Source organism: Polynucleobacter acidiphobus, from assembly GCF_003065385.1.
Classification (GTDB): domain Bacteria; phylum Pseudomonadota; class Gammaproteobacteria; order Burkholderiales; family Burkholderiaceae; genus Polynucleobacter; species Polynucleobacter acidiphobus.
Genome location: NZ_CP023277.1, coordinates 1 through 227,045 on the forward strand (window position 1 = coordinate 1; position 227,045 = coordinate 227,045).

Genomic DNA, 227,045 nt, shown 5'->3' on the forward strand with positions numbered 1-227,045 from the left:
TAACTTTTAACACTCGCTACAATCAGATCCTAAATTTCCTATGAGCAAACCAGATCTACTTCCCCTTCTTGTGCACCCCAATCCCCTAGGGTTTTGGGACCTGGCCCTGGAAACCTTGGCCAAAGAGCTTTCACCACAACAGTTTAAGACCTGGATTCAACCCCTTAAAATAAGGGGTTATGACGAAAGTGAGCGTTTACTATTAATTGGGGCGCCCAACCCATTTAAGCTTGATTGGATTAAGCGTACTTTTTCAGGAAGGCTTCATGAAATCGCCTCTTCCTATTTCGGGGGCCCGATTAACCTTCAATTTACGCTAGGCGCCGATCCCTCAAAAAACACCACCAAAATGCCCAGTCCAGGTTTGCGCCCCGAGGGGTTGGCTGAGGGGGCGCTTGGCTCCGACGCATTACCAGGACCCGCATCAAATACGATGGATTTGGAACTTGAATTTGAGGGGGGTTCCGAGGCCAACCTTGGGGCCGTACTTGCCGACCGCGAACACTCCAAACTAAATCCTGGTCTTACCTTTGAAAGTTTCGTTACAGGCAAAGCAAATCAATTGGCGCGGGCTGCGTCCATTCAGGTTGCCCACAATCCAGGGGCGTCCTATAACCCAATGTTTCTATATGGCGGTGTCGGTCTAGGCAAAACTCACCTAATCCACGCGATTGGAAACCACCTTCTTAAAGAGAAACCGGATGCCAAAATTCGGTATATCCATGCCGAGCAATATGTGTCGGACGTTGTTAGGGCTTATCAACAAAAAGCGTTTGACCGCTTTAAGCGCTACTACCACTCACTAGACCTTTTGCTGATTGATGACATTCAGTTTTTTGGTGGCAAGTCGCGTACCCAAGAGGAGTTCTTTTATGCCTTTGAGGCCCTTATTAGCAACGGGGCACAGGTAATTATTACCAGCGATACCTACCCAAAAGAGATGGAAGGCATCGACGAGCGCCTGATTTCTCGCTTTGATTCCGGACTAACTGTGGCTATTGAGCCCCCGGAACTCGAAATGCGGGTAGCCATTTTGATGAAAAAAGCAGCGGTTGAGGGCATCCCAATGAGTGAGGATGTTGCGTTTTTTGTTGCCAAACACCTGCGCTCCAACATTCGGGAGCTAGAGGGGGCATTAAGAAAAATCTTGGCGTATGTTCACTTTCATGGCAAAGAAGTCAATATTGAGGTGGCCCGCAGCGCCTTGAAGGATCTTTTGTCGATCCAAAATCGACAGATTTCAGTTGAAAGTATCCAAAAAACAGTTGCCAACTTTTACAACATCAAGGTTGCCGATATGTATTCCAAAAAGCGGCCTGCCAACATTGCCCGGCCGCGGCAAATTGCGATGTTTATCGCGAAAGAACTAACCCAAAAAAGCCTGCCCGAGATTGGCGAACTTTTTGGCGGTAGAGACCACACCACCGTTTTACACGCCGTTCGCAAAATAGCTGAGGAGCGCCAACACGACTCTCACCTTAATCACGAACTACATGTTCTCGAGCAAAGCCTAAAAAACTAGCTTGTGGATAAGCCTGTGGACGGCTGATGGAATAACCCTGTTAATAGGTGTTTGATAGACTTGTGGGTAAGTGTTTTGGGTTTTGTGATTCGGGTTTTGTTCACAATTTATTCATGAGTTATACCGCACTTATTCACACCAATATTTCTCAAAAAGAGCTTGATTTCACTATAAAATTTAACTTATCAACAGAAAAAGACACCCTTACTATTACTACGATATAAATATAAAAAGGAATGAAAGAATAATGCAGCTAATCAACGCTACCCGAGATGATTTACTTAAGCCTTTACAGGTGGTCAGTGGCATTGTTGAGCGTCGTCATACCTTAGCGATCCTGGCAAACTTACTCTTTAAAAAAACAGGATCCTCTATCTCTTTTGTTTCTACAGACATTGAAATACAAATTACGACAAAGGCAAACTTTGGGGTTGGTGCTGATGATGTCACCACAACCGTGGGCGCCAGAAAAATTTTGGATATCTTGCGCGCCCTACCTGAGGGTCCTGTAAGTCTTAATCTCAAAGACAACAAGATGGTGGTGCAGAGTGGCAAGAGCCGCTTTTCTCTTCAGACTTTAGCCGCCACCGAGTTTCCGGTCATGCAAACCCACTCTGAGGTTCAGTCAAACTGGGGGATGAGCCAAAGAAAATTCCGTCAACTTATTAGCCAGGTCTACTTTGCGATGGCTCAGCAAGATATACGCTATTACTTAAACGGAATGTTATTAGTTGTGGATGGAAAAGATGTAATTGCAGTTGCAACCGATGGCCATCGGTTGGCTTATAGCCATGTTGAGCTTGATACGAGCCCGGCTGGGAATGGTCAAAAACAAGAAATTATTATTCCCCGTAAAACAATCTTGGAGTGTCAACACCTATTGCAGGACACGGATGAGGTGGTTGATATCAGCATTAGTAATAATCAGATCAAGTTCACTTTTGGTGATATTGAATTAATTTCGAAATTAGTTGAGGGCAAGTTTCCTGACTACCAGCGAGTGATTCCGAAAGGGCATAAAAACTCACTTTCTGTTAACCGTGAAATTTTGCAGGCCGCCTTACAGCGAGCTGCTATTCTGACAACCGATAAATTTAAAGGCGTTCGATTTTCTTTAGCAAATAATAAAATTACCATTCAGTCTACAAATGCCGAACAAGAAGAGGCTCAAGAGGAAATAGAAACCAACTACAGTGGGGACGCTGTTGAGATCGGATTCAATGTTAGTTATCTTCTTGATGTTTTAGCCAACATCAAAAACGAAGAAATTCAAATCAGTCTTGGTGATGCCAATAGTAGCGCTGTGATTACATTGCCCGGATCAGAGGCATTTAAGTACGTTGTAATGCCCATGCGCATTTAAGTTTTAATGCCCCAATAAGTTCAAAGAAGAAAATTCATGTCTTTAGAAAATCAAACCAATGAGCAGTATGGCGCCTCTTCCATTCAGATACTGGAGGGATTGGAGGCGGTTCGTAAGCGTCCAGGGATGTACATTGGCGACACCTCCGATGGAACTGGTTTGCATCACCTGGTATTTGAGGTTCTTGATAATTCGATTGATGAAGCGTTAGCAGGGTACTGTACCGAAATATCGGTTGTGATTCATACCGATAACTCTATTTCTATTATCGATAATGGCCGAGGTGTTCCAACCGGCATTAAGTTTGATGATAAACACGAGCCTAAACGCAGCGCCGCAGAAATCGTAATGACAGAGCTCCATGCGGGCGGCAAATTCGACCAAAACTCCTATAAGGTTTCGGGTGGGCTTCATGGTGTTGGGGTTAGTTGCGTAAACGCTCTTTCAAAATGGTTACGTTTGACCGTTCGACGCGATGGCAAGGTTCATCATATGGAGTTTGCTCGCGGAGTTGTTCAGAATCGAAATATTCAAAAAGAAAATGGGGTTGAGATTTCCCCAATTTCGATCACGGGGGAAACAGATCTACGTGGTACAGAGGTTCACTTTCTGGCGGATGATGAGATTTTTGGCAACATTGAGTATCACTATGAAATACTTGTAAAACGAATTCGTGAGCTTTCGTTCTTAAACAACGGGGTTCATATTCGTCTTGTTGATCAACGTAGCGGCCAGGAAGAGGATTTTGCTTTCTCTGGGGGTGTACGGGGTTTTGTGGGGTACATCAATCAAACCAAAACCGTTTTACATCCAAACATTTTTCATGCAATTGCTGAGCGCCCATCGGACCTAGGTGGTCAAATTACTGTTGAGGTTGCGATGCAATGGAACGATGGTTATAACGAACAAGTTTTGTGTTTTACGAACAACATCCCCCAGCGTGATGGCGGTACCCACCTAACAGGCCTACGTGCGGCAATGACTCGGGTCATCAACAAATATATTGATGAGAATGAGATTGCAAAAAAAGCAAAGGTTGAGATTTCTGGCGACGATATGCGCGAAGGGCTTACATGCGTCCTTTCGGTTAAGGTTCCGGAACCCAAGTTTTCAAGTCAAACCAAAGATAAGTTGGTCTCAAGTGAGGTTCGGGGCCCTGTCGAAGATGTGGTGGCTCAGGCGCTCGCAGAATATTTGGCCGAAAAACCACAAGATGCAAAAATCCTATGTGGCAAGATTGTTGATGCCGCAAAGGCGCGTGAGGCCGCCCGCAAAGCTCGTGAAATGACGCGCCGCAAAGGCGCCCTCGATGGTATTGGTCTGCCCGGTAAGCTTGCAGATTGTCAGGAAAAGGACCCCGCCAAATCCGAATTATTTATTGTTGAGGGTGACTCCGCCGGCGGCTCAGCTAAACAGGGACGCGATCGAAAGTTCCAGGCGATCTTACCCCTTAAGGGCAAGATCTTAAATGTTGAAAAAGCGCGCTTTGACAAGATGCTGGGCAGCCAAGAAGTGGTTACTTTAATTACTGTTTTGGGGACTGGTATTGGTGCCGAGGAATACAAAGCCGACAAATTGCGCTACCACCGGATCATTATCATGACCGATGCCGATGTGGATGGCAGCCATATCCGCACACTACTCTTAACGTTCTTTTACCGCCAAATGCCAGAACTAATTGAGCGCGGACACGTTTATATTGCTCAGCCACCGCTTTACAAGGTTAAGTTCGGTAAAAGTGAGCAGTACATTAAGGACGATGCCGAACTAAACCAATTGTTGTTCAGGGTTGCGCTTGAGCAGGCCTCTATTGAGACCCCAGCGGGGGAGAAGATTCTTGGACAAGAGCTAGAGGGCCTTGCAAAACATTATCAAAACATTCAAGCGGTGGTTGATCGATTATCAAGAACAATGGATGAAGACGCACTTAGGGCGGTTGCTGCGGGCGTCAGCCTTAATTTTGATACAGAGGCCTTAGCTAACGACTCCGCTCGTCGCCTACGAGAGGCGTTTTCACAAAACGCCAATCCCCTTTCAATACCCACTGACATTGTGGTTCAAAAGGAAGAGAGAACTGAGCGTTATCGACTCCTGTTATCTAAACGGGTTCACGGCAATTTAAAAATTTCGGTGATTAGTTCGGATTTCGTGGCAAGCGATGATTATCAAAGCCTAATGAATGCGGCTCTATCGCTTGCTGGAAAAGTTCCTCAAGGCAGCCGTGTACGACGCGGGGACCCTGAGAAATCAAACAAAGAGAGCGCGGTTGCTGATTTCCGTGGCGCGTTTGAGTGGCTGCTTTCCGAGGCTGAGCGCTCCATCAGCCGCCAGCGTTACAAGGGTTTGGGTGAAATGAACCCCCAGCAGCTTTGGGAAACCACAATGGACGCAAGTACCAGAAGGCTGTTGCGAGTACAAATCGAAGACGCCATCATGGCCGACCAGGTCTTTACAACCCTAATGGGCGATGAAGTTGATCCTCGACGTGCTTTTATTGAAAAGAATGCTTTAATCGCTCGTAATTTAGATATCTAACTCATGAAAAAAAACAAAGCCCCGAAAACCGTGGCGAAATCCTCCATTGCGGTTAAAAATTCAAAAATTCATGGTCGTGGGGTTTTTGTAAAAAAAGAAATTCCTAAGGGCTCGGCAATTATTGAATATATTGGGGAGCGCATTAGTTGGAAGGAGGCTTTGCGTCGCCACCCACACGATCCAGAGCAGCCGAACCACACCTTTTATTTTTCTTTGGAAGATGGCCGGGTCATTGATGCGAACGTTGGCGGCAATGCAGCGCGCTGGATTAATCATTCCTGTAAACCAAACTGCAAGGCCGACGAAATCGCGATCGATGGTGAGGGCCACGTTTTTATTTTTGCAAAACGTAATCTTCTTCCTGGCGAAGAGCTTTTCTATGATTATTCGTTAAATTTGGACGAAAAGCCCACCAAAAAGTTACTAAAGGAATACGCCTGTTATTGTGGCAATAAAAAGTGCCGAGGCACGATGCTCGACATCGATTGATCGGTTGTCGACATGTTGTTTGTTTCCATTCAAGAGTTAGAGGCTGCCATCAATTATTGGCGCTCTCAGTCCCCCTCTACGGGTGATGAACTGATTTTGTCTAAAGAGGCTAGTGCATTAGCAAAGCCTTATGCGCTCATGATTATCCAAGGCGCTCAACGAATCCCACTTGATATGCTTGATGAGGTTTGTAAAGAGTCGCTCGCCAAGTTTGTGACCTGGAAGTCACAGACTAAATAATTGGCTATTTCTTAAGCAATAACGTGGATACAGTAGTCGATTTCAGTTCATATCTTTGGCTTTTGCTGCTGTTGGCCGCCTTTGCATCGGGCTTGGTTGATGCGATTGCTGGCGGCGGCGGACTAATACAGGTGCCGGCTTTATTTGCCGCCTATCCAGACACTCACCCAGCAACCCTGTTAAGTGCTAACAAGGTGTCCTCGATTGGCGGAACAATCAATGCGGCAAGGCGCTATTTGCGTCACGCAAAGTTACCTTGGAATATCTTGGGCCCAGCCATTATTGCTGGATTTATTGGGGCACTCTTGGGGGCCCTAGCGGTTAGTGTGTTTCCGCCCGAGCCCCTTCGAAAGGCTTTGCCATTTATGTTGGCGATCTTGCTCGCATATACCTGGTTTGCTCCGAACATGGGGCTTGAGAATCGCCCCGCCCACAAAATAGGACGCCATGAGGTCCTAAAGGCAGTGGCGATGGGTTTGGTTATCGGGTTTTATGATGGGTTCTTTGGCCCGGCAACCGGAAGTTTTTTTCTGTTTGCTTTTGTTCGAATCTTTTATTTTGACTTCTTGCATGCATCCGCGGCGACCAAGTTGGTTAATGTCACCACCAACCTGGCCACGATCATTATGCTGACAAGCCTTGGCTTTATTGATTGGCCCCTTGGTTTGAGCCTAATGGTGGCCAATATTCTTGGTAGTCAGGTGGGGAGCATGTTGGCAATTGCACATGGGAGCCAATTTGTTCGGAAAATATTCTTAATCGTGGTGTTGGCCCTGATTGCTAGATCAGCCTATACAGCATTTTTTTCTAATTAAATCAATGGCTTACACTTTTGGGGCGCGGCCAGCCCCCGGATTGTTTCACGTGAAACAGTAAAAATGCTATGATCAACGCCCTAATTGGGCAAATCCATGCTTTATTTCAAGAAATTTGATGTGATTGTGGTCGGCGGCGGTCATGCTGGTACCGAAGCCGCGCTCGCGTCTGCTCGCAGGGGATCAAGCACCCTTTTAATTACCCACAGCATTGAAACACTGGGTGCAATGAGCTGCAACCCGTCAATTGGGGGTATTGGTAAAGGCCACCTGGTCAAGGAAATTGATGCCTTGGGTGGTGCCATGGCCGCTGCTACCGATGAGGCCGGCATTCAATTTCGAATCTTAAATTCGAGCAAGGGCCCAGCGGTGCGTGCAACACGGGCGCAAGGTGATCGTATCTTATATAAGGCCGCGATTCGTCGGCGCCTCGAAAACCAAACAAACTTGACCTTATTTCAGGCAGCTGTTGATGATTTGATTGTGGTTGGCGATCGGGTTCGGGGGGTTAGAACCCAAAGCAGCCTTGAGTTTGAAGGAAAAAGTGTTGTATTAACCGCCGGCACTTTTTTGGATGGAAAAATTCATATTGGTCTGATGAACCATAGCGGGGGCCGCGCTGGAGACCCCGCTGCAACCACCCTATCGGCTCGCCTAAAAGAGCTTAAATTACCCCAGGGGCGCCTAAAAACCGGTACCCCACCCCGCATTGATGGCAGGACCATTAATTTTTCTGTAATGCAGGAGCAGCCTGGCGACCTAGATCCCATTCCATGTTTTTCATTTATGGGCAGACCCGAGCAGCACCCTCGTCAGGTGCCGTGTTGGATAACCCATACGAATAGCCAGACCCATGACATTATTCGTTCCGGTCTAGACCGTTCGCCCATGCATACGGGGGTGATTGAAGGGGTCGGCCCGCGCTACTGCCCTTCCATTGAGGACAAAATCCACCGCTTTGCTGCCAAAGAGAGCCACCAAATCTTCTTGGAGCCAGAGGGCTTAACAACCAACGAGTTTTATCCCAATGGAATTTCAACCAGCTTGCCATTTGATGTTCAAATGGCCCTGGTCCACAGCATTCGTGGGCTTGAGAGCGCTGATATCGTGCGCCCAGGATACGCCATTGAGTATGACTATTTCGACCCGCGGCAGTTAAAGCACAGTCTAGAAACCAAGGCAATTGGCGGCTTATATTTTGCAGGACAGATTAATGGAACAACCGGGTATGAAGAGGCTGCTGCCCAAGGCCTGCTGGCAGGTATTAATGCAAGCCTGTCTGCACAAGACCAGGACCCCTGGCTGCCCAAGAGAAGCGAGTCATACATTGGTGTTTTGGTTGACGATTTAATTACAAGGGGCGTTCAAGAGCCCTATCGTATGTTTACCAGCCGCGCTGAGTATCGTTTGAGTTTGCGCGAGGATAATGCCGATGCGCGGCTTACCGAAATTGGACGAAGTCTTGGTCTGGTGGGCGATGAGCAGTGGGAATTTTTTCAACGAAAGCAGGAACATGTTTCACGTGAAACATTGCGCCTACGCTCTCTCCGGGTTGGCCCAAAACATCATACCGCTCAGCAGTTGGAGGCGTTTCTTGGCCAAGCCTTGGCACACGAGTGTAGTTTGGCAGAGGTCTTAAGGCGCCCTGAGGTTGACTACCGCTCTTTGATTCAGGTCGATCCAGTTTTTGCGCAGGACACTCCAAACCTCGAAGATCCTCATTTGGGGCGCCAGGTTTTTGATCAGGTAGAGGTTTCGATTAAATACGAGGGCTATATTGAGCGGCAACGAATTGAAATCGAGCGCCATGAGCACTACGAAACCCTTCGCCTACCCGGGGATCTGGACTATTCCTTGGTTAAGGGCCTCTCGGTTGAGGTTTGGCAAAAGCTGAATTTGCATCAACCTGAAACCCTGGGCCAGGCTTCGCGCATTTCAGGGGTAACTCCCGCCGCGATATCATTGCTTTTGGTCCACTTGAAAAAGGGTATTGGCAAAACCCAAATATTGTCATGAGCCTTGAGGTTGATGAGGGCCTAAAGGCGGCCGGTCTTTCCCCGGACGAGGCTGCTGCAATGCAATATTTTTTAGCTGAGCTGCTGCGCTGGAATCGGGTGCATAATCTCACCGCCATTGATGAAACTGAGGCCGCGTTTCATTTGCATCTTATTGATTCAATTGTTGTTTTACCCATATTGCAGCGTTACTTGCAAACCCCCTTGCGGGTTAATGAGACACCAATTCAAATCGCTGACTTAGGATCGGGGGGCGGCCTACCGGGCATTCCGCTAGCCATCCTCCAGCCCACCTGGTTTTTTAGTCTGATTGAGGCGAGTAAGAAAAAGGCCGCCTTTCTGCAGCATGTTCGTGGCGGCTTGGGCCTCAGCCATCTTCAAGTCATGGCAAGTCGAGTTGAAAACGTGGCCAACACCCATCGGGCATTTTTTGATGCCATTACTGCGCGAGCATTTACGCGCCTTCATAAACTGTTAGACCTTTCGGCCCCCTTATTAAAATCATCAGGCTTTGTGTTTGCCATGAAGAGTCAACAAAGCGAAGAAGAAATTTCAGAGGTATCGAGCAAAGACTGGACGCTTCTTGAGGAGTGCGAACTATCCTTGCCTGGGCAGGCGCTTGATCGCCGACTCTTGGTTTTTCAATACCAACAATAAATATTATGGCCAAAACATTTTGCATCGCAAATCAAAAGGGTGGGGTAGGAAAAACAACCACCGCAGTTAATTTAGCCGCTGGGTTAGTTGCCCAAAGACAGCGAGTGCTTTTGGTTGATTTGGACCCCCAGGGAAACGCAACCATGGGCTCAGGAATTGACAAGTCGACGATCACAAGCGGCGTTTATCACGTGCTGATTGGAATCGCTTCTGCAAGCGAAGCAATTCAGTTCGCAAAAGAGTCTGGTTACAGTGTTTTGCCCGCAAATCGCGAATTGGCCGGAGCCGAGGTTGAGTTGGTTGATTTGGAGGGCCGGGAGGCAAGACTAAAAAACGCACTAAATGAGGTTGCTGATCAATACGATTTCATATTGATTGATTGCCCTCCCGCGCTGTCTTTATTAACCCTCAATGGTTTATGCGCAGCGAATGGCGTAGTGGTCCCTATGCAGTGCGAATACTTTGCTCTAGAGGGGCTTTCTGATTTGGTGAATACCATCAAACAGGTTCATTCCAATTTAAATCCAGACTTAAAAATCATTGGGCTTCTGAGGGTCATGTTTGATACCCGGGTTACCTTACAGCAGCAGGTTTCAGAACAGCTCAATACACATTTTGGTGACAAGGTCTTTAAAACAATTATTCCTCGCAATGTGCGCTTGGCCGAGGCCCCGTCGTTTGGTTTGCCCGGCGTAATTTTTGACAAATCATCTCGGGGCGCCCAGGCATATATTGAGTTTGCGGGTGAAATGGTTCAACGAATTAAAACGATGTAGGTGAGAGATGAGCACAAATAAAAAAAGGGGATTGGGGCGCGGCCTTGACGCGTTATTGAGTGCTAGCAGTAAGGCGGGCGATGCGGACTCCGTTGCTGATAAGGGATCGCAGTCACTACCGCTGCAGCGTTTGCAAGCAGGTAAATATCAGCCTCGAACCATAATGGCCGATGAGCCACTAAAAGAATTGGCTGACAGCATTCGAGAGCGCGGTGTGATGCAGCCCCTCTTGGTCCGTGAAATTGATCGCGAGCGTTACGAAATTATTGCGGGTGAACGACGATTTCGAGCTGCAAAACTAGCGGGTCTTAATGAGGTGCCCGTACGAATCTTAGAGGTCGACGACCAGGCCGCAGCTGCGATTGCCCTCATTGAGAACATGCAGCGGGAGGACCTAAATCCGCTAGAAGAGTCGCGAGGACTATCTCGCCTGATTCATGAATTCAGCTTTACTCATGAGCAGGCCGCAAAAGCCGTGGGTAAATCGAGAAGCGCCATTACTAACCTGCTTCGCCTATCGCAACTCTCCGGGGCGGTTCAAGCGATGCTTTTATCTGGTGATTTGGATATGGGCCATGCAAGGGCGCTTTTGTCCCTGCCGGGCGCAAGCCAAGTTGCCTTGGCCCAAAAAATTATTGCTCAGGGCCTTTCGGTTCGTGAGGCAGAGCGATTGGCGAGTTCGGCGGCCCTGGCCGCGGGCGATTTATCCCGAAGGGCCCCCGCAAAAGGAAAATCGAGGCACTTAATTGGTCAAGACCAAGATTACAAGCGCCTTGCTCAAACCCTGGCTGATTTAGTTGGCCTGGAGGTGGTTTTTAAGACCAATAAGAAGGGCGGAGAGTTGTGCTTTTACTTTAGCCACTTTGATGAGCTTGATTCGCTGATAAAAAAACTGGGAATTAAGGATCATTCTTAATAAAAGTGTCTAAAACAATTGACCTTCACTAGGGTAAATACTAAAATCTTGAGGCTTAATTGATTCCCAAAAAAGATCAATCAATGCAATCCCGGTCTTGGGATGAGGACGATCAAGAAGTAGATGTGTATCGAACCCTCAGTCGAGACGAGGCAAAAGCCCTTTTTGGCAACAATAAAAAGGCATTTGCAACGATTTCGCCGTGGCTAGTTGTGCGTATTCAGCTGCTAATGACCGGTGTTTGCGTCCTTTTTTGGTCAATATTTGCAGATCCGATGGAGGGGCGAACCCTTTATACTTATTCGGCTTTTTGGGGTGGGTTTATCGGATTTTTTCCGGTACTGGTATTTGCTCTGCGCGTTCGAATGTCGCGAAGCATGAAAAACCCAAGCCCTGGAAGAATGTTGTCGGCGATTGTGTCTGGCGAACTGATGAAGATCGCCCTAACAATCGGGTTGTTTTTGGGAGTGGCATTTGCTATTCCTAACCTGCAGTGGTTACCGTTGCTGGTCACATACGTGCTTACGCTAATGAGCTATTGGTTGGCGTGGGTGTTGCGGTGAGCAGCTTTAATTGGCGTAGAGAAGGAATGATCTAGAAATGGCTAGCGCAGCACACGGGGCATCAACAGAGCCTCTAACCCCGACCGCATATATTGCCGAGCATTTACAGAATTTAAACAATATCGGTGGCGCTCAGACCTCCGTTGTTGACTTTAGTGTCATCAATCTTGATACCTTGTTTTGGTCGATTTTGATGGGGTTGATCGTGATCACTTTCTTGTTGATTGCTGCTCGACGTGCAACATCTGGGGTCCCGGGACGCTTTCAGGCTTTTGTAGAGATGATGGTTGATATGGTTGAGACCCAATCAAAAACCATTGTTCATGGAGACCGAAGTTATATTGCGCCATTAGCTCTACTTGTTTTCTGTTGGATTGTTTTATTGAACGCGCTCGATTTGGTGCCCGTGGATTGGGTGGTTGGGTTTAACCATTTCTTAGAAAACTTTGGGATGCACGTGCCGCATCACAAATTGGTGCCTACCACCGACTTGAATGCAGCGCTAGGAATGTCCTTCGCGGTTATTTTGCTGGTCTTTTTCTATAGCTTTAAGATCAAGGGCGTTGGCGGCTTTCTTCACGAGTTGATCTCGGCCCCCTTTGGCGCTAAGTGGTACTTAGCTCCCTTTAATCTCATTCTTAATATGATTGAATTTATTGCCAAAGGCGTCTCTCTTGGAATGCGACTTTTTGGCAATATGTATGCAGGCGAGCTCTTGTTCTTGTTAATTGCATTGCTCGGCAGCATCTGGACTTTTAGTCTTGACCTCAGTGTTTTTGGCTTGGTGGGGCATGTGATTGCTGGATCCGCTTGGGCCATTTTTCATATTTTGGTCATCCTTTTGCAGGCCTTTATTTTTATGATGTTGACATTGGTCTACATTGGTCAGGCGCACAGCCATCATTAATTTTTATTTTTTACACACTTAAACTTAGGAGTTAGCAACATGCAAGAATTTCTCGCAAACATTCAAGGATTTACTGCCATTGCAATCGGTATCATTATTGGTCTCGGCGCAATTGGAGCCTGTTTGGGTATTGCCCTGATGGGTGGAAAATACATTGAAGCTTGTGCCCGTCAGCCTGAGCTCATGGAGCCACTGCAAACCAAAATGTTTTTATTGGCCGGTTTGATCGATGCGGCCTTCCTGATCGGTGTTGGTGTTGCGATGTTGTTCGCATTTGCCAATCCATTGCTTGCTGTTATTAAGTAATTTAGTTGTGGGTCGATGACCCATTACTGCAACAAGTTTTGAAAGGAATATCGTGAATTTAAACGCGACTCTATTCGCGCAAATGATCGTTTTCTTCGTTTTATGGTGGGTCGTGGCTCGTTTTGTGTGGCCCCCATTGGTGAAGGCGCTTGATGAGCGAGCCGCTAAAGTGGCAGAAGGTCTTGCCGCCGCTGAGCGGGGAAAATTAGATCTTGAGAATGCGACGAAAAAGGCAGAAGAGGCAATGAGCTCTGCTCGTCAAGAAAGTATTCAGCGTGTTGCAGAAGCTGAGAAGCGCGCTCAATTGGCAGCGGAAGAAATTAAGGCGAATGCCCAGGCGGAAGCCGCTAGGATTATTGCGCAGGCCAAGGCTGACGCGGAGCAACAGGTCGGCAAGGCCCGTGACGAGTTACGCAATCAGGTCGCCAGCTTGGCTGTCAGGGGCGCAGAGCAAATTTTGCGACGCGAAGTTGATCCTAAAGCGCATGCGGCATTACTTGACCAACTGAAGGCAGAACTATAAATGGCTGACATTGCCACTATTGCCCGCCCTTATGCTGAGGCCTTGTTTGCAAGTGCTAAGTCAAACGATTTGTCATCATGGGAAAAGCAGCTCGATGAGCTTGCTAGATATTTAGAAAACAACGAGCTTCTGACGCTTGTCAGCAACCCAAAATTAGGTGCCGACGATCTTGCCAAGTTAGTTTTAGGTTTTCTTAAATCAAAACCGGATGAGTCAATAAGCGCTTTTATTAAGCTTTTAGCCAACAATCATCGTCTGATCGTTTTGCCTGAGATTGCTAAGCAATTTACGGCAATGAAAAACAAAAGCGAGGGTGCCGCAGAAGCCCTTATTACTTCGGCCTTCCCTCTCGAGGGCGCCGCTCTAAACGATTTACTTGTGGCCTTAAAAAAACGTTTTGGTGGAAAAGAATTACGCCCAACGGTAGTAATCAATCCTAATTTAATTGGCGGCGTTCGCGTCCAGGTGGGCGACGAGGTGTTGGATGGCTCCGTGAGAGCACAGCTTGGCCATATGCACGATCGGTTGATTGCTTAACGCAGGGATTTATTAAGAATATTCGATTTATATCTAGGAGTAATTGATGCAACTAAACCCTTCCGAGATCAGCGAACTGATCAAAAGCCGAATTAACGAATTAGGCGTTGATTCAAAGATTCGTAATGAGGGAACCGTGATTTCGGTAACCGACGGTATTTGCCGCATTTATGGTTTATCTGGGGTCATGCAGGGAGAGATGCTTGAGTTTCCTGGGGGCACCATTGGTTTGGCATTGAACCTAGAGCGCGACTCCGTCGGTGCCGTGGTATTGGGTGAATACACTCATATTAAAGAAGGCGACGCCGTCAAATGTACCGGCCGCATTCTTGAGGTTCCTGTTGGACCAGAGTTGCTCGGTCGAGTTGTTAATGCCCTCGGCCAGCCTATCGATGGCAAGGGCCCTATAAATACCAAGCTGACAGACTTTATTGAAAAAGTCGCTCCCGGCGTGATTGCGCGTCAATCGGTTAGTCAGCCGGTGCAAACTGGCCTAAAGGCGATTGATGCGATGGTGCCGATCGGTCGTGGTCAGCGTGAGCTCATTATTGGCGATCGTCAAACTGGTAAAACCGCCGTTGCTGTGGATGCCATCATCAATCAAAAGGGTAAGGGCGTTTACTGTATTTATGTTGCGATCGGTCAGAAGGCGTCGACAATTGCAAACGTGGTTCGCAAGTTGACTGAGCTTGGTGCGATGGAATACACCATCGTGGTTGCAGCAAGTGCATCAGAGTCTCCTGCGATGCAGTATTTATCGGCTTACGCTGGTTGCACCATGGGCGAGTATTTCCGTGATCGCGGCGAAGATGCCCTGATTATTTATGACGACTTAACCAAGCAGGCTGTTGCTTATCGTCAAATTTCTCTTTTGCTACGTCGTCCCCCAGGTCGCGAAGCCTACCCTGGCGATGTTTTCTATTTACACTCCCGCTTATTAGAGCGCGCGGCCCGCGTGAACGCAGATTATGTGGAGAAATTCACGAACGGTGCTGTCAAAGGAAAAACGGGATCTTTAACTGCTTTGCCAGTGATTGAGACCCAAGCTGGCGACGTATCGGCTTTCGTGCCAACCAATGTGATTTCGATTACGGACGGCCAGATCTTCCTAGAAACTGATTTGTTTAATGCAGGTATTCGTCCCGCAATTAATGCGGGTATATCCGTATCGCGCGTAGGTGGAGCGGCACAAACCAAAGTGATTAAAAAATTATCCGGCGGTATTCGTACAGACCTTGCCCAGTATCGTGAATTAGCAGCTTTTGCCCAGTTTGCCTCCGATCTTGACGAAGCAACCCGTAAGCAATTAGAGCGTGGTCGCCGAGTTACCGAATTGCTGAAGCAGCCCCAGTATTTGCCCATGCAAGTATGGCAAATGGCCGCCTCTTTGTACGCAGTAAATAACGGCTTCTTTGACGACCTAGAGATCAAACAGGTTTTGCCATTCGAAAAAGGCCTGCATGAGCATTTGAAGTCAAAGTATGCTGATTTGGTTGGCCGTATTGAGGACACCAAAGATTTGAGCAAGGACGACGAGGCTGCTCTTCGCTCTGCCATTGAAGACTTTAAACGCGCTGGCACTTTTTAAGATAGGCAATCATGGCCGGCACAAAAGAAATACGCACCAAGATCAAGAGCGTTCAAAATACGCGCAAGATCACTAAAGCGATGGAAATGGTCGCCGCTTCTAAGATGCGGCGCGCTCAAGAGCGTATGCGTTCAGCAAGACCTTACTCTGAAAAAATTCGGGCAATCACCGCTAATCTGTCAAAAGCAAATCCAGAATATCGTCCGGTATATATGGCTGTGCGCGAGATAAAGAAGGCGGGCCTGATTTTAGTAAGCACCGACAAGGGATTGTGTGGAGGTTTAAATACCAACGTCCTTCGTTTGGTCACGAATCAGATGCGCGACTTTAGCGAGAAGAATGTTTCTGTTGAGTTCACTGCAATTGGTTCGAAGGGCTTGCAGTTTTTAAATCGAACTAAGGCAAAGCTTTTGTCCCAATCAGTTTTGTTGGGCGACACCCCGCACATGGATAGCTTAATTGGGGCAATCACTGCACAACTCGATGCATTTGAGCGTGGCGAGGTGGATGCGGTGTATTTAGCCTATACCCGATTTATTAACACCATGAAACAAGAGCCTGTCTTAGAGAAGCTTTTGCCGCTCGAGGCTGATGACTTGAGCAAAGAAACAAATACGGGGCATGGCTGGGATTACATCTATGAGCCTGATGCAGAATCAGTACTGAACGGCCTTTTGAAGCGCTACATTGAGGCGCTGATTTATCAAGCGGTCGCAGAGAATATGGCGTCAGAGCAGTCAGCCAGGATGGTGGCTATGAAAGCCGCGTCTGATAACGCAAAGAATGTCATCGGTGAATTGCAACTGATTTATAACAAAACCCGTCAAGCGGCGATTACCAAGGAGCTTTCCGAGATCGTCGGCGGAGCGGCGGCGGTTTAAGTGAAGATTTTTAAAGATTAAATAGCGGAGAAATGTGATGAGCATCGGAAATATTGTTCAGTGTATTGGTGCAGTGGTGGATATTCAGTTCCCCCGAGACAAGATGCCCAATATCTATGACGCATTAACCTTGGTCGAAAGTAATGAGGCCTCATTTGCTGAAAAAGGATTGACCTTTGAGGTTCAGCAGCAAATTGGCGATGGCGTGGTTCGCGCGATTGCGATGGGCGCTAGCGATGGTTTGCGTCGTGGCATGGAGGTGAAGGCGACTGGTGCGGGAATTTCTGTGCCGGTTGGTCCCGCAACCTTAGGCCGCATCATGGATGTATTAGGTCGTCCGATCGATGACGCTGGTCCAATTGCGACCCAAGATCGCCGCTCAATTCATCAATCCGCACCAAAGTTTGATGAGTTATCACCATCGGTGGATTTGCTTGAAACCGGTATTAAGGTGATCGATCTCGTCTGCCCATTTGCTAAGGGCGGTAAGGTCGGACTCTTCGGAGGCGCGGGTGTTGGAAAAACCGTGAACATGATGGAGCTCATTAACAATATTGCGAAACAGCACTCCGGTTTGTCAGTGTTTGCGGGAGTCGGTGAGCGCACTCGTGAAGGTAACGACTTCTATCATGAAATGAAAGAGTCAAACGTGATCGATAAAGTGGCCATGGTCTTTGGTCAGATGAACGAGCCCCCAGGCAACCGTTTGCGTGTCGCGTTAACCGGCCTGACAATGGCCGAAGCATTCCGTGACGAAGGCCGCGACATTCTGTTTTTCGTTGACAACATTTACCGCTACACCCTTGCAGGTACTGAAGTATCCGCTCTATTGGGCCGTATGCCATCCGCCGTGGGATATCAGCCTACCTTGGCCGAAGAGATGGGAAAGCTTCAAGAGCGAATCACTTCGACCAAAACAGGTTCGATTACATCGATTCAGGCGGTTTATGTTCCAGCTGACGACTTAACTGATCCATCGCCGGCCACCACCTTCTTGCACTTAGATTCCACGGTCGTGTTATCTCGTGACATCGCAGCGTTGGGTATTTATCCAGCGGTTGATCCTTTGGACTCAACAAGCCGACAGCTTGACCCGCAGGTGGTGGGAACCGAGCATTATGAAGTTGCGCGAGGTGTGCAAATGACATTGCAACGTTATAAAGAATTACGAGACATCATTGCGATTTTAGGTATGGACGAGCTCTCCCCCGAGGATAAGTTAGCCGTTGCCCGTGCTCGTAAGATCCAACGTTTCTTATCTCAGCCTTTCCACGTTGCCGAAGTTTTCACTGGCTCACCTGGAAAATACGTTCCTCTAAAAGAGACAATTCGTGGCTTTAAGATGATTGTTAGTGGTGAACTTGACCATTTGCCAGAGCAGGCCTTTTATATGGTTGGTTCGATTGATGAGGCCATTGAGAAAGCGAAGAAACTCTAATGGCAACCATTCATGTTGATGTGGTGAGTGCAGAGCAGTCGATTTTTAGCGGCGAGGCTAAATTTGTAGCCCTCCCAGGCGAATCAGGCGAGCTTGGAATTCTGCATGGCCACACCCCCTTAATTACTCGCATTCGGCCTGGTTCAGTGCGGATTGAAAAGGCGGATGGCGATGAAGAGTTTGTGTTTGTTGCTGGCGGTTATTTAGAGGTTCAGCCAGATTGCGTTACGGTTTTGGCTGATACCGCAATCCGTGGCCATGATCTGGATGAGGCTAAGGCGCTTGAGGCAAAAAGGCGTGCTGAAGAAGCCATGCAAAATCGTGCCGGTGATTTTGATATTGCCTACGCCCAGTCTGAGTTTGCAATGGCCGCAGCTCAATTGGCTGCAATTGCGCGCTTGCGTCGTAAGAAGTAAGCTCAATTGTTAGCAAACGATCGCTTCCTTCGGGCCTGTTTGGGTCAAAAAACGGATCGCACACCTTTGTGGCTGATGCGTCAGGCAGGCCGATATCTACCTGAATACAATGCAACTCGTGCGAAGGCTGGTAGTTTTTTGGGCCTTGCTAAAAATCCTGGGTATGCAACAGAGGTTACCTTACAGCCATTAGACCGCTACCCCTTAGATGCGGCTATTTTGTTTTCTGATATTTTGACCATCCCTGATGCAATGGGTCTAGGTCTTCAGTTTGCTGCGGGCGAGGGCCCAAGTTTTGCCCATCCCCTGCGAACTGAGGAGGCCGTTAAAAACTTAAGGCCTGCAGACCTCCATGAACTGCAATACGTATTTGATGCGGTGGCGCAAATTCGGAAGTCGTTGATCCAAGACGGTAAGCAGCGCGTTCCTCTGATTGGATTCTCGGGTAGTCCGTGGACCTTAGCTTGTTACATGGTAGATGGCTCAGGCTCAGATGATTTTCGACACGCGAAGACCATGATGTTTAATCGCCCGGATTTGCTCAAGCATATCCTGGACATTAATGTTCAATCCGTAGCCGCCTATTTGACGGAGCAATTGCGCTCAGGGGCTCAGGCGCTGATGATTTTTGATACCTGGGGCGGGTTATTGCCCGATGGTTGGTACCAGGACATCTCATTGGCAAGTATGCGTAAGGTGATTGACCAGCTTCCTCAGGAGTTAAATGGCCAAAAAGTGCCAATCATTATTTTTACTAAGGGCGGCGGCTTATGGCTTGATGACATGGCAGAATCCGGGGCCGATGTGATTGGGCTCGATTGGACAATGTCGGTGGCTAAAGCAAGAGCTCGGCTGGTTGAAAAAAATAAATCCATTGCGATTCAAGGCAATCTTGACCCTCTGGCCTTATTTGCCAATCCAGAACAAATTGAGGTACAGACCAAGAAAATCTTGGATGGTCTTAGCAAGGCCCCTGCTTTGAAGGTGGACCTCCACCCCCTCGATGCGCACATTTTCAATTTGGGGCACGGAATCTCTCAGTTCACGAATCCAGATAGCGTTACTGTTTTAGCCAAGACCGTTATCGAGCATTCAGAATATTTGCGCAGGGCTTGATTTAGCTGTTTTGCCCCCTTGCTTTGGTAGGTTTGGGGGTAGACTTATGCACAAATGAGGCCGGCTCATTGGATTTCATGGAGATCATCAATAGACCGCATCTCATAGTTTGAGTATGCTCAATAAGTTATTGATTTAATTAAATATTCGTTAATATTCATTTGATTCAAGGAAGTTAGGATCCGCCATTACTTTTCTTGCTCTTCAGCCCAAGAAGTGGTTGTCCACAAAGTTATCCACAGACTAATCAATACACTACTTTATTGAATCAATCAGCGCCAATCATCGTTAAAGTTGTTGTCGATCGGCCCCTTCCGGAGGCCTTTGATTACCTATGGGATAAAGAAACGCTTCGCACCATACCCCGGGTCGGGATGTTGGTTGAGGTTCCTTTTGGACGAACAAATCTACCAGGTATAGTTGTTGAAGTAACTACTTACTCTCATTTAAATGAATCAAAATTAAAGAAAGTACTTCAGATTGCGCCCCTAAACCCGATCGATAGCCGCTTGATGGAATTGGCGTATTTTGCTTCCCAATATTATGTTCATGGGCTTGGCGAAACAATCTTGTCAGCGATACCGAAATGGTGGCGCACTGCGAGCAACTGGAATAAGTCACTTGATTATTTAAATCTCAAAACAAAGGATGCAACCGAATCAAAAGCCAAGGAGAAAAAACTCTCCCTTGAGGAGCTCAATGGTGATCAAAGACAAGCAATTCAGATCCTAAATGGCCACAAACCAGGCACATTTAATACATTCCTTCTCAACGGGGTGACCGGTAGTGGCAAAACAGCCGTTTATCTTACGTTTATTGAAGCCCTGCTCAAGCAAGATCCCAGCGGCCAAGTATTAATCATGCTGCCCGAAATTAATTTAACTCCGCAATTACAAAGGCGGATTCAAGAATATTTCCCCCAGGAGATTCTGGCCGTTCTTCACAGTGGATTAACGGAGAAGCAACGTGCCATTGCTTGGTATCGGGCAATGACAGGGGCTGCGCGCATTGTATTAGGAACGCGGCTATCGATCATGACCCCCTTGCCAAAATTGGCAGCGATTGTGGTTGACGAGGAAAATGACAGCTCCTTTAAGCAGCAGGAAGGTATGGCTTATTCAGCGCGCGACTTAGCCGTGTGGCGTGCAAAAAACGAAGGCCTGCCAATTGTTCTAGTTTCAGCAACGCCTTCCTCACAAACTTGGCATGCAGTGAAAGAAGGTCGGTATCAGGAAATTCAATTGGCCAATCGAGCTGGGGGGTTTCAAATGCCTAATGTCGAACTAGTGGTCCCCGACAAATCCTCGCGTTTAATTACCATCAACCCGGTGATGATCCGGGCGCTTGAACAGAATCTTCACAAAGGCCGACAGAGTCTGATATTGATTAATCGTCGCGGTATGGCGCCCGTTCTTAGTTGTTCATCGTGTGATTGGTTAAGTGAGTGTGATCATTGTTCCAGTTATATGGTGATGCATCGACAGTTAGGGCACTTTAAAACGCCCATGTTGTGTTGCCATCATTGCGGCATGGTGAAAGCCATTCCACAGGGGTGCCCAAGGTGCGGTGATGTTGATTTGCAGCCGCTCGGGAGGGGAACCCAGAAAGTCGAGGATCAGTTGCAAACACTGTTCCCACAAGTAACAGTACTACGCGTTGACGCCGATACTGCACGAACGAGTAAAAAAACCGAGGAACTGTTTCAAAAAATACATGATGGTGCAGCACAAATTATTGTTGGTACACAAATGCTAGCGAAGGGGCACGATTATCAAAATATCGGCCTAGTTTGCGTCCTGGATGCAGATGCAAGGCTGTATACCAATGACTATATGGCGCCGGAACATTTATTTGCTCAACTTGTTCAGGTAGCTGGGCGCGCTGGGCGTTTTAGTGGTGAACCTACCCAGATATTGATTGAAACCCGATATCCAGATGATCCCGTCTATCAATATATAAAAACATTTGATCTGACCGGATTCATGGAGTATTTAATGTCTACCCGTCAGGAGGCGGGCCTACCACCATTTAGTTATCAAGCTTTGGTGCATGCGGAGGCAAAGCAGAAAAAGGAAGTATTGATGTGGCTAAATCATGCAAAACAATTTTTGCAGAAAACCGCTCATTTGCAAACGGGAATCACCGTCTTTGATCCAGTGCCCAAATCAATCGCTCGACTAGGCGGATGGGAGCGATCACAATTATTAATTGAGTCACGCCACAGGGCACCGCTTCAGGCCCTACTGAATGAGCTTGAATACTATTTACGCCAACAATCGGTCGGACGAATGTCAAAAGTGGGTAAAGTGCGCTGGTCTATTGAGCGCGATCCCCTATTTATTTAGCTACTAACGCCAGACTCGTATTGACCGGCACTTTGTAATAAAGCAAGCTCGTTAACAGACAGCGCTTCATCGTTTGCCTGAATTTTAAAGAGCCAAACATCATAGGGTTGAGTGTTGATGCTTTCTGGTTTGTCTACTGCAGTGACATTAATTTCGCTAATGATCCCACTAATTGGCGCATGAATATCGCTTGCCGCTTTGAGCGATTCAATCGTAGCGCAAGCCTCGCCCTGTTTCACTAAAGACCCAAGCTCAGGAAGCTTCAGAAAAAGGATATCCCCTAAGGCCTCTTGAGCATGGTTACTAATGCCAACCCAACATTGGCCGTCATCACCACGTTTAACCCATTCATGGGTTTGTGCAAATAAAAGATCGTTTGATATATTCATTAGAATATTTTAACGACACTAATCAAGAATTTAATCATATCGACATGACCTTAAAGCTCGCAATTGTTCCTGTGACACCATTTGAGCAAAATTGCTCAATCTTGTTTTGTGAGAAGACCAAAGAAGCGGCAGTTGTCGATCCAGGTGGAGATTTAGAAAAAATTGAAGACGCCTTATCCAAGCTGAATGTCAAACTCAGCAAGGTGCTGTTAACTCATGGTCATTTGGATCATTGCGCTGGGGCAAAAGAGCTTGCTAAGAAATGGCAGGTTCCTATTGAGGGCCCCCACCCTCTTGAAAAGTTTTGGCTTGATCAGCTTCCCGAGCAAACGGTCCGTTTTGGTTTTGGAGAGGCCGAACCCTTTGAGCCAGACCGTTGGTTGCTCGATGGGGATACGGTTCATCTCGGAGAGCATGAGCTAAAGGTGTTTCATTGCCCAGGACATACGCCGGGTCATGTCGTGTTCTATGACGAGCCTACCCGCCTTGCTTTTGTTGGCGATGTCTTATTTGCTGGATCGATTGGCAGGACTGATTTTCCAAAAGGGAATCACGCAGATCTAATACATGCCATCAAAACGAAGTTATGGCCTCTAGGCAACGATGTGCATTTTGTGCCAGGCCATGGCCCGATGTCGACCTTTGGCCGCGAGAGAGAAAGTAACCCCTATGTAGGGGATAGCGCTTAGGCTTTAGCTGAACCGGTGCGGTGGGTGCGGTTGTAAAGGCAGCTTGCGCAAATCCAACGCTGTTTACGATTGCTCGTAGGAATCCAAGTGCCCCCTTCTAACCTTTTTTCCCGGCTGCATGAAGAGCAAAACTTAAGGCTAGGAGAAGTGTCTTGGGTGGGAGTTGGGGTGGTTGACGTGGTCATAACGGAATCTGATAAATCTTCTCGAAACCATTATTTTACCTCGTTTCCCCATTGTTAGAGGGGGTAAGCAGAACCCGAACGGAATCCGCAGTTTTATTGCCATCAAAATCAAGCCAAGCCTTCTCCGTAAAGTCATAGAGTTTGCAGGTCTTGGCAGTATCAAAATACCACTTCCAAGAGAACGGCTGAACAATAATTCTTTCTGGTAAAAGGGTTTCCAGTCGATTTTGAGCTGCCGGCAGGTTATAAAGGGGAACGCTCATATCGACGTGATGCGCCGTATGTTCCATGATGTGATGCATCAGGGCCCCCCAATAGAAACCAAAAGTTAGGTGAACCGTGGTTGATACAAATGGCTGCGCCCTTAACCACTCGGATTTATTGTCGTACCAACAAACTGCCGGATGGGTATGGTGTACGTAGACCACAAAGCCAATCATCCCGTTCCAGAACAAATAGGGCAGCACAAAGCCACAAAGTAAGGTGATCAGAACAGATTGCCCCGTGTTGATGGCAAAAAAGCTCAAAAGCCCAATCCAGATCAGGGCAAAGGCGCTCACTAGAAGGTTATCTTTTACAAAAATAGAACGGTCCGCAGGGCGGTATTTTTTATTGGGGAAGAACATTTTGTTCCACCAAATTTCAATCAAATAGTAGGCGATGGGGCCCCAACCACTTCGATAGTGCCGCTCCAAAAATTGTCGCCATTTGGGAAGGGCGTCATATTCTGACTTTGAAAGAGGCGCCCAAACAAAATCAAAGCCCTTGAGGTTGGTTTGTCCATGATGGACTACGTTGTGCCCAATATCCCAAAGGCTATATGGAGTAAGGGACGGCAAAAAGGCAATGCGACCAAGCACTTTGTTTAGGGTGCGATGAGCGGTAAAACTTTGGTGACAGGCATCATGACCCAAGATAAAGATTCGCCCGGTGATAAAGCCGGCAATCACGCCAAACAGAATTTTGATCAGAATATTCTCAAAGTAAACCGTTGCGGCAATGCTAAGAACCCACAAGAACGAATCTAGGATCAAAAGAGAAATGGCCCGAACCGTGTTTCCCTCGGTCATTGGGCTCAACCATGAGCGAATAACCTTGCGGTGAGGAAGGGGAAGATCTGGGCTTAAGGGTGCCGGGTTGGCTAGAGCCTGGGTGGAGTGAAGGGCGCTATTTAGCTCTGACACAATGACTTTCTAAAGATGCCCAAATCATAGCGGTTTTTTGCCATTCGGTGTTACAAATTGATGAAAATGGCGCGCCCGGCAGGAATCGAACCTGCGACCCTTGGCTTCGGAGGCCAATACTCTATCCACTGAGCTACGGGCGCATTCAAAATAAATCAGTATGTATTGTAAGTGCCTGAAACCAGGTTGCTCTCGGTATAATTCAATGCATTCTTAATTAACCACCCTTTTTCGAGCCATTATGAGTGAAGAGCACGGTAATTTAATCAAAAATACAAAGCAATTGAGCATTGCGGTCATTGCTAGTTTTTTTGTACCCCTAATCATTATTTTCCTGTTGATTGTTTATGTCAGCAGTGGAAAAAATAAAGAAAATGTGGGTTCAGAGAAAAGCACTGAGACCTTGATTAAGCCGGTTGGTAAATTGAATTTCAAGGATGCCAGCGCTCCCCGTGAAGTTCAAACGGGTGAGGCGGTTTACAAAGCAGTGTGCGCTTCTTGCCATAACTCGGGCGCTGCTGGCGCTCCAAAGTATGGCGATCCATCCACCTGGGGCGGCAGAATTGCCAAGGGCTATGATGCGCTCTATGCATCGGTTATGAAGGGTAAGGGTGCCATGCCCGCTCGTGGCGGTGCAAGTCCTGCAGATGTTAGCGATTATGAAATTGCTCGATCGGTTGTTTATTTAGCGAATTCAGCAGGTGGAAAATTTGCTGAGCCCAAAGCACCCGCTCCCGCACCGGCACCTGCAGAGCCAGCGAAGTAATTAGTCGCCCCCTTTCTTTACGGCAAGGGCAAGTTCGTAAGCCTCATTTTTTTGTAGGCCATACATCGACTGCAAAACTGCACAAAGATCTTTGCTGCTTAATTGCTTGCTGAGCAATTGGGCTAGGCGTAGAGGCGCATCGTTTTCGGTAACGATTTTGCGATCCCGGCCCTGAAGAATAAAGACAAACTCCCCCTTTAGGTGATTAGGATTTTCTAGCCAGGTTTGGATTTCGCTGGGCTTTAATGAAAAAAGACTCTCAAATTTTTTACTAAGCTCTCGTCCTATGATTAATCGTCGATCATTATTAAGAAGCTCACTCAATCGAATTAAGGTCTTGGTTAGGCGATGGGGGCTCTCGTAAAACACCGTTGGAATGGGACTTTCAATCATTAAACGAAGCGCCTCTTCCATCTCATTTTTTGAGCTAGGCAAAAAACCAAGAAACTGAAATTGCCCATGGGCTGCTAGCAGCACTTCTCCTGCAATCGAGAGCATGGTAGTCAGTGCGCTAGCACCTGGAATGGGAATGGTTCGATAGCCGTTCATTTGAACTTCGGCGACCAATCGAGCACCAGGATCGGAGACTCCTGGGGTACCGGCGTCTGATAGATAGGCCCAGCGCTCTCCCGCCTCAAGACGGGCTATTAGTTTTTTTGCTGCCTCAAGTTCGTTGTGCTCATGAATGGCCACCATTGGTTTGTTAATCCCATAATGCTTGAGAAGTAATAGGCTATGACGCTTGTCCTCACAGGCAATGCCGTCAACAAGGTTCAGTAGATGCAATGCTCTTAAAGTAATGTCCCCCAGATTTCCAATGGGGGTGGCAACGACATACAAACTGGCGCTTGGAAAGTCCTGCTTTTGCAATGCATCGAGTGATGGTATTTCCAGCATGAAGAACCCCTTTAGAATTAATTATCCCTGCAAATGAATTGAAATGAAAATCATATGGATCGGCATTGGGGGCGGCAAAACAGAGCATAATATTGTGATGAAAACAAAACCAGTCGATGAGCTAAAAGCCAGGGCAAAACAGCATTTTGTTGACAGTATTACGACAAAGCAGTTAGGGGCCGAGGCCTTACCTTCAGAAATAGCGCGCGCCATTCTTTTGATCACTCAATCGATTGAAGCGGGCGGAAAAATAATGGCCTGCGGGAATGGTGGATCCGCAGCAGACGCACAACATTTTGCAGCTGAACTAATGGGTCGTTTTGAACGAGAGCGTCGCGAGCTTGCCGCGCTCGCACTCACAACTGACTCATCGATATTGACAGCCATCGGAAATGATTACAGCTATGAGGACGTATTTAGCAAGCAGGTGCGGGGCATTGGGCGTCCAGGCGATGTATTGATTGCTATATCAACATCTGGGAACTCAAAGAATGTCATCAAGGCGATTGAAGCAGCTAAAAAGATTGGTATTCATATTGTTGCGATGACAGGCAATGGCGGGGGAAAAATTGCCGCCTTGCTAAGTGGAGAAGATGTTCATTTATGTGTTCCAGCAACTCGTACTGCGCGCATTCAAGAAACCCATTTGCTTTTATTGCACTGCCTTTGCGATGGCGTGGATCACGTTTTGTTTAGCGAGGATTGAAATGATGCGACTCGTCAAAATAGTTTTTGCGACCCTACTCGCCCTGCAGCTGTCTGCTTGCGGCGTTTTAGTCGTGGGCGGTATGGTAGGCGGGGCAACAATCTTGGCTGATCGCAGAACGCCTGCGGTTCAGGCAATTGATTTAGGAATTGAGATTGAGGCCAATAGTCAACTCTCCAGAAAGTTTGGGGATTCTGCGCACATCGTTGTCGTCTCTTTTAACCAAAAAGTTCTTCTAATCGGTGAGGCGAAAGACGAGACCATTAAAACTCAGGCAGGTAATGATGTGAAGGCGATGAAGAATGTTCGCTCTTTGTTTAATGAAATTGTGATCGGACCCAATAGCTCATTGGGTCAAAGGGCAAGTGATGCTTATTTGGCCTCAAACATCAAAACCCAACTCATTTTTAGTCCCGACGTCCCCTCAAATTCCATGAACATATCGGTTGAGAGCGGTAAAGTTTATTTAATGGGCATATTGACGCAACAAGAGGCTGACAAAGCCAAGCAAATTGTCAGCAAGGTAAGCGGTGTGAAGCAGGTGTTTGCCTTTTTTGACATTATTTCGGAGGCTGAGAAGCAGCGCCTTGAGCAAGAAGGCAAGGCAAGAACCTCGCAACCAGACACAAATCCAGCCGCAAACTAAATTCGGATGCTTTTTGATCCTAATTAATTAGTATTTACCCTAATATCTAGAGCCCCCGCTTCATATGCATTTAAAGATTTGGCCTAGGGGGCTTTCTAAGCCATTGATTTTATTGCAGCCCAAATTGATGGGGCTAATTTGGGGGTCCGGCAGCATAAAAATATTTGTAAGAAGGTGTTGACATCCCTCTAAGGGTATGTCATAGTTATGGACTTCGCTGAATTTCCATGAATTATCTCTGGGGACAGCCTTCTTTAAAAATTAGTCAACCGATAATTGTGGGTACTGAGTAGAGGCATCCAGTCCTTCGGGACAGATGTAAATAAACAGTACTCATAGACAGTAAAAATGATTTGGTTTTTTACCAAGTCAATTTCTTAAATGAGTGCGACGAACCGCAAGGTTCACAGGAATTGAACTGAAGAGTTTGATCCTGGCTCAGATTGAACGCTGGCGGCATGCCTTACACATGCAAGTCGAACGGCAGCACGGGTGCTTGCACCTGGTGGCGAGTGGCGAACGGGTGAGTAATACATCGGAACGTACCTTATCGTGGGGGATAACGCAGCGAAAGTTGCGCTAATACCGCATACGCCCTGAGGGGGAAAGCGGGGGACCGTAAGGCCTCGCGCGATTAGAGCGGCCGATGTCTGATTAGCTTGTTGGTGAGGTAAAAGCTCACCAAGGCGATGATCAGTAGCTGGTCTGAGAGGACGATCAGCCACACTGGGACTGAGACACGGCCCAGACTCCTACGGGAGGCAGCAGTGGGGAATTTTGGACAATGGGGGCAACCCTGATCCAGCAATGCCGCGTGAGTGAAGAAGGCCTTCGGGTTGTAAAGCTCTTTTGTCAGGGAAGAAACAGCAGCTCTAACACAGTCTGCGAATGACGGTACCTGAAGAATAAGCACCGGCTAACTACGTGCCAGCAGCCGCGGTAATACGTAGGGTGCGAGCGTTAATCGGAATTACTGGGCGTAAAGCGTGCGCAGGCGGTTATACAAGACAGGCGTGAAATCCCCGGGCTTAACCTGGGAATGGCGTCTGTGACTGTATAGCTAGAGTGTGTCAGAGGGGGGTGGAATTCCACGTGTAGCAGTGAAATGCGTAGATATGTGGAGGAACACCAATGGCGAAGGCAGCCCCCTGGGATAACACTGACGCTCATGCACGAAAGCGTGGGGAGCAAACAGGATTAGATACCCTGGTAGTCCACGCCCTAAACGATGCTGACTAGTTGTTGGGAATTTACATTCTCAGTAACGTAGCTAACGCGTGAAGTCAGCCGCCTGGGGAGTACGGTCGCAAGATTAAAACTCAAAGGAATTGACGGGGACCCGCACAAGCGGTGGATGATGTGGATTAATTCGATGCAACGCGAAAAACCTTACCTACCCTTGACATGTCACTAACGAAGTAGAGATACATTAGGTGCCCGTAAGGGAAAGTGAACACAGGTGCTGCATGGCTGTCGTCAGCTCGTGTCGTGAGATGTTGGGTTAAGTCCCGCAACGAGCGCAACCCTTGTCTTTAGTTGCTACGCAAGAGCACTCTAAAGAGACTGCCGGTGACAAACCGGAGGAAGGTGGGGATGACGTCAAGTCCTCATGGCCCTTATGGGTAGGGCTTCACACGTCATACAATGGTGCGTACAGAGGGTTGCCAACCCGCGAGGGGGAGCTAATCTCTTAAAACGCATCGTAGTCCGGATCGTAGTCTGCAACTCGACTACGTGAAGCTGGAATCGCTAGTAATCGCGGATCAGCATGTCGCGGTGAATACGTTCCCGGGTCTTGTACACACCGCCCGTCACACCATGGGAGTGGGTTTTGCCAGAAGCAGTTAGCCTAACCGCAAGGAGGGCGATTGCCACGGCAGGGTTCATGACTGGGGTGAAGTCGTAACAAGGTAGCCGTATCGGAAGGTGCGGCTGGATCACCTCCTTTCTAGAGAATGATGCTAAAACTTTAGTGCCCACACTTATCGGTTGACAAAAAACGCCACGGGTCTGTAGCTCAGCTGGTTAGAGCACCGTCTTGATAAGGCGGGGGTCGTAGGTTCAAGTCCTACCAGACCCACCATCAAGCGGCGGTACAGACTGCGGTCGATGGGGGATTAGCTCAGCTGGGAGAGCACCTGCTTTGCAAGCAGGGGGTCGTCGGTTCGATCCCGTCATCCTCCACCATCATTAAATGTCAAAACAAAGCATTGATGCAGTGTTTTGTTTTGCTATTTATGGCTGTTCTTTAACAATTTGAGTAAGCAATGCGTTTGATGCATCTTTGAGAGTGCATCAAACAACAAGTAGTATGGGTAGTGATTGAATCATCAGTAATACAAATGAGTTTTATCAAGTTTGGATTACGGCAAACATGTCAGAAGTAAAACCTGTAACAGGTACTAGTAATGGTGCTCGTTATAGGATCAAGTGAATAAGTGCATGTGATGGATGCCTTGGCGATTACAGGCGATGAAGGACGTTGTAGCCTGCGATAAGCTTCGGGGAGCTGGCAAACAAGCTTTGATCCGAAGATTTCCGAATGGGGAAACCCGCCGCTTTTGCGGCACCCACATCTGAATACATAGGGTGTGTGGAGCGAACCTCGTGAACTGAAACATCTAAGTAGCGAGAGGAAAAGACATCAACCGAGATTCCCAAAGTAGTGGCGAGCGAAATGGGAACAGCCTTCTAGTGATAGCACAACATTTAGCAGAACGGAATGGAAAGTCCGGCAATAAAGGGTGATAGCCCCGTATGCGAAAGGTGATGTGTGGTACTAGGCTAGAGACAAGTAGGGCGGGACACGTGAAATCCTGTCTGAATATGGGGGGACCATCCTCCAAGGCTAAATACTCGTAATCGACCGATAGTGAACAAGTACCGTGAGGGAAAGGCGAAAAGAACCCCGGGAGGGGAGTGAAATAGATCCTGAAATCGCATGCATACAAACAGTAGGAGCCCTGCAAGGGGTGACTGCGTACCTTTTGTATAATGGGTCAGCGACTTACATTCAGTAGCAAGCTTAACCGCATAGGGAAGGCGTAGCGAAAGCGAGTCCGAATAGGGCGTTAGTTGCTGGGTGTAGACCCGAAACCAGTTGATCTATCCATGGCCAGGTTGAAGGTGCGGTAACACGTACTGGAGGACCGAACCCACTAACGTTGAAAAGTTAGGGGATGAGCTGTGGATAGGGGTGAAAGGCTAAACAAAACTGGAAATAGCTGGTTCTCTCCGAAAACTATTTAGGTAGTGCCTCGTGTATCACCAAAGGGGGTAGAGCACTGTAATGGTTGTGGGGTCCATTGCGGATTACCGCGCCATAGCAAACTCCGAATACCTTTGAGTGTCAGCACGGGAGACAGACATCGGGTGCTAACGTCCGGTGTCAAGAGGGAAACAACCCAGATCGCCAGCTAAGGTCCCTAAAATTGGCTAAGTGGGAAACGAAGTGGGAAGGCTAAAACAGTCAGGAGGTTGGCTTAGAAGCAGCCACCCTTTAAAGAAAGCGTAATAGCTCACTGATCGAGTCGTCCCGCGCGGAAGATGTAACGGGGCTAAGCCAGTTACCGAAGCTGCGAATCACGTAAGTGATGGTAGGAGAGCGTTCTGTAAGCCTGTGAAGGTGTGTTGTAAAGCATGCTGGAGGTATCAGAAGTGCGAATGCTGACATGAGTAGCGATAAAGGGGGTGAAAAGCCCCCTCGCCGTAAGCCCAAGGTTTCCTACGCAACGTTCATCGGCGTAGGGTGAGTCGGCCCCTAAGGCGAGGCAGAGATGCGTAGCTGATGGGAACAAGGTTAATATTCCTTGACCGTCGTTAGATGCGATGGGGGGACGGATCGCGGAGAGTTGTCCGGGTGTTGGATGTCCCGGTTCCTGCATTGGAGATGGCTATTAGGTAAATCCGGTAGCGTAAATCAAGGGTGTGGGACGAGTGAGCTTGCTCACGAAGCAATTGGAAGTGGTTCCAAGAAAAGCCTCTAAGCTTCAGTCTAACGAGACCGTACCGCAAACCGACACAGGTGGGCGAGATGAGTATTCTAAGGCGCTTGAGAGAACTCAGGAGAAGGAACTCGGCAAATTGGTACCGTAACTTCGGGATAAGGTACGCCCAAGTAGCTTAACTGTGAACAACAGAAGGGCAAAAGGGTTGCAATAAAATGGTGGCTGCGACTGTTTAATAAAAACACAGCACTCTGCAAACACGAAAGTGGACGTATAGGGTGTGACGCCTGCCCGGTGCTGGAAGATTAAATGATGGGGTGCAAGCTCTTGATTGAAGTCCCAGTAAACGGCGGCCGTAACTATAACGGTCCTAAGGTAGCGAAATTCCTTGTCGGGTAAGTTCCGACCTGCACGAATGGCGTAACGATGGCCACACTGTCTCCTCCTGAGACTCAGCGAAGTTGAAATGTTTGTGATGATGCAATCTACCCGCGGCTAGACGGAAAGACCCCATGAACCTTTACTGTAGCTTTGCATTGGACTTTGAATCGGTCTGTGTAGGATAGGTGGGAGGCTTTGAAACCAGGATGCTAGTTCTGGTGGAGCCAACCTTGAAATACCACCCTGATTTATTTGAGGTTCTAACCTTGGCCCGTTATCCGGGTCGGGAACAGTGCATGGTAGGCAGTTTGACTGGGGCGGTCTCCTCCCAAAGTGTAACGGAGGAGTACGAAGGTACGCTTGGCACGGTCGGACATCGTGCCTAAAGTGCAATGGCAAAAGCGTGCTTAACTGCGAGACCGACAAGTCGAGCAGGTGCGAAAGCAGGTCATAGTGATCCGGTGGTTCTGTATGGAAGGGCCATCGCTCAACGGATAAAAGGTACTCTGGGGATAACAGGCTGATACCGCCCAAGAGTTCATATCGACGGCGGTGTTTGGCACCTCGATGTCGGCTCATCTCATCCTGGGGCTGTAGCCGGTCCCAAGGGTATGGCTGTTCGCCATTTAAAGAGGTACGTGAGCTGGGTTTAAAACGTCGTGAGACAGTTTGGTCCCTATCTGCCGTGGGCGTTGGAGATTTGACGGGGGCTGCTCCTAGTACGAGAGGACCGGAGTGGACGTACCGCTGGTGTACCTGTTGTTTCGCCAGAAGCATCGCAGGGTAGCTATGTACGGAAGAGATAACCGCTGAAAGCATCTAAGCGGGAAACTTGCCTGAAGATAAGATCTCCCGGAGGTTTAACCTCCATAAAGGGTCGTTGAAGACCACAACGTTGATAGGTCAGGTGTGGAAGCGCAGTAATGCGTTAAGCTAACTGATACTAATTGCCCGTTAGGCTTGATCCTATAACCAGCACCATTGTGCTGAAGTTTGCGTGATTCAAGTCACTATCGATATCAAGTAATACATTGCTTGCTCAAATTGGGTTGTTTCTTTGGAAACAGCCGACCCTCTACGCCCGGTGACCATAGCGAGTTGGAACCACCCCTTCCCATCCCGAACAGGACCGTGAAACGACTCAACGCCGATGATAGTGCGGATTACCCGTGTGAAAGTAGGTAATTGCCGGGCACCAATGTGTGACGCCCAGACCCCTACGGTCTGGGCGTTTTCACTTGTGGAAGAAGGACTTGCAGATTGACAGCAGTGACCGAACAAGAGAAAATGGTCGGTTCTCGGAGAGATGCCCGAGCGGCTAAAGGGGGCAGACTGTAAATCTGTTGGCTTACGCCTACGTTGGTTCGAATCCAACTCTCTCCACCAGATGAATGAGCAGTAAAAGAAGTAAGAGCGGAATAAGTGAAGTATGAGTGGATGTAACTAAGCAGTTTTTACTGCGGGTGTAGCTCAATGGTAGAGCTGAAGCCTTCCAAGCTTATGACGAGGGTTCGATTCCCTTCACCCGCTCCAGCTTTTGTAGTTCATGTGCAGTATCGATGCAGTGTGATGTAAGAGCGCTGCCCATGTGGCTCAGTGGTAGAGCACTCCCTTGGTAAGGGAGAGGTCGGCAGTTCGATCCTGCCCATGGGCACCAGTTTTTGTGGTTAATTTTTTAGTGTGACTCAATTTGATTTAAGTAGATTACAAGGCACCCAAAATGGCAAAAGAAAAATTTGAACGGACTAAACCCCATGTGAACGTTGGCACCATTGGTCACGTCGACCACGGTAAGACCACCTTAACTGCAGCAATCACCACCGTGCTCTCCAAGCTCTTTGGTGGCGAAGCAAAAGCCTACGATCAGATCGATGCGGCTCCTGAAGAGAAGGCCCGTGGTATTACGATTAATACCGCCCACGTTGAGTACGAGACCAAGAACCGTCACTACGCCCACGTCGATTGCCCAGGCCACGCCGACTATGTGAAGAACATGATTACCGGTGCTGCCCAGATGGACGGCGCTATTTTGGTGGTCTCGGCTGCCGATGGTCCGATGCCCCAAACCCGTGAGCACATCCTCTTGGCCCGCCAAGTGGGCGTGCCTTACATCATCGTGTTTATGAACAAATGCGATATGGTGGATGACGCTGAACTCTTAGAGCTCGTAGAGATGGAAGTGCGTGAGCTGCTCTCCAAGTACGAGTTCCCAGGCGACGATACCCCCATCGTCAAGGGCTCTGCCAAGCTCGCCTTAGAAGGCGACAAGGGTGAGTTGGGCGAAGGCGCCATCATGAAGCTTGCCGAAGCCTTAGATAGCTATATCCCCAATCCTGAGCGTGCGATTGATGGCGCATTCTTGATGCCAGTCGAAGACGTGTTCTCGATCTCCGGTCGTGGCACCGTGGTGACCGGTCGTGTCGAGCGCGGCATTGTAAAAGTCGGTGAAGAGATTGAGATCGTGGGTATTAAGCCAACGCTGAAGACCACCTGCACTGGCGTCGAGATGTTCCGTAAACTGCTCGACCAAGGTCAAGCCGGTGATAACGTCGGTATCCTCTTGCGCGGTACTAAGCGCGAGGAAGTCGAGCGTGGCCAAGTATTAGCCAAGCCCGGCTCGATTACTCCCCACACCCACTTTACCGCTGAGGTTTATGTGTTGTCCAAAGATGAAGGCGGTCGTCACACCCCCTTCTTTAACAACTACCGTCCTCAGTTTTACTTCCGTACCACCGATGTCACTGGCTCGATTGAGTTGCCAAAGGACAAAGAGATGGTGATGCCTGGCGATAACGTCACCATCACCGTGAAGCTCATTGCCCCCATCGCGATGGAAGAGGGCTTGCGCTTTGCAATCCGTGAAGGCGGTCGTACCGTCGGTGCGGGTGTGGTTGCGAAGATTTTGGCTTAAGAACGAATTAGGGGCGTAGCTCAATTGGCAGAGCGTTGGTCTCCAAAACCAAAGGTTGGGGGTTCGATGCCCTCCGCCCCTGCCAGCATTAAGTAAGTGGATTTGTAAATGTCACAACAAACGATAGACAGCTCGGAGCAAAAATCAGGTTGGGTTAGCCTTGTAGCGGTTGCTATTGTGATCGCTGCATTGGTTCTTTATTACACCCTGATTGACCAAGGCTATTGGGTTCGTCTTGGCGCATTATTGGGCGGAATTGCTCTCGCAGTTATTTTGATGGCATTTTCAGCTGACGGTAAGCGTTTTATAGCTTACAGCAAAGACTCTTGGCTAGAGGTAAAAAAAGTAGTTTGGCCAACCCGCCAAGAATCAACCCGCATGACTCTTGTCGTGTTTGGCTTCGTTCTAATCATGGCGCTCTTTTTATGGCTAATTGATAAATTGGTCGAATGGCTCGTGTTCTCAATCTTTTTAGGCTGGAAGTGAGGCAATATGGTTGATGCTGATATGGTTTCCAACCCTCAGGCAACTGGCAATATGCGCTGGTATGTAATCCATGCCTATTCTGGTATGGAAAAGAGTGTAAAGAAGGGGCTTGAAGAGCGGATTGCTCGCTCCGGCATGGCTGAAAAGTTTGGCCGAATATTGGTTCCATCGGAGGAAGTGGTAGAAGTTAAATCAGGTCAAAAGGCCGTTTCTGAGCGTCGATTCTTCCCCGGTTATGTATTAATTGAGATGGAAATGACTGATGAAACCTGGCATTTGGTCAAAAATACGCCCAAAGTTACTGGTTTCGTGGGCGGCGTTCGCAATCGCCCATCCCCAATTTCGACTGCAGAAGTTAGCAAAATCATGGACCAAATGCAGGCTGGGGTAGATAAGCCCAAGCCTAAGACCCTGTTTGAGGTGGGTGAGATGGTTCGTGTCAAAGAAGGCCCATTTACCGATTTCAATGGAAATGTGGAAGAAGTGAACTATGAGAAGTCAAAACTCCGTGTTTCTGTTACAATTTTCGGTCGCGGTACTCCCGTTGAGCTTGAATTCGGCCAAGTGGAGAAGATGTAATTTGTAGAAGTATCAAGTAGTTAGCGAGGAGCGGATCCAGAACACGCCAATTCTGGTGAAGCGTTTACTCAACAGCGGTTAACACAATTGGTTAGCGCGCTTTTTTGGAGCAAGTATGGCAAAGAAAATTATTGGCTTTATCAAGCTGCAGATTCCTGCTGGTAAAGCAAATCCATCCCCACCCGTTGGTCCTGCATTAGGTCAGCGCGGTCTGAATATTATGGAATTCTGTAAAGCGTTTAATGCTCAAACTCAGAGCATGGAACCCGGCTTGCCAATTCCAGTCGTGATTACTGCTTTTGCGGACAAGAGCTTCTCATTTGTGATGAAGACTCCCCCCGCAACTATCTTGATTAAGAAGGCAGCAAAAATTGAGAAGGGTTCACCCCGGCCTCATACCGATAAGGTTGGCAAGATTACTCGCGCCCAAGCTGAAGAGATCGCCAAGTTAAAGATGCCCGACCTAACAGCCGCTGATTTGGATGCTGCTGTACGTACTGTGGCTGGCAGCGCCCGTTCGATGGGCATTACTGTGGAAGGAGTCTAAACATGCCTAAATTATCAAAGCGCGTGAAAGCGATTCAGTCCAAGGTTGATCGAAATAAATTCTATCCATTAGATGATGCCTTGGCATTGGTGAAAGAGTGTGCAACAGCGAAGTTTGATGAGTCCATTGATGTTGCCGTTCAGTTAGGCATTGATGCAAAGAAATCTGACCAGGTTGTTCGTGGCGCGGTTGTGCTGCCCGCTGGTACTGGTAAGCATATGCGCGTTGCTGTTTTCGCTCAGGGCGAAAAGGCTGAACAGGCCAAGGCAGCAGGAGCCGAAATCGTGGGCATGGAAGATTTAGCCGAACAAATTAAAGGTGGCAACATCAATTTTGATGTGTTGATTGCATCCCCAGATACGATGAAGATTGTTGGAACTTTGGGACAGGTATTGGGCCCACGTGGTTTGATGCCTAATCCAAAAGTGGGCACCGTGACCCCCGATGTGGTCACTGCAATTAAGAATGCGAAGGCCGGCCAGGTCCAGTTCCGAGTTGATAAAGCTGGAATTGTGCATGCCTCGATTGGCCGCCGTTCTTTTGAGCCAACTGCTCTTAAGACCAATTTACTGGCCTTACTTGATGCTTTAAATAAAGCCAAGCCAAGCGCATCAAAAGGGATTTATTTAAGAAAGATCGCACTGAGCAGCACGATGGGCGCTGGTGTGCGTGTCGATCAAGCTTCACTGCAGGCTGCATAAGCCCGTAGTAAAAAAACTTTGGGTCGAGTGCCTTGGCACTCGAACATCAAAGACCGTTGGTGAACAAAGTGTTGTTTGACGAGTTCTTAATTGTTGCGAGAGCGATAACCAACCTAGATGGCGACCCTGTAAGGATATTTCGGGCACACCCCGCGATAGACAAATCAGACGCTGGTGTGTAACCCCGACTGGAAACGGTCGGAATGAGAAGGAGTTAAACCGTGCCTTTGAATGTAGAAGACAAAAAAGCGATTGTGGCTGATGTCGGCGCTCAATTGGCTGCGGCTCAAACAGTGGTGCTTGCCGAGTATCGCGGGATTCCCGTGGGTGAGTTGACCACCTTGCGTGCCAATGCACGTTCCCAAGGTGTTTATCTTCGTGTATTGAAGAACACATTGGCACGTCGTGCTGCGCAAGGAACACCGTTTGAGCAACTTGGCGACTCAATGGTTGGACCCTTGATTTATGGAATCTCTGCAGATCCTGTTGCTCCGGCAAAGGTATTGCATCAGTTTTCTAAGGGCCAAGACCAATTGGTCATTAAGGCAGGCTTTTATAACGGCAAAGTACTGGATGTAAACGGTGTTAAAGAACTAGCGACGATTCCGTCACGCGAAGAATTGCTCTCGATGCTATTGGGAGTGATGAAGGCGCCCGTATCGGCAATGGCTCGTGTTCTTGGTGCTGTGGCAGAGCAAAAAGCAAATGGAGCGCCAGCTGTAGCGGCCGCACCGGTTGCTGAAGCTGCCGCTGAGCCAGCACCTGAGGTCAGTGCTGCACCCGAGCAAGACAACCCAACTCCTGCTGCTTAATGCGCAGGATTAACTAATACAGTTTAGGAGCTAAAAATGGCAATTACTAAAGAAGAAATTATTGAAGCAGTTGGCAATATGTCCGTAATGGATTTGAATGACTTGGTCAAAGCATTCGAAGAGAAGTTTGGTGTTTCTGCGGCAGCAATGGCTGTAGCAGGACCTGCTGGTGGCGGCGGTGGTGCAGCTGCTGCTGAAGAAAAGACTGAGTTCACTGTAAATCTCCTCGAGGCTGGTGCCAACAAGGTTGGTGTTATTAAGGCGGTTCGTGAGATCACGGGCCTTGGCTTGAAAGAAGCCAAAGATTTGGTCGATGGCGCACCAAAACCAATTAAAGAAGGTGTTGATAAGAAAACAGCGGAAGAGGCTAAGAAAAAGCTCGAAGACGCTGGCGCAAAAGCCGAACTCAAGTAATTTTGAGATTGCCGGAGGGCTCACGGGCTCTCCGTGGTTTGATCCTCAGTGGTCAAACCAGATCTCATATTTACTGATGTAAGTCTGAAATCTGGTTTGCCTTCTGATACGACTGCAGAAGACAAGTTTGGTCGGGCATAACAATTTAATTGTTTTGCTGTCCGCCAGAGGCTGGTAGAGGCCAGCCGCCAAATCTTTGCTCAGTCGCTGCCATCGGAGATGAAATGAACTATAGCTTCACCGAACGCAAGCGCATCCGTAAGAGTTTTGCTAAGCGACCCAATAATCACCAGGTTCCATACCTGCTTACAACCCAGCTCGAGTCCTACGCTAAATTTTTGCAGGCTGACAAGCCCGCAACCGCAAGAGCGAATGAAGGACTTCAGTCTGCATTTACGTCGATATTCCCGATCGTATCCAACAATGGATATGCGCGCATGGAATATGTTTCGTATCAATTATCGCCACCACCATTTGATGTCAAAGAATGTCAACAGCGTGGCTTGACCTATCACTCCGCATTGCGCGCTAAAGTTCGCTTGATCATTAATGATCGCGAAGCGCCCCATAAGGTAAAAGAGGTTAAGGAGCAAGAAGTCTACATGGGTGAAATCCCCCTGATGACCGATACCGGTTCATTTGTGATCAATGGCACCGAGCGTGTGATTGTTTCTCAGCTGCATCGTTCGCCCGGTGTATTTTTTGAGCATGACAAAGGCAAAACCCATAGTTCAGGGAAGCTTTTGTTCTCCGCGCGCATTATTCCTTATCGTGGCTCGTGGTTGGATTTTGAGTTCGATCCCAAAGATATTTTGTACTTCCGGGTAGACCGTCGTCGCAAGATGCCGGTCACCATTTTGCTCAAAGCGATTGGCTTAAACAATGAGCAAATTTTGGCAAACTTCTTTAATTTTGACCACTTCACACTCTCGCAGTCCGGCGCATCGATGGAATTTGTTCCAGAGCGTTTGCGTGGTGAAGTTGCTCGATTTGATATTGTGGACAAGAACGGCGTTGTAGTTGTTCAAAAAGACAAGCGCATCAATGCAAAGCATATTCGTGAGCTTGAGGCTGCTAAAACCAAAATTATTACCGTCCCGGATGATTCTTTAATTGGTCGTGTGGTCGCTAAAAATATTGTCGATCCGGATTCTGGCGAAGTACTGGCAAGCGCGAATGACGAGATTACCGAAGACCTGTTGGCCAAACTTCGTGAAAGCGGCATTAAGCAATTTGAGACCATTTATACCAATGACTTAGATTGCGGCGCTTATATCTCGCAGACCTTGCGCATGGATGAGACAGTTGATCAAACCGCCGCTCGCATTGCTATTTACCGCATGATGCGTCCTGGTGAGCCGCCCACTGAAGATGCTGTTGAGGCTTTGTTCCAACGCTTGTTCTACAGCGAAGACTCTTATGACCTCTCGCGCGTTGGTCGTATGAAGGTCAATAGCCGTTTGGGTCGCAGTGAGATGGAAGGCCCCATGGTGCTCTCGAATGAAGACATCATGGACACCATCAAGATTTTGGTTGATCTTCGCAATGGTAAAGGCGAGGTTGACGATATCGATCACCTTGGTAATCGTCGTGTCCGCTGTGTTGGTGAGTTAGCAGAAAATCAGTTTCGTGCCGGTTTATCACGTGTTGAGCGCGCTGTTAAAGAGCGCCTTGGTCAAGCCGAGACCGAGAATTTGATGCCTCATGATTTAATCAATAGCAAGCCGATTTCCTCGGCAATTCGTGAGTTCTTTGGCTCATCGCAGCTATCGCAATTTATGGATCAAACCAATCCATTGTCCGAAATTACGCATAAGCGTCGTATCTCGGCATTGGGACCTGGTGGATTAACACGTGAGCGCGCCGGTTTTGAGGTACGCGATGTGCATCCAACCCATTATGGCCGCGTTTGTCCAATTGAAACACCTGAAGGACCAAACATTGGTTTGATTAACTCACTCGCTTTGTTTGCCCGATTAAATGAGCACGGTTTTCTTGAAACGCCATACCGCAAGGTAAGTAATGGCAAGGTAACCGATCAGGTTGAGTATTTGTCGGCGATTGAAGAAGCGAAGTACACCATTGCTCAGGCGAATGCGACCATTGATAAAAACGGTAAGCTGGCAGACGAATTAGTATCTGCTCGTCAAGCAGGCGAGACCATGATGGTTGGTCCAGAGCGGATTGATTACATTGATGTTGCGCCCAGCCAAATCGTTTCTGCGGCAGCTTCCCTCGTGCCATTTTTGGAGCATGACGATGCAAACCGCGCGTTGATGGGTGCAAACATGCAGCGTCAAGCGGTTCCTTGCCTGCGCCCTGACAAGCCATTAGTTGGCACAGGTCTTGAGCGCATTGTGGCCCTCGACTCCGGAACTGTGGTGATGGCAACACGCGGTGGTGTAGTTGATTATGTCGATGCAAATCGTATCGTGATTCGTGTGAATGACGATGAGACCGCAGCTGGTGAAGTAGGTGTGGATATTTATAACCTCACGAAATACACTCGCTCGAATCAAAATACCAACATTAACCAACGCCCAATCGTTCAAGTGGGTGATCATGTCAAGCGTGGCGATGTGGTTGCAGACGGCGCCTCAACCGATTTAGGTGAATTGGCTTTGGGTCAAAACATGACCGTCGCCTTTATGCCTTGGAACGGCTACAACTTCGAAGACTCTATTTTGATTTCTGAGAAGGTTGTGGCGGATGATCGTTATACCTCGATTCATATTGAGGAACTATCGGTTGTAGCGCGTGATACCAAATTGGGTTCGGAAGAGATCTCAAGGGACATTTCCAATTTGGCCGAATCCCAATTGGCACGCCTTGATGAAAGCGGTATTGTGTACATCGGTGCCGAAGTTGAGGCTGGCGATGTATTGGTTGGTAAGGTAACGCCAAAAGGCGAGACCACTCTGACCCCAGAAGAGAAGCTATTGCGCGCAATCTTTGGCGAAAAAGCCTCTGACGTAAAAGATACTTCCTTGCGTGTGCCCTCCGGTATGAGTGGGACGGTTATCGACGTTCAGGTATTTACCCGTGAAGGTATCGAGCGTGATGCTCGTGCGCAATCGATTATTGCCGAAGAGCTCCAACGCTATCGTTTAGACCTTAATGACCAGTTACGGATTGTTGAGGGTGATGCGTTTGATCGTCTACAAAAATTACTCTTAAATAAAACTGCGAATGGTGGCCCCAAGAAATTGGCGAAAGGTAGCAAGATTACGAAAGAGTATTTGTCAGAGTTAGATCGCTACCATTGGTTTGATATTCGTCCAGCGGATGAAGACGTCGCTACGCAGGTCGAAGCGATTAAAGCTTCGATTGAGGCAAAGCGTAAGCAATTTGATGCAGCATTTGAGGAAAAGCGTAAGAAGCTGACCCAAGGCGATGAGTTGCCTCCAGGCGTTACTAAGATGGTGAAGGTGTATTTGGCTGTTAAGCGCCGCTTGCAGCCTGGCGACAAGATGGCAGGACGTCACGGTAACAAGGGCGTCGTATCCAAGATTGTTCCAGTCGAAGATATGCCCTACATGGCCGATGGTCGTTCCGTTGATATTGTGCTTAATCCCTTGGGCGTCCCGTCACGGATGAACGTGGGCCAAATTCTGGAGACCCATTTGGGTTGGGCTGCGCAGGGTATTGGTAAGCGCATTGATGCCATGCTCAAAGAACAAGCCAAGGTAGCTGATCTCAGAAAGTTCTTTAAGACACTCTATAACGAAACGGGTCGTCAAGAAAACATTGATGAGTTTAGCGATGAGCAGATTCTGGAGCTTGCCAGTAATTTGAAGAACGGCTTGCCATTTGCAACTCCTGTTTTTGATGGAGCTACCGAGAACGAGATTGGCAAGATGCTGGAGTTTGCTTATCCCGATGATCAGGCAAAGAGCTTGCATATGACCCCTTCGCGTCAACAAATTACCCTGTATGACGGACGCACTGGCGACGCATTTGAGCGTCCAGTTACCGTTGGTGTGATGCATGTTTTGAAATTGCATCACTTGGTGGATGACAAGATGCATGCTCGCTCAACCGGACCATACTCTTTGGTCACACAGCAACCTCTAGGCGGAAAAGCCCAGTTTGGTGGACAGCGCTTTGGTGAGATGGAAGTTTGGGCCTTAGAAGCGTATGGCGCCTCTTATGTCTTGCAAGAGATGCTCACTGTGAAGTCTGACGACGTCACTGGCCGAACCAAAGTTTATGAAAACATCGTCAAGGGTGAGCACACGATTGATGCTGGCATGCCCGAATCGTTCAACGTTCTGGTGAAGGAAATCCGTTCGTTGGGTATTGACATTGACATGGAGCGCAACTGATATGAAAGCATTGCTCGATTTATTTAAGCAAACCTCTGGTGAGGAGCAGTTTGACGCCATCAAAATTGGCTTAGCCTCTCCCGAGAAAATTCGTTCGTGGTCTTTCGGAGAAGTTCGAAAGCCTGAGACGATTAATTACCGCACGTTCAAACCAGAGAGAGATGGGCTCTTTTGTGCCAAGATCTTTGGGCCGATTAAAGACTATGAGTGCTTGTGCGGCAAGTACAAGCGCCTCAAGTTCCGCGGTGTTATTTGTGAAAAGTGCGGCGTTGAGGTCACTTTAGCCAAAGTGCGCCGTGAGCGCATGGGACACATTGAACTGGCTGCTCCGGTTGCGCACATTTGGTTTCTGAAGTCTCTGCCATCCCGCTTGGGAATGGTTTTAGACATGACCTTGCGTGATATTGAGCGCGTTCTCTACTTTGAAGCATACGTCGTTGTTGATCCAGGTTTAACACCTGAGGGTGCAATGAAGCGTGGTCAAATTATGTCCGAGGATGAGTACAACGCTAAGGTGGAAGAGTTTGGCGAAGGCGCCTTTACTGCCATCATGGGCGCCGAAGGTATTCGGGAGCTACTGCGTACTATTAATATCGATCGCGAAGTCGAGACAATTCGTTCAGAGTTGAAGGCTACTGGTAGTGATGCCAAGATTAAAAAGTACGCCAAGCGTCTCAAAGTATTAGAGGCCTTCCAAAGCTCGGGCATCAAGCCTGACTGGATGATCATGGAGGTTTTGCCAGTATTGCCTCCTGAGCTGCGTCCTTTGGTGCCATTGGATGGTGGTCGTTTTGCAACCTCCGATTTGAACGACCTTTATCGTCGCGTCATTAATCGTAATAATCGTTTGCGCCGCCTTTTAGAGCTGCGTGCCCCCGAGATTATTGTTCGTAATGAAAAACGCATGTTGCAAGAGGCGGTTGACTCCTTATTGGATAACGGTCGTCGCGGTAAAGCAATGACGGGTGCGAATAAGCGTCCGTTGAAGTCGCTTGCTGAGATGATTAAAGGTAAGAGTGGCCGTTTCCGTCAGAACTTGTTAGGTAAGCGCGTTGACTACTCGGGTCGTTCTGTGATCGTAGTGGGCCCAACGCTGAAGTTGCATCAGTGCGGCTTGCCAAAGTTGATGGCATTGGAGTTATTTAAGCCATTTATTTTTAATAAGCTCGAGACACTTGGTATTGCAACCACCATCAAGGCTGCCAAGAAAGAAGTGGAAAGCCAAACCCCAATCGTTTGGGATATTTTGGAAGAGGTGATTCGGGAGCATCCGATTCTGTTAAATCGTGCCCCGACTTTGCATCGTCTTGGTATTCAGGCGTTTGAGCCAATGTTAATTGAGGGTAAAGCGATTCAGTTGCATCCCTTAGTTTGTGCTGCGTTCAATGCCGACTTTGACGGCGACCAAATGGCGGTTCACGTCCCACTCTCACTTGAGGCGCAAATGGAAGCCCGCACCTTAATGTTGGCGTCGAACAACGTATTGTTCCCCGCTAACGGCGAGCCATCGATTGTCCCGTCTCAAGACGTGGTGCTAGGTTTGTATTACGCAACGCGCGACAAGATTAATGGTAAGGGTGAAGGCATGGTATTTGCTGATATCCCTGAAGTGATTCGGGCGTATGAGGCTGGAACCGTTGAGCTTGCATCGCGGATTGCAGTACGCGTCACTGAATATGAAGTAGTTAACAAAAATGCCGAGGGCGATGAGCGCTTTGTTGCCAAGACATCGGTTCAGCATACGTCGGTAGGCCGTGCAATTTTGTCTGAAATTTTGCCAAAAGGCATGGCATTTGCTGAAATTAATAAGCCGCTGAAGAAAAAAGAAATCTCACGACTTATTAATACTTCCTTCCGTAAGTGCGGCTTGCGTGAAACCGTAATTTTTGCGGATCGTTTGTTGCAGGCAGGTTTCCGTTTAGCAACCAAGGCAGGCATCTCGATTGCGATCGACGACATGCTGATTCCAAGCTCGAAAGACGGAATCATTAACGAAGCTGCCGGCAAAGTGAAAGAGTATGACAAGCAATTTATGTCAGGCTTGGTAACCAATCAAGAGCGTTATAACAACGTGGTTGATATTTGGGGTGCCGCTGGTGATCAGGTTGGCAAGGCGATGATGGACGAGTTGTCGCATGTTGATGTAACTGATCGCAACGGCAAGCCGGTACGCCAGGAGTCCTTCAACTCCATTTACATGATGGCTGATTCTGGAGCGCGTGGTTCGGCAGCACAGATTCGTCAGCTTGCTGGTATGCGTGGATTGATGGCGAAGCCCGACGGCTCAATCATTGAAACACCGATTACAGCGAACTTCCGTGAAGGCTTGAATGTGTTGCAGTACTTCATCTCCACTCACGGCGCACGTAAGGGTCTTGCGGATACCGCGTTGAAGACCGCAAACTCCGGCTACTTGACGCGTCGCTTGTGCGATGTGACGCAAGATCTGGTTGTGGTTGAAGAGGATTGCGGCGCAAGCAATGGTGTAACGATGCGTGCTTTGGTGGAGGGTGGTGAAATTATTGAAGCCCTGCGCGATCGCATTTTAGGTCGCGTATGCATTGGCGATATCTTGCATCCAGATACTCAAGAGGTTATTGTTCCCCACGATACCTTGCTTGAAGAAGACCATGTCGATCAAATCGTTGATTTAGGTATTGATGAAGTCAAGGTCCGTACTGTTTTAACCTGTGAGACGCGCTATGGACTATGTGCTAAGTGCTATGGACGTGATCTAGGCCGTGGCGGCCTCGTTAACGTAGGTGAGGCGGTTGGAGTAATCGCGGCTCAGTCGATTGGTGAGCCCGGCACCCAGTTAACGATGCGTACTTTCCACATTGGCGGTGCCGCATCACGTGCATTGGTTGCAAGTAATGTTGAGGTGAAGTCGAACGGTTCATTGAAGTTCTCTTCCACCATGCGATTTGTAACCAACGCTAAGGGCGAGCCAGTGGTGATATCTCGTTCAGGCGAGGCCTTGGTCTTGGATGACAACGGTCGCGAGCGCGAGCGTCACAAGATTCCGTACGGAGCGACCTTGCTCGTGAAAGAGGGCGCAAGCGTAAAAGCCGGTACCAGTATTGCAACCTGGGACCCATTAACTCGCCCAATTATTTCTGAGTATGCAGGCATTGCACGCTTTGAGAATGTTGAAGAGGGCGTCACCGTTGCCAAGCAAGTTGATGAAGTCACGGGCTTATCAACTTTGGTGGTGATCGATGGTAAGCGCCGTTCAGCTGCTAGCAAAGGTTTGCGTCCCGTAATCCAGTTGCTCGATGAGCAGGGAAATCAAACCAAGATTGCCGGTACTGATCATCCTGTAACGATCGGTCTTCAAGTCGGCGCATTGATCACCGTAAAAGATGGCCAGAAGATCGAGGTTGGTGAGGTATTGGCGCGTATTCCAATTGAGTCACAAAAGACACGCGACATTACAGGCGGCTTGCCACGAGTTGCTGAGCTTTTCGAGGCGCGTTCACCGAAAGATGCTGCTATTTTGGCCAAGGTGACTGGAACGGTTTCCTTTGGTAAAGAGACTAAAGGTAAACAGCGCTTGGTCATTACCGATATGGACGGTGAGAGCAGCGAGTTCCTCATTCCAAAAGAGAAGCAAGTTCTAGTTCATGACGGCCAAGTTGTGAACAAGGGCGAAATGATTGTGGAGGGTCCTGCAGATCCACACGATATTTTGCATCTCAAAGGAATTGAAGAATTGGCGATCTATATCGTCGATGAGGTTCAGGACGTTTATCGACTTCAGGGCGTAAAGATTAATGACAAGCATATTGAAGTAATCGTGCGTCAAATGTTGCGTCGTGTTCAGATCACCAATCCTGGCGACACCAACTTCATTACTGGTGAGCAAGTGGAGCGTTCCAAGCTTTATGACGAGAATGATCGTGTGATTGCAGAAGGTAAGCAACCCGCTCAGTTCGAGAACATTCTGCTCGGAATTACCAAGGCATCCTTGTCAACCGACAGCTTTATTTCAGCGGCATCCTTCCAAGAGACCACTCGTGTATTAACTGAGGCAGCCATTATGGGCAAAGTTGATACCCTAAGAGGCCTCAAGGAAAACGTCATTATTGGGCGTTTGATTCCTGCTGGAACTGGCTTGGCCTATCGTCGCGCGAGAAAAGTACGTGAGCAGTTTGAGCGCGATCGTGCTCAGATGATTGCTGCCGAGGAGGCTTTGGCTTTGGAGGCCGGCGATGTAGTGGAGCAAGTTGAGGCTGCAGCGACGCCTGAAGGTGAGGCCGAGCAAAGTTAAGGGTGGTATTCAGCATTGACCAGTCTTTACCCAAGAAGTTGACGGGAAGGGCTGGTCAAGCTAGAATGCTGAGTTCTACTGATTCATAAGAAAATCAATTACTTAAGAGAATAGCGGTCTAAATTCATAAGTTATTGATTTTAAAGATAAAAGTAATAAGCGAGTATAAATTTATGCCAACAATTAATCAGCTGCTGCGTAAGCCGCGCTCACGACTAGTGATCAAGAGCAAAAGCCCAGCGTTGCAGAATAGCCCCCAGCGCCGCGGTGTTTGCACCCGTGTTTACACAACGACGCCAAAGAAGCCAAATTCGGCATTGCGTAAAGTAGCTAAGGTGCGCTTAACCAATGGGTTTGAGGTGATCTCATATATCGGCGGTGAAGGCCATAACCTCCAGGAACACTCAGTTGTGCTGATTCGCGGCGGTCGTGTGAAGGATTTGCCTGGCGTGCGTTATCACATTGTTCGCGGATCTCTTGACTTGCAGGGCGTTAAAGACCGTAAGCAAGCGCGTTCCAAGTATGGTGCAAAGCGCGCTAAGAAAGCGTAATTTAAGGTAGTAGTTTTGTAGTAAAGGCCATTTTGGCAAGTAAGTGGTTACTTCGCTTTTTATCGAAGTTGTTAAGTAACTAAGGGAATGTTCCCTAACTGAATAGATAGGAGTTGTTATGCCGCGTCGTCGCGAAGTCCCGAAACGGGAAATTCTTCCTGACCCAAAATTTGGGAATGTGGAAGTTGCTAAGTTCATGAACGTCTTAATGCTTGACGGCAAAAAGTCCGTTGCAGAGCGCATCGTCTATGGTGCCTTTGAACACATTGAGAAAAAAGCCAATAAAGAGCCCCTCGAGATTTTCTCGACTGCCATGGGAAATGTAAAACCCATGGTTGAAGTCAAAAGTCGCCGGGTTGGCGGCGCCAACTATCAGGTGCCCGTTGAAGTTCGTCCATCGCGTCGATCTGCATTGGCAATGCGTTGGCTAAGAGAGGCTGCCAAGAAGCGTGGTGAGAAATCTATGGCACAGCGTTTGGCAAACGAATTACTAGAAGCCGCTGAAGGTCGTGGCGGCGCAATGAAGAAGCGTGAAGAGGTTCATCGTATGGCTGAAGCCAACAAAGCCTTCTCGCATTTCCGTTTCTAACGCTCTAACCGAAAGAGGAAAAAGTGGCACGTAAAACCCCCATTGAGCGCTATCGAAATATTGGTATCTCTGCACACATTGATGCTGGCAAAACAACTACGACAGAACGCGTGTTGTTTTATACCGGCGTAAATCACAAAATTGGCGAAGTTCATGATGGCGCTGCCACGATGGACTGGATGGAGCAAGAGCAAGAGCGTGGGATTACCATCACCTCAGCTGCTACCACCGCCTTCTGGAAAGGCATGGCCGGAAATTATCCAGAGCATCGTATCAACATCATTGATACGCCAGGGCACGTTGACTTCACGATTGAGGTGGAGCGCTCAATGCGTGTATTGGATGGCGCTTGCATGGTTTACTGTGCGGTGGGCGGAGTTCAGCCGCAGTCTGAGACCGTTTGGCGTCAAGCGAATAAATACAAAGTGCCACGTTTAGCCTTTGTGAACAAAATGGATCGTACCGGTGCTAACTTCTTTAAGGTCTACGACCAGATGAGATCGCGCCTAAAGGCAAACCCGATTCCGATCCAGGTTCCAATTGGTGCTGAAGAAAATTTCCAGGGCGTGATTGACTTGATCAAGATGAAAGCCATCATTTGGGATGATGCTTCTCAGGGAACTAAGTTTGAGTACGGTGATATCCCTGCTGAATTGAAAGAAACCGCTGAAGAGTGGCGCGAGAAAATGCTTGAGGCTGCGGCTGAGAGCTCTGAGGAAATGATGGACAAGTACCTTGGCGGCGAAACCCTGACAGAGGAAGACATCAAGAAGGCACTCCGTCAACGGACCATCGCTGGTGAAATCGTTCCGATGCTTTGTGGCAGCGCTTTCAAAAATAAAGGCGTTCAAGCAATGTTGGATGCGGTTGTTGATTTCTTGCCCTCGCCCGTTGATATTCCTCCGGTCAAAGGCGAAAAAGAAGACGGTAGTGAAACCAGTCGTAAAGCCAGTGACGATGAAAAGTTCTCGGCACTCGCATTTAAGATCATGACCGATCCATTTGTGGGCCAGTTAATTTTCTTCCGCGTTTACTCTGGCGTTGTAAATTCTGGTGACACCATTTACAACCCCATCAAGGGTAAGAAGGAGCGGATTGGTCGTCTTTTACAGATGCACGCTAATCAACGCGAAGAAATTAAGGAAGTTCGTGCTGGCGATATCGCCGCTGCAGTTGGTTTAAAAGAAGCCACCACTGGCGAAACCCTTTGCGACCCAGATAATATTTTGATTTTAGAGCGTATGGTGTTCCCAGAGCCTGTTATTTCTCAGGCTGTTGAGCCAAAAACCAAGGCTGACCAAGAGAAGATGGGCTTAGCTCTCAATCGCCTTGCACAAGAAGACCCATCGTTCCGCGTGAAGACCGATGAAGAGTCTGGCCAGACCATTATTTCTGGAATGGGCGAGTTGCACCTTGAAATTATTGTTGATCGCATGAAACGCGAGTTCGGCGTTGAGGCAACGGTTGGTAAACCACAAGTTGCTTATCGCGAAACGATTCGTAAGGTTTGTGATGAAATCGAAGGCAAGTTTGTTAAGCAATCGGGTGGCCGTGGTCAGTATGGTCACGTGGTATTGAAACTTGAGCCACAAGATCCAGGTAAGGGCTTTGAGTTTGTCGATGCAATCAAAGGCGGTGTCGTTCCACGTGAATACATCCCTGCTGTTGAAAAGGGTATCGTTGAAACACTCAATGCTGGAGTCCTTGCTGGCTACCCAGTCGTAGACGTAAAGGCAACGCTGTTCTTTGGTTCCTACCACGATGTTGACTCGAATGAGAACGCATTCAAAATGGCGGCCTCGATGGCATTCAAGGATGGTATGCGTAAAGCAACTCCAGTTCTGCTTGAGCCAATGATGGCAGTAGAAGTTGAGACTCCTGAAGATTTCATGGGTAACGTCATGGGTGATTTATCGTCTCGTCGCGGCATTATGCAGGGCATGGATGACATCCCTGGTGGCGGCAAGATTGTGCGCGCTGAGGTTCCCCTTGCAGAAATGTTTGGATACTCAACCGGCTTGCGCTCATTAACGCAAGGCCGCGCCACATACACCATGGAATTTAAGCATTACTCAGAAGCACCGAAGAACGTCGCTGATGCTGTCATTGCGGCAAAAGCAAAGTAATTTTTTGAACATTGATTAGCTAAATAAAAGGCACCCAAAATGGCAAAAGAAAAATTTGAACGGACTAAACCCCATGTGAACGTTGGCACCATTGGTCACGTCGACCACGGTAAGACCACCTTAACTGCAGCAATCACCACCGTGCTCTCCAAGCTCTTTGGTGGCGAAGCAAAAGCCTACGATCAGATCGATGCGGCTCCTGAAGAGAAGGCCCGTGGTATTACGATTAATACCGCCCACGTTGAGTACGAGACCAAGAACCGTCACTACGCCCACGTCGATTGCCCAGGCCACGCCGACTATGTGAAGAACATGATTACCGGTGCTGCCCAGATGGACGGCGCTATTTTGGTGGTCTCGGCTGCCGATGGTCCGATGCCCCAAACCCGTGAGCACATCCTCTTGGCCCGCCAAGTGGGCGTGCCTTACATCATCGTGTTTATGAACAAATGCGATATGGTGGATGACGCTGAACTCTTAGAGCTCGTAGAGATGGAAGTGCGTGAGCTGCTCTCCAAGTACGAGTTCCCAGGCGACGATACCCCCATCGTCAAGGGCTCTGCCAAGCTCGCCTTAGAAGGCGACAAGGGTGAGTTGGGCGAAGGCGCCATCATGAAGCTTGCCGAAGCCTTAGATAGCTATATCCCCAATCCTGAGCGTGCGATTGATGGCGCATTCTTGATGCCAGTCGAAGACGTGTTCTCGATCTCCGGTCGTGGCACCGTGGTGACCGGTCGTGTCGAGCGCGGCATTGTAAAAGTCGGTGAAGAGATTGAGATCGTGGGTATTAAGCCAACGCTGAAGACCACCTGCACTGGCGTCGAGATGTTCCGTAAACTGCTCGACCAAGGTCAAGCCGGTGATAACGTCGGTATCCTCTTGCGCGGTACTAAGCGCGAGGAAGTCGAGCGTGGCCAAGTATTAGCCAAGCCCGGCTCGATTACTCCCCACACCCACTTTACCGCTGAGGTTTATGTGTTGTCCAAAGATGAAGGCGGTCGTCACACCCCCTTCTTTAACAACTACCGTCCTCAGTTTTACTTCCGTACCACCGATGTCACTGGCTCGATTGAGTTGCCAAAGGACAAAGAGATGGTGATGCCTGGCGATAACGTCACCATCACCGTGAAGCTCATTGCCCCCATCGCGATGGAAGAGGGCTTGCGCTTTGCAATCCGTGAAGGCGGTCGTACCGTCGGTGCGGGTGTGGTTGCGAAGATTTTGGCTTAATTGTTTTGCACGATTGGGAATATTTGTGCTGCAGATATTCCCTTGCTCTTTAGTTGGATGATTAACGCGGCAGCACCGCACTGCTCTTTGGAATAACTATGCAAAACCAGAAAATTAGAATTCGTTTGAAGGCATTTGATTATCGATTGATCGACCAATCCGCCGCCGAGATTGTCGATACTGCGAAGCGCACTGGCGCAGTTGTCAAGGGCCCAATTCCTTTGCCAACCCGCATTGAGCGTTTTGATTTGTTACGTTCTCCCCATGTGAACAAGACTTCACGGGATCAGATGGAGATCCGTACGCACCTCCGTTTGATGGATATTGTCGATCCTACCGAGAAAACGGTAGACGCCCTGATGAAGTTGGATTTGCCTGCTGGCGTGGATGTTGAAATCAAGCTGCAGTAAGCTAGATTGCGCAAAAGTTTGTTAGTTTTGCCTTTTTAGGCTAGAATTGAAGGCTTTTCGTAGTTTTGAAAAGCATATTTTGTAGTATATAAATTGTAAGTGCTTGTTTTATATAAATATTTTTATTTAAACAGGTTAAATTAAATTTCCGCTGACCAATCGAAGTCAGCATTGGAGTAAGAATATGAGCTTAGGCTTGATCGGCCGTAAGGTCGGCATGACCCGTCTGTTTACGGATGAAGGGGAAGCAATTCCTGTCACCGTGATTGATGTGAGCGATAACCGGGTTGCTCAAGTAAAAACCCAGGCAGCGGATGGCTATGATGCCGTTCAGTTGGCTCACGGAACACGCCGCGCTAGCCGCGTGACCAAGGCGATGGCCGGACACTTTGCAAAAGCAGGTGTGATGGCTGGCAATGCCTTAAATGAATTTCATGTGGATGCTGAAAAATTGGCCGAGATGAAGCCTGGCCAAGTTGTCGGTGTTGATGTTTTTGCCGCCGGTCAAAAGGTGGATGTGCAAGGCGTTACGATCGGTAAGGGCTACGCTGGAACGATTAAGCGCTATCACTTTGCGTCAGGTCGTGCGAGCCATGGTAACTCTCGTTCACATAATGTTCCAGGTTCTATTGGTATGGCGCAAGATCCAGGCCGCGTTTTTCCTGGTAAGCGCATGACCGGTCATTTGGGTGATGTAACCCGTACCGTTCAAAATCTCGTGATTGCTCGCATTGATGCAGAGCGCAATCTAATTATGGTCAAGGGCGCTATACCTGGTGCTCCTGGTGGAAAAGTACTTGTTACTCCAGCTGTTAAAGCTGTAGCCAAGAAATAAGGAGAAGACATGGAACTCAAACTTCTCCAAGATAACGGTCAGCTAGGCGCTGGTGTGCAAGCCTCACCCGAAGTATTTGAGCGTGAGTACAACGAAGCCTTGGTTCATCAAATCGTCGTTGCTTATCAGGCGAATGCGCGAAGTGGTAATCGTGCCCAGAAGGATCGTGAGCAAGTTAAGCACAGTACGAAAAAACCATGGCGTCAAAAAGGTACTGGCCGTGCTCGTGCTGGTATGAGCTCTTCGCCATTGTGGCGCGGAGGCGGTCGGATATTCCCGAACTCCCCAGAAGAAAATTTCTCGCATAAGGTCAACAAGAAAATGTATCGCGCTGGTATGCGCTCGATCCTTTCTCAGTTAGCGCGCGAAGGTCGTTTAAATGTCGTTGACCAATTTAATTTGGATGCGCCCAAGACAAAGTTGTTGGCTGAAAAAGTCAAGGGCATGGGTCTTGAGTCCGTGTTAATTATTTTGGATGAGGTGAGCGAGAATCTTTATCTTGCTTCCCGCAATTTGCATAAAGTTGCTGTGGTTGAGCCTCAACATGCAGATCCCTTGTCATTAGTTCAGTTTCAAAAAGTATTGGTGAGCAAGGCAGCGATCGCCAAGATGGAGGAGTTGCTGAAATGAGCCAAACACGTAAAAACGATCATCGTCTCATGCAGATTTTGCTTGGACCCATTGTTTCTGAAAAAGCAACGATGGTGGCTGAAAAGAATGAGCAAGTGATTTTCCAAGTTGCGCGCGATGCAAACAAGCTCGATGTGAAGCAAGCGGTTGAATTGCTTTTCAAAGTTCAAGTGGAGTCTGTGCAAATCGTTAATCAAAAAGGTAAGCCAAAGCGCTTTGGCCGATTTGAGGGTCGACGCGATCACGCCAAGAAGGCCTATGTCAATCTGAAGCCTGGTCAAGAAATTAACTTTGAAGCGGAGGCAAATTAATTATGCCGCTCATGAAAACTAAACCGACCTCACCAGGTCGTCGTTCAATGGTAAAGGTGGTCAATCCTGATCTGCACAAAGGCAAGCCTTTCGCAGCATTGGTTGAGCCCCAGTTCCAAAAAGCTGGTCGTAACAATAATGGCCACATTACAACTCGTCATAAGGGCGGTGGTCATAAGCATCACTACCGCATGGTTGACTTTAAGCGCAACGATAAAGATGGTATCGCCGCTAAGGTAGAGCGCCTAGAATACGATCCAAACCGTAGTGCGAATATTGCTCTCCTGGTCTTTGCGGACGGTGAGCGTCGTTACATCATTGCGTCCAAGGGGATGACGGTTGGACAGCAGGTAATGAACGGTGCTGAGGCTCCGATCAAAGCAGGAAATAATTTACCGATTCGTAATATTCCAATTGGTAGCACGATCCATTGTGTAGAGATGTTGCCTGGAAAGGGTGCGCAAATCGCCCGCTCCGCTGGTAGTTCAGCAGTTTTGTTAGCACGCGAAGGTGTGTATGGCCAAGTTCGTTTGCGCTCCGGTGAAGTACGTCGTATTTTGATCGATTGCCGTGCCACCATTGGTGAAGTTGGCAATGAAGAGCATAGCTTGCGTCAGATTGGTAAAGCAGGTGCAACCCGTTGGCGCGGTATTCGCCCAACAGTTCGCGGTGTAGCTATGAACCCAATCGACCACCCACATGGTGGTGGCGAAGGCCGAACCGGTGAAGGCCGTGTACCAGTCTCTCCATGGGGAACCCCAACGAAGGGCTATCGTACCCGTCGCAATAAACGTACAACGACCATGATTGTTCAGCGTCGTCAAAAGCGTTAATGGATAAGGAATAGATAAATGACTCGTTCTGCGAAAAAAGGTCCTTTCTGCGATGCTAGCCTTGTAAAAAAGGTTGAGACCGCTCAGGCCAATAAAGATAAGAAGCCAATTAAGACATGGTCACGTCGTTCGACCATTCTTCCTGACTTCATTGGATTAACCATTGCTGTTCACAACGGTAAACAGCACGTTCCAGTCTATGTTTCTGAAAACATGGTTGGACACAAGCTTGGTGAGTTTGCTTTGACACGCACGTTCAAAGGACACTCTGCCGACAAGAAAGTAGTGAAGAAGTAAGGGGATGATGATGGAAGTTAAAGCTATTCACCGCGGCGCACGAATTTCTGCCCAAAAAACACGTTTAGTGGCAGATCAAATTCGTGGTTTGCCGATTTCTCGCGCTATGAACATTTTGAATTTCAGCCCCAAAAAAGCTGCTTTCATCATGAAGAAGGTGGTTGAATCCGCCATCGCTAATGCTGAGCACAATAAAGGTGCCGACATTGATGAGCTCAAAGTGTCCGCTGTGATTGTTGATAAAGCAACGTCATTAAAGCGTTTTACTGCTCGCGCCAAAGGCCGCGGTAACCGTATTGAGAAACAAAGTTGTCACATTAGCGTGACCTTGAGTAATTAAGGAAAGACATGGGCCAAAAAATTAATCCAAATGGATTTCGTCTATCGGTAAGCCGTAACTGGACATCCCGTTGGTATGCCAATAGCAATGATTTTGCCAACATGCTTAAAGAGGATGTTGAGGTTCGTAATTACTTGAAGAAGAAGCTAAAGAATGCTTCTGTTAGCAAGGTTTTAATTGAGCGTCCTGCTAAGAACGCACGAATCACCATTTTTAGTTCGCGTCCTGGCGTCGTGATTGGTAAGAAGGGTGAGGATATTGAGGTTCTCCGTAAAGAATTGCAAAAACGGATGGGCGTTCCGGTTCATGTCAATATTGAAGAGATTCGTAAGCCCGAAGTGGATGCTCAGTTGATTGCGGACTCGATCACTCAGCAGCTTGAAAAGCGCATTATGTTCCGTCGTGCCATGAAGCGTGCGATGCAAAGTGCCATGCGTCTTGGTGCTCAGGGCATCAAGATTATGTCCTCTGGCCGTTTGAATGGCGCTGAAATTGCGCGCCGCGAATGGTATCGCGAGGGCCGCGTTCCACTCCATACTTTGAAAGCGGATATTGATTACGCTACTTCAGAGGCAGAAACAACATACGGCATTATTGGCGTTAAAGTCTGGGTTTATAAGGGCGACACCTTAGGTCGTGGCGCAGACGCGCAATTGACTCAAAATGCGGCACCAGAAGCCCCAGTTGCTGAAGAGAAAAAACCACGTCGCGCACCAGCAAAGACTGTGCGTCGCGCAGCCGGCGCTGATTCCTCAGCGAAGCCCGGTGAAGAGAAGCCAGCGGTGAAGCCCACTGTAAAGCGGGTTCGTAAAGCCACCGCCAGCACAGAAACGAAGAAGGCAGGAGAGTAAGCATGCTGCAACCAAAGCGTCGCAAATATCGTAAAGAACAAAAAGGTCGCAACACTGGTGTCGCAACACGTGGCAGTTCGGTTGCCTTCGGTGATTTTGGTTTGAAGGCGGTTGGCCGCGGTCGTTTAACGGCGCGTCAAATTGAATCTGCGCGTCGTGCAATGACCCGTCACATCAAGCGCGGTGGAAGAATCTGGATCCGCATTTTCCCAGACAAGCCAATTTCACAAAAGCCCGCTGAAGTGCGTATGGGTAACGGAAAAGGTAACCCTGAATACTACGTAGCCGAGATTCAGCCAGGTAAGGTTTTGTACGAAATGGACGGTGTTGATGAAACTCTTGCAAGAGAGGCATTCCGTCTAGCCGCATCCAAGCTGCCTATTCAAACCACGTTTGTGATTCGTCAAATCGGCGCTTAATCAGGAATCCATCATGAAAAGCAAAGAACTGCAAAGTAAAGATTTAGGTGCTCTTAATCAAGAGCTATCTGAATTGCTAAAAACCCATTTCAAGCTGCGGATGCAAAAAGCAACTCAGCAACTTCAAAATACCAGTCAATTGGGACAGGTGAAGCGTGATATTGCTCGCGTTAAAACCTTTATCACCCAAAAGACTATTCAGAAATAATTAGGATCGAGATATGACAGAAATCTCCAAACCCTTGCGCCGCACCCTGGTTGGTCGAGTCGTTAGCGACAAGATGCAAAAAACGGTGACTGTTCAAGTTGAGCGTCAAGTGAAGCACCCTGTAATTGGTAAATACGTTGGTAAGTCAAAAAAGTATCACGCACATGATGAGACCAATCAGTACAAGATGGGTGACACCGTGGAAATTACTGAAGGCAAGCCAATGGCTAAAACGAAGGCCTGGGTAGTGACCCGATTGGTTGAGGCTTCCAAAGGAATTTAAGTTGAAATTTTGACAAGAGATTGTCAAAACACAGTTTTTTGTAGTAGAATCAAAGGCTTTCCGTTATCAAACATGCTAAATGACGGAAACATATAGTTTTATTAAGTTGTTGATTTATAAGTAATTTTTATTAAATCCGAGCCATGTTGCAGCAATGCGATGGGCTCATAGACGGAACCAAGACTGACGCCATTGGCGTACAAGTTGGGGATTAGACAAAATGATTCAGACTGAAAGCAGGTTGCAAGTCGCCGATAACACTGGCGCGAGCGAAGTTTTGTGCATCAAGGTATTGGGCGGCTCAAAGCGCCGTTATGCCAATATTGGTGACGTGATCAAGGTTAGCGTAAAGGCTGCCGCTCCTCGTGGTCGAGTTAAAAAAGGCGATATTTATAACGCAGTGGTTGTTCGGACTGCGAAAGGTGTTCGTCGTCCAGACGGCTCCTTAATTAAATTTGATGAGAATGCCGCTGTTTTGCTTAATGCAAAGCTTGAGCCGATCGGCACCCGCATTTTTGGACCAGTCACGCGTGAGCTACGCACAGAGCGTTTCATGAAGATTGTTTCTCTTGCCCCTGAAGTTATTTAAAGAGGTCACTATGAAAAAGATTCGTAAAGGCGACTCCGTGATTGTTCTGACTGGGCGTGATAAGGGTAAAAAAGGAACGGTTACCGGAATTCTCGAAAACAAATTTGTGGTTGAGGGCGTGAACATTTACAAAAAGAATGTAAAGCCCAATCCTAATGAGGGAACCACCGGTGGAACCGTTGATAAGACCATGCCCATTGCTGCTTCTAACATTGCATTGGTTGATGCAAATGGTAAGCCATCCCGCGTCGGCATTAAGTTGGTGGATGGCAAAAAAGTGCGTTATTTAAAAACCACTGGCGCGACGCTTAGCGCTTAAGGTTCGGAGAAATTATGAGCACCCGTTTACAAGAGCATTACAAAAATACAGTCATTGCAAACTTGATGCAGCAGTTTGGCTATAAGTCCGTGATGGAAGTCCCGCGCATCACCAAAATTACCCTCAACATGGGTTTAGGTGAGGCCGTGAGTGATAAAAAAGTGATTGAGCACGCAGTTGGTGATTTAACCAAAGTTGCTGGTCAAAAACCGGTTGTCACAAAAGCGCGCAAGGCGATTGCAGGATTTAAGATTCGTCAAGGTTATCCCATCGGTGCGATGGTAACCCTGCGTGGTACTCGTATGTATGAGTTCTTAGATCGTTTTATTACGGTTTCTTTACCTCGGGTACGCGATTTCCGTGGAATCTCTGGCAAAGCGTTTGATGGCCGGGGTAACTACAACATTGGCGTTAAAGAGCAAATTATTTTCCCTGAAATTGAGTACGACAAAATTGATGCATTACGTGGTCTCAATATCAGTATTACGACCTCCGCTAAAACCGATGAAGAAGCTAAGGCATTGTTAGCGGCGTTTAAATTTCCATTTCGCAATTAAGAGGCAAACGTGGCAAAACTATCTTTAATTGAGCGTGAGAAAAAACGCGCTAAGTTGGTTGCAAAATTCACGCACAAGCGCGCAGAGCTTAAGTCGATCATTAACGACACAAGCCGCAGCGACGAGGAGCGTTATGAGGCCCGTTTAAAGCTGCAATCATTGCCGCGCAATGCGAGCCCTATTCGTCAACGTAATCGTTGTTCATTAACCGGTCGTCCACGTGGCACCTTCCGCAAATTTGGTTTGGCACGCGGCAAGATCCGTGAGATTGCTTTCCGTGGCGAGATCCCCGGTTTAACCAAGGCCAGCTGGTAAGCGGCGAACGAATTTAGGAGAACCCATGAGTATTAGTGATCCAATCGCCGATATGTTGACCAGAATTCGCAACGCGCAAGCGGTGCAGAAAACCTTGGTTACCATGCCGTCGTCCAAATTAAAAGTAGCTATCGCTAAGGTCTTGAAAGACGAAGGCTATATCGATAGTTTTGAAATCACCGGTGAAGCAGCTAAGCCTGTATTGAAGATTGATCTCAAATACTATGCTGGCCGTCCTGTGATTGAACGAATTGAGCGAGTTTCAACTCCCAGCTTGCGTATTTACAAGGGACGCCATGACATTCCTGAGGTCATGAATGGCTTGGGCGTTGCCATTATTTCAACACCGCAAGGTTTGATGACCGATCGCAAAGCACGCGCATCCGGCGTCGGCGGCGAAGTCATTTGCTACGTGGCTTAAGGAGAGAACGATGTCTCGAGTTGGTAAATCTCCCATTACAGTGCCAAAAGGCGCTGAGATCAGTATCGCAAACGCGTTGTTAACTGTGAAAGGCCCATTGGGGACTCTCACCCACACCTTGCATCCTAGTGTTGGTCTTGAGCATAAAGATGGCGTTATTACAGTTGCTATTAAAGATAGCTCACCAGAAGCAAATGCATTGTCTGGAACGACCCGTGCATTGGTTAATAACATGGTCGTTGGTGTGACCCAGGGATTTGAGCGCAAGTTAAGTCTTGTTGGAGTGGGCTATCGTGCGCAGGCACAAGGTAATTCTTTGAAATTGCAATTGGGCTTCTCGCATGAAATTAACTATCCGCTACCCACTGGCGTGAAAGCAGAAACCCCTTCGCAAACTGAAATCATTATCAAAGGCGCTAATAAGCAACAAGTTGGTCAAGTTGCTGCGGAAGTGCGTGCCTATCGTTCCCCAGAGCCATACAAGGGCAAGGGTGTGCGTTATGTTGATGAAGTGGTTCACCTTAAAGAAACCAAGAAGAAGTAATTAAGTAAAGCCGAGATTCGATATGAACAAAAACGAAACAAGACAAAGACGTGCGCGTCAAACCCGGATCAAGATTGCTGAGCAATTGGCTCATCGCTTGACGGTGATTCGGAGCAATTGCCATATCTCTGCCCAGGTCTATAGCCCATGTGGTAGCAAGGTGCTTGCCGCAGCTTCGACCATGGAAAAAGATTTGCGTACTTCGGTAAAAAATGGTGGCAATAGCCAAGCAGCACAAGCTATTGGCAAATTAATCGCCGAACGTGCAAAGAAGGCTGGCGTTGAAAACGTCGCGTTTGATCGTGCTGGACATCGTTATCACGGCCGTATTAAGGCCCTTGCTGAAGCTGCGCGTGAAGCCGGCTTGAAGTTCTAAGAAACGGTTTAGGAAAAAATTATGGCAAAAATGCAAACCAAAATTCAGTCTGAAGAGCGCGATGACGGTCTACGCGAGAAGATGATTGCTGTTAATCGCGTGACCAAAGTAGTGAAGGGCGGCCGTATCCTTGGCTTTGCTGCCTTGACAGTCGTTGGTGATGGCGATGGACGAATTGGAATGGGCAAAGGTAAGTCGAAAGAAGTTCCAGTTGCTGTTCAAAAAGCAATGGACGAAGCTCGTCGCAAAATGATTAAGGTTCCCCTTCGTAAGGGCACATTGCAGCATTCTGTGATTGGTCAGCATGGTGCGTCGCGTGTTCTGATTTCTCCTGCCAAAGAAGGTACCGGTGTGATCGCCGGCGGACCAATGCGCGCGATCTTTGATGTGATGGGCGTAACCAACGTAGTTGCTAAGTCGATTGGTTCAACCAATCCTTACAACATGGTACGTGCCACTTTGGACGGTTTGAGCAAGATGAGTACGCCCGCAGAAATTGCTGCGAAGCGCGGAAAGTCGGTTGAGGAAATTTTGGGTTAATCGCCTGTAATCGAAAGTAAATGATGGCAAACACACAATCAAATTCAAAGGTCAAACTTCAGCTAGTACGTAGCTTGATCGGTACGCGCGAGAGTCACCGTGCCACGGTTCGTGGTTTGGGCCTTGGTCGCCTGAACTCAGTTTCAGAGTTACAAGATACCCCGGCGGTCCGGGGAATGATTAATAAGGTTTCATACCTTGTGAAAGTGATCGGGTAAAGCAATGCAATTAAATACGATTAAACCCGCCGAAGGTGCTAAACGCCCACGTCGTCGTGTCGGCCGTGGCATTGGTTCGGGTCTTGGTAAGACTGCTGGTCGCGGTCACAAGGGTCAAAAGTCGCGTTCCGGCGGTTTTCATAAAGTTGGTTTTGAGGGCGGTCAAATGCCCATGTATCGGCGCTTGCCCAAGCGCGGCTTTATTTCTTTAACTCGTCGTTTTGTCGGTCAAGTAACCCTTGCCGATTTAGAGCGCATTGGTTTGGCTGAAGTTGATCTGGTTGCTTTGAAACAGCATGGTCTTGCTGGTGAGCAAACGAATGCTGTCAAAGTGATTAAGACTGGTGAAATTAAGCGCGCGGTTACCTTAAAGGGATTGACTGCAAGTGCTGGTGCAAAAGCCGCCATCGAGGCTGCTGGCGGCAAGGTGCTCGCTGAGGTTTAAAGCAATTTATGGCGCTCGGTTCCTCTAACGTCTCTAGTTTGACACCATCTGGAAACAAGTATGGCGACTTACGTCGCCGCTTGATTTTCTTGGTATTGGCGTTGGTTGTCTTCCGTATTGGTGCTCACATTCCTGTGCCTGGTATTGATCCTGATCAGTTATCAAAACTGTTTAGTGAGCAAAAAGACGGTATTTTGGGAATGTTCAATTTGTTTTCAGGCGGCGCTTTATCCCGCTTCACGGTGTTTGCTTTGGGCATCATGCCGTATATCTCGGCATCGATCATCATGCAATTGATGACCATTGTGATTCCTTCGCTCGAGGCGATGAAAAAGGAAGGCCAAGCTGGTCAACGTAAGATCACCCAATATACCCGTTATGCAACCGTGTTTTTGGCAACCTTTCAAGCGATTGGAATTTCCGTTGCGCTTGAGTCTCAGCCTGGCCTTGTTGTTGATCCTGGTCTCATGTTTCAGTTCAATACGGTTGTAACGCTTGTTACTGGAACGATGTTTTTAATGTGGCTCGGTGAGCAAATTACTGAACGCGGCTTGGGTAATGGTATTTCCATCATTATTTTTGCCGGGATTGTTTCTGGTCTGCCAAGCGCATTGGCCAGTCTTTTAGAGTTGGTCCGCACTGGCTCCATGAGCATTCTCTCAGCAATTTTTATCGTATTGATCGTCATTGCAGTGACATATTTTGTCGTTTTCGTAGAGCGTGGTCAGCGCCGTATTCTGGTGAACTATGCCAAACGTCAGGTGGGCAATAAGATTTATGGCGGCCAGTCTTCCCATTTGCCATTAAAGCTCAATATGGCTGGTGTTATTCCCCCCATTTTTGCTTCTTCGATTATTTTGTTCCCAGCCACCATTGCCGGTTGGTTTACTGCAGGCGAACCAACCAATATGGTGAGTCGTATCGTTAAAGATTTGGCGGCAACCTTAGCCCCTGGCCAACCGGTTTACATCATTTTGTATGCCACTGCCATTATTTTCTTCTGCTTTTTCTATACCGCGCTGGTTTTTAATAGCCGCGATACGGCTGATAACCTGAAAAAGAGCGGTGCATTTGTTCCAGGTATTCGTCCAGGTGATCAAACTGCTCGCTACATCGATAAGATTTTGGTGCGTTTGACCTTGGCTGGTGCAATTTATATGGTCTTAGTGTGCTTATTGCCTGAGTTTTTGGTTTTGAAATACAACGTTCCTTTCTACTTTGGCGGAACATCGTTGTTAATTATTGTGGTGGTTGCGATGGACTTTATGGCTCAAGTGCAATCATTTGTGATGCAACAGCAGTACGGCTCTCTGATGAAGAAAGCCAACTTTAAGATGGGACCCACTCTCTAAGATGCCTAAAGACGATGTAATTCAGATGGCGGGGGAAATTGTTGAAAACCTCCCCAATGCCATGTTTAGGGTGAAGTTAGAGAATGGGCATGTGGTTTTAGGTCATATTTCTGGGAAGATGCGGATGCATTACATCCGAATCCTGCCAGGAGATAAGGTAACTGTGGAAATGACCCCATACGATTTAACGCGCGCAAGAATTATCTTCCGTGCGAAGTAAGGATTATTAAAGAGGTGAATGATGAAAGTATTGGCATCCGTTAAATGTATTTGCCGCAATTGCAAAATCATCAAGCGTAAGCGCGTGGTGCGTGTGATCTGCTCGTCCGATCCACGTCATAAGCAGCGTCAAGGTTAATTCGGTTAAGTAGAGGAATTTATATGGCACGTATCGCTGGGGTAAATATCCCAAATCATCAACATACTGTGATTGGTTTAACCGCCATCTACGGTATTGGTAAAGCACAAGCTCTCAAGATCTGTGAGAACACGGGTGTTGCAATCGATAAGAAAGTGAAAGATCTTACCGATGCTGAGCTAGAAAAGCTTCGTGATGAAGTGGGTAAGCGCACCACAGAGGGTGATTTGCGTCGTGAAGTCACCATGAACATTAAGCGTTTAATGGACTTGGCTTGCTATCGCGGCATTCGTCATCGCAAGGGCTTGCCAGTGCGTGGCCAGAGAACGAAGACCAATGCTCGTACCCGCAAAGGCCCCCGTAAGGCTGGCGTTGCACTCAAGAAATAATTAGGAACTGATATGGCAAAAGCACAACAAACCGCCGCAAACGCAAGTGCACAACGCGCTCGCAAAAAGGTTAAAAAGAACGTCGCTGATGGCATTGCCCACGTGCATGCATCGTTTAACAATACCATTGTGACCATTACCGATCGTCAAGGAAATGCCTTGTCGTGGGCAACATCAGGCGGTCAAGGATTTAAGGGTTCACGTAAGTCAACGCCATTTGCAGCTCAGGTTGCTGCTGAAGTGGCTGGTAAGGCAGCAATTGAGTGTGGGATTAAGAATTTAGAGGTTCAGATTAAGGGCCCGGGTCCTGGTCGTGAGTCTGCAGTTCGTGCATTGAACTCTTTGGGCATCAAGATTGTTGAGATCCAGGATGTGACTCCGGTCCCTCACAATGGTTGCCGTCCTCCAAAGCGCCGCCGTATCTAATTTTTGCAGTACCAAGCCGCTGGCTTTGCCAGCAATTGTTTAATAAGCCCACCGTTCGTTGGTAGTTACAGCGAACTCACCTCGGTAACCATCGAGGCATAGAAAGGAAGAAATCGTGGCACGTTATTTAGGCCCTAAAGCCAAACTATCTCGTCGGGAAGGTACCGACTTATTTTTAAAGAGCGCTCGCCGTGCTTTATCGGACAAGTGCAAATTAGACAGCAAGCCAGGACAGCACGGCCGCACCTCTGGTGCTCGTACTTCTGACTTCGGTAATCAGTTGCGTGAGAAGCAAAAGGTAAAGCGGATTTATGGCGTACTCGAGCGTCAGTTCCGTCGCTACTTTGCTGAAGCTGAGCGTCGTAAAGGCAATACTGGTGAGACCTTATTGCAGCTGCTTGAGTCCCGTTTGGATAATGTGGTTTATCGCATGGGTTTTGGTTCAACCCGTGCCGAAGCACGTCAGTTGGTATCGCATGCAGCAATTACGGTAAATGGCCAAGTGGTCAATATTCCGTCAATGCAGGTTCGTCCTGGCGATGTCATTGCGATTCGTGAGAAGGCAAAGAAGCAAACCCGTATTCAAGAAGCACTAAATCTTGCTTCGCAAGTTGGTTCAATTAATTGGGTCAGCGTTGATGCAAGCAAGCTCGAGGGAACGTTTAAACAAGTACCAGATCGCGATGAAATCAGTGGTGATATCAACGAAAGTTTGATCGTCGAATTGTATTCACGCTAATACTGCACCTCTTAAGGAAAAGATATCTATGCAAACAAATTTGCTTAAACCAAAAATCATTTCTGTTGAAGCACTCGGTGCAAACCAGGCTAAGGTTGTGATGGAACCATTTGAGCGTGGCTATGGCCACACTCTTGGTAATGCATTACGTCGTGTTTTGTTGTCTTCCATGGTTGGCTTTGCTCCAACCGAAGTGGCCATTGCAGGCGTTGTTCACGAGTATTCCACCTTGGATGGTGTACAGGAAGACGTTGTTAACTTGCTGCTCAATTTAAAGGGAGTTGTCTTCAAGTTACAGTCCCGTGATGAAGTAACCATCAATTTGCGTAAAGAAGGTCCTGGCGTTGTTTATGCCAAGGACATTGATCTTCCACATGACGTTGAAATCATCAACCCTGAGCATGTTATTGCACATTTAGCAGCTGGCGGTAAGCTCGATATGCAGATCAAGGTTGAAAAGGGTCGTGGATACGTACCAGGCAATATGCGTCAGTATCAAGATGAAGCGACCAAGCTAATCGGCCGTATTGTGCTAGATGCATCATTTAGTCCAATTAATCGTGTTAGCTATGCGGTTGAATCTGCGCGTGTTGAGCAACGTACTGATTTAGATCGTTTAGTGATGACCATTGAAACCAATGGCGTGATCTCTCCTGAAGAGTCGATTCGTCAAGCGGCGAGTATTTTGGTTGACCAGTTGGTGGTATTTGCCGCCTTAGAGAGCAGTCAAGTGAGCGGTGAGTTGGCTCCAAGTCGCTCGACCATGGTTGATCCATTGTTGATGAGACCGGTTGATGATTTAGAGTTGACCGTTCGTTCTGCAAACTGCTTGAAGGCTGAAAATATTTATTACATCGGTGATTTGATTCAGCGTACTGAAAATGAATTACTCAAGACACCTAACCTAGGTCGTAAGTCTTTGAATGAAATTAAGGACGTTTTAGCAGCCCGTGGTTTAAGTCTTGGGATGAAGCTCGACAGCTGGCCTCCAGCAAGTCTCGGGCAATAATTAGAAAGGAAGCATCATGCGTCATGGTAATGGCTTACGCAAACTAAATCGCACCTCATCGCATCGTTTAGCGATGTTGCGCAATATGTCGAACTCGCTGATTGAGCACGAGGTCATCAAAACAACCCTGCCAAAGGCAAAAGAATTACGGATGGTGGTTGAGCCTTTGATTACCTTAGGTAAGAAAGACAATTTGGCTAATCGCCGTTTGGCATTCAATCGTCTGCGCGATCGTGAAATGGTGAGCAAACTGTTTACTGAGCTCGGCCCACGTTATGCAACTCGACCAGGTGGTTATCTCCGTATTCTGAAATTTGGTTTTCGGCACGGTGACAATGCACCCATGGCATTGGTTGAGTTAGTCGATCGCCCTGAGGTCGAAGAGGCGCCTCAACAAGAGCCTGCAGCAGCATAAATTAGCATCAGGTATAGTTAAAGCCAGGCTTCGGTCTGGCTTTTTCATTTAACCCACTGCTTGAACCATCCTTTTGTATGGATTCGATACTGATCGTGACCACGACTTTGCCAACGATGGAGGCGGCTAAATTATTGGCAAAGCAATTAATTGACGAGCGTCTCGCAGCCTGTGTACAGATTCAGGAGGGTGTGCAATCGATTTATCGATGGGATGGAAAGGTTTGCAATGACACCGAAGTTCTATTAAGTGCCAAAACAGCAACGACCCAATGGAAGGGCATTGAGGCGTTTATTAAGGCCCATCACCCTTATCAGTTACCAGAGATCATCGCCTTAAAACCAGCTGAATATTCCCAAGCATATGGTCGCTGGGTGAATGAGGAGACAAAGCCATGAGGCGAATTCAGTATGGCTTAGTTCAACTCTTATTGTTTCTCCTGTCCAGTGTCGCATTATCTAATTTAGTAAGCGCTAAAGAATTTCTACCTCCAGAAAAGGCATTTATTGTGGAGGCGACATGGCTTGCCAATACCAATGAAATTGCTATTGAGTACCGACCGGTTTCGGGTTACTACATTTACCAGGAGTCCTTGCAATATCGGCTGTTCATCAATGACAAGCCAAGTGCTCCCAAGAGTATTCAAATCCCCCGAGGCGTTGAAAAGTTTGATGAGACCTTTGGAAAAAAAATGGAGATTTTTCCAAAACCATTCGAAGTTCTTATTGGGTTGCCAGAATCTCCACAAAGTGGTATTCGCCTAGAGATTGATTTGCAAGGTTGTGCTGACGGCGGCATTTGCTATCCACCCATGACCTATCAATACTTTATTGCAGCTCCAGGCGTTCGAGTTGCGCCCATCCCCGAGGGTGATGCAGCACCAATACGGGCTGTGGATAGAAATTCAGAACCATTTAGCCTCACTGATTTATGGAGCGGGCGCGATGATGTCACATCGATTAAAAGCTATCTAGAGAATGCTAAGCCGTTTTATCTATTGATCGGATTTTTTATTCTTGGGATTGCCCTAGCATTTACGCCCTGCGTATTACCGATGCTCCCGATTTTGAGTAGCATTGTTTTAGGTCGCCAAGATGGTAGCCCAATTAGCAAGACCCGATCGGCTTATCTTGCTTTGGCCTACATTTTGGGCATGGCCTTGTTATATGCCTTAGCGGGGGTTTTAACAGCGGCATTAGGAAGCGGCGTACAGCGCGCCCTTCAAAGTCCCATTGCCCTCATTTTGTTTGCTCTCCTTTTATTATTTTTGGCTGGCAGCTTATTTGGTTTATACGAGCTAAAGATGCCCCAAGGATGGCAAACCAAAGTCGATCAATTGGCGGGACGACAAAAGGGCGGAAGTATTGTCGGGGCTTTTAGCCTTGGCGCAATTTCAACGCTGGTTGCAAGCCCTTGTATTACGGCACCCTTGGCGAGTGTTTTAGGCTTTGTGGCACAAACCGGATCGATGGCGCTTGGTGGGGGTCTACTATTTGTGATGGCCTTAGGGATGGGATTGCCCTTATTGCTCATCGCATTGGGTGCTAGAAGTTTCTTACCGCAAACGGGTGCCTGGATGATGTGGTTGCAGCGCGGACTTGGTTTGTTGTTGGTTGCTTTAGCCATTTGGATTGTGTGGCCAGCAATGTCGGTTGTAATTGGTAATCAAACTCAAACAAGTACTCGCACTGAAAAACGAATTCCACCGGATTTGGTATTTCAGGTTGTGCGTTCGAGTGAAGAGCTCGAGCGTATTATGCAAAAAGCTAAGGCTGACAATAAACCCGTCATGCTCGATTACTACGCTGATTGGTGTATCTCCTGCAAAGAGATGGAGGCCATTACCTTTACCAATCCTGAGGTTGGTAAGGAGATGAGCCGTTTTGTATTAGTACAAGCCGATGTCACCATCAACAATCCACAAACGCAAGCGCTTCTGAAACAATTTGGTTTGTACGGTCCGCCCGCAATTTTGTTCTTTAATGGTGCTGGTGAAGAACAAAATTCCTTACGGGTAGTGGGTTTTATGGCTCCCAGTCGTTTTTTAGAGCGTTTGCAAGAGTTAGGAGCCAAATAATCCTAACGCTTGAGTAAGCGAGCGGCCTCAAGCGCAAAATAGGTCAAGATACCATCTGCTCCGGCACGTTTAAATCCGAGTAGTGACTCCATCATTACCGCATCATGATCAAGCCAGCCATTTTGGGCGGCAGCCTTGATCATGGCGTATTCGCCGCTGACCTGATAGGCGTAGGTTGGGTAACCGAAGGCTTCTTTGATGCGATATACGATATCGAGATAAGGCATGCCGGGTTTTACCATCACCAAATCGGCTCCTTCACTAATATCTAAACCAACTTCACGGATGGCTTCATCCCCGTTAGCAGGATCCATTTGGTAGGTCTTTTTATCCGCTTTGCCCAGATTGCCCGCTGATCCAACTGCATCTCGGAAGGGACCATAAAACGACGAGGCGTACTTGGCGGCATAAGCCATGATGCGCGTATGAATCAATCCTTGATTTTCAAGGGCAGTACGAATCGCTCCAATTCGGCCATCCATCATGTCCGATGGGGCAACCATATCCACACCTGCTTGGGCATGGCAGAGCGCCTGCTTTATAAGGATCGCGACGGTTTCATCATTCAAAATCCGATGCTGTTCATCAAGTACGCCATCTTGACCATGGCTGGTATAGGGATCAAGCGCGATATCGGTCATGATGCCAAGGTCAGGAAAACGTTTTTTGAGTTCAATCACTGCGCTTGGAACAAGCCCCTTCGGATTAAACGCTTCGGCACCGTCATTGGTCTTTAGTGATGAATCGATTACAGGAAAGAGGGCCATTACTGGGATGCCTAGAGCCACGCATTCTTCAGCCACATGAAATAAACGATCTAGCGACATGCGTTCAATACCTGGCATCGAGTTGACCGCTTGAGTTTGATTGCTTCCCGGTAGTAAGAAAACGGGATAGATTAGATCGTCAACCCGTAGATGATTTTCTTGAATGAGGCGACGCGACCAATCATCACGACGCATGCGACGGGGGCGATAGGCGGGGTATTGAGACATGCAAATACTCTCTAATCAGGATAGGGTTAGGCGGTGCTGCGCTCTGGAAAAAGCCATTGTTGAATAAGTGTATCGCTTTCCAGAAGACCGACCCGTTTTGTGCTGGAGAACAGTTGAGCTGTAATCTGGGCAGGGGCAAATTGCTTAATTTGTTCTGAGATGGCTTGCAACAGGGCGCGGTTTTCGGAGAAGGTTTGTTTATCTGACTTGCTTAGCAAAATATGGATGGGTTTTTGGGTCACGCTAAACCAAGCAATCATCTGCTCATCAAGTTCTGTTAAACCCCGTCGTGCATCCACAATCAAGATCAATCCAACCAAATTTTTACGGGTTTGGAGGTAGCGGCTCAAGATCTCGTTCCAGTGGGAGCGGGTTGCCTCACCGACCGCGGCATAGCCATAGCCTGGCAGGTCGACCAAATAGGCTAGTAGCTCATCCTTGGAATAGATCCCAAAATAGTTAATGTGCTGGGTTCGGCCCGGAGTTTTGCTCGCAAAAGCCAGGCGCTTTTGATTGCATAAGATATTGATTGCACTGGATTTTCCGGCATTAGAGCGACCCGCAAAGGCGATCTCAGGAAGATCGCCCTGGGGAAGCGTTTGAAGCTCATTGACCGTGGTAAAAAAGCGGGCTTGGTGCAGTTTAGACATGAATGGAAGCTATTGTAAAATCACATGAATTTCGTTTGAACATTTCAAAGTAGGCTAGGTACCCATAATGCGCTATAGCAGCAAATTCTCCAAATTAAATATCTCTGCCCTGATGGCTGTTTTAGTTGGTGGTTTTATATCCTTCGCTCACGCGGCTGAGCCTGCAAAAGCAGATGCTCCAGCAATGACCACTAGTGCTCCAACTCCCGCAGTGATCAAGGCGGATGCTGCAGCTGGCGATGCCCTCTATAACAACGGCGACCCTAAGCGTGGAATCGTTTCTTGTGTCGGTTGCCATGGTCCAAATGGAAATAGTGGAGTTGCATCATGGCCTAAGTTGGCTGCTCAGCACACGGCTTACACGGTTAAGCAACTCAAAAATTACAAAGATGGTACCCGTATGAATCCCGTCATGATGGGAATGGTAGCGACGCTAACTGATCAAGACATGCTCAACTTGGCTGCGTATCTCAATAAACAAGAGCTCAAGTTGGGTACGGCGCAGAACAAAGACACCATCGCATTGGGACAGCGCATTTATCGTGCAGGCATTGCTGAGAAAGGTATTCCAGCGTGCGCTGGATGCCATAGCCCCAATGGCGCTGGTATTCCGGCACAGTACCCCCGTTTAAGCGGTCAATGGGCCGATTACTCGACCTCGCAATTGATTGCGTTCAGAGAGGGTACACGCAAGAATAGTGTGCAAATGAGTACGATTGCTGCCAAGATGTCTGACGCTGAAATGAAAGCCGTGTCGGATTACATGGCTGGGTTGCGTTAATCGAAGTCATTCGATTGGTTAGTTCGTCCCAATCGTTCGCTCATTAGCGAAGAGGCTATTCACAGTCTCCCGCTCTCTCACCAGGTGAGCTTGATTGCCATCGACCATAACTTCAGCTGGTCGTCCTCGGGCGTTGTAGTTTGAGGCCATGACAAATCCATAAGCGCCTGCTGACAAAATAGCCAGCACATCGCCTTCTTCAACTGCCAGGGCGCGATCTTTACCGAGCCAATCACCTGATTCGCAAACAGGGCCAACGACATCATAGGAAATTGCTTTACCGGCAGATGCTTTGATTGGAACAATCGCATGATAGGCATCGTATAGGGCTGGTCGCATTAAATCATTCATGGCCGCGTTCACAATGCAGAAGTTTTTATCTGCACCAGTTTTGAGATACTCAACTTGGGTCAAGAGCACTCCTGCATTTCCGACTAAGGAGCGACCGGGCTCCAAAATGACATCCAAGTGTGCAAAGCCACGCTCATCCACGCGATTGAGTAGGGTGTTCGTGAACTCTGTGATATCGGGTGGTGCATCCGAGCCATAGTCAATTCCAAGACCGCCGCCTAGATCGAGATGGTGAATGACAATGCCTTCACGCTTGAGTTGTTCAATTAAATCAAGAACCTTGTCAAGAGCATCGAGGTAAGGCGAGGTATTCGTAATTTGGGAACCAATATGGCAATCGATGCCAACAATATCAATATGGGGCAGCAGCGCAGCCTCGCGATACGTCTTTAAGACCTCAAAATAGGCAATCCCAAATTTGTTATCTTTGAGACCCGTGGAAATATACGGATGGGTTTGCGCATCTACATCAGGGTTCACGCGCAATGAAACTGGGGCGCGAAGACCCAAACTCTTAGCAATGGAATTAATACGCTGCAGTTCAGGAATGGACTCGACGTTGATGCACTTGACGCCAACCGAGAGGGCAAATTTAATTTCATCGGCTGATTTGCCGACCCCAGCAAAAACCATGCTTTTGGGATCGGCTCCGATATGAAGAACGCGCGCGAGTTCGCCGCCACTGACTAAATCAAACCCAGCCCCTAATTGCTTCAACTCATCCAAAACGGCGAGATTACTATTGGCCTTAACCGCATAATGAATTCTGGCGCGCCGACTGCCGTTTGCACGGATACAGGCAACATCATAGGCACGGTATGCCGTACAAATTGCATGCTTACTGTAAACATATAGAGGGGTGCCATATTGATTCGCTAAGGCAGATAGCGAAACACCTTCAGCAAACCATTCTCCATGGTATTCAGTAAAACCAGTTAATGATGGAATGGAGTGCGTCATTACTTTGGCGAGCTCGTATTAGTGGGGGTGGACATGCCTGATTCTTTTGGTGGGTACAGAGTGCCTTTGGGCTCCGGTTGGGTGGGCGCTGGTGGAACGGGCGGTGGATTGGGTAAAAACAAAGGTCCTCTAACCCCACATCCAAGTAGGGACAGCAACGCAACGTAAACTGGAATCTTAACTACAATCAATATCATCTGTTTAATCACCGGAATTTGAATATAGCATGCAGAACACCCCTTCATCCCAGATTGACAAAATTGACGATAAGCAATTTCATCAACTGGCTAGCCATCTGTTGCAATCGATTGAACTATCGCTAGAAAATGCTGATGAGCGTTTAGATCTCGACCTTGATATTGCTCGTCAAGGGGGCAATGTGATTAATATTGTTTTTCGGGATCGCAGTGTAGTCGTGGTCAATACTCAGCCACCCCTGCATGAAATTTGGGTGGCCTGTAAAGCCGGAGGGTTTCATTACCGTTGGGCGGGAATGATGAGTCAACCACGTTGGCTTGATACAAAAACAGGTAACGAATTACTTGCCGACTTATCTCGCTTTGTGAGCGATCAGGCAGGGCAGGCGGTTCAGATTAGCTTGCTTGATTAGTCGTTAAGACCTGCTCAACAATCGCATCATCAACCGCTTCAATTTTTGCTTTGCCAATTCTCTCAAGGGTGATGTAGCGAATTTCCCCGCCCTCGGATTTTTTATCGATTCGCATGAGATCAAAGAAGCGGCTATTCCCAAGTTTGGGTGCGCAATCGGGCAGACCCATTGCCGCAATGAGTTTTTTGATGCGACTTACTTCCTCGGTTTTTAAATAACCCAGACGAGAAGATAAATCGGCTGCCATCACCATTCCGCAGCCTACCGCCTCACCATGCAGCCATTCCCCATAGCCTAAGCCGGATTCGATGGCATGGCCAAAAGTATGACCGAAATTTAAGATCGCACGAATCCCAGACTCCTTTTCGTCGGCAGCCACTACTGCTGATTTAATTTCGCAAGAACGCTCGACCGCATGACTCAATGCGCCACTGTCACAATTTAATAGTTCTTGACGATGAGCTTCAATCCAATTAAAAAATTCAGCATCTGCAATCGCACCGTGTTTAATGACCTCGGCCAAGCCGGCTGATAGCTCTCTTGGTGGAAGTGATTTGAGGGTATCGAGATCAGCAATGACGGCGACCGGCTGATGAAAAGCGCCAATCATATTTTTACCAAGCGGATGATTAATCCCGGTCTTGCCGCCTACCGAAGAGTCAACTTGAGCTAATAAAGTGGTGGGCACTTGAATAAATCGAATGCCGCGCATAAAGCTAGCCGCTGCAAAACCTACCATATCTCCAATCACACCACCACCGAGTGCAATCAACACCGATTTACGATCAGCCCCATAGGTTAATAAGGCATCAAAGATTTTCTGTAGGGTAGCCCAGTCTTTATAAGACTCCCCATCGGGCAGGATAATCTCATGAACCGACTTAGCATCGCCTGAAATGGTTTGGATTAACGTCTCGCTATAAAGGGGCCCTACGGTCGTGTTGGTCACCACGAATACCGATTTGCCGGCAATCCAAGGTTTGAAGAGTTCTGGCTTTTTGAGAAGCCCTGAGCCAATGTAAATAGGGTAGCTGCGCTCACCGAGGGATACATTCAGAGTTTTCATGGGGCTAATTCAAGTTGCATGAGTAAAGAGCTTACGAGTTGATTGACGCTTGGCTTACCAGTTTCAATAATAAAGTCTGCGATTTCGCGATAGAGTGGGTCGCGAATGGCGTATAAGTTTTCTAAGATCGCCTTGGAGTCACCATGTTGCAATAGAGGGCGACCCTCACCTCCCTTGGTGCGATGCCAAAGCTCAATCGGGTTGGCATGTAGGTAAATGACCGTGCCACGTTCAGCTAGCACTTTACGGTTCTCGGGGAGCAATATTGCACCACCACCGGTGGCGAGCACAATCGATTGCTCGCGGCTTAGCTCGTTAATGATTTGTGCCTCGCGTTTACGAAAACCCGCTTCACCTTCCATCTCAAAAATGGTCGGAATCTTGACCCCGCAGCGCTCTTCAAGTGCGTGGTCAGAGTCGATAAAGCGCCGCTCAAGCTTGCGGGCAATTAATTTTCCTACCGTTGATTTGCCAGCCCCCATTAGCCCAATGAGAAAGATATTGGAATTTTCAATGTCCATAACGTCATTCTATTCGGGTTTATCTAAGATGGTAGGCGTTAAAAAGACGAGAAGTTCGGTTTTGTCTCGTAAGGTTGATTGATGTTTAAACAGATGCCCAATCAAGGGAATATCACCCAAGAGCGGGATTTTGACAGTGTCATCGCGCTCCGTGGTTTGATAAATACCACCCAAGATCACCGTCCCGCCATTCTCAACACTGACTTCGGAGCTCAGATTCTTAGTATCGATGGCGTAACCTTGTTCGGTCTTCATGCCCACGCTATCTTTATTAATCGCAACCAATAAAGAGACTTTGCCGTCATGATGAATCTTAGGAATCACCTCGAGACGCAAGTTTGCTTTACGGAATTGAATTTTGTTACCTCCATTTGAAGAGGAGGTTTGGTACGGTAGTTCAGTGCCCTGTTCAATGGTTGCTTTCACCATATCGGCGGTCATGATGCGAGGATTGGACAATATCTTGCCCTGGCCATCGCTCTCTAGAGCACTTAATTCCACATCGAGAAGACGGGTGGCATTTTTACTAAGAAGGGTTGCTGCGGCAGTCACCGGCTCAAATCCGCTAAGGCCGCCAGCCCCAAGTGGTGATCCTAGTGCAAACGAACCCTGAGCCCGACCGTTTCCCCCAGGTGCGTTATCTGCTTGTGAGCGCAAGCCAAGCTTGGCGCCAAGATTGCGTGCAAAGCGATGGTCTGCTTCAACAATCCGGGCTTCAATCAAAATTTGTCGGGGTGTGCCATGATGCTCGCCACCAAAGGGGAGTGCTGAGTCGTCCCGACGTTGCTTTTGGAAGCCATTGATTTCTTGGTGCGGCGCAATCCAATAGACCCCCTGATTGCGCATGAAGCGCAAGCCTCGGCTTGCCAAGATCGTTGATAAGGCAGTTTGCCATGGAACATCGGCAAGCTGGACATTAATACTTCCTTGAATGCTAGGACTTAAAACAAAATGGGTATTACCAAGTTGCCCCAATGCATGGAGTAAATCCACCAGCGGCATCTCTTTTGCTGAAATACTAATTGGAGTATTCAGTGCGGCATTACCACTGGCCGCGTGGTATGCAAATGTGTTTTGTGGGCCAAGCAAAAGCCAAATCCAACAGCATCGAAATACCATATGCTTCATGGTGAAATCAGTACCACTTGCTTTCCTCCGGGACCTTGTAAGGTGGCCTGGGACTGGTCAAAGTGTGTGATCTGCCATGAAGGTTTAGCAAACGCATGTTTTAGAAAGAGTCGACTTTGTTGTCCATCGTGCAGCATGACGAAGGCGCCATCCTTGTTCTTACCGACACCTAAATGACGCCATTTTTTTAAATCGACCTCATCGGGATCGGGGATAACTGATCGCTTCGTTTCTTTGACAGAAATGTGTCGCTTTGCTTGGATCTCCTCCAGAAACTCCATTATCTGCTCTAGGTGTTCGTCAGCCTGGCCATGAAGATCATCAATTTGGCTTTGAATTGCCATTAGCTCTCGCTTCACCACTACTTGATTTGATCCGTCCTGATTGCGTTCTGCGAGCTCCTGAATTTGGATGGTCAAATAGACTAAAGTGAAAAGAATCGCCATGAAACCAATCCCAACGATGAGCATCCCAGGATGAAGGGATGCGAGAGAGGATTCTTTAAGGGCACTAAGGCCTGACCAGGCTTGGCCCATTTGATTGCGCCTTGGTGGCTGATGTTTACTTTGCAAATGATCAGCCTGGGTCTCATGCTCCAAAATGGCAGGATCGTTGCCTAGACTTTGCAAGGTTTCGTCAAAATCCTCTCGTTTGATATTGCGATAGACCATGCCCTATTGTGTTGGTGAGCGCTAGTGATTGAAATCAGCAAACCCGGATTGATTGATCGGTAATTCTTGCAAATGCTGTAGGACCATATAATTTGGGGATGGCTAATCCACCGAGCAAAAAACCGCCTTTTCAACGGGGCTCGGGAATGCGTTTTTCTCAAAAGTCGGGCGCCAGCCCTTTGATTAAAGCCTTATTGATTTTGATGGTCGTAGCTGGCTTGTTATTTACGATGTTGGTCGCCTACGCATTCATTATTGCGAAGCCAAATTTACCGAACATTTCAGCGCTAGTCGATTACAACCCCAAAGAGCCGTTACGGATCTATACCGCCGATAAGGTATTAATTGGTGAGTTTGGAGAGGAGCGACGAAGTGTTGTTCCCCTCAATGAAATCCCTGTCTATTTAAAGTATGCAGTGATTGCCATTGAGGATGATCGTTTTTATAGTCATGGTGGCGTTGATTACTGGGGTGTATTGCGAGCAACCTTAGCCAATTTACGAGGCCGTCTTTCCCAAGGGGCGTCGACCATCACTATGCAGGTGGCGCGTAATTTTTTCTTAAGCAATGAGAAGACCTTCAGTCGGAAGCTTTATGAGGTATTGCTTGCTTGGGAGATCGAGGCCCAATTAACCAAGGATAAGATTCTTGAGATTTACATGAATCAAATTTATTTGGGGCAACGCGCCTATGGATTTGCGAGCGCTTCCAAAATTTATTTTGGTAAAGAACTTAAAGACATTAGCATTGCAGAGGCGGCGATGCTAGCAGGTCTACCAAAGGCGCCTTCAGCCTATAACCCGGTCAGTAACTATAAGCGTGCCAAGATTCGTCAAGAATATATTTTGCAGCGCATGCGCGATCTCTCATACATTACGCCAGCCGATTATGAAAAGGCGATGGCTGAGACCATTAAGATTCGAGGCCTAGGAAAAGAATTTGATACTCGCGCTGATTTTGTTGCAGAGATGGCCAGACAACTCCTCTTTTCTCAGTACGGCGACATTATTTACTCCCAAGGTATCAATGTTTACACCACCGTCTTAAAGGCAGATCAAGATGCTGCCTATGCTGCAGTTCGCAAGGGTATCTTTGACTACGATCTGCGACATGCGTATCGCGGCCCAGAGGGGTTTATTGAGTTACCCGAAGACCCGGTCAAGCGCCAGCGCACGATTGACGATGCCTTACTTGATTATCCAGCGCTTGATGAATTGCAGTCCGGGGTAGTATTGGAGGCGAGCCCTAAAGAATTAAAAGTCATGATTGCGACTGGGGAGCAAATTACGATTAAAGGCGATGCATTAAGACTTGCAAGCGCCTCATTATCCGAATCCGCTCAACCCAAACGGCGCATTCGCCCGGGCGCAGTGGTTCGACTCCTTAACGATGATGGCGTTTGGAAGCTGGCTCAATTACCTCAGGTCGAAGCTGCCTTTGTGGCTCTTGATCCAAATGACGGGGCAATCTTGGCCCTAGTTGGTGGATTTGATTTTCGTCGCAATAAATTTAATCACGTGACCCAGGCGTTTCGTCAACCAGGTTCGGCATTTAAACCCTTTGTTTATGCGGCAGCTCTTGAAAAGGGTTTAAGTCCTTCAACCATGGTCAATGATGCGCCATTATCGATTGGGGCGTTGGAGACCGGTAGCCAGGTATGGCAACCTAAGAACTATGATGGCAAGTTCGATGGCATGATGCGGTTACGGGCCGCATTGGCGAAGTCTAAAAATTTAGTATCGGTTCGGGTAATTCGCAAAATAGGCCCCTCGTATACCCAAGAATTTATTCAGCGCTTTGGATTTGAGCCCGAGAAGCATCCGCCTTATCTTACGATGGCCCTTGGAGCAGGTTCGGTCACACCATTGCAAATGGCGAGTGCTTACAGCGTGTTTGCGAATGGTGGCTATTTCGTAAATCCTTATTTAATTGACAAGGTTACGGATGCAAAAGGTCAAACCTTGTTTGAGGCAAACCCTGTACGAGTAGGAAAAAATGCGCTTCGAGTCTTGGATGAGCGAACGACCTTTGTGATGGATAGCATGTTGCAAGAAATTACAAAGACCGGAACCGCAGCCCGCGCAAGGCCTGCCTTAGGCCGCAACGATATCGCTGGAAAAACGGGCACAACCAATGATTCACACGATGCATGGTTTGCTGGTTACAACCCTCGGGTTGCGGCAGTCGCTTGGATTGGTTTTGATAACCCCAGAAGCTTGGGTGACCGCGAGACAGGCGGCGGCTTGGCATTGCCAGTCTGGATTAACTTTATGTCGGTGGCTTTGCGAGGTGTACCCGAGATAAATCGTACGCCTCCACCGGGAGTTTCTGAGTACGATGGCGATTGGATTATTCCTGAGTTCGCTCCCTTGGGCGGCGTTCGCCAAATTAATTAAGTAAAGATGGCCCGCAAAGCACGCTTGGTCATTGCTGGACAAGCGATGCATCTTTTGGTTCGTGGTCACAATCGTCAAACCATATTCAGCAATGATGCGGATTGCCGAATTTATCTCGATTGGTTACGTGATGCTGCCAAAGAGTTTGGATGTGCGGTTCATGCTTATGCCTTGATGCCCAATCATGCACACGTATTAGTCACCCCTCGTTTTGAATATTCCTTATCCAAAACGATGCAATCCTTGGGACGCCGCTACGCGCAATACATCAATCGACAGCAAGGTACTTCGGGCACGATTTGGGAGGGTCGCTTTTGTTCTTCCCTGATTGATCCAATCTATGCCTTACGAGTACAACGCTACATTGAGCTTAACCCTGTACGCGCCGGACTGGAATCCCGTGCCGAAGATTGTAAGAACACCAGCTACCAAAGCCATATTGGGGGCAAGGGTGAGACTTGGCTAACCGATCACCCAAGCTTTTGGGGTTTAGGCAACACCCCTTTTGAGAGGCAGCTGGCCTGGGCGGCATTTGTGAGGGACGGCGCGCCGCATCACGAGGATCGAGCAATTACCGAGCATTTAATCCGCTCAAGGCCTTGGGTAAGTCCGGAATTTATCAAGCAAAATCCTAAATTGAGTCTCCATCAATGGCAGCTTAAGCCGCGTGGAAGGCCAAAAAAACTTTAAGTCTGTCCCTATTTAATTTAATTTCTATTCTTCCCCCATTATTTAAATGGGACAGAGTCATTAAATTTCTATTGCATCCCTTAGTGGATTCCCCTATATTTACCGTCCCGGCCTTTATTTGAAGCAATTCATGGGGATTGCCAGCCGCATGACCAATTTGGATTAAATATGAATCATCTCGAGTTACGTCCGTCCGCTCAAGGTCTTTACGACCCTCAAAATGAACACGATGCCTGTGGCGTCGGTTTTGTGGCGCATATCAAGGGCAAAAAATCCCATGACATCATCACTCAAGGATTAAAGATCCTGGAGAACCTCGATCATCGAGGCGCTGTGGGTGCTGACCCACTGATGGGTGACGGCGCCGGAATATTGATACAGATTCCTGACGAGCTGTATCGCAGCGAGATGAAAAAGCAGGGGGTCGAGTTGCCGCCTGTTGGTGAATACGGCGTTGGCATGATCTTTTTGCCTAAAGAGAATGCATCACGATTAGCGTGCGAGCAAGAGCTAGAGCGTACCGTACGTCAAGAGGGTCAAATTGTATTGGGCTGGCGCGATGTGCCGATCGATCGTGCGATGCCGATGTCGCCCACCGTGAAAAAAACCGAACCAATTATTCGTCAAATTTTTATCGGGCGCGGTCGTGACATCATGACCACCGACGCACTCGAGCGCAAGCTCTATGTAATTCGTAAAACGGCAAGTCATGCGATTCAAGATTTGCACCTCAAACACGGCAAAGAATACTTTGTGGCATCGATGTCTGCGCGGACTGTGGTGTACAAAGGTCTCTTATTGGCTAGTCAAGTGGGCGCCTATTATTGCGATCTAAAAGATCCTAAGGCGGTGTCAGCTCTGGCATTGGTGCATCAGCGCTTCTCAACCAACACCTTCCCAGCGTGGGAACTGGCTCACCCATACCGCTTGCTAGCACATAACGGTGAGATTAATACAGTAAAGGGGAACGTGAACTGGATTAATGCCCGCACGGGTGCGATTAGTTCACCTGTATTAGGTGATGATTTGCAAAAGTTATGGCCACTGATTTATCCAGGCCAATCGGATACTGCATCCTTTGACAACTGCCTTGAGCTCTTGGTGATGGCTGGTTACCCGCTTGCGCAAGCCATGATGATGATGATTCCTGAGGCGTGGGAACAGCATACCCTCATGGATGAGAATCGCCGTGCCTTTTATGAGTACCACGCTGCCATGATGGAGCCATGGGATGGCCCCGCTGCAATGGCCTTTACCGATGGGCGTCAGATTGGCGCCACCTTGGATCGTAATGGCTTACGACCTGCCCGCTATTACGTGACCGATGATGATTTGGTCATCATGGCTTCTGAAGCGGGTGTGTTGCCGATTCCAGAAAATAAGATTGTGCAAAAGTGGCGCTTACAGCCTGGCAAGATGTTCATGATCGACATGGATCAAGGCCGCATCATCGATGACGTGGAGTTAAAGAACTCGGTCTCCAAAGCCAAGCCATACAAGAGTTGGATTGATGCAGTGCGCGTGAAGCTTGATGAGTTGGATGTCAGCAAAAAAGACACCCAAGACGATGCGAAACATATTCGCCCCGCAGCAAAATTACTCGATCGTCAGCAAGCATTTGGATATAGCCAGGAAGATCTCAAATACCTGATGGCACCGATGGCACAAAATGCGGAAGAAGCAATTGGATCGATGGGTAACGACAGTCCACTTGCGGTTCTATCCGATCGCAGCAAGTCGCTCTACAACTACTTTAAGCAATTGTTTGCTCAGGTTACCAATCCTCCAATTGATCCGATTCGTGAGAACCTGGTGATGTCTTTGGTGTCCTTTGTTGGTCCAAAGCCCAATCTATTGGATACCAACAATATCAATCCCCCGATGCGTTTGGAGATCAGTCAGCCGGTCTTGGACTTGGATGACATGACCAAGGTGCGTCATATTGAACATTACACCGGTGGTAAGTTCCGTTCGTATGAATTGGATATTTGTTATCCAGTTGCTTGGGGCAAGGAGGGCATTGAGGCGCGCCTGGCCTCCTTGTGCGCTGAGGCAACCGATGCAGTGCGCAGTGGTTTCAATATTTTGATTGTGAGTGATCGCCAAGTGGATCGCGAGCATATGGCGATTCCTGCACTCTTAGCAACCTCGGCCATTCATCAGCATTTGGTGGAGCGCGGTTTACGAACCAGCACTGGCTTAGTGGTGGAGACTGGTAGTGCTCGCGAAGTTCATCACTTTGCCTTACTTGCAGGGTATGGCGCGGAAGCGATTCATCCCTATTTGGCGATGGAGACCTTAGCTGAAATGGCCAAAGGCCTCTCAGGCGACTTATCGCCTGAGAAAGCCATCAAGAATTTTGTCAAAGCGATTGGTAAGGGCTTGCAAAAGGTGATGTCGAAGATGGGTATTTCGACTTACATGTCTTATACCGGATCGCAAATCTTTGAGGCCATTGGTCTTAATCACGAGCTCATTGATAAGTACTTCAAAGGGACATCTTCGAACGTAGGCGGTATTGGCGTCTTTGAAGTTGCTGAAGAGGCCTTGCGGATGCACCATGCTGCGTTTGGTGACGATCCTGTATTAGCTGATATGTTGGATGCGGGTGGAGAGTATGCCTATCGGGTGCGTGGTGAAAAGCATATGTGGACACCCGATTCGATTGCAAAGTTACAGCATGCGACTCGCACCGGGCCAGAGAAAGGCTATCAAACCTATAAAGAGTATGCCAATCTGATTAATGATCAGAGTAAGCGTTTGATGACTTTACGAGGATTATTTGAGTTCAAGATTGATCCGAACAAAGCCATTCCCCTTGATGAGGTCGAGCCTGCCAAAGAGATTGTGAAGCGTTTTGCAACCGGTGCCATGTCCTTAGGTTCAATTTCGACCGAGGCCCATGCAACTTTAGCAATCGCGATGAATCGTATTGGCGGTAAATCCAATACGGGTGAGGGCGGCGAAGATCCAAATCGCTATGTCAATGAACTCAAAGGGATTCCGATTAAGAAGGGTGAGACCCTCGCCAGTATTTTGGGCAAGGATGTCGTCGAAGCTGACATTCCATTGCAAGACGGCGACTCATTGCGTTCGAAAATTAAGCAAGTTGCCTCTGGGCGTTTTGGTGTGACCACTGAGTATTTGCGTTCAGCAGATCAGATTCAAATTAAGATGGCCCAAGGCGCAAAGCCAGGCGAGGGCGGTCAATTACCAGGTGGTAAGGTCTCGGACTATATTGGACGTCTGCGATTCTCAGTACCAGGCGTAGGTCTCATTTCGCCACCACCGCATCACGATATTTATTCGATTGAGGATTTGGCGCAACTCATTCATGACTTAAAGAATGTCAATCCACAAGCCGATGTTTCAGTAAAACTTGTTTCAGAGGTGGGTGTTGGTACGGTGGCAGCAGGTGTGGCTAAAGCAAAGTCGGATCACGTCGTGATTGCTGGTCATGACGGTGGTACAGGTGCATCACCTTTGTCATCGATTAAGCATGCTGGTACACCATGGGAGCTAGGTCTTGCAGAGACCCAGCAAACATTGGTACTTAACCAGCTGCGAAGTCGCATTCGTGTGCAAGCCGATGGCCAGATGAAGACAGGCCGTGATGTGGTGATTGGTGCATTATTAGGTGCAGATGAGTTTGGTTTTGCTACAGCGCCTTTAGTGGTTGAGGGTTGCATCATGATGCGTAAATGCCATCTCAATACTTGTCCAGTGGGTGTTGCGACTCAAGATCCCGAGTTGCGTAAGAAGTTTTCAGGCAAACCTGAGCATGTCGTGAATTTCTTTTTCTTCATTGCTGAAGAAGTGCGCGAGATCATGGCACAGCTCGGAATCCGGACCTTTGATGAGCTGATTGGTCGTGTTGATCTATTGGATACGCGCAAGGGCGTTGATCATTGGAAGGCGCAGGGCTTGGATTTCAGTAAAGTCTTTGCTTTGCCCAATGTGTCGCATGACGAGCCTCGTCACCAAACACTGACCCAGGATCATGGTTTAGGTGCTGCGCTTGACCATACCTTGATTGAAAAGAGTGAGCCAGCCTTAGAGCGCGGCGAGAAGGTTTCCTTCATTGTGCCGATCCGCAACGTCAATCGTACGGTGGGTGCGATGCTCTCTGGTGAGTTGGCAAAACGTTATGGCCATTTGGGCTTACCTGATGACACGATCCATATTCAGTTAAACGGTACAGCCGGACAAAGTTTTGCAGCCTTTTTGGCGCGCGGTATCACCTTAGATCTCGTGGGCGATGCGAACGATTATGTCGGTAAGGGATTGTCGGGCGGGCGCGTTGTAGTGCGTGCCCCCCATGAGTTCCGGGGCGATGCTTCTCAAAACATTATTGTGGGTAACACGGTGTTGTATGGCGCGATTGAAGGTGAGGCATTTTTCAATGGCGTGGCTGGCGAGCGTTTTGCGGTGCGTAACTCCGGCTCGATTGCGGTTGTCGAGGGCACCGGTGACCATGGATGCGAGTATATGACTGGCGGCACTGTAGTAGTGCTTGGTAAAACTGGCCGTAATTTTGCTGCAGGCATGAGCGGTGGTGTTGCCTATGTCTTTGACGAAGACGGACTCTTTGAGAAGCGTTGCAATACCACGATGGCAAGCTTGGAGAAAGTTCTGCCATCGTCGGAGCAAATTGCGAATATGCCGAAATCCACATGGCATGCACCAGTCAATGTTAAAGAGGGTGGCGAGCGTCAAACCGATGAGCAAATCCTAAAGACACTGATTGAGCGCCATTTCCGGTATACCGGATCAGAGCGGGCCAAGGCATTACTGGCCGATTGGGACAAGTCGCGCGCGCGTTTTGTGAAGGTATTGCCTACCGAATATAAGCGGGCTCTCGGTGAATTGTGGGAGCGCGCTCAAGGGCAAGATCAAACCAAGCCTGTGATGGCTTGATCACGTGGATTAATTAATAAAGAATTTTTGGAGTAGGTATGGGTAAAGTTACTGGGTTTATGGAATTTGAGCGGGTCGAAGAGACCTATGAAGCACCGGTCAAACGAATTCATCATTACAAAGAATTTGTGGCAGCGCTATCGGATGCCGATGCGAAGGTGCAAGGTGCGCGTTGTATGGATTGTGGCATTCCGTTTTGCAACAACGGCTGCCCCGTGAATAACATCATTCCTGACTTTAATGATTTGGTTTATCACAACGATTGGAAAAATGCGATTGAGGTTTTGCATTCTACGAATAACTTTCCGGAGTTCACCGGCCGTATTTGCCCAGCACCATGTGAGGCAGCGTGTACTCTTGGGATCAACAAGCTACCAGTGGGTATCAAGTCGATTGAGCATGCCATTATTGATAAGGCCTGGGCTAACGATTGGGTAAAACCACAGCCACCTAAAACCAAGACTGGTAAGAAAGTTGCCGTGGTTGGCTCTGGTCCCGCAGGAATGGCAGCGGCTCAACAGTTAGCACGAGTTGGTCATGATGTGACCGTTTATGAAAAGAATGATCGGGTCGGTGGTTTGCTGCGTTATGGCATTCCCGACTTCAAGATGGAGAAGTGGTTGATTGACCGACGGGTCGAGCAAATGCAAGCCGAAGGCGTTACTTTTGCAACCGGCGTTTTTGTTGGTAAAGAAACACTTGGCAAGGAAGTGAAGAACTATGCTCAAAAAACGGTAAGCCCGGATGAATTACTCAAGAGCTTTGATGCGGTCATTATCAGTGGTGGTGCTGAGCAACCCCGCGATTTGCCAGTCCCCGGTCGTGAGTTAAGTGGAATTCATTTTGCTCTGGAGTTTTTAATTCCACAAAACAAAGAAGTGGCTGGCGATCTCAAAAATGAGATTCGGGCAACCGATAAGCATGTGGTTGTGATTGGTGGTGGTGATACGGGTTCTGATTGTGTTGGTACATCCAATCGGCATGGCGCAAAGCATGTCACACAGTTTGAGTTATTGCCTCAGCCACCCGAAGAAGAAAATAAACCTTTAGTTTGGCCCTACTGGCCCACTAAACTTCGCACCTCGTCTTCGCATGAAGAAGGTTGCGAGCGCGACTGGTCGGTTGCCACCAAGCGGTTTGAAGGCAAAAACGGCAAAGTAGAAAAACTCATTGGTGTACGTTTGGAGTGGAAAGACGGCAAGATGAGTGAGGTCCCCAATTCAGAGTTTGAAATCAAGGCCGATTTAGTTTTACTAGCAATGGGCTTCGTTTCTCCAGCACAGCAAATCTTGAATGCTTTTGGGGTCGAGAAAGATCCGCGCGGCAATGCAAAGGCTTCAACGGATGGTCATCATGCCTATCACACCAATGTACCCAAGGTGTTTGCGGCAGGCGATATGCGGCGTGGCCAATCTTTGGTGGTTTGGGCGATTCGAGAGGGTCGTCAATGCGCACGCTCGGTCGATGAGTATTTGATGGGATCGTCGGTTTTACCCCGATAATCAAGTAATGCCGTCTACTCTCACCTCAGGCGCGATCGATTCGCCCGTTGTTTCCATTCGGGGGGTGGATTTTTCGTATGCCCCGGGTGAGCGCCAAATTCTCGGTGGGCTTCATATGGAATTTCGCCGCGGCCAAGTGGTTGCGGTGATGGGTGGTTCGGGTTGCGGTAAGACCACGGTCTTGCGATTGATTGGTGGACAGGTGACCGCTCAAACGGGCTCAGTGGAGTTTGAGGGCCGTGAGATTTCCGCGATGACTAGCGATCAACTCATGCAAGCAAGACGACGTATGGGCATGCTATTTCAGTTCGGTGCCTTATTTACTGATTTGAGCGTGTTTGAGAACGTCGCTTTTCCATTGCGTGAGCACACGAACCTAAGTGAAGAGCTGATTCGTGATTTGGTGCTGATGAAATTAAATGCGGTTGGTTTACGCGGCGCTCGTGATTTAATGCCCTCACAGATTTCAGGGGGGATGGCAAGGCGAGTTGCCTTGGCACGCGCGATTGTTTTAGACCCACCGCTTATTATGTATGACGAGCCATTTGCAGGACTTGATCCAATTGGTTTGGGGATTACAGCGCGATTAATCCGCAATCTCAATGACGCTTTGGGCGCAACCAGCATTTTGGTGACACACGACGTCGAAGAGACCTTCGAGATCGCAGACTACGTGTACTTTATTGCTAATGGCAAGATTGGAGCGCAAGGCACGCCCGATGAACTCAATCGCTCAGCAGATCCATTTGTGCGCCAATTTTTAGATGCCTCGCCTGAGGGCCCGGTACCTTTTAATTACCCAGGCCCGGATTTAGCAAGTGACTTCGGATTACACCGTTAATGAATCTCGAACCAAGCTCCAAATCAAATCTAATCACGAACGCATTGGGTGATCTCGGATTTTTTATTCGTAAAAATATTACGGGCCTTGGCTACGCTGCCCGCATGTTTTTCTTGGTGTTGATGCGTTCTAGCGGGTTGCTCAAACGACCGCGCCTGGTATCGGATCAAATTTTGTTCGTCGGTAACTATTCCTTTGTGATCATTACCGTATCGGGCTTATTTGTTGGTTTTGTATTGGGTTTACAAGGCTATTACACCTTAACGCGTTATGGTTCGGAACAGGCTCTTGGTTTATTGGTCGCATTGTCCTTAACGCGTGAACTAGGCCCAGTCATTACCGCTTTGTTGTTTGCGGGCCGTGCCGGCACCTCGCTAACAGCCGAGATTGGTCTCATGAAAGCGGGAGAGCAGTTATCTGCCATGGAGATGATGGCGGTTGACCCTTTGCGCCGAGTAATCGCACCGCGTTTATGGGCCGGGATTATTGCGATGCCAATCTTGGCCACCATCTTTACTGCTGTCGGTGTTTTGGGTGGGTATCTAGTGGGTGTCCCGCTAATTGGGGTCGATAGCGGTGCATTCTGGTCTCAAATGCAGGGTGGGGTTGACCTATTTGATGATATTGCCAATGGCTTTATTAAAAGCATTGTCTTCGGTGTAGCCGTGACATTTATTGCCCTCTATCAGGGCTATGAGTCAAAGCCGACCCCTGAGGGCGTCTCGCAAGCGACTACGAGGACCGTAGTGCTCTCATCCTTAGCAGTGTTAGCTTTAGATTTTTTATTAACTGCCATGATGTTCTCCAACTAAAGCGTAGGCCAAGACCGGAATAAACTAGGATTCTTATGAAAAAAAGTGCGATTGATATTTGGGTTGGATTATTCGTAACGATCGGCATGTTAGCCATGCTTTTTCTGGCGCTTAAGGTCGGCAATATGAGTGCTGTGTCATTTGCCCCAACGTACACGGTCTCGGCCCGCTTTGACAATATTGGCGGCTTAAAGCCGCGCGCACCGGTAAAAAGTGCGGGCGTTGTGGTCGGCCGTATTTCAACGATTCAGTTTGATGACACGACCTATCAGGCCACAGTGACGATGACGATTGAAAAGGCCTATCAGTTTCCCAAAGATTCCTCGGCAAAGATCTTAACGTCAGGATTGTTAGGCGAGCAATACATTGGTCTTGAAGCGGGTGGTGATGAGCAAATGCTCGCCGATGGTGGCAAGATTACTCAAACCCAATCAGCCATTGTTCTAGAAAATCTCATTAGCCAATTTCTATACAACAAGGCAGCGGATACTGGCCAGGACAAAGGCGATACCAAGTCGGGCACCAAATAATCTCATTATTTAAGAACTAAAATTATTGTGATTTTTCTAAAGCGCCTGTGCGTTACTCTTCTGAGCCTTTGCATCATCGGATGTGCGAGTATCCCGGCAGGCAGCGAGCCATCGCCGCAGGATCCTTGGGAGTCCTTTAATCGCTCAGTTTTCTCTTTCAATGAAGGATTGGATGAGTATTTGTTAAAGCCAATCACCAAAGGCTATCGATTTATTCTGCCAAAGCCAGCGCAGCAAGGCATTGATAACTTTTTTGGTAACTACCGCGACATCTACACTTCCGTAAATAATTTATTGCAAGGCAATGTCAGCATGGCCTTTAGTGATTTAATGCGGGTGGTCGTCAATACTATTTTTGGATTGGGTGGGTTTATTGATATGGCCACACCGGGTGGCTTAGAAAAACACAAAGCGGATTTTGGGCAGACCTTTGGTGTTTGGGGTGTTCCGCCAGGACCCTATGTGGTCTTGCCGTTTTTTGGGCCAAGCAATGTACGCGATACCTTTGGTACTGCAGTCGATTTAGAAACCGATTATCTTTTCCGTCTCTTGCCGGACGTAGCCTTGCGTAATAGTTTGACGGGATTGCGGATTGTTAATGCCCGTAATAACTACTATGAGGCAGGCGATCTTTTGGAGGGTGCAGCGATTGATAAGTACACCTTTACACGTGATGCCTATATTCAGAGGCGTCAGTATCAAATTGATCAGGCCAAAGAGGGTAAGGAGCCTCCTGCCCCAGTCTATGAGAACCCCTACGAGTAAATGGTTCAAAGAGACTAAAATTAATTCTTTATTTTCTTGATCGGTTTATCGTGAAAACAGCCTTACTATCATTTTTTGCCTTTTTGCTTTCCGGCGCGCTTGGGATTGCCAGCGCCCAAAATGCACCAGACCCTAATACACCCGATGGTCTTATCAAAATGATTGTGGCTGATGTGATGGCCTCTGTGAAAGCCGACCCTGAGATTCAGAAAGGCAATATTCCCCGCGTGGTGGATTTAGTCGAAAAGAAAATTGTTCCCTACACGGATATGCGCAGAACCACGCAATTGGCCATGGGAAGAAATTGGAGTAAGGCAACCCCAGAGCAGCAAAATCAATTGATTGCCGAGTTCAAATCCTTATTGATTCGGACTTATTCAGGAGCCTTAAGCCAGCTGCGTGATCAAACGGTTCAATACAAACCCTTTCGTGCCAATCCGAGTGATACCGATGTGATTGTGCGCACCGTGGTGATTGGTAAATCAGATCCCATTCCCCTAGACTATCGCCTCGAGAAAACCAATGATGGCTGGAAAGTCTATGACATCAACATCATGGGCGCTTGGTTAATTGAGGCTTACCGCAATCAATTTACCAATCAAATTAGCCAAAACGGTGTCGAAGGCTTGATCAAGTTTTTGCAAGAGCGCAATGCGATGTTGGCAGGTAAGAAGTAAATATGAGTTTTGCTTTACCTAACCAAGTTAACCAGACGAATGCCGAGAAGATTACAAAGCGGGGTAGTGAGGCATTAACTAAGGATTATCAAGTTGATTGTTCTGCCCTATCTGACTTTGATTCAAGTGTGCTGGCGGTTTTGCTCGCATGGCGCCGCCAGTTGCAAGAGCGTAATCAATCCTTGGTGGTATTAAATCCTCCTGCGAAGTTAAAAGTGCTCGCTGGTGTATACGGAGTGACTGATCTTTTGGGCCTTCAATAATTTATGCAGTCCGCAGTTTTAGTCGAGCATTTAAGTAAATCCTACGGTTCATTGCAAGCTCTCAAGGATGTTTCCTTAGATATCAAAGAGGGCGAGTTTTTTGGATTGCTCGGCCCTAATGGTGCTGGTAAGACCACTCTCATTTCTATTTTGGCTGGCTTGTGCCGACCTGATTCTGGTCGCGCATTCATTATGGGCACGAATGTGCAAACCAACTTCATTGAAGCGCGCCGTTTACTTGGCGTGGTTCCTCAAGAGCTGGTGTTTGATCCTTTTTTTACGGTGCGCGAGACCTTGCGGTTTCAGTCGGGCTACTTTGGGATTCGGAACAATGACGATTGGATCGATGAAATCATGACGCACCTCGATTTAACCAGTAAAGCCAACAGTAATATGCGCTCGCTTTCTGGGGGCATGAAGCGCCGTGTTTTGGTAGCGCAAGCCCTAGTTCACCGCCCTCCAGTGATTGTGTTAGATGAGCCAACCGCCGGGGTGGATGTCGAGCTACGTCAGTCCCTCTGGAAATTTATTAGTCGGCTTAATCAAGATGGCCATACCATTTTGCTGACCACGCACTATTTAGAAGAGGCTGAATCTTTGTGTGGTCGTATCGCGATGCTCAAGTCTGGTCAAGTCGTGGCACTGGATACTACTCAAAATCTTCTCGCACGCTATGGATCTCACAAAGCGCAAGCGGGTCAAGAGGTTGATCTTGAGGATGTATTTATTCAGATCATGGCGGGAGAGTAGTGATAATGCCAATTCCATTTGAATACGGTAGTGGTTTTCCAACCCTGCTACGTAAAGAGATTAAGCGTTTTTATAAGGTTGCCTTTCAAACGGTTGCGGCACCTGTCTTGACTGCTGTGCTGTACCTCATGATTTTTGGGCATGTTTTAGAAGGTCGCTTGGTGGTGTATGACAAGTTGACCTACACGGCATTTTTAATTCCGGGTTTGGTCATGATGAGCGTGTTACAAAACGCATTTGCCAATACCTCTTCCTCATTAATTCAATCCAAAATTACCGGTAATTTAGTGTTTGTTTTGTTGGCGCCACTCACGCACCTTGAGTTTTATTCAGCCTATGTGCTGGCTGCGGTATTTCGGGGAGTCGTGGTGGGTCTGGGCGTTTTAATCATTACCCTCTTATTTGATGTGCCTACCATGCAAAGCCCCGTTTGGATTATCTTGTTTGCATTCATGGGGGCCGCGATCTTGGGCGGCTTGGGATTGATTGCGGGTATTTGGGCCGATAAGTTTGATCAATTAGCTGCCTTTCAGAACTTTTTGATCATGCCTGCCACCATGCTCTCCGGAGTGTTTTATTCCATTCACTCTTTGCCAGAAACTTGGCAGTTTATTTCGCATCTCAATCCATTCTTTTACATGATTGATGGCTTTCGCTATGGATTTTTTGGGGTCTCCGATGTTTCGCCCTGGCTAAGCCTAGTAATTGTGACCACGTTTTTCTTAGTTGTTTCGGGCTTGGCCCTGCGTTTACTACAATCGGGTTATAAATTACGCCACTAATGAAGGATTGCGATGTTTCCAACCCCTGAGCAAGTAAAAAGCTATATCAGCGAGAAGCTCCCCTGTACGCATTTAGAGGTCGAGGGTGATGGGCAACATTTTTATGCCACCATCGTAAGCCCCGAGTTTGCTGGGAAGCGTTTGGTGCAACGCCATCAGTTGGTCTACGCAGCCTTGGGTGATCGAATGAAGGCGGAGATCCATGCGCTCTCGATTAAAGCCTTTACACCCGACGAGTTTGCGGCTCAATAAATTAATTCAGATCAGCGTATGGATAAATTAGTGATGACAGGGGGAGCCCCCCTCAAGGGCGAGATCAATATTGCGGGTGCTAAGAATGCCGCTTTACCTATTTTGTGTGCAAGCTTATTAACAGCTGATCCAGTTGAGCTCTTTAATGTGCCTGATTTGCAAGATGTGCGCACGATGTTAAAGCTCTTGCAACAAATGGGCGTCACTCTAGAGTTTCCGAATCCGAACGATCGCAGCCATTTGATTTTGCAAGCCGGAACGATTTCAAGTCCTGAGGCGCCCTATGAGTTAGTAAAAACCATGCGGGCATCGATTTTGGTATTGGGCCCGCTTTTGGCAAGGATGGGACGAGCCACGGTATCGCTACCTGGGGGCTGTGCGATTGGAGCGCGCCCTGTGGATCAGCACATCAAAGGTTTGAAGGCGATGGGGGCGAGTATTCAGATTCGTAAAGGTTTTATCGTTGCGAAGATTGCAGAACCAAATACTCGCTTACAGGGTAATGCGATCCTGACCGACATGATTACCGTGACCGGTACAGAAAATCTTTTAATGGCAGCCTGCCTTGCAGAGGGAACAACGATTTTAGAAAATGCAGCGCGCGAACCCGAGGTCGGTGATTTGGCTGAGCTTTTAGTCAAAATGGGTGCGAAGATCAGTGGCATTGGTAGTGATCGCCTCGTGATCGAGGGAGTCCCCACCTTGCACGGGGCAAGCCATCATGTGATTGCGGATCGTATTGAGACCGGTACCTTCTTATGTGCGGTAGCAGCCACCGGTGGAGAGATTGTTCTCAAGAACTGCCGACCCGACACCTTAGATGCTGTTCTAGTCAAGCTCAAAGAGGCGGGTCTCAAAATGAAAAAAGGTGCGGATTGGATTTCTGCATCGATGAGTGGTCGTCCAAAACCGGTGAGCTTTCGTACCTCCGAGTACCCAGCCTTTCCAACCGATATGCAAGCGCAGTTTATGGCACTTAATGCAATTGCTGGGGGTAGCTCACGCATCACGGAGACCATTTTTGAGAACCGTTTTATGCATGTGCAAGAGCTCAATCGCTTAGGGGCCGATATCTCGATTGAGGGTAATACGGCGATTGTGGAGGGCGTTGATAAGCTCTCGGGTGCAACGGTGATGGCGACCGATTTGCGCGCCTCCGCAAGTCTCGTGATTGCTGGTTTAGCGGCTCAAGGTGAGACCCAGGTAGATCGGATCTATCACCTTGATCGTGGTTACGATCGTATGGAGCAGAAATTGACCCAACTTGGCGCAAACATCCGCCGCATGAAATAATGGGTCATTATGTTGACTTTAGCCTTGTCCAAAGGACGTATCTTTGAAGAAACCGCCCCTGTTTTAGCAAAGGCGGGTATTCGTCCGCTTGAAGACCCCGAGCAATCCCGTAAGTTAATTATTCCGACCTCCAATCCGGAGGTGCAAATCATCATTGTGCGTGCATCGGATGTACCCACCTATGTGCAATTTGGTGCCGCTGATTTTGGTGTAGCAGGTCAAGACGTTCTTTTAGAAAAAGGCAGCGATGGTTTATACATTCCAATTGATTTAGGAATCGCGCGCTGTCGAATGGCAGTGGCTGTCAAAAATGGATTTGATTACGCAGCAGCGGTGCGCCAGGGCTCGCGTTTGCGAGTGGCCACTAAGTATGTCAACTGCGCGCGTGAGCACTTTGCCAACAAGGGTGTGCACATTGATACGATTCATTTATATGGATCGATGGAATTAGCTCCCTTGGTGGGCTTGGCCGATGCGATTGTGGATTTGGTATCGACAGGCAACACCTTGCGCGCCAATAACTTAGTCGAGGTCGAGTCGATTACTGATATCAGTGCACGTTTAATTGTGAACCAAGCATCGTTTAAGCGTAAGCGCGCTCAATTACAAAAGATCCTGAGTGTTTGGCAGCCATGAGTGTCAAGATTCGACGCCTTACGAGCCGAGACCCTGGCTTTGAAAAGACCTTGCTATCGAGTTTATCGATTCCATCGGCCGACGATCAAGCCATTGATCAGATTGTGCTTGGGATTTTAGAGCGCATTGAGCGCGAGGGCGATGCGGCACTGTTGCAATACACCCAGCAATTTGATCGCTTAGCAGTCAATCAGGTTGGCGATCTTGAGATCACCTCTGCTGATCTTGCCACGGCTTATCAATCTCTAGTGCAAGAGCAAGCAAGCGCCTTGCGCGCTGCGGCCGAGCGAGTGCGGGCCTATCACGAGCGCCAGAAGATAGAAACTGGTTGCCATTCGTGGGAGTACACCGAGAGCAATGGCACACGCTTAGGTCAAAAGATCACGCCCTTGGATCGCGTTGGTATTTATGTGCCTGGTGGTAAGGCGGCATATCCATCCTCTGTTCTCATGAATGCCATTCCTGCGAAGGTTGCCGGGGTTGGCGAGATTGTGATGGTGGTGCCCACACCCGATGGTGCGCGTAATCCCTTGGTATTGGCAGCCGCTCATCTAGCAGGAGTGGATCGGGTCTTTACGATTGGCGGGGCACAGGCGGTTGGCGCATTGGCGTATGGAACCCAAACGGTGCCGGCAGTCGACAAGATCGTAGGCCCTGGTAATGCGTATGTAGCAGCAGCCAAGCGCAGAGTATTTGGTCGAGTGGGGATCGATATGATTGCAGGTCCCTCAGAGATCTTGGTATTGTGCGATGGTTCTACCGATCCAGACTGGATTGCAATGGATTTGTTTTCGCAGGCCGAGCACGATGAGCTCGCCCAATCGATTTTGCTCTGTCCTGATAAAGAGTTCATTGATCGAGTGGATGCGAGTATTCAGAAGCTATTGCCGCAAATGCCTAGAGAGAAAGTAATCCGCGCATCTCTACAAAATCGGGCGCTGTTGATTGAGGTGGACGATATGGCGCAGGCTTGCCAAATTGCCAATTTGATCGCGGCTGAGCATCTCGAGATTTGTGCAAACAATCCCGATCAATGGGCCGCGCAGATTCGGCATGCGGGCGCTATTTTTATGGGCTCTTACACCAGTGAGTCATTAGGTGATTATTGCGCTGGGCCCAATCACGTTTTACCCACGGCACGGACGGCGCGGTTTTCTTCACCCTTAGGTGTTTATGACTTTATTAAGCGCTCGAGCCTTATTGAGGTGAGTGAAGCGGGTGCGCAAAGTTTGGGCCCGATTGCTAGCACCTTGGCGCATGGCGAGGGCTTGCAGGCGCACGCGCGTGCAGCCGAGATGCGGCTCACGAAAAAATAATTAACTCAGCCCCACTACAAAAAATTACGAGACGATGTCGCGCAAGGCATCGATGAGGATGTTCATTTGCTCATTCGTGCCAATCGTAATGCGAAGATAGTTCTTAATCCGGGGTGTTTTGAAGTGGCGCACGATGATCCCGCGCTCACGTAAGGCTAAATACAATTTCTCGCCATCGTGCTTTGGATGTTGGGTAAAGACAAAGTTAGCGCTCGAGGGTAAGGTCTCAAAGCCTAGGCTTTTTAGTTGCTCGTCGCTGGCCATGCGGGTCTTGATCACTTCTTGAGTGATTGCATCAAGATGCGCCTGATCTTCAATCGCTGCAATCGCACCAGCTTGTGCTAATTGGCCTAAGGGGTAGGAGTTAAAACTATTCTTCACGCGCTCGAGTCCCGTGATGAGCTCAGCGTGACCTAAAGCGTAACCAACCCGCAATCCTGCCAAAGCCCTGGATTTCGAGAGCGTGTGGGTGATCAGAAGATTGGAATAGCCTTTGTGTAAGAGTGGCACACACGATTCGGTACCGTAATCTACGTAGGCCTCATCAACCACCACCACGCTTTGGGTATTGGTTTTTAGGAACTCTTCGATTGTTGTGCGCGGCAGAGCGCGGCCTGTGGGCGCATTGGGGTTCGGAAAAATAACTCCACTGTTTCCGCCTAATTCGTTGGTCTTTTGAACGTAATCAGCTAGATGAATGGCAAATTGACTATCGAGCGCAATTGTCTGGTGGTCAATCCCAAACAGTTGGCAATAGACTGGGTAGAAGCTGTAGGTGATATCGGGAAAGAGGAGGGACTTGGGGTGTTTGAGAAGCCCCAAGAACACATGAGCGAGTACTTCATCCGAGCCATTGCCCACAAATACCTGGTCGGGTTTTAGGCCATAGTGCTTGGCGATCGCTTCCTTGAGAGCCTTGGCATCCGGATCGGGATATAGCCGCAAGCCCTCGTGATTACCTGCAGCAATCGCTGCTAAGGCTTTGGGTGAGGGCCCATAGGGGCTCTCATTGGTATTGAGTTTGACAAGTTTCTCGTGTTTGGGCTGCTCCCCGGGAACATACGGGCTTAAGTTCTGCAGATCGGGGTTCCAAAAGAGGCTCATCGCAATGGGGTCCAAAGAGTAACAATGAAAAAACAGGTGAAGTGATTGATTTTGAATGACAAATGATATTATGAACGCTTAAGACTTATTATTTTTACTCATACACCATGCGCCAAGCAGATGTCAGTCGTAATACCTCAGAGACCAAGATCCAAATTACCTTGAACTTGGATGGTACCGGCAAAGCGGATTTGAACTCCGGAGTACCGTTTTTGGATCACATGCTCGATCAAATCGCCCGTCACGGCATGATCGATCTCAAGGTGCATGCCCAGGGCGACACTCATATTGATGATCACCATACTGTGGAGGATGTCGGTATTACTTTGGGCCAAGCGATTGCGAAAGCGGTTGGTGATAAAGCGGGTATTACGCGTTATGGCCATTCCTATGTGCCACTCGATGAGACCTTGTCGCGCGTTGTGATTGATTTCTCTGGCCGTCCAGGCCTGGAATTCAATGTCCCCTTTACCCGTGCACGGGTGGGTGACTTTGATGTGGATTTAAGCATCGAGTTCTTCCGTGGTTTTGTAAACCACGCCGGCGTGACCTTGCACATCGATAACATTCGGGGTGTGAATGCGCATCACCAGATTGAGACCGTATTTAAGGCCTTTGGGCGAGCACTGCGCATGGCCTTAAGTATCGATCCACGTTCACCCCATGCGGTGCCATCCACCAAGGGAAGTTTGTAAGACATACTTCTTCTGCCAACGAGATTATTGAGATCGCGATGCACATCGCTATTGTTGATTATGGAATGGGTAATTTGCGCTCGGTCTCGCAGGCCCTACAGCACGTGGCGCCAGAGTGCAACATTACAATCGCGAGCGATCCTGCCGAGATCTTGCGCTCAGACCGTGTGGTGTTGCCTGGGCAGGGTGCAATGCCCGATTGCATGAAGCAGTTACGTTCCTCGGGCCTCATGGATGCAGTGATGCAGTCGGTGCGTGAGAAGCCGTTGTTTGGGATTTGTGTGGGTGAGCAAATGCTTTTTGAAGAGAGCGAAGAGCGCAAACCCGGAGTAACGACCAATACGGCGTGCCTTGCCTTAATGCCAGGGAAGGTGAAACGCTTTCATTTGTCGGGTACTCAAGAGGATGGGTCGGAGTTTAAGATCCCGCACATGGGATGGAATCAGGTTCGCCAAGACCGTGATCACCCGATGTGGCATGGTATCCCCGACATGACGAGTTTTTACTTCGTGCACAGTTATTATGTGGAGGTGGCTAACCCAGAAGATACTGTAGGATCAACGAATTACGGCGGGTGGTTTACATCGGCCGTGGCTCGCGATACTATTTTTGCTACGCAGTTCCATCCCGAGAAAAGTGCTCAATACGGACTTAAGCTCTATCAAAACTTTGTCGCCTGGCGACCCTGATTGATTTCAACAAGATGATCTTATGTTGTTAATACCTGCCATTGATATTAAAGACGGACATTGTGTACGTCTTGAGCAAGGTGATATGAACCGTAGCACCGTGTTCTCCGAAGATCCAGCCGCAATGGCTAAGCACTGGCTGAGTAAAGGTGCACGTCGTTTGCATTTGGTTGATCTTAATGGCGCCTTTGCTGGCAAGCCCAAGAATGAGGCTGCGATTAAAGCCATTCTCCAAGCGGTGGGTGATGATATTCCTGTGCAATTGGGCGGTGGTATCCGCGATTTAGAAACCATCGAGCGCTTACTTGATGATGGCATTAGCACCATCATCATTGGCACCGCTGCGGTGAAGAACCCTGGTTTTTTACAAGATGCGTGTACCGCATTTGCGGGGCACATCATGGTGGGCTTGGATGCTAAAGATGGTAAGGTCGCCACCGACGGTTGGAGTAAGTTAACGGGCCATGAGGTGATTGATCTTGCGAAGAAGTTTGAGGACTATGGCGCTGAGGCCATCATCTACACCGATATTGGGCGCGATGGCATGCTCAAGGGTATTAATTTAGAGGCAACCGTCAAACTTGCACAGTCGGTTCGCATCCCGGTGATCGCCAGCGGTGGTCTCTCGAGCAAGAAAGATATTGAAGCTTTATGTGCAGTCGAGGACGAAGGCGTGATGGGTGTGATCGCAGGGCGGTCCATTTATACCGGTGATATAGACCTAACTGAGGCACAACAGTACGCTGATCAACTCAGCAAAGCCAAGTAGGCAAACGATGCTTACGAAACGCATTATTCCTTGCCTCGATGTCACTGCAGGCAGGGTCGTTAAAGGAATTAATTTTGTTGGCTTGCAAGACGCGGGCGATCCAGTTGAGGTTGCGCAGCGGTATAACGAGCAAGGCGCTGATGAACTTACCTTTCTGGACATCACCGCAACATCGGATGGCCGTGATCTGATTTTGCCCATCATTGAAGCGGTGGCATCGAAGGTATTTATTCCCTTGACGGTCGGCGGTGGAGTGCGTGCTACTCAGGATGTGCGGCGCCTACTCAATGCTGGGGCTGATAAGGTGAGCATGAACTCCTCAGCGGTCGCCAATCCGGATTTGGTCTCGGATGCGTCCGCGCATTATGGCTCGCAATGCATTGTGGTCGCAATTGATGCCAAGCAAACCGCCCCCAAGCGTTGGGAGGTGTTCACACACGGCGGTCGTAAAGGGACTGGCATCGATGCGATTGAGTGGGCTATGGAGGTCGCTAAGCGTGGTGCTGGCGAGATTTTGCTCACCAGCATGGATCGCGATGGCACCAAGGATGGTTTTGATCTGGAACTGACTGCTGCAGTAAGCAGGGCGGTTTCAGTACCCGTGATTGCTTCTGGTGGTGTGGGTGGCTTGCAGGATCTTGTGGACGGAATTCAGATTGGGAGAGCCGATGCGGTGCTTGCTGCAAGTATCTTTCATTACGGACAGCACAGTGTGCAAGAGGCTAAGCAATATATGGCAAAGCAGGGCGTCGCGGTAAGGATTTAATCAATCATAGCGAAGACTTTATTTATAATGATACATTAATGTTACAATAAGTCGTTTAAAGTAATATTAATGTATCATTATGAAAGAAAATCAACATCATCTACCCCCTCGTATTAAGCTTTCGCTAGAAAAACTGGGTGAGGACATTGAGATGGCCCGAAAAAAAAGGCGCCTCACGACTGCCGCATTATGCGAGCGAGCTGGTATTTCAAGGCCTCTGTATTTACGAATGATTCAGGGTGCGCCCGGAACATCGATTGGTGCTTATGCCATGGTCTTTTGGGGTCTTGGTATGGGGACAATTTTTGAAGAATTGTGTGACAGCGCTCATGACACTACGGGCATACTTTTGGAAGAAGGGCGCTTACCTAAACGTATTCGTCCATCGAAGACAAAGACGGGTGCATTATGAGAAAAGAGTGCACTATCTTCGTTGGCGAGAATCCCATTGAAGTTGGCAAGTTAAGCTATGAAAAGAAAGGCCAAAAAAGTACCAGCGCCTTTCTGTATTCCGATTCGTGGTTGCGCAATCCAGATCAGTTTGCACTCTCACCCGATTTGCCCTTAATAAGTGGTTATCAATTTCATACGGCTCGCACATCAGACGAATCCAGCTTTTTTGCTTGCTTTTCAGATATCGAGCCAGATGGATGGGGCAAGATGGTCATTCAACGGGATTTTGCAAAGCAACGAAAGGATGGTGCTAGTAATCAGCGAGCAACTGCGCTCCTTGATGATTTTGATTATTTGATGTGGATTGGTGACTTTAGTCGGATCGGTGCCATTCGATTAAAAGATTCGGAAGGCATTTTTCAGCGCCGAGTAGATCACAAACGACAAATTCCACCCCTTCTTGAATTACCTCAACTATTACGCGCAAGCAAAGCAATCGAAGAAAATCAGGAAACATTAAAAGATTTGGAATATCTTCGCGGTGTTGGAACATCGCTGGGTGGACTTCGACCAAAATGTAGCATCATCGATGCCGAGGGAAATTTATCCATAGGAAAGTTCCCAAGCGTAGGGGATACGCGATCGATCGTACACGGTGAGGTTCTTGCCCTGCATTTGGCAAAGCGCTGCGGTATCGATAGTGCCGGATCACAAGTCGTTGACTCCGATGGTATTCCCGTTGCATTGATAAAACGGTTTGACCGTGATGGCCCAAAACGATTGATGTACTTATCTGCTAATTCATTGCTTCAAGCCAAATCAAATCAACAATACACATACGAGGACATTGCAAGCCTGATTCGGACCATCAGCCCTAGAGCTAAATATGATCTTGGTCAGTTATGGAGACGTATGATATTTAATATATTGATTAACAATGTCGATGATCATTTAAAAAATCATGGCTTCTTGCACACCACAGGTGATCAGTGGGTACTGGCACCAGCATTTGATTTAAATCCTTTTCCAGACAAAATGAGAGCATTAAAAACATGGATTTCGCAGGAAAGCGGAGAGTTTGCATCATTAGATGCGGGTTTGGCTATTTCAAAATCATTTGAGTTACCAAATGCGGAAGCAAAAGCTATCCTATCTGAAATGAGATTAGTTATCTCCAAATGGAAGTCTCTTGCTCAAAATTTGGGAATGAATGCTCAGGATATCGATCAATATGCTCCTGCATTTGAATATCAGGAACCATAGGCATTTTCGTTTGGATCTGTCAGAATAGAAAAATATCCTATGCAATAAAACGAGCCACCGGATAATTCTTTGAACAATAAATTGTTAAACCCTCTATTAAAACCAGGCCCATGGCTTGATCGCATTGTTTGGAATGAGCAAGGCTTAGTGCCGGTGATTGCTCAGGAGGCCTCATCGGGAGATGTGTTGATGATGGCTTGGATGAATCAAGCCTCTCTACTGCAAACCTTACAAAAGGGTGAGGCGGTGTATTGGTCGCGCTCACGCAACAAGTTGTGGCATAAGGGCGAAGAGTCGGGTCATACACAAACTGTGCGAGAGATTCGGTTGGATTGCGATGGCGACACGCTTTTACTGATCGTGGATCAAAAAGACGGAATTGCTTGCCATACTGGTAGACACAGTTGCTTTTTTAATGAGTGGGACTCTGTGGCGAGCAATTGGGTCGATACAATGAAGCCATGAGTAGCCCGAATCAATTCAACCAAAACCCCAACCTCGATTCCATCTTGGCGCATCTAGCCGATGTGGTCGATAGCCGTCGTGCTGATGTAGTGAGTGGCAAGATCGATGCTGGAAGTTCATATATTGCCCAGCTGTTTATCAAGGGCGATGATGCGATTCTGAAGAAGATTGGGGAGGAGGCCACAGAAACAGTAATGGCGGCCAAGGACTCGCGCCAGAATCAGCTTGACCCTAAATACCAACAGTTATTAGTTGGTGAGATGGCTGATTTGTGGTTTCATTGCCTAGTAGCGCTCTCCCGATTCAATTTACGTCCCGAAGATGTACTGGCCGAACTTAAGCGTCGCGAGGGTACTTCGGGCATTACCGAGAAGGCCAGTCGCAAAACGTAGTGCTTACCCCAGATTTGCCCGTTTTTGGGCTTAATTCAGGTAAGATGCCAGCCTATGAAACACCCAAGTTACGACCCAAACTGCATTTTTTGCAAGATTGTTGCAGGGGAAATTCCTTGCCAAAAGGTCTATGAGGATGATGAAATTCTGGCGTTTAAGGACATTAATCCGGCCGCCCCAGTGCATTTATTGCTGATTCCTAAGAAACACCTACCGATGTTGGAGTCAGCGACTGCCCACGACGCGCCATTGCTGGGTAGAATGTTGGAATTAGCCCCGCGTTTAGCTTCCCAAGAAGGATGTCGCCCTGGTAAAGAGGGGGGATTTCGGGTGATGGTGAACAATGGCGCGGATGGGGGTCAGGAGGTTTATCACTTGCATCTGCATGTGATGGGCGGGCCGCGCCCCTGGAAAAAATAATCCGAGGAGAAATTGAGATGGGCTCATTTAGTATTTGGCACTGGTTAATCGTACTGGTCATTATTTTGTTGGTCTTTGGTACCAAGAAGCTCCGTAATATTGGTTCCGATCTAGGCGGTGCCGTAAAAGGCTTCAAAGATGGCATGAAAAATGGTGATGAAGCCAAGACCGAACAGATTCAGTCGCAGACCCCTGCAGCAGCAGAAAAGACTGTTGATGTGCAAGCCAAGGACGTGAACAAGTCGTAAGACCTGATCGAACCAAACACACAAACTAAATACCAGCGATGCATCGATGATTGATCTTGGTGTATCAAAGCTCGCCCTGATTGCAGTGGTGGCTTTGATTGTGGTGGGCCCCGAACGTTTACCCAAAGTTGCTCGCATGGCGGGCAATTTGTTTGGGCGTGCGCAGCGTTATATGGCGGAGGTTCGTACCGAGGTCAATCGCCAAATTGAGCTCGATGAGTTCAAGAAGCTGCGTGAGGCAAGTGCTGACGCCATGCGGGAGATGGAAAGCACCCTTAATGCCACCGTGCAAGAGGCGAATGTAAACCTGAGCGATCAGGCCGAGCCCACGACCGATGAGTTCTCTAGTTCAATCTTAGATTCGGCACCAGATGTGACTAAGGTGTATCGAGATGCGCTTCGTCAAGGGCGAGATAGTTGGGGTGTCAAGCGCACCGCTAGACCCCTTTGGTATAAACACTCAGCGGGTGTGCGCACTCGAGTGCAATCGGGTGCAGCAAGAGTCAAACGATTCAAGCGTCCAGTATTAAGTAAGTAAAAAATCAAGAACTAAGAACAAAGAAGATGTCCGATACCAAACCAGGTCAGAGCGAAGAGACTGCAAAAGAGGGCGAGGGTTTTCAAGAAACCTTCATGTCGCATCTCTTTGAGTTGCGCGATCGGGTGATCAAAGCCGCGATCGCGGTGATTATTGTTTTTCTGTCGCTGGTTTATTGGGCGCCCGATATCTTTCATTTGTTTGCCAAGCCACTTCTAGATGCCCTTCCAGCCGGGGGTAAGATGATCGTGACCGATGTAACCGGATCCTTTTTTGTGCCGATGAAGGTCACGATGCTGGTCGCCTTCTTAATTGCGCTACCGATTGTTCTCTATCAAATGTGGGCCTTTATTGCCCCAGGCCTCTACACCCATGAGAGAAAACTAATCCTCCCATTAGTAGTAAGTAGTTACTCACTATTTTTAGTTGGGATGTCATTTGCCTACTTCCTGGTGTTCCCAACGGTTTTCCAGTTCATGGCCAGTTACAACGCCCCCTTGGGTGCCGATATGTCGACTGACATTGATAAATACCTAAGCTTTGCCATGTCTACCTTTCTGGCCTTTGGCATCACCTTTGAGGTACCGGTGGTGGTTGTGGTTTTGGTCAAAATGGGGATTGTGAGTCTGGCAAAACTGAAGGAGATTAGGCCCTATGTGATTGTTGGGGCATTTGTGATTGCGGCCATTGTGACCCCACCAGACGTCCTATCCCAGCTCTTTTTAGCTATTCCCATGTGCCTTCTCTATGAGCTTGGCTTATTTATTGCTCGTTTTTACCTACCCAAAACTGAATCCCAAGAAGAAAAATCAGAATAGTTCTGTAAAGCATTGATTTATATAAAATAAATTAATAAGAAATCCCTGTTGCACCAATACAACGAATAGCCATAAAAAAGCCTCAAAAGGCTGTATTTACATACAAAAACGGGATAATTCAATGGTCTCGAAGGAATTCGGGCATTTCTTAATTTATGGAGATTTAAACAATGAAAAAATCACTATTAGCACTCGCCGCAATGGGCGCGTTTGCTGGTGCCGCACAAGCCCAGTCCAGCGTGACCGTATACGGTATTTTGGATGTGGGATATGTGGGTGGTAATGAGCGCGTTGCTTCTAACAACGCTGTTGCTAAACAAACTTTTAGCACGTTTAACCAAGGCGCCCAGTCAACCAGTCGTTTGGGTTTCCGTGGTAACGAGGACATCGGTGGCGGCACTCGCGCTTTTTTCACAATTGAGACTCAATTACAACCCCAATCAACCACTTTTTCTAGTTTGCAAACTCGTCAAGCTTTCGTTGGTTTGGGTCAAAAGGGTATTGGATCGTTTCAAATTGGTACTCAGAACACCCCAATTTTTAACGCAGTATGTGCAACCGACCCTGGCGCATGTAACAACATTGTCGGTAACGTAATTTACCCTTCTTACACTGGTGTTAGCACCAACGGTGGAAACGTTAACGGCAATACAAATGGCTTCACACTAAGAACTGGTAATACCCTCAGACTTCAGACCGAAAATATCAGCGGTTTAGTTGCCAACGCTATTTTTGTTATGAATAACGAGAACGATACTCAGGGCGCAACTGCATCTGCAACGCCTAACGGGTATACAGGTGGTATCAACAATCAAAATGGTTGGGGCCTTGGCTTGAATTATTCAATCCAAAAATTGTTGATCACCGCAAACTATCAATCATTCACTTCTAAGAATCCATACGCTGCTACCAATACTCAAGCTGCTAATGGCACAGCCACAACTGGAGCTCCTGCTGCTTGGACCACTGGTGCGGGTGGCACAAACGTTACTGATAACCAGACTTACATTGGTGCGATGTATGACTTTGGTATTTTGAAAGCCTATGCTGGTTGGATTAATCGTAAAGTTACTTCACAGATTAATTCAAATAACTATCTCCAACGTTCAGCACAGCAAATTGGTGTTCGTGCTAACCTGACCAAACAAGTTGAGGGTTGGGCGAGCGTTGGTAATGGCCGTTACCAAGCATTTGGTGTAGGCGAACCCACCGCTAACATCGTAGGATGGCAAGTTGGTTCCAACTACAACTTGAGCAAGCGTACAAACCTGTATGCAATTTATGGTCAAGCTGGAACCTCTAGTGCCAATTCTAGTAGCTTAGGCGTAACCAGCTTTAATGCCAGCAACTACGCTGTTGGCGTACGTCACACTTTCTAATCTGACGCTAGCTTAGGCTAGCTAAGATTAGTTGTAGCAAATGAACCCACTGTGTTCGCACAGTGGGTTTTTTATTTATTTAGTTTGATGTAGATTGGTATTCCCTAGATTTGATAGATAGTTAGTTTTGTAAACAAAAAATGGAAATAGAGGCTCAAACGAACCAACCTTTGCTACTTCTTTAAATAATCCCTAATTTCTCTTAGCAACACAATGTCTTCTGGTGTTGGGGGTGCCTCTTTTGGTTCTTCTGCTCTGATTTTGTTGATAATCTTGACCATTTGGAAGATCACAAATGCGAGCAGGATGAAATTAATCAGGATGGTGATGAAGTTGCCGTAAGCAAAAATGGGGATACCAGCCTTTTTGAGGGCATCAAAGGTACGGGGTATGTTCTCAGGAACTGTACCCAACACGATAAAGAGGTTGGTGAAGTCGATTCTGCCCCCCAGAAGGGTAGAAATGAGGGGCATGACAATGTCATTGACCAGGGAATCGACGATCTTTCCAAAGGCTCCGCCAATGATGATACCCACTGCCAGGTCAACAACGTTGCCACGGACCGCAAAAGCTCGAAATTCCTTCATCATCTTGGATGGCACTATTCTCTCCGTAAAAATCATGGGTTTGCTGGAAATTGACCCAAATTAAGCGGTCATTTGGCTTTTTACCTTAAAATTAGAGGTTTATGCAATTCACCCTTTAGAACCCCTTATTTGACTTAGGCACAAGGATAGATCGTACATGAGTGATACCCCAAAAATGGATAAAGACCGCCGTACTTGGCTGATTGCTACGACTGCTGTTGGTGGTTGCGGAGCCGCTGCTGTTGCATACCCATTTCTAGATAGTTTCCAACCATCCGAGCGTGCTAAGGCTGCTGGTGCCCCGGTTGAGGTCGATATCTCCGGCATGAAGCCCGATGAGATTCGGACGGTTGAGTGGCGCGGAAAGCCAGTTTGGGTCTTGCGCCGCACCCCAGAGCAAGTGGCTGAACTTCCTAAATTAGATGGCGAGCTGGCCGATCCCAAATCCTTGCGTGATCCCGCAGCTTTAACACCTACTTATGCTCGCAATGACCACCGCTCGATTAAGCCTGAGTATTTTGTGGCAGTTGGTATTTGTTCACATTTAGGTTGCTCACCAACTGCAAAGTTACAAGCAGGCCCACAACCATCCTTGCCAAACGATTGGCCAGGCGGTTTCTTGTGCCCTTGCCATGGCTCTACCTTTGATTTGGCTGGCCGCGTCTATAAGAACAAGCCGGCTCCGGACAACTTAGAAGTGCCTCCCCACATGTATTTGAGCGACACCAAGATTTTGATTGGTGAGGACAAGAAGTCGTAATTTGTTTATTTAATTATTAGTTACTGATTTAGGAAACTAACTATGGCATTCCAAGAAATTAAAGTCCCAGAAAACGCCTCTGTTGCTCAAAAAGGCTTGGCATGGGTGGATTCGCGCTTCCCATTGACTAAGCTCTTTAAAGAGCATATGAGCGAGTACTATGCTCCAAAGAACTTTAACTTCTGGTACTTCTTTGGCTCCTTAGCCATTGTGGTGTTGGTGATTCAGATTGTGACCGGTATTTTCCTCGTCATGAACTACAAACCCGATGCCATGAAAGCATTTGATTCGGTTGAGTACATCATGCGCGAGGTTCCCTGGGGTTGGCTGATTCGTTACATGCACTCGACTGGCGCTTCGATGTTCTTCGTAGTGGTCTACCTGCATATGTTCCGTGGCTTGATCTATGGTTCTTATCAAAAACCGCGTGAACTCATTTGGATCTTTGGTTGCACCATTTTCTTATTGCTCATGGCTGAGGCTTTCTTGGGATATCTCTTACCCTGGGGCCAAATGTCCTACTGGGGCGCTCAGGTGATTATTAATCTCTTTGCTGCTATTCCCTTAATTGGTCCAGACTTGGCTTTGTGGCTACGCGGTGATTATGTGGTGGGCGACGCAACTTTGAATCGCTTCTTCTCTTTGCACGTGATCGCTTTGCCATTAGTTCTAGTTGGCTTAGTTGCAGCTCATATCATTGCGCTACATGAAGTGGGCTCTAACAACCCTGACGGCATTGATATTAAGAACAACTTAGATGCCTCTGGTAAGCCAGTGGACGGTATTCCATTTCATCCTTACTACTCAGTGCATGACATTATGGGTCTCGGTGTGTTCCTCATGATCTTCGCCGCCATTGTGTTCTTTGCACCTGAGATGGGTGGTTACTTCTTAGAGGCGAACAATTTCATTCCGGCTGATCCTTTGCAAACGCCTTCGCACATTGCCCCGGTCTGGTATTTCACGCCGTTCTATTCAATGCTGCGTGCCACCACCACACCATTCCTAATTCCTCTGTGGATTCTGTGTGCAGTGATTTTGGGGATGGTCATTAAGAACAACAAAGACATCCGGGTGAAAGCCTTTTGCGTTGGCATTTTGGCTGCTCTTGCGCTTGGTTTTTATGTGTTTGATGCGAAGTTCTGGGGCGTGGTCATCATGGGCGGTACGGTCGTGATCCTGTTCTTCTTGCCTTGGCTTGATAAATCCCCAGTGCGCTCGATTCGTTATCGCCCAGATTTTCATAAATACATTTACGGCATTTTCATTGTGAGTTTTGTGATCTTGGGTTATCTCGGCATCAAGCCGCCTTCACCACTTTTTGAGAAGATCTCGCAGATTTGCACGATCTACTATCTGGCATTCTTCTTTGCCATGCCTTGGTGGAGCAAGATGGGTAAATTTAAGCCCGTGCCCGATCGCGTGACCTTTGAGGCGCACTAATCCATAAGAACAATAGAAGATATTAGGAATCCAGATGAACCATTTTCTTTATATGATCGGTGCGCTTAAGAAGTTTGTTGTAGTGGGCTTAGGTAGCTTCATAGTGAGCACCGCATTTGCAGCTGGCAGCGACTTTCCTCTTGATAGCGCTCCTAACCGTGTAAATAACAATGCCTCTTTGCAAAATGGTGCTAAGATTTTTGTGAACTACTGCTTGGGTTGCCATTCTGCAGTGAACTTACGTTACAACCGTTTGCGTGATATTGGTCTGAGTGATCAGCAGATTAAAGACAACTTGATCTTGGGCGATCAAAAGGTAGGTGATCTGATGACTATCTCGATGACCCCTAAGGATGCCAAGGCATGGTTTGGTAAGGTACCACCTGATCTATCGGTTGAAGCTCGTGCCCGCGGTACCGATTGGCTCTATACCTACTTCCGTACTTATTACAAGGATGAGGAGAGCCCAACGGGCTGGAATAACATGGTCTATCCCAATGTCGGCATGCCCCATGTGCTGTGGGAGCTCCAAGGCGAGCGTATTGCTAAGTTTGAGGATGTAAAAGATCCCAAGAATCCTGGTAAGACTACTAAAGTCTTCAAGGGGTTTGAGCAAACTACTCCAGGATTAATGAAGCCCCAAGAATATGATGATAATATTGCGGACCTCGTTTCATTTATGTCTTGGATGGCTGAGCCTACTCAGTTACAACGTAAGCGGATCGGTGTCGTCGTCCTTCTATTCCTTGCAATCTTTACCTTGCTTGCATGGCGTCTGAACAAGGCGTACTGGAAAGACATTCGCTAAGGATTAACTTAGCGTACTTTGATTATTTGATTTGAAGGATATTTGCTTATGATGGTGTTGTACTCGGGTACGAATTGCCCATTCTCACAACGCTGCCGCCTAGTTCTCTTTGAGAAGGGTATGGATTTTGAGATTCGTGATGTCGATCTCTTCAATAAACCAGAAGATATCTCGGTCATGAATCCCTATGGCCAAGTTCCTATTTTGGTCGAACGTGATCTGATTCTGTATGAGTCCAACATCATTAATGAGTACATTGATGAGCGTTTTCCTCATCCACAGTTAATGCCGCCCGATCCAGTAGCTCGTGCCCGTGCCCGCTTATTTCTGTTTAATTTTGAGAAAGAGCTCTTTGTGCATGTGAGTGCGCTTGAAAACGAAAAGGGCAAGAGTGCTGAGAAGTTGCATGAGAAGGCCCGTATAGCAATTCGGGATCGGTTGACTCAATTGGCACCCGTATTTGTAAAGAACAAGTATATGTTGGGCGATGAGTTCTCGATGTTGGATGTGGCAATTGCTCCTCTGCTGTGGCGCCTAGAGCACTATGGCATTGACCTTTCCAGAAACGCTGCTCCACTCCTGAAATATGCCGAGCGCATTTTCAGTCGTCCTGCTTACATTGAGGCCTTGACCCCTTCGGAAAAGGTCATGCGTCGTTAATCGAAGCATCCCTGTCGCTGGCTTAAAATAGCAATATGGCTAGCGAAACCCCAAGTACCAAACCCTATCTCATCCGTGCACTGCATCAATGGTGTACGGATTTTGGTTTTACACCGTTCTTGGCCGTTTTTGTTGATGAACGAGTCGAAGTGCCCATGGAGTTCGTGAAGAACAACGAGATTGTTCTAAATATCTCTTCAGAGGCTTGCCATCAATTGCATATTGAGAACGATTGGATCAGTTTTCAGGCAAGGTTTGGTGGTGTGCCAAAGAAGGTGTTGGTACCAGTTACACATGTATTAGCAATCTACGCTCGAGAGAATGGGCAGGGCATGTCATTCCCCTTTGATCCAGAAACCAAAGGCCCGGTAGATAAGGGCCTTGGTAACCAAGAAGCCACCAAGACCAAGAGCGAACGCCCAGCTTTGAAGATTGTGAAGTAAGTTAAAATCCAGTTTTAGAAGGTCAATGCCCCATTAGCTCATCTGGTAGAGCAACTGATTTGTAATCAGTAGGTGGTCTGTTCGAGTCGGACATATTTACTAGCCTCCGCATTTGTAATCAATCGATGTAAGCACTGTGTAAGCAAAATAGCTTGCTATTTGCATAATTTATTTTCGAATTAATGCCTAGTCAAGTCTTTATCCAAAAATTATCTTGTCCTCTGACGCTTTGATTTGTTATACACAATAGCTCTTTAACTAGGAGCATTGTTTAATGACAAGCCATATTCGATTTAACCAAATAGCAGCAAATGATTCATGGATTAGGGACGACTCACAATCTATTTTTAATTTTTCTCAAATCAGTCCTGCCACCCAATATCAATTTATAGACCTCATACCAATAATTTTGGCAAAAGAGGAGCAAAAATACCGATTGGGTGAAATCACTTCGCAAACCCTGCGAATGCTTCATAGCAGATTAAACGCCAATCTGGGGCCCTATTTTGGGGATATGAATCTAGGACAAATAAGCAGCAAGGATATCTTGGGCTTTATTGAGCATTTAGATAAACAGTCGATTAAACCCATCACAATCAGACAGTATCTGGGCCTCCTTAAGCGAATTCTGACCTTGGGGGTCCTAGAAGGCTGGATGGAAAATTTGCCCGTATTTCCAAAAGTCAGGGGTAAAAGTATTCCTAGAGCGAGCCTATCCGTTGACCAATATCTGTTGGTGCTACGAACAGCCAAGGCACTCAGTCATCTTAATCTTGCAAATAATCAAATTACTCATCGCAATACTGCTAATAATGTTTATGTTCAAAATGGCCCCATTCCGCAGGAAATGATTAGGCTAATTCGATTTATGACTAATACTTTTTTGCGACCAGTAGATATCAAACTGTTACAACATAAACATATCCAAATAGTTGAAGGAAAGCAGTGCTATTTAAGAATTAACTTGCCTGAGACTAAAAGACATTCGGGGCAAGTAGTTTCATTAAGGGCTGCAGTTAGGCTTTATAAAACAATAAGAGGTGAACAACTAAAAATTGGCCATGGAAATCCAAATGATTTCGTATTCTTTCCAAATGTAGAAAATCGCTCAAAAGCAATTCAAATCATTTCCTATTTGTTTAGCCGTATCGTTAAAGCTGCTCATTTAGAAATTAGCAGTGATGGTCAAAAAAGAACTTTATATTCATTACGTCATACTGCAATCACATTTAGGCTAATTTATGGACATGGGATTGATTTATTGACTTTGGCCAGAAATGCCCGAACTTCCGTAGAGATGATTGAAAAGTTCTACTCTTCAAATCTAAAAGCGGAAATGAATGTTAATTTGCTACAAAGTAAGCGAACCCGTCGCGCTTGAGGTTGCTGTCGTGTTTAACACGACAGTAGCACCATTATAAATGGTCGGTTTGACATTGTTCCAATTTGTAGCTACAATTGCGACACACGATTAAAGGAAAAAGCGATGCTCACCACAGATGTTCGTTGCCGTATTGACGCTAAAGTTAAAGCAGAAGCGACAGAGGTCATTGAAGCTATGGGGCTCAATGTCTCTGACGCTATTCGCCTATTCTTAAAACGAGTGGCAACAGAGGGCACTATTCCATTTGATTTGCGGATACCTAATGCCAAGACCATAGCTGCAATGGAAGAAATAGAAAACCCCAAAAAGCGTGCCAAACTTAAACGTTATAAGTCCGTAGCTGAGATGAATAAGGCCCTAGCCCGTAGCTAAAGGCCGTCTCTTAATGCTTATCCCAATTACTAGTTCGCAGTATGCGAAGGACTTTAAGCGCATTGTTCAAAGTCCGAAATTTAACCATTCCGAATACTTGGTGGTATTGAGTTTGCTCATTGCAGGTAAACCATTGCCAGCCAAATATAGCAATCATCCGCTAAGCGGGCCATACAAAAACTTTTGGGACTGTCATATTACGAACGACTGCGTTCTTATCTACCGCATCATTGACGGGGAGCTTTATTTGGTAAGGATTGGCACGCATTCTGAGGTATTCAAAAAATAACTGTCGTGTTAAAAACGACAGTAGCACCCCTCAAAAACCGTCTACAGTGCATTTTTTGGACTTTCCTATGCGTGAGTACCAAAATTGTATTTAAAGCGTGCTGCGCGCGGATTTAAAGCAATACTCCGTTTTTTTGTCGTCTATCTGCCACAAGGCCTGCTAAATAGTGCTGTAAGAGCTCCAAATCACCAAAGAAAAGTGCGTTTTTATTTGGGGTTTTATAAGTCATTGATTCTTGGAAGGTCTTTATTGGGTTAATTGAGGTCGTCCTTTTGCGAAAAAGAAAACATACTGTAAGCGTATTTTTATTTAGCAAAGGACAAATAATGGCACAAGCAAAAACCCTCACCCAGTCTGAATTAGACCAAGTATTACGCTATATCAGCAATCGCAAGTACGCAGAGCGCAATCGCGCCATGCTCTTAATGGGCTTTTGGGCAGGACTGCGGGTCAAAGAAATTGCCCAACTCAAAATGGGCGATGTATTAAATGACGATGGCACGATTCGTAGCGAAATTCGCCTAAGCGCTCGTCAAACCAAAGGCAATGAAGGTCGCACCATCTTTTTACCAAAGAAACTGCGTGAAGAGCTAGCGGTTTATTTGGCTACCCGTCATGCGACCAGCAAAGAGATACCGCTTTTTCATACATCCTGTCGCTTGGGTTGGACACCCAATGTCTTAACCCAGCACTTTTATTGGCTTTATAAGCGAGCGGGTATCGCAAATGCTTCTAGTCACAGCGGGCGACGAAGCTTTATTACAACGCTTGCGAATAAAGGCATTGGAGTGCGGGTACTAGCGAGCCTTGCAGGCCACAAAAGCATTGCCGTTACCCAACGTTATATTGATGTCAACGACGAGACTAAACGGAACGCAGTGGAACTTATCTAGCGAGCGTTTAGCTCTTATTAGCCATACCAGCTGTACACCACGCGTTTGGCATCTATGACTTTGGTGCCACTCAAGCTTGAGGATAAATCCAAGTCCCACCATTGATTTTCTAGCTCACGGTGGGACTCCATTTGTTTAGTCGTAAACACTTTTTTGGGAGACACTTTTTTAAAGACTGGAAATTGGCCCAGTTCCACGTTATCAATGAGTAAATTAGCACGACTGAGATAGCGGCTCACTGTGGCACGCATGATATTGGTACGGCGATGATTTAATTTAACGTCTTCTGCAATTAATTCATTACTTGGACTAAGGCGCAGTACTTTACCAATACGAAATAAATCGCCTTTGGTGGAATACCTATCTTTAGCCTGACCCAATGCCACAGGTTTGGCAATTAGCTCCCTATGTAAACACCAGACTTCATGCATTTTTTGTAAGGTATGCAAGCGATAGCGAACAGGATTGATGGGGAATTGGGATTTACTAGTCTGCAATTTATTGGTGGGGCGCTCGTCCATATGCTTTTTGAGAATGCGATTTATTTGGCGATTAATGGTTGCTTGACTTAACGACAGCGGAATATCTACTAGTAGGAGCCCGTCGCGCGACTCTCTTAGGTTACTAAAGTCCTCCTCTATTTCAGTGACTTCTGGCAACGCTTCTTGTTCCGCAAAGATTCGGCTGCCCGTATTGGTGTACCACGTATCAAAATCTGAACTAAAGACATCCCCAAATTTGCGGTAAATCCAGCGCATTTTTTCATCCATGACACGGGGATTGTTACGGCTGGTAGAGGTTTGGCATATCAGCCAGTACGTCTTACTTAGACGCAAATACTCCCACCACCACCGTCGCACGCTGACCCTGGCTTTTGCCAGCTCTTCCTCAATGCTGCGAAACCGTAGCTGGCCAATGCCCTTTTGTATGGGGCGATAAGTCTTCATAAGTGTTTGTTTTTCATTGATTAACAGTATATGTATAGATTCTACATTAAGCAGTTAATCAGGATAGTAAGGGGTGTGGAAGCGAAACAACTCACCGCAACCGCATTTTGATAAACCGTCATTTACGAAAGGTAAAAAAATGGCAAACGCAAACGCAAACGTAGTAGTAAACACCCTTAACCCTTCTATTAACTTGGCTGCACTTAATGTGCCTGCCGCTGTGGTCGTGCCAAACACGACAGTAGCAGTATCCACAGCATCTGTAGAAGTCCTCAAGTCACTAGAAACTGCTCGTGTCAGTTGGGAGACATACGAGTTAGCAGCATCCAACAAACGCCTGTATTCCATCTTGCAGGACTCTTATCAGTATTACTTGGTCATGAAGCGAGACGCTGACGAAGTTGTACGCAAAGAGAAGTTGGACGCGATGGAATCTTTCATTGCTGAACGTGGCTATACATTTACACCTAGCACTCATGACATGACCCGTGTCATCAAGTGTGTATTTGGAGTAGACCGTCGTCGCGTATCAGCGTATTCCATTGCTTTACGTGAGGCCTTGCGTCAAGACGTAGCCCCTGCAGACTTGATGGAGTTTTTGGAGCAAAACGGGGGTGTAGAGCAAATTCGTCTAGGTGGCACAAAGCCCTTGTCCGTGACTAAGCGAGCAGAGCTTGGCAAAGCTTCGGTTGGTAGTGCTTCACTTGGGACTATTCAGTTTGACTCTGCTGTCTTTAAAGCAGAAGAGGATTGGGTAGACAAGCAAGTTGTGCTGGTAGCAACGTGTCTCACTAATGGTCAATTGGAAGTGAAAGCCGTTATTCGTCACGATGGAGCAGTTAATGCGGCTTTGGCAGCGCATTATTCATTGACTCAAGCCAAAGTGCGTCAGGCTGAGAGTGCCATCAAAAAGTCAATTGCTAATGCTGAAGCAGAAGCAAAACGCAAAGCACGTGCAGATAGCGCACAAGCCAAAGAATTGATTAAGGCTCTCAAAGTGCCTAAGAAAAAGCTCACGAAGGAAGAGCGTGAAGCCTTGGCCTTGCAACTGCAAAAAGACATTGAGGAGCGACAAGCTACTATTGACCGTCTTTTTGAATACGCTTAAGTAAAAGCACTTTAGTATCACCTACCACTGTCGTGTCAGACACGACAGTGGTTTTTTTCACCAAGTAGCAAGCTCACTATTAGTGGCCAGCAATTCAGCAATATTTTTTCCACTAACAGCCCTGCAAGGCTTGGCAGTTAATCGCCAGCTCTCTTCTATGCCAAATTCGCTGTCTACAACGCACAAAATCAAATGATTGGTACCAAGCTGCAAGGCACTAAACCCATACACAGGGGTCTTGGTTTTGGTCGCTGGGTCATAGCGTAAAACCCAGCTGACTAGCGAGTCTTCATCAACCAATTCACGAACTTGATGAACAATTTCTAGTTGATGGCTTTTGGCTAAAAATTCCCAATGCTCAAAGCTATAAAAGTCCAATAGGTATTTGACCTTTGGCTCACGAATATCGGCAGCCGCATTAAATAGGGCTTGGTGACGCACCCCTTTGCCATAGGTGGTGCCGTATTTGGCGTTTTGATAAAGCCGCACTGCTATTTCTTTTTCCATGATTTACCTTTCCTCAATGATTGGAGTGGCTGTAGTTGCGTGAAGTTGCAGATGCCAAAAGAGGTTTCGGGTTTCTAGTTGCGTGTTTCGCAGTCAGAGTTACTCATTTGCCTTAACTAGCTACTCCTTCGTAACTTCTTTATCAACGACTCATTAGCTACTCAATCGCAACTCACTTCGCCACTCGCAGTTATTTATGACTGGCAAAGGAAAACTAATGAAAAATACGGTGTTATTTGGCGATTTCGGCGAAATTGACTCAAATGGCAAAAAGAGGTCGTCCTAAGCGCAATCTCCCCACAAACTACATGTGCCCATTAACCCAATAGGAGAAAGAAGATGAGCACATTAAGTAACTTGAAGTTAGTCGCCGTAAAAAAACCACGCAACATGCCTGCCATTGTGATTCGTAGAAACAAGCTGGCCACAAAGCTATGGGAGCAAATCAATCTGGCGCAAAGTCAGCTAGATGGCAAACCCTTCGTGGTCATGAAATACCGCTCAATCAAAGACAGCGAGACGGGATTGCGCAAGCAAGTAGAAGTGCCCAAGCGCATCAAGCCTTGGTGGTTTCAAAGTGAGGGTGGCAAAGTCTGTGTAGCGGTCAAATACGGCAGCTGGACCATTGAGCTAGCCAAAGGCAAACCCAGCGTGGAAGTGGCCACGGGTGAAGAGCTGGTCAAAGCCTTAACTGCTATCAAAGCTGCCGTAGAAGCAGGCGAGCTAGATGCTCAAATAGAAACTGCCAGTGCCAGTTTGCGCAGCGGATTTCGTAAATGAAGTCTGGGTGTCGTGACCAACACGACACCATAAGTAACTATATGCAAATTTCAGAAGTGACCAAACCCCGCACACCCCAACAACAGCGTGTGGACCAACTAAAGACTCAACTAGATGCTGCACGGCGTGCAGCAAAGACGGCGCGGCTCAATCAACAGCAGGTTAAGTTGAATCAACAACGGCAGAAATTACTTCAAACGTGACAAAGAAAAAACCCACTGTGTTGCCACAGCGGGTTGATTTACTGCAACTAATCGTTAACTAGCTTGCGCTAGTGTCAAATTAGAAAGTGTGACGTACACCAACAGCATAGTTATTGATGTTGTAGCTAGTATTTCTTGCTGTTGCTGGGTTAATGGTACTATTTAAAGCGTTGGACTGTGATGCATTACCGAAAATTGCATACAGGTTTGTACGCTTACTCAACATATAGTTTGAGCCCAACTGATAGCCATTGATTTTGGCAGATGGCAAATCATAACCAGTTTGCTCCCACGAGCCATTACCAACTGATGCAAACACATTAACCGTAGGCGTTAGGTTGCTACGAACACCAATTTGTTGTGCCGTGTAACGGTTGAAATACAAGTTGTTGTTTTCAGCATTAACCTTACGGTTGATGTAGCCAACAAATGCTTGCAAGATACCAAAGTCATACGAACCTGCAACATACACAGTGTTGTCGTTAACGTTAGTACCACGTGTTGCAGCTTGACCTGGGCTGAATTGAGTAAATGTACTTGGCGCTGTAGTTGGTGAAGTACCTGGGGTAACCGTATTTAGAGCGTTTGTAAATGATTGGTAGTTGGCTGTTAAAAACAATTTTTTCCAAGTGTAATTTACACCTAGGCCATAGCCAGAAGTGTTACTTTCTCCACCAGCATTAGCACCAGTTTGAGTAGAGTTATTGTTACTCAGTACTAGCATAGCGTTACCTTGAAAGCCAGCAAAGGTGTCGGATGCAAATGTAATTGCATTGTTTACACGAACCGCATAGCTTTGACCGTTAACCATTCCATAAGAGCCAGCTAATGCAGCCAGGCCGCCACCGGTGCCGCCGCCGATGGAGTAAATCACATCGCCAACCAAGTTGTTTTGCTGACCAGCTGTGGTGCGACCTACAACGTTATGAATAATCGTTTGTTGTGTACCAAGCGCCACTTGACCAATGCCTTTTTGGGCAATACCAACAAATGCCTGACGGTTATTGAAGGAGGACAATTGATCACCTTCTGCAGCTGTCGCTGTTGTGTTATTGGGACGAAGTGTGGTTTCGAATGTGAAGAAAGCTCTCATGCCACCGCCCAAGTCTTCCGTACCGCGGAATCCCAAACGACTGGTTGATTGTGCAGACTGCTGAACGCCTAAGGCAGTTTGCTTAGTAACATCTGTTCCGTTTGCAGTGCGGCTGTTACCACCTGCCATACCCATATCGATGATACCGTATACGGTCACGCTGGACTGGGCTTGAGCAGCACCAGCAAACGCGCCCATTGCGGCGAGTGCTAATAGTGATTTTTTCATTGTTTAAATCTCCATAAACTACAAATGAGGATGATTTTTAAAATGAGAAAAACACCTGTGTCGTGTTAAACACGACACTTGCACTCAGCCCAATTTATTGAATTAGATGGCCTAAATTTGCCTTTCTTAGAATGAATGATTCAATTTCGACGTGCCATTTACGGAGTAAATCAATAGACCTTTGTCGATAATGCTTTTCGGCTAATGCGCTTGGAGCATGCCCCATAATTTGGGCGCTAATACCAACTGGGCAATCAGTCCATTCAGCAAGGGTCCCAAATGACCGTCTGAGACCATGAATAGTCAGATGAGGAAGATTTAATTTTTGAATTGCTAAGTTGTGAGCAATTCTTGGCTCTTTAATGAAACCAGAAGATGATTGTTGGCTACTGAAGACAAATTCATTGAATTTTGGTAAATCGAGAATCAGAGACTCCACATATGGAGTAAGTGGAATAACCCGCAACCCTTTAATTTTGTCTTTTATAAAGATTGTCTTCCAACGAGTATCAATTTCGTCCCATTGCAATCCAGCCAGTTCTCCTCTGCGAGCACCCGTGATGAGTAATACTTGAAGATAGGCACTTATTACTTTGTTATTGATACCCATGACGGCAGTAAACCAAGATTCAAGCTGTTCAACTTGTAGGCAATCAATTTTTATCTTTTGCGGTCTTTTTCCAAAAATTGATTTGTAATTTATTTTTTCAACAATATCGATTTCATACTTTGAATTTGCATTTATCCAATTGACGAATGCCTTGAACATAGATAAAGCTAGTCGAGTTTTCGTTGGACGTTTTGATGCATGTTCTTTAGCCCAGTCATGTATTACTTCGGAATTAAGTTGATCTAGATTTAAATTTAGTAGTGGTCTCAAAAAACCAGCCTCTTTGAATGCTGGCATATTCGGTTTACGACCTTTGGAGATAATTTCACCGCCATTACGAGAGAGGTCCAGATGCTCTTGATAGTAGCGCGGACTCCAACCACTTTTCTTAATATCAATATAGTCAGTCCAAATATCCAATAAGCGAATATTGGCATTTGAATTTTCTAGCCTGGGCTCTCGTGGTAACTGTCCGTTATTACGAGGGTCAATCCCTCGGTCTATTAATACGAGCATTCGTCGAGCTTCTTTTCTGGCCTCTTGCAAAGTCCATCTATTGGCTGAACCAATAGTTAAGCGTAGTGTTTTTCCAAATAATCTTGATTGAATTACAAAGGCTTTTACCCCGTTTTTTGTTACTCGTACGCCGAGATTTGAAACCTTGTGGTCCCAGTAGATTTTTTGTCCATTTGACGGAGCGCTCAATTTGGTGATTTTGAGCAAAGAAAGACCTAATTTCTCAGAACTTTTAGTCCTAATCTGTGTAAGCACTATGTAAGCAAATTGCTCAAAAAAAGTCGGGCAACCAAGAAGCCACCAAGACCAAGAGCGAACGCCCAGCTTTGAAGATTGTGAAGTAAGTTAAAATCCAGTTTTAGAAGGTCAATGCCCCATTAGCTCATCTGGTAGAGCAACTGATTTGTAATCAGTAGGTGGTCTGTTCGAGTCGGACATGGGGCACCAATCACCCTCTTGATCCTATCTTCATTGATTCAGATCCACTTTCCTTGTCTCTGGCAGATACAGTATTGCCAAAGTTGCTGCAATCGCTAGGAAAAGAGTTGGATACCAAAGCCCTGCAAGTTGACTCGCAAACTCTTTATTGAGCCAGGTCACAATCAACGGGAGCAATCCCCCGATCCAGCCGGCTGCTAGGTTGTGTGGCAAAGTTGCTGCGCTATTGCGTGTTCTCGCTGGAAACAGCTCCGCTAGAAGAGCTGTTTGAGGCCCCACAACTAATGAAAGCGGTATTGCCAGTGCAATTAAGGTTGCGCTCATTAGAAAATAATCAGGGGCACTTTGCATTGATAGGCTTTGCAGAAATTGATAGGCAGGCTGAATCAGGATTGTTCCAAGTAATAAGCCGCTAATCACGACTGGACGTCGACCAATTTTGTCGGAGAGCGCTCCCGCAATAATCACCATCGGAAAGAGAACGAGCGTTGCGGTGATAGTGAGGGTATCCACAATTTGCGAACTCATTTGCAAGGCGGATTTCATGAAGATACCGGTATAGACCTGCACACAGAAAAAGAGGACAGATCCGCCCGCTGAGATACAGAAAAACAATAGAAACATTTGTTTACGTGTTTCTTTATCTTTAAAGTTATCGCGCAGTGGCGATTTAGCAAGTTCGCCTTTAGCTAGCATCGCTTTAAAAATCGGCGTTTCTTCAAGGGTCATCCGAACCTTTAGGGCAACCAGAAGAAGAACAATGGAGAACCAGAAGGGCACACGCCAGCCCCATTCTTTGAAACTCTCTGGATCCAAATAGTGATTGAGTAACACCAATTGTAGGATCGAGGCCAGCATACCAAGTGGCCCCATCAGCTGTAAGACACTTGTTTTCAGCCCCCGGTTGGTGCTGCCCGCATGCTCAGTTAAGTAGACGGCACTGCCGCCAATTTCTCCGCCTGCAGATAGGCCTTGAAGAAGTCGCAGAGTTACTAGACAGATGGGTGCCCAAATTCCAATTTGCTCATAGGTGGGTAAAAATCCCACGGCAAAGGTGGCGCCACCCATTAATGTGATTGTGATCAGAAAGACCGGCCGACGCCCAATGCGATCACCGAGAGAGCCAAAGAATGCTGCTCCTAGGGGTCTAACCACCATCCCCGCCCCGAAGGTTGCAAGACTGGCTAAAAGACCCGTGATGGGGTCAGAGCTTGGAAAAAAGAGTGGGGCAAAGGCAACCGCCAAGGTCGCAAAGGTGAGGAAGTCGTACCACTCTAGAAAGGTGCCAAAACAGGCAGCAGTAGCGATTTTGGGGTAAGAATGCTTGGTTTGTGGGGGATTTGGCACAGGAGATTTATTATAAATATTTGATTTAATTGAGTATTTTATTCAATACCTGAGTATTTTGTTGCATTGCACACATATTTATTGCATAGCAGCAAATAATTGGGTATAGTTTCATGGTGCAGTGCAATATTGAACAAATTAACTAATTGGAGAGTACACCATGAATCAAGATCAAGTCGCAGCAAAATTGTCGCAAATCCAGAGTAAAAACCTCGAGACCGTATTTTCATTGAGCGAAGCTGCTCTTGAGAATGCTCAGAAACTCGTTGAACTGAACTACGACGCTTCTAAAGCTGCGTTGTCAAATGCTCAAGAGAACATTCAGCAAGTATTAAGTGCAAAAGATCCCAAGCAAGTGACCGAACTTTTGCAAGCCGATACTTTGCAAGACGTTGGTAACCAAGCTATTGCTCATCAGCGCAAAGTAACTAAAGTATTGCGTGAGAGCGGTAAAGAGTTTGCTGATGTCGTGGAAGCTAGCATTGAGCAAGCTCAAGCTGGTATGCAAGACTGGGTAAACACCTTGGCTGCAAATGCACCTGCTGGTTCGGATGTGTTTGTATCTGCATTCAAAACCTCGATGAACTCAGTGATGCAAGGTATTGAGCAGTTCCGTGAAGCTAGCAAAGATGCATTGTCAACCGTTGAGAAATCGGCTGATCAAGCATTTGAAGCATTCCAAGGCCAATTGGCCCAAGTGAAAAAAGCCGCTGCTCCTGCAAAGGCTCGTAAAGCTGCTTAATTAGCAATTCGTTGTTCATGAAGACCCGCTCCGAGGAGCGGGTTTTTATTTATGCAGACTCATCGTCTTGTGTGAGTAAATTACTTGCAATCACTTTATTGGGTTTCACACCCAATTCTTTGACTTTCTCAGCAGCTTTAATTAGATTGCCTTTACCCGTCTTGAGTTTATTGAAGGCATCGTGATAGCTCGATTGCGCTTGGTCTAGGCGCTTGCCGATTTGTTCAAGATCTTCTACAAAGCCCACGAACTTGTCATAGAGGTTGGCGCATTGACGAGCGATCTCCATGGCATTTTTATTCTGTTGATCCTGCCTCCACAAGTGGGCGACAGTCCGTAAAGTGGCCATTAGGGTGCTGGGGCATACCAAGACAATGTTTTTACTGAGTGCCTCTTGATAAAGATTGGGGGCAGACTTGAGGGCACTTAAGAAGGCTGGCTCAATGGGAATAAACATCAATACAAAATCCACACTGGCGATATCCGCAATCCCGGCATAGTTTTTACCAGATAGACCTTGAATGTGTTGCCGAATCGATTGAATGTGGGCGAGAAGTTCTTTATCGGCTTCATCGGTACTGGCTGCCTCAGTATGTCTGGCATAGGCTGTGATGGATACTTTGCTATCGATTACGAGGTGGCGACCTTCAGGTAACTTAATAATGACATCGGGTTGTAAGCGACTACCATCCGCCTGAGTATGGCTATCTTGAACCAGATACTCCTCGCCCTTACGTAAGCCCGAGGACTCCAGGATGGATTCTAGAACCAGTTCCCCCCAGTTTCCTTGGATTTTGGAGTCGCCCTTTAGCGCATTGGTAAGCGATCGTGCTTCATCCGACATCTTGAGATTGAGATTGGCTAGACGTTCAATCTCGTGCTTAAGTGCAAAGCGTTCCCTGGATTCTTTTTCGTAGGAGTTGCTCACTTGTTCCTTGAACTCAGTGAGCTTGGTTTGCAAGGGCTTTAGCAAAGTATCGAGCTGCTGGGCATTTTGCTCTGCGAACTTCTTGGTTTTATCTTCCAAAATCTCATTGGCGAGATTCTTAAACTGGTTGGTGAGCGCCTCCTTGGCCTCGTTTAATGAATCAATCCGATGTTGAACTTGCTTACGCTCTGAATCCAACTCAGCCTCTAGGCGAATGGCGCGTTGCAGCGCTTGATCACGCTCAACCCTAATTTGCTCTAACTGGGTGGTTAACTCAGCAATAGCGCCTTGTTGTTGATTCTGATTGGATCGAAGAACGGCAACATACATTCCAAGCCCGATGGCAATGCCAAGGGCAACAATGGTAATCAGGGCAGGAAGGTCTGTCATGGGCTTAGTCTACTGCAGACCAAGCCCACCGAGTGAGCTTTTGAGGAGGGGGCTTGCGATCAAAGACCGAGGAGTTTTTTGAGTTCGCCGCTTTGGTACATCTCGGTCATGATGTCTGAGCCACCAATGAACTCGCCATTGACATAAAGCTGCGGGATAGTTGGCCAGTTTGCATACTCTTTAATACCTTGGCGAATGGCTTCATCATCAAAGACATTGACGGTATGTAAGGTCTCTAGGCCACAGGCACGTAAGATATTTACGGCATTACCCGAGAAGCCGCATTGTGGGAACTGTGCGGTACCCTTCATAAACAGGACCACGGGATGGCTGGTCACAATTTCTTTGATCTTGGCTTGGGTATCACTCATGGTGATGAAATCCTTTCATAAACGAACTGGGTTTTGCTTTGATTCTTACTTGATCACTATTTTATGACCGATTAAAAAGTAGGGTCTTATTTTCTGGCCCGCGTGACTCGTAAATGCCCGGCTAGATCAGCAATGGCGCCAATGTCATGAAAGCTATGGTTTTCTAGGAGCGTAGCAACTTCAGCTGCCTGATCATAGCTATGCTCGATGGCAATCAGGCCACCAGGTTTTAAGTAATGATGGGCGTGATTAACAATCTCCCGAATGCACGACAGGCCATCGCCATCATCGGTGAGGGCTGCTTTGGGCTCAAAGCGTAGATCGCCCTCTTGCAAATGGGGGTCGTCCTTTTGAATGTAGGGAGGATTGCTGACGATCACATCAAATGCGGTTTGGTATCGATCAGGTATTGCGTCATACCAATTGCTTAGTAAAAACTCGACTAAATGATTAAGTCCCAAAGCTTTGGCATTCTCGCAAGCAAGTTCAATCGCATCACTCGCTTGATCAACCCCTAGAATACCTAAATTAATCGGCGCTTTACTGATGGAGCATTCATGGGCAACCGCTAGGGCAATCGCTCCAGAGCCCGTCCCCAAATCCAGAATCTGAATCGTTTGATTGGGATAGTCCGAATGAATACGCTGTATTTCTTCTAGTGCAAGATCCACCAAGAGCTCGGTCTCTGGGCGGGGGATTAATACCGTTTCGTTGACCTTGAGTTCAATTCCATGAAAAGCTTTCACTCCTGTGAGGTAAGCCACGGGCACCCCAGATATACGCTGGGCTTCTAGGGATTTCCAGGCGATGAGAAGTTCATCAGGGAGCGGTTCTTGATCTCTAGAAATCAGAGCCGAGCGGGGCCACCCTAGATGTTTGTTAAGCAAATGCGCCAGTAGCACCTTGGCATCGGTTTTATTGAGTCTTGTGCCCTCAAGGAGAGCGGCAATCGTGTTGGCCATGATGCGGATTACGCATCGCCCATGGCGGCTAAGAGTTCAGCTTGATGTTCTGCTGCCAGAGCATTTAATAAATCGCCAATATCGCCGTCCATCATGGCATCAATTTTGTAGAGGGTGAGATTAATGCGATGATCGGTAATTCGGCCTTGGGGGAAGTTATAAGTGCGGATACGGTCACTGCGATCGCCGCTACCCACTAAGGATTTACGGGTTTGGGCTTGTTCTTGCTGCTGAGCGTGTCGCTGGGCATCCATGATGCGTGAGACCAGGACTTTCATGGCTTGATCTTTATTGCGATGTTGGCTGCGATCGTCTTGGCACTCCACCACTATTCCGGTAGGAAGATGAGTGATCCGTACTGCGGAATCTGTTTTATTGATATGTTGTCCACCAGCGCCCGATGCCCGAAAGGTGTCGATGCGGATCTCGGCTGGATTAATTTTGACGCTCTCAATTTCATCTACCTCGGGCATTACCGCAACCGTACAGGCCGACGTATGAATCCGTCCCTGAGTCTCGGTTTGTGGGACGCGCTGTACCCGATGGCCACCAGACTCAAACTTCATCTTCGCGTATACGTCATTGCCAGCTAACCGAACAATGACCTCTTTATAGCCCCCAAGATCCGATTCGGCTTGACTGACTATCTCAGTTTTCCAGCCCTGACGCTCGGCAAAACGGGAATACATGCGCAGTAAATCAGCTGCAAATAAGGCACTTTCGTCGCCACCAGTGCCCGCTCGGATCTCTAAGAAGATATTGCGCCCATCGTCTTCATCCTTGGGCAGCAAAAGGGTTTGCAAGCTTTTCTCAAGCTCGGCCATGCGTGCTTGTGCATCTTTTTCCTCTTCGTCGGCAAAGTCCTTCATTTCAGGGTCAAGGCGCATTTCGCTGGCAGCTTTTGCATCCGCCTCAGCTTTTTTGTAAAGCCCAAACTGTTCCACCACCGTTGAAATATCAGCATGCTCACGCGTGAGTTTGCGATAGACATCCATATCCTTTGCGGAGTCTTCTTGCATCAAAATGGTATTGAGTTCAGCCAAACGGGCATCCAGATGCTCCAGCTTGGTACGCATGCTGGATTTCATCTAATGGCTATCGGTCGGATTATTTTTATCGCTGGAGTGGGTGGCAAATAACTTGGGAAGTAATTTCAGTAGAGCGTCACGCTCCGAACCGCTGGCGTGCTGCAAGGCATGTAATGAGCCATGTAAGAACTTATTAGTAAGACCCTGGGCCATGGCATTGAGTACATCTTGTGGGTCCTCACCGCGAACTAAGCGTTTCAGTGCGCGTTCTAGCTCAATTTGTCGCAGGCGATCACCTTGCAATTGGAGATCTTGGATTAAAGGTACGGCATTACGACCTTGTAACCAGTGCATGAAATTACTCACACGCTCTTCAATGATGATCTCGGCTTGGCTTACTGCGGCTTGACGTAAATTGGCACCGGCTTGGGCCATGGTGCCTAGGTCATCCACCGTGTAGAGATACACATCGTTTAAGCGAGCAATCTCGGGTTCAAAGTCACGCGGCACTGCCAGATCAATCATCACCATGGGCTTGCGACGCCTGAGCTTTAGGGCACTTTCCACCATCCCCAAGCCAATAATGGGTAGCGGGCTAGCGGTAGACGAGACAATAATGTCAAACTCATGTAGGCGTGTTGGCAGGTCATTGAGACGAAAGGACTCCGCTTCGATGTTTTGGGCTGAGATCGAGTCCGCCAGTTCTTGTCCACGCTCTACGGTACGATTTGCAATCGCTGCACCGCGGGGTTTGCGAGCGACGAAGTGGGTGGCGCAGAGGGTGATCATTTCACCGGCACCGATAAACAGAATTTTCTGTTCGCCAATCGATGCAAAGATGCGCTCGGCTAAGCGAACCGATGCGGCAGCCATTGAAATGGAATGTGCGCCAATTTCGGTTGAACCACGTACCTCTTTAGCAACCGAGAAGGTTTTCTGAAAGAGTTGATTGAGATAGGTTCCTAGTGCGCCAGCCTCATTAGCAGTGCGAACCGCATCCTTCATTTGGCCTAGGATTTGGGTCTCACCAATCACCATCGAATCTAAGCCACAAGCCACTCGAAACGCATGACGTACTGCGTCTGATTGGGGTAGTGTGTAGATATGAGGTTGTAAAACGCTGGGGGCCAAATTTTGGCTTTTGGCTAACCAATCAAACGTTGCCTCATGAAACTCACCCTCGGAGGCAGGATCATTAGCGGCGCAGTAGAGTTCGGTGCGATTGCAGGTCGAAAGAATGGTTGCCTCAGGCATGCCGCCACGATTAACGCCACCCAAATGGGAGCGTAGGTCGGATAATGCGTCAAGCAGACCCTCGGGATCAAAAGCCACTTTTTCCCGAACGGCAACTGGCGCTGTGTGATGGTTAATGCCCAAAGTCAACAGCTTCATATTGATAATTATAGGTTTCTTGGGGCTAATAGGGGCGTTTTGAATGGGGTTTTTGGCTTATTTACTACTCGGAAGCCTGATGGGCTGGGCTGCTGCCCATTATTTTCCTGGGTTTTCCCCTAGAAATAAGGGCGCTAAACGAGCCAAGCGAACCAAGGCTACTTACCTCTGGAGTATGGCGTTTGGGATTCTTGGGACTGCTTTTGCAAGCTACGGAGGTCAGGCTGCGGGACTATTCACGGCTGGGCAAATGCTTGAGTGGGGTAGTGCGATTGTGGGGGGATTTTTGTTCAGTTTAATGTATTTATTATTCAAAAAATGATAAAAATTTCATATAGAATAAAGGGTATTTAAGACTTTTATTGACAAAACTTGCCAAAAATTTAAAATGAAGACAATGACAACAATGAATATTTCCCTACCTAACTCAATGAAAATATTTGTTGATCAGCAGGTTAGTAGTCGAGGGTATGGAACAAGTAGTGAGTACTTGAGAGAACTTATTCGCAAGGAGCAAGAAAGAAACGTCTTAAGAGAATTGCTGCTTGCAGGGGCCTCATCGAAACCGGTTCAAGAGATTAATTCTGGATATTTTGATGGGTTAAGAAAAAAAGCAAAGAAATTAGCTTCTAGTTGATCTCAAAAAAATTAATACTTCTAGATTTTGCGAATAGAGATGCTGACAAGATTATCAAAGACACTGTCTGCGATTATGGCCTGGCTGCCTCATTGAAATTAATTGATGAACTTGAAAAATCTTTAAGACGAATAGGCCGTTATCCAAAATTAGGCTCCTTAAGAATTGGTCAGGAAATTAGTTTTGATAACTTAAGGTCGTATGCACTCAAAAAAGCGCCATATATTATTTTTTATTTAGAACATGAAGAATACATTGGTGTGATACGAATACTTCACCAAAAACAAGATATTCCCTTTTGGCTTGAGAATTTGGGCTGAGCGGTAAAGCTAAACCCAATCGATCGTCTCCATATTTATAGAAGTTAAATACGCATTAGCCTTCGTAAAGTGCCCACAACTTTTTTGGTCACCTGGGTAGATAAATGGTTGTTGTGTTTTGTAGACTCCAAGGCCTGAGGGGTGGGAAGATTTCAGGATGAGGTGTTGATCGGGATTATGAATATATTCTTCCATGGATTGCGCATGGCCACCCCAAAGCATCCAAACAAGATTGGGTTGTTGAGAGAGTTTTTGAATGATCTCAATCACAAGAGATTTCCATCCCAATTGCGCATGCGAGTTCGCTTCACCTAGTCGAACGGAGAGGGCAGTGTTTAATAACAATACCCCTTGATTAGCCCAGTGAGTTAAATCGCCACTCTTGAGGGATCCAAACCGTTCAAGGGCTAATGCTTTATTGATATTGCGTAATGAGCTCGGAAACTGTTTGGACTGCAGTGGAATATCCTTGGGGACTGAAAATGCTAAGCCTTGCGCCAGCCCTGGAGAGTGATAGGGATCTTGTCCCAAAATGACAACCTTTACTTGATTGACCGGTGTGAGATGCAAAGCATTGAAGATCCGCTCTCGATCCGGTCGAATCGCATCGCCGTGTTGTTGATACTCTTTAGCAAACGTTTCAGATAGGGATTGCCAATCACTTGATTGCAGATAGTTATTGAGTAGGAATTGCCAATCATCAGGTATGAACTGCCTTAGATCCATGCTAATGGAGCAAGACTATTTCTTAGATTGTTTGAGCTCATATTGAGCTGGACAGTCGAGCTTTAAGGTAGTGCTAGCTTGATGCTCTTTATCTTGTCGGAAGTAATGGAAGGTGATTTTCTTGCTGTTCACAAGACTCCCAAGTACCTGATCCATTCTCGTGCTGGTGATTCGTTGCTGATTGATGCTGCCAATCAGATCGTTTGGGGCTAGCCCTGCTTGTTGGGCAATGCCACCATCAAGCACATGCGTTACCTTGATCCAGCCGCTACTATCGGTATAGCGCATCCCAAGCGCTAGTTTGATGGATTCAGTAAAGTTCGCTTGTTTTTGAGCGACCTCGACATTAGCAATCTGGGGTAACCAAATCTGCAAAGGAAGATCCTGTGTGCCATCAATGTAATCGCGCTTAAAGCGCTGCCAGATTTTGCTAAACCCAATCCCAATCGTTGAACTGATGGCTAGGTCTAGCGCATATTGATTGATCCCGATTGCAGTTTTGCCATGCTCTTTCCATAAAAAGCGCATGACATCATCTAGCGATTGCCGATTGTTTGAGTATTGCCGAATTTGTAGGTCGAGACCTAAAGCAATGAGCGACCCCTTGGCGTAGTAACTCACCACCGCATTGGGGGTGTTCTCATCCATCTGGTAGTACTTGGTCCAAGCATCAAAGGAGCTATCCGCTACGCTTTGCTTGGTTCTGCCAGGATTGCGCAGCACCCCATTCCAATTGTTGGCCACTAGCTCCAAGTAGCGCTCCATGGTGATGCACCCACTACGTACTAGTTGGAGATCGTCGTAGTAACTGGTAAATCCTTCAAAGAGCCACAACAGTCGGGTGTGATTGCGTTCATTTAAGCGATAGGGTTGAAAGGCCTTCGCCTGAATTCGTTTGACGAGCCAGGCATGGAAATACTCATGACTACAAAGTCCTAAAAACTCTTCATACGATTTTTTTGGTCTTTCAGTACTGTGATCACCGTAGGGTAGTTGATCGCGTTTACACAGGAGCGCTGTGCTATCGCGATGCTCGAGTCCACCATAGCCATCGAGAGCTGCATTGACGATAAATAGATATTGCTTAAATGGGGCTTTGGGTTTGCGTGGCTCAAATAAGCGAATCGTGGCATCACAGATTCGTTGGAGATCATTAGCAAGCTGTTTTTTATCGAGCAGTTGCGATTGCTCACTCGTTAGTCCTTGAATGACCATGCGGTGAGGGGTGCCAAAGGATTGCCACTCAATCGTCTCGAACTGTCCGAGTGCGACCGGATGATCAATCAAATCCGCATAATCTTTGGCCATATAAAAGCCAAAACCGCTGGCATCGGTTTTGACCTGACGTAATGTGGTTTGTACTTGCCATGGCTTAGCCTGATCGTGTGGTGGGGCAATAGCCAGTGAAGAGGGTAAATGGGCCTGACCTTCGATGGCAAGACAGAGACTGGTGGGATTAAAGAAGCCACGTTCTTGATCCAAATAAGCCGTACGTACCGATTGATCAAAGGCATATACCGTAGTGACAATCTCGCAAGACCCAGTTCCTTTGGGAATACGCCAGCGATCATTATCGAGACGCTCCAAGGTAATTTTTTTCTTTGCTTCGGTCTGATTTCTGGGAAGAGTAAACGCGGCGATGGACTCAATATGCTTACTAAAGTCTCGAATTAAATAACTACCCGGAATCCATGCGGGCATATGCACAACTTGCCCTTGCGGATTTGGATGGTGAATCACGAGCGAAACAGTAAAGCGATGACCATGTAGATCATCAGGCCATACGGTGTACTGAACTGCAAGTGTGGAATCCAAAGCCATCATGAATTATTTCAAAGAAGCGAGCTTTTTCTCGATATCGGAGAGCTGCACGGCTCCTGGGAAGCGACTGCCATCGGTAAAGAAAATGGTGGGTGTGCCATTGATTCCATAGGTCTTGGCAATCGCCATATTCTTATCAATTGGATTGGCGCAATCCGATTTGCCGCTGGGGGTGATGTTGCTCAGCATCCAATCGTTCCAGGCTTTTTGTTGATCGGAAGCGCACCAAATTTGTTTTGATTTGAGCGCCGAGTCCGCTGAGAGAATTGGAATTAGGTAGTTGTAGATGGTCACGTTATCCAGTTGTTGCAGAGTTCGCTCTAGCCGTTTGCAGTAACCACAGTTAGGATCCGAGAACACGGCAATTTGACGGCTACCATTACCGCGTACGATTTTGATTGCGTTAGCCTGGGGAAGCTCTGACCATTTGATTCGGTTGACATCCTCTTGACGCTTGGCGGTTAAGTTGGTGCCCGATGCGAGCTCAATCATCTCCCCCTGAATCAAATACTTGGCATTACTATCGGTATAGAAAATCTCTTGATTGATCTGAACCTCAAATAAGCCTGGAATGGGCGATGGCGTAATGTTACGAACGTTCGCTGAGGTACCTAAGCGTTTTTGTAACTCGGCACGAACTTGTTTTTCTGACATGGCATCGACCGAACCCAAAAAGCCGACCAAGACGATCGCCAGACCTAAATGCTGAATCAATTTACCCATGCAACTGTTCTCCTAGTGCGCGCTCAATCAGTTGGCGCTTCATGATGTGACTTCGATTAACTATTCCTAAACCCCAATTGCGCAATCCCTTTTCGATGGGGCTTTGTGCTGCAAACAGTTTCTTTAAGCGATCAGTTAGCCATAAAAGTGAAGTGGTGTCTCCTTCACGCTCGCGCTCATAGCGACGCAGCAATATGCGATCATCCACTTCGCGATAAGACTCTTTGTGCCTCATGATATGAAGCAGGCTTGCCACATCCCGTAAGCCCACATTGAGCCCCTGACCAGCTAATGGGTGCATGACGTGTGCCGAATCACCAACCAAGATTAATTTAGGATCGTAGTCTGGGCCAATCAGGCGATGCGCCTTGATGCGTCGCAGAGGAAAGCTTGCTGGCGTAGATTGCAGTTGCAGCTCACCAAGTTGATCATGAACTTCTTGACCAAATTGGTTTGACCATGCCTGGCTATCAAGTTGCAGTAAATGCTTGGCATGCTCATTTTGTGTTGACCACACCATCGAAACCTGTTGCTGAGGTAATGGCAGCATGGCTAAGATGTCGCCATTGGGCAAGAACCATTGATAGGCGGTCTCACGATGGGCAATCGAGCAGGCGAAATTGGCAACTACTGCATGCTGATCATAGGAGTGTTGATCGATTTCAATTCCAACCGACTGGCGTAGAGGGGAGTTCGCACCATCGGCTGCGATCACCAGTTTGGCTTGGATGGTTTGACCATTGCTCAATGAAAGTATGGGTGATGTATTGGGCTCAAACCGAACCTCGTCAACACTGGCCTCGATGCTTTGTAGATTCTTACTGAACCGCATTGCTTGGGTTAGCGTGGCTTCAATCAAATCAGATTCGGCAATCCAGGCAAGTTCCGGTCGACCAGCCTCAAAGGCCGAGAAATGCAGTTGATCATGCTTTTGTCCACGATCGCCATAGATTCGCATATCGCGCACCGCTTGAATGCGAGTCTGGTCTAAGCCATCCCAAACGTTTAGTTCGGATAAAAGATGTTTGGTGCTGGGTGAGAGCGCATAGATTCGTTGCCCGAAAGAAGGCTCAAGAGCAATCGCCTGACGCAAATCGGGAGCAATTTGAATCACCGAGTAGCCTAGTTGCGCCATGGCAAGTGCGCTTGCCTTACCCACAATGCCGCCCCCAACGACCGCAAAGTCGTATTGGGTATTGGTGTGCTGGGCAGAATTGGAGGTGCTTTGGGAACGCATACCAAGATGATAGCGAATCAAGCGCATTTACAATGGGAGCATGTCACTCAAATGCGGAATCGTTGGCCTACCGAATGTAGGCAAATCCACCCTGTTTAATGCCCTCACTAAGGCAGGTATTGCAGCCGAAAATTATCCGTTTTGCACGATTGAGCCTAATGTGGGCATGGTCGAGGTCCCGGATCCCCGTTTAGCTGCCTTAGCGCAGATTGTGAGCCCTGAGCGGGTTGTGCCCGCCACGGTTGAGTTTGTGGATATTGCTGGACTGGTGGCCGGTGCGTCCAAAGGCGAGGGTCTCGGTAATCAATTTTTGGCCAATATTCGGGAGACCGACGCGATTACCCACGTCGTGCGTTGCTTTGAAGATGCCAATGTGGTCCATGTCAGCGGCAAGGTCGACCCGATTGCGGATATTGGGGTGATTGATACTGAACTCGCTTTAGCCGATTTAGGTACGGTTGAGAAAGCCCTGCAGCGTTACTCGAAGGCTGCTAAATCGGGTAACGATAAAGAGGCGGCAGCCTTGGTTGCGGTACTCACCAAGGTTCAAGCACAGTTAGATCAAGCCTTGCCGGTGCGGGCTATGAGTCTCAGTAAGGAAGAGTTAGTTCTTCTTAAGCCGTTTTGCTTAATTACAGCAAAGCCGGCGATGTATGTGGCGAACGTAAAAGAAGATGGGTTTGAGAACAACCCCCATCTTGAGGCGGTCAAGCAGCATGCAGCCAAAGAGAATGCCCCAGTCGTTGCGGTATGCGCAGCCATTGAAGCGGAGATTGCCGATTTAGAGGATGCCGATAAGGTCGAGTTCTTAGCAGATCTGGGGATGAGTGAACCGGGGCTTAATCGCGTGATTCGGGCGGGCTATAGCTTATTGGGCTTGCAAACCTACTTCACCGCAGGGGTGAAAGAGGTGCGTGCTTGGACAATACATATTGGCGATACGGCGCCCCAGGCTGCTGGTGTGATTCATACGGATTTCGAGCGCGGCTTTATTCGAGCACAAACGATTGCATACGATGATTACATTCAATACAAAGGTGAGCAGGGTGCGAAGGAAGCAGGCAAGATGCGTGCCGAAGGTAAGGAATACATCGTCAAGGATGGCGATGTCTTGAACTTCTTATTTAACGTTTAATACTCAAGCAAATAATGCTGCGAGTGCCTTGCCAGGGTGCTCAGCGCGCATAAAGGCTTCACCAATTAAAAATGCATTGACCCCAGCTGCTTGCATCCGCTTGACATCGTTAGCATTGAGAATCCCCGACTCCGTAATGACGAGTTTGTCTTTGGGAATGGCTGGTAATAGATCGAGGGTGGTTTGTAAGCTCACCTCAAAGGTTTTGAGATTACGGTTATTGATGCCCAGCAGAGGTGTTTGAAGTTCAAGGGCGGCCTCTAATTCCATTCCATCATGAACTTCCACCAATACATCGAGTTGGTTCTCGATCGCACATGCTTCGAGCTCTTGCATTTGCGATAACTCAAGTGCCGCGACAATTAACAGGATTGCATCAGCACCCATAGCACGCGCTTCATAGACCTGATAGGGGTCAATGATGAAGTCCTTGCGAATCACTGGTAAGGAGCATGCAGCCCGGGCTTCTTTGAGATACTGGGGCGAGCCCATGAAGTAATCCCGATCGGTGAGAACCGATAAGCAGGTCGCGCCATGCGCGGCATAACTTTGGACAATGTCATGTGGCACAAAGTGCTCACGAAGCACCCCTTTACTGGGGCTCGCTTTCTTGATTTCAGCAATGATGCCCGGTTTGTGATTGCTGACAGAGCTTATCAGTGCTTGGGCAAAGCCACGCACCTTCCTATTTGGATCGGAATTGGCACTCAAGGCCTCTTTTAAGATTTCTTCGCTAGAGATCAAGCGTTGTGCTGCCACAATCTCATGTCGCTTAGTCTCCAGAATACGACTCAGAATATCGCTCATGAGGCAAGACTTTGCGTTAATGCAACAAATGCTTCGAGTTTCTGTTTGGCCTTGCCTGAAGCAATTGTGCTATTTGCCAGCACGATGCCCTCGGCAATTGATGGAGAGACATTAGAAGCGTAAAGCGTTGCACCGGCATTGAGGCACACAATATCACGCGCAGGCCCCGATTGATTGTTCATGATGTTCAAAATGATGGCTTTGGATTCTTGCGCATCGGCGACCTTCAGAGTTTCCATTGAAGCAATGGCGATCCCAAAGTCACTGGGCTTAATTTCATACTCATTGATTTGCCCCTTGCGCAGTTCAGCGACCATGGTGGGGCCCGAGAGCGTGATTTCATCTAAACCATCGTTGCCATGGACTACTAAGGCATGCTCGGCCCCCATTAGTTGCAAGACTTTTGCTTGGGTGGCTACTAGCTCCCGATGAAATACGCCCATCAGAATATTGGGTGCTTTAGCAGGGTTAGTGAGTGGCCCCAAAATATTGAAGATAGTACGCACCCCTAGGTCCTTGCGCACCGGAACTACGTTTTTCATGGCGGGGTGATGGTTGGGGGCAAACATAAAGCCGATCCCAAGTTGCTCAATGCATTGACTTACCGCAGCAGCACTCAGATTTAGTTTGACTCCGAGCGCTTCCAAAACATCGGCGCTGCCTGATTTACTACTAACGCTGCGGTTGCCGTGCTTCGCAATCTTGGCACCTGCTGCGGACGCAACAAACATGGATGCCGTCGAGATATTAAAGGTATGGGCACCATCACCACCGGTACCGACCACATCAACCAGATGGGTCTTATCTTTGACATCCACTGCAGTAGCAAAGTCCCGCATCACGGTAGCCGCTGCAGCAATTTCTGTGGGGGATTCTTTTTTACTACGAAGGGCAACCAAGAGAGCAGCCACCATCGGGCTTGGCAGTTCACCGCCCATAATGGCGCGCATGATCTGCACCATTTCCGCTTCGGGTAACTCCTTACCGTCAATCAAATGTTGCAGTGTTTGGGATGGGGTCATGGCCATTTCTTACTTCATTGCTAAAAAGTTTTTCAGGAGGGCGTGACCGTGCTCAGAGAGAATTGACTCTGGATGAAATTGAACACCCTCTACGCATAATTCCTTATGACGCACGCCCATAATTTCGCCATCGGCGGTTTGCGCGGTGATCGTTAAGCAATTAGGTAGATTCTCACGATTAATGGCGAGCGAGTGATAGCGCGTAACTCGAAATGATTTCGGGAGATGTTTAAAGACGCCTTCGTCGTTATGGGTGATCTCATCGGTTTTACCGTGCATCACTTTCTTTGCACGGATTACCTCACCTCCAAAAGCTTCACCAATTGCTTGATGCCCAAGGCATACGCCCAGAATCGGAATCTTGCCCGCATAGGTCTTGATGGTGTCGACCGAGATCCCTGCCTCCTTTGGACTGCATGGTCCTGGGGAAATGCAAATCCGATCTGGACTGATTTTGGCAATATCTGCAACACTGATTTCATCATTGCGAACAACTTTCACATCTTCACCAAGCTCGGCAAAGTATTGCACCAAGTTATAGGTAAAGGAGTCGTAGTTATCGATCATTAAGAGCATCGTTATGCTCCTTTTGGAGATTCGGTTAATTCAGCGGCTGCTAATACTGCTTTCGCTTTTGCTTCGGTTTCTTTCCGTTCAGAGCTGGGATCCGAATCGGCGACGACGCCTGCCCCCGCTTGGGAGTGCAACATGCCGTCCTTGATCACGCCGGTGCGGATCACGATCGCCACATCCATATCGCCTGAGAAGGAGAGATAACCCGCGGCACCGCCATAGATACCGCGTTTGGTAATTTCCATTTCATCAATAATTTCCATCGCGCGAATTTTAGGGGCGCCCGATAGAGTGCCGGCTGGGAAGGTGGCTCGCAAGACATCCATATTGCTCATATTGTCCTTGAGTTCCCCTTCAACAGAGCTAACGATATGTTGCACGTGGGAATACTTTTCAATCACCATCGAATCGGTGACCTTGACACTTCCGGTCTTGGCAATACGCCCGACATCATTGCGGGCGAGATCAATCAGCATTACATGCTCAGCAATTTCTTTGGGATCAGCCAGTAACTCTTTAGCAAGTTGTGCATCCTCTTCAGGGGTCGCACCGCGGCGACGAGTTCCGGCTAAGGGCCGAATCGTGACCATTTTGCGTCCCTCACGTTTTTCTTGGCGTACCAAGATCTCGGGGGATGAGCCCACAATTTGCAAATCCCCAAAGTCATAGAAATACATATAAGGCGAGGGATTGAGTGAGCGCAATGCGCGGTAGAGTTGCAGTGGCGGCTCGGTGAAGCTTCGGCTAATGCGTTGGCCAATCACGACCTGCATGCAATCACCCGCGAGGATGTAGTCCTTGGTACGACGCACCGCATCTTCAAAATCGCTCGTCTTGAATTTACGAATAAGTTCAGGGTGTGGCTTGGGCGCTTGTTCCTCGCGCATCTGGATCGAGACTGTAAGCATGGCTTGCAAGCTTTCTAGCCGTTTCGTACCAGTCTCATAAGCGCTAGGATCATTGGGATCCACATACACAATGAAATAGATCTTCCCAGCCACATTATCAACAACAGCCAACTCCTCGGTGAGCATCAGCTGAATGTCAGGTACACCGATTTCATCGGGTAAGGAGTGAACCGCAAGTCGCTTTTCAATATAACGAACCGTGTCGTAGGCGAAGTAACCGGCCAAGCCACCACAAAAGCGCGGCAGATTCGCTTGAGGAGCGACCTTAAAGCGTTTGAGATAGCTATCAATGAAGTCAAGTGGGTTGTCGTGATTGCGCTCAATGACCGTACCATCGTGCACGATCTCATTGGTTGGGTTGCTTGGGGTACCAACGGTTCTAAAGATAGTGCGCGCCGGTAGGCCGATAATGGAATAGCGGCCAAAGCGCTCGCCGCCATAAACAGACTCCAACAAAAAGGTATTTTTTTGGCCTGACTTCTGGGTCAGTTTCAAATAGAGCGATAGGGGGGTCTCGAGATCGGCAAGCGACTGCGCAACCAGCGCCACACGGTTATATCCCTGTTTAGCAAGTTCGTGTAAGTCAGTCGTGTTTTTCATGCCGAGTCTTCTTGAATGATTTAAGACCCAATCGCGTTACGCATGGCATGAATGACCTCACCGTAATTTGGCTTACCAAAAATCGCCGAGCCCGCCACAAAGGTATCGCCTCCAGCTTTGGCAATGCTAGCAATATTGTCAATCTTGATCCCACCATCTACCTCAAGACGAATGGCTCGACCGCTGGTGTCTTGATAGCGATCGAGCATCTTACGTACCTGTTCGATCTTAGTAAGAGTGCTGGGAATAAAAGATTGACCTCCAAAGCCTGGATTGACTGACATCAGGAGCACCAAATCAATTTGATCTAGGGCGTGGTCTAGGTGATGGATCGGGGTAGCTGGATTGAGGACGAGTCCAGCCTGGCAGCCATGATCTTTAATGAGGGAGAGGGTGCGATGTACATGCGCACTGGCCTCGGGGTGAAAGCTAATGAGATTTGCTCCTGCCTTGGCAAAATCAGGGACGATCCGATCAACTGGCTCAATCATGAGGTGGACATCGATCATGGCCGGTTGACCGTTTTTGATGGCATGGGGGCGAATTGCCTCACAAACCAAGGGCCCAACCGTTAAATTGGGCACATAGTGGTTATCCATCACATCAAAGTGAATCCAGTCGGCTCCGGCATCCAAGACAGCCTTCACCTCCTCACCCAATTTGGCAAAGTCGGCTGACAGAATCGAAGGGGCAATGATGGCGGAATTAGGGCTCATTTGAGTGCTTTTTGTCATATATACCTAGATTCTATCTTGCGAACGGGGTTGGGATAGCGCAGAATGCTGGTCATGAATCCACCCGAAATTACCGTAAACGTCCGCCCCCAGTACCTTCCCGAGCAATCGGATCCCGATAATCAGCAGTACGCGTTTGCTTATACCGTGACCATTCGTAATACTGGAACGGCCAGTGTTCAGCTAATTGCTCGCCATTGGTTGATTACCGACGGGGAAGGGGAAGTTCAGGAAGTGAAAGGTTTGGGGGTGGTTGGTCAACAGCCACTTTTACGCTCCGGCGAGCATTTTGAGTACACCAGTTGGGCTACTTTACCCACACCAGCTGGCACCATGCGCGGGGAATATTTTTGCGTCACAGAGGATGCCCAGTTTTTTCAGGCGACGATTCCAGAGTTTGCCCTGGTGATGCCAAGAACCTTGCACTGAATAGGGCTATTTGGGAGTTTTGGCTAGGATTCTCGTTAAGATGGAAATGCATTTACTAAACCAAACCTATTGATCAAAGGATTCAATATGAAGCAACTTTCGTGGTCCAGCGCATTAGGCAGCATAACTTTGCTTGCCAGTAGTTTATTGCTTTCGCCAGTAGCAATCGCTCAGCAAAGCACCCTCGATAAGATGAAGTCTACCGGTGTGGTGACTATGGGTGTGCGTGAGTCATCTGGCGCCCTCTCCTATACCTTGGGTGATGGTAAATATGCCGGCTTTCATGTGGAAATCTGCAATACCGTATTGCGTGATATTCAAAAGCAACTGAATTTAAAGACGCTGGATATCAAATACACCCCAGTGACTTCACAGAATCGCATTCCGTTGTTACAGAATGGAACCGTTGATATTGAGTGTGGCTCAACGACCAATAATGCAACCCGGCAAAAGGATGTGGCTTTTGCTGTAACAACATACGTTGAAGAAATTCGGATTGCGGTGAAGGCCAATTCCGGAATTACCTCACTAAATCAGCTCAATGGTAAGAAGGTGGCCACCACTACAGGCACTACCTCAGTGCAGCTCTTGCGTAAGCATGAGAAGGCTACCGGAGTGAACTTTGAAGAAGTATTTGGTAAAGACCATGCCGATAGCTTCCTCTTGTTGGAATCGGGACGCGCCGATGCATTTGTGATGGATGGCTCCATTTTGGCCGGTAATATCGCGAATGCAAAAAATCCTGGTGATTACCGCATTGTTGGTGAAGTAATTGCAGTTGAGCCCATTGCGATCATGATGCGTAAAGATGATCCTGGATTTAAGAAAGCAGTGGACGATAACCTCAAGCGCATGATGAAAGATGGCACCCTCACCAAGCTTTGGGACAAGTGGTTCTTGCAACCCATTCCGCCCAAGAATGCACGTGTTGGTTTAGCCTTATCTGAAAGTACCAAACAAGCATGGGCCAATCCAAACGATAAGCCTGCAGAGGATTATCAGAAGAAGTAATTTAGGCTCGTTAAGTTTGATATGAACTTAGATTGGAGTGTCTTTTGTAAAGACACTTTGACTGGAGAAGTAGCCCCACGCTGCTTCTCCTTTTTATTTGGGATGGATCCTAACGCTGATCCTACCTATTTGGATTGGTTAATCTCTGCATGGGGCTGGACGATTGCTGTCGCTGGGCTTAGTCTGGTGTTGGCAATGGTGATGGGCGTTGTCATTGGTACGATGCGCACCTTACCGTCAAAGCATCTTGTCAATCGACTATGCACCGCAGGGGCAACGACGTGGGTTGAACTCTTTCGAAATATTCCATTACTCGTTCAAGTCTTTCTTTGGTATCACGTAGTACCTGCATTTTTCCCCATCATGAAAGACTTCCCATCCTATTTACTGGTGAGTATTGCATTGGGTTTGTTTACATCGGCGCGGATTGCGGAGCAGGTCCGTGCGGGAATTCAATCGCTGCCAACGGGACAGCGTAATGCGGCCATTGCCTTGGGTATGACCACCTCACAAAGTTATCGCTATGTGCTCTTACCAATGGGAATGCGTATCATCATTCCGCCACTTACATCGGAGTGCATGAATATTGTGAAGAACTCATCCGTTGCGTTTGCGGTATCCGTACCGGAGCTCACCTTATTTGCTTTACAGGCTCAGGAGGAAACCTCGCGCGGTATCGAAATTTATTTAGCCGTTACGGGGCTTTATATGGTGAGTGCATTCTCGGTCAATCGAATCATGGTCTGGATTGAGAAAAAAACACGTGTTCCCGGTTTTATTGCTGCCAATTCACCCTCTTCGCATTAAGGTAGGCGAGAGACCATGAACCTAGATCTGAGCTTTTACAACTGGGAACTATTTACTAGTTATATCCAAAAGGGTTTGATCTTTAGTGTTCAGTTAACCATCATTGCGACGATTGGTGGGATTCTGCTGGGGACGGTGTTGGCCTTAATGCGCCTTTCCGGAAAACCGTGGCTTGCCTTGCCTGCAACTGCATATGTCAATACGATGCGCTCCATCCCCCTGGTCATGGTCATTCTGTGGTTTTTCTTATTAATTCCGCTGCTCATTGGCAAACCAATTGGCGTTAATTTATCGGCCATCATCACTTTTATTGCATTTGAGGCAGCTTATTTTTCGGAGATTGTGCGAGCGGGTATTCAGTCGATTCCGAAGGGGCAGGTTTATGCGGCTCAAGCCTTAGGAATGACCTACTCCCAAAATATGCGTTTGGTGGTTTTACCGCAAGCCTTTCGAAATATGATCCCTGTTTTTATGACCCAAACTATTATCTTGTTCCAGGATACCTCTTTGGTCTATGCGATTGGTGCTTATGATCTTTTAAAGGGATTTGAGATTGCCGGTAAAAATTTTGGACGACCAATTGAGACCTATTTGTTAGCAGCCCTGACGTATTTTTTAATCTGTTTTACCTTATCCCGAATTGTTAAGCGCATTCAGGAAAAGGTTGCAATTGTTCGTTAAGAAATGAGATTGCCATGATTGAGCTTCGACATATTTCAAAATGGTACGGCCAGTTTCAAGTGCTCACCAATTGCTCGACGGTGATTCACAAGGGTGAGGTGGTGGTCATTTGTGGGCCATCGGGGTCGGGAAAGTCGACTTTGATTAAGACGATCAATGCGCTAGAGCCATTTCAAGAAGGTGAGTTGATGGTCGATGGCATTGACTTGCATGATCCCAATACAAATTTGCCACATCTGCGTGCACGCGTTGGTATGGTGTTTCAGCACTTTGAGCTATTTCCCCATTTATCGGTCATGGAAAACTTAACGATTGCTCAGGTGAAAGTACTTAATCGCAGTCCAGAGGAGGCTAAACAGCAGGGCCTTAAATATTTAGAGCGCGTGGGTTTATTGGAGCAACAAGATAAGTTTCCGGGCCAGCTCTCAGGCGGTCAGCAGCAGCGCGTAGCCATTGCCCGTGCCTTGTGCATGGACCCAATCGTGATGTTATTTGATGAGCCTACCTCCGCTCTTGACCCTGAAATGGTGGGAGAGGTTTTGGAAGTGATGGTCAAGTTGGCGCAGGAAGGCATGACCATGTGTGTGGTTACCCATGAAATGGGTTTTGCCAAGAAAGTGAGCGATCGTGTGATCTTTATGGATCACGGCAGAATTGTGGAGGACTGCACACGAGATGAGTTTTTTGCTAATCCCGATGCGCGCTCACCTCGGGCTAAGGAATTTCTTTCCAAAATATTGGCTGACTAATTTTGCTAGTCTCTACGGCCTTTGCCGGTCCAAAACACAATTGCTAATAGAATAGCCAGAGCTAGGAATGCTTCTAGCACAAATAAGAGCATGGGATATTCATCAAATAACTGAGCGAGCATGATGATCTTCTGGAATTCGAGTTACCCCATTGTAGTTTGTAAGTCCTCATTCTGCGTCGTGATGGCCAGCCTCTTTCTTGCATCTTGCGCTGTGCCACCAACTAAGCCAGTTTCTCAAACACCCAAGGCGAGTAGCCCGAGCAATTTACCGCGTACTCCGAAGGTGACCGAAACCGTTATCACTGATGACAGTAGTTCATCGGCTGCATTAACTCCCGTGGCATTCTCAGAGATACCCGGCTGGGATGAGGATAATTTGAGTGAAGCGTGGCAAGCGTGGTTACAAAGTTGCAATACCTTACGAAAGCGCAAACCGGGTCCTGTCAATTGGGCTGCAGTCTGCGATCGGGCTAATGCCCAAAAACCAAGAGATGCGAAGGCGTTTTTTGAGAACAACTTTAGAGCCTATGCAGTTCGCAATCAAATTACGGGGAAGTCGGAAGGTTTGGTCACCGGCTACTACGAACCCATTATTGCCGGTTCGCGGGTTCGTACCGATCGGTATACCGTTCCCCTTTATGCTTATCCCAAAGCATGGGTTCGTGCGAAACCATCGCCTGCGCCAACACGAGCTGAGCTGATGAACTCAAACCTGCTTAAGGGTTCAGAAATTGCCTGGGTTGAAGATCCGGTAGCGGCTGCGTCGATGCAGATTCAGGGGTCTGGAAAAATCCGCTTGGACAATGGCCAAATCATGCGATTGGGGTTTGCAGGATCAAATGATTTACCGTTTAAATCGAGTGCCCAGTGGTTATTGGATCGTAAAGAAATTACCCGTGCACAGGCAACCATGCAGGGGATTTCGGAGTGGGCCAAGCGCAACCCCGGCAAAGTACAAGAGATGCTCAACGCCAATCCACGCTTTGTGTTCTTTCGAGAACTGCCTACTTCAGCGAACCAGGATCTTGGGCCGATTGGCGCTCTCGGGGTCCCGCTGACGCCTGAGCGCAGTATTGCGATTGATCCGCGGGCGATCCCGCTTGGCGCACCCGTGTTTTTAGAAACCACCCGTCCTCTGAGTAATCAGCCAATCCGACGCTTGGTGATGGCCCAAGATACAGGTAAGGCGATTGTGGGCCCGGTCCGAGTTGATTATTTTTGGGGCACTGGGGACGAAGCTGGAGAATTGGCCGGCAGAATGAAGCAAAATGGCCGTGTTTGGTTAATGCTACCGAAGAGGGACTGAAATGCCATACAACACCATATTGACCCAGACCGAGGGAAAAGTTGCCCTCATTACCTTAAATCGTCCACAAGTACTCAACGCTTTAAATGACGAGCTGATGGATGAGTTGGGGGATGCATTGTTGCGCTTCGATGCTAATGATGCAATTGCGTGCATTGTGATTACTGGAAGTGAAAAAGCGTTTGCTGCGGGTGCGGATATTAGCAAGATGGCGCAGTATGATTTTCAGGATACGTATCGCAATAATTTCATTACCCGCAATTGGGAAACGATTTGCAAGGTTCGTAAACCTGTGATTGCTGCGGTATCGGGCTTTGCTTTGGGCGGCGGCTGTGAGCTCGCGATGATGTGTGACATGATCATTGCGGCCGATAACGCCAAATTTGCGCAACCCGAAATCAAGTTGGGAATTATTCCAGGCTCAGGCGGTACGCAGCGGCTAACGCGTGCAGTGTCAAAGTCAAAAGCGATGGATTTGTGCTTGACCGGCCGCATGATGGACGCCGCAGAAGCCGAACGAAGTGGTTTGGTTACCCGGGTTTATCCCGTTGCGCAATTAATGAGCGAAACAATGGCAATCGCGCAGACGATTGCCGCTATGCCACTCCTTACTCTTATGATGGTGAAGGAAAGCGTGAATGCTGCTTATGAAACCACGCTCACTGAAGGAATTCGTTTTGAGCGCCGTTTGTTTCATGCCTGCTTTGGCACTGAGGATCAAAAAGAGGGGATGGCTGCTTTTTTAGAAAAGCGACCTGCACAGTTTAAGAACCGTTAACGCAAGAAAGTTTGGGCTAAACGGACCCAGTAGTTCACTCCAACCGGAATGATTTGATCATTGAAATCATAGGAGGGGTTGTGCAAATGGCAAGGTCCCATGCCATGACCTGTAGAGCGGTGATCGCCATCCCCGTTGCCCAAAAATACATAGCAGCCCGGTTTTTTTAAGAGCATGAAGGCAAAGTCCTCGGCACCCATGGTTGGATCGATTCGGGTGTTTACCCGTTCCTTGCCCACGAGTTCTTTCATGACCTGAGCGGCAAACTCGGTTTGCTGTTCATCATTAATCAAGGGTGGGTAATTGCGTTTGAAGGTCAGATTGGCTTTGCAATCAAAGGCGCTGGCCACTTGATTGGCAATCTCCTGCATTCGTGTTTCGATGAGATCCAAGACCTCTAAAGTAAAAGTGCGTACGGTACCGCCGAGCATGGCGGTATCAGGAATGACGTTACTGGTTTCTCCCGCATGAAATTGGGTAATCGAGATCACCGCGGCATCAACCGGGCGCTTATTGCGAGTAATGATGGTTTGGAGAGCTTGCGCAATCTGAACACCTGCCATGATGGGATCCGCACTGTTGTGTGGCAGAGCCGCATGCCCGCCTTTGCCCTGAATGTCGATCACGAACTCATTACTCGATGCCATCATGGGGCCGCTCACAACCCCAAAATGACCCTCTTCTAAACCTGGCCAATTGTGCATCCCGAATACTGCATCGCAAGGGAATTGTTCAAACAGACCATCTTCAATCATTTCTTGGGCGCCAGCACCACCTTCCTCAGCAGGTTGGAAGATAAAAATCACACTTCCTTTGAAATCGCGATGATTAGCCAGATATTGCGCCGCACCCAAGAGCATTGCTGTGTGACCATCATGACCGCAAGCGTGCATCTTGCCTGGATTTTGCGAGGCGTGAGCAAAAGTATTTTTTTCTTGTAGGGGCAGGGCGTCCATATCGGCGCGCAAGCCAATCATCTTTCCTGGGCCCAGTTCACCGTCTAAACGACCCACTACCCCTGTTTTACCAAGGCCTTGATAGACCGCAATACCCCAACTGGATAGTGCTTGGGCAACCAGTTCAGCGGTACGCTTTTCTTCAAAGCGTAGCTCCGGGTGCGCATGAATATTGCGCCGGATTTCAGCGATGCTAGGAGTTGCTTCGAGGATCTCAGGGAGTATTCGCATAGGTCAATATTAGCCCAAAGCGATACACTTGGCGTGGCGATAGTGTGTCAATTAAAAAAGTGTAATAAATACCAATGATTACAAATAAACCTTGGTTTTCATCCTACCCGAGGGGCGTTCCCCACCATCTGAGTTATGACCGGTATGGCTCACTCTTGGATTTACTCGATGAGTCATTTGAAACGCATCGGGAGCGACCCGCGTATTGGTGTATGGGCAAGCACTTTTCCTATGAAGCCATTGATATGGCTTCTATGCAATTAGCCAGTTATTTGCAAAGCCTTGGTCTTTCGAAGGGCGCTCGGGTTGCAATCATGCTGCCCAATATTCCGCAATATCCGATGGCTTTGTATGGCGTACTGCGAGCAGGTTTTATTGTGGTGAGTATCAATCCCTTGTACACCCCGCGTGAGTTAGCAGCCCAACTAAGCGATTGCGGGGCGGAGGCTATTTTGCTTTTGGAGCATTTTGGAAAAACCCTTGAAGATGCCTTTGCAATTGAGGGTCAAGCAATAGCAATAAAACACGCAGTGATCACGAGTATTGCGCAGATGCTGGGTTGGAAGGGCCCCTGGTTAGATCGTTTTATACGAACCTTTAAGCGCAAAGTCATTCCTTATTCCTTGCCTACGCAAGTTGGCACGATTCAATTTACCGCTGCCTTAGAGCAGGGCGCACAACAAGCTTATGAGCGTCCACATTGTTCTCAGGATGATATTGCCCTATTGCAATACACCGGCGGAACTACCGGGATTTCAAAGGGTGCCATATTGACCCATCGCAATTTAATTGCCAATGTATTGCAAATTGAGGCCTGGTTAAAACCGATTGAACAACGCAAAACCATTACCGCTTGGCATTTTTTGTGCGCACTTCCCATGTATCACATCTTTGCACTCACGGGTTGTGGATTATTGGGCATGCGCCTGGGCGCCCGAATTCTGTTGGTTCCAAATGCGCGGGATTTACAAAACTTAATTGGGATTTTGAAAGAGTTTCCGGAGATCAACATGTTTCCGGGAGTCAATACTTTATTTGCTGCTCTTTTGAACAATCCCAAATTTGCTCAATTGGATTTTTCTCAGTGGGCACTAACGATTGGTGGTGGCATGGCAGTGCAACGCTCTGTTGCACAACGTTGGCAAGAATTAACTGGTACGGTCATTACCGAGGGCTACGGCCTTTCTGAAACCTCTCCAGTTGCATCATGCAATACCCCCTTGGCAACGGAGTTCACCGGCTCAATCGGCCTACCCTTGCCCGATACTGAGATGTGTATTCGGGATGAAGAGGGTAAGGATTTGGCGGTTGGCGAGATTGGCGAGATTTATATTCGGGGTCCGCAGGTCATGCGCGGTTATTGGCAACAAGAATCTGAAACCCAGAACGTGTTGGGCGCCGATGGATTCTTTCGAACGGGCGATATCGGCGTGATGGATGAGGCTGGTTATTTCCGAATTGTGGATCGTAAGAAAGACATGATTTTGGTGGCTGGCTTTAATGTCTTTCCAAATGAGGTCGAGGATGTAGTTGCCTTAGTTCCTGGGGTTCTTGAATGTGCAGTGGTTGGCATTCGTCAAGGTGCGATGTGTGAGGCGGTCAAGTTATTCGTAGTGCGAGAAGACCCTTCGATTACCGAAGAACAAATTATGGAAGTTTGCAATCGCGAATTAACGCACTACAAACGCCCAACACAAATTGAGTTTCGAGAGAGCTTGCCTAAGAATAATGTGGGTAAGATTCTGCGTCGAGTCTTGCGTGACGAAAGTCAATCAGGGTAGTGTGATTGCAGCGGCAGCAAATTGAATGGCTTCAATTGAATAGGGTGTATTTGTTTTTTTCTGTAGGCTTGGCGGTAAATGCGCAATGCTTCCCAATAGGGGCGCCTTGATTCGATTCTGAAGCGTCGTAATGTTTTCGTTTAAGTAGAGCATCTTAGGATCGATGCAATTTGCGACCCAACCGACCAGCTTGAGGCCGCGTTGCTCAATGGCTTCTACCGTCAGTAATGTGTGATTGATGCAACCCAAACGCATCCCTACGGTCAGAATTACTGGTGCTTGAATACGTACAGCAAATGTAGATAAGTCATGATGATCGTCGATCGGTGTTAGAAATCCACCAGCACCTTCGGCAATGACATGGGCGATTTGTGTTTGTAGTGTTTGATAAGCTTGCACCATGCGATCGAGTTCTAAGTGCTTGCTATGTTCGGCAGCCACCAGATGAGGTGCAGCTGGAGTATCCAATAAATAAGGGCAAATCATACTTTGAGGAATTGCCGGATCTTGGACTAGCGCATAGGTCTCTAAATCCTCATTACTGGATATGCCCGCATGATTGCGATAAGTTCCGGCAACCACTGGCTTATAGGCGCACGCTGAACCTGGATTGTGTACATTTAATTTATAGACCAATGCAGCGGTGACTAAGGTTTTGCCAATCTCAGTATCCGTGCCGGTGACAAAGTAGGAGTGGCTCATGATTTTGGCAAAGAGGTTTCGAGATCAGACAGCACCTTGCAGAGCCCCAGAATCTGTTCTTTAGTATGTGCGGCCGATAAGGTCATCCGTAAGCGTGCCATGCCTTTAGGAACAGTGGGCGGACGAATTGCGGGTATCCAATATCCCAATTGATCTAGGGCTCGTGCAAGTTGTAAGGCAGTCTCATTACTGCCAACCACAATGGGCTGAATCGCGGTACCTGATTTCAATCGGTTCCAACGCTTAAAAGTAGAACCTTCTTTCCAAAGCGCGATATTGCCATGTAAACGAGCTCGTAATTCTTGCCCGAGCTCTCCTTCGATTAGAGAAACACTGCGTAGCACGGCAAAAGCCAATGCAGGTGAGCTGGCTGTACTGTAGATATAGGGCCTTGCTTTCTGAATGAGCCATGCGATGATTTTTTCATGGGCGCAAACAAAGGCACCATTGAGACCAGCGGCTTTGCCCAGCGTACCAATATAGATAATTCGATCTGAGCAAATTGTTTGATCTTCCAAAATTCCATACCCATGCTTGCCGAGCACACCAAATCCATGCGCATCATCAATCATGAGGAGCGCATCGTATTGATTGGCTAGGCGTAAGAGCTCTTGAGCTGGCGCGAGATCGCCATCCATACTGAAGACCCCATCGGTCACGATGAGTTTGTTTGGGGCGGTGTCATGACTTAAGACCTCTTCAAGCTCTGTAAGGTGATGGTGATCAAAGACATGCACTTCGATTGATGCCTGTGCTTTTGCTAAGCGAATGCCATCAATTAGAGATGCGTGATTAAGGGCAGCAGAATAAATACTTGTTTTTCCCCCGATCAAGCTCAGGGCAGTAATGGCGCTGATGTTAGCCAGGTAGCCGGTGGAGAAAAATAAAGCACGCGCATTTGGAATGGCACCGGCTTGAGTCGATGCTAATTTTGCTTCGAGCTCATCATGAATCGCATGATGACCACTAATTAAATGCGAGGCTCCACTGCCCGTACCAAAACGACTAGCTCCTTCGGAGAGGGCTGTAATCAATTCAGGATGATTGGCAAGCCCTAGGTAATCATTGCTACAAAATGCCAGCAATGGTTTTCCTCCAATTTGGATCTCAGTACCACATGGGGTATCGACTGAGCGAATCGAGCGACGCAGTAATTCACGATCGAGTGTTACTAGTTCCGTATCAATTTGATTAAGAGCAAAGGACATACGTAATATGGAATCAGGACTTTTGCAAAACAGTATGCAAGGTTCGTTCAATCGCACGACCCATCTGTTGGATTTCATCGGCAGAGAGAATATAAGGCGGCATGACATAGACTGTGCGACCAATAGGTCGAATCAACACGCCCTCTTGTAAGCCCTGCTGAAACATTTCTTTGGAGAATGAGCCTGGATTTGAAATCGCAGATGCGTTGACATCAAACGCAAAGATCATTCCTTGTTGACGAACATGTTCAATCGATGCGAGATCACGGGTCCATGCGAATGCTTCTTGGATCGATTGACTGCGGACTTTATTTTTCTTTAGTACGTCATCCTCTTGAAAAATATCTAATCCTGCGAGTGCAGCGCGACACGCTAATGGGTTGCCAGTGTATGAGTGCGAATGCAAAAAAGTGGCTGACATGCGGTCACTGTAAAAGGCGGAGTAAATCGTATCGGTGCTCAAACAAATGGATAGCGGTAAATAACCGGCACTGATTCCTTTGGATAGGGTCATAAGATCCGGCCAAATACCGGCTTGCTCACAGGCAAAGAATGTGCCTGTCCGACCACAGCCAACTGCGATTTCATCGGCAATTAGATGAACGTCATATTGCTCGCATAGTTGCTTCGCTCTTTTCACATACCGTGGCGCATGCATTGCCATTTGGCCTGCGCATTGCACTAGGGGCTCAATGATCAAGGCCGCTATCGTTTGATGGTGCTGGGCTAAACACTCCTCAAGATTTTGGAGCGCTAAATCAATGATTTCCTCGCTGGAGACCTGGTTGGTTGCGGCCCGAGAATCGGGTGACATTACGATATGAACCGGATTGAGAAGTGATCCATAGGCATCACGAAATACCGATACATCCGTTACGCTGAGTGCGCCTAGGGTTTCTCCATGGTAGCTATTCGCTAAGCAAATAAACTCTTTTTTATTGGGTTTCCCCTGAATTTTCCAAAAGTGATGACTCATCTTGAGCGCAATTTCGACTGCTGAAGCACCGTCGCTAGCATAAAACGCATGGCCTAATTGACCATTTGTTAGTGCACTTAAACGTTCTGATAGCTCAACCACTGGTTGATGGGTAAATCCAGCAAGCATTACATGCTCAATGCAGTTGAGTTGCTCTGCGATTGCTTGATTGATGCGCGGATTAGCGTGACCAAACAAATTGGTCCACCACGAACTAATTGCATCAATGAAGCGCCGTCCTTGATCGTCGCAAAGCCACGCACCTTTTCCCGAGGTAATCGCAATTAATGGATAAGCCTCGTGGTCTTTCATTTGGGTGCAGGGTTGCCAAACCGAAGCAAGGCTTCGACTGACCCAGTCTAAGGAATGACCCGGTTTATTCATTGGCGCAGGTGTGGATTATTTCAAAATGAAGCAGCATATCTGGTATGTTATTGGTTTTATAGTCCAGTCCCGATAAAACCATGTCAGCATCACCAACGATCTCACCATTGGTTCAGGTTAAGCCAAGCTCACCCACCGCCTATCCAATCTGGACACTGGAGCAGGTCGCAGCATTATTTGAGCTCCCATTTCATGAGTTGATGTTTCGAGCCCAAGAAACGCATCGCCAATATTTTCCAGAGGGTGATGTGGAATTGGCCACCCTGTTATCAATTAAGACCGGGGGTTGTCCGGAGGATTGCGGCTATTGTCCCCAAGCGGCGCGTTATCACACCGATGTGAAGGCAACCAAACTCTTGGAATTAGATGAGGTGCTAGAGGCTGCTAGGGCAGCCAAAGCGGCTGGCTCCAACAGGTTTTGTATGGGTGCTGCGTGGCGGGAGCCCAAGGATCGTGATGTGGAAAAAGTAGCCGCCATGATTCGGGGTGTTAAGGAGTTAGGCCTTGAGACTTGCGCTACGCTTGGAATGCTAGAAGCCAGTCAGGCTAAGGCTTTGCGGGATGCGGGCTTGGATTTTTATAACCATAATCTAGACACCAGTGAAGATTTTTATCCAAATGTGATTCAGACCCGCAACTACCAGGATCGCTTGGATACTTTGCAGCATGTTCGGGATGCTGGGATGTCGGTATGCTGCGGCGGGATTGTGGGGATGGGGGAATCGAGGGAGCAGCGCGTAGCATTCATTGCACGTTTGGCGAATCTAAATCCTTACCCAGAATCCGTGCCCATTAATCATTTGGTTCCGGTAGCCGGCACCCCCTTGGCCGATCAGCCCAAATTAGACCCCTTGGAATTTGTGCGCACCATCGCCGTTGCTCGAATTACGATGCCTAATGCCCGAGTTCGATTATCAGCGGGTCGTCAAGAGCTTGGAAAAGCCGTGCAAGCCATGTGTTTTCAGGCGGGCGCAAACTCCATCTTCTATGGCGACCAGTTGCTCACCACCGGCAATCCAGAGGCGTTGGCCGATCGCCAATTGCTCGCAGAACTTGGCCTAAAAACCAAGGAAAGCTGCAAGGCTGAAGTGCAAGTATGAGTCGTTCAAGCCCTATCAACCTGAGCCCAATTGATCGTTTGATTGGTGAGTTTGATACTGCGTTGCGGGCAATTGCCGGAGGTGCCAATTACAGTCGGCCAGTCCCCAAGGCCAATATTCAAAAAGGATTAAATGAAGAGCAAGTGCTCACTTCAGATCTTGATTTAAGCCCCCAAGACCGCACCCATGTAGCAGGCTTAATGCGCGTCAATCACGTTGGGGAGGTCTGTGCCCAGGCGCTCTACCAATCTCAAAAATTACTAGCTAAGACGCCCGAAACCCGAGCCTTATTGGATCAGGCAGCAAAAGAAGAAATGGATCACATGGCATGGTGCGAGGAGCGTCTCAAAGAGCTGGACTCTCGCCCGAGTCTGTTGAATCCATTGTGGTATGCGGGGGCCTTTGGAATCGGACTGGTCGCGGGCTTAGCGGGTGACCGTTGGAGCTTAGGATTTGTGGCAGAAACAGAGAAGCAGGTGGAGCGGCACTTGGATGATCATCTTGAGAAGCTTCCTGAAGCCGACCTTCGTTCCCGAGCCATTGTGGAGCAGATGCGGATTGATGAAATTGAGCACGGCGCAAGCGCAATGGCTGCTGGTGGGCAAGAATTACCCCGGCCCATTCAGACGCTCATGGCGGGAATTTCCAAAATCATGACAACGACCGCTTATAAAATCTAGTATTACTGTTCTTTTATACAGGCTTTTCAGGGCATTCCCCTTATATACCTAAAGACGTATCTTAGCTATAGATTACAAGTACTTGTTTTAGGTCATAATTTTAATTTACGATTATTTTGCAAAGCTTCTCTAAGTATTTGTAATCACTAGAGAATTTCCTAAAAATTTACCCAAAAATACTTGACCCTGTAGGAAGCTTCCTCTAAAGTGGGAGGAAGTGTGAAAAAGTGGGGTAAATTTTGTTTCAAGGCGCTTCAGCTCTCAATCTCGACGCAAAAGGTCGTATGTCGGTGCCGGCAAGGCATCGTGATGCCTTATTGCTGCAGGGGGAAGGTCGCGTCACGCTAACCAAGCACCCCGACGGGTGTTTGTTGCTATTTCCTAGGCCCGAGTGGGAAGCATTTCGGGCTCGGGTTGCGCAATTACCAATGGATGCACATTGGTGGCGCCGAATCTTCTTGGGTAATGCTGCGGAAATTGATTTAGATGGCGCCGGACGCATTCTGATCACGCCCGAGCTACGCACCGCTGCAAACATTGAACGTGAAATTATGTTGTTGGGTATGGGTTCGCATCTAGAGATCTGGGATGCAAACACCTATGCAGCAAAAGAGCAGGCGGCAATTGCGCAGGGCATGCCAGACGCATTAAAACAATTTACCTTTTGATGATCGGGCGCCATGAACAACATCCATCGCCCAGTATTACTGGCCGAGGCAGTCACCGCCATGATCAGCGGACCATCCTTTCAGCCCAACTCTGCCGTACTAATCGATGGAACCTTCGGTCGAGGTGGTCATACGCAAGCGCTCTTGGATGTGCTTGGCAAGGAGAGCAAGCTCGTCGCATTCGACAAAGATCCAGAGGCCATTGCCAAAGCCCAATCGCTTTGCGATCCACGTCTGCAAATCATTCACTCAAGTTTTGCCAACATCGAGCAGCATATTCAGAGGGCATCGGTCGATGCAGTGTTACTCGACTTGGGAATCAGCTCACCGCAAATCGATACACCGGAGCGGGGATTCTCATTTCGGTTCGAGGGCCCGCTTGATATGCGTATGGATACGACACGCGGAATCTCAGCACAGGAATGGCTCGCCAGCGCAGCCGTCGATGAGATTGCGCAGGTAATTAAAACCTTTGGTGAGGAGCGCTTTGCATCATCCATTGCGCGAGCAATTGTGAAACAACGCGAAGAAGGACATCCTGTTCAAACTACCAAAGCCTTGGCAGATTTGATTGCAAGTGTAGTGAAAACACGTGAACCAGGACAAGATCCAGCAACCCGCACCTTTCAAGCCATTCGGATTTTTATCAATCAAGAATTGACTGATCTTGAGAAGGGCCTATCCGCCGCTCTAAACGTATTAAAAGCTGGCGGTCGATTGGTAGTGATTAGTTTTCATTCATTGGAAGACCGTATTGTTAAGCAGTTCATGCAAGCGCATGCGCAAGTGAACATCCCTCGAGAATTGCCCATACGAGCAAAAGATTTACCACAGGGTGATTTAGAAATCATTGCTCGGGTTAAGCCAAGTGATACCGAGATTAATGAAAATCCACGAGCCCGTTCAGGGGTGATGCGCGTTGCACAGAAAAGAGGCGCTCTCGTATGAATCGCGCCACGCTTAGCCTGCTTGTATTACTACTCATTTGTGCATTGTCACTAGTAACCTCGCAACAGAAAACGAGAAAGTTATTTGTATCCTTGGAGCGTGCCCAAGCACAAGAGCGCAGGCTAAATCAAGAATGGCTCAGGTTAGAGTTTGAGCAGCGCAATCTTTCCAAATCGGCCCGAATTCGTGATGTGGCTCGTAATCAATTGCGGATGAGCCCGATTACTCCAGATCGTACTCTCTACTTTAAGGAAGGTCTATGAAACCGGTAGGCTTCTCGACCTCTCCAAATGTAGTATTGCGACTGCCGATGTGGCGTTCGCGGCTGATGCTATTCCTATTATTTGTCGCATTTGCAGCGTTGGTCATTCGTGCATTTTGGATTCAGGGCCCAGGAAATGGGTTTTATGAAGCCAAAGCGGTCAAGGGCGTGCAGCGTGAGATTGAGATGCGCGCTACGCGTGGAAAAATTTTGGATCGCAACGGCCAGCTAATTGCGACAAGCCTTGAGGCAAAGGCTGTGATTGCATATACCGACAATATTCCCGCCGACCTTGCGCCTGAGAAAATTACGCAGCTCGCCAAGCTCCTGGAGATGAGTGAGGCGGAGATTAAGAAGCGTTTTGCGGATGAGCGCAATCAAGTATTTTTAAAGCGTCAGGTTGATCCTGAGATTGCTCAACAAATCCGTCGTTTAGAAATTCCAGGCATTGGATTAAATAATGAATACCGTCGTCATTACCCCGAGGGTGAGGCGATGGCTCACGTGGTTGGCTTTACCAACGTAGAAGATCGTGGACAAGAAGGAATTGAGCTGGCGCGCGATAAAGACTTGGCGGCTCAGCCAGGGAAACGGCGGGTTGTGGTCGATCGCTTGGGTCGTATTGTGAATGACATCGCAATCTTGCAATTTCCACAAGACGGTCAAGATCTCCAACTCTCAATCGATAGCAAGATTCAGTACATTGCATATAACGCCTTAAAGAGTGCCGTTGAAAAGCATCGTGCCAAGGCCGGTGGCGCGGTAGTGCTGGATGTGCGCACTGGAGAAATTTTGGCATTGGCTAATTGGCCAAGCTATAACCCCAACTCGCGTAAAGCACTGACTGGAGAGCAGCTACGTAATCGAGTCTTGACCGATACCTTTGAGCCGGGCTCAACCATGAAGCCTTTCCCCGTTGCGCTTGCACTTGAGCAAGGTAAGGTGCAGCCTGAAACTAATATGACCATTGGTCAAAAATTATTAGTAGGTCCCAAGCCGATCACGGATACGCATCCCTATGGAATGTTGACGGTATCCCAAGTGATTCAGAAATCGAGCAATATCGGCACTGCAAAATTAGCGCTGCAGCTCGAACCTCGTGAGATGTGGGATCTATTTGCGGCAGTTGGTTTTGGCCAGGCCCCGAACATTGGATTCCCTGGCGCAGTGGCAGGGCGCTTGCATCCATATCAAAAATGGGGCCAAAGTGATCAAGCTCGTATGTCCTTTGGATATGGAATATCCACATCATTATTTCAGTTGGCACGTGCCTACACAATTTTTGCTCGCGATGGCGAGTTGGTGCCTACCACCATTTTGCGTAGCCCAGATTACAAACCGGGCACTCGAGTGATTACGGCTAAGTCTGCGATTGAGATGCGCAATATGTTAGAAACCGTTACCGAGCAAGGCGGCACAGCATTGACGGCGCGTGCGGAGGGATTTCGGGTTGGTGGAAAAACCGGTACCTCACATAAGGTCGAAGGCAAAGGCTATGCCTCTAATAAATACCGCGCATTCTTTGTTGGTTTGGCACCGATTAGCGCCCCTCGCATTGTGGTTGCGGTGATGGTTGATGAGCCTACCGTCGGTGGTTATTACGGTGGACAGGTTGCTGCACCCGTGTTCTCAACAATTGTGAGCGAGACCTTGCGTAGCCTGAACGTCACTCCCGATATGAATGAGCGCACCGTGGTACAGGCGCCGGATGCGCAACCGGTAACTGGTGCGTTACAAAAAGTGGCGCTGAAGCAATGATGGCTAATACCCAAATGACCCATCGCGATATATTGCCTTATTTAAGGCAAAGCCTTGAGCCTGGCGCAAAATTGGTTGCGGATACCCGCCTAATTGCAAAGGGCGATGTGTTTCTGGCTTACTCGGTTGGACACGGTAAGGCCCTACGAGATGGACGAATCTATATAACTCAGGCACTTACCCAAGGGGCTGCCTACGTGTTGTATCAACCGCATACCAATGAAGGCCAAAGTGTCGCTTGGGAAACTAATTTAGATGAGCGTTGTATCGCGGTTCCCGAGCTTGCTAAATATGCTGGGTGGTTAAGCTCAGAGTGGTATGGCAAACCCAGCGAAATGATGCCGGTGATAGGCGTGACTGGCACGAATGGTAAGACCAGCGTGACCCAATGGCTTGCACAATGTTTATCCGATAGAGCTGCTGTGATCGGTACACTCGGTAGTGGCTTTCCAAACCAATTACAAAGACTGGGGTACACCACCCCAGATGCGCCCCGCTTACAAATGGAGCTTGCTAGCTTAAAAGCAAAAGGGGCTGAATATATTGCGCTCGAGGTATCTTCACATGCCCTAGAGCAAGGACGTGTGAATGGCACTCACTTTGCTTGCGCCGTCTTTACGAATCTTAGCCGTGATCACTTGGATTATCACGGCAGTATGGGAGAGTATGGTGCCGCAAAAGCCCGACTTTTTCTTGATTTTCATCCGAAGAATATTGTTATCAATATTGATGATTCTTTTGGGCGCGAGCTACTAATGAGTATGGCAACGCGCGATGATGTGGAGATTTGGGCATACGGTATGTCTCAAAGCTCATTTCAGGGATTAGAAAAATTACAAAGCCGCTTCAAAGCCATTTATTTTCAGGAGTACACATTTGGAAAGAATGCCTATCAATGCCAATTGAGTATTGATGGAAATAATCACTCAGTCACCATTCCTGTATTGGGCGTATTTAATTTAAGTAATGCCCTGGCCGTGATTTCAACCCTGATGGTTTTTGGAATTCCAGATGCACTAAAGCGCCTCTCTAACCTAAAACCTGTTTTAGGTCGCATGGAAGTGATTCATAGTGATCGCGCAGACACCCCATTGATGGTGGTTGATTACGCTCATACCCCCGACGCATTGCAAAAAGTTTTAGAAACATTAAAACCAATTGCACAAGGACGCGGAGGAAAACTGGTGTGCGTATTTGGCTGTGGTGGAGACCGGGACCAAGAAAAGCGCCCCATGATGGGAGCAGTTGCGCAATCGATTGCTGATCATGTGATCGTTACGAGTGACAATCCACGCTCTGAAGATCCTCAAGCCATTATGGACATGATTGTGGCTGGAATGGGTGACCATCACACCTCATCCCTTGAGCTCATTGCAGATCGTGCTGCAGCGATCATGACCGCAATTAGACAAGCTCAAGCTCATGATGTTGTTCTAGTCGCCGGTAAGGGCCATGAGACCACTCAAGAAATTCAGGGAAAACGTTTTGATTTCTCTGATCAAGCGCACTTACGGCTGGTGAGTGGAGGGTTGATTTGATGCAAGCCATTCTAGCTATGACCAATCTTGCTCATATCCATGCCTTGCTTCCTAATAGCGAATTGCACAACATTGGCATGGTTGAAGCGCACGATCAACTGATTAGTCAGGTCGGAACCGATAGTCGTAACCTTTCCGCTGGAGAACTCTTTGTGGCACTTAAAGGCGATCGGTTTGATGCGCACAACTTTTTAAGTGCTGTGGCCGAGCAGGGTGCTTCTGCTGCCTTGATTAGTGAGAAAACATCCTGCCCAACAAGTCTGCCAGCAGTTTATGTAGAAGATACGCGCAAGGGGCTTGGCGAGCTAGCCGCCGCATGGAGAGCCCAGTTTGGATTGCCCCTGGCGGTAGTGACCGGAAGTAATGGCAAAACAACCGTTAAGGAAATGATTGCAGCAATCTTCAGACAGGCGGTTAGCCCTACTGAATTACTTGTGACTGAAGGAAATCTAAATAACGATATTGGTTTGCCGCTCACATTATTAAAGTTACGCCCCTCGCATCGCCTGGCCGTGATTGAGCTGGGCATGAATCATCCGGGTGAGACCGCCGAGCTTGCAGCGATCGCTCGCCCAACCATTGCACTTATTAATAATGCCCAACGGGAACATCAAGAGTTCATGGAAACGGTGGATGCGGTGGCGCGTGAACATGCAGATGCTTTACATGCACTTCGGTCTGATGGCGTTGGCGTGTTTCCGGCCGATACCCCATATACCGCTTTATGGAGAGAAGCTTGCGCTTCCAAACGGTATGTAGAGTTCCGTTGGTTAGATCAGGCGCCCAATACAAATTTGGAATTAGCTTCCGTGATTGATGGTTATTTACTTGCAGATGGTCAGATCGAAGTTCGAACATCGATTGGTTCGATTCAGGTGAAACTCAATACGCTGGGTGAGCATAACTACCGCAATGCCTTAGCCGCCAGCGCAGTAGCCATTGCCGCACAGATTCCTTTGTCGCAAATTAAAGCAGGCTTAGAGGAGTTCATGCCTGTATCGGGTCGGATGCAGCGCATCACGATATCCCAGACTATTGAACTCATCAACGATACGTATAACGCTAATCCCGATTCAGTTGCGGCTGCTGTTAAGGCATTAGCAGCCCTTCGTGGTGAGCGTTATTTGGTTTTGGGTGATATGGGAGAAGTGGGTTCGCAGGGCCCCGCTTTTCATCAGGAACTTGGGAAGTACACGGCGCAATGCGGTATTGAGCATTTCAAGACGATTGGTTCTCTAACGAAAGAAAGTCATACAGCATATTTACGTGAGAGACCTACTGGGGATGCACGTCATTTTGATGATATTGATTCATTGAATCGTGAGTTGGTTCAGAATCTGCAGCGATTAAACGATCGTAATGTATGCATCTTAGTTAAAGGTTCGCGATTTATGCGGATGGAGCGGGTCGTGCAAGCTCTTATTGAGGGAGTGAAGCCATGCTCTTGATCTTGGCCCAGTGGTTACAAGACGATTATGGATTTTTTCGGGTCTTCTCATATATCACCTTTCGTGCCGTGATGGCGACGATGACCGCACTTCTGATTGGTCTTGTCTTTGGTCCTTGGGTCATTCGCAAGTTGACTGCGATGAAAGTGGATCAGGCAGTACGCACCGATGGACCCCAAACGCATTTAGCCAAAGTAGGCACCCCTACTATGGGCGGCGTATTAATTCTTATTGGTATTTTTATCTCTTGCATGTTGTGGGCGGATTTGAGTAATCGCTTTATTTGGATCGTCATGCTGGTGACCTTTGGTTTTGGTGCGATTGGTTGGGTCGATGACTATCGCAAGGTGGTCTACAAGGACCCCAAAGGCATGCCTTCGAGAGAAAAATTCTTTTGGCAAACCTTGATTGGTTTATTTGCAGCGATTTATTTAGCGTTCTCAGTTTCAGAGGTTAATAACCTCAAGGTTTTGCAGTTGTTCATCAGCTGGGTCGAGAGCGGCTTCTCCTTAGATCTGCCAGCCAAGTCAAACTTAACCGTCCCCTTCATGAAAGAAGTGAGCTACCCCTTAGGTGTCATGGGCTTCATCATTTTGAGTTACTTGGTCATTGTTGGTAGTAGTAATGCGGTGAACTTAACCGATGGCCTAGATGGATTAGTCATCATGCCCGTGATTTTGGTGGGTGCTGCACTTGGCGCCTTTGCCTATGTCATGGGTAACTCGATCTACGCGAAGTATTTGCTATTTCCTCACATTCCAGGTGCTGGTGAGCTATTAATCTTTTGTGGCGCAATGGGTGGTGCAGGCCTAGCGTTTCTTTGGTACAACGCGCATCCGGCCCAAGTTTTTATGGGAGACGTAGGTGCTCTAGCCTTGGGTGGCGCCTTAGGAACCATTGCAGTCATCGTTCGCCAAGAGATTGTTCTCTTTGTAATGGGAGGGATATTTGTTGCTGAAACAGTCTCCGTGATGATGCAAGTTCTATGGTTCAAGTTCACCAAAAAATATTATGGCGAAGGACGACGTATTTTCCGGATGGCGCCTTTGCATCATCATTTTGAGCTTGGCGGATGGCGTGAGACCCAAGTGGTCGTGCGTTTTTGGATCATCACGATTTTATTGGTACTCGTTGGCTTATCGAGCCTTAAGTTGCGGTGAGAAACGATTGATACGATGAACCTGCGCTTACTTCACCCGTTTAGTTCCAGCCACAGCGATGAGTTCGCTGGACTAACTTCGCCAAAAATCTTGATCGTGGGTTTAGGTGAATCTGGCTATGCGATGACGAAGTGGTGCCTAAGCCAGGGTGCACAAGTTCATCTTGCTGATACCCGCTCTCTCTCGTTGTTAAATCCACAACAACAAACTTGGTTGAGTGAGCTTGAGGGCTTGGGACTCAAGTCTTTTACCCCCGAAGCACTTGATTGGAAGAGTTTGCTCGAGCAAGTTGATATTTTAGGAATTAGTCCTGGCTTATCACCACTGCAGGAACCAGCTAAATCATTTTTAGCTATTTGCGAGGAGCGTAAGATCCCTGTCTGGAGCGAAATCGAATTTTTTGCTCGCGCACTTGCTGCTTTGAGCCGGATGGCTATAGAGGCTGACACGAAGTATCAGCCTAACATTCTGGCAATTACTGGCACCAATGGCAAAACAACCACGAGTGCGTTAACGGCACACATTTGTGAGCGAGCCGGTCGCCATGTTGCCTTGGCAGGCAATATTAGTCCAGCTGCTCTTGAAAAACTGAGCACCGCATTGAATGAGGCAGAGAGTTTTGCTGATTTGCCTCACATCTGGGTATTGGAGTTATCAAGTTTTCAGTTGCACTTTACCCACACACTCAATCCAACGGCGGCAACCATTCTTAATCTCTCGCAAGATCATTTGGATTGGCATGGCGATATGCAAGCGTATGCAGCTGCGAAGGCTCGCATTTTAGGAAGCGATTCAGTTTTAGTTTTAAATCGAGATGATTTATTAGTGAACGAAGTATTTAGTCATACAGTCGATCATAAGATCATTTCATTTGGAAGTGACGCGCCAACGGAGAGCGACTCATTTGGTATTGAGCGTGACTTAAATGGCGGTGGAATCGATTGGTTGGTTTGGGCGGAGCCCGATGAAGCGACCCAAGCGATGGAGCAAGAGGAGGCGCAAGAGGGATTCATTAAGCGTCGCCGTCGCAGGAAAAATAATGCGTATGAAGAAGCAGAAAGCTTACGACTTAAGCGACTAATTCCGGCAGATGCGCTTCGGATTCGAGGTCGACACAATGCCCTCAATGCACTTGCCGCGCTTGCGCTTGCCCGTGCCGCAGGTTTGGGTATCAGTTTGCTTTTACATGGCTTGCGTGAGTATCAGGGCGAACCGCATCGGGTTCAAACTGTCGCCGTGATTCGGGATGTGGAATACATTGACGATAGCAAGGGTACCAATGTGGGAGCAACTGTTGCTGCATTAATGGGTTTAGGAGCAGCATCTTCCCAAAAGAATATATGGCTCATTGCTGGCGGCGATGGAAAGGGCCAAGACTTTGCTCCCTTATCTGAACCAATCGATCGGTTTGTAAAGGGCCTCATCCTGATAGGCCGTGATGGCCCTGCCATTGAGGCAGTGTGCTCAAGCGCAATAAGCCGAGGCAATTTACAAGTGATGGAAGCAAAGGATCTGGAGTCGGCTGTTCAGTCGGCAGCTCAATATGCATCAGCTGGTGACCTTGTTTTGTTATCCCCAGCGTGTGCGAGCTTTGATATGTTTAAAAACTATCAACACCGTGCGGACGTGTTTGTGGATGCTGTTCATGAGCTCGCCAATCAATGGAGCAATAGTCCCAATGAACACCTAGGGGCATCGGTATGAATATTCGTCAGAACCGTTTTTGGAATATCTCGCGCGAGGGCTTTGATGGATTTCGTTCGGGGCTCCGGGATGCGGTGTCCGGTGTTGAGCAAACGCGTTCACGCATGATGGAGTATGACCAATTACTGGTCTGGGCGGTACTGTCTTTGAGCCTAATTGGCCTTGTCATGGTTTATTCCGCTTCGATTACCTTGGCTGATGGCCCCAAATATGCCAACTACAGTAGTAATCACTTTTTGATTCGGCATTTGATCTCGCTTGGTATTGCAGTGTTTGTTGGGTTTTGGGTCTTTAAGATTCCGGTGAAAACCTGGGATAAGTTGGCTCCATACATCTTTGCATTCACGATTTTGCTTTTAATTGCTGTTTTGATTCCTGGAATTGGTAAGGGCGTGAATGGCGCACGTCGTTGGATTTCTTTGGGGGTGATGAATTTCCAACCATCCGAGCTAATGAAATTCGCTGTCATTATTTTTGCAGCTAGTTACACCGTCAAACGCCAGGAGCATTTACATTCCTTTGTGAAGGGCTTTGTCCCTATGGGACTAGCGGTTGCCTTGGTGGGTCTATTACTGATGCTTGAGCCCGATATGGGAGCCTTCATGGTGATCGCCATTATTGCCATGGGTATTTTGTTTTTGGGCGGCATCAATGCCAAATTATTTGCTGGCCTAACGATCGTAGGTGTAGTGATTGTGGCGACCGTGATCGCCTTATCCGAGTTTAGGCGTCAACGTATCTTTGCATTTTTAGATCCTTGGCAAGCCGAGCATGCTGCACGCAAGGGTTATCAATTGGTTCACTCCTTGATGGCCTTTGGACGTGGCGAGTGGTTTGGTGTTGGTTTAGGCGGGAGTGTTGAGAAATTACATTACTTACCTGAAGCGCACACCGATTTCATCTTGGCGGTGATTGGTGAAGAACTTGGTTTTGTGGGTGTATTTGTGGTGATTTTGCTTTTTTACTGGATCATACGTCGCGCATTTCTGATTGGTCGTACTGCCTTGCAATTGGATCGAAGTTTTGCGGGACTCTGCGCCAAAGGCATCGGCATTTGGGTCGGCTGGCAAGCCTTTATCAATATGGGTGTGAACCTAGGCCTTCTGCCAACGAAGGGTTTGACTCTGCCGCTCGTGAGTTATGGAGGTTCAGCCATTCTGATGAATATGGTGGCTTTCGCGGTCTTATTAAAAATTGATTATGAGAACCGGATCTTGATGCGCGGAGGCAAGCTATGACCAGCGCTCCGCGCTCAATCTTAGTCATGGCTGGCGGTACTGGCGGGCATATCTTTCCAGGATTAGCCGTTGCAGAGTGTCTGCGTAGGCAGGGTTGGTCTGTATCGTGGATGGGCAATCCCAGCGGTATGGAATATCGCTTAGTACCGGCAAAAGGATTTGTTTTTGAGGGCGTGCAATTTGGTGGTTTGCGGGGGAAGGGGATGCTAACAAAGCTACTGATGCCCTTTCGGTTAGTACGCGCCATGATGCAAAGCTGGAAAATTTTGCGTCGTTTGAAGCCAAGTGTGGTGTTAGGTATGGGAGGCTACATCACCTTTCCAGGGGGCTTAGTGAGCTACCTCATGGGTCGGCCTTTGGTGCTGCATGAGGCCAACTCCGTAGCGGGAAGTGCAAACCGAGTGTTAGCGCGATTTGCTAAACGAGTCCTCACTGGATTTCCGCACACACTCGAACATGGCCAGTGGGTGGGTAATCCGATTCGAGAGAGCTTTGAGGTGCTGGGGGATTGTAAGGCGCGCTATGCAATGCGTCAGGGCCCGCTGCATTTACTTGTGGTTGGTGGAAGTTTGGGAGCTGCTGCACTCAATGCTGTGGTCCCAGAGGCTTTAGCCTTATTACCAGACGATCAGCGCCCAAACGTGATACATCAGACTGGTGAGCAGCATTTGGAAGCAGTGACTAAAAAATATCAACAATTGGGCGTTCGCGCTGAACTGAGGCCATTCATTGAGGACATGGCTGGGACCTATGCCAAAGCTGATTTAGTGATTTGCCGTGCTGGAGCAATGACTGTATCCGAGATCTCGGCCGCTGGGGTTGCTGCTTGTTTTGTGCCATTTCCGCATGCGATTGATGATCACCAGACCGCCAATGCACGTTTTCTGTCCGATGCAAAGGCAGCAATTCTGATGCCTCAAGCTGAGTTGGATGCAGCCGCGTTGGTAAACCTGATTTTAGGATTACGGCGCGACGATTTAGCCGAAATGGCTGTGAAAGCCCAGGCGCTTGCAAAGTTTCGTGCGACCGAAGAAGTGGCCTCAATTTGTGAGGAGTGCGCTCGATGAAGCATATCGTTCAGCATATTCATTTTGTGGGAATTTGCGGAGCCGGTATGTGCGGCATTGCTGAAGTACTGCTCAATTTAGGTTATCGCGTTTCGGGATCGGACTTAGCGGAGTCAACGGTTACCAGGCGATTAATTGCTTTGGGCGCACAAATTACGATCGGGCATGATGCGAAGAACATCGGTGATGCTGAGGCAGTGGTGATTTCATCGGCGGTCACTGGTAATAATCCAGAGGTGCTTGCTGCAAGAGCCAATCGGATTCCGGTGATTCAGCGTGCCGTCATGCTTGGCGAGCTCATGCGCCTTAAGCAGGGAATTGCAATTGCTGGTACGCATGGCAAAACCACCACAACAAGTTTAGTTGCCTCCGTGCTTGCAGAGGGTGGCTTAGATCCAACTTTTGTGATTGGTGGAAAGCTTAATTCAGCCGGTGTAAATGCACGTTTAGGGCAAGGCGACTTCATTGTGGTGGAAGCCGATGAATCCGATGCCTCGTTCTTGCAACTCTATCCGGCTATGGAAGTGATCACCAATATCGATGCGGATCACATGGATACCTATCAGCATGATATGGCCCGTTTAAAGCAAACGTTTGTGCAATTTACGCAGCGCATGCCATTCTATGGAATCGCAGTACTTTGCATTGAAGATAGTAATGTTCGAGATATTCTGCCGTTTGTTTCCCAGCCGATCTTGCGCTATGGATTTTCTGAAGATGCTGATATTCGCGCAACGGATATCAAAGCCGTTGGCACGCAAATGCACTTTACGGTTCATCGCCGTGCAATTCGCCGGCATGGCCCCAGACCCGGACCCTTGCCGATTGTTCTAAATTTACCTGGTAAACACAATGTCCTTAATGCATTGGCAGCGATTGGAATTGCAACCGAACTGGGTGTGAGCGATGCGGCAATTACGAATGCCTTAATGCAATTCAGTGGTGTCGGGCGTCGTTTCCAACACTATGGCGATATTACGTTAGCGGGTGGCGGAACATTTACCTTGATTGATGATTATGGTCATCATCCGGTTGAAATGAATGCAACCTTAGCGGCTGCACGTGGCGCCTATCCAAATCGGCGTTTGGTTTTAGCATTTCAGCCCCATCGATTTACTCGTACTCGCGATTGCTTTGGTGAATTTGTGAATGTGTTGCGTCAGTTTGATGCGGTGATCCTCACCAATGTCTATCCGGCTGGTGAGGCGCGCATTGCGGGCGCCGATAGTAAAAGCTTGATGAAAGCATTAGGTAAATCGACCCCAGTTCAGGTGGTTGAGGATCTTCAGGAGATTCCTGCTGCATTAAGTGGACTTATCCAGGATGGTGATGTCTTGATTACGATGGGCGCGGGCTCCATTTCCAAGTTGCCCCAGATGCTCGTGGAGAATGGCCATGGCTAATCCTCAAACGATGCATTCTTGGGGTCATCAGGTTGCTACGCAACTTGCCCAGTTGTCCCCCAAACAATTTGGGCGTGTTGGCGTGTTAATGGGCGGACGCTCTGCCGAGCGCGAGATTTCTCTCTTGTCTGGTCAAGGAGTACTCAATGCGCTTTTAGAGAAAGGCATTGACGCACATGCCTTTGATCCAGGGGTGCGCAGTCCAGTTGAGATTGCAAACGAACAATTTGATCGAGTCTTTATTGCACTGCATGGACGTTATGGTGAAGATGGCACGATCCAGGGACTTCTTGAGTTACTTAATATTCCGTATACCGGTAGCGGTATTTTGGCTTCGGCCTTGTCGATTGATAAGGTGGTGACCAAGCAAATCTGGCTCAGTCATCAGTTACCAACGCCGCGCTATGAGGTCTTAACTGACGACAGTAATTGGGATCGTGTTGCGCATCATTTAGGGCTGCCCTTGATTGTCAAGCCCGCGCATGAGGGATCCTCATTGGGCTTAAGTAAAGTGAGGCGTATTGAAGAGCTTCCAGCCGCCTATGAGTTGGCGGCCAAATTAGATCGACGGGTTTTGGCAGAGGCCTGCATCGTTGGTCCAGAACTCACCTGTCCGATTGTGGGTCAGGGCGCGACCGCCCAAGCGCTACCACTCATTCAAATTATTCCTCCAGAGGCGGGTTATGACTTTCATCACAAATATTTTTCAGATGAGACTCAATATCGCTGCCCTCCAGGACTCGATCCAGAACTTGAGCGCCAGATTCAGGAGCTTGCAGTATCAGCCTATCGTGCGCTGGGTTGCCGGATGTGGGGACGTGCGGATGTCATGCTCGATGCGGCAAATCAGAACAAACCCTATTTGCTGGAAATGAACACATCGCCTGGCATGACCTCGCACTCACTGGTTCCAATGGCTGCCAAAGCAGCGGGCGTCCCCTATGCGGATTTAGTGGTGTGGATCTTGAGTCAGACCTTGGAAGGTGCGCCCTCTTCACCGGGGGTTGATCCATCATGATAATGATGCAACGGATCTCTGAGGCAATTGGTTTTGTGATTGCACCGGTTTGGAATCATGCGCAGCGTATGCAAGAAATCACGCGTTGGTTAATGCGCTTTTTTATTTTGGCGGTTGTGCTATCCATCTTTATTTGGCTTAGTCATCAACCCGTATTTACGTTAAAGCATTTGCAGATCGAGTCTGCTGGTCATCAGGATTTAAAACATGTCCATCTGCCCGCAGTACGTAGCCAGGTTTTGGATAAAGTTCAGGGCAATTTCTTTAGTGTGCGTTTGCAAGACGTGAAGGATGCCTTCGAAGCACTCCCTTGGGTGCGCCATGCTAGTGTGCGCCGCGCTTGGCCCAATGGTTTGATTGTTAGCATCGAAGAGCAAAAACCCTTAGGAGTTTGGGGTAAGGCCGATCAACAAAAGTTACTCAATGTTCATGGTGAAGTATTTGATGGCTCAGTTGCGGAGCTTGATGAAAACAGCCCTCTGATTGAATTTAGTGGGCCGGATGGATCAAGCAAAGAGGTGCTGCGTCTTTATCAAAAAGCCAGCACTTGGTTTAAACCTTGGGATGCCGAGGTTAAATCATTAACACTTTCTGATCGCTATGCCTGGCATATCAAGCTGAGTAATGGAGTACGTATTGAGTTTGGGCGCGAAGAGGAGCAAGCCAAAGGCGCTCTGGATCAACGCGTTGCACAGCTTTTGCAATATTGGCCTCAGGTTCAGCAAAAGTGGCCAAATCGGGTTGACGCAGTTGATCTGCGCTATCCCAATGGCTTTGCAGTTCATATTGTGGGTGCTCCAGCCAAACCAAGTACCCCCGCTATCAAAGTTGAAATACCAAAGGCGTATCAAATCGCCATTTTGAGTCATGACGAGCAACGCATTGAGGAATGGAAATGAGTAAAGACAGCCGCGATTTATTGGTTGGATTGGATATTGGTACATCAAAAGTGGTGGCTTTGGTTGCAGAGCTCAGCCCCGATGGCCAATTTAATGTATTGGGTTTAGGGCAAACCTCCTCGAAAGGACTAAAAAAGGGTGTAGTGGTCAATATTGAAGCTACGGTTCAGTCGATTCAGAAGGCACTCGAGGAAGCAGAGTTAATGTCGGATCGTCGCATTGCTCAGGTTTACACCGGTATCGCCGGTAATCACATTGTGAGTTTTAACTCGAGCGGTATGGTTGCGATTCGGGATAAGGAGGTTGGCACTGGCGATGTCGAGCGTGTTCTAGAAACAGCTAAAGCGATCAACATTCCCACCGATCAGCAAATTCTTCATATTTTGATTCAGGAATTCATCATTGATGGTCAGGAAGATGTGCGTGAGCCGATCGGGATGAGTGGTATCCGTTTAGAGGTGAAGGTACACATTGTCACTGGAGCGGTAAGTGCGGCACAAAATATTGTGAAGTGTGTCCGCCGCTGTGGTCTCGAAGTCAATGATTTAATTTTGCAACCCCTTGCTTCGAGTCTGGCAGTTCTGACCGAAGACGAAAAAGAATTGGGCGTTGTATTGATTGATATTGGTGGTGGCACAACCGATATTGCCATTTACAGCCAAGGGTCGATTCGCCATACCGCAGTGATTCCGATTGCTGGTGATCAAATTACCAATGACATCGCGATGGCCTTACGAACCCCAACGATTGAGGCAGAGGATTTAAAGATTCATCATGGGGTTGCCAAACAGGATATGGCTGACCCCAATGCCATGATCGATGTTCCTGGCGTGGGGGATCGTGAGCCTCGCCCGATGTCCAAACAAGCGCTTGCAGCAGTCATTGAGCCGCGAGTGGAGGAGCTGTTTACTTTAGTGCGCAATATTGTCCGCGAGTCAGGCTATGAAGACATGGTCTCTTCTGGAATTGTGCTCACTGGTGGTACTGCCATGATGCCTGGCATGGTTGAGTTAGCAGAGCAGGTTTTCTTAAAGCCCGCACGCATTGGCGCGCCAGAATATCGCGGTCATTTACATGAAGTATTGAGAAGTCCAAGGTACTCCACCGGGCTTGGTTTGCTTATGGAAGGGCAGGCACAAATGATGCGTGGTCGCAGAGCAATCCAGGGCGGGAGCTTACAAGGCGTGGTTGCACGCATGAAGGAATGGTTTACAGGAAATTTTTGATTTTTTTCGTCGTCGTCAATCGGTGATCCATGGTGGAGAGCCGATCTTATTAAGGAGGGTGTTATGGAGTTTGAAATGGTAGATCAAGAAACAGCTGGCAAGACCATCATCAAGGTGGTTGGTGTCGGAGGCGCTGGCGGCAATGCTGTCCAGCACATGATTCGTCGCAATGTTAATGGCGTCGAGTTCATTTGTATGAACACCGATGCAGGCGCGCTCCAACGTTCGCAAGCGAGCTTAAACCTGCAATTGGGCGAGACTGGCCTAGGCGCCGGTGCGAAGCCTGAGGTGGGTGCAGCATCTGCGGAACAAGCTCGCTCGCGTATTGCCGATGCATTGCAAGGCGCACATATGGTGTTTATTACCGCGGGTATGGGAGGCGGTACTGGAACCGGAGCAGCCCCAGTGGTTGCTCAAGTCGCTAAAGAAATGGGCATCTTAACGGTTGGCGTGATTAGTAAGCCATTTGACTTTGAGGGTGTTAAGCGTCTAAAAGTCGCTGAGATGGGTGCGCAAGAGCTGGAAAAGCACGTCGACTCATTAATCGTAGTTTTGAATGAAAAGCTCTTCGAAGTGATGGGTGAGGATGCGGAATTTGACAAAGCCTTTGCTTGTGCAGACGATGTATTGCATAACGCGGTATCCGGTATTGCGGAAATTATTAATGAGCAGGGCTTAATCAACGTCGACTTTGAAGATGTAAAGACTGTCATGAGTGAGCAAGGTAAGGCCATGATGGGAACGGCGACCGTCTCTGGAATGGACCGGGCTCGTTTGGCGGCTGAGGCAGCTGTTGCATCGCCACTGCTTGAAGGCGTTGATTTATCTGGCGCACGCGGCGTATTGGTCAATATCACTGCCAGCCGTTCATTGAAGTTATCCGAGACCCGTGAGGTGATGGCCGCGATTCGGGGTTATGCCGCCGAAGATGCTACCGTCATTTTTGGAACGGTGTATGACGATAGCTTGGGTGATGCCTTACGAGTAACCGTGGTGGCTACTGGACTCAATGGCTCACAATCCCTGCAAAAGGATCAACCCCAGTTAATCTGGCGAGCTGCAACAGGTACAAATGATGCAAGTCCAACCATGACTACTTTGGGTGATTTTGCTCCAACCAGCCCAGCTGCTGCGATGAGCCGCAATGTGACCCAAGCGTCGAGCGCCATGGGTTCAAGCACAGCCGCCCCGGTTAATCCCGCAGTTGATTATGGTCAGTTTGATGTTCCAAAGGTATTTCGTAATTCTCGAGAGTCTGTGCCTCCCAGCCTTGGTGCCGATAGTTCGCCACAGGCGAAGGCCATGCTTGAGAAGGGGGCAGATTACTATGAGATACCTGCCTTTTTAAGGAAGCAAGCAGACTAATAAATAAACCATACAATAGTGGGTTCGAGGATTGCTAATTCAGTCGCCCCTCCGGACGACGAATCCAGCGCCTGCGTTAGCACCCCAAACCACTATTGATATGGAGATCACATGATTGCTGTAGGACAAAAATTACCGAACGCCACCCTCTACGAGTTTTTTGATGAAGAGCGCGATGGCTGCTCCTTGGGCCCAAATGCATTTGAAGTTGAAAAATTAACCGCTGGCAAAAAAATTGTTATTTTTGCCTTGCCTGGCGCATTTACACCAACCTGCTCAGCCAAGCATGTTCCAGGATTTGTGGAGCATTTTGATGCGATTAAAGCCAAAGGTGTTGATGAGATTTGGTGTGTTTCTGTGAATGACCCATTTGTAATGGGTGCCTGGGGCCGGGATCTAAAGGTTGGTAAGAAAGTGCGTATGTTGGGCGATGGTAGTGCTGAGTTCACCAAAAAGTTAGGTATGGAATTTGACCTAACCGCACGGGGACTTGGTGTTCGCTCACAACGCTATGCCATGATCGTGGATAACGGCGTCGTGAAGCATTTGGCACTCGAGGCGCCGGGCAAATTCGAAGTTAGTGATGCCGTAAATACCTTAAAGCATCTGTAATTGATATTGTGTAGGCCATGATGCTCAAGCAAAAAACCTTAGCGCAGCCGATCAAAACGGTCGGCATTGGCCTGCATTCTGGTCGTAAATCAACGCTAAGTATTAAACCCGCACCAATTGATTTTGGTATTCAGTTCGTGCGGGTTGATATGCCCAATGCTGCTCCTATTCCAGCCCATGCATTAGCAGTCTGCGATACCCGTTTAGCGTCAGTGATTCAGAGTCAAGGGGTCAAGGTTTCTACGGTTGAGCATTTGCTCTCAGCCTGTTCGGGTTTGGGATTGGATAATTTATTGATTGAGGTTGATGCGGAAGAAGTACCGATCATGGACGGTAGCGCCGCCTCTTTTCTCTTTCTGATTGAGTCTGCTGGTACCGTTGAACAAGAGGCGTCACGCAAATTTATGGTGATTCAAAAGACGGTGGAAGTGCGCGAAGGCAATAAATTAGCACGCCTAGAACCACATTTTGGATTTAAGTTGGATTTCACGATTGACTTTAAGCACCCAGCGGTTGATAAAACGGGCCAGCGCTTTACGGTCGATTTTGCCGAACACGCCTATCGCAGTGAGATTGGTCGCGCTCGCACCTTTGGATTTGCGCATGAGGTGGAAGCCTTGCGTGAGATTGGTTTAGCTCGCGGTGGTAGTTTAGATAATGCGATTGTGCTCGATGAGCATCGCATCTTAAATAACGAAGAGTTGCGTTATGACGATGAGTTTGTGCGTCACAAAATTCTGGATGCGATCGGTGATCTTTATCTGGCTGGTCACCCCATTGTGGGAGCGTACACCGCAGAAAAGTCGGGTCATGCCCTAAATAATGCTCTGTTAAGAAAGCTTTTGGACGACCCAAGCTCGTACTCGATTGAAACCTTTGATAAGTCCAGTGCTCCGGCAGCCTATTTGCAAACCCCCGAAAGCATCAACGCTTAGCTTTTCTGTTTTTCAATAATCGTTCGATTGATTGCCGCAGGGATGACTGCGGAGATAGTTTTTGACAAAGCCCTTCCCAGGCACTTTGAGCTGCTGGGGTAAATTCAGGTGGATGTTCATTCACCCGATTGGTTCTCACCCCTAACTGCTTGGGTTTTACCTTTACTCGAACCTGACGAATAAGCCATTGGTGTTGATTAAGCGCTTTCGCAATACTGGGGGCAATTTGTTGTAAGCGGGTGCCAATCGTGGCATTCGGTACCACTAAAACTAGCTCACTAGGGCGGTCGGGGTGCCATTCAACCAGTAGGGATTGGCTGATAGAGGCAAAACCCAGAGAATGTATGGCGTTTTGAACGGCATGGGTTAGGGCGTCATGCTTTTTAGCCCGTTCTAGAAGCGGTTTGAGGCCTTGCTCATGGGCTAGGCAATCCTGCCATGGCTGGGCTAACTTAACTAAGGGCTTATTCATCAAAGAGGGGCTCGCGGGTGATAAACTCAATAGCTAAAATTTTTTCTAGATTCTTATGGTACTTGGTCTTATTAAAACACTGGTTGGTAGTAGCAATGACCGCCTTCTCAAGCAATACCGCAAGGTCGTTTCTAAGGTAAATGCCCTTGAGGCTAATCTCCAGGCTTTGGACGATTCTGCCTTACAAGCAAAAACTGCCGAATTTAAGCAGCGGATTGCCGCCGGCGAGGCTTTAGATGACCTTGCTGCTGAGGCATTTGCAGTGGTTCGTGAGGCCAGCGTACGGGTCATGAAAATGCGTCATTTTGACGTTCAAATCATGGGAGCCCTAGCCCTTCATCAGGGAAAAATCGCTGAAATGGGTACGGGTGAGGGTAAAACCCTAACCGCAACCTTGGCGGTTTACCTAAACGCACTCTCGGGCAAGGGTGTCCACGTGGTGACCGTTAATGACTACTTGGCAGAACGGGATGCCGAGTGGATGTCTAAGCTCTACACCTTTTTGGGACTGACCGTTGGTATTAATTTGTCGCAAATGAATCATGAGGCCAAGCAAAAGGCCTATGCAGCGGATATTACGTATGGAACCAATAACGAGTTTGGTTTTGATTATTTGCGCGACAACATGGTTCAGGATGTGGCACAGCGGGTGCAGCGCGGTCTCTCTTACGCAATTGTTGATGAGGTTGATTCGATTCTGATTGACGAGGCTCGGACCCCACTTATTATTTCGGGGCAGGCTGAAGACCATACTGATTTATATATCAAGATGAATGCATTGCCTGCGCATCTTGATCCGCAGGTTGGAGAAGAGAAATCCGACGGCTCAGGGGTCATTAAGCCAGGGGATTACTGGGTCGATGAGAAATCCCATCAGGTCTATTTGACTGAGCGCGGTCATGAAAAAGCAGAACAAATCCTTACCCAAATTGGTTTATTGAAAGAGGGTGATTCGCTCTATGCCCCGCAGAATATTAATTTGATGCATCACCTCTACGCAGCCCTGCGTGCACATTCTTTGTATCACCGCGATCAACACTACGTGGTTCAGGGCGGTGAGGTCATCATTGTGGATGAATTTACAGGCCGCTTAATGCAGGGCCGACGTTGGTCCGATGGTTTACATCAAGCGGTCGAGGCGAAAGAGAAGGTAGGCATTCAGAACGAGAATCAAACACTCGCTACTATTACATTCCAGAACTACTTCCGTATGTATCAGAAGTTAGCTGGCATGACCGGAACGGCCGATACTGAAGCCTACGAGTTCAAAGAGATCTACGGGCTTGAAACGGTTGTGATTCCGCCCAATCGACCCAGCCGTCGACTGGACCGACAAGATCAAATTTACAAGACCTCTCCTGAGCGCTACGCAGCGGTTACTAAAGATATTAAAGACTGTTTTGAACGAGGTCAGCCGGTTTTGGTGGGCACTACATCCATCGAGAACTCAGAGCTAATTTCCAAACTACTTGATCAAGAAAAGTTATCTCATCAGGTTCTGAATGCAAAGCAGCATGCGCGTGAGGCAGAAATTATTGCTCAAGCGGGTAGGCCAAAAATGATCACAATCGCTACCAATATGGCTGGTCGCGGAACTGATATTGTGCTGGGTGGGAATGTCGAGCGGCAATCAATCCTGATAGAGGCCGATGAGTCCCTAAGTGATGCTGAAAAAGCAAAACGGATTCAACAGTTAAAAGACGAATGGCAGGGACTGCATGATGCAGTCGTCAATGCTGGCGGTTTGCATATTATTGGTACCGAGCGTCATGAAAGTCGCCGCATTGATAATCAGCTACGTGGACGTGCCGGACGTCAGGGCGATCCCGGTTCATCGCGTTTTTATCTCTCCTTAGACGATCCCTTACTGCGTATTTTTGCAGGTGATCGTTTACGCGCCGTAATGGATCGCTTAAAGATGCCGGAGGGTGAGCCGATTGAGGCGGGGATGGTGACGCGTTCAATTGAATCCGCTCAGCGCAAAGTAGAAGGCCGTAACTTTGATATTCGTAAGCAATTACTCGAATACGATGATGTCGCTAACGATCAGCGCAAAGAGACCTATCGTCTACGCAACCAGATTCTTGAAAGTAAAGATATTGGTGACCTGATTGCCAACTTATGTGAAGACGTTTTTACAGCGATTGTCCGCAATTACGTCCCAGTGGAATCGATGGAGGAGCAGTGGGATATCGCTGCACTCGAGCATCTCTTGGCGAACGAATGGGGAATTAGCATTGATCTACAAGGGTGGATTGCCAATGCCAATACAGTTGATGATGAAGAAATCGTAGCTCGGGTGATTGAAGCCGCAAAGAACAATTACAAGGCTAAAGAGGAGCTCACGGGCCGTGAGTCGTTTGCAAGCTTTGAGCGGTCGGTGATGCTGTATAGCTTAGATATTCATTGGCGTGAGCATTTAGCTGCTTTAGATCGATTGCGTCAAGGAATTCATTTGCGCGGTTATGCCCAAAAAGATCCGAAGCAAGAGTATCGCCGTGAGGCATTTGAGCTCTACGCAGAACTTTTGGATGTGGTGAAAAATGATGTGATTAAAACCGTGTTTACGGTCCAGATCAAAAATGCCTCAGAGCTTGATGAAGCGGCAGAGACGATCGCTGATGATAGCCAAGTAAAAGAGATGCAATTTAAGCATAATCAGTTTGCTGAGGGAGAAAGTATTCCTGTTGAGCAGGTTGAGCATGCAATTGCTCCTGCCCCAGTGCGCGAAGGCCCCAAAATTGGTAGAAATGACCCCTGCCATTGCGGTAGTGGTAAGAAATACAAGCACTGCCACGGAAAAATTGCTTAATTTGAGGTTTGCCGTTCTAATTTAACGATGGCTGTTAATTTTCCAACACTTGATCCCAAATCCCTGAGCCCTATTCCTGGGCTTGCTCTTGGGTTTGCACAGGCTGGTATTAAGCGGGCAAATCGTAAAGATGTGTTGGTGATACGCTTAGCTCCTGGTTCGGCAGTGGCAGGCGTATTTACCCAAAATCGCTTTTGCGCCGCTCCTGTGCAGTTATGTAAACAGCATCTATTGGAGGCTAATCCAATTGAGGCATTGATCGTGAACACCGGTAATGCCAATGCAGGGACTGGTGAAGAGGGTCTTCGTCGGGCCTTTCAGACCTGTGAGGTGCTAGCAAAGTCGTTTGGGCTAAGTCCAGAACAAGTATTGCCCTTTTCAACAGGGGTGATCATGGAGCAACTGCCAGCTGACAAAATTGTGGCTGCAATACCGCAAGCCGTTGCGCAATTAACTGAAGACAATTGGTTTGCGGCAGCCGAGGCCATCATGACCACCGATACTCTGCCTAAGGCAGCCTCGCAGACGATCAATACCGAGCAGGGACCCATTGTGATCACGGGTATCTCAAAAGGAGCCGGCATGATTCAGCCAAATATGGCGACCATGCTGGGTTTTGTGGGAACGAATATTCAAATTGATCGAGGCTTGTTGCAAGAGCTCACTGCAGAAGCTGCCAACCTTTCGTTTAACGCAATTACGATTGATGGTGACACATCGACCAATGATTCTTTTATCGTGATGGCTACTGGTCAGTCTCCAATCCGAATTCAGAGTCACTCCGATCCGCTCTATAGTTTATTTCGAGAGGGTTTAATTGCTATCTCTCAACAGTTAGCACAACTGATAGTGCGCGATGGCGAGGGTGCTACTAAATTTATAACAATTTGTGTAAAAGGCGGCAAAAATAGCCTTGAGTGCAAGCAGGTAGCTAAAGCAATTGCTCATTCTCCTTTGGTGAAGACGGCGTTTTTTGCAAGCGATCCCAATCTGGGTCGCATCCTAGCTGCTGTGGGCTATGCTGGTATCGGCGATCTTGATAGTGGCAAGGTCCAACTATGGTTGGATGATGTTTGGGTTGCAAAGAATGGCGGCCGACATCCGGACTATCAAGAAGAGCAAGGTCAAGCCGTGATGAAGCAATCAGAAATAACCGTCACGGTTGATTTGGGAAGAGGGGATGCGATGGAGACGGTTTGGACCTGTGATTTATCGCATGAGTATGTCTCAATCAATGCCGATTACCGCTCATAAGCAAGTTTCATTATTACGAGAACGTGTACTGTGAATGACAAACTCGATCGTCTTTTAGATCATCTCGAAACATTTTTACCTAAGCCATTGACCGATGCTGAGTGGCAAACCGCTAAAGCCTTTCGTTGGCAACGTCGTGACAGTATTTTTGGACGAATTGGATTTCTAAAGCCAGTTAAACACTTATCCCCAATCTCGTTTCAAGATTTAAAACATATCGATCGCCAGCGCGACGCGATTATTGACAATACGCGGCATTTTGTTGAAAAGAAGCCTGCGAATAATATTTTATTAACGGGTGCGCGTGGTACCGGCAAGTCCTCATTGATTAAGGCTTGTCTTAATCAATTTGCTTCTCAGGGCTTGCGCTTGGTGGAAGTCGATAAGGATCACTTAGCTGATTTACCAGACATTACTGAGATTCTTGCGTCTCGTCCGGAGCGATTTATTGTGTTCTGTGATGATCTGTCCTTTGAGGATGGCGAGTCTGGATATAAGGCCATGAAGTCCGCGCTAGATGGATCCATTTCTGCGCAAGTGGACAACATTCTGATTTATGCAACCTCCAATCGCCGCCATTTGTTACCCGAGTACATGAAGGATAACGAGTCGTATGTTCATACCGATGATGGTGAGATTCATCCGGGCGAGGTTGTTGAAGAGAAAATCTCCTTATCAGAGCGTTTTGGTTTGTGGCTTTCTTTTTATCCACCAAGGCAAGAAGAATACCTCGCGATCGTTGCTCATTGGTTGGCACATTTTGGTCTCTCTGATAAAGCCATTGAGGCTGCCCGTCCCGAGGCCTTAGTCTGGGCTCTAGAGCGCGGCTCACGTTCAGGACGTGTGGCTTGGCAGTTTGCAAAGCACTGGGCCGGTTCCCAATCTGGCAAAAAGTAGTCTATGACGAGTCAATCCCGGCCGATCGTTGAGGTCGCCGTCGGAATTCTTATAAAAGAGCAATCACTTGTTTTGATGGGTAAACGACCCAGTGGCAAACCCTATGCAGGTTACTGGGAGTTTCCAGGTGGCAAACTAGAATCCAATGAATCCATCACAACCGCCTTGGAGCGCGAGTTGCATGAGGAGCTTGGCATTCGGATTGCTTTGGATGAAAACCATTGTCACGAAATCATGATGCTCGAACATGATTACCCGCATGCCTATGTTCGCCTGCATGTATGCTTGGTTGATCGCTGGGAGGGCGAGCCAGTTGGCCAAGAAAATCAAGTGCTATCTTGGCAAAATATATTCAATCCGGAGTTAACCATCACCCCATTATTGCCAGCCGCTTGGCCAATGATTAAAAAAGTTCGTTCGTATTTGAGAGGTAGGTAAGTAGAACCCTGTCAAGGTCAAAACTGGCAGAAGGTTAACTTAAAGGGAATATCTTGATTAATTAGGGTGGGCTTAAGATCTTGCTCACACTTCAGTAGTCGAATTGAGACTAAATATTTATTGGCGCTGATCTCAGCAAAGAGCGATGGATCCTCTAAGGTAATGCGCATTAATTGGTAAACCTTGCCAGAGGGTGCTTGTTGAAAAGAGCCTTGATGCGCTAGAACTTCTTTGCTCTCTCCAGATTCTCGAAGCAGTCGTAAAAACAAATGGCATGCCTCTTGCCAAGGAAGCATAGGGTAAATGAACTTTTGTAAGAGCTCGCGTCGCGATGAAGCAGGACTATGGCGCCAAGCATAAAAACCTGGCAAATCAATCGGACTAGTGCCACCCGGTGTATGTAAGCGTGTCCGAATTGCATTAAGCCATTCGTTCTCCCCAATAAGCGCATTGGGCTTAATTGCTGACGCATTTACTTGGGCACTGGCGTGCTCTAACTCCGCCATGGTGGATGCTAGTTTTTCTTGATCAACTTCTTTGGCATGCTTGAGGTGATTAAGCGCAAATTTCTGGCGCTCCAATTCTTTTAAAAGTAATGATTTGATATCACCACGAGCACTAATATCGCCTAGCTCAAACAAGGTGGTCAAGGCATTATGGTGTAGTTCGGGGTCATCCGAGCGCGCAAAGTGATTAAACCGGTCGAACAAATACTCCAGTCGGAGCATGCTTCGGACCAGTTCATTAAACGGGTATTCGTAAATAATCACAGAGTTTTATTGTATGCCGACCGCAGCCAAAAAACTATAAATCCAGCATTTTTTGATGGAGGCGGTCGACTTCAATCTCAAGGCTTGCTAGATCCCCTTGGTTATAAATCACGGTATCCGCAATTGCCAGGCGCTCGCCCCGGCTTGCCTGATGGGCCATGATGGCCAGCACTCCCTGGCGGTCTAGCTGGCTGCGCTCCATGACTCGCTCAATTTGGACCTCTTCCTCACAATCAACTACCGCAATATGGTCGAGGTTTCCAGTCCAGGTGCCTGACTCTAGGAGTAGAGGGACCACAAATACCAAATAGGGCGCATGATTTTTTAAGCCATTTTCAGCCTGGAGCATGGTTTCCTGGCGAATTAGGGGGTGCGTAATGGCTTCCAGTTTTCGTTTGGACTCGGTATCCGTAAATACGTGCTCACGCATTTTTGCTCGGTTGAGTGATCCATCTGGAAGGATGAACTCGGACCCAAATTCCCTTTTAATAGGGTCAATCGCTACCCCCCCGGGAGCGCTTATTTGGTGGGCAATTTGATCGGTATCGATCACCCAGGCTCCTCGCTTCGCAAGAAATGAGGCAACACTCGACTTGCCTGACCCAATTCCCCCGGTCAGACCTAGAAATGGAACTTTTCCTTTTAAATCAAGGAGTGAACGAGTGGGCTTGTCCATAGTATTTCTATGATGCCAGCAAATGCCAGAAAGGGGCCAAAAGGAAATGGGTGGTTAGACGGTAATTTTTGATACTTTAGCCAAAGGAGGCCCCCAATAATCCCGCAAAAAGCAGCCAGGACCAATATCCATAGCGCACTATGGATTCCGAGCCAAGCCCCAAGGCCCGCTACAAGTTTGGCGTCCCCCATTCCAAGACCATGACGAGAACGAACCCCTTTGTAGAGTTGATTAATGATCCATAGGAGGAAGTAGCTAAGAATTGCGCCTTGCCACGACAAATGAGCATCACACCATGGCATTGGTGAGAGTGAATTAAAGGCAAGACCAAGAATGATCATGGGATAAGTGAATCGATTGGGGATTAAAAAGCGATGAAAATCGATCCATGCCACATAAAGGAGGATTAGGATGAGGCCAATTCGGAGGATGGAATCAATCCACATTAAATGATACTGCCTAATGAAAAAATGGGTAAGTAGAGCGTCATTAGCAATCCCGCTACCAGTAGACCAAGAAAAATAATAAACATAGGCTCCAGGCTTTGACTAAGAATGGCTAGGCGATGCTGTAGCTGACTTTCAAACGAGCGAGACCGGTTGATTAGCATGGTATTGAGCATGCCGGTTCGAGCACCTATTTCAAGCAATTGGATCGTTTCAGAATCAAAAAATTGACCATGAGGATCAGAGCGTTTCATGGCAACCCCAAGATTCCAACCTAAGGAAAGTTGCTTAAATAGCTTAGCACTCAAATCATGACTAAGCCAATGATTGGATGATTGTGCACAAATGCGGATCGAATCTAAGAGGCTGAGGCCCGATTGAAGTAAATGTGCAATATTTTGACACCACGTGATTTGATGCGAGAGTCGGATCAAATTCCCAAATATCGGAATCCGAAAGCAATGATGGTCGCACCACTTTTGAAACGGGATTGATTTTCTCCAAAGAATTAGTATGCCAGCTAATACCACAAGTATTACTCCCATAATTACTAGCGCATGCTCATTCAAACCTCTCGATAGGGCAATCAACAACTGTGTGCTCAAGGGTAATTCAGCATGAAAGTGATGAAAGATATCTTCAAAGCTAGGTATAACCCACACCAACATAGTAATGACCATCAGCATCGCAGCGGCAAAGGTGATTGCAGGGTAGGTCAGCGCTTGCTTCATTTGCTGCATAAGTGATTCCTTAGCAAGCAATTGTTGATGAATTAAAAAAAGTGATTGCTCTAAAGCCCCCGTTTTTTCTCCAATCGAAATTAAGCCAATACAAATCGGACTAAACCATTTACCCTCTGTAGAAAGGCTGGTCGCTAAACTATTGCCACGTTTGAGTCCTTGGATGGTATGCGACAGAAATGATCTCCAATGGTTTGGGGAGCACTGCTCTAGCAGATGTAGAGCCTCAAGAAGCGGCACTCCTGCTTGCAAAATATTCTGAAGCCGGTATGTAAAGTTGATTTGATCGCGAAGAGAAAGAGAGCGCCCAATCATCATGGAATTTCATGAAGTAAAACCGATTGGTCAATCAACCCTTGATGAAATAAGGCATCAGCCTGTCGGCGCATTGAGCGAAAGCCCTCCATATAAGCAACTCCTTCAAGTTCCGTTGCGCTCACTTGTAATTCGATCGCGGCAATAAGCTTGGGAGTGAAGGGCAATACCTCATGAATCGCAAACCGTCCCGGCTGTGAGTCCAGATGCCGAACTAAGCGCTGGGAACTAATAAATAAAAGATTTTGGGCGATGGAGTGAGGCTCAACCCCAAAGTTCCGTAGCCGCTCGATGCACGACAAAGCTTCGCGGGTATGAATGGTGCTCAGTACCAAGTGACCCGTTTGTGCTGCGCTCACTGCAAGCTTTGCTGTTTCTGAATCACGGATTTCACCAATCATCATGACATCGGGATCTTGACGTAGGAGGGCTCGAATGATGGCATCGAAATGGAGCCCAGCCTTTGGATGATATGCAATTTGGTTAACTCCTTGTAAGGGGATTTCAATTGGGTCCTCGACGCTGCAAAGATTGAGATGGGGTTGATTTAGATAATGAAGAAAGCTATAAAGCGTTCTCGTTTTGCCGCTACCCGTTGGGCCACACACCAAAATCAAGCCATGCCGCCGACTTAGGCACCCTTTGACAATATCTAGCTGGGAGCCGGTCAAGCCAATATGGTCAATCTCTAATTCCGAATTCGTTGTTCTGAGAAGTCGAACGACTACCTTTTCACCAAACAGGGTCGGCATCGTGGATACCCGGCAATCAATTTCATGACTCATTACGTCGCCACTGCTAATTGTTAGTCGACCATCTTGTGGCAAGCGCTGTTCAGCGATATCAAGCTTCGCTAGTATTTTGATACGCGTAATCAGTCGAATATGATCTGATTTTGGATATGTTTTAAAAAGACATAAGTCGCCATGAATCCGAAAGCGAATGACACACGCATTTTGCTGCGCTTCGATATGAATATCGCTCGCATCTTCACTAATAGCAGATAAAGCAATTTCTTGCCACAGACGAATGATATGGTGATCGGATTCTTCGAGTGGCTTACGGAATAGATTCTGGGTGTTTGGGGTACCCTGAATCAAGGCGCCGACAGACTTGGCTCTTCGGGTGACGGTTTGTGAAGCTTCACCGTCTTAATCCCTTGATCATCAAATTGAATAATTTCCATCACTACGCCCCCAACCTTGACGCTGAGGTCATGATCCGGAATTTCTTCAAGCTCTTCCAGTATGAGCCCATTGAGTGTGCGTGGCCCATCGACAGGGAGCTGTAATCCCAATAAACGATTGAGATCGCGCAAATTTGCACTACCGTTTGCTAAATAGGAGCCATCGCTAGACCATTGGTCTTGAGTCATCATGCCTGGAAAGGAAGTGGTGAACTCCCCGATTAATTCTTCAACGATATCTTCAAAGGTTAATAAGCCTTGAACACTGCCGTATTCATCTACAACCAAACTTAAGCGTTGGCGATTTTCCTGAAAAAACTGCATCTGCTGCATCACTGGGGTGCCCTCAGGAATGAAGTAGGGTTCGTTTAATAGTTCTCGAAAGTCGCCGTGGCTTAACTCTTCGCTACCCAGTAAGGAAAGCGCCTTTTTAACAGAAAGGATGCCGATGATTTTTTCTGGATCTCCCTCGCACACAGGTAATTTGTTGTGGTAGCAGGTCTCCAGTTGCCCAATGACCTCATCGATAGGTCGCGACAAATCTAATATCTCCATCTTGGCTCGAGGTGTCATTACATCATCGACCGAGATATTTTCAAGATTAAATAAATTGAGCAAGATACTACGATGCTGATTCGAAATAAAGTGACTGGATTCCAGAACAAGACTTCTGAGTTCTTCAGAACTCATGGTTTGTAATGCCGTTTCTTTTCGGTTTAGACCCATGAGGCCCATTAACCCTGAAACAAAGGAGTTCACAACCCATAGTAGGGGTTTAAGCACAATCGTCAGGGGGTAAATCACCCAACCAATATTGGCTGATATTTTTTCTGCAAAAGCGGCGCCAATGACTTTCGGGGTAATTTCGCTAAAGATGATGATTAAAAATGCAACAGTGAGGGTAGCGATCGAAATTACTAGCCCATTAGTACCAAACAAATGCAGCGCAATACCAGTCACCAAAATTGGCAAAATGGTATTGATTAAATTGTTGACAATTAATAAAACAGATAAGAGGGTGTCAATCCGCTTAAGTAGTTTTTGGGTTAATGCAGCACCAGCATGACCACTGTTTGCCATCGCGCGTAAACGATGTCGGTTGCTAGCCACCATACTGGTCTCTGCCATCGAGAAAAATCCAGAGAGGGCGAGTAAAAAGACAACTAGCGCAGCTTGTGCCCAAAGGGGCCAAGAATCAAAAAAAGAATCCATCTACACTTTCATGAAAAGCACAGATAAGCAATATAGCAAATACTGATTATTTAGACCACCAGGATCGATTGATTTTGATGTCAGAAAGGATCTTTCGTTGTTAAAGTCAAGCTTGACAGGGTATATTCAGCACTGCGTGATACGCGCCCCGTTCGGGGGATTACGAATCCGTACTGAAATCGTTGATGCGTCATTAATGATTACCCAAGTCCAATACCTCACTCATTTGGACAAAGTAAGTCGACCTCTTAATGAATTAGCGAAAGATGCCAAAGAGCAAATGGAGGCTTATTTTGACGATCCCCATTTCCTCTTTGATTTACCAATGAAAGCTCAGGGCAGCGCTTTTCAGCAACGGGTTTGGTCCGCCATTCAATCCATTCCTGTTGGACAAACCAAGAGCTATGGTGAGCTGGCCACTCAGATCAAATCGGGTCCTAGGGCGGTTGGCAGTGCTTGCGCTGCCAACCACTATCCGCTAATTATTCCCTGCCATCGCGTTTTATCAAAAGCCGGTCTTGGTGGTTTTATGGGTGAGGCTAACGGCCCCCATTTGAGAATTAAACAGTGGCTGTTACGACATGAAAATGCCATCAAGGACTAAGCCTTGAGGGATCGAGCTTGGATTCTGAAAAAAATATTTATTAGCCAGTCACTCCGAACCGCAATTTTAGTAAAGACATAAAAACGAGTCACTTGCGATCGAGTTAGTTTTGCTTCGATTGATGTATGGCCGTGATGACGCAGTGCAATTTGCTTAAGGGTTAATACAGCCAGCCCAAAGGCAAGAAAGCAAAAGCGCCGAATTCCGAGCTCCGACTTTGGAATGCAATGAATGTAATGAAGAGCATCTTCAAGTTTTTGGTGGGCAATCACGAGTAAATCAGTTTCGCTGACCCCGATTGGCTTCCATGAAACACCGCGTGCTCGGTCCTCGGGAGAGTCTTTGAGAATATTGGTCATTTGCAGGGCTTGACCAAATGAAATTGCTAAGTATTCGTTTTGTGAAATCGCTTTTGCAAACGCAGGTGAGTGCAAGGCAAATACGGTGGTTAGCATTTCACCAACGACCCCAGCAACGACATAACAATATTTTTCAAATTCAGCTAAGTTCTCTAAGCCGCGAGGATTTTGACGAGTATGAAAATAGCTCATTCCATCCGACATAATTTGAATACAACGAGCAACAGCTTGACGCTGTTGTACATCGCAACTATCCAATACACGTAGCACCCGAGGGATATTTTGAATCAGATCTTTTTCATCCAGATTGCTATGCTCGGCTAAGGCAATCGCGCACTGATCGGTAAATTGTTTAGGGTTTTGCTCGCCCAGAACCGTTTTAACAAAACTAGCCGATAGATTTTGCTTGGTTATTGCATCCATGCAGGATGCATCTTCAATCGTATCGACAATGCGACAGAGTAAATACGTATTACCAACCACCTTTTCTAGATTTGGGGGTAATAAGGGAATGGTGAGCGCAAACGTTCTAGATACTGATTCAAGAATCGAGCGTTGATAAAGCTCATCAGCAGATAGAACAGACATGCGCAGTTCGGCTTTCGAAAAGAAGTAGGTAATTAATGCTGGGCTTTGCTTAAATGATTTGTAGCGCTCTCTGGTGAGCGGGGGGCGATCGAACTTCCTAAAATCATACCAATCAGACTTGCTAGTAGGCCGACTAATTGAGGCTCAACCGGCTCCTCTATACCCATGATTTCTAATAAGAGCCACATACTCAAGCCAAGGGTAATGGCAAGTAAAGCACCGAGATCACTCGCTTTCTTCCAGAATAAGCCGGCAACTAGCGGGACAAATGCGCCTGCCAGCGTAATACGGTACGCATTTTCAACCATGGTGTGGATTTTGGCCTCGGTCGCAATTGCGTAAAAGGTCACAATGCTCGCAAATACAAATACGGTTAGGCGGGTTGCCCAAAGAAATTGTTTATCGGTCATGTGATGATAAAAGCCTTTTAAGATATTTTCTGTAAAGGTTACCGAAGGTGCAAGTAAGGTTCCAGACGCGGTACTCATGATCACCGAGATCAGTGCCCCAAAGAAAACAACCTGCATAAAAAATGGCATATGGTTGAGGATCAGGGTAGGCAAAATCATTTGAGAGTCGCTCGCCAGAAATTTCTCGACCATTTGTGGATCGATAATATTCGCGGTGTAAGCTAAGAAAAGTGGCACGCTAGCAAAAAAGAAATAAGCTACACCACCTAATGTGGTGGCCCATACCGCAATCGACTCATTTTTGGCTGCATTGACCCGTTGGAAAACATCTTGTTGTGGAATCGAGCCTAATGCAATGGTTAGCAATGCCGCAATCCAGCCAAGCATATCGATTGGGTCTAGCGTCGGTAAGAAATTAAATTTACCCTCCGCACTGGCTTTAGCGATAACGCTAGCTACCCCACCAGCTTGATCGGCAGCATTACTGGCCACTAATAAAAGTCCGATCACAATCACAATCATTTGTACAAAGGTTGTGAGTGCCACTGACCACATTCCACCAAACAAGGTATAGACCAAAACAACGCCAGCACCAATGAGCATGCCATCGCTGATTGAAATTAAATCGTTCGACAGGACATTAAAGGTGAGCCCTAAGGCCGAAATTTGAGCGGATACCCAGCCGAGATAGGAAACGATGATGCAAATGGAGATTAGTAACTCGGTCTGGCGGTTGTAGCGAAATCGAAAATAGTCGCCGAGAGTGATGAGATTCATTCGGTATAGGGGTTTTGCAAAGACCAGTCCGAATAGGATTAAGCAAAGTGACGCCCCAAGGGGGTCTGAAATGAGTCCCCTGAATCCTTCCTCTAAAAAGGTTGCAGAAATACCAAGAACGGTCTCGGCCCCAAACCAGGTTGCAAAGACCATCGCCAGGACAAAAGCCATGGGTAGATTTCGGCCAGCCGTGATGTAGTCTCTGGCATTGTGAACTTTAGTAGCGGCGTACAAACCAATCGCAATTGAAATGCCGAGATAAGCAATTACGAACCAAAGCAGCATCGCACCGTCCTCTTTCGACAAAATAGATTGATCATTGGATGGTCTTCAGACCACTCCATCAGGGCCCATTCACTAGCAAGCCCTGATTATAGGTGGGGATTATCCCGCCTTCTTGAATCAGGGAAATTGGGTCTAAGGTATTGAAACCTATCAAGATCTGTGGCCATTTGGCGATCAAATTTGATCAGCAATTTATTAAAAGTGCCAATGGCGGCCCAGTCTTATAAAAGAGTCGATATTTTTTGGATGAATTTGGCGTGAGGGGTGATTAGGGAAATCGTAATAGCCCTAAAAAATATCGTACTATTGTCAATCATCATATTTAAATTGGAGTGTTCATGAAAATCTGTGTCATTGGAGGTGGCGGCGCAATTGGCGGCTATTTAGCGGTCATGTTGGCAAATTCTGGTAATGATGTAACGGTAATGGCGCGCGGCGCCACCTTGCGAGCAATTGAAGAGCGTGGACTTGCTCTCATTGGTGATGAGCATCCTGAACCCATTATTGCGAAGGTAAAGGCCGTTGAAAATTTACGTGGTTTGCCAAAGCAGGATGTCATTATTTTGGCAGTGAAAGCCCACCAAGTGGAACCAGTCATTGATGATCTAGTATCTGTGCTGGGACCCGAGACCATATTAATTCCAATGCAAAACGGAATCCCATGGTGGTATTTTCAGAAACTCAATAGTAAGTACAAGGATCATCCGGTCGATACCGTTGATCCAGGTGGTGTTGTCATGCGCGCGATTAATCCCGACAATATTATTGGTTGCGTTGTTTATCCGGCGACTATTACGCAAGGCCCAGGGGTTATTCGACATGTCGAGGGCGTGCGTTTCCCGCTTGGCGAGTTGGATGGCAAGTCGACGGAACGCATTCAGAAAATTTCAGATGTGATGGGGGCTGCGGGCTTTAAATCACCTATCTTGGATGATATTCGTGCCGAAATTTGGCTAAAACTTTGGGGCAACCTCACATTCAATCCAATTAGTGCCTTAACGCACGGTACCCTGGAGGGAATCTGCCGCTTCCCGCTCACGAAAGAGCTGGCGCGCAATATGATGGCCGAAGCGCAAGCGATTGCTGAAAAGCTTGGCGTTACCTTCCGTGTCGATATTGAACGACGGATTGCTGGCGCTGAAAAGGTGGGTAAACATAAAACCTCCATGTTGCAAGATTTGGAGGCTGGCCGTTCATTGGAAATCGACGCTTTGTTGGGCTCTGTGATTGAGTTGGGTGAGATTACAGGAACCCCGACACCCTGCCTAAATACCGTTTATGCCTTGACCAAGTACTTGGATCAAAACGTGCAGGATGCCAAGGGAAATCTTGTATTACCAGTAGCCGCTGGATATTAATTATTCAAATCGATTATCAAGGCGTCCAACGCCATCGATCACGATACTGACCTGACTGCCTGGCTTCATGGAGCCGACGCCCACGGAGGTTCCGCAGGCAATCACGTCGCCTGGCAAAAGGGTCATGTCTTGTGAAATCAGGCTGACTAATTGAGCGGGCGTGAAAACGATGTCGCTCATTGGATAGTTTTGACGTTCTTGATCGTTAAGGATCGTTTTAATCGATAAGCCCATGGGATCCACATCGGTTGTGATGGTCGGTCCAAACACGCCAAAGGTATCAAAGCTCTTTGAGCGGCTCCATTGTGCGTAACCTGGGTTGCGATTCAAGATCTCGACGGCAGTGACATCATTGACACAGGTATAGCCAAAAATGAATTGAGCGGCATCCGCAACGCTCACCCCATGGCATTTTGTCCCGATCACAATCCCAAGTTCACCTTCATAAATAACCTTTCCTGCATAGGATATTGGTACTTGGATGGTTTGCCCAGCTGCTAAATAAGAATTACTTGCTTTCAAGAAATACAAAGGCTCATCCGGAACGGTGTGCTCAAGCTTTGTCACTAAGGCATGAAAGTTATCCACTAGGGCAATGAATTTGCTTGGAACGCAGGGTATCTCAATCGTTACTTCCGCAACCTTGAGGAATTCACCGGTTGCCTTGGGGTTGGCAAATAAATCACCGGCATGGACAGCAATTTGATCACCTTGTAACTGTCCAAACCCGACATTCCCTTGATGCGTAAAGCGTAACCATTGAGCCATAGTATCGTTCTCCTTTATTTATGATTACCATGATCTTATCAATTACCACTGAGTCACTCTAAAAAATGCCAGAACTGTCTTTTGCCCCCGAGTTCGACAGCGCAATTTCATATATTCAGCGTACACGTTCGTACTATCTGGCACTTGGTTATGACAATCCCTATGTTTGGGCGCATTACAACGATGTGCCATTTACCCCCTTAAAAAAGTCATTGAAGGCTTCGACATTGGCTTTAATTACAACCGCAGTTCCCTATGATCCTTCCAAGGGTGATCAGGGGCCCGGCGCTCCATACAACGCACATGCGAAGTTTTATGAGCCATATGCGATGGCAACTGCAGCCAACCCAGATTTGCGGATTGCGCATGTTGGAATTGATCGAAAGCATGCGAACTTAGCGGAGATGGCCTGCTGGTTTCCGTTGAATGCAGCTAGACAAGCAGTGGCTGAGCAACGAATTCGAAAGTTAGCAGATCGATTCTATGGACTGCCGACTAACCGAAGCCAAGGTCACACTTTAGAAAACGATGCACCACGCATTTTGGAAATGTGCCAAGCCGATGGGGTGGATGTTGCTATCTTGGTTCCAAATTGTCCTATTTGCCATCAAAGCATTTCATTGCTAGCGCGCTATCTAGAGGGGGCAGGTATTCCAACGATCATTATTGCAGCTGCTAAAGATATCGTAGAGTACTGCGGTGTCCCACGTTTTGTATTTAATGACTTTCCTTTGGGCAATGCAGCAGCAAGACCTCAAGACCCACAATCGCAGCACATCATTTTTAATTTAGCCCTTGATGTACTCGAGTTTGCCCCTGGACCACGAACGACTGTTCAAAGTGCCTTGCGTTGGAGTGATGATCCTCGTTGGAAGCTAGACTATATGAATATCGAGCGTTTAACAATCCAGGAAATTGAAACCTTGCGCTCTGAGGCTGAAGCAGCAAGGCTGGCGGCAAAAGAGATTCGGCAAAAAACGGTTGGGAGATAGTGGTCGGAATGAGAGGATTCGAACCTCCGACCCCCTCGTCCCGAACGAGGTGCGCTACCAGGCTGCGCTACATTCCGTGTTGACTATTTTATCCCTGACGAATTAGCGAGTACTCGCATAAAGCACGCAATGATTCGCTGGCTGTGTTTTGTGGGAAATCCTTAATCGTATTCAGCGCCAAGTGCACCTCGCGCCTTGCTGCATCTTGGGTGTACTCTAAGGCGCCAGAGCTGTAGATGCCTTGCAGGATTTGATCAAATACATCATCCGGCAGCTCCTCGTTTTGCGAGATCGCTTCCCGAGCCAGTAGTTGTTGATCAGCGCTACCTTTTTCCATGAGATAGATAAGGGGTAGGGTTGGTTTGCCTTCACGCAAATCATCACCCACATTCTTACCCATTTCATTGGGATCTGCGGTGTAGTCTAAAAGGTCATCCATCAGTTGGAAGGCAGTACCAATATGTCGCCCGAATGCTGCCGCAAGTTCGCGCTCAATGTCGCTTGCTTGGGCAATTAGTGCACCAAGCTCAGCCGATGCCTCAAATAATTTTGCGGTCTTATAGCGAATCACTTGGAGGTAGCTTGATTCATCCACCTCGGGATCATTCATATTCAAAAGTTGCAAGACTTCGCCTTCCGCAATCGTGTTTGTAGCATCGGAAAGGATTTGCATCACCCGAATATCATTGGGGGCAACCATCATCTGAAAAGCCCGTGAGTATAAGAAATCGCCCACGAGAACACTAGCGGCATTTCCGAAGGCAGCGTTGGCGGTTTGCTTACCTCGGCGCATGGTGGATTCATCCACAACGTCATCGTGGAGCAGGGTGGCGGTATGAATAAATTCAACCACGGCTGCCAATTCCAAAGCATGAGGAATTTCTTTGCCGTTGGCTAAAGCTTTGGCCATTAATAGAAGAAGAGCTGGGCGGACCCGTTTCCCCCCCGATTGAATGATGTAAGAGGAGATTTGATCAATTAGAACCACTTCGGAGGTAAGTCGACGCCGAATGACCTCGTCCAAAGCCTGTAAATCCGGGCTGATGGGGGCCAAAATTTGCCCTAAGTGATTGTTTTTGACAGTGTTATTCATCCAAGATATAATACTTGGCTCAGCTCAAAGTAGCAGATTTTCTGTAAGTCACCGACTTTTAAAGGAATCATGCCGCGAAATAAGTTGATTTGTAATTATTTGTAGTACTTTTTGAGAGGTTTAACCATGTACGCGGTCATAAAAACCGGTGGCAAACAGTATAAAGTTGCTGCTGGCGAAAAATTGAAAATAGAACAGATACCAGCGGACATCGGCAGCGACATTACTCTTGACCAAGTTCTCGCCGTTGGCGAGGGCGCATCGCTCAAAGTTGGCGATCCTTTGGTTAATGGTGCCGCTGTGATGGCTACTGTGGTCTCCCAGGGACGTCACGATAAAGTGAAAATCTTTAAGATGCGTCGTCGTAAGCATTATCAAAAACATCAGGGCCATCGTCAGAATTACACAGAGATTCTGATTAAGTCGATTAAGGCCTGAGTTAGGAGAGAAAGATGGCACAGAAAAAAGGCGGCGGCTCAACGCGCAACGGTCGTGACTCAGAATCAAAACGTTTGGGCGTGAAAGTCTATGGCGGTCAAGCAATCAATGCTGGTGGAATTATTATTCGTCAGCGAGGTACCAAAGTTCATCCCGGTGTCAACGTTGGAATGGGCAAAGACCACACCCTATTTGCTTTGATTGATGGACAGGTCGAGTTTGGAGTTAAGGGCGCAATGAATAAAGCGCAAGTTTCAGTATTGCCTCGTTCATAAGCGGCCTGACTGAGATTTCTTTAAACCAAATTAATCAACAGAAACAGGCCTCGCAAATTGCGAGGCCTTTTTATTTATGAAATTCATTGACGAAGCCAAAATTGAAGTGATTGCCGGTAATGGTGGTGCCGGCAGCGCCTCAATGCGCCGCGAGAAATTTATCGAGTTTGGCGGCCCAGACGGCGGTGACGGTGGTCGTGGGGGCAGCGTTTATGCGATTGCAGATCGCAACATCAATACCCTGATTGATTATCGGTATTCCAAAACCCATACCGCTAAGAATGGCGAGCCCGGACGGGGTGCGGATTGTTATGGTCGTGCCGGAGACGATATCGAGCTGCGGATGCCAGTTGGAACCATTATTGCGGATTTAGAGACCAATGAGTTAATTGCCGACTTAACTAAACATGGTGAGCGAATTTGTCTTGCTCAAGGCGGGGTTGGTGGCTGGGGCAATATTCATTTTAAAAGTAGCACCAACCGCGCTCCGCGTCAGAAGACCAATGGCAAGCCAGGCGAGCGCCGCAAATTAAAGTTGGAATTAAAAGTATTGGCCGATGTGGGTTTATTAGGAATGCCCAATGCAGGTAAATCTACTTTGATTACGGCTGTATCCAATGCCCGCCCCAAGATTGCTGATTATCCATTTACCACCTTACATCCTAATTTGGGAGTGGTGCGGGTTGGTAATGAACGTAGTTTTGTGATTGCGGATATTCCAGGGCTCATTGAGGGTGCTGCTGAGGGTGCTGGTCTTGGTCACCGATTCTTAAGGCATTTGCAGCGCACCGGCGTGCTCTTGCATCTGGTTGATATTGCCCCCTTTGATGAGAATGTCGATGTGGTCGCTGACGCCAAGGCGATTGTCAATGAGCTGCGTAAATACGATGAGGCCTTATATCAAAAGCCACGTTGGCTTGTATTAAATAAGGTTGATATGCTGCAGCCCGAGGATCGAGAGCAAACCATTGCAGACTTCTTAAAACGCTTTGAATGGCAGGGCCCCGTATTTGAGGTCTCTGCCCTTACGGGTCAAGGTTGCGATCGCCTTTGTTATGCGATTCAAGATTATTTAGATGGACTTCGCAAAGACCGCGACTTAGAGGAAGAGCGCGCTGAAGACCCCCGTTTTTTAGACGAGTAATAGCGATGAAAAAAACGATTTCAGAAGCAAAACGAATTGTTGTGAAGGTTGGGTCTACCCTAGTGACCAATAATGGCGAAGGGTTGGATCGAGCTGCGATTGCTACTTGGGCTGAGCAGGTATCTAATTTGCTCAAGCAGGGCTGCCAAGTGTTGATGGTGAGCTCTGGCGCCATTGCCGAAGGCATGCAGCGCTTAGCCTGGGCTGTCCGCCCTCAAGAAATTCATCAGCTCCAAGCGGCAGCGGCTGTTGGGCAAATGGGTTTGGTTCAAGTCTATGAATCATGCTTTGCAAAATTTGGTGTGCATACTGCACAGGTTCTATTAACGAATGCTGACTTAGCCAATGAAGAGCGCCATGCAAATGCGAAAGCAACCTTGCAAACGCTACTGTCCTTAGGTGTTGTTCCGATCATTAATGAGAACGATACGGTTGTTACCGATGAAATTAAATTTGGCGACAACGATAGCCTAGCGGCGCTCGTCGTTAATTTAGTGCATGCCGACGCCCTAGTCATTTTGACGGATCAAGGTGGGCTATATACCGCCGATCCTCGTAAAGATGCCGCTGCCACAATGGTTGATTTTGCAATCGCAGGCGACCCCTCTCTGGAACGCATGGCCGGTGGAGCGGGCAGCGATTTGGGTAAAGGCGGAATGCTAACGAAAGTGTTGGCAGCCAAAACAGCGGTACAAACCGGGGCGAGTACCGTGATTGCATCTGGTCGTGAGCCCAATGTCTTAGTGCGACTCTATCAAGGCGAGTCGATTGGAACCTTGCTGAGCAAGACTTAATTAACGAATGGTTGGAAGTTCAGCTTCAGAGCCGACTGGAGCAATGATTCCCAGAAAATTATTGGGATCGAGTGATTTCACAACCTTGGCATAACTCTTTTCTTGCGTGGCCAGATTACAAAAAGCGCCCTGAGCCAAAGCTGCCTGATAGCGATTTGGCACATTATCTTGAATGGCTAACCAACTTCCCAATGGATTGGCTCGCCATTGTTGATTGGCTTCAAGTGTGCCATACAAGCGCCACTGAAATGTATCGCACCGAATCCCTTCAAAGTAAGCATTTTGACCGCCACTGGGATTGGTAATCACAACAATGTAGCGGGTAACGCCATCGTTTCCAATCTTGATGGATTCGGTATCAACCGCAAACTTGAAAATGGTGGTTTGCGATACTGAAAAAGGTATCAAATATTTTTTATTGGGCGGATTGAGAGGCATCAGTGTATTGCTCTCTTTGAATACGGTTGGCGCATAGGGATCAGTACCATCGGCCAAGGGATCCGAGAAACAGGCGCTTAGCGCTAGGGTAGATGATGCAAGGAATGCTAGCCAGAATTTATTCATGGGGAGTGTGAGGCGTGCAGTGGCGCCCCCCAGACTAATTGTTGCATTTGGTTGGTAGTGGCAATAAATCGCGCGAGCTCAGAGAGTGCCAGTTGATACACCTCGCGCTTGAAATCAATCACGGTATCAAGCTCAATCCAATACGGATGCCAGCGCCAGGCATCAAATTCAGGGTGACCTGTGGCGCGAAGCTGAATTTCGTGATCCTGTCCTAACATTCTCAGCAAGAACCAAATTTGCTTTTGACCCTTATAAGCGACACGCTGATGACGGTGATTCATTTGGCGGCGTAAGAACTCTTCGGGCACATCGTAGCGAATCCAATCACGGGTGCGTCCAATGATCTCGACATGGTGAGGAAAGAGCCCTACTTCTTCGTGGAGTTCGCGATACATCGCTTCTTCGGGACTTTCTCCGTGCGCAATTCCTCCTTGCGGAAACTGCCAAGAGTGTTGTCCAATCCGTTTGCCCCAAAATACTTCGTTACGAGCATTGAGAAGCACAATGCCAACATTAGGTCGATAGCCCTCGCGGTCAAGCATAATCGTACCTTTTAGCCCCTAATCTTTAATCCTTTAAAATCAACGATTTGATTATAGTCACTCATGAAAGCTTCACAAACCTTTCTTGCAACCCTGAAAGAGGCTCCAGCGGACGCTGAGATCGTGTCTCACCAATTGATGGTGCGCGCTGGGCTGATTCGTAAATTAAGTGCCGGAATTTATAACTATCTCCCTCTCGGGCTTAAGGTAATTCGGAAGGTCGAGAACATTATTCGGGAAGAAATGAATCGCGCCGGAGCAATCGAGCTTTTGATGCCGATCGTTCAACCTGCTGAGCTATGGCAAGAAACAGGTCGTTGGGAAAAAATGGGCCCCGAGTTGTTGCGCATTCAAGATCGCCATGAGCGCGATTACTTGATTCAGCCAACCTCTGAAGAGGTAATTACCGATCTTGCGCGCTCGGAGATCAGAAGCTATAAACAATTGCCAGTCAATTTTTATCAAATTCAGACGAAGTTTCGTGATGAGCGTCGCCCCCGTTTTGGGATCATGCGGGGTCGTGAGTTCAGTATGAAGGATGCTTATTCATTTGATCGTGATCAGGCGGGCTTGAAAAAGTCCTATGCCCTCATGTTTGATGCTTATGTCCGCATCTTTCAACGCATGGGCCTGCAGTTTCGAGCCGTCGCTGCCGACAATGGAGCGATCGGAGGGTCAGGCAGTCAAGAGTTTCATGTGATTGCGGATACGGGTGAAGATGCGATTGTTTATTGCCCTAATTCGGATTACGCCGCCAATTTAGAAGCGGCTGAATCGCTTGCTCTGATTGCACAGCGAGCCACTCCAAAGGAAAGTATGCAAAAAGTGGCAACGCCGGGTCAAAAGCGTTGCGAGGATGTTGCGCAGTTTCTCAAGATCGACCTGTCCAATACTATTAAATCCTTAGTATTGGCAGTTGATCAAGACGCTGGACCCGCTAAATTATTCATGGTGTTGCTCAGGGGTGATCATGAGCTCAATGAAATAAAGGTGAATAAAGTCCCTGGTTTAAGTGCCTTCCGGTTTGCCACCGATGCTGAAATCCAAACAGCGTGTAGTTCTCCAGTGGGTTATTTAGGTCCGGTTGGATTGCCGTCTTCAGTTCAAGTGATTGCCGATCGCACCGTAGCGAATATGAGCGACTTTGTCTGCGGCGCCAATGCCGAAGGCTATCACTTGACTGGCGTTAATTGGGGGCGCGATGTTCCTGAGCCATTGATAGCGGATGTGCGTAATGCAGTGGTTGGCGATCCTTCCCCGGATGGAAAGGGCACTCTCGAGATTTGTCGTGGCATTGAAGTGGGCCATGTCTTTCAATTGGGAACCCGATACTCAGAAGCAATGAAGTGCACTTATCTTGACGAAAATGGCAAAGCCCAACCGATGGTGATGGGCTGTTACGGAATTGGCGTGACCCGCTTATTGGGCGCTGCGATTGAGCAGGGTCATGACGAGCGCGGGATTATTTGGCCGATTTCCATGGCGCCATTTGAGGTCGTGATTTGTCCGGTAGGCTACGATAAATCCGATGCGGTACGCGACGCTGCCAACCATTTACATCAAGAGATTCTTACTGCTGGTGTGGATGTGGTTTTAGATGATCGCGGTGAGCGTCCGGGAGCGATGTTTGCAGACTGGGAGTTGATTGGTGTCCCTTATCGTGTCGTGATTGGCGAGCGCAGTCTGAAAGAGGATCAGGTTGAGTTTCAAGGTCGACGTGAAAGTGCTGCTCAATTAGTACCGCTGAAGTCGATTACGCAGACAATTGTTACTGCGATCAATACCGCAAAAAATAACTTGATTTAAGTTTTACTTTTTGAATAGTCCGCCAAGACCTTTGACGGCTCCTCGGGCGGCAAGCGAACCCATCATCTTGGCCATCTTGCCACCTTTCATTTGCTTCATCATGCCTTGCATTTGTTCAAATTGCGCCAAGAGGCGATTGACCTCTTGAACTTGGACGCCCGCACCAGCGGCAATGCGACGCTTGCGACTCGCTTTGAGTAGCTCGGGTTTGGCACGCTCTTGTGGGGTCATGCTATCAATGATCCCTTGCATATGCTTCATTTGCTTATCAGCCATTCCTAAGTTCGCTTTACTGGCCTGCTGTGCAATTTGGCTGGGTAGTTTATCGAGTAGATTAGCCATGCCCCCCATGTTTTGCATTTGCTTAATTTGCTCTCGGAAATCACCAAGATCAAAGCCGCCCTTTTGTATTTTTTTGGCAATCTTTTGGGCTTGTTCAACATCGACATTTTGTTGGGCTTGTTCAACTAAGGCTAGGATGTCGCCCATGCCCAGTATGCGGTTGGTCATGCGCTCGGCATCAAACGCCTCAAGCCCATCCATTTTTTCTGCAACGCCAATAAATTTGATGGGCACACCGGTAATGTGACGAACCGATAAGGCTGCACCTCCGCGGGAGTCACCATCCAGTTTGGTGAGAATCACGCCGCTCAGAGGCAATGCCTCATGAAAAGCTCGCGCCGTATTAACAGCGTCTTGACCCAGCATGGCATCGACCACAAAGAGGGTTTCAATTGGCTTCACACTGGCGTGCAACGATTTGATCTCTTGCATCATTTGCTCGTCAATACCTAAACGACCTGCCGTATCAACAATTAAAACATCGTAGTAATGGCGTTTGGCCCAATCGAGTGCTGCATTGGCGATATCAATTGGCTTTTGATCGGGCGAGCTTGGAAAGAAATCCGCTCCAACTTGGGCGCTGACGGTTTTTAACTGTTCGATCGCAGCCGGACGATACACATCACACGAAACGGTCAAAACCTTTTTCTTTAATTTTTCTTGCAAGAATTTGGCGAGTTTGGCGGCCGAGGTCGTTTTACCAGCACCTTGCAAACCAGCCATCAAGATAACCGCAGGGGGTTGGGTGGCTAGATTTAATTTTCCAGACTCTTCTTCAGCCCCACCCATGATGAGGGCTAGTTCGCGTTGCACAACCCCCACCAAGGCTTGACCAGGGGTGAGGCTGCCCACCACATCTTCACCAAGCGCCTTGAACTTGATTTGCTCCATGAGGCTCTTTACAACCGGTAAAGCGACATCCGCCTCAAGTAAAGCGAGACGAATCTCGCGCAGCATGTCGGCCGTATTGCTTTCTGTCAGGCGAGCTTGGCCCCGCATGGTTTTAACCACACGACTTAAGCGGTCGGTCAGATCCTCAAGCATTTATCGATTAGACTTTCGAAATGACTATTTTAGGTTACTCGGGATTTGGCTGGCTGCCATCCTTACTTTATCTCTTACTAATTATTGTTTTGGGTTATCGCGACCAAAGGCGTCCGGAGACCCCTTTTTTTGTTGGCCTGGTCCAAATTTTGATTCTGATCGTGTTGATCATTCACGGAATCTTGTTGTATGAGTCCATTTTTAATGGGGAGCGCTTTGTATTTGGCTTTGCGCAAGATCTTTCTCTGATGGCTTGGGTGGGACTCAGTTTTTACTGGATTCAGAGTTTTTTCTTGCCCATTTCCAGCTTGCGACTGATGACCATTAGTATGGCGATGTTTTGTGCGATCCTGCCCGATCTCTTTCCGGGGTCGGTCATTTCTCAACGTGCCGTCGCTGATCCTTGGTTTAAGGCTCACTTTATTGTTGCCACCTTTGCAGTAGGCTTTTTTAGCCTATCTGCCATGCTGGCGGTCTTAATGAACCTGCAAGATCGGGCCCTACGTAAAGGCATGGCCAATGGTATGGGCGGTGCACCAACCTGGATTGAAAGTCTGCCGCCATTATTGACTATGGAGAGTTTCTTGTTCCGTTTGCTCTATGTCGGTTATGCACTTTTAAGTATGACCGTTTTCTCGGGCTTATTTTTCTCACAAGAGCTGTTCGGCAAACCACTGGTCTTTGACCATAAAACAGTGTTTGCACTCTTATCGTGGCTCTTATTTAGCGGATTGGTGGTTGCACGCCTACGGGTTGGCTTACGAGGGCCTACGGCAGTGCGCTGGGTCTTGGGTGGATTTGTGGCCCTGTTGTTGACCTATGCGGGCACACGCTTTGTGGCTGAAGTGATTTTGCAGAGAAGCTAATTTTGCTGAAATGGATTTTGCTTGGCTTGGGGTTGGCCTTTGCCTACTGGTGGTTGGTGCTTAAGAAAAAGCGGGATCAAGAAAAGCCTTTGGAGCCCAAGTCAGCACCGCCCTCTCAGTTAAAGCCCAAGCGGATGGTCTCTTGTTCGTATTGCGATCTTCACTTACCCGAAGATGATGCGATTGCATGGGATGGTCGCTATTACTGCTGCGCCGATCATCGCGATCGTCTAAGTCAAAAGGGTTGGTGGGGGAGGGCTCAGTGGCAAGCCTCCCCAAACTTTGATGAGCGACCCGCTTCAATCAAGCCAGATTTGGTGGTCATTCATCACATTAGTTTGCCCCCCGGTCAATTTGCTCGTGGTCACATTATTGATTTTTTTCAAAACAAGTTAGATGCGCGTGCCCACCCTTATTTTGAGCAAATTGCGCATCAGAAGGTTTCAAGCCATTTCTTGATTGATCGTGATGGGCAGGTCATTCAGCTGGTATCGGTTCATAAACGGGCTTGGCATGCAGGCGCGTCTCAATTTTTTGAGCGGGAGCGTTGTAACGATTTTTCCATCGGTATCGAGTTAGTGGGGGATGGGGATAGCACCTTTACCAATGAGCAATATGCAGCCCTCGCCCAACTGATTGACTTCTTAAAAAAGAATTTTTCCAACTTACAGTTTGCGGGACATAGCGATATTGCGCCCGATCGCAAGACCGACCCAGGTAAATCATTTGATTGGGCGCGAATACAACGCTTAGCAAATTTAAGTCAGGAACAATTGCCCTTTGGGCTTGACTCTCGCTAGTTGTTTCTCCATCAGGTAAGCGGCCGCTTACATCACTTTTTTGAAGATTTCATTTCTATCAAAAATAGGGAAATTACTAATAAATTCCGTAAAAAAGAACTTACCTAATTTAAAATATTTACCTATACTTAGTATCCAGAACGATTCAAAACCACTATATCTAGTGTTTTTGTTACAAATTTGTCTTTTTTCCAATAAATACATATATATAGCAGGAGCAATATGACCTTCGCCGATTCTCAAGCAGCTGGCCAAGCAGGTACCACGAGTCATGGAGGCGTTAGCCCCGTAGGTAATTTGACCCAAACCCCATCCGCCAACTATGTTGCTGGTGGTGTAGGTCTTGCTCAAACCACCCAGCTTTCAGACTACAAAATCATTCGTCGTAATGGTTCGGTAGTTGCTTTTGAGCCCTCGAAAATTGCAATCGCTGTGACCAAAGCCTTTTTAGCGGTCAACGGTGGTCAGGGTGCAGCCTCAGCGCGGATTCGTGAACAAGTTGAGCAATTGACCCAAAACGTGGTTCGCGCACTATTGCGCAGCCGTCCCAATGGCGGAACCTTTCATATTGAAGATATTCAGGATCAGGTTGAATTAGCTTTGATGCGTAGCGGGGAGCATAACGTTGCTCGCGCTTACGTTCTTTATCGTGAAAAGCGCAATCAGGAACGCGCTGCGCAGCAAAGTGCGGCTCAAGAGCAAGTCGCCGATCCTGGCTTACCTTCGGTTCAAGTGAACGACAACGGTGTTACCAAGCCCTTGAACGTCGCTGCTTTGCGCAGTGTGATTGAGGCGGCATGCGAGGGATTGGGTAACCACATTGATGCTAGCCCCATCATGACCGAGACCATCAAGAATCTCTATGACGGTGTCCCCATGGCGCAGGTATATGACTCGGCTATTTTGGCATCGCGCACCCTGATCGAAAAAGACCCTGCGTATAGCCAGGTGACCGCTCGTATTTTGATGCATGTGATTCGGAAGGAAATTCTGGGGCGTGAGGTCTTGCAAGGCGATATGCAGTCTGAGTATCCAAACTATTTCCCCCAATTTATTCGTAAGGGTATTGAGGCGGAACTATTGGACCCTCGTCTTTTAGAGTTTGATCTGAGTAAGATCTCGGCAGCGCTCAATGCTGATCGGGATTTGCAATTTAACTATTTAGGTCTCCAAACCCTCTACGACCGTTACTTCTTGCACATTGAAGACCATCGGATTGAAATGCCCCAGGCCTTTTTCATGCGCGTGGCAATGGGCCTGGCTTTAAATGAGCCAGAGCGCGAGCGCCGTGCGATTGAGTTTTATGAGGTTCTCTCGACCTTTGACTTCATGTCGAGCACCCCAACGCTGTTTAACTCAGCGACCCTGCGCTCGCAGCTATCGAGTTGCTACCTCACCACGGTGGATGACGATTTGGACGGCATTTACGAGGCCCTGAAAGAGAATGCTTTGTTATCGAAGTTTGCTGGTGGTTTGGGAAATGACTGGACGAATGTGCGTGCCTTGGGCAGTCACATTAAGGGTACAAATGGCAAGTCGCAGGGGGTTGTCCCATTCTTAAAGGTTGTAAACGATACCGCTGTAGCCGTAAACCAAGGTGGTAAGCGCAAGGGTGCGGTTTGCGCCTATCTGGAGACCTGGCACTTGGATATCGAGGAGTTTTTGGAGCTTCGCAAGAATACTGGCGACGATCGCCGCCGTACCCATGATATGAACACCTCCAACTGGATCCCCGATTTATTTATGAAGCGGGTGATGGAAAATGGTGAGTGGACTTTATTTTCCCCATCTAGCACCCCTGATTTACACGATAAGTACGGCAAGGCCTTTGAGCAAGCCTATATTGCCTATGAAAAGCGTGCCGAGGCTGGCGAAATTAAGCCATCAAAGAAGATCCCTGCGGTTCAGTTATGGCGCAAGATGTTAGCGATGCTGTTTGAGACCGGCCATCCTTGGATTACCTACAAAGATCCTTGCAATATTCGGAGTCCCCAACAGCATGTCGGCGTGGTGCATTCATCCAATTTGTGTACTGAGATTACCCTCAACACCAATGAGAGTGAGATCGCTGTTTGTAATTTAGGCTCGGTGAATCTGACGGCCCATATGACCACCGATGCCAACGGTCAGATGGTGCTCGATCATGCCAAGCTCAAGAAGACCATCCAGACTGCAATGCGCATGCTCGATAACGTGATTGACATCAATTACTACGCGGTTGCGAAGGCTCGTAACTCCAATATGAAGCACCGCCCAGTCGGTCTTGGGATCATGGGCTTCCAAGATTGCTTGCACATGCAACGCATTCCGTATGCCAGTGAAGCAGCGGTCAAATTTGCTGATACTTCGATGGAAGCGGTTTGCTACTACGCCTATCAGGCATCGAGTGAGCTCGCCAAAGAGCGCGGTACCTATAGTAGTTATCAAGGATCGCTGTGGGATCGCGGTATTTTGCCCCAAGATACGCTGAAGATGCTGCAAGAGGAGCGCGGCGGCTATGTGGAGGTCGATCAATCCAGCACCATGGATTGGAATGCCTTGCGCGCTCAGATTAAGCAATACGGTATGCGTAACTCCAATTGCGTCGCAATTGCCCCAACCGCAACGATTTCGAACATTATTGGTGTCTCGGCCTGTATTGAGCCTACCTTCCAGAATTTGTTCGTGAAATCCAATCTTTCTGGCGAGTTCACCGTGGTAAATGATTACTTGGTCCGTGATTTGAAGGATCGCGGTCTATGGGATGAGGTCATGATTGCGGATTTGAAGTATTTTGATGGCACTCTTTCCAAAATTGATCGCGTTCCCCAAGATCTGCGCGATTTGTATGCGACTGCCTTCGAGGTTGAGCCAAGCTGGTTGGTTGAGGCCGCTTCACGTCGTCAAAAGTGGATCGATCAAGCGCAATCGCTCAATATCTATATGGCCGGCGCTTCCGGTAAGAAATTGGATGACACGTATAAGTTGGCTTGGATTCGGGGTTTGAAAACAACTTACTACCTGCGGACCATGGCGGCGACCCATGTTGAGAAATCAACCGTCGCTACTGGCCAGCTCAATGCGGTTTCCAGTGGGGCTGCTGCTAGCACCGCAGGAGCGATTGCCGCAGATGGCCCGGTTTGCACCATGCGTCCTGGCGATCCAGGGTTTGAGGAATGCGAAGCTTGCCAATAAGCTCGATGAGAACATTAGAAAAAATAGGAATTAGGAGAAAAGTATGTTGAACTGGGATGAAGAAGTCGCTCCAGCCCTTGCTAAGGCAGGGTTTGTGCCGCCACCCTCGCCAATGGCCGTTCCGCCAGTGCAAGTTGCCCCTGTGGCTGATCAGGTAGCTGTTGCTCCTCCGGTCCAGGCGGCAGCAAAACCAGTAACTGATGCAACTGAGCGTCGCGTGAACGTCGCCGATAAGCGGGTGATTAATGGCACAACCGATGTTAATCAGCTGGTTCCCTTTAAGTACAAGTGGGCTTGGGAAAAGTACCTAGCTGGCTGCGCTAATCATTGGATGCCCCAAGAAATCAATATGAACCGCGATATTGCGCTCTGGAAAGATCCCAATGGCCTGACTGAAGATGAGCGCCGCATTATCAAGCGTAATTTAGGTTTCTTTGTAACTGCGGATTCCTTGGCAGCGAACAACATCGTATTGGGAACCTATCGCCAGATTACGGCTCCAGAGTGCCGTCAGTACTTATTGCGCCAAGCTTTTGAGGAGGCCATCCACACCCACGCTTACCAGTACATTGTTGAGTCCTTGGGTCTGGATCAGGCTGAAATCTTCAATGCTTACCATGAGGTTCCCTCGATTCGGGACAAAGACGAGTTCTTGATTCCGTTTATTGATGTGCTCACCGATCCCGCTTTTAAGACCGGCACTCTTGAAAACGATCAAAAACTATTGCGCTCCCTGATTGTTTTTGCCTGCGTGATGGAGGGTTTGTTCTTTTATGTTGGTTTTACGCAAATCCTCGCGATGGGCCGTCAAAACAAAATGATGGGGGCAGCGGAGCAGTATCAATATATCTTGCGTGATGAGTCGATGCATTGCAATTTTGGCATTGATTTAATCAACCAAATCAAGCTGGAGAACCCGCAGTTATGGACTTCTGCGTTCAAAGAAGAGATTCGGAGCATCTTTGAAAAAGCAGTGGAGTTGGAGTATCGCTATGCCGAAGATACGATGCCAAGAGGGGTGCTTGGACTCAATGCTCCGATGTTCAAAAGTTACCTTCGCTTCATCTGTAATCGTCGTTGCATGCAAATAGGACTTGACGCGATGTATCCAAATGAAGAGAATCCATTTCCATGGATGTCAGAAATGATAGATCTGAAAAAAGAGAGAAACTTTTTTGAGACTAGAGTGATTGAGTATCAAACCGGTGGTGCGCTGAGTTGGGAGTAACAAAAAGCTAGACCAGCGCTTCCTCCGGCAATATAGGAGATAGTTCGGTTGATTAGTATTAGTAGTCGCTTGAAACTGGCAAAAATGCGAAAACCCTTGAAACAGGGTGACCGGACTTTCTTCCCAATTTTTTCTACCCTCTTTGAAAAGCTGCTTCCCGCAAGGGCCGCAGCTTTTTTTCCAGGATTCATTAGCGTGCAGCACCATGTAGTAGGCCGCGCGCCGATGAATAGCTCGCTCGTTTCCCATGGTGCACCGCAAGGCGTAACGTGGAGTCATGGTCGGGTTTTCTTAATCAGTAGTTTGTTCTAATCCTCACACGTGAAGGAGAATCACTATGGCAATCGCCAAAAAGAAGTCTGCTGTAAAGAAACCAGCTGCTAAGAAAAAAGTAGCTGCTAAGAAACCAGCTGCTAAGAAACCAGCTGCTAAGAAGCGCCCAGCTGCTAAGAAGAAAGTAGCTGCTAAGAAACCAGCTGCTAAGAAAGCTGCTGCGAAGAAGCCTGCCGCTAAAAAAGCTGCTAAGAAAAAAGTAGCCAAAAAGCGTCCTGCTGCTAAAAAGAAAAAAGCTGCCAAGAAAAAGCCTGCTAAAAAAGCAGCTAAGAAAAGGCCTGCTGCCAAGAAAGGTGCTTCTGTAAAAAAGCCCGCGGCTAAGCCCGCCGTTGCTGCTCCAGCGCAAACTGCGCTGAATCCGGCTGCGGCTTGGCCATTTCCTACAGGCAGCCGTCCCTAAGCCTAGGCTTAGTGGATAGTTGAAGTAGTCTGGATGGGGTCCTTCGGGACCCCATTTTTATTTAAAGAGTAATAGCAGTACCAAAAGCTGCTTTGAAGCGATCGCTAATTTCGCTGCGAGTGGGTTGATGGTTTTGGGGTCCTTGATGCGCAATTTTGATCGATCCCATGAGACTAGCTAAGCGCCCGGTGGTTTCCCAATCCAAACCTTTTTCAAGGCCATACAGCAGTCCTCCTCGGAATGCATCACCGCAACCGGTTGGATCAGCAATCTTCTCGGCTGGAACAGCGGGTATCTCAATAATCTTCCCCTTTGTATGAATTTGCGCCCCTTGAGCCCCCTTCGTCACGATTAAGGCTTCCAGGCGACTTGCCAGCTCGTTTAGCGATAAGCCGGTGCGCTGGCAAAGCATCTCACCCTCATAGTCGTTTACAGCGACATAGGTGGCTAAATCGACCAGTTCCAGTAGTTCTTGGCCGTTAAACATCGGCAGCCCTTGGCCCGGATCAAAAATAAATGGGATCTTCACCTTCGCAAATTGATGGCAATGTTCCCACATGCCAATTCGCCCATCAGGGGCAACGATACCGATGTGTTGATCCTTTTGACCTAGACTGGCTACACAGTCATCCACACGGTTTAAATGGGAGTCATTCATGGCTCCGGGATGAAAGGCGGTGATCTGATTATTAGCAAGATCAGTCGTAATCATCGCTTGGGCCGTAAAGGCCTGATCGAGTTTTTTAATGAACTGGCGGCTCATCCCAACTCTCTCGAGGTGGGAGAGGTAGGGATCTGCATCCGCTCCCACGGTCGCCATGATCATTGGTTTGCCACCGAGCAGTTGGAGGTTATAGCCAATATTGCCAGCGCATCCGCCAAATTCTCGGCGCATGCTAGGGACCAAGAAAGCGACGTTCAGAATATGGATTTGTTCTGGAAGAATTTGATCCTGGAAGCGACCCTCAAAGGTCATGATGGTGTCATACGCAATGGAGCCACAAATAATGCTTGCCATAAGGTTCTCTATAGGGATGGGGGTTGAGTGGAGGAAGGATATGCTACACGCAAGCGATAGCCCGCGGCATTCGCAGGAAGCTGCAAGGGTATCGAAAGGCTAAACAGTTCTTTGGGTGGTGCTCCCGTCAGTAAAAAGCTGGGATGGGCACTTTGCCAGGTTTTGGGAAGCCACTCTTCAGGGCTCATCAGAATACGAGCAATCGTTTTTTCATCGGCATCGCTAAGTGTTAGCTCCAAATGGGGGATTGCAACTGGGACCAATAAGCGATTTTGTAGCTCGATTTGTAAGATGGACAGCATCTCAACCCCGCGTTTGCTGTCATCCATTCCAAGATTGGCGAGCAGAAAGCGCCATGCCGTGAAATCAATCACTGCTTTCTGATCGCACGGCAAGACTTCGCATATTCTCCGATCTACGCTTTGTAATAACTCAAAGCTACGTAAGGCAACTGGGTTGGGGTTTTTATCTAGGCTGGGTGCTAAAAAATGCAAGATTGGGACACGCCAAAGGCTTATTGCGACTAAGAAGCCGATCATCATTAATAAGCCAACGGTGATCAAAGGTTTACGTAGATGAAATCCTGTACCTTCTGTGATGGGAGCGCTGATAATTGAGCGATTGGGCTTTGAGACATCTTCAATCGAACGAACGCTTGAGGTCCGGTTTTGCTTAGAGACTGGCTTTTGACCATGTAGGCATACCCAGCCCTCCGAGGCCCTCCAGATCGACAGCGGAATATGGGTCTGATAACAATCGATGACCTCCTGCGCTTGGCGCTCTAAGATGCCCGATAGGATTAATTGCCCACCATCCTTTACGCGTGCGATTAGAGCTGGTGCTAGAACTTGTAAGGGGTTGGCCAAAATATTGGCGATCACTACATCAAATGGCTGGGACCCAATCGCCGCATCGATATCGTCAGGTAGTTGGAGCTCAATCTCCGTTTGATTTTGATTGGCATTTGCACGCGCCGATTCAATAGCCTGCGGGTCAATATCCGTTCCAAACACAGTTTGAAAGCCCAGTTTTTTGGCGGTAATTGCCAAGATGCCAGAGCCACAGCCATAATCCAGCACACTTTGACTTTTACAAACAGGGTTCTTGCTGTATTGCTCAAGCCACTCAAGGCATAGTCGGGTGGTTGGGTGGCTGCCAGTACCAAATGCAAGGCCCGGATCGACTGCCAGACAGATTGCTTCTGGTGCAGATGGTTTCTGGTGCCAGGACGGCACAATCCAAATGCGCTCACCAATCGCAATCGGGTCGAATTGATTTTGTGTCATCGACACCCAATCTTGGTCAGCCACAACTGATTCGGTGGGTGTTTGAACGGCAAATCCAGCCTCTAGAAGAATGCTGGCTAATTCTTCCTTGCTGGTTTCGAAGCTATGATCAAAGAGCGCCTTAACAACGGATAAGTCCCAAGCTTGCACTTCGGGCGACAGACCTGGCTCACCATACAGGGGATTTTCATCGTAGCCACCCGCAGTGGCATCTTCGACCGAAACCGAGAGTGCCCCAAGTTCCATGAGCGCATCGCCCAAGGGCTCAGCAATTTCAGCAACAACGGTAAATTGGAACTCGCGGTACGGCATTGGCTCAGGAGGGCCTACTTTTCGCCACGAGTCGCAGATTGCTCCTCAAGGCGTTGTTCAAGGTAATGAATGCTTGTGCCACCCTCCACGAATTTGGAGTCGAGCATCAGCTCGCGATGTAAGGGCACGTTGGTCAGAATGCCATCAATCACCATTTCAGAGAGGGCAATCCGCATGCGACGAATCGCCTGCTCACGTGTAGCCCCATAGGCAATTAACTTGCCAATCATCGAATCATAGTTGGGAGGTACTAGATATCCGCTATAGGCATGCGAGTCGACGCGAATACCGGGGCCGCCAGGCATATGCCATGACTGAATTCGACCAGGGCTTGGTGTGAACTTAAAGGGATCTTCAGCATTTAGGCGACATTCAATCGCATGACCCTTAAAGACAATATCGCGTTGCCTAAAGCCAAGTTTCTGGCCAGCCGCAATCTTAATTTGCTCTTGAACAATATCAATCCCAGTAATCATCTCCGTGACGGGATGCTCGACTTGAACGCGAGTGTTCATCTCAATAAAAAAGAACTCACCCTTTTCATAGAGAAATTCAAAGGTACCGGCACCGCGGTAGGCAATTTTTTTACATGCATCGGCACAGCGCTCCCCAATTTTGGCAATCAGTTTGCGATCGATCCCTGGAGCTGGTGCCTCTTCAATCACTTTCTGGTGGCGACGCTGCATCGAGCAATCGCGCTCACCCAGCCAAACCGCATTGCCATGGGTATCGGCTAAGACTTGGATCTCCACATGCCTCGGTCGCTCTAGGAATTTCTCCATATAGACTTCAGGGTTCCCAAAGGCTCGCCCCGCTTCCTCGCGGGTCATGTTCACTGCGCTAATGAGGGCTGCTTCGGTGTGAACAACGCGCATACCGCGCCCACCACCACCACCTGCTGCTTTAATGATGACGGGGTAGCCAACGCGCTTGGCGGTCGCCAGAATTTCTTTTGGATTATCCATAGGTAATGCACCTGCCGATCCAGGTACGCAGGGAACCCCTGCCTTAATCATGGCATTTTTTGCGGAAACCTTATCCCCCATTAAGCGGATCGACTCGGGTCTTGGGCCGATGAACGCAAATCCAGACTTTTCAACCCGCTCAGCAAAATCCGCATTCTCTGAGAGAAATCCATAGCCAGGATGAATGGCTTCAGCATCGGTGACTTCAGCCGCTGAAATAATCGCCGGCATATTGAGATAGCTTTGCGTCGAGGGTGCCGGCCCGATGCAAACCGCCTCATCAGCCAATTTTACGTATTTAGCGTCTTTATCAGCGGTGGAGTACACCACTACTGTTTTAATACCTAGTTCTCGGCAGGCCCGCTGAATTCGCAGAGCGATTTCGCCACGATTGGCGATCAGTATTTTGTCAAACATGGCGATTAGGCGATGATGAACAACGGTTGATCAAATTCAACGCCTTGGCCGTTCTCGCAAAGGATTTGCTTAATCACACCTGCTTTCTCTGACTCAATTTCATTGAGAAGCTTCATTGCCTCAATGATGCAAAGAGTTTGGCCGACTGTTACGGTGTCGCCTACATTCACAAAAGCAGGTGCTTCTGGATTGGGAGAGCGATAAAAGGTTCCAACCATTGGAGACTTTTGCACAAAACCCTCAGGCGCAGCATTGGCTTCTGGAGCTGTAGCAACCGAAGTCGCTGGAATTTCCTGTTGAATCGGCGCTGGTATCACCATGGTATTCATGGGCATCGCTGCAGGAGCGTTTGCAACGGAGCCAGAATGTCGCGCATTCACAATCTTGACTTTATCTTCTCCTTCGCTCACTTCGAGTTCGGAGATTCCAGACTCGGAGACTAAGTCAATCAGGGTTTTGAGTTTTCGTAAGTCCATGCCAAACCTCGTCGTAATGATTTTTAATGAGAAGCCAGTTTGTTCTGAATCGCTGCCAATGCCAGTTCATAACCCTGGGCACCTAGACCACAAATCACGCCCATGGCTAGGTCTGAGAAATAAGAATGTTTGCGAAATTCTTCACGCTGATGAATATTCGAGAGATGCACCTCAATAAATGGGATCGCTACACCGGCTAAGGCATCGCGTAGGGCAACACTCGTATGCGTAAAGCCCCCTGGATTAATGATGATGAAACCAATACCATCCTTTTTAGCCTTCTGAACACGGTCAATCAGCTCACCCTCGTGATTACTTTGAAAGCTCTCCAGTGAAATTCCAGCATTTTTAGCGAGCTCACCCATGCGTCCTGTGATGTCTTCGAGGGTTGTTTTGCCATAAACCTCAGGCTCTCTGGTTCCTAGAAGGTTCAAATTAGGACCGTTTAAAAGCAAAACAGAAGAATTTGGATGATTAGTAGGCATAGATCGCTACAGTTATTGAAAAATATCGATTAATTTGGCGATAAATCCAGAAAATTAACGTGAGAAGCAGTATACCCCCTGACATCCGGAATTCCTAGAAATCAGCTGCTTTTTTAAGAAATTGATTAAAAATGGCCGACAGGGCAGCTAGATCCCTGTGCCTAAAAGTAGCTAATATTAATTAAATTGCATCTTTAATGAGCTTTCTGAGCTCATCTTCGCTGATCTTGCCTAATTTTCTGCCTGTGATGTTGCCTTTTGCGTTGATCACCACCGTAAAGGGTAGGGCCCCTGATGGGTTCCCTAGCATTTTGTTGATGTCATTCCCGCCAAGTCCGCCCAAAACGATTGGATAAGAAATAATCGTAGTTTCAATAAATTGACGAATATTAGAGGGTGAATCGATTCCGATGCCGACAATTAGCATCTTTTTAGGATCATATTCCCCCTGAACTTTGTCCAAAGCGGGCATTTCTTCAACACAGGGCGGGCACCAGGAGGCCCAAAAATTGACCACCAAAACCTTATTTTTCCAATCTTGGGTCGAAATGGGCTTTTGGTCTGGAGAAAACCACTCGCGATCAAAAAGAGCTTTGACAGCATCTTGCGAGGCGGACTGCAGGGCAGTTCTGCGATTGGCAATAAAAGCACCTGCGACTGCGGCAACAATCGCGACCACACTTCCAATTAGAAAATGACGACGGTTCATGACTCTCCTTAGCTAAAATCCACGCATGCATATTCATATCTTGGGCATTTGTGGCACCTTCATGGGTGGTATTGCGGCAATTGCTAGGCAGGCCGGTCATGAGGTAACCGGTTGTGATGCAAATGTTTACCCCCCAATGAGTACCCAGCTCGAAGCCCAAGGTATTCAATTAATCGAAGGATACTCCCCCGATCAACTACGTGAATTTAAATCGAAACCCGATTTATTTCTGATTGGGAATGTGGTCTCCAGGGGAAACCCTCTCCTCGAGGAGATCCTCAACCAAGGTTTGCCATATACCTCTGGTCCCCAATGGCTTGGAGAGCAGGTTTTGTCAGGTAGGCATGTCTTGGCTGTTGCTGGTACGCATGGCAAGACCACAACGACAGCCATGCTCACCTGGATTTTGGAGCGCAATCAGCGTCAGCCTGGATATTTAATTGGTGGCGTACCGTTGAACTTTTCAGTCTCGGCACGCTTAGGTGACGGGAACTATTTTGTGATTGAGGCGGATGAGTACGACACCGCCTTTTTTGATAAGCGTAGTAAGTTCGTGCACTATCGGCCACGAACCGCGATTTTGAATAACCTCGAGTTTGATCATGCCGATATCTTTACCGAGTTGGCTGCCATTGAAACCCAATTTCATCATTTAGTTCGAACCATTCCACAAACAGGTCTGGTACTTGCCAATGGTTCACAGCAGTCATTGGATCGCGTGATCGAGCGCGGATTGTGGTCTCCTTTGGAGCGCTTTGGTTCCGGTAGCTGCGAATGGTCATTTGAGGATATGGAAAATGCAGATGGCAAACGCGGCGCTGATTTTGCAGTTCTTTATCAGGGCAAGAAATGCGCGGAAGTTCATTGGGCAAGGCATTCGGGTGTGATGGGTGTTCATAATCAACTCAATGCACTAGCAGCGATTGCGGCTGCCCATCATATTGGCATCACCCCAGAAGAATCCGCCCTCGCTTTAGCGGAGTTCAAAAATGTGAAGCGACGTTTAGAGCTCATCGGTGAGAAGCATCGAGTTCATGTGTATGACGATTTTGCCCATCATCCAACGGCAATTGCTACCACGATTGATGGATTGCGCAAACAAGTGGGTGAGGCACGAATTCTGGCGGTACTTGAGCCACGCTCCAACACCATGAAGCTTGGTGTCATGAAGTCTCAGCTTCCGGATAGCTTGAAAGAGGCCGATTTGGTATTTGCCTATGGAGCAATTAGCGGCAAAGATGCCCTGGGCTGGGATTTACAAGAGTCGATCGCGCCATTGGGGTCAAAAGCAAAAAGCTTTCATGATCTTGGGCGCTTAGTTGAAGCAGTATGTAGCGAAGCTAAACCCCATGATCATATTTTGGTGATGAGCAATGGCGGCTTTGGCGGTGTTCATCAAAAAATTCTGGCTCGTTTAGAGCACCTTAATCCCTAATTAGAGGAATTGGTATGCGTTTACGAAATAAAGTAGCACTCATCACTGGAGCAGCTAAAGGAATTGGTTTTGCAACTGCCAAACGGTTTTCCGAGGAGGGCGCTAAGGTCATGTTGGCCGATCTAAATGAAGCCGCAGTGATGGAGGCCGTGGGCCAACTCAAGCATGCTGAACCCTATGTGTTGAATGTTACCGATCGAGCCAGTATTCAGCGTGCGGTTGACGACATTATTTCTAAACATCAACGCATTGATATATTGATTAACAACGCCGGAATTACTCAAGATGCCCGCTTGGTGAAAATGACCGAAGAGCAATTTGATGCGGTGATCGATGTTAATCTCAAAGGCGTTTTTAATTGCACTCAATTGGTGGTTCCCCATATGCTAGAAGCAAAAAAGGGCGCGATCGTCAATGCCTCGAGTGTGGTCGGTATCTACGGTAATTTTGGTCAAACCAATTACTCTGCAACCAAATTTGGCGTGATTGGATTTACCAAAACCTGGGCCCGTGAGTTCGGACAAAAAGGGATTCGGGTAAATGCCGTCTGTCCTGGATTCATTGCGACTGAGATGGTCAAGGCGATGCCCGAGAACATTTTGCAAAGCATTGAGCAGCGTTCGTGGATGGCGCGCTTGGGCACTCCCGAAGAAATGGCGAATGTGTATCTGTTCTTAGCGAGCGATGAAGCCAGTTATGTCAATGGCGTAACCATTGAGGCAAGTGGCGGGATTTCGCTTTAATGCATTTACTGTACGAGGAAGGTGGTGAGCTGCGTATTGCCACTATCTTGTCGACCTCTGGGGCTGGAGACACTCAGTCATGGCAGGCAAGCGCTTTATCGGGCAAGCATCTCAAGCTAAAGGCTAAAGAGGTATGGCTGCAATTTGATCACGCTAATCCTCAAAATGTTCTTGAAGAAGCGCATGGTATTGCTGCAACGATTGACTTGCAACTTCTATGGGACTGTGCGCCCGATCAAGAATTTTCTTTCCAGGCAATTGCCAAAGAGTATTTTGGGGACACCGTTGGTAAGCCCCAATTGATCGGTTTGGCGATTGCATTGCAAGGAGCCCCTGTTTACTTTCGACGTAAGGGGCGCGGTGTCTTTATGCGGGCGCCACTCGAACAACTGCAAGCGGGATTAGCGGCAATCGAGCGCAAGCAAAGAGAGCTTTTACAGCAAGAGGCATGGCAGGCGGAGCTCGTTGAAGGAAGGCTGCCAGATGCTTTACATTCGCAGGTGAATAGCTTGCTGTTTCGTCCAGATAAAAATAGCTTGGCATACAAGGCTTTTCATGGGGCTTGTGAACAGACGGGCGAACACCCAGCGCGTTTGCTGATGCGCTGTGCTGCCTTGGACTCCCCGCAGTCTTACCATCATGGCCAATTTGTGCAAGCGCATTTTCCGAAAGGCACGGGCTTTGCAAGTGATTTTCGATTTACTGACGCAGAGTTTGAAAAGGCCGTTGCTGGCTTACCAGCTGCACAAGTTAAGGCATTTTCAATTGATGACGCCAGTACCACTGAAATTGATGATGCTTTGTCATTAACGCCAATTGGTAATGGTCTTTATCGATTGGGTATTCATATTGCGGCACCTGGCTTATTGATTCAGAAGGGCGATCGTTTTGATCAAGTTGCACGTGAGCGGATGTCGACGGTGTATTTTCCAGGCGACAAAATTACGATGTTGCCAGAGCAATTTGTGGAGTACTTTTCTCTCGATGCTGGGTCCGCTCGTCCCGCAGTCTCCTTGTATGTTGAGATTGATGCTCTTGGCCAACGAACCCAGACACCTCCGCAAAGTGCTCTCGAGTTGGTGCCGATTGAAACTAATCTTCGCTTAGACGATTGGGAATCACTGGTCGACGAGGCCTTCTTGGCTCAAGAGAACTCATCATTGCCGCATCACGAAGCACTGACTCGACTATGGGTTTTAGCTCAAAATGAGCATCAAAAACGTCAAGAGCAGCGTGTCAAAGACGGCTTGCGAGCTGAGGTCTTGGGTCAAGCTGATCCAAATGCTTTAATCCGTGATTTCAATTTCAAGATCACTTCGTCAAGCAATGAAATCGTGATTGAGCCTCGTGTTCGAGGTTCGATTTTGGATACCATCGTGGCTGAGTGCATGATCTTATGTAATCAGATTTGGGGACAAGCGCTAGCTGAGCATGGTTTACCGGCGCTATTCCGCACACAAAAAGGTTGGGGTCCTCAGCGTACACGGATGCAAACCACCCCCGGCCCTCATGAAGGCTTAGGGGTTGAGTGTTATGCGTGGTGCACCTCGCCATTACGTCGGTATGCGGATCTTGTAAATCAATGGCAATTGATTGCGATGATTCGGAACGGGGTTACCGCCAAGATGACGGCTCCATTTGCCCCTAAAGACTCAGAGATCATGGGAATTGCCGCTGATTTCGATACGGTATATCTTCAGTACGGGGAATATCAGTCACGCATGGAGCGCTATTGGTGCTTGCGTTGGTTGGCGCAGGCTGGATTGCCCCATTCAATCTACGCACGTCATTTGAAAGAGGGCATGGCGCGTATTGAGCCTATTCCACTGCACTTGCCCATCCCTGAATTAGCGAGCCATCCTCGTCTGACCCGCGCTAAGATCGAAGTTATGGATATAGATCTTTTAGACCTATCTGCTAAGGCCCGTTTGCTCGAGCTTGAAACCAGCTCGAGTGAAGTCAGTGCTGAGGTAGAAGGGGATTTACCAGAATGAGACTGGCTCTGCATTCATTTGAGGTGAGTCGGTCGATTAAGCCGCTATGGATCGCATTAGCTATATCTCTACTGGTTCATCTTGCCCTATTGAGTCAGCGTTGGTTCAATGCGCCAGAAACCGAGCGGCGTTTCAATACACCATTGAGTATTGTGCTGGTGAATGCTTCTAGCCCAGCGCCTCCTCAAAAGGCACAGAAATTAGCACAGGCTAATTTGGATGGTGGGGGCCTAACTATTCGGGAGGATGCGAGCGCCTTGCACCGCGCCCATTTGGGTACCGATTCTAGGTTGGAGGCGCTTGAGAAGCGCCAGAAGCAATTGTTATCGAAGTTAGATACCGATAAAAAGCAGGCCACTGGAATACGATCGGGGGAAGAATCTAAACAGCTCTCTCAGACCAATGCGTTGGAGGCCGAGCTTGCTAGACGACTTAGCCCTGAGGGTCGTCTTCCACGTCGCGCGGTCCTTAGTGCAAGCAGTACCAAAACGGTTGCGTTTGCCTATTACTATGATGGTATGCGTCAAAAGATTGAAGCCTATGGCAATACTTTTTTTCCTCGCGTCCAGGGTCGGCCGTTGTATGGTAGCTTGGTGTTAACTGTGAGTGTTGATGCAGAGGGTCGGATCACCAATAATGTCAAAGGACGTGAGGGCATTGAAGTAAGTCGTTCATCCGGTATTCCAGAGCTTGATCGTCAAGCGGTGGCAATTGTGCGCGCCGCCGCCCCGTTCGGAGCATTTCCAAGTGAGATGCGTCAGCAGATCGATGTTTTGGATTGGGTTTCAACGTTTGAGTTCACGCGCGATTTGAAAGATCAATCCGGCAATCGTTTTGAACTAAAAAACGGCGCTAAACCATGAACCACTATTCATTTCTAACCGAGCTGGAGCCAAATAGTTTTGTTGGCAAAAATATTTATGCGGTATTTGGTAATCCGATTGGGCATAGTAAGTCTCCGCTGATTCATGAGCAGTTTGCAATACAAACCCAGCAGGAAATGGATTATTTAAGGATTCAGCCACCACTGGACGGATTTGCAGCAATGCTCACCCAATTTTTTGTACTTGGTGGTCAAGGTGCGAGCGTCACCATTCCGTTTAAATTGGAAGCCTATCAGTTATGCAAACAATTGACTACCCGTGCTCGCTTAGCAGGTGCTGTGAATACCATCTGGCAAAAAGACGGAGTGCTCTGGGGCGATAACACCGATGGCGCTGGATTGGTGGCTGATCTGCTGTCTCAAGGAGTAGCTATTCATGGAGCAGATGTCCTCATTGTGGGGGCTGGTGGTGCAAGTCGTGGGATCCTTGAACCGCTACTAGATCAAAAGCCAAAACGGATTTGGATTGCCAATCGCACCGCTCAAAAAGCTCACGAGCTTGTGTCGATATTTCAGCCTATTGCAACTCAGTATGGTGTTGAATTAATGGCAAGTAGCATCGCTCAGCTAGAAGAGCAAGCGACTCTTGCATTTTCACTCGTGATCAATTCAAGTGCAGCTGGTCTTGAGGACCAAAGTCCTTTAAGCACATTAGCGGCAGATCACGTGTTTTGCCCTGGTTGCTTTGCGTATGATTTGGTGTACGGTAAAACCACGGTATTTATGGAGCAAGCCTTGCAGCGCGGCTGTCGGATCAGTGACGGCTTGGGAATGTTGGTAGAGCAAGCCGCCGTTGCCTTTAGTCAGTGGCGTCAAGTGGACATCAAACGTTTAGATACTAGGGCTGTTATTGCACAGCTTCGGTACGCTTAAATCATGTCATGGGTCATGTATTTCCTCAAATGCATGGCTTGGGGACTGATCGGTTTGCAGTTTTACTTTGTGATCCAAATTGGTCTATGGGCATTCATGAATCCAAGCAGTACAGCATTTCAGAGGGCGGAACGTTGGCGTCTTTGTCACTGGAATCTGAGCTGCCCGATCCAGCATCGTTGGGTTTCGTACGAGCAGATCAGCAATGATTTAAAGCGGGCGATTCTGGTAAGTGAAGACGATATCTTTTTTAAACACAGCGGGGTTCGGATTGAGGATATGCAAAAAGCCTGGGAGCGAAACCAAAAAGGCGGCAGCAAGGTGGTGCGCGGCGGCTCCACAATCACACAGCAATTGGCCAAGAATTTATTTCTTTCCTCCGAAAAAAACTACCTACGTAAAGTACAGGAGCTAGTCATTACCGGACTTTTAGAGTTGATGCTTTCCAAACAGCGGATGTTTGAGATTTATATGAATTCCGTTGAATGGGGTGAGGGGATTTTTGGGATTGGTGCAGCGACTTCTCACTACTATGTGACTAATCCAAAAAATATTAGTGGCGAACAGGCAGTCGCATTAGCATCTGCTTTACCAGCGCCAAAGTGCTTCGATAAGAGTAAATATTGCAAACGCGGCAGTATTGATTTTGGGGCGCGTCAGCAGTTTATTTTAGAGAATATGGATCGTGTAGCTTTGCCTAAAAACCGCTAGTAATACCAAGCATCTTTTTATTTGGCTTGCGCAGATCGAATCGCATCACGGGTTGCTATTGCTACTTTTCTGGCAGCGTCTGCAAAGTCCTTTCCGTTGCTCGCATACAAAATGGCGCGCGATGAGTTAATCATCATTCCCGTTCCGGGTTTATTCGCTACTTGCCCCGCAGCAACCGTCGCTTCAATATCCCCGCCTTGCGCCCCGATTCCAGGGATGAGTAAGGGCATGGCGCCGACGATGGCTCGAACTCGGGCGATTTCTTGGGGAAAGGTGGCTCCCACCACAAGTGCAATTTGACCCGCTTGATCCCACTCTTTGGCAAGGTGTGCAACGCGTTCAAACACTGCTTGGTTGCTGTTGATGGGAAGGTTTTGTATATCGGACCCGCCTGGATTGGAGGTACGGCACAAGATGATGACCCCTTTGCCCGAGTGCTGAAGATAGGGTTCGATCGAGTCTTTACCCATGTATGGATTGACCGTCACGGCATCGGCCCCATAACGCTCAAACGCTTCTAATGCGTAATGTTCGGCGGTACTCCCAATATCACCCCGTTTGGCATCCAAAATAATAGGGATCTGTGGGTAGGATCTTTTGAGGTGGGCGATCAGGTCTTCCAGTTGGTCCTCTGCTCGTTGGGAGGCAAAGTACGCAAACTGTGGTTTAAATGCACACACCAGGTCAGCACATGAATCCGCAATTTCTTTACAAAAATTGAGGATGGCTTTGGGGCCTTTGCCTATGCTGGGCGGGAAGCGCTGGGGATCGGGGTCTAGACCCAGGCAGAGCATGCTGCCCTGGGATGCCCAGGCAGCCTCGATCTGATCCCGAAAGGACCCCGAATTTTTTACCAAATGTAATGAACGATTCATAGTGCATAGGATAAACTAGCGCATTCGTCGGGAGTTCACCATGATCAACTTGTTCGTCCTACAAAACGGCCGTCTATCGCAAGAGCAAGTCGAAGATCGCAATGAACTGCTCCAACACCACAATCCAATTTGGATTGATGTGATTGACCCTGAAGAGGAAGAGCTGCTTTGGATTAAAGAGGCTTTTGCCGTTCAACTCCCTGAGTTGGACGATCTTGGGGACCTGGAGGCGTCTGCACGCTATTTTGAGGCAGACGATGGGCATCTGCATATTCGCACCGACTTTTTGCTTGACGAAGAAGATACATCACGCAACGTGAGGGTGGCGTTCGTCCTGACCAATCAGGTGTTGTTCTCGATCCACGATGAAGATTTACCAGTGTTCCGTTTGGTACGCTTGCGGGCGCGTTTGCGTCCGGGTTCGGTCAGTAATGCGAAGGATGTGCTCCTTGATCTGTACTCCACCGATGCCGAGTACTCCGCCGATGCACTTGAGGAGGTTTATGAAAATCTTGAGCGCGCGGGTAAACGTGTTTTGTCAGAAACGATCACCGACGCCGACGCAGCAGAAGTTCTTGAGACGATTGCCACTGAAGAAGATACCAACGGCCGAATTCGTCGCAATGTCATGGATACGCGGCGCGCACTGTCATTTCTGATGCGAAGCAAATTATTGTCCGATGAACAGCAAGAAGAAGCGCGTCAAATTTTGCGAGACATTGATTCTCTAGAGAATCACACAGCATTCTTATTTGACAAGATTAACTTCTTGATGGATGCGACGGTTGGCTTTATTAGTCTGAACCAGAGCAAAATTATTAAGATCTTCTCTGTGGTCTCGGTCGCCTTAATGCCCCCAACCTTATTGGCAAGCGTTTGGGGTATGAACTTTGAGTACATGCCTGAACTAAAAGAGACCTGGGGCTATCCGCTGGCAATCATTAGTATGATCATTTCAGCAATGATTCCCTTGGGCTACTTCCGCCACAAAGGCTGGTTGAAGTCAAATTAGCGTGATTCGCTTGCAGTGAGTTGCTCAAGCAGCGACTCGATCGCGTAAACGCAAGCCTGCTCCCGAATGTTCTGACGATCACCGCTAAATTGTTTCGTTTGTGAGCGGGTTTGGATTTGATCATCCACTTGCATTCCCCAAGCAAAGCAAACCATCCCAACGGGTTTATTCGCACTTCCTCCGCCTGGCCCTGCAATTCCAGTAATAGCAACACTAACTTGGGCCAGGCTATGGTTGAGAACGCCTTCGGCCATCGCTCGTGCAACTTCTTCACTCACGGCCCCGTACCGTTCGATCAACTCTTTTGGAACACCAATACTCTCTTCTTTCGCTTGATTACTATAGGTGACAAAGCCCCGCTCAAACCAGTCGCTGGATCCGGCAAGGCTGGTGAGGTGTGCAGCCAATAAACCTCCAGTGCATGACTCGGCTGAGGCAATCTTGAAACCTTTAGCCAACAAGATTTGAGCTAATTGTTGAGTCAGTGAGGTGATCGATGAGTTCATGCGAGCCAGTGTATTCCAAGCATCACGATCAAAATAGTAAAGAGAGCGGCGATGAGATCATCAATCATGATCCCAAAGCCGTGTTTGATGATCTGCGATGAGTTGAGATGTTCTTGATGGACCCAGTTTTTCTTAAAGTATTGATCGACGCGATTGATAGGCCAAGGTTTGGCTGCATCAAAAAACCGAAAGATTAAAAATGCGATTGCTTGCACCCAAAGAGTGTTGGATCCAATCAGCAGTAGGATCCAAGCAAAGGCGATGATTTCATCCCAAACAATCGAGCCATCATCGGGGCGGCCTAGATCGTGACTGCATTGACCGCAAGCCCATAGTCCATAAAACGTTCCAACGCTAAGTAGAACAAACACCGCCTCTGTTGAAAGAAGTGGGTTGAGGATCAAAAACAATCCCCAGGAAAGCAGTGTGCCAGCCGTACCCGGAGCAATTGGAGCCAGGCCGCTCCCAAAGCCGATACCAAATACCCGATGCACGGATCCCAGCATCCAATTTAATGATGGGTGGCGAGTTGCTTTCATGAATCTCTAATCTCGAAAGTGATCAAAAGATCTCAGCAGCGCTTGGGATTTTTCGGGGCTTAGTGGTATGCCCTTACCATCCTCGAGTATCAATACGCTTTCATCTTGGGCTTCAGTAATTTGACCAATGCAAGTCAGAGGAAGCCCGAGTTCTTTCGAGAGGCTCGCAATATTGGCATGTTGATTTGGGTTTGCAGTAAAGCACAGCTCATAGTCATCGCCGCCAGAGGCAGCGCATTGATACTGAATTGCCGGATCTTGTCGCCGCAACACTGTTGAGCGGGGCAGGGCATCTAAGTTAAGTTGCGCGCCCACATGGGAGCCCTCCAAAATATGGCGTAAATCACCCAACAATCCATCCGATACATCTAAGGCTGCAGTTGCGATCCCACGTAGAGCGATCCCGAGCGCAACTCGGGGCAAGGGCGAATGAAGTCGTTGATTGATCCGATTGAGTTCTTCGGCATCCAGATTTAAAGGCCATTCTTTACGAATACATCCCAGGGCTAAACGAGCGTCGCCCAGTTCGCCAGAGACCCAAATGGAGTCACCCACCCGAGCGCCCGATCGCTTAATTGCTTGTCCGCATGGAACCACACCAAAGGCTGTGATGCTGATCGTTAATGGCCCTTGACAGGTATCGCCGCCAATCAGGTGGCAATCAAAGAGATCGGCCAAATCAAAAAGACCATTTGCAAATCCATGCAGCCATGCTTGCTTTTGTTTTGGTAAGGCGAGCGCCAGAGTAAATCCAGTGGGCTTAGCACCCATTGCGGCGAGATCCGATAAGTTCACTGCCAGGGATTTTTTCCCGACGAGGTAAGGGTCGGCATCCGCAAAGAAGTGGCGATCGGCCACCAACATATCGGTTGTGATCACCAGTTCCTCGTTTGGATGACAAGCAATCACCGCCCCATCATCACCAATGCCAAGAAGTGGTGCGTGTTGGGGTTTAGCCTTCATCATTTGCAGAGCGCGCGTCTTGAAAATATCGCGAATTAACTCAAATTCCCCGAGTTTGTGGGTATCGGATGGCGGGCTCTGAAGGAATAGCTTTGTCATCTTTGTATTGTAGGCGGGCTTTAAAACCCGATTCTTGCAAGACCTGCCGTTTAAGAGGGCATTCAAAGGGAAGGCCTTTAGAGGAATAGAATAGAGTTTTTGGCATTCTTGTTTAAGGCTCCAAGCCTCCTAATCCCATTACCCGCGAAACCCTATGAGTCAATCTGGCAATAAACCCAATCAAAATAAGGAAGAGCAAATTAAGGCTTTACGTGAAGCTGCTCTTAAGTACCATGAGTTTCCGGTACCCGGCAAAATATCGATTGCCCCCACCAAGCAATTAACCAATCAACGTGACCTTTCCTTAGCGTATACGCCAGGAGTAGCAGCTGCTTGTGAAGAAATTAAACGAGACCCTGCCACTGCATTTCGGTATACCGCTCGAGGTAATTTAGTTGGGGTGGTCACTAATGGTACGGCCGTATTGGGTTTAGGTGACATTGGCGCACTCGCCAGTAAGCCGGTCATGGAGGGTAAAGCAGTACTCTTTAAAAAGTTTGCTGGGATTGATGTGTTTGACATTGAAGTCAACGAAAGCGATCCCGAGAAATTGGTTGAGGTGATTGCCGCCCTGGAACCAACCTTTGGCGGAATTAACCTCGAGGACATAAAGGCTCCCGATTGCTTCTTGGTTGAGCGCAAACTTCGTGAGCGCATGAAGATCCCAGTCTTTCATGATGATCAACATGGCACAGCAATTGTGGTGGCAGCGGCGATTCTCAATGGACTAAAAGTCGTTGGTAAAGATATTACGAAGGTCAAGTTAGTGACCTCTGGTGCCGGTGCGGCTGCACTGGCCTGTCTGGAGTTATTAGTTCATCTTGGATTGCCTAAGAGCAATATTTGGGTCACCGATATTGTCGGTGTGGTTTATGAGGGTCGCACTGAGCTCATGGACCCACAGAAAACACCATTTGCGCAAAAGACTGACAAGCGTACCCTAGGCGATGTGATTGAGGGGGCTGATGTATTTTTGGGCTTATCGGCTGGCGGCGTCTTGAAGTCGGAGATGGTTGCCAAAATGGCAGATAAGCCGCTTGTGTTTGCCTTGGCAAATCCAACCCCTGAGATCTTGCCTGAGGAGGTCAAACTGGTTCGCCCCGATGCCGTCATGGCTACCGGGCGCACTGATTACCCCAATCAAGTCAACAACGTCCTGTGTTTTCCATTTATCTTCCGTGGCGCTTTGGATGTGGGGGCAACCACCATTACCACCGAGATGGAAATCGCGGCGGTGAAGGCAATTGCTGAGTTAGCTCAAGCAGAACAAAGTGATGTGGTAGCAGCCGTTTATAGCTCCGAGAATCTGGCTTTTGGTCCAGATTATTTAATCCCGAAACCCTTTGATCCGCGCCTAATTACTGTAATTGCACCAGCCGTTGCAAAGGCCGCCATGGACTGCGGGGTTGCAAGCCGCCCAATTAAAGATTTTGCTGTCTACAAGGATCAATTGCAGCAGTTTGTGTATCACTCGGGAACGGTCATGAAGCCCTTGTTTGGGATTGCTAAGAAGATCCCAATGGAGCAAAAGCGCATCGTCTTTTGTGAGGGCGAGGATGAGCGTGTGATGCGTGCCGTGCAAATCATGCTCGATGAAAGTTTGGTCAACCCCATTCTGATTGGTCGCCCATCGGTGATTGAGCATCGCATTGAGAAGTTCGGGTTGCGCATGAAATCAGGAGTCGATATTGAGATCGTCAATCCAGAAAGTGATGCGCGCTATCGTGATTTCTGGCAAACCTATTTGCAGCTAACCGAGCGCAAGGGAGTGACCGAGTCCTTCGCGAAGCTCGAGATGCGTCGCCGCAATACCTTAATTGGCTCCATCCTCCTCAAAAAAGGACAGGCAGATGGCATGATCTGCGGCACGATCAGTAACACCGGTATTCATTTGAAATACATTGATGAGGTGATTGGTCACGAACCTGGTGCGACAGTCTACGGAGCAATGTCGGGATTGATATTGCCTAACCGCCAAGTTTTTTTGGTGGATACCCACGTTAATATCGACCCAAGTGCTCCTGAGTTAGCTGAAATCACACTCTTAGCCGCTAGCGAGATGCGTAAGTTGGGTATGACCCCGAAAGTTGCCTTGCTTTCGCATTCGAACTTTGGTTCCAGTGACGCCCCATCGGCTGCAAAAATGCGCGAGGTACTAGCGATTTTGCAAAAGGCCGCTCCTGAGCTTGAGGTTGATGGTGAAATGCATGGCGATTGCGCCTTAGATCCCGAAATCCGTGCAGGCGCCATTACGAACTCAAGCTTGCGTGGCGAGGCTAATTTATTGGTCTTGCCCAATATTGATGCCGCCAATATTTCTTATAACCTATTGAAAACTGCCGCGGGTAATGGCGTAGCCATCGGACCGCTTTTGCTCGGGGTTGCAAAACCTATCCATATTTTGACTCCGGCGGCCACGGTGCGCCGAATTGTCAATGTGAGCACGCTAGCGGTTGTAGAGGCCGCCAGCCAATCCAAGGGCTTATTTTAAAAGGAAAATATACTTAGTAAGTAGTTGCTCACTTTTAAATTATTGATAAAAATCAATAACTTATCAAATTAGTTCTTGGATTGGGCTTGATTTGGGGGCGGGATAAGGGTAACCTATTACCCATCATGAATATTCTTCCTGAAAACATTACTTCAGCAAGCGTCGAAGATCACAGCCGCGCAGAAAATTGGGACAGAAATGATCAAGCCGATCGCGAGATCTCGGCGGCGAGCATTTATGCGCAAGGCGGGCTGTCGCGTCTTCAGACCTATGCTGCCAATCAAGACCTAGGAAAAAAAGTGACAGCTTCTTGGCGTGCCGCTTTGGCGATGAGAGATGCTGGTCCCCCAGCAATGTTGCGCAGTGTGCGCCCCAATATCGTGCAATCGATTCGTGCATTTAGAACCAGTGATTTGGCCGAGGCTGCAACGGAGTTAGGCCAGCACTTTGTTTATGCAAGTTGCACCAATGCCAACACCAAGGGCGAGGTACTCGAAGCAATTGCGAACGCCTATATGTTCACCAAACAGCAGGCGAAAAACTTTGATCCGCTGTTAGATGCGCTGACAACCTTGGTTGACAAAGCAGGTCCTCAGCCAGGTTTTGTGGTGGTCCTCGAAGGCTTACCTTGCACCCAAAAGTTTGACAAAGAAGCGAGAGAGACTCTATTGGATGTGTTCCGCGATGCGGTTGAGTTTTGGTCCGAGCGCCGCGTCCCGTATCGGGTCTTTTACTCGTTCGCCTAACTCGTCTTTAAACTCCAAATACTCTCAACGGCTGAGATCGCAACGATCCCAGCCGTTTCTGTTCGTACTATGCGTGGGCCAAGTGATAGGGCGGTAAAACCAGCCTGTTTGGCATATTCCTCCTCCTCTTTGCAAAAGCCGCCCTCTGGACCAATGGCAAGCGTAATACTTTGGGGTGGGTGTTGATTGAGAAATTGATGCAGCGAAGCGGTACTCGTTGTACTCAGAAGTATTTTTAACCCAGCCTTGCTTGGTTTGAATGCATCCCGAGGATGTTGGATTGAAGTAACTTCTGGAATGACGCTACGATCACATTGCTCACACGCTGCTTGCGCGATTGCCTGCCAATGAAGCAGGCGCTTTTCTAGTCGTTTTGGGTCGTTTTTGAGTTTGACCACCGAGCGCTCACACTCAATGGGGGTGATGCTTGTAGCCCCCGTCTCAACGGCTTTCTCGATGATCCAATCCATTTTGTCACCGCTGGCAAGTCCCTGAATAAGCTCTATGCGATAAGGGAGCTCGCGCTGGCGATCTTCTTGGATTTGTGTAATTTCTATCTGAGAAGGGGTTTCGTTCGCTCTGGAGAGCCTTCCCACCGCAGTATGGCCTTTGCCATCAAAGACGGTGAAGACATCATCCGCTCCGATGCGACGAACGCGTAGGTGATGGGCTAAATCCCCATCAATTGGAAGAAGTAGTTTTGGGAGATTGGATTGGGCCCAATCACCCGCTAGGTAGAACTGTGGCATACACGCTCAGTGAGTAATTGGATCAATTACTTTTTCTTATTACGGCAGTTCTTTTTCTGGCAATGACCGTACATTGCCAGAGAATGCTCTTGCAGCTTAAACCCAAGGGATTTGGCAATTTCGTTTTGGCGTTTTTCAATCGCCGAATCCACAAACTCCTCCACATGACCACAGTCTAGGCATACCAGATGATCGTGATGGTTGCCTTCATTGAGCTCATAAATGGCTCGGCTATCCCCTTTGCTCGACTCAAAATGGCTGCGAAGTAAGATCCCGGCCTGCTCGAACTGGGTTAAAACACGATAAACCGTTGCCAAACCGATATCGGAGTTGTCCTTGGCCAAAGCCATATAGACCTCCTCAGCACTAAAGTGCGAATCCGCGTTTTCCTGAAAAAACTCAAGGACTTTCATGCGCGGTGCCGTGACTTTTAGGCCGATTTCACGGAGGTCGGTGGGGAAAGCGTTTTGGCTCATACGGTTTGGCTCGATCGGCAGGTTTGGGCGCTAAAATCAGATACTTAATGATACGTTGAACTGTTGACCCATGCAGATTAGCATTTTTACTTGCCGCAAGCCATATCGAGCTTTTGCATCACGGATGTTGATCGTGCTATGCGCTTGCCTTGGTTTGGGTGCGTGCACTTCGGCGGTTGACAATACTCAGCGGGCTTGGATGAATAGCCTCTTTCAGCCATATGTCCCTGATGTGGTTCAAGGTAACTTTATTTCCAGTGAGCAATACGCTCAACTAAAAGTAGGCATGAGTCGCGAACAGGTGCGCCAAATTATGGGCACACCATTACTAGCCAGCTATTTTCATGCAAACCGTTGGGATTACGTGTTTGAGTTTAAGCGCGAGGGTCAGACGATTGGTAAGGAGAGACGCGTTACCTTATTTTTTGAAGGTGACAAACTCGTGAAATTTGATGGCGATGCCTTGCCCACTGAAGTAGAGCTTGTGGCTGAGATTGACAACTATGCGCGTGAGAAGCGTAGTTTTTGGGATGTGCTAACGGGTAAAAATAAGCCACCCAAGCCAGTCAAGAGACCGCCCCCTGAGGTGATGGTAATTAGTCAGCCCAATAATTTACCGGCCCCAACACCGCAGCCTGATGTGGTGATTACCCCTGTTAAAAATTAATTAGAGAGCCAGTAATGCCAATGAAATTTGCAGTTGCGGGAGCGACCGGAAAAATGGGCAAGATGCTCATCGATACGATTTTGAGATCGCCCAATGCGCAATTAACCGGTGCCCTTGAGCATCCATCCTGCGCTTTGCTTGGAACGGATGCCGGTGCATTTTTGGGTCAACAAACCAATGTCCTGATTACGGATGACTTGGCAAAGGGTTTGGCGGGTGCCGAGTATTTAATTGATTTCACAAGGCCCGAGGGAACTCTGTTGCATGTTGAGGCTGCGAAGCAGGTAGGCGTCAAAATGATTATTGGCACGACCGGTTTTGCTGCTGAGCAATTGCAACAGCTTCGCAGTGCTGCCGATACCATTGCCATCGTGTTTGCACCCAATATGAGTGTTGGTGTGAATGCGACCCTCAAAATTTTGCAAGTCGCCGCGCAATTACTTAAGCAGGGGTATGACATCGAGATTGTGGAGGCGCATCATCGGCATAAAGTGGATGCACCTTCAGGAACGGCCATCAAAATGGGTGAGGTGATTGCTAAGGCTCAAGGCCATTCCCTCGCTGATCTGGCGGTGTATGCCCGTGAGGGTCACACTGGTGAGCGAAAGCCAGGCACCATTGGTTTTGCAACCATACGGGGTGGGGATATTGTGGGTGATCACACCGTGATCTTTGCCGGCGAGGGCGAGCGGATCGAAATCAGTCATCGCTCCACAAGCCGTCAATCCTATGCTGAGGGAGCCTTACGAGCCGCTGCCTTTTTACAAAACCAGCCCAAAGGCTGGTTTGATATGCAAGACGTCTTGGGCCTCAAATAATTTAATCCCTAACAACAAGAATAATTAATGGATAAACATCAGGCTAAGGATTACGATTTTCGGAGTATTGAGGCGCGTGCACACAAGGAGTGGCAAGCTCAGGACGTCTATCGTGTCAGTGAGGATGCGAAGACATCCACTGGTCAATTAAAGCCCAAGTTCTATGCTTGCTCCATGCTACCTTATCCCTCCGGTAAGTTACACATGGGTCATGTGCGCAACTACACCATTAATGATGTGATGGCGCGCCAACTGCGCATGCAAGGCTACAACGTTTTAATGCCTATGGGTTGGGATGCATTTGGGATGCCAGCTGAGAACGCTGCACTTCAGAATAATGTGCCGCCCGCACAATGGACCTATCAAAATATTGATTACATGCGCGGCCAGATGGCAGCGATGGGGCTGGCAATTGATTGGTCGCGGGAAATTGCAACCTGCAAGCCCGATTACTACCGTTGGAACCAGTGGTTATTTTTGAAGATGCTCGAGAAGGGCATTGCCTATCGCAAAACTCAAACGGTCAACTGGGATCCGGTGGATCAAACCGTTTTAGCGAATGAACAGGTGATCGACGGCCGTGGTTGGCGCTCGGGTGCCTTAGTTGAAAAGCGTGAGATTCCTGGGTATTACCTCAACATCACAGCGTATGCTGAAGAGTTATTAACTGGACTTGATGATCTAGCGTGGCCTGAGCGCGTGAAGATCATGCAGCAAAACTGGATTGGTAAGAGTCATGGAGTACGCTTCGCATTTACTCATCAAATTCAGGATGATGCGGGTCGTTTAATTAATGACGGCAAGATGTATGTGTTCACGACACGCGCTGATACCATCATGGGCGTTACATTTTGTGCGGTTGCAGCCGAACATCCTTTGGCGGCCAAGGCGGCACAAACCAATCCAGCATTGGCGCAATTCATTGAGCGCTGCAAAACTGGCAGTGTGATTGAAGCCGATTTGGCGACCCAAGAAAAAGAGGGTATGCCAACCGGTTTATATGTGAACCACCCTTTAACCAATGAGCCCATTCCATTATGGGTTGGTAATTACGTGCTGATGTCGTATGGCGATGGTGCGGTGATGGGGGTTCCTGCTCATGATGAGCGTGATTTTGCGTTTGCTAATAAATACCATTTGCCCATTAAGCAGGTGATTGCCGTTAAAGGGGTAACGGATCTTTTTAATACCTCGCACTGGCAAGGGTGGTATGCACAAAAAGAGAACACCGAGTGCATTTACAGCGGGCCCTATGACGGCTTATCGCACCCAGACGCAGTCCAGGCCGTTGCCAAGGATCTGAAAGAACGGGGTCTTGGTGAGCTAAAAACGACCTATCGCTTGCGCGATTGGGGTATTTCTCGGCAGCGCTATTGGGGAACTCCAATCCCCATGATCCACTGCGCTGATTGTGGTGAAGTGCCAGTGCCAGAATCGGATTTACCAGTGGTCTTGCCCGAAGACTGCGTGCCAGATGGCTCTGGTAATCCCCTTAATAAACGCGAAGATTTTTTGAAGGTCGATTGCCCTAAGTGCGGAAAGCCTGCACGGCGTGAGACCGACACGATGGACACCTTTGTGGATTCCTCATGGTATTTCATGCGCTATACCGGTCCCGATGCAAAAAGCATGGTGGACTCTCGCAATGACTATTGGATGCCAATGGATCAATACATTGGCGGTATTGAGCATGCGATCTTGCATCTTCTGTACGCCCGGTTTTGGACCAAGGTGATGCGAGATTTAGGTTTGGTCCGTTTTGATGAGCCATTCCTAAATCTGCTCACGCAGGGTATGGTTCTCAACGAAACCTTCTATAAGGAAGATCCCAGTGGGAAAAAGCAATGGATCAATCCTGCCGATGTGGAGCTCGATCTTGATGAGAAGGGGCGACCCATTGCAGCTAAGCTCGTTAAGGATGGCTCGCCAGTCCATATCGGCGGCGTCGAGAAGATGGCCAAGAGTAAAAATAATGGTGTTGATCCACAAGCCCTGATTGATCAGTATGGCGCTGATACGGCACGGCTATTTACGATGTTTGCCGCTCCACCTGAGCAGCAACTCGAGTGGTCGGGCGCTGGTGTAGAAGGCGCTTCTCGATTCTTACGTCGTTTATGGAGTTATGCAAGTTCACAAGCGGAATCTTTGCAAGTAGCGCACTCATCCCTTCCAAGCGATCTCAATGCTACTGAAAAAGAACTACGCTTTGAAGTCCATACGATTTTGAAGCAGGCAAACTTTGATTATCAGCGCCGTCAGTACAACACCGTGGTCTCGGCAGCAATGAAGATGCTCAATGTCTTGGAGCCGATTAAATTAGATCGGGATGGCAACTTGATTCGTCCCGAAGTACTTTTTGAGTCCCTTGGTATTTTGTTACGGATTTTGTATCCCGTTGTTCCACACTGCACCTATGCGCTGTGGAATGATCTTGGATTTACAAAACACTTTGGCTCCTTATTGGATGCCCCTTGGCCGCAAGTGGATGAGTCCGCTTTGATTCAGTCAGAGATCGAGCTAGTGCTTCAAATTAATGGTAAACATCGTGGCCAAATCAAGGTACCAGCGGATGCCTCAAAGGATGCGATTGAGGCTATTAGCTTGCAGTCAGAGCCAGTTTTGCGACTCTTAAACGGTGCGGTGCCCAAGAAGATCATTGTGGTTCCGGGCCGCTTAGTGAATGTGGTTGCGTAAGTAAATGAGCGCACCCAATAACCTTAATCGCCGCTTACTGCTGCAAGGCGCTCTTTTTGGCTTGATTTCAGGTTCAGGACTTTCTGCCTGTGGCTTTAAATTGCGGGGATCGGTGTCTGTGCCATATAAATCGATTTTGATTTCAGGACGACCATCACCCCAATTGCGTTATGACCTCGAGCGGGTGATTGCGACAGGCACGAGCTCTAAGGTAGTTACTTCGGGCAAGGATGCCGATTTGATTCTGGATATTGTGAGCGAGGATAGTACCCGGCAAATTTTGACTTACACCTCGACGGGTCAGATTTCAGCCTATCGACTCAATAATCGGGTCGTATTCCGCGCCTTTGATAATACGGGCGCCGAAGTCATTCCAGAGTCTGACATTTATGTGATTCGGGACCTGGATTTCACCACAGCTACAGTATTGGCTTCTGATATTCAGCAACAACAATTTTTGGAAAGCATGCGTTCTGATTTGGCGCTGCAGATTTTGCGTCGTATTGCCACCCTAGGTCGG

Annotated in this window: 233 protein-coding genes, 10 tRNA genes, 3 rRNA genes and 3 pseudogenes (1 of these 249 running past the window's edge); 185 read left to right on the forward strand and 64 right to left on the reverse strand. The window is 47.9% G+C overall.

The window, feature by feature from the left end; all coding sequences use genetic code 11:
• The first annotated feature begins 40 nt into the window (after nt 1-40).
• The 21 genes from dnaA to priA all read left to right on the forward strand — a co-directional run bounded on the left by dnaA (nt 41) and on the right by priA (nt 21,948).
• Nucleotides 41-1,522 carry a chromosomal replication initiator protein DnaA gene (gene dnaA, locus AOC32_RS00005; RefSeq protein WP_108507546.1) on the forward strand — a complete coding sequence of 494 codons (1,482 nt, stop codon included), beginning with the start codon at nt 41-43 and terminating at the stop codon, nt 1,520-1,522.
• Nucleotides 1,523-1,769: 247 nt separating this feature from the next.
• Nucleotides 1,770-2,885, forward strand: a complete 1,116-nt coding sequence (gene dnaN / locus AOC32_RS00010; RefSeq protein WP_108507547.1) for a DNA polymerase III subunit beta — start codon at nt 1,770-1,772, stop codon at nt 2,883-2,885.
• Nucleotides 2,886-2,921: 36 nt separating this feature from the next.
• Nucleotides 2,922-5,420, forward strand: coding sequence for a DNA topoisomerase (ATP-hydrolyzing) subunit B (gene gyrB, locus AOC32_RS00015; protein ID WP_108507548.1), 2,499 nt, complete (start codon nt 2,922-2,924; stop codon nt 5,418-5,420).
• A 3-nt stretch (nt 5,421-5,423) separates the two neighbouring features.
• Nucleotides 5,424-5,909 (forward strand): SET domain-containing protein, encoded by a 486-nt coding sequence (locus tag AOC32_RS00020; RefSeq protein WP_325051145.1) that lies wholly within the window; start codon nt 5,424-5,426, stop codon nt 5,907-5,909.
• Nucleotides 5,910-5,921: 12 nt separating this feature from the next.
• A complete protein-coding gene (locus AOC32_RS00025; protein WP_108507549.1) occupies nt 5,922-6,149 on the forward strand; it encodes a DUF3717 domain-containing protein in 228 nt (75 codons plus the stop codon).
• A gap of 23 nt (nt 6,150-6,172) precedes the next feature.
• Entirely contained in the window at nt 6,173-6,964 is a 792-nt protein-coding gene (locus tag AOC32_RS00030; RefSeq protein WP_108507550.1) for a sulfite exporter TauE/SafE family protein, read from the forward strand.
• A 96-nt stretch (nt 6,965-7,060) separates the two neighbouring features.
• Entirely contained in the window at nt 7,061-8,980 is a 1,920-nt protein-coding gene (mnmG, locus tag AOC32_RS00035) for a tRNA uridine-5-carboxymethylaminomethyl(34) synthesis enzyme MnmG (protein WP_108507551.1), read from the forward strand.
• Entirely contained in the window at nt 8,977-9,636 is a 660-nt protein-coding gene (rsmG, locus tag AOC32_RS00040) for a 16S rRNA (guanine(527)-N(7))-methyltransferase RsmG (protein ID WP_108507552.1), read from the forward strand. Before mnmG ends, rsmG begins: the two co-directional genes overlap by 4 nt.
• A 5-nt stretch (nt 9,637-9,641) precedes the next feature.
• A complete protein-coding gene (locus tag AOC32_RS00045; RefSeq protein WP_108507553.1) occupies nt 9,642-10,412 on the forward strand; it encodes a ParA family protein in 771 nt (256 codons plus the stop codon).
• 7 nt (nt 10,413-10,419) lie between these two features.
• Nucleotides 10,420-11,328 (forward strand): ParB/RepB/Spo0J family partition protein, encoded by a 909-nt coding sequence (locus AOC32_RS00050; protein WP_108507554.1) that lies wholly within the window; start codon nt 10,420-10,422, stop codon nt 11,326-11,328.
• 83 nt (nt 11,329-11,411) lie between these two features.
• Nucleotides 11,412-11,891 carry an ATP synthase subunit I gene (locus AOC32_RS00055; RefSeq protein WP_108507555.1) on the forward strand — a complete coding sequence of 160 codons (480 nt, stop codon included), beginning with the start codon at nt 11,412-11,414 and terminating at the stop codon, nt 11,889-11,891.
• A 37-nt stretch (nt 11,892-11,928) separates the two neighbouring features.
• Complete coding sequence (gene atpB / locus AOC32_RS00060) at nt 11,929-12,798, forward strand: F0F1 ATP synthase subunit A (protein WP_108507556.1); 870 nt, start codon at nt 11,929-11,931, stop codon at nt 12,796-12,798.
• 39 nt (nt 12,799-12,837) lie between these two features.
• Nucleotides 12,838-13,104, forward strand: coding sequence for a F0F1 ATP synthase subunit C (atpE, locus tag AOC32_RS00065; RefSeq protein WP_108507557.1), 267 nt, complete (start codon nt 12,838-12,840; stop codon nt 13,102-13,104).
• 52 nt (nt 13,105-13,156) lie between these two features.
• Nucleotides 13,157-13,627: a F0F1 ATP synthase subunit B gene (locus AOC32_RS00070; protein ID WP_108507558.1), complete on the forward strand. Its 471-nt coding sequence runs from the start codon at nt 13,157-13,159 to the stop codon at nt 13,625-13,627.
• Nucleotides 13,628-14,164 (forward strand): F0F1 ATP synthase subunit delta, encoded by a 537-nt coding sequence (locus tag AOC32_RS00075; protein WP_108507559.1) that lies wholly within the window; start codon nt 13,628-13,630, stop codon nt 14,162-14,164.
• Between the two features lie 46 nt (nt 14,165-14,210).
• Nucleotides 14,211-15,752, forward strand: coding sequence for a F0F1 ATP synthase subunit alpha (gene atpA, locus AOC32_RS00080; protein ID WP_108507560.1), 1,542 nt, complete (start codon nt 14,211-14,213; stop codon nt 15,750-15,752).
• An 11-nt stretch (nt 15,753-15,763) separates the two neighbouring features.
• Complete coding sequence (gene atpG, locus AOC32_RS00085) at nt 15,764-16,633, forward strand: F0F1 ATP synthase subunit gamma (protein ID WP_108507561.1); 870 nt, start codon at nt 15,764-15,766, stop codon at nt 16,631-16,633.
• Between the two features lie 37 nt (nt 16,634-16,670).
• Nucleotides 16,671-18,071, forward strand: coding sequence for a F0F1 ATP synthase subunit beta (atpD, locus tag AOC32_RS00090; protein WP_108507562.1), 1,401 nt, complete (start codon nt 16,671-16,673; stop codon nt 18,069-18,071).
• Nucleotides 18,071-18,487, forward strand: a complete 417-nt coding sequence (locus AOC32_RS00095) for a F0F1 ATP synthase subunit epsilon (RefSeq protein ID WP_108507563.1) — start codon at nt 18,071-18,073, stop codon at nt 18,485-18,487. Before atpD ends, AOC32_RS00095 begins: the two co-directional genes overlap by 1 nt.
• A gap of 6 nt (nt 18,488-18,493) precedes the next feature.
• Nucleotides 18,494-19,603, forward strand: a complete 1,110-nt coding sequence (hemE, locus tag AOC32_RS00100; protein ID WP_108507564.1) for a uroporphyrinogen decarboxylase — start codon at nt 18,494-18,496, stop codon at nt 19,601-19,603.
• A gap of 263 nt (nt 19,604-19,866) precedes the next feature.
• Complete coding sequence (gene priA, locus AOC32_RS00105) at nt 19,867-21,948, forward strand: replication restart helicase PriA (RefSeq protein ID WP_108507565.1); 2,082 nt, start codon at nt 19,867-19,869, stop codon at nt 21,946-21,948.
• Here the strand turns inward: priA and gcvH are convergent.
• Nucleotides 21,945-22,337 (reverse strand): glycine cleavage system protein GcvH, encoded by a 393-nt coding sequence (gene gcvH, locus AOC32_RS00110; RefSeq protein WP_108507566.1) that lies wholly within the window; start codon nt 22,335-22,337, stop codon nt 21,945-21,947. The two genes, priA and gcvH, sit on opposite strands and share 4 nt — an antisense overlap.
• Before the next feature lie 44 nt (nt 22,338-22,381).
• Between gcvH and AOC32_RS00115 the strand changes: the two genes are divergently transcribed.
• Nucleotides 22,382-23,026, forward strand: a complete 645-nt coding sequence (locus AOC32_RS00115) for an MBL fold metallo-hydrolase (protein WP_108507567.1) — start codon at nt 22,382-22,384, stop codon at nt 23,024-23,026.
• Nucleotides 23,027-23,246: 220 nt separating this feature from the next.
• Here the strand turns inward: AOC32_RS00115 and AOC32_RS00120 are convergent, their stop codons facing one another.
• A complete protein-coding gene (locus AOC32_RS00120) occupies nt 23,247-24,281 on the reverse strand; it encodes a fatty acid desaturase (protein WP_108509262.1) in 1,035 nt (344 codons plus the stop codon).
• Nucleotides 24,282-24,462: 181 nt separating this feature from the next.
• Nucleotides 24,463-24,538 (reverse strand) — tRNA-Arg (locus AOC32_RS00125).
• 98 nt (nt 24,539-24,636) lie between these two features.
• Here AOC32_RS00125 and AOC32_RS00130 point away from each other — a divergent pair.
• Nucleotides 24,637-25,161: a c-type cytochrome gene (locus AOC32_RS00130; RefSeq protein WP_108507568.1), complete on the forward strand. Its 525-nt coding sequence runs from the start codon at nt 24,637-24,639 to the stop codon at nt 25,159-25,161.
• On the opposite strand, the gene rsmI is transcribed toward AOC32_RS00130, so the two are convergent.
• Nucleotides 25,162-26,058 (reverse strand): 16S rRNA (cytidine(1402)-2'-O)-methyltransferase, encoded by an 897-nt coding sequence (gene rsmI, locus AOC32_RS00135; RefSeq protein WP_234409756.1) that lies wholly within the window; start codon nt 26,056-26,058, stop codon nt 25,162-25,164.
• 97 nt (nt 26,059-26,155) lie between these two features.
• Between rsmI and AOC32_RS00140 the strand changes: the two genes are divergently transcribed.
• The 55 genes from AOC32_RS00140 to dsbD all read left to right on the forward strand — a co-directional run bounded on the left by AOC32_RS00140 (nt 26,156) and on the right by dsbD (nt 67,785).
• A complete protein-coding gene (locus AOC32_RS00140) occupies nt 26,156-26,764 on the forward strand; it encodes a phosphoheptose isomerase (protein WP_108509264.1) in 609 nt (202 codons plus the stop codon).
• A 1-nt stretch (nt 26,765) separates the two neighbouring features.
• A complete protein-coding gene (locus AOC32_RS00145; protein ID WP_234409757.1) occupies nt 26,766-27,410 on the forward strand; it encodes a BON domain-containing protein in 645 nt (214 codons plus the stop codon).
• A 415-nt stretch (nt 27,411-27,825) separates the two neighbouring features.
• Nucleotides 27,826-29,358: ribosomal RNA gene (locus AOC32_RS00150) — 16S ribosomal RNA — on the forward strand.
• A gap of 58 nt (nt 29,359-29,416) precedes the next feature.
• A tRNA-Ile gene (locus AOC32_RS00155) sits at nt 29,417-29,493 on the forward strand.
• A gap of 28 nt (nt 29,494-29,521) precedes the next feature.
• Nucleotides 29,522-29,597: transfer RNA gene (locus tag AOC32_RS00160), tRNA-Ala, on the forward strand.
• A gap of 237 nt (nt 29,598-29,834) precedes the next feature.
• Nucleotides 29,835-32,706: ribosomal RNA gene (locus AOC32_RS00165) — 23S ribosomal RNA — on the forward strand.
• 112 nt (nt 32,707-32,818) lie between these two features.
• A 5S ribosomal RNA gene (gene rrf / locus AOC32_RS00170) occupies nt 32,819-32,932 on the forward strand.
• Together the 16S, 23S and 5S rRNA genes with 5 tRNA genes alongside form the textbook arrangement of a ribosomal RNA operon.
• 106 nt (nt 32,933-33,038) lie before the next feature.
• Nucleotides 33,039-33,124 (forward strand) — tRNA-Tyr (locus AOC32_RS00175).
• Nucleotides 33,125-33,197: 73 nt separating this feature from the next.
• Nucleotides 33,198-33,271: transfer RNA gene (locus AOC32_RS00180), tRNA-Gly, on the forward strand.
• Between the two features lie 49 nt (nt 33,272-33,320).
• Nucleotides 33,321-33,395 (forward strand) — tRNA-Thr (locus AOC32_RS00185).
• Between the two features lie 63 nt (nt 33,396-33,458).
• On the forward strand, nt 33,459-34,649 hold the full coding sequence (gene tuf, locus AOC32_RS00190; RefSeq protein WP_108507569.1) for an elongation factor Tu: 1,191 nt from the start codon (nt 33,459-33,461) through the stop codon (nt 34,647-34,649).
• A gap of 9 nt (nt 34,650-34,658) precedes the next feature.
• Nucleotides 34,659-34,734 (forward strand) — tRNA-Trp (locus tag AOC32_RS00195).
• A 23-nt stretch (nt 34,735-34,757) separates the two neighbouring features.
• The gene (gene secE / locus AOC32_RS00200) at nt 34,758-35,135 is read left to right on the forward strand and encodes a preprotein translocase subunit SecE (RefSeq protein WP_108507570.1); all 378 of its coding nucleotides are present in this window, start codon (nt 34,758-34,760) and stop codon (nt 35,133-35,135) included.
• Between the two features lie 21 nt (nt 35,136-35,156).
• A complete protein-coding gene (nusG, locus tag AOC32_RS00205; RefSeq protein WP_407675552.1) occupies nt 35,157-35,714 on the forward strand; it encodes a transcription termination/antitermination protein NusG in 558 nt (185 codons plus the stop codon).
• A gap of 115 nt (nt 35,715-35,829) precedes the next feature.
• Complete coding sequence (gene rplK / locus AOC32_RS00210) at nt 35,830-36,261, forward strand: 50S ribosomal protein L11 (protein WP_108507572.1); 432 nt, start codon at nt 35,830-35,832, stop codon at nt 36,259-36,261.
• A gap of 2 nt (nt 36,262-36,263) precedes the next feature.
• Nucleotides 36,264-36,962, forward strand: a complete 699-nt coding sequence (rplA, locus tag AOC32_RS00215; RefSeq protein ID WP_108507573.1) for a 50S ribosomal protein L1 — start codon at nt 36,264-36,266, stop codon at nt 36,960-36,962.
• A 221-nt stretch (nt 36,963-37,183) separates the two neighbouring features.
• Entirely contained in the window at nt 37,184-37,774 is a 591-nt protein-coding gene (rplJ, locus tag AOC32_RS00220) for a 50S ribosomal protein L10 (RefSeq protein ID WP_108507574.1), read from the forward strand.
• Nucleotides 37,775-37,810: 36 nt separating this feature from the next.
• Complete coding sequence (gene rplL, locus AOC32_RS00225; RefSeq protein WP_108507575.1) at nt 37,811-38,188, forward strand: 50S ribosomal protein L7/L12; 378 nt, start codon at nt 37,811-37,813, stop codon at nt 38,186-38,188.
• A 224-nt stretch (nt 38,189-38,412) separates the two neighbouring features.
• A complete protein-coding gene (rpoB, locus tag AOC32_RS00230) occupies nt 38,413-42,513 on the forward strand; it encodes a DNA-directed RNA polymerase subunit beta (RefSeq protein ID WP_108507576.1) in 4,101 nt (1,366 codons plus the stop codon).
• A gap of 1 nt (nt 42,514) precedes the next feature.
• On the forward strand, nt 42,515-46,783 hold the full coding sequence (gene rpoC, locus AOC32_RS00235; protein WP_108507577.1) for a DNA-directed RNA polymerase subunit beta': 4,269 nt from the start codon (nt 42,515-42,517) through the stop codon (nt 46,781-46,783).
• A 173-nt stretch (nt 46,784-46,956) separates the two neighbouring features.
• Nucleotides 46,957-47,334: a 30S ribosomal protein S12 gene (rpsL, locus tag AOC32_RS00240; RefSeq protein ID WP_108507578.1), complete on the forward strand. Its 378-nt coding sequence runs from the start codon at nt 46,957-46,959 to the stop codon at nt 47,332-47,334.
• 118 nt (nt 47,335-47,452) lie between these two features.
• Nucleotides 47,453-47,923: a 30S ribosomal protein S7 gene (rpsG, locus tag AOC32_RS00245; protein WP_108507579.1), complete on the forward strand. Its 471-nt coding sequence runs from the start codon at nt 47,453-47,455 to the stop codon at nt 47,921-47,923.
• 23 nt (nt 47,924-47,946) lie between these two features.
• Nucleotides 47,947-50,049 carry an elongation factor G gene (gene fusA / locus AOC32_RS00250; RefSeq protein ID WP_108507580.1) on the forward strand — a complete coding sequence of 701 codons (2,103 nt, stop codon included), beginning with the start codon at nt 47,947-47,949 and terminating at the stop codon, nt 50,047-50,049.
• Nucleotides 50,050-50,088: 39 nt separating this feature from the next.
• Nucleotides 50,089-51,279, forward strand: a complete 1,191-nt coding sequence (tuf, locus tag AOC32_RS00255; RefSeq protein ID WP_108507569.1) for an elongation factor Tu — start codon at nt 50,089-50,091, stop codon at nt 51,277-51,279.
• Between the two features lie 98 nt (nt 51,280-51,377).
• On the forward strand, nt 51,378-51,689 hold the full coding sequence (gene rpsJ / locus AOC32_RS00260; RefSeq protein WP_108507581.1) for a 30S ribosomal protein S10: 312 nt from the start codon (nt 51,378-51,380) through the stop codon (nt 51,687-51,689).
• Between the two features lie 184 nt (nt 51,690-51,873).
• Nucleotides 51,874-52,524: a 50S ribosomal protein L3 gene (rplC, locus tag AOC32_RS00265; protein WP_108507582.1), complete on the forward strand. Its 651-nt coding sequence runs from the start codon at nt 51,874-51,876 to the stop codon at nt 52,522-52,524.
• Between the two features lie 9 nt (nt 52,525-52,533).
• Entirely contained in the window at nt 52,534-53,154 is a 621-nt protein-coding gene (gene rplD, locus AOC32_RS00270; protein ID WP_108507583.1) for a 50S ribosomal protein L4, read from the forward strand.
• Nucleotides 53,151-53,465, forward strand: a complete 315-nt coding sequence (rplW, locus tag AOC32_RS00275; RefSeq protein WP_108507584.1) for a 50S ribosomal protein L23 — start codon at nt 53,151-53,153, stop codon at nt 53,463-53,465. The genes rplD and rplW overlap by 4 nt, the downstream gene beginning before the upstream one ends.
• 2 nt (nt 53,466-53,467) lie before the next feature.
• Nucleotides 53,468-54,298 carry a 50S ribosomal protein L2 gene (gene rplB / locus AOC32_RS00280; RefSeq protein ID WP_108507585.1) on the forward strand — a complete coding sequence of 277 codons (831 nt, stop codon included), beginning with the start codon at nt 53,468-53,470 and terminating at the stop codon, nt 54,296-54,298.
• An 18-nt stretch (nt 54,299-54,316) separates the two neighbouring features.
• The gene (rpsS, locus tag AOC32_RS00285; RefSeq protein ID WP_108507586.1) at nt 54,317-54,595 is read left to right on the forward strand and encodes a 30S ribosomal protein S19; all 279 of its coding nucleotides are present in this window, start codon (nt 54,317-54,319) and stop codon (nt 54,593-54,595) included.
• A gap of 7 nt (nt 54,596-54,602) precedes the next feature.
• Nucleotides 54,603-54,935: a 50S ribosomal protein L22 gene (gene rplV, locus AOC32_RS00290; RefSeq protein ID WP_199908528.1), complete on the forward strand. Its 333-nt coding sequence runs from the start codon at nt 54,603-54,605 to the stop codon at nt 54,933-54,935.
• A gap of 8 nt (nt 54,936-54,943) precedes the next feature.
• On the forward strand, nt 54,944-55,786 hold the full coding sequence (rpsC, locus tag AOC32_RS00295; RefSeq protein WP_108507587.1) for a 30S ribosomal protein S3: 843 nt from the start codon (nt 54,944-54,946) through the stop codon (nt 55,784-55,786).
• A gap of 2 nt (nt 55,787-55,788) precedes the next feature.
• Nucleotides 55,789-56,205, forward strand: a complete 417-nt coding sequence (rplP, locus tag AOC32_RS00300) for a 50S ribosomal protein L16 (protein ID WP_108507588.1) — start codon at nt 55,789-55,791, stop codon at nt 56,203-56,205.
• 13 nt (nt 56,206-56,218) lie between these two features.
• Complete coding sequence (gene rpmC / locus AOC32_RS00305) at nt 56,219-56,413, forward strand: 50S ribosomal protein L29 (RefSeq protein ID WP_108507589.1); 195 nt, start codon at nt 56,219-56,221, stop codon at nt 56,411-56,413.
• A 13-nt stretch (nt 56,414-56,426) separates the two neighbouring features.
• The gene (gene rpsQ, locus AOC32_RS00310) at nt 56,427-56,696 is read left to right on the forward strand and encodes a 30S ribosomal protein S17 (RefSeq protein WP_108507590.1); all 270 of its coding nucleotides are present in this window, start codon (nt 56,427-56,429) and stop codon (nt 56,694-56,696) included.
• 220 nt (nt 56,697-56,916) lie between these two features.
• Nucleotides 56,917-57,285, forward strand: coding sequence for a 50S ribosomal protein L14 (gene rplN, locus AOC32_RS00315; protein ID WP_108507591.1), 369 nt, complete (start codon nt 56,917-56,919; stop codon nt 57,283-57,285).
• Between the two features lie 10 nt (nt 57,286-57,295).
• Complete coding sequence (gene rplX, locus AOC32_RS00320; protein WP_108507592.1) at nt 57,296-57,604, forward strand: 50S ribosomal protein L24; 309 nt, start codon at nt 57,296-57,298, stop codon at nt 57,602-57,604.
• 14 nt (nt 57,605-57,618) lie between these two features.
• Nucleotides 57,619-58,161 carry a 50S ribosomal protein L5 gene (gene rplE / locus AOC32_RS00325; RefSeq protein ID WP_108507593.1) on the forward strand — a complete coding sequence of 181 codons (543 nt, stop codon included), beginning with the start codon at nt 57,619-57,621 and terminating at the stop codon, nt 58,159-58,161.
• Between the two features lie 9 nt (nt 58,162-58,170).
• Nucleotides 58,171-58,476, forward strand: coding sequence for a 30S ribosomal protein S14 (rpsN, locus tag AOC32_RS00330; RefSeq protein ID WP_108507594.1), 306 nt, complete (start codon nt 58,171-58,173; stop codon nt 58,474-58,476).
• Between the two features lie 25 nt (nt 58,477-58,501).
• Nucleotides 58,502-58,897, forward strand: a complete 396-nt coding sequence (rpsH, locus tag AOC32_RS00335; RefSeq protein ID WP_108507595.1) for a 30S ribosomal protein S8 — start codon at nt 58,502-58,504, stop codon at nt 58,895-58,897.
• Nucleotides 58,898-58,907: 10 nt separating this feature from the next.
• Nucleotides 58,908-59,441, forward strand: coding sequence for a 50S ribosomal protein L6 (gene rplF / locus AOC32_RS00340; RefSeq protein ID WP_108507596.1), 534 nt, complete (start codon nt 58,908-58,910; stop codon nt 59,439-59,441).
• Nucleotides 59,442-59,463: 22 nt separating this feature from the next.
• Nucleotides 59,464-59,817 carry a 50S ribosomal protein L18 gene (gene rplR, locus AOC32_RS00345; protein ID WP_108507597.1) on the forward strand — a complete coding sequence of 118 codons (354 nt, stop codon included), beginning with the start codon at nt 59,464-59,466 and terminating at the stop codon, nt 59,815-59,817.
• A 21-nt stretch (nt 59,818-59,838) separates the two neighbouring features.
• Nucleotides 59,839-60,357, forward strand: coding sequence for a 30S ribosomal protein S5 (gene rpsE, locus AOC32_RS00350; protein ID WP_108507598.1), 519 nt, complete (start codon nt 59,839-59,841; stop codon nt 60,355-60,357).
• 23 nt (nt 60,358-60,380) lie between these two features.
• On the forward strand, nt 60,381-60,575 hold the full coding sequence (rpmD, locus tag AOC32_RS00355; RefSeq protein WP_108509267.1) for a 50S ribosomal protein L30: 195 nt from the start codon (nt 60,381-60,383) through the stop codon (nt 60,573-60,575).
• Nucleotides 60,576-60,579: 4 nt separating this feature from the next.
• Nucleotides 60,580-61,020, forward strand: coding sequence for a 50S ribosomal protein L15 (gene rplO, locus AOC32_RS00360; protein WP_108507599.1), 441 nt, complete (start codon nt 60,580-60,582; stop codon nt 61,018-61,020).
• Between the two features lie 8 nt (nt 61,021-61,028).
• Nucleotides 61,029-62,372, forward strand: a complete 1,344-nt coding sequence (gene secY / locus AOC32_RS00365) for a preprotein translocase subunit SecY (RefSeq protein ID WP_108507600.1) — start codon at nt 61,029-61,031, stop codon at nt 62,370-62,372.
• A gap of 1 nt (nt 62,373) precedes the next feature.
• On the forward strand, nt 62,374-62,592 hold the full coding sequence (gene infA / locus AOC32_RS00370) for a translation initiation factor IF-1 (RefSeq protein ID WP_108507601.1): 219 nt from the start codon (nt 62,374-62,376) through the stop codon (nt 62,590-62,592).
• A gap of 21 nt (nt 62,593-62,613) precedes the next feature.
• Nucleotides 62,614-62,730, forward strand: coding sequence for a 50S ribosomal protein L36 (gene rpmJ, locus AOC32_RS00375; RefSeq protein WP_096673338.1), 117 nt, complete (start codon nt 62,614-62,616; stop codon nt 62,728-62,730).
• A gap of 23 nt (nt 62,731-62,753) precedes the next feature.
• Complete coding sequence (gene rpsM / locus AOC32_RS00380) at nt 62,754-63,119, forward strand: 30S ribosomal protein S13 (RefSeq protein WP_108507602.1); 366 nt, start codon at nt 62,754-62,756, stop codon at nt 63,117-63,119.
• A 12-nt stretch (nt 63,120-63,131) separates the two neighbouring features.
• Nucleotides 63,132-63,545 (forward strand): 30S ribosomal protein S11, encoded by a 414-nt coding sequence (gene rpsK / locus AOC32_RS00385; RefSeq protein ID WP_108507603.1) that lies wholly within the window; start codon nt 63,132-63,134, stop codon nt 63,543-63,545.
• A 115-nt stretch (nt 63,546-63,660) separates the two neighbouring features.
• A complete protein-coding gene (gene rpsD, locus AOC32_RS00390; RefSeq protein WP_108507604.1) occupies nt 63,661-64,284 on the forward strand; it encodes a 30S ribosomal protein S4 in 624 nt (207 codons plus the stop codon).
• Nucleotides 64,285-64,312: 28 nt separating this feature from the next.
• Entirely contained in the window at nt 64,313-65,293 is a 981-nt protein-coding gene (locus AOC32_RS00395) for a DNA-directed RNA polymerase subunit alpha (RefSeq protein ID WP_108507605.1), read from the forward strand.
• A 16-nt stretch (nt 65,294-65,309) separates the two neighbouring features.
• A complete protein-coding gene (gene rplQ / locus AOC32_RS00400) occupies nt 65,310-65,708 on the forward strand; it encodes a 50S ribosomal protein L17 (protein WP_108507606.1) in 399 nt (132 codons plus the stop codon).
• 77 nt (nt 65,709-65,785) lie between these two features.
• Entirely contained in the window at nt 65,786-66,106 is a 321-nt protein-coding gene (gene cutA, locus AOC32_RS00405) for a divalent-cation tolerance protein CutA (protein WP_108507607.1), read from the forward strand.
• Nucleotides 66,103-67,785, forward strand: coding sequence for a protein-disulfide reductase DsbD (dsbD, locus tag AOC32_RS00410; protein WP_108507608.1), 1,683 nt, complete (start codon nt 66,103-66,105; stop codon nt 67,783-67,785). The genes cutA and dsbD overlap by 4 nt, the downstream gene beginning before the upstream one ends.
• 2 nt (nt 67,786-67,787) lie before the next feature.
• Here the strand turns inward: dsbD and hemB are convergent, their stop codons facing one another.
• Nucleotides 67,788-68,780, reverse strand: coding sequence for a porphobilinogen synthase (gene hemB / locus AOC32_RS00415; protein ID WP_108507609.1), 993 nt, complete (start codon nt 68,778-68,780; stop codon nt 67,788-67,790).
• 26 nt (nt 68,781-68,806) lie between these two features.
• Nucleotides 68,807-69,430, reverse strand: a complete 624-nt coding sequence (yihA, locus tag AOC32_RS00420; protein ID WP_108507610.1) for a ribosome biogenesis GTP-binding protein YihA/YsxC — start codon at nt 69,428-69,430, stop codon at nt 68,807-68,809.
• Between the two features lie 67 nt (nt 69,431-69,497).
• Between yihA and AOC32_RS00425 the strand changes: the two genes are divergently transcribed.
• Nucleotides 69,498-70,211, forward strand: a complete 714-nt coding sequence (locus AOC32_RS00425; protein ID WP_108507611.1) for a c-type cytochrome — start codon at nt 69,498-69,500, stop codon at nt 70,209-70,211.
• An 18-nt stretch (nt 70,212-70,229) separates the two neighbouring features.
• Here the strand turns inward: AOC32_RS00425 and lysA are convergent, their stop codons facing one another.
• Entirely contained in the window at nt 70,230-71,522 is a 1,293-nt protein-coding gene (gene lysA, locus AOC32_RS00430; RefSeq protein WP_108507612.1) for a diaminopimelate decarboxylase, read from the reverse strand.
• 226 nt (nt 71,523-71,748) lie between these two features.
• Between lysA and cyaY the strand changes: the two genes are divergently transcribed.
• A complete protein-coding gene (cyaY, locus tag AOC32_RS00435) occupies nt 71,749-72,132 on the forward strand; it encodes an iron donor protein CyaY (protein ID WP_108507613.1) in 384 nt (127 codons plus the stop codon).
• Here the strand turns inward: cyaY and aroB are convergent.
• The 4 genes from aroB to AOC32_RS00455 are packed head-to-tail and all read right to left on the reverse strand — an operon-like array spanning nt 72,116 to nt 75,518.
• Nucleotides 72,116-73,198: a 3-dehydroquinate synthase gene (gene aroB, locus AOC32_RS00440; RefSeq protein WP_108507614.1), complete on the reverse strand. Its 1,083-nt coding sequence runs from the start codon at nt 73,196-73,198 to the stop codon at nt 72,116-72,118. The two genes, cyaY and aroB, sit on opposite strands and share 17 nt — an antisense overlap.
• Nucleotides 73,195-73,719: a shikimate kinase gene (locus AOC32_RS00445; RefSeq protein WP_108507615.1), complete on the reverse strand. Its 525-nt coding sequence runs from the start codon at nt 73,717-73,719 to the stop codon at nt 73,195-73,197. Before AOC32_RS00445 ends, aroB begins: the two co-directional genes overlap by 4 nt.
• Before the next feature lie 9 nt (nt 73,720-73,728).
• Nucleotides 73,729-74,847, reverse strand: a complete 1,119-nt coding sequence (locus tag AOC32_RS00450; protein WP_108507616.1) for a type II and III secretion system protein — start codon at nt 74,845-74,847, stop codon at nt 73,729-73,731.
• On the reverse strand, nt 74,844-75,518 hold the full coding sequence (locus AOC32_RS00455) for a coiled-coil domain-containing protein (RefSeq protein ID WP_108507617.1): 675 nt from the start codon (nt 75,516-75,518) through the stop codon (nt 74,844-74,846). The genes AOC32_RS00450 and AOC32_RS00455 overlap by 4 nt, the downstream gene beginning before the upstream one ends.
• Before the next feature lie 146 nt (nt 75,519-75,664).
• Between AOC32_RS00455 and AOC32_RS00460 the strand changes: the two genes are divergently transcribed.
• The 16 genes from AOC32_RS00460 (at nt 75,665) to hisD (ending at nt 93,940) form a co-directional block, all read left to right on the forward strand.
• Entirely contained in the window at nt 75,665-77,914 is a 2,250-nt protein-coding gene (locus AOC32_RS00460; protein WP_199908531.1) for a penicillin-binding protein 1A, read from the forward strand.
• Nucleotides 77,915-77,920: 6 nt separating this feature from the next.
• Nucleotides 77,921-78,604 (forward strand): transposase, encoded by a 684-nt coding sequence (locus AOC32_RS00465; RefSeq protein ID WP_108507619.1) that lies wholly within the window; start codon nt 77,921-77,923, stop codon nt 78,602-78,604.
• 168 nt (nt 78,605-78,772) lie between these two features.
• Nucleotides 78,773-83,521, forward strand: a complete 4,749-nt coding sequence (locus AOC32_RS00470) for a glutamate synthase-related protein (RefSeq protein ID WP_108507620.1) — start codon at nt 78,773-78,775, stop codon at nt 83,519-83,521.
• 38 nt (nt 83,522-83,559) lie between these two features.
• Nucleotides 83,560-85,023 (forward strand): glutamate synthase subunit beta, encoded by a 1,464-nt coding sequence (locus AOC32_RS00475; RefSeq protein ID WP_108507621.1) that lies wholly within the window; start codon nt 83,560-83,562, stop codon nt 85,021-85,023.
• Between the two features lie 7 nt (nt 85,024-85,030).
• Nucleotides 85,031-85,864 carry an ABC transporter ATP-binding protein gene (locus AOC32_RS00480; RefSeq protein ID WP_108507622.1) on the forward strand — a complete coding sequence of 278 codons (834 nt, stop codon included), beginning with the start codon at nt 85,031-85,033 and terminating at the stop codon, nt 85,862-85,864.
• The gene (gene mlaE / locus AOC32_RS00485; protein WP_108507623.1) at nt 85,864-86,676 is read left to right on the forward strand and encodes a lipid asymmetry maintenance ABC transporter permease subunit MlaE; all 813 of its coding nucleotides are present in this window, start codon (nt 85,864-85,866) and stop codon (nt 86,674-86,676) included. Before AOC32_RS00480 ends, mlaE begins: the two co-directional genes overlap by 1 nt.
• Nucleotides 86,677-86,711: 35 nt before the next feature.
• Entirely contained in the window at nt 86,712-87,206 is a 495-nt protein-coding gene (gene mlaD / locus AOC32_RS00490) for an outer membrane lipid asymmetry maintenance protein MlaD (RefSeq protein ID WP_108507624.1), read from the forward strand.
• Between the two features lie 27 nt (nt 87,207-87,233).
• Nucleotides 87,234-87,971 carry an MlaA family lipoprotein gene (locus tag AOC32_RS00495; protein WP_234409758.1) on the forward strand — a complete coding sequence of 246 codons (738 nt, stop codon included), beginning with the start codon at nt 87,234-87,236 and terminating at the stop codon, nt 87,969-87,971.
• Nucleotides 87,972-88,018: 47 nt separating this feature from the next.
• A complete protein-coding gene (locus AOC32_RS00500; RefSeq protein ID WP_407675553.1) occupies nt 88,019-88,648 on the forward strand; it encodes an MlaC/ttg2D family ABC transporter substrate-binding protein in 630 nt (209 codons plus the stop codon).
• Between the two features lie 2 nt (nt 88,649-88,650).
• Complete coding sequence (locus AOC32_RS00505; protein WP_108507626.1) at nt 88,651-88,911, forward strand: STAS domain-containing protein; 261 nt, start codon at nt 88,651-88,653, stop codon at nt 88,909-88,911.
• Between the two features lie 3 nt (nt 88,912-88,914).
• Nucleotides 88,915-89,661 carry an ABC transporter ATP-binding protein gene (locus tag AOC32_RS00510; RefSeq protein ID WP_108507627.1) on the forward strand — a complete coding sequence of 249 codons (747 nt, stop codon included), beginning with the start codon at nt 88,915-88,917 and terminating at the stop codon, nt 89,659-89,661.
• A gap of 5 nt (nt 89,662-89,666) precedes the next feature.
• Nucleotides 89,667-90,443, forward strand: a complete 777-nt coding sequence (locus AOC32_RS00515; RefSeq protein WP_108507628.1) for an ABC transporter permease — start codon at nt 89,667-89,669, stop codon at nt 90,441-90,443.
• 12 nt (nt 90,444-90,455) lie between these two features.
• Nucleotides 90,456-90,695, forward strand: coding sequence for a BolA family protein (locus AOC32_RS00520; protein WP_108507629.1), 240 nt, complete (start codon nt 90,456-90,458; stop codon nt 90,693-90,695).
• Between the two features lie 18 nt (nt 90,696-90,713).
• Nucleotides 90,714-91,988 (forward strand): UDP-N-acetylglucosamine 1-carboxyvinyltransferase, encoded by a 1,275-nt coding sequence (gene murA, locus AOC32_RS00525; RefSeq protein WP_108507630.1) that lies wholly within the window; start codon nt 90,714-90,716, stop codon nt 91,986-91,988.
• Nucleotides 91,989-91,997: 9 nt separating this feature from the next.
• The gene (gene hisG, locus AOC32_RS00530) at nt 91,998-92,624 is read left to right on the forward strand and encodes an ATP phosphoribosyltransferase (protein ID WP_199908505.1); all 627 of its coding nucleotides are present in this window, start codon (nt 91,998-92,000) and stop codon (nt 92,622-92,624) included.
• Complete coding sequence (gene hisD, locus AOC32_RS00535; protein ID WP_108507632.1) at nt 92,621-93,940, forward strand: histidinol dehydrogenase; 1,320 nt, start codon at nt 92,621-92,623, stop codon at nt 93,938-93,940. Before hisG ends, hisD begins: the two co-directional genes overlap by 4 nt.
• Before the next feature lie 24 nt (nt 93,941-93,964).
• On the opposite strand, the gene hisC is transcribed toward hisD, so the two are convergent.
• Nucleotides 93,965-95,044, reverse strand: coding sequence for a histidinol-phosphate transaminase (gene hisC / locus AOC32_RS00540; protein WP_108507633.1), 1,080 nt, complete (start codon nt 95,042-95,044; stop codon nt 93,965-93,967).
• A 107-nt stretch (nt 95,045-95,151) separates the two neighbouring features.
• Here hisC and hisB point away from each other — a divergent pair, with 107 nt between their 5' ends.
• From hisB to AOC32_RS00605, 13 genes are all read left to right on the forward strand, one after another.
• Entirely contained in the window at nt 95,152-95,739 is a 588-nt protein-coding gene (hisB, locus tag AOC32_RS00545) for an imidazoleglycerol-phosphate dehydratase HisB (protein ID WP_108507634.1), read from the forward strand.
• Nucleotides 95,740-95,777: 38 nt separating this feature from the next.
• Nucleotides 95,778-96,428 carry an imidazole glycerol phosphate synthase subunit HisH gene (hisH, locus tag AOC32_RS00550; RefSeq protein WP_199908506.1) on the forward strand — a complete coding sequence of 217 codons (651 nt, stop codon included), beginning with the start codon at nt 95,778-95,780 and terminating at the stop codon, nt 96,426-96,428.
• A 22-nt stretch (nt 96,429-96,450) separates the two neighbouring features.
• A complete protein-coding gene (gene hisA, locus AOC32_RS00555) occupies nt 96,451-97,197 on the forward strand; it encodes a 1-(5-phosphoribosyl)-5-[(5-phosphoribosylamino)methylideneamino]imidazole-4-carboxamide isomerase (RefSeq protein WP_108507636.1) in 747 nt (248 codons plus the stop codon).
• A gap of 7 nt (nt 97,198-97,204) precedes the next feature.
• The gene (gene hisF / locus AOC32_RS00560; protein ID WP_108507637.1) at nt 97,205-97,963 is read left to right on the forward strand and encodes an imidazole glycerol phosphate synthase subunit HisF; all 759 of its coding nucleotides are present in this window, start codon (nt 97,205-97,207) and stop codon (nt 97,961-97,963) included.
• Between the two features lie 79 nt (nt 97,964-98,042).
• Nucleotides 98,043-98,375 carry a helix-turn-helix domain-containing protein gene (locus AOC32_RS00565; RefSeq protein WP_108507638.1) on the forward strand — a complete coding sequence of 111 codons (333 nt, stop codon included), beginning with the start codon at nt 98,043-98,045 and terminating at the stop codon, nt 98,373-98,375.
• The gene (locus AOC32_RS00570; protein WP_108507639.1) at nt 98,372-99,619 is read left to right on the forward strand and encodes a type II toxin-antitoxin system HipA family toxin; all 1,248 of its coding nucleotides are present in this window, start codon (nt 98,372-98,374) and stop codon (nt 99,617-99,619) included. Before AOC32_RS00565 ends, AOC32_RS00570 begins: the two co-directional genes overlap by 4 nt.
• Before the next feature lie 69 nt (nt 99,620-99,688).
• A complete protein-coding gene (hisI, locus tag AOC32_RS00575) occupies nt 99,689-100,084 on the forward strand; it encodes a phosphoribosyl-AMP cyclohydrolase (RefSeq protein ID WP_234409760.1) in 396 nt (131 codons plus the stop codon).
• On the forward strand, nt 100,081-100,476 hold the full coding sequence (locus tag AOC32_RS00580; protein WP_108507641.1) for a phosphoribosyl-ATP diphosphatase: 396 nt from the start codon (nt 100,081-100,083) through the stop codon (nt 100,474-100,476). Before hisI ends, AOC32_RS00580 begins: the two co-directional genes overlap by 4 nt.
• Nucleotides 100,477-100,530: 54 nt before the next feature.
• Nucleotides 100,531-100,896 (forward strand): histidine triad nucleotide-binding protein, encoded by a 366-nt coding sequence (locus AOC32_RS00585; protein ID WP_108507642.1) that lies wholly within the window; start codon nt 100,531-100,533, stop codon nt 100,894-100,896.
• A gap of 17 nt (nt 100,897-100,913) precedes the next feature.
• Nucleotides 100,914-101,144 carry a Sec-independent protein translocase subunit TatA gene (gene tatA / locus AOC32_RS00590; protein WP_108507643.1) on the forward strand — a complete coding sequence of 77 codons (231 nt, stop codon included), beginning with the start codon at nt 100,914-100,916 and terminating at the stop codon, nt 101,142-101,144.
• A gap of 46 nt (nt 101,145-101,190) precedes the next feature.
• Nucleotides 101,191-101,682: a Sec-independent protein translocase protein TatB gene (tatB, locus tag AOC32_RS00595; protein WP_108507644.1), complete on the forward strand. Its 492-nt coding sequence runs from the start codon at nt 101,191-101,193 to the stop codon at nt 101,680-101,682.
• 26 nt (nt 101,683-101,708) lie between these two features.
• A complete protein-coding gene (gene tatC / locus AOC32_RS00600) occupies nt 101,709-102,500 on the forward strand; it encodes a twin-arginine translocase subunit TatC (RefSeq protein WP_108507645.1) in 792 nt (263 codons plus the stop codon).
• A gap of 170 nt (nt 102,501-102,670) precedes the next feature.
• Nucleotides 102,671-103,879: a porin gene (locus tag AOC32_RS00605; protein WP_108507646.1), complete on the forward strand. Its 1,209-nt coding sequence runs from the start codon at nt 102,671-102,673 to the stop codon at nt 103,877-103,879.
• Nucleotides 103,880-104,052: 173 nt separating this feature from the next.
• Here the strand turns inward: AOC32_RS00605 and mscL are convergent, their stop codons facing one another.
• Nucleotides 104,053-104,502 carry a large conductance mechanosensitive channel protein MscL gene (gene mscL / locus AOC32_RS00610; protein WP_325051148.1) on the reverse strand — a complete coding sequence of 150 codons (450 nt, stop codon included), beginning with the start codon at nt 104,500-104,502 and terminating at the stop codon, nt 104,053-104,055.
• A gap of 121 nt (nt 104,503-104,623) precedes the next feature.
• On the opposite strand from mscL, the gene petA reads away from it, so the two are divergent.
• The 10 genes from petA to AOC32_RS00655 all read left to right on the forward strand — a co-directional run bounded on the left by petA (nt 104,624) and on the right by AOC32_RS00655 (nt 111,518).
• Nucleotides 104,624-105,226 carry a ubiquinol-cytochrome c reductase iron-sulfur subunit gene (petA, locus tag AOC32_RS00615; RefSeq protein WP_108507647.1) on the forward strand — a complete coding sequence of 201 codons (603 nt, stop codon included), beginning with the start codon at nt 104,624-104,626 and terminating at the stop codon, nt 105,224-105,226.
• Between the two features lie 42 nt (nt 105,227-105,268).
• Nucleotides 105,269-106,669: a cytochrome b gene (locus AOC32_RS00620; protein WP_108507648.1), complete on the forward strand. Its 1,401-nt coding sequence runs from the start codon at nt 105,269-105,271 to the stop codon at nt 106,667-106,669.
• A 52-nt stretch (nt 106,670-106,721) separates the two neighbouring features.
• A complete protein-coding gene (locus AOC32_RS00625) occupies nt 106,722-107,477 on the forward strand; it encodes a cytochrome c1 (protein WP_199908532.1) in 756 nt (251 codons plus the stop codon).
• Between the two features lie 48 nt (nt 107,478-107,525).
• Nucleotides 107,526-108,137, forward strand: coding sequence for a glutathione S-transferase N-terminal domain-containing protein (locus tag AOC32_RS00630; RefSeq protein ID WP_108507650.1), 612 nt, complete (start codon nt 107,526-107,528; stop codon nt 108,135-108,137).
• A 35-nt stretch (nt 108,138-108,172) separates the two neighbouring features.
• A complete protein-coding gene (locus AOC32_RS00635) occupies nt 108,173-108,580 on the forward strand; it encodes a ClpXP protease specificity-enhancing factor (RefSeq protein ID WP_108507651.1) in 408 nt (135 codons plus the stop codon).
• A 32-nt stretch (nt 108,581-108,612) separates the two neighbouring features.
• A tRNA-Thr gene (locus AOC32_RS09715) sits at nt 108,613-108,678 on the forward strand.
• Nucleotides 108,679-108,854: 176 nt separating this feature from the next.
• On the forward strand, nt 108,855-109,961 hold the full coding sequence (locus AOC32_RS00640) for a tyrosine-type recombinase/integrase (RefSeq protein WP_108507652.1): 1,107 nt from the start codon (nt 108,855-108,857) through the stop codon (nt 109,959-109,961).
• 105 nt (nt 109,962-110,066) lie between these two features.
• The gene (locus tag AOC32_RS00645; protein WP_108507653.1) at nt 110,067-110,336 is read left to right on the forward strand and encodes a type II toxin-antitoxin system RelB/DinJ family antitoxin; all 270 of its coding nucleotides are present in this window, start codon (nt 110,067-110,069) and stop codon (nt 110,334-110,336) included.
• Nucleotides 110,337-110,349: 13 nt separating this feature from the next.
• Nucleotides 110,350-110,625 carry a type II toxin-antitoxin system RelE/ParE family toxin gene (locus tag AOC32_RS09915; RefSeq protein ID WP_108507654.1) on the forward strand — a complete coding sequence of 92 codons (276 nt, stop codon included), beginning with the start codon at nt 110,350-110,352 and terminating at the stop codon, nt 110,623-110,625.
• Between the two features lie 326 nt (nt 110,626-110,951).
• Nucleotides 110,952-111,518 carry a tyrosine-type recombinase/integrase gene (locus AOC32_RS00655; RefSeq protein ID WP_108507655.1) on the forward strand — a complete coding sequence of 189 codons (567 nt, stop codon included), beginning with the start codon at nt 110,952-110,954 and terminating at the stop codon, nt 111,516-111,518.
• A 17-nt stretch (nt 111,519-111,535) separates the two neighbouring features.
• Here the strand turns inward: AOC32_RS00655 and AOC32_RS00660 are convergent, their stop codons facing one another.
• Nucleotides 111,536-112,465: a hypothetical protein gene (locus AOC32_RS00660; RefSeq protein ID WP_108507656.1), complete on the reverse strand. Its 930-nt coding sequence runs from the start codon at nt 112,463-112,465 to the stop codon at nt 111,536-111,538.
• Nucleotides 112,466-112,604: 139 nt separating this feature from the next.
• Between AOC32_RS00660 and AOC32_RS00665 the strand changes: the two genes are divergently transcribed.
• Nucleotides 112,605-113,573, forward strand: coding sequence for a hypothetical protein (locus AOC32_RS00665; RefSeq protein ID WP_108507657.1), 969 nt, complete (start codon nt 112,605-112,607; stop codon nt 113,571-113,573).
• Nucleotides 113,574-113,630: 57 nt separating this feature from the next.
• On the opposite strand, the gene AOC32_RS00670 is transcribed toward AOC32_RS00665, so the two are convergent.
• On the reverse strand, nt 113,631-114,080 hold the full coding sequence (locus AOC32_RS00670; RefSeq protein WP_108507658.1) for a hypothetical protein: 450 nt from the start codon (nt 114,078-114,080) through the stop codon (nt 113,631-113,633).
• Between the two features lie 339 nt (nt 114,081-114,419).
• Between AOC32_RS00670 and AOC32_RS00675 the strand changes: the two genes are divergently transcribed.
• Nucleotides 114,420-114,860 (forward strand): DUF6641 family protein, encoded by a 441-nt coding sequence (locus tag AOC32_RS00675; RefSeq protein WP_108507659.1) that lies wholly within the window; start codon nt 114,420-114,422, stop codon nt 114,858-114,860.
• A gap of 41 nt (nt 114,861-114,901) precedes the next feature.
• Nucleotides 114,902-115,063 (forward strand): hypothetical protein, encoded by a 162-nt coding sequence (locus AOC32_RS00680; protein ID WP_159074870.1) that lies wholly within the window; start codon nt 114,902-114,904, stop codon nt 115,061-115,063.
• A 79-nt stretch (nt 115,064-115,142) separates the two neighbouring features.
• On the opposite strand, the gene AOC32_RS00685 is transcribed toward AOC32_RS00680, so the two are convergent.
• Together AOC32_RS00685 and AOC32_RS00690 are read right to left on the reverse strand one after the other, a co-directional pair.
• Nucleotides 115,143-116,384: a porin gene (locus AOC32_RS00685; protein ID WP_108507661.1), complete on the reverse strand. Its 1,242-nt coding sequence runs from the start codon at nt 116,382-116,384 to the stop codon at nt 115,143-115,145.
• Between the two features lie 94 nt (nt 116,385-116,478).
• Complete coding sequence (locus AOC32_RS00690; RefSeq protein ID WP_159074871.1) at nt 116,479-117,699, reverse strand: tyrosine-type recombinase/integrase; 1,221 nt, start codon at nt 117,697-117,699, stop codon at nt 116,479-116,481.
• Nucleotides 117,700-117,881: 182 nt separating this feature from the next.
• Here AOC32_RS00690 and AOC32_RS00695 point away from each other — a divergent pair.
• Nucleotides 117,882-117,957 (forward strand) — tRNA-Thr (locus AOC32_RS00695).
• A gap of 21 nt (nt 117,958-117,978) precedes the next feature.
• On the opposite strand, the gene AOC32_RS00700 is transcribed toward AOC32_RS00695, so the two are convergent.
• Nucleotides 117,979-119,295 (reverse strand): MFS transporter, encoded by a 1,317-nt coding sequence (locus AOC32_RS00700; RefSeq protein ID WP_108507663.1) that lies wholly within the window; start codon nt 119,293-119,295, stop codon nt 117,979-117,981.
• Between the two features lie 160 nt (nt 119,296-119,455).
• Here AOC32_RS00700 and AOC32_RS00705 point away from each other — a divergent pair, with 160 nt between their 5' ends.
• Entirely contained in the window at nt 119,456-120,037 is a 582-nt protein-coding gene (locus AOC32_RS00705; RefSeq protein WP_108507664.1) for a phasin family protein, read from the forward strand.
• 49 nt (nt 120,038-120,086) lie between these two features.
• Here AOC32_RS00705 and rmuC read toward each other — a convergent pair whose 3' ends face one another.
• The 5 genes from rmuC to hemA form a co-directional block, all read right to left on the reverse strand.
• Complete coding sequence (gene rmuC, locus AOC32_RS00710; protein WP_108507665.1) at nt 120,087-121,355, reverse strand: DNA recombination protein RmuC; 1,269 nt, start codon at nt 121,353-121,355, stop codon at nt 120,087-120,089.
• Nucleotides 121,356-121,414: 59 nt separating this feature from the next.
• Nucleotides 121,415-121,726: a Grx4 family monothiol glutaredoxin gene (gene grxD, locus AOC32_RS00715; protein WP_108507666.1), complete on the reverse strand. Its 312-nt coding sequence runs from the start codon at nt 121,724-121,726 to the stop codon at nt 121,415-121,417.
• Between the two features lie 86 nt (nt 121,727-121,812).
• Nucleotides 121,813-122,688: a peptide chain release factor N(5)-glutamine methyltransferase gene (gene prmC, locus AOC32_RS00720; protein WP_108507667.1), complete on the reverse strand. Its 876-nt coding sequence runs from the start codon at nt 122,686-122,688 to the stop codon at nt 121,813-121,815.
• A gap of 8 nt (nt 122,689-122,696) precedes the next feature.
• Nucleotides 122,697-123,776 (reverse strand): peptide chain release factor 1, encoded by a 1,080-nt coding sequence (prfA, locus tag AOC32_RS00725; RefSeq protein ID WP_108507668.1) that lies wholly within the window; start codon nt 123,774-123,776, stop codon nt 122,697-122,699.
• Nucleotides 123,777-125,108, reverse strand: a complete 1,332-nt coding sequence (gene hemA, locus AOC32_RS00730; protein WP_108507669.1) for a glutamyl-tRNA reductase — start codon at nt 125,106-125,108, stop codon at nt 123,777-123,779. It abuts the gene before it with no gap.
• A gap of 43 nt (nt 125,109-125,151) precedes the next feature.
• On the opposite strand from hemA, the gene AOC32_RS00735 reads away from it, so the two are divergent.
• From AOC32_RS00735 to AOC32_RS00745, 3 genes are all read left to right on the forward strand, one after another.
• A complete protein-coding gene (locus AOC32_RS00735; protein WP_108507670.1) occupies nt 125,152-125,430 on the forward strand; it encodes a hypothetical protein in 279 nt (92 codons plus the stop codon).
• 75 nt (nt 125,431-125,505) lie between these two features.
• Nucleotides 125,506-125,745, forward strand: a complete 240-nt coding sequence (locus AOC32_RS00740) for a ribbon-helix-helix domain-containing protein (protein ID WP_108507671.1) — start codon at nt 125,506-125,508, stop codon at nt 125,743-125,745.
• The gene (locus AOC32_RS00745; RefSeq protein WP_108507672.1) at nt 125,742-126,065 is read left to right on the forward strand and encodes a type II toxin-antitoxin system RelE/ParE family toxin; all 324 of its coding nucleotides are present in this window, start codon (nt 125,742-125,744) and stop codon (nt 126,063-126,065) included. The genes AOC32_RS00740 and AOC32_RS00745 overlap by 4 nt, the downstream gene beginning before the upstream one ends.
• Before the next feature lie 9 nt (nt 126,066-126,074).
• Here the strand turns inward: AOC32_RS00745 and AOC32_RS00750 are convergent, their stop codons facing one another.
• The 4 genes from AOC32_RS00750 to AOC32_RS00765 are packed head-to-tail and all read right to left on the reverse strand — an operon-like array spanning nt 126,075 to nt 130,572.
• A complete protein-coding gene (locus AOC32_RS00750; protein WP_108507673.1) occupies nt 126,075-126,791 on the reverse strand; it encodes a uracil-DNA glycosylase in 717 nt (238 codons plus the stop codon).
• A gap of 15 nt (nt 126,792-126,806) precedes the next feature.
• Nucleotides 126,807-128,615 (reverse strand): M61 family metallopeptidase, encoded by a 1,809-nt coding sequence (locus AOC32_RS00755; protein ID WP_108507674.1) that lies wholly within the window; start codon nt 128,613-128,615, stop codon nt 126,807-126,809.
• A 3-nt stretch (nt 128,616-128,618) separates the two neighbouring features.
• Nucleotides 128,619-129,335: a DsbC family protein gene (locus tag AOC32_RS00760; RefSeq protein ID WP_108507675.1), complete on the reverse strand. Its 717-nt coding sequence runs from the start codon at nt 129,333-129,335 to the stop codon at nt 128,619-128,621.
• Entirely contained in the window at nt 129,328-130,572 is a 1,245-nt protein-coding gene (locus tag AOC32_RS00765; protein ID WP_108509270.1) for an FAD-dependent monooxygenase, read from the reverse strand. The genes AOC32_RS00760 and AOC32_RS00765 overlap by 8 nt, the downstream gene beginning before the upstream one ends.
• A 40-nt stretch (nt 130,573-130,612) precedes the next feature.
• On the opposite strand from AOC32_RS00765, the gene ychF reads away from it, so the two are divergent.
• Entirely contained in the window at nt 130,613-131,707 is a 1,095-nt protein-coding gene (gene ychF, locus AOC32_RS00770) for a redox-regulated ATPase YchF (RefSeq protein WP_108507676.1), read from the forward strand.
• Nucleotides 131,708-131,710: 3 nt separating this feature from the next.
• Here the strand turns inward: ychF and trpC are convergent, their stop codons facing one another.
• Genes trpC through rpe form a run of 5 tightly spaced genes read right to left on the reverse strand, consistent with a single transcriptional unit; the run spans nt 131,711 to nt 136,333 of the window.
• Nucleotides 131,711-132,514, reverse strand: coding sequence for an indole-3-glycerol phosphate synthase TrpC (gene trpC / locus AOC32_RS00775; protein ID WP_108507677.1), 804 nt, complete (start codon nt 132,512-132,514; stop codon nt 131,711-131,713).
• A complete protein-coding gene (trpD, locus tag AOC32_RS00780) occupies nt 132,511-133,542 on the reverse strand; it encodes an anthranilate phosphoribosyltransferase (protein ID WP_108507678.1) in 1,032 nt (343 codons plus the stop codon). Before trpD ends, trpC begins: the two co-directional genes overlap by 4 nt.
• Nucleotides 133,543-133,545: 3 nt before the next feature.
• Nucleotides 133,546-134,112: an anthranilate synthase component II gene (locus tag AOC32_RS00785; protein WP_108507679.1), complete on the reverse strand. Its 567-nt coding sequence runs from the start codon at nt 134,110-134,112 to the stop codon at nt 133,546-133,548.
• A 2-nt stretch (nt 134,113-134,114) separates the two neighbouring features.
• Complete coding sequence (gene trpE / locus AOC32_RS00790; protein WP_108507680.1) at nt 134,115-135,617, reverse strand: anthranilate synthase component I; 1,503 nt, start codon at nt 135,615-135,617, stop codon at nt 134,115-134,117.
• 20 nt (nt 135,618-135,637) lie between these two features.
• Entirely contained in the window at nt 135,638-136,333 is a 696-nt protein-coding gene (gene rpe / locus AOC32_RS00795) for a ribulose-phosphate 3-epimerase (protein ID WP_108509271.1), read from the reverse strand.
• 72 nt (nt 136,334-136,405) lie between these two features.
• Between rpe and apaG the strand changes: the two genes are divergently transcribed.
• From apaG to AOC32_RS00830, 7 genes are all read left to right on the forward strand, one after another.
• Entirely contained in the window at nt 136,406-136,780 is a 375-nt protein-coding gene (gene apaG, locus AOC32_RS00800; protein WP_108509272.1) for a Co2+/Mg2+ efflux protein ApaG, read from the forward strand.
• Between the two features lie 87 nt (nt 136,781-136,867).
• Nucleotides 136,868-137,791 (forward strand): amino acid ABC transporter substrate-binding protein, encoded by a 924-nt coding sequence (locus AOC32_RS00805; protein WP_108507681.1) that lies wholly within the window; start codon nt 136,868-136,870, stop codon nt 137,789-137,791.
• A 21-nt stretch (nt 137,792-137,812) separates the two neighbouring features.
• The gene (locus tag AOC32_RS00810; protein WP_108507682.1) at nt 137,813-138,598 is read left to right on the forward strand and encodes an amino acid ABC transporter permease; all 786 of its coding nucleotides are present in this window, start codon (nt 137,813-137,815) and stop codon (nt 138,596-138,598) included.
• A 15-nt stretch (nt 138,599-138,613) separates the two neighbouring features.
• Nucleotides 138,614-139,279, forward strand: a complete 666-nt coding sequence (locus AOC32_RS00815; RefSeq protein ID WP_108507683.1) for an amino acid ABC transporter permease — start codon at nt 138,614-138,616, stop codon at nt 139,277-139,279.
• Nucleotides 139,280-139,293: 14 nt separating this feature from the next.
• On the forward strand, nt 139,294-140,028 hold the full coding sequence (locus AOC32_RS00820) for an amino acid ABC transporter ATP-binding protein (protein WP_108507684.1): 735 nt from the start codon (nt 139,294-139,296) through the stop codon (nt 140,026-140,028).
• A 183-nt stretch (nt 140,029-140,211) separates the two neighbouring features.
• Nucleotides 140,212-141,336 carry a murein transglycosylase A gene (gene mltA / locus AOC32_RS00825; protein ID WP_234409761.1) on the forward strand — a complete coding sequence of 375 codons (1,125 nt, stop codon included), beginning with the start codon at nt 140,212-140,214 and terminating at the stop codon, nt 141,334-141,336.
• Between the two features lies 1 nt (nt 141,337).
• Complete coding sequence (locus AOC32_RS00830; RefSeq protein WP_108507685.1) at nt 141,338-142,114, forward strand: enoyl-CoA hydratase; 777 nt, start codon at nt 141,338-141,340, stop codon at nt 142,112-142,114.
• Here the strand turns inward: AOC32_RS00830 and AOC32_RS00835 are convergent.
• A complete protein-coding gene (locus tag AOC32_RS00835) occupies nt 142,111-143,301 on the reverse strand; it encodes a M20 aminoacylase family protein (RefSeq protein WP_108507686.1) in 1,191 nt (396 codons plus the stop codon). The two genes, AOC32_RS00830 and AOC32_RS00835, sit on opposite strands and share 4 nt — an antisense overlap.
• Nucleotides 143,302-143,375: 74 nt before the next feature.
• On the opposite strand from AOC32_RS00835, the gene AOC32_RS00840 reads away from it, so the two are divergent.
• Entirely contained in the window at nt 143,376-145,082 is a 1,707-nt protein-coding gene (locus AOC32_RS00840) for an AMP-binding protein (protein WP_108507687.1), read from the forward strand.
• Here the strand turns inward: AOC32_RS00840 and bioD are convergent.
• The 3 genes from bioD to bioA are packed head-to-tail and all read right to left on the reverse strand — an operon-like array spanning nt 145,074 to nt 148,352.
• On the reverse strand, nt 145,074-145,784 hold the full coding sequence (gene bioD / locus AOC32_RS00845; RefSeq protein WP_108507688.1) for a dethiobiotin synthase: 711 nt from the start codon (nt 145,782-145,784) through the stop codon (nt 145,074-145,076). The two genes, AOC32_RS00840 and bioD, sit on opposite strands and share 9 nt — an antisense overlap.
• Nucleotides 145,781-146,992, reverse strand: a complete 1,212-nt coding sequence (locus AOC32_RS00850; RefSeq protein ID WP_108507689.1) for an aminotransferase class I/II-fold pyridoxal phosphate-dependent enzyme — start codon at nt 146,990-146,992, stop codon at nt 145,781-145,783. Before AOC32_RS00850 ends, bioD begins: the two co-directional genes overlap by 4 nt.
• A 13-nt stretch (nt 146,993-147,005) precedes the next feature.
• Nucleotides 147,006-148,352 (reverse strand): adenosylmethionine--8-amino-7-oxononanoate transaminase, encoded by a 1,347-nt coding sequence (gene bioA / locus AOC32_RS00855; protein WP_108507690.1) that lies wholly within the window; start codon nt 148,350-148,352, stop codon nt 147,006-147,008.
• 80 nt (nt 148,353-148,432) lie between these two features.
• Between bioA and bioB the strand changes: the two genes are divergently transcribed.
• The 19 genes from bioB to lpxC all read left to right on the forward strand — a co-directional run bounded on the left by bioB (nt 148,433) and on the right by lpxC (nt 169,381).
• Nucleotides 148,433-149,452, forward strand: a complete 1,020-nt coding sequence (gene bioB / locus AOC32_RS00860; protein ID WP_108507691.1) for a biotin synthase BioB — start codon at nt 148,433-148,435, stop codon at nt 149,450-149,452.
• Nucleotides 149,449-150,132, forward strand: a complete 684-nt coding sequence (coq7, locus tag AOC32_RS00865) for a 2-polyprenyl-3-methyl-6-methoxy-1,4-benzoquinone monooxygenase (protein ID WP_159074872.1) — start codon at nt 149,449-149,451, stop codon at nt 150,130-150,132. Before bioB ends, coq7 begins: the two co-directional genes overlap by 4 nt.
• Nucleotides 150,133-150,371: 239 nt before the next feature.
• Nucleotides 150,372-150,800 carry a division/cell wall cluster transcriptional repressor MraZ gene (gene mraZ, locus AOC32_RS00870; protein WP_108507692.1) on the forward strand — a complete coding sequence of 143 codons (429 nt, stop codon included), beginning with the start codon at nt 150,372-150,374 and terminating at the stop codon, nt 150,798-150,800.
• 12 nt (nt 150,801-150,812) lie between these two features.
• Nucleotides 150,813-151,748, forward strand: a complete 936-nt coding sequence (gene rsmH, locus AOC32_RS00875; protein WP_108507693.1) for a 16S rRNA (cytosine(1402)-N(4))-methyltransferase RsmH — start codon at nt 150,813-150,815, stop codon at nt 151,746-151,748.
• The gene (ftsL, locus tag AOC32_RS00880; RefSeq protein WP_108507694.1) at nt 151,745-152,011 is read left to right on the forward strand and encodes a cell division protein FtsL; all 267 of its coding nucleotides are present in this window, start codon (nt 151,745-151,747) and stop codon (nt 152,009-152,011) included. The genes rsmH and ftsL overlap by 4 nt, the downstream gene beginning before the upstream one ends.
• Nucleotides 152,008-153,768 carry a peptidoglycan D,D-transpeptidase FtsI family protein gene (locus tag AOC32_RS00885; RefSeq protein WP_108507695.1) on the forward strand — a complete coding sequence of 587 codons (1,761 nt, stop codon included), beginning with the start codon at nt 152,008-152,010 and terminating at the stop codon, nt 153,766-153,768. Before ftsL ends, AOC32_RS00885 begins: the two co-directional genes overlap by 4 nt.
• The gene (locus tag AOC32_RS00890; protein ID WP_199908507.1) at nt 153,765-155,306 is read left to right on the forward strand and encodes a UDP-N-acetylmuramoyl-L-alanyl-D-glutamate--2,6-diaminopimelate ligase; all 1,542 of its coding nucleotides are present in this window, start codon (nt 153,765-153,767) and stop codon (nt 155,304-155,306) included. The genes AOC32_RS00885 and AOC32_RS00890 overlap by 4 nt, the downstream gene beginning before the upstream one ends.
• A complete protein-coding gene (locus AOC32_RS00895; protein ID WP_234409762.1) occupies nt 155,306-156,754 on the forward strand; it encodes a UDP-N-acetylmuramoyl-tripeptide--D-alanyl-D-alanine ligase in 1,449 nt (482 codons plus the stop codon). The genes AOC32_RS00890 and AOC32_RS00895 overlap by 1 nt, the downstream gene beginning before the upstream one ends.
• Nucleotides 156,745-157,914: a phospho-N-acetylmuramoyl-pentapeptide-transferase gene (gene mraY / locus AOC32_RS00900; RefSeq protein WP_108507696.1), complete on the forward strand. Its 1,170-nt coding sequence runs from the start codon at nt 156,745-156,747 to the stop codon at nt 157,912-157,914. Before AOC32_RS00895 ends, mraY begins: the two co-directional genes overlap by 10 nt.
• Before the next feature lie 15 nt (nt 157,915-157,929).
• Nucleotides 157,930-159,618 (forward strand): Mur ligase family protein, encoded by a 1,689-nt coding sequence (locus AOC32_RS00905; RefSeq protein ID WP_108507697.1) that lies wholly within the window; start codon nt 157,930-157,932, stop codon nt 159,616-159,618.
• The gene (gene ftsW / locus AOC32_RS00910; RefSeq protein ID WP_108507698.1) at nt 159,615-160,856 is read left to right on the forward strand and encodes a putative lipid II flippase FtsW; all 1,242 of its coding nucleotides are present in this window, start codon (nt 159,615-159,617) and stop codon (nt 160,854-160,856) included. Before AOC32_RS00905 ends, ftsW begins: the two co-directional genes overlap by 4 nt.
• On the forward strand, nt 160,853-161,923 hold the full coding sequence (gene murG, locus AOC32_RS00915) for an undecaprenyldiphospho-muramoylpentapeptide beta-N-acetylglucosaminyltransferase (protein WP_108507699.1): 1,071 nt from the start codon (nt 160,853-160,855) through the stop codon (nt 161,921-161,923). The genes ftsW and murG overlap by 4 nt, the downstream gene beginning before the upstream one ends.
• A complete protein-coding gene (murC, locus tag AOC32_RS00920; RefSeq protein WP_108507700.1) occupies nt 161,920-163,326 on the forward strand; it encodes a UDP-N-acetylmuramate--L-alanine ligase in 1,407 nt (468 codons plus the stop codon). Before murG ends, murC begins: the two co-directional genes overlap by 4 nt.
• A 10-nt stretch (nt 163,327-163,336) precedes the next feature.
• The gene (locus AOC32_RS00925; protein ID WP_199908535.1) at nt 163,337-164,344 is read left to right on the forward strand and encodes a D-alanine--D-alanine ligase; all 1,008 of its coding nucleotides are present in this window, start codon (nt 163,337-163,339) and stop codon (nt 164,342-164,344) included.
• Between the two features lie 2 nt (nt 164,345-164,346).
• Nucleotides 164,347-165,243: a cell division protein FtsQ/DivIB gene (locus AOC32_RS00930; RefSeq protein WP_234409763.1), complete on the forward strand. Its 897-nt coding sequence runs from the start codon at nt 164,347-164,349 to the stop codon at nt 165,241-165,243.
• Nucleotides 165,240-166,469, forward strand: coding sequence for a cell division protein FtsA (gene ftsA / locus AOC32_RS00935; protein ID WP_108507703.1), 1,230 nt, complete (start codon nt 165,240-165,242; stop codon nt 166,467-166,469). The genes AOC32_RS00930 and ftsA overlap by 4 nt, the downstream gene beginning before the upstream one ends.
• 63 nt (nt 166,470-166,532) lie before the next feature.
• A complete protein-coding gene (ftsZ, locus tag AOC32_RS00940; protein WP_108507704.1) occupies nt 166,533-167,834 on the forward strand; it encodes a cell division protein FtsZ in 1,302 nt (433 codons plus the stop codon).
• A 111-nt stretch (nt 167,835-167,945) separates the two neighbouring features.
• On the forward strand, nt 167,946-168,446 hold the full coding sequence (locus AOC32_RS00945) for a peroxiredoxin (protein ID WP_108507705.1): 501 nt from the start codon (nt 167,946-167,948) through the stop codon (nt 168,444-168,446).
• A gap of 20 nt (nt 168,447-168,466) precedes the next feature.
• A complete protein-coding gene (lpxC, locus tag AOC32_RS00950) occupies nt 168,467-169,381 on the forward strand; it encodes a UDP-3-O-acyl-N-acetylglucosamine deacetylase (protein WP_108509277.1) in 915 nt (304 codons plus the stop codon).
• Here lpxC and AOC32_RS00955 read toward each other — a convergent pair.
• On the reverse strand, nt 169,371-169,853 hold the full coding sequence (locus AOC32_RS00955) for a hypothetical protein (RefSeq protein ID WP_108507706.1): 483 nt from the start codon (nt 169,851-169,853) through the stop codon (nt 169,371-169,373). The two genes, lpxC and AOC32_RS00955, sit on opposite strands and share 11 nt — an antisense overlap.
• A 55-nt stretch (nt 169,854-169,908) precedes the next feature.
• On the opposite strand from AOC32_RS00955, the gene secA reads away from it, so the two are divergent.
• The 4 genes from secA to AOC32_RS00975 are packed head-to-tail and all read left to right on the forward strand — an operon-like array spanning nt 169,909 to nt 175,254.
• A complete protein-coding gene (gene secA, locus AOC32_RS00960) occupies nt 169,909-172,665 on the forward strand; it encodes a preprotein translocase subunit SecA (protein WP_108507707.1) in 2,757 nt (918 codons plus the stop codon).
• Nucleotides 172,666-172,692: 27 nt separating this feature from the next.
• Nucleotides 172,693-173,919, forward strand: a complete 1,227-nt coding sequence (argJ, locus tag AOC32_RS00965; protein ID WP_108507708.1) for a bifunctional glutamate N-acetyltransferase/amino-acid acetyltransferase ArgJ — start codon at nt 172,693-172,695, stop codon at nt 173,917-173,919.
• A gap of 30 nt (nt 173,920-173,949) precedes the next feature.
• Entirely contained in the window at nt 173,950-174,816 is an 867-nt protein-coding gene (locus AOC32_RS00970) for an ATP-binding protein (RefSeq protein ID WP_108507709.1), read from the forward strand.
• Nucleotides 174,817-174,819: 3 nt separating this feature from the next.
• On the forward strand, nt 174,820-175,254 hold the full coding sequence (locus AOC32_RS00975; RefSeq protein ID WP_108507710.1) for an NUDIX domain-containing protein: 435 nt from the start codon (nt 174,820-174,822) through the stop codon (nt 175,252-175,254).
• A 17-nt stretch (nt 175,255-175,271) separates the two neighbouring features.
• Here the strand turns inward: AOC32_RS00975 and zapD are convergent, their stop codons facing one another.
• The 6 genes from zapD to AOC32_RS01005 are packed head-to-tail and all read right to left on the reverse strand — an operon-like array spanning nt 175,272 to nt 180,599.
• The gene (zapD, locus tag AOC32_RS00980; protein ID WP_108507711.1) at nt 175,272-176,024 is read right to left on the reverse strand and encodes a cell division protein ZapD; all 753 of its coding nucleotides are present in this window, start codon (nt 176,022-176,024) and stop codon (nt 175,272-175,274) included.
• 34 nt (nt 176,025-176,058) lie between these two features.
• Nucleotides 176,059-176,700, reverse strand: coding sequence for a dephospho-CoA kinase (coaE, locus tag AOC32_RS00985; protein ID WP_108507712.1), 642 nt, complete (start codon nt 176,698-176,700; stop codon nt 176,059-176,061).
• Entirely contained in the window at nt 176,667-177,146 is a 480-nt protein-coding gene (locus tag AOC32_RS00990) for a prepilin peptidase (protein WP_108507713.1), read from the reverse strand. Before AOC32_RS00990 ends, coaE begins: the two co-directional genes overlap by 34 nt.
• On the reverse strand, nt 177,146-178,204 hold the full coding sequence (locus tag AOC32_RS00995) for a type II secretion system F family protein (RefSeq protein ID WP_108507714.1): 1,059 nt from the start codon (nt 178,202-178,204) through the stop codon (nt 177,146-177,148). Before AOC32_RS00995 ends, AOC32_RS00990 begins: the two co-directional genes overlap by 1 nt.
• A complete protein-coding gene (locus tag AOC32_RS01000; RefSeq protein ID WP_199908508.1) occupies nt 178,201-179,301 on the reverse strand; it encodes a GspE/PulE family protein in 1,101 nt (366 codons plus the stop codon). Before AOC32_RS01000 ends, AOC32_RS00995 begins: the two co-directional genes overlap by 4 nt.
• A complete protein-coding gene (locus AOC32_RS01005) occupies nt 179,298-180,599 on the reverse strand; it encodes an HlyC/CorC family transporter (RefSeq protein ID WP_108507715.1) in 1,302 nt (433 codons plus the stop codon). Before AOC32_RS01005 ends, AOC32_RS01000 begins: the two co-directional genes overlap by 4 nt.
• Nucleotides 180,600-180,696: 97 nt before the next feature.
• Between AOC32_RS01005 and AOC32_RS01010 the strand changes: the two genes are divergently transcribed.
• Nucleotides 180,697-181,203, forward strand: coding sequence for a methylated-DNA--[protein]-cysteine S-methyltransferase (locus AOC32_RS01010; RefSeq protein ID WP_234409764.1), 507 nt, complete (start codon nt 180,697-180,699; stop codon nt 181,201-181,203).
• On the opposite strand, the gene AOC32_RS01015 is transcribed toward AOC32_RS01010, so the two are convergent.
• Nucleotides 181,200-182,150 (reverse strand): squalene/phytoene synthase family protein, encoded by a 951-nt coding sequence (locus AOC32_RS01015; RefSeq protein ID WP_108507717.1) that lies wholly within the window; start codon nt 182,148-182,150, stop codon nt 181,200-181,202. The two genes, AOC32_RS01010 and AOC32_RS01015, sit on opposite strands and share 4 nt — an antisense overlap.
• 32 nt (nt 182,151-182,182) lie before the next feature.
• Nucleotides 182,183-183,622: a sodium:solute symporter family protein gene (locus AOC32_RS01020; RefSeq protein ID WP_108507718.1), complete on the reverse strand. Its 1,440-nt coding sequence runs from the start codon at nt 183,620-183,622 to the stop codon at nt 182,183-182,185.
• Between the two features lie 338 nt (nt 183,623-183,960).
• Between AOC32_RS01020 and AOC32_RS01025 the strand changes: the two genes are divergently transcribed.
• A complete protein-coding gene (locus tag AOC32_RS01025; protein ID WP_108507719.1) occupies nt 183,961-184,980 on the forward strand; it encodes a 2-dehydropantoate 2-reductase in 1,020 nt (339 codons plus the stop codon).
• Here AOC32_RS01025 and AOC32_RS01030 read toward each other — a convergent pair whose 3' ends face one another.
• The gene (locus AOC32_RS01030) at nt 184,981-185,748 is read right to left on the reverse strand and encodes a fumarylacetoacetate hydrolase family protein (protein ID WP_108507720.1); all 768 of its coding nucleotides are present in this window, start codon (nt 185,746-185,748) and stop codon (nt 184,981-184,983) included.
• Between the two features lie 65 nt (nt 185,749-185,813).
• Between AOC32_RS01030 and AOC32_RS01035 the strand changes: the two genes are divergently transcribed.
• Nucleotides 185,814-186,740, forward strand: a complete 927-nt coding sequence (locus AOC32_RS01035) for a glycine/sarcosine/betaine reductase selenoprotein B family protein (RefSeq protein ID WP_108507721.1) — start codon at nt 185,814-185,816, stop codon at nt 186,738-186,740.
• Here AOC32_RS01035 and AOC32_RS01040 read toward each other — a convergent pair.
• Together AOC32_RS01040 and AOC32_RS01045 are read right to left on the reverse strand one after the other, a co-directional pair.
• Nucleotides 186,741-186,817, reverse strand: a tRNA-Pro gene (locus AOC32_RS01040). It abuts the gene before it with no gap.
• A gap of 11 nt (nt 186,818-186,828) precedes the next feature.
• A complete protein-coding gene (locus AOC32_RS01045; RefSeq protein ID WP_108507722.1) occupies nt 186,829-187,833 on the reverse strand; it encodes a polyprenyl synthetase family protein in 1,005 nt (334 codons plus the stop codon).
• Between the two features lie 126 nt (nt 187,834-187,959).
• Between AOC32_RS01045 and rplU the strand changes: the two genes are divergently transcribed.
• From rplU to proB, 4 genes and pseudogenes are all read left to right on the forward strand, one after another.
• The gene (gene rplU, locus AOC32_RS01050; protein WP_108507723.1) at nt 187,960-188,271 is read left to right on the forward strand and encodes a 50S ribosomal protein L21; all 312 of its coding nucleotides are present in this window, start codon (nt 187,960-187,962) and stop codon (nt 188,269-188,271) included.
• A gap of 14 nt (nt 188,272-188,285) precedes the next feature.
• Nucleotides 188,286-188,546, forward strand: a complete 261-nt coding sequence (rpmA, locus tag AOC32_RS01055) for a 50S ribosomal protein L27 (RefSeq protein WP_108507724.1) — start codon at nt 188,286-188,288, stop codon at nt 188,544-188,546.
• 76 nt (nt 188,547-188,622) lie between these two features.
• Nucleotides 188,623-189,690: an Obg family GTPase CgtA gene (gene cgtA, locus AOC32_RS01060; protein ID WP_108507725.1), complete on the forward strand. Its 1,068-nt coding sequence runs from the start codon at nt 188,623-188,625 to the stop codon at nt 189,688-189,690.
• A gap of 5 nt (nt 189,691-189,695) precedes the next feature.
• Nucleotides 189,696-190,472 (forward strand): annotated as a pseudogene (proB, locus tag AOC32_RS01065) (glutamate 5-kinase); the annotation flags it as partial.
• Between the two features lie 12 nt (nt 190,473-190,484).
• Here the strand turns inward: proB and AOC32_RS01070 are convergent.
• Nucleotides 190,485-191,048, reverse strand: coding sequence for a CNP1-like family protein (locus AOC32_RS01070; RefSeq protein ID WP_108507727.1), 564 nt, complete (start codon nt 191,046-191,048; stop codon nt 190,485-190,487).
• A complete protein-coding gene (locus tag AOC32_RS01075) occupies nt 191,045-191,590 on the reverse strand; it encodes an RNA pyrophosphohydrolase (protein WP_108507728.1) in 546 nt (181 codons plus the stop codon). Before AOC32_RS01075 ends, AOC32_RS01070 begins: the two co-directional genes overlap by 4 nt.
• 63 nt (nt 191,591-191,653) lie before the next feature.
• On the opposite strand from AOC32_RS01075, the gene AOC32_RS01080 reads away from it, so the two are divergent.
• A complete protein-coding gene (locus AOC32_RS01080) occupies nt 191,654-193,396 on the forward strand; it encodes a proline--tRNA ligase (RefSeq protein ID WP_108507729.1) in 1,743 nt (580 codons plus the stop codon).
• A gap of 3 nt (nt 193,397-193,399) precedes the next feature.
• Here AOC32_RS01080 and ffh read toward each other — a convergent pair whose 3' ends face one another.
• Nucleotides 193,400-194,782: a signal recognition particle protein gene (gene ffh / locus AOC32_RS01085; RefSeq protein ID WP_108507730.1), complete on the reverse strand. Its 1,383-nt coding sequence runs from the start codon at nt 194,780-194,782 to the stop codon at nt 193,400-193,402.
• Between the two features lie 20 nt (nt 194,783-194,802).
• Between ffh and AOC32_RS01090 the strand changes: the two genes are divergently transcribed.
• The 5 genes and pseudogenes from AOC32_RS01090 to AOC32_RS01110 form a co-directional block, all read left to right on the forward strand.
• Nucleotides 194,803-195,648, forward strand: a complete 846-nt coding sequence (locus tag AOC32_RS01090; protein ID WP_108507731.1) for a cytochrome C assembly family protein — start codon at nt 194,803-194,805, stop codon at nt 195,646-195,648.
• A 2-nt stretch (nt 195,649-195,650) separates the two neighbouring features.
• The gene (ampD, locus tag AOC32_RS01095; RefSeq protein WP_234409765.1) at nt 195,651-196,448 is read left to right on the forward strand and encodes a 1,6-anhydro-N-acetylmuramyl-L-alanine amidase AmpD; all 798 of its coding nucleotides are present in this window, start codon (nt 195,651-195,653) and stop codon (nt 196,446-196,448) included.
• A 222-nt stretch (nt 196,449-196,670) separates the two neighbouring features.
• Nucleotides 196,671-199,622: a ribonucleoside-diphosphate reductase subunit alpha gene (locus AOC32_RS01100; protein ID WP_108507732.1), complete on the forward strand. Its 2,952-nt coding sequence runs from the start codon at nt 196,671-196,673 to the stop codon at nt 199,620-199,622.
• A gap of 43 nt (nt 199,623-199,665) precedes the next feature.
• Complete coding sequence (locus AOC32_RS01105) at nt 199,666-200,850, forward strand: ribonucleotide-diphosphate reductase subunit beta (protein ID WP_108507733.1); 1,185 nt, start codon at nt 199,666-199,668, stop codon at nt 200,848-200,850.
• Between the two features lie 340 nt (nt 200,851-201,190).
• Nucleotides 201,191-201,583 (forward strand): annotated as a pseudogene (locus AOC32_RS01110) (histone); the annotation flags it as partial.
• Between the two features lie 61 nt (nt 201,584-201,644).
• Here the strand turns inward: AOC32_RS01110 and AOC32_RS01115 are convergent.
• The 7 genes and pseudogenes from AOC32_RS01115 to AOC32_RS01140 all read right to left on the reverse strand — a co-directional run bounded on the left by AOC32_RS01115 (nt 201,645) and on the right by AOC32_RS01140 (nt 207,251).
• The gene (locus tag AOC32_RS01115) at nt 201,645-202,601 is read right to left on the reverse strand and encodes a carbohydrate kinase family protein (protein WP_108507735.1); all 957 of its coding nucleotides are present in this window, start codon (nt 202,599-202,601) and stop codon (nt 201,645-201,647) included.
• Nucleotides 202,602-202,609: 8 nt separating this feature from the next.
• Nucleotides 202,610-203,143: a DUF3426 domain-containing protein gene (locus tag AOC32_RS09820; RefSeq protein ID WP_325051162.1), complete on the reverse strand. Its 534-nt coding sequence runs from the start codon at nt 203,141-203,143 to the stop codon at nt 202,610-202,612.
• Nucleotides 203,144-203,284: 141 nt separating this feature from the next.
• Nucleotides 203,285-204,199 (reverse strand): annotated as a pseudogene (prmA, locus tag AOC32_RS09825) (50S ribosomal protein L11 methyltransferase); the annotation flags it as partial.
• A 14-nt stretch (nt 204,200-204,213) separates the two neighbouring features.
• On the reverse strand, nt 204,214-205,581 hold the full coding sequence (gene accC / locus AOC32_RS01125) for an acetyl-CoA carboxylase biotin carboxylase subunit (protein ID WP_108507737.1): 1,368 nt from the start codon (nt 205,579-205,581) through the stop codon (nt 204,214-204,216).
• 5 nt (nt 205,582-205,586) lie between these two features.
• Nucleotides 205,587-206,057: an acetyl-CoA carboxylase biotin carboxyl carrier protein gene (gene accB, locus AOC32_RS01130; RefSeq protein WP_108507738.1), complete on the reverse strand. Its 471-nt coding sequence runs from the start codon at nt 206,055-206,057 to the stop codon at nt 205,587-205,589.
• A gap of 23 nt (nt 206,058-206,080) precedes the next feature.
• Nucleotides 206,081-206,542, reverse strand: a complete 462-nt coding sequence (gene aroQ / locus AOC32_RS01135; RefSeq protein ID WP_108507739.1) for a type II 3-dehydroquinate dehydratase — start codon at nt 206,540-206,542, stop codon at nt 206,081-206,083.
• A gap of 181 nt (nt 206,543-206,723) precedes the next feature.
• A complete protein-coding gene (locus AOC32_RS01140; RefSeq protein ID WP_108507740.1) occupies nt 206,724-207,251 on the reverse strand; it encodes a TlpA family protein disulfide reductase in 528 nt (175 codons plus the stop codon).
• 25 nt (nt 207,252-207,276) lie between these two features.
• Here AOC32_RS01140 and mpl point away from each other — a divergent pair, with 25 nt between their 5' ends.
• From mpl to mtgA, 6 genes are read left to right on the forward strand one after another with little or no spacing between them, the layout of a single operon-like run.
• Nucleotides 207,277-208,686, forward strand: a complete 1,410-nt coding sequence (gene mpl / locus AOC32_RS01145) for a UDP-N-acetylmuramate:L-alanyl-gamma-D-glutamyl-meso-diaminopimelate ligase (RefSeq protein ID WP_108507741.1) — start codon at nt 207,277-207,279, stop codon at nt 208,684-208,686.
• Nucleotides 208,687-208,700: 14 nt separating this feature from the next.
• Nucleotides 208,701-209,429, forward strand: coding sequence for a 3-oxoacyl-ACP reductase FabG (gene fabG / locus AOC32_RS01150; protein WP_108507742.1), 729 nt, complete (start codon nt 208,701-208,703; stop codon nt 209,427-209,429).
• Nucleotides 209,429-211,423: a ribonuclease catalytic domain-containing protein gene (locus AOC32_RS01155; protein WP_108507743.1), complete on the forward strand. Its 1,995-nt coding sequence runs from the start codon at nt 209,429-209,431 to the stop codon at nt 211,421-211,423. Before fabG ends, AOC32_RS01155 begins: the two co-directional genes overlap by 1 nt.
• Entirely contained in the window at nt 211,420-212,286 is an 867-nt protein-coding gene (locus AOC32_RS01160; protein ID WP_108507744.1) for an energy transducer TonB family protein, read from the forward strand. The genes AOC32_RS01155 and AOC32_RS01160 overlap by 4 nt, the downstream gene beginning before the upstream one ends.
• Nucleotides 212,283-213,179 (forward strand): shikimate dehydrogenase, encoded by an 897-nt coding sequence (aroE, locus tag AOC32_RS01165; protein ID WP_108507745.1) that lies wholly within the window; start codon nt 212,283-212,285, stop codon nt 213,177-213,179. The genes AOC32_RS01160 and aroE overlap by 4 nt, the downstream gene beginning before the upstream one ends.
• Before the next feature lie 3 nt (nt 213,180-213,182).
• A complete protein-coding gene (gene mtgA / locus AOC32_RS01170) occupies nt 213,183-213,890 on the forward strand; it encodes a monofunctional biosynthetic peptidoglycan transglycosylase (RefSeq protein ID WP_108507746.1) in 708 nt (235 codons plus the stop codon).
• Nucleotides 213,891-213,907: 17 nt separating this feature from the next.
• Here mtgA and pyrF read toward each other — a convergent pair whose 3' ends face one another.
• Nucleotides 213,908-214,765 carry an orotidine-5'-phosphate decarboxylase gene (gene pyrF, locus AOC32_RS01175; protein WP_108507747.1) on the reverse strand — a complete coding sequence of 286 codons (858 nt, stop codon included), beginning with the start codon at nt 214,763-214,765 and terminating at the stop codon, nt 213,908-213,910.
• 40 nt (nt 214,766-214,805) lie between these two features.
• On the opposite strand from pyrF, the gene corA reads away from it, so the two are divergent.
• Nucleotides 214,806-215,777 carry a magnesium/cobalt transporter CorA gene (corA, locus tag AOC32_RS01180; RefSeq protein WP_108507748.1) on the forward strand — a complete coding sequence of 324 codons (972 nt, stop codon included), beginning with the start codon at nt 214,806-214,808 and terminating at the stop codon, nt 215,775-215,777.
• Here corA and AOC32_RS01185 read toward each other — a convergent pair.
• The 3 genes from AOC32_RS01185 to thiL are packed head-to-tail and all read right to left on the reverse strand — an operon-like array spanning nt 215,774 to nt 217,884.
• Entirely contained in the window at nt 215,774-216,283 is a 510-nt protein-coding gene (locus AOC32_RS01185; RefSeq protein WP_108507749.1) for a CinA family protein, read from the reverse strand. The genes corA and AOC32_RS01185 overlap by 4 nt on opposite strands.
• On the reverse strand, nt 216,280-216,822 hold the full coding sequence (locus AOC32_RS01190) for a phosphatidylglycerophosphatase A family protein (protein WP_108507750.1): 543 nt from the start codon (nt 216,820-216,822) through the stop codon (nt 216,280-216,282). Before AOC32_RS01190 ends, AOC32_RS01185 begins: the two co-directional genes overlap by 4 nt.
• Before the next feature lie 6 nt (nt 216,823-216,828).
• Complete coding sequence (gene thiL, locus AOC32_RS01195) at nt 216,829-217,884, reverse strand: thiamine-phosphate kinase (protein ID WP_108507751.1); 1,056 nt, start codon at nt 217,882-217,884, stop codon at nt 216,829-216,831.
• Nucleotides 217,885-218,038: 154 nt separating this feature from the next.
• Between thiL and AOC32_RS01200 the strand changes: the two genes are divergently transcribed.
• Entirely contained in the window at nt 218,039-220,375 is a 2,337-nt protein-coding gene (locus AOC32_RS01200; protein ID WP_108507752.1) for an NADP-dependent malic enzyme, read from the forward strand.
• A gap of 125 nt (nt 220,376-220,500) precedes the next feature.
• Nucleotides 220,501-221,121: a barstar family protein gene (locus AOC32_RS01205; protein ID WP_108509280.1), complete on the forward strand. Its 621-nt coding sequence runs from the start codon at nt 220,501-220,503 to the stop codon at nt 221,119-221,121.
• Here AOC32_RS01205 and AOC32_RS01210 read toward each other — a convergent pair.
• Entirely contained in the window at nt 221,118-221,870 is a 753-nt protein-coding gene (locus tag AOC32_RS01210) for a 16S rRNA (uracil(1498)-N(3))-methyltransferase (RefSeq protein ID WP_108507753.1), read from the reverse strand. The genes AOC32_RS01205 and AOC32_RS01210 overlap by 4 nt on opposite strands.
• Nucleotides 221,871-221,896: 26 nt before the next feature.
• Nucleotides 221,897-222,346, reverse strand: coding sequence for a ferric iron uptake transcriptional regulator (gene fur, locus AOC32_RS01215; protein WP_108507754.1), 450 nt, complete (start codon nt 222,344-222,346; stop codon nt 221,897-221,899).
• 70 nt (nt 222,347-222,416) lie between these two features.
• Between fur and AOC32_RS01220 the strand changes: the two genes are divergently transcribed.
• The 4 genes in view from AOC32_RS01220 to AOC32_RS01235 are tightly spaced (at most 27 nt apart) and all read left to right on the forward strand, a layout consistent with a single transcriptional unit that may run on beyond the window.
• Entirely contained in the window at nt 222,417-223,013 is a 597-nt protein-coding gene (locus AOC32_RS01220) for an outer membrane protein assembly factor BamE (RefSeq protein ID WP_108507755.1), read from the forward strand.
• Between the two features lie 20 nt (nt 223,014-223,033).
• Nucleotides 223,034-223,831, forward strand: coding sequence for a 4-hydroxy-tetrahydrodipicolinate reductase (gene dapB / locus AOC32_RS01225; protein ID WP_108509281.1), 798 nt, complete (start codon nt 223,034-223,036; stop codon nt 223,829-223,831).
• 27 nt (nt 223,832-223,858) lie between these two features.
• Nucleotides 223,859-226,525, forward strand: coding sequence for a leucine--tRNA ligase (leuS, locus tag AOC32_RS01230; RefSeq protein WP_108507756.1), 2,667 nt, complete (start codon nt 223,859-223,861; stop codon nt 226,523-226,525).
• A gap of 4 nt (nt 226,526-226,529) precedes the next feature.
• A protein-coding gene (locus AOC32_RS01235; RefSeq protein WP_108507757.1) for an LPS-assembly lipoprotein LptE crosses the window boundary here: on the forward strand, nt 226,530-227,045 show its 5' portion. Its footprint extends 12 nt past the window's final position; the window shows 516 of its 528 coding nt (coding positions 1-516); the start codon lies at nt 226,530-226,532; its stop codon lies beyond the right edge, outside the window.

What these genes read in the sequence shown, in the direction of transcription:
- ftsL (WP_108507694.1), top strand. Translation starts at nt 151,745, where the DNA reads ATGAATCGCGCCACGCTTAGCCTGCTTGTATTACTACTCATTTGTGCA.
- AOC32_RS00995 (WP_108507714.1), bottom strand. Translation starts at nt 178,204, where the DNA reads ATGATGATTGGGCGCTCTCTTTCTCTTCGCGATCAAATCAACTTTACA.
- rplO (WP_108507599.1), top strand. Translation starts at nt 60,580, where the DNA reads ATGCAATTAAATACGATTAAACCCGCCGAAGGTGCTAAACGCCCACGT.
- dapB (WP_108509281.1), top strand. Translation starts at nt 223,034, where the DNA reads ATGAAATTTGCAGTTGCGGGAGCGACCGGAAAAATGGGCAAGATGCTC.
- rplQ (WP_108507606.1), top strand. Translation starts at nt 65,310, where the DNA reads ATGCGTCATGGTAATGGCTTACGCAAACTAAATCGCACCTCATCGCAT.
- AOC32_RS01190 (WP_108507750.1), bottom strand. Translation starts at nt 216,822, where the DNA reads ATGAAAGCAACTCGCCACCCATCATTAAATTGGATGCTGGGATCCGTG.
- rplU (WP_108507723.1), top strand. Translation starts at nt 187,960, where the DNA reads ATGTACGCGGTCATAAAAACCGGTGGCAAACAGTATAAAGTTGCTGCT.
- rplA (WP_108507573.1), top strand. Translation starts at nt 36,264, where the DNA reads ATGCCTAAATTATCAAAGCGCGTGAAAGCGATTCAGTCCAAGGTTGAT.
- AOC32_RS00660 (WP_108507656.1), bottom strand. Translation starts at nt 112,465, where the DNA reads ATGAAGACTTATCGCCCCATACAAAAGGGCATTGGCCAGCTACGGTTT.
- AOC32_RS00890 (WP_199908507.1), top strand. Translation starts at nt 153,765, where the DNA reads ATGATGGCTAATACCCAAATGACCCATCGCGATATATTGCCTTATTTA.
- accB (WP_108507738.1), bottom strand. Translation starts at nt 206,057, where the DNA reads ATGGACTTACGAAAACTCAAAACCCTGATTGACTTAGTCTCCGAGTCT.
- AOC32_RS00505 (WP_108507626.1), top strand. Translation starts at nt 88,651, where the DNA reads ATGAGTTTTGCTTTACCTAACCAAGTTAACCAGACGAATGCCGAGAAG.
- rpe (WP_108509271.1), bottom strand. Translation starts at nt 136,333, where the DNA reads ATGAGCCCTAATTCCGCCATCATTGCCCCTTCGATTCTGTCAGCCGAC.
- AOC32_RS01100 (WP_108507732.1), top strand. Translation starts at nt 196,671, where the DNA reads ATGACCTTCGCCGATTCTCAAGCAGCTGGCCAAGCAGGTACCACGAGT.
- AOC32_RS00620 (WP_108507648.1), top strand. Translation starts at nt 105,269, where the DNA reads ATGGCATTCCAAGAAATTAAAGTCCCAGAAAACGCCTCTGTTGCTCAA.
- AOC32_RS00605 (WP_108507646.1), top strand. Translation starts at nt 102,671, where the DNA reads ATGAAAAAATCACTATTAGCACTCGCCGCAATGGGCGCGTTTGCTGGT.
- dsbD (WP_108507608.1), top strand. Translation starts at nt 66,103, where the DNA reads ATGAGGCGAATTCAGTATGGCTTAGTTCAACTCTTATTGTTTCTCCTG.
- AOC32_RS00760 (WP_108507675.1), bottom strand. Translation starts at nt 129,335, where the DNA reads ATGGGTAAATTGATTCAGCATTTAGGTCTGGCGATCGTCTTGGTCGGC.
- AOC32_RS00580 (WP_108507641.1), top strand. Translation starts at nt 100,081, where the DNA reads ATGAGTAGCCCGAATCAATTCAACCAAAACCCCAACCTCGATTCCATC.
- AOC32_RS01105 (WP_108507733.1), top strand. Translation starts at nt 199,666, where the DNA reads ATGTTGAACTGGGATGAAGAAGTCGCTCCAGCCCTTGCTAAGGCAGGG.
- lpxC (WP_108509277.1), top strand. Translation starts at nt 168,467, where the DNA reads ATGCTCAAGCAAAAAACCTTAGCGCAGCCGATCAAAACGGTCGGCATT.
- rplP (WP_108507588.1), top strand. Translation starts at nt 55,789, where the DNA reads ATGCTGCAACCAAAGCGTCGCAAATATCGTAAAGAACAAAAAGGTCGC.
- AOC32_RS01210 (WP_108507753.1), bottom strand. Translation starts at nt 221,870, where the DNA reads ATGCCACAGTTCTACCTAGCGGGTGATTGGGCCCAATCCAATCTCCCA.
- fabG (WP_108507742.1), top strand. Translation starts at nt 208,701, where the DNA reads ATGCGTTTACGAAATAAAGTAGCACTCATCACTGGAGCAGCTAAAGGA.
- trpC (WP_108507677.1), bottom strand. Translation starts at nt 132,514, where the DNA reads ATGAGCGATATTCTGAGTCGTATTCTGGAGACTAAGCGACATGAGATT.
- AOC32_RS00515 (WP_108507628.1), top strand. Translation starts at nt 89,667, where the DNA reads ATGCCAATTCCATTTGAATACGGTAGTGGTTTTCCAACCCTGCTACGT.
- AOC32_RS00705 (WP_108507664.1), top strand. Translation starts at nt 119,456, where the DNA reads ATGAATCAAGATCAAGTCGCAGCAAAATTGTCGCAAATCCAGAGTAAA.
- AOC32_RS00520 (WP_108507629.1), top strand. Translation starts at nt 90,456, where the DNA reads ATGTTTCCAACCCCTGAGCAAGTAAAAAGCTATATCAGCGAGAAGCTC.
- AOC32_RS00480 (WP_108507622.1), top strand. Translation starts at nt 85,031, where the DNA reads ATGCCGTCTACTCTCACCTCAGGCGCGATCGATTCGCCCGTTGTTTCC.
- trpE (WP_108507680.1), bottom strand. Translation starts at nt 135,617, where the DNA reads ATGAAAAACACGACTGACTTACACGAACTTGCTAAACAGGGATATAAC.
- atpA (WP_108507560.1), top strand. Translation starts at nt 14,211, where the DNA reads ATGCAACTAAACCCTTCCGAGATCAGCGAACTGATCAAAAGCCGAATT.
- AOC32_RS00120 (WP_108509262.1), bottom strand. Translation starts at nt 24,281, where the DNA reads ATGACCGAGGGAAACACGGTTCGGGCCATTTCTCTTTTGATCCTAGAT.
- ftsA (WP_108507703.1), top strand. Translation starts at nt 165,240, where the DNA reads ATGAGTAAAGACAGCCGCGATTTATTGGTTGGATTGGATATTGGTACA.
- rsmG (WP_108507552.1), top strand. Translation starts at nt 8,977, where the DNA reads ATGAGCCTTGAGGTTGATGAGGGCCTAAAGGCGGCCGGTCTTTCCCCG.
- AOC32_RS00665 (WP_108507657.1), top strand. Translation starts at nt 112,605, where the DNA reads ATGGCAAACGCAAACGCAAACGTAGTAGTAAACACCCTTAACCCTTCT.
- AOC32_RS01220 (WP_108507755.1), top strand. Translation starts at nt 222,417, where the DNA reads ATGCAGATTAGCATTTTTACTTGCCGCAAGCCATATCGAGCTTTTGCA.
- mlaE (WP_108507623.1), top strand. Translation starts at nt 85,864, where the DNA reads ATGAATCTCGAACCAAGCTCCAAATCAAATCTAATCACGAACGCATTG.
- rsmH (WP_108507693.1), top strand. Translation starts at nt 150,813, where the DNA reads ATGAACAACATCCATCGCCCAGTATTACTGGCCGAGGCAGTCACCGCC.
- AOC32_RS00115 (WP_108507567.1), top strand. Translation starts at nt 22,382, where the DNA reads ATGACCTTAAAGCTCGCAATTGTTCCTGTGACACCATTTGAGCAAAAT.
- AOC32_RS00425 (WP_108507611.1), top strand. Translation starts at nt 69,498, where the DNA reads ATGCGCTATAGCAGCAAATTCTCCAAATTAAATATCTCTGCCCTGATG.
- dnaN (WP_108507547.1), top strand. Translation starts at nt 1,770, where the DNA reads ATGCAGCTAATCAACGCTACCCGAGATGATTTACTTAAGCCTTTACAG.
- AOC32_RS00585 (WP_108507642.1), top strand. Translation starts at nt 100,531, where the DNA reads ATGAAACACCCAAGTTACGACCCAAACTGCATTTTTTGCAAGATTGTT.
- tatC (WP_108507645.1), top strand. Translation starts at nt 101,709, where the DNA reads ATGTCCGATACCAAACCAGGTCAGAGCGAAGAGACTGCAAAAGAGGGC.
- apaG (WP_108509272.1), top strand. Translation starts at nt 136,406, where the DNA reads ATGAATCCACCCGAAATTACCGTAAACGTCCGCCCCCAGTACCTTCCC.
- rpsQ (WP_108507590.1), top strand. Translation starts at nt 56,427, where the DNA reads ATGACAGAAATCTCCAAACCCTTGCGCCGCACCCTGGTTGGTCGAGTC.
- mltA (WP_234409761.1), top strand. Translation starts at nt 140,212, where the DNA reads ATGGCCAGCCTCTTTCTTGCATCTTGCGCTGTGCCACCAACTAAGCCA.
- AOC32_RS00025 (WP_108507549.1), top strand. Translation starts at nt 5,922, where the DNA reads ATGTTGTTTGTTTCCATTCAAGAGTTAGAGGCTGCCATCAATTATTGG.
- rpsC (WP_108507587.1), top strand. Translation starts at nt 54,944, where the DNA reads ATGGGCCAAAAAATTAATCCAAATGGATTTCGTCTATCGGTAAGCCGT.
- prmC (WP_108507667.1), bottom strand. Translation starts at nt 122,688, where the DNA reads ATGGCCAACACGATTGCCGCTCTCCTTGAGGGCACAAGACTCAATAAA.
- AOC32_RS00735 (WP_108507670.1), top strand. Translation starts at nt 125,152, where the DNA reads ATGGGGTTTTTGGCTTATTTACTACTCGGAAGCCTGATGGGCTGGGCT.
- murC (WP_108507700.1), top strand. Translation starts at nt 161,920, where the DNA reads ATGAAGCATATCGTTCAGCATATTCATTTTGTGGGAATTTGCGGAGCC.
- AOC32_RS01140 (WP_108507740.1), bottom strand. Translation starts at nt 207,251, where the DNA reads ATGAACCGTCGTCATTTTCTAATTGGAAGTGTGGTCGCGATTGTTGCC.
- AOC32_RS00785 (WP_108507679.1), bottom strand. Translation starts at nt 134,112, where the DNA reads ATGCTCTTAATGATCGATAACTACGACTCCTTTACCTATAACTTGGTG.
- AOC32_RS00840 (WP_108507687.1), top strand. Translation starts at nt 143,376, where the DNA reads ATGATTACAAATAAACCTTGGTTTTCATCCTACCCGAGGGGCGTTCCC.
- rplR (WP_108507597.1), top strand. Translation starts at nt 59,464, where the DNA reads ATGAACAAAAACGAAACAAGACAAAGACGTGCGCGTCAAACCCGGATC.
- prfA (WP_108507668.1), bottom strand. Translation starts at nt 123,776, where the DNA reads ATGAAATCCAGCATGCGTACCAAGCTGGAGCATCTGGATGCCCGTTTG.
- AOC32_RS01075 (WP_108507728.1), bottom strand. Translation starts at nt 191,590, where the DNA reads ATGCTTGACCGCGAGGGCTATCGACCTAATGTTGGCATTGTGCTTCTC.
- AOC32_RS00810 (WP_108507682.1), top strand. Translation starts at nt 137,813, where the DNA reads ATGAACTTAGATTGGAGTGTCTTTTGTAAAGACACTTTGACTGGAGAA.
- AOC32_RS01020 (WP_108507718.1), bottom strand. Translation starts at nt 183,622, where the DNA reads ATGCTGCTTTGGTTCGTAATTGCTTATCTCGGCATTTCAATTGCGATT.
- AOC32_RS00815 (WP_108507683.1), top strand. Translation starts at nt 138,614, where the DNA reads ATGAACCTAGATCTGAGCTTTTACAACTGGGAACTATTTACTAGTTAT.
- AOC32_RS01205 (WP_108509280.1), top strand. Translation starts at nt 220,501, where the DNA reads ATGAATATTCTTCCTGAAAACATTACTTCAGCAAGCGTCGAAGATCAC.
- mscL (WP_325051148.1), bottom strand. Translation starts at nt 104,502, where the DNA reads ATGATTTTTACGGAGAGAATAGTGCCATCCAAGATGATGAAGGAATTT.
- aroB (WP_108507614.1), bottom strand. Translation starts at nt 73,198, where the DNA reads ATGAAAACTCTGAATGTATCCCTCGGTGAGCGCAGCTACCCTATTTAC.
- rplV (WP_199908528.1), top strand. Translation starts at nt 54,603, where the DNA reads ATGATGGAAGTTAAAGCTATTCACCGCGGCGCACGAATTTCTGCCCAA.
- hisH (WP_199908506.1), top strand. Translation starts at nt 95,778, where the DNA reads ATGCACATCGCTATTGTTGATTATGGAATGGGTAATTTGCGCTCGGTC.
- atpB (WP_108507556.1), top strand. Translation starts at nt 11,929, where the DNA reads ATGGCTAGCGCAGCACACGGGGCATCAACAGAGCCTCTAACCCCGACC.
- AOC32_RS01115 (WP_108507735.1), bottom strand. Translation starts at nt 202,601, where the DNA reads ATGGCAAGCATTATTTGTGGCTCCATTGCGTATGACACCATCATGACC.
- AOC32_RS00510 (WP_108507627.1), top strand. Translation starts at nt 88,915, where the DNA reads ATGCAGTCCGCAGTTTTAGTCGAGCATTTAAGTAAATCCTACGGTTCA.
- rmuC (WP_108507665.1), bottom strand. Translation starts at nt 121,355, where the DNA reads ATGACAGACCTTCCTGCCCTGATTACCATTGTTGCCCTTGGCATTGCC.
- AOC32_RS00820 (WP_108507684.1), top strand. Translation starts at nt 139,294, where the DNA reads ATGATTGAGCTTCGACATATTTCAAAATGGTACGGCCAGTTTCAAGTG.
- mpl (WP_108507741.1), top strand. Translation starts at nt 207,277, where the DNA reads ATGCATATTCATATCTTGGGCATTTGTGGCACCTTCATGGGTGGTATT.
- AOC32_RS00755 (WP_108507674.1), bottom strand. Translation starts at nt 128,615, where the DNA reads ATGATGGCTTTGGATTCCACACTTGCAGTTCAGTACACCGTATGGCCT.
- AOC32_RS00765 (WP_108509270.1), bottom strand. Translation starts at nt 130,572, where the DNA reads ATGCGTTCCCAAAGCACCTCCAATTCTGCCCAGCACACCAATACCCAA.
- nusG (WP_407675552.1), top strand. Translation starts at nt 35,157, where the DNA reads ATGGTTTCCAACCCTCAGGCAACTGGCAATATGCGCTGGTATGTAATC.
- corA (WP_108507748.1), top strand. Translation starts at nt 214,806, where the DNA reads ATGATCAACTTGTTCGTCCTACAAAACGGCCGTCTATCGCAAGAGCAA.
- AOC32_RS00895 (WP_234409762.1), top strand. Translation starts at nt 155,306, where the DNA reads ATGCAAGCCATTCTAGCTATGACCAATCTTGCTCATATCCATGCCTTG.
- AOC32_RS01155 (WP_108507743.1), top strand. Translation starts at nt 209,429, where the DNA reads ATGCATTTACTGTACGAGGAAGGTGGTGAGCTGCGTATTGCCACTATC.
- AOC32_RS00805 (WP_108507681.1), top strand. Translation starts at nt 136,868, where the DNA reads ATGAAGCAACTTTCGTGGTCCAGCGCATTAGGCAGCATAACTTTGCTT.
- hisF (WP_108507637.1), top strand. Translation starts at nt 97,205, where the DNA reads ATGCTTACGAAACGCATTATTCCTTGCCTCGATGTCACTGCAGGCAGG.
- rplX (WP_108507592.1), top strand. Translation starts at nt 57,296, where the DNA reads ATGAAAAAGATTCGTAAAGGCGACTCCGTGATTGTTCTGACTGGGCGT.
- AOC32_RS00050 (WP_108507554.1), top strand. Translation starts at nt 10,420, where the DNA reads ATGAGCACAAATAAAAAAAGGGGATTGGGGCGCGGCCTTGACGCGTTA.
- ychF (WP_108507676.1), top strand. Translation starts at nt 130,613, where the DNA reads ATGTCACTCAAATGCGGAATCGTTGGCCTACCGAATGTAGGCAAATCC.
- rpmD (WP_108509267.1), top strand. Translation starts at nt 60,381, where the DNA reads ATGGCAAACACACAATCAAATTCAAAGGTCAAACTTCAGCTAGTACGT.
- AOC32_RS01030 (WP_108507720.1), bottom strand. Translation starts at nt 185,748, where the DNA reads ATGGCTCAATGGTTACGCTTTACGCATCAAGGGAATGTCGGGTTTGGA.
- AOC32_RS00955 (WP_108507706.1), bottom strand. Translation starts at nt 169,853, where the DNA reads ATGAATAAGCCCTTAGTTAAGTTAGCCCAGCCATGGCAGGATTGCCTA.
- gyrB (WP_108507548.1), top strand. Translation starts at nt 2,922, where the DNA reads ATGTCTTTAGAAAATCAAACCAATGAGCAGTATGGCGCCTCTTCCATT.
- pyrF (WP_108507747.1), bottom strand. Translation starts at nt 214,765, where the DNA reads ATGAATCGTTCATTACATTTGGTAAAAAATTCGGGGTCCTTTCGGGAT.
- rplK (WP_108507572.1), top strand. Translation starts at nt 35,830, where the DNA reads ATGGCAAAGAAAATTATTGGCTTTATCAAGCTGCAGATTCCTGCTGGT.
- rplW (WP_108507584.1), top strand. Translation starts at nt 53,151, where the DNA reads ATGAGCCAAACACGTAAAAACGATCATCGTCTCATGCAGATTTTGCTT.
- rplD (WP_108507583.1), top strand. Translation starts at nt 52,534, where the DNA reads ATGGAACTCAAACTTCTCCAAGATAACGGTCAGCTAGGCGCTGGTGTG.
- atpG (WP_108507561.1), top strand. Translation starts at nt 15,764, where the DNA reads ATGGCCGGCACAAAAGAAATACGCACCAAGATCAAGAGCGTTCAAAAT.
- AOC32_RS00930 (WP_234409763.1), top strand. Translation starts at nt 164,347, where the DNA reads ATGATGCAACGGATCTCTGAGGCAATTGGTTTTGTGATTGCACCGGTT.
- ftsZ (WP_108507704.1), top strand. Translation starts at nt 166,533, where the DNA reads ATGGAGTTTGAAATGGTAGATCAAGAAACAGCTGGCAAGACCATCATC.
- rpsE (WP_108507598.1), top strand. Translation starts at nt 59,839, where the DNA reads ATGGCAAAAATGCAAACCAAAATTCAGTCTGAAGAGCGCGATGACGGT.
- AOC32_RS01080 (WP_108507729.1), top strand. Translation starts at nt 191,654, where the DNA reads ATGAAAGCTTCACAAACCTTTCTTGCAACCCTGAAAGAGGCTCCAGCG.
- hemB (WP_108507609.1), bottom strand. Translation starts at nt 68,780, where the DNA reads ATGTCTCAATACCCCGCCTATCGCCCCCGTCGCATGCGTCGTGATGAT.
- hisA (WP_108507636.1), top strand. Translation starts at nt 96,451, where the DNA reads ATGTTGTTAATACCTGCCATTGATATTAAAGACGGACATTGTGTACGT.
- accC (WP_108507737.1), bottom strand. Translation starts at nt 205,581, where the DNA reads ATGTTTGACAAAATACTGATCGCCAATCGTGGCGAAATCGCTCTGCGA.
- dnaA (WP_108507546.1), top strand. Translation starts at nt 41, where the DNA reads ATGAGCAAACCAGATCTACTTCCCCTTCTTGTGCACCCCAATCCCCTA.
- cyaY (WP_108507613.1), top strand. Translation starts at nt 71,749, where the DNA reads ATGCAGAACACCCCTTCATCCCAGATTGACAAAATTGACGATAAGCAA.
- AOC32_RS00835 (WP_108507686.1), bottom strand. Translation starts at nt 143,301, where the DNA reads ATGCGAATACTCCCTGAGATCCTCGAAGCAACTCCTAGCATCGCTGAA.
- tuf (WP_108507569.1), top strand. Translation starts at nt 50,089, where the DNA reads ATGGCAAAAGAAAAATTTGAACGGACTAAACCCCATGTGAACGTTGGC.
- AOC32_RS00645 (WP_108507653.1), top strand. Translation starts at nt 110,067, where the DNA reads ATGCTCACCACAGATGTTCGTTGCCGTATTGACGCTAAAGTTAAAGCA.
- secY (WP_108507600.1), top strand. Translation starts at nt 61,029, where the DNA reads ATGGCGCTCGGTTCCTCTAACGTCTCTAGTTTGACACCATCTGGAAAC.
- bioD (WP_108507688.1), bottom strand. Translation starts at nt 145,784, where the DNA reads ATGAGCCACTCCTACTTTGTCACCGGCACGGATACTGAGATTGGCAAA.
- AOC32_RS00455 (WP_108507617.1), bottom strand. Translation starts at nt 75,518, where the DNA reads ATGGTCTATCGCAATATCAAACGAGAGGATTTTGACGAAACCTTGCAA.
- aroQ (WP_108507739.1), bottom strand. Translation starts at nt 206,542, where the DNA reads ATGCCTACTAATCATCCAAATTCTTCTGTTTTGCTTTTAAACGGTCCT.
- AOC32_RS00130 (WP_108507568.1), top strand. Translation starts at nt 24,637, where the DNA reads ATGAGTGAAGAGCACGGTAATTTAATCAAAAATACAAAGCAATTGAGC.
- AOC32_RS00975 (WP_108507710.1), top strand. Translation starts at nt 174,820, where the DNA reads ATGACGAGTCAATCCCGGCCGATCGTTGAGGTCGCCGTCGGAATTCTT.
- fur (WP_108507754.1), bottom strand. Translation starts at nt 222,346, where the DNA reads ATGAGCCAAAACGCTTTCCCCACCGACCTCCGTGAAATCGGCCTAAAA.
- AOC32_RS00020 (WP_325051145.1), top strand. Translation starts at nt 5,424, where the DNA reads ATGAAAAAAAACAAAGCCCCGAAAACCGTGGCGAAATCCTCCATTGCG.
- mtgA (WP_108507746.1), top strand. Translation starts at nt 213,183, where the DNA reads ATGTCATGGGTCATGTATTTCCTCAAATGCATGGCTTGGGGACTGATC.
- AOC32_RS00830 (WP_108507685.1), top strand. Translation starts at nt 141,338, where the DNA reads ATGCCATACAACACCATATTGACCCAGACCGAGGGAAAAGTTGCCCTC.
- rplE (WP_108507593.1), top strand. Translation starts at nt 57,619, where the DNA reads ATGAGCACCCGTTTACAAGAGCATTACAAAAATACAGTCATTGCAAAC.
- AOC32_RS00675 (WP_108507659.1), top strand. Translation starts at nt 114,420, where the DNA reads ATGAGCACATTAAGTAACTTGAAGTTAGTCGCCGTAAAAAAACCACGC.
- AOC32_RS01090 (WP_108507731.1), top strand. Translation starts at nt 194,803, where the DNA reads ATGACTATTTTAGGTTACTCGGGATTTGGCTGGCTGCCATCCTTACTT.
- rpsG (WP_108507579.1), top strand. Translation starts at nt 47,453, where the DNA reads ATGCCGCGTCGTCGCGAAGTCCCGAAACGGGAAATTCTTCCTGACCCA.
- murG (WP_108507699.1), top strand. Translation starts at nt 160,853, where the DNA reads ATGACCAGCGCTCCGCGCTCAATCTTAGTCATGGCTGGCGGTACTGGC.
- AOC32_RS00045 (WP_108507553.1), top strand. Translation starts at nt 9,642, where the DNA reads ATGGCCAAAACATTTTGCATCGCAAATCAAAAGGGTGGGGTAGGAAAA.
- hisB (WP_108507634.1), top strand. Translation starts at nt 95,152, where the DNA reads ATGCGCCAAGCAGATGTCAGTCGTAATACCTCAGAGACCAAGATCCAA.
- AOC32_RS00460 (WP_199908531.1), top strand. Translation starts at nt 75,665, where the DNA reads ATGCGTTTTTCTCAAAAGTCGGGCGCCAGCCCTTTGATTAAAGCCTTA.
- AOC32_RS00740 (WP_108507671.1), top strand. Translation starts at nt 125,506, where the DNA reads ATGACAACAATGAATATTTCCCTACCTAACTCAATGAAAATATTTGTT.
- AOC32_RS00640 (WP_108507652.1), top strand. Translation starts at nt 108,855, where the DNA reads ATGACAAGCCATATTCGATTTAACCAAATAGCAGCAAATGATTCATGG.
- hisD (WP_108507632.1), top strand. Translation starts at nt 92,621, where the DNA reads ATGAGTGTCAAGATTCGACGCCTTACGAGCCGAGACCCTGGCTTTGAA.
- AOC32_RS00145 (WP_234409757.1), top strand. Translation starts at nt 26,766, where the DNA reads ATGATGCGACTCGTCAAAATAGTTTTTGCGACCCTACTCGCCCTGCAG.
- bioA (WP_108507690.1), bottom strand. Translation starts at nt 148,352, where the DNA reads ATGAATAAACCGGGTCATTCCTTAGACTGGGTCAGTCGAAGCCTTGCT.
- bioB (WP_108507691.1), top strand. Translation starts at nt 148,433, where the DNA reads ATGTCAGCATCACCAACGATCTCACCATTGGTTCAGGTTAAGCCAAGC.
- rpmC (WP_108507589.1), top strand. Translation starts at nt 56,219, where the DNA reads ATGAAAAGCAAAGAACTGCAAAGTAAAGATTTAGGTGCTCTTAATCAA.
- AOC32_RS00925 (WP_199908535.1), top strand. Translation starts at nt 163,337, where the DNA reads ATGCATTCTTGGGGTCATCAGGTTGCTACGCAACTTGCCCAGTTGTCC.
- hemA (WP_108507669.1), bottom strand. Translation starts at nt 125,108, where the DNA reads ATGAAGCTGTTGACTTTGGGCATTAACCATCACACAGCGCCAGTTGCC.
- AOC32_RS00095 (WP_108507563.1), top strand. Translation starts at nt 18,071, where the DNA reads ATGGCAACCATTCATGTTGATGTGGTGAGTGCAGAGCAGTCGATTTTT.
- AOC32_RS00630 (WP_108507650.1), top strand. Translation starts at nt 107,526, where the DNA reads ATGATGGTGTTGTACTCGGGTACGAATTGCCCATTCTCACAACGCTGC.
- coaE (WP_108507712.1), bottom strand. Translation starts at nt 176,700, where the DNA reads ATGGACAAGCCCACTCGTTCACTCCTTGATTTAAAAGGAAAAGTTCCA.
- rpsM (WP_108507602.1), top strand. Translation starts at nt 62,754, where the DNA reads ATGGCACGTATCGCTGGGGTAAATATCCCAAATCATCAACATACTGTG.
- hisC (WP_108507633.1), bottom strand. Translation starts at nt 95,044, where the DNA reads ATGAGCCTCTTTTGGAACCCCGATCTGCAGAACTTAAGCCCGTATGTT.
- AOC32_RS00635 (WP_108507651.1), top strand. Translation starts at nt 108,173, where the DNA reads ATGGCTAGCGAAACCCCAAGTACCAAACCCTATCTCATCCGTGCACTG.
- lysA (WP_108507612.1), bottom strand. Translation starts at nt 71,522, where the DNA reads ATGACGCACTCCATTCCATCATTAACTGGTTTTACTGAATACCATGGA.
- rpsH (WP_108507595.1), top strand. Translation starts at nt 58,502, where the DNA reads ATGAGTATTAGTGATCCAATCGCCGATATGTTGACCAGAATTCGCAAC.
- secE (WP_108507570.1), top strand. Translation starts at nt 34,758, where the DNA reads ATGTCACAACAAACGATAGACAGCTCGGAGCAAAAATCAGGTTGGGTT.
- ftsW (WP_108507698.1), top strand. Translation starts at nt 159,615, where the DNA reads ATGAATATTCGTCAGAACCGTTTTTGGAATATCTCGCGCGAGGGCTTT.
- rpsK (WP_108507603.1), top strand. Translation starts at nt 63,132, where the DNA reads ATGGCAAAAGCACAACAAACCGCCGCAAACGCAAGTGCACAACGCGCT.
- AOC32_RS00945 (WP_108507705.1), top strand. Translation starts at nt 167,946, where the DNA reads ATGATTGCTGTAGGACAAAAATTACCGAACGCCACCCTCTACGAGTTT.
- rpmA (WP_108507724.1), top strand. Translation starts at nt 188,286, where the DNA reads ATGGCACAGAAAAAAGGCGGCGGCTCAACGCGCAACGGTCGTGACTCA.
- AOC32_RS00475 (WP_108507621.1), top strand. Translation starts at nt 83,560, where the DNA reads ATGGGTAAAGTTACTGGGTTTATGGAATTTGAGCGGGTCGAAGAGACC.
- mlaD (WP_108507624.1), top strand. Translation starts at nt 86,712, where the DNA reads ATGAAAAAAAGTGCGATTGATATTTGGGTTGGATTATTCGTAACGATC.
- mnmG (WP_108507551.1), top strand. Translation starts at nt 7,061, where the DNA reads ATGCTTTATTTCAAGAAATTTGATGTGATTGTGGTCGGCGGCGGTCAT.
- rplF (WP_108507596.1), top strand. Translation starts at nt 58,908, where the DNA reads ATGTCTCGAGTTGGTAAATCTCCCATTACAGTGCCAAAAGGCGCTGAG.
- rplB (WP_108507585.1), top strand. Translation starts at nt 53,468, where the DNA reads ATGCCGCTCATGAAAACTAAACCGACCTCACCAGGTCGTCGTTCAATG.
- AOC32_RS01015 (WP_108507717.1), bottom strand. Translation starts at nt 182,150, where the DNA reads ATGTCTGTTCTATCTGCTGATGAGCTTTATCAACGCTCGATTCTTGAA.
- rpmJ (WP_096673338.1), top strand. Translation starts at nt 62,614, where the DNA reads ATGAAAGTATTGGCATCCGTTAAATGTATTTGCCGCAATTGCAAAATC.
- AOC32_RS01070 (WP_108507727.1), bottom strand. Translation starts at nt 191,048, where the DNA reads ATGAATAAATTCTGGCTAGCATTCCTTGCATCATCTACCCTAGCGCTA.
- AOC32_RS00450 (WP_108507616.1), bottom strand. Translation starts at nt 74,847, where the DNA reads ATGAAGCATATGGTATTTCGATGCTGTTGGATTTGGCTTTTGCTTGGC.
- AOC32_RS00655 (WP_108507655.1), top strand. Translation starts at nt 110,952, where the DNA reads ATGGCACAAGCAAAAACCCTCACCCAGTCTGAATTAGACCAAGTATTA.
- atpD (WP_108507562.1), top strand. Translation starts at nt 16,671, where the DNA reads ATGAGCATCGGAAATATTGTTCAGTGTATTGGTGCAGTGGTGGATATT.
- rplC (WP_108507582.1), top strand. Translation starts at nt 51,874, where the DNA reads ATGAGCTTAGGCTTGATCGGCCGTAAGGTCGGCATGACCCGTCTGTTT.
- AOC32_RS00750 (WP_108507673.1), bottom strand. Translation starts at nt 126,791, where the DNA reads ATGGATCTAAGGCAGTTCATACCTGATGATTGGCAATTCCTACTCAAT.
- tatA (WP_108507643.1), top strand. Translation starts at nt 100,914, where the DNA reads ATGGGCTCATTTAGTATTTGGCACTGGTTAATCGTACTGGTCATTATT.
- thiL (WP_108507751.1), bottom strand. Translation starts at nt 217,884, where the DNA reads ATGACAAAGCTATTCCTTCAGAGCCCGCCATCCGATACCCACAAACTC.
- AOC32_RS00680 (WP_159074870.1), top strand. Translation starts at nt 114,902, where the DNA reads ATGCAAATTTCAGAAGTGACCAAACCCCGCACACCCCAACAACAGCGT.
- grxD (WP_108507666.1), bottom strand. Translation starts at nt 121,726, where the DNA reads ATGAGTGATACCCAAGCCAAGATCAAAGAAATTGTGACCAGCCATCCC.
- mraY (WP_108507696.1), top strand. Translation starts at nt 156,745, where the DNA reads ATGCTCTTGATCTTGGCCCAGTGGTTACAAGACGATTATGGATTTTTT.
- rpsJ (WP_108507581.1), top strand. Translation starts at nt 51,378, where the DNA reads ATGCAAAACCAGAAAATTAGAATTCGTTTGAAGGCATTTGATTATCGA.
- AOC32_RS01160 (WP_108507744.1), top strand. Translation starts at nt 211,420, where the DNA reads ATGAGACTGGCTCTGCATTCATTTGAGGTGAGTCGGTCGATTAAGCCG.
- AOC32_RS01005 (WP_108507715.1), bottom strand. Translation starts at nt 180,599, where the DNA reads ATGGATTCTTTTTTTGATTCTTGGCCCCTTTGGGCACAAGCTGCGCTA.
- AOC32_RS00465 (WP_108507619.1), top strand. Translation starts at nt 77,921, where the DNA reads ATGGCCCGCAAAGCACGCTTGGTCATTGCTGGACAAGCGATGCATCTT.
- AOC32_RS01045 (WP_108507722.1), bottom strand. Translation starts at nt 187,833, where the DNA reads ATGAATAACACTGTCAAAAACAATCACTTAGGGCAAATTTTGGCCCCC.
- cgtA (WP_108507725.1), top strand. Translation starts at nt 188,623, where the DNA reads ATGAAATTCATTGACGAAGCCAAAATTGAAGTGATTGCCGGTAATGGT.
- AOC32_RS00850 (WP_108507689.1), bottom strand. Translation starts at nt 146,992, where the DNA reads ATGTCCTTTGCTCTTAATCAAATTGATACGGAACTAGTAACACTCGAT.
- AOC32_RS09820 (WP_325051162.1), bottom strand. Translation starts at nt 203,143, where the DNA reads ATGATGATCGGCTTCTTAGTCGCAATAAGCCTTTGGCGTGTCCCAATC.
- AOC32_RS09915 (WP_108507654.1), top strand. Translation starts at nt 110,350, where the DNA reads ATGCTTATCCCAATTACTAGTTCGCAGTATGCGAAGGACTTTAAGCGC.
- gcvH (WP_108507566.1), bottom strand. Translation starts at nt 22,337, where the DNA reads ATGAATATATCAAACGATCTTTTATTTGCACAAACCCATGAATGGGTT.
- infA (WP_108507601.1), top strand. Translation starts at nt 62,374, where the DNA reads ATGCCTAAAGACGATGTAATTCAGATGGCGGGGGAAATTGTTGAAAAC.
- trpD (WP_108507678.1), bottom strand. Translation starts at nt 133,542, where the DNA reads ATGGCCATGACCCCATCCCAAACACTGCAACATTTGATTGACGGTAAG.
- AOC32_RS00470 (WP_108507620.1), top strand. Translation starts at nt 78,773, where the DNA reads ATGAATCATCTCGAGTTACGTCCGTCCGCTCAAGGTCTTTACGACCCT.
- rpsL (WP_108507578.1), top strand. Translation starts at nt 46,957, where the DNA reads ATGCCAACAATTAATCAGCTGCTGCGTAAGCCGCGCTCACGACTAGTG.
- argJ (WP_108507708.1), top strand. Translation starts at nt 172,693, where the DNA reads ATGGCTGTTAATTTTCCAACACTTGATCCCAAATCCCTGAGCCCTATT.
- tuf (WP_108507569.1), top strand. Translation starts at nt 33,459, where the DNA reads ATGGCAAAAGAAAAATTTGAACGGACTAAACCCCATGTGAACGTTGGC.
- AOC32_RS00055 (WP_108507555.1), top strand. Translation starts at nt 11,412, where the DNA reads ATGCAATCCCGGTCTTGGGATGAGGACGATCAAGAAGTAGATGTGTAT.
- AOC32_RS01035 (WP_108507721.1), top strand. Translation starts at nt 185,814, where the DNA reads ATGCCAGAACTGTCTTTTGCCCCCGAGTTCGACAGCGCAATTTCATAT.
- AOC32_RS00990 (WP_108507713.1), bottom strand. Translation starts at nt 177,146, where the DNA reads ATGTGGATTGATTCCATCCTCCGAATTGGCCTCATCCTAATCCTCCTT.
- murA (WP_108507630.1), top strand. Translation starts at nt 90,714, where the DNA reads ATGGATAAATTAGTGATGACAGGGGGAGCCCCCCTCAAGGGCGAGATC.
- rpsS (WP_108507586.1), top strand. Translation starts at nt 54,317, where the DNA reads ATGACTCGTTCTGCGAAAAAAGGTCCTTTCTGCGATGCTAGCCTTGTA.
- AOC32_RS00395 (WP_108507605.1), top strand. Translation starts at nt 64,313, where the DNA reads ATGCAAACAAATTTGCTTAAACCAAAAATCATTTCTGTTGAAGCACTC.
- aroE (WP_108507745.1), top strand. Translation starts at nt 212,283, where the DNA reads ATGAACCACTATTCATTTCTAACCGAGCTGGAGCCAAATAGTTTTGTT.
- rpoC (WP_108507577.1), top strand. Translation starts at nt 42,515, where the DNA reads ATGAAAGCATTGCTCGATTTATTTAAGCAAACCTCTGGTGAGGAGCAG.
- AOC32_RS00570 (WP_108507639.1), top strand. Translation starts at nt 98,372, where the DNA reads ATGAGAAAAGAGTGCACTATCTTCGTTGGCGAGAATCCCATTGAAGTT.
- AOC32_RS01185 (WP_108507749.1), bottom strand. Translation starts at nt 216,283, where the DNA reads ATGAACTCATCGATCACCTCACTGACTCAACAATTAGCTCAAATCTTG.
- AOC32_RS00685 (WP_108507661.1), bottom strand. Translation starts at nt 116,384, where the DNA reads ATGAAAAAATCACTATTAGCACTCGCCGCAATGGGCGCGTTTGCTGGT.
- AOC32_RS01200 (WP_108507752.1), top strand. Translation starts at nt 218,039, where the DNA reads ATGAGTCAATCTGGCAATAAACCCAATCAAAATAAGGAAGAGCAAATT.
- AOC32_RS00885 (WP_108507695.1), top strand. Translation starts at nt 152,008, where the DNA reads ATGAAACCGGTAGGCTTCTCGACCTCTCCAAATGTAGTATTGCGACTG.
- cutA (WP_108507607.1), top strand. Translation starts at nt 65,786, where the DNA reads ATGGATTCGATACTGATCGTGACCACGACTTTGCCAACGATGGAGGCG.
- rpoB (WP_108507576.1), top strand. Translation starts at nt 38,413, where the DNA reads ATGAACTATAGCTTCACCGAACGCAAGCGCATCCGTAAGAGTTTTGCT.
- AOC32_RS00905 (WP_108507697.1), top strand. Translation starts at nt 157,930, where the DNA reads ATGAACCTGCGCTTACTTCACCCGTTTAGTTCCAGCCACAGCGATGAG.
- coq7 (WP_159074872.1), top strand. Translation starts at nt 149,449, where the DNA reads ATGAGTCGTTCAAGCCCTATCAACCTGAGCCCAATTGATCGTTTGATT.
- AOC32_RS00565 (WP_108507638.1), top strand. Translation starts at nt 98,043, where the DNA reads ATGAAAGAAAATCAACATCATCTACCCCCTCGTATTAAGCTTTCGCTA.
- AOC32_RS00140 (WP_108509264.1), top strand. Translation starts at nt 26,156, where the DNA reads ATGAAAACAAAACCAGTCGATGAGCTAAAAGCCAGGGCAAAACAGCAT.
- rplN (WP_108507591.1), top strand. Translation starts at nt 56,917, where the DNA reads ATGATTCAGACTGAAAGCAGGTTGCAAGTCGCCGATAACACTGGCGCG.
- ffh (WP_108507730.1), bottom strand. Translation starts at nt 194,782, where the DNA reads ATGCTTGAGGATCTGACCGACCGCTTAAGTCGTGTGGTTAAAACCATG.
- AOC32_RS00075 (WP_108507559.1), top strand. Translation starts at nt 13,628, where the DNA reads ATGGCTGACATTGCCACTATTGCCCGCCCTTATGCTGAGGCCTTGTTT.
- atpE (WP_108507557.1), top strand. Translation starts at nt 12,838, where the DNA reads ATGCAAGAATTTCTCGCAAACATTCAAGGATTTACTGCCATTGCAATC.
- leuS (WP_108507756.1), top strand. Translation starts at nt 223,859, where the DNA reads ATGGATAAACATCAGGCTAAGGATTACGATTTTCGGAGTATTGAGGCG.
- hisG (WP_199908505.1), top strand. Translation starts at nt 91,998, where the DNA reads ATGTTGACTTTAGCCTTGTCCAAAGGACGTATCTTTGAAGAAACCGCC.
- yihA (WP_108507610.1), bottom strand. Translation starts at nt 69,430, where the DNA reads ATGTCTAAACTGCACCAAGCCCGCTTTTTTACCACGGTCAATGAGCTT.
- rsmI (WP_234409756.1), bottom strand. Translation starts at nt 26,058, where the DNA reads ATGCTGGAAATACCATCACTCGATGCATTGCAAAAGCAGGACTTTCCA.
- petA (WP_108507647.1), top strand. Translation starts at nt 104,624, where the DNA reads ATGAGTGATACCCCAAAAATGGATAAAGACCGCCGTACTTGGCTGATT.
- AOC32_RS00670 (WP_108507658.1), bottom strand. Translation starts at nt 114,080, where the DNA reads ATGGAAAAAGAAATAGCAGTGCGGCTTTATCAAAACGCCAAATACGGC.
- rplL (WP_108507575.1), top strand. Translation starts at nt 37,811, where the DNA reads ATGGCAATTACTAAAGAAGAAATTATTGAAGCAGTTGGCAATATGTCC.
- secA (WP_108507707.1), top strand. Translation starts at nt 169,909, where the DNA reads ATGGTACTTGGTCTTATTAAAACACTGGTTGGTAGTAGCAATGACCGC.
- AOC32_RS00445 (WP_108507615.1), bottom strand. Translation starts at nt 73,719, where the DNA reads ATGGACATTGAAAATTCCAATATCTTTCTCATTGGGCTAATGGGGGCT.
- tatB (WP_108507644.1), top strand. Translation starts at nt 101,191, where the DNA reads ATGATTGATCTTGGTGTATCAAAGCTCGCCCTGATTGCAGTGGTGGCT.
- AOC32_RS01025 (WP_108507719.1), top strand. Translation starts at nt 183,961, where the DNA reads ATGAAAATCTGTGTCATTGGAGGTGGCGGCGCAATTGGCGGCTATTTA.
- AOC32_RS00625 (WP_199908532.1), top strand. Translation starts at nt 106,722, where the DNA reads ATGATCGGTGCGCTTAAGAAGTTTGTTGTAGTGGGCTTAGGTAGCTTC.